This window comes from Rhodococcus globerulus (assembly GCF_019334125.1).
Classification (GTDB): domain Bacteria; phylum Actinomycetota; class Actinomycetes; order Mycobacteriales; family Mycobacteriaceae; genus Rhodococcus_F; species Rhodococcus_F globerula.
In genome coordinates, this window is the sequence record NZ_CP079698.1 from 920,849 (window position 1) to 1,132,500 (window position 211,652).

Below are 211,652 nucleotides of genomic sequence, written 5' to 3' on the forward strand. Positions count from 1 at the left end.
ATCAGCCGCTCAGCTCGTGGCAGTGAACGCGATCCCCACGAACTGCACCCACGCGCCGATATCCTCCCGCGATCGAACATCTACGAGATCGATGAGAGAGTGGACTCTCAAGGCGTCGTCGTCGCACCGATCAAGGAAGAAGACATCGCAGCAGCAGTCGAGGAACTGTTGGCCGCCGGCGTCGAAGCGATCGCGGTGTGTTTCCTGTGGTCATTCCGCAACCCCCTTCACGAGCAGGCCGTCGGAAGCTACCTGGACAAGCACCATCCAGATCTTCCGTACTCGACATCGAGTGATCTAACCCCTGTGTACCGCGAGTACGAGCGCATGATTACCACCACGCTCGACGCCGCAGTCAAACCCATTGTCAGTTCGCACTTCGGGCATCTTGCAGCGGATCTCAAGGCGCGAGGACTCCAGTGCCGAGTGCAGATCATGCAGGTCCACGGTGGTTTCCTCTCTGTCGAAGAAACCAACAAAGCTCCCATCGCCATGTTCAACAGTGGTCCCGTCGGCGGTGTGACCGGGGCGCGGTTGCTCGGCTCACAACTGGGCCGCGACAAGATCCTCACAGCCGACATGGGCGGTACCAGCCTCGACGCGGCAGCCATCGTCGACGGCAAGTTCCGGGTCTCACCTCGGGCGCAGGTCGGCGAGTGGCCCACCAGCCTGACAGCTGTCGATATCGAATCGATCGGCGCAGGTGGCGGCTCTATTGCCTGGGTCGACGAACGAGCGCTGTTACGAGTGGGTCCGCACAGCGCAGGATCGACTCCCGGGCCCGCGTGCTACGGACTCGGCGGCCTCAAACCCACCGTCACCGACGCGACGCTGACGATGGGGCTGCTCAACCCGGACTATTACCTGGGCGGCACCGTCGAACTCGACACCGCAAAGGCGAGCGCCGCGATCGATGCGGAGGTCGGCGAGCCGCTGCACCTGACCACAGAACAAGCGGCCCACGGCATCTACCGCCTGACCGTCTCGCAGATGGCGAACGCGTTGCGCAAGATCACAGTCAACCGCGGCCACGATCCTCGAGATTTCTCCCTGGTGGCGTTCGGCGGCGCCTGCGGTCTCTTCGCAGCGGCCATCGCAGCCGAAGCGGGCGTTCACGAGGTCATCGTTCCGCGCAATGCTGCGGTCTTCTCCGCCTACGGACTCATGCACGCCGACAGCGTCTACTCGATCGTGCAGACCACACCGTGGGACTTCGGTATGCCCGCCACCCAACTCGAAGGCGCATTTGCAGCTCTCGAAGAACGCGCACAGGCCTGGTTCGAAACCGAAGGTATCGCCGCGGATCGCCGCGAACTGTACCGCGAAGCCGACATGAAGTTCGCGGGCCAGATCTTCGAGGTCACCACCAAACTGCCCGCCGAAGCCTTCACCGAGAGCGACAAGGACGTCCTGCGCCAGCGGTTCATCGAGGACTACGAAGCCGAATTCGGGCTGGGCACCGCGTGGGCGGAAGCAGAAGTCGTCCTGATGAATGCTCGCGTCCGAGCAGTTGGCGTCAGCGAAGTCCTCGACGTACAGGCGAGCAAGAACGAAGGCGTGCACAGCGCGTATTCACGCGAGATCGTCGACCCCATGACCGGTGAACGGATCACCGTCGACGTGCACCGCAACGCCACGGCACTGACCGAACCATTCCACGGTCCCTGCATTCTCGAGGAACCCGACACCACCATCTTCATCCCGCAAGGCGCAGTCGTGGAAAACGGCGCCGACCACCTGTTGATCCGCCTGGCTTCGAACTGACGAGGAAGAGTTCACCTGACATGACTACGACACATGACGCAAACACGTCACTGCCCACGTACGACCCCGTCACGCTCGAAGTGATTCGCATGCGACTCGACTCCATTGTCGAGGAGATGGGCATCGCGATGATCCGCTCGAGCGGATCACCTGTGATCACCGAAGCAGGCGACTTCAACACCGCACTGTTCACCCCGGACGGCCGCATCTACAGCTACTCCGACTACGTCCAGTTCCACATCGGCTCAGGCGGCGTAGCAGTCCGCAACCTGGTCGCCACCATCGGCGATGAGCAACTGCAGCCGGGCGACGCCTTCATCTGCAACGACCCCCACACCTCCGGATCCAGCCATCCGCCGGACACCACCGTCATCTCCCCCGTGTTCTACAAGGGCCAGTTGATCGCCTGGGCGCAGTCACAAGCACACCTCGTCGACGTCGGCGGTATGACACCGGGCGGATTCGCACCCGCCGCACTGGACTGTTACAGCGAAGCGGTCCGCATTCCACCAGGAGTCAAGGTCTTCGAGGCCGGCACTCCGGTCGAGTCCACCAAGCGGCTACTTCTGAACAACGTGCGTGTGCCGGTCCTGTACTGGAATGACGTCCGAAGCCTGGTAGCGAGCAACAACACCGGCATTCAACGGATGCTCGAGGCCATCGACGAGTTCGGCCTCGACACCTTCCACGAGTACTCCGAACTCAGCTTCCAGCTCTCCGAACAGGTGATGCGCGAGCGCATCGCCAAGCTGCCCGACGGACGGTGGGAAGCGGAAGAGTGGACCGAGCACAATGGCCACGACAACGACCTGTACCGCGTGCACTGCGTCATGACCAAGTCCGGTGACCAGGTCACGTTCGACTTCACCGATTCCAGCGACCAAACCGGCGGCTTCGTCAACTGCTCTTACGGAGCACTGCTCGGCAGCGTCGCCAGCGCGATCGTCCCGATCCTGGCGTGGAACGTTCCCTTCAACGAAGGTGTCGTCGCCGCATTCGAGGTCAAGACCCGACGGGGCAGTATCGTTGACCCGGTTCCTCCCGCCCCCATCAGCAACGGCCACCTCACCACCGGAGCTCGTGTCAGCCGTGTGGTGACGAAACTGCTCAACGAGAGCTGCCGCCTCAGCGAGGACGAGATCATCCGCAATCGCACCCAGGGTGTGTGGGCAGACTCCTGGACCGGAGGCATCTCGTCAGGTAACACCGACGACGGCAACTACACCGTGCTGTTCAACATGGACGGCGGCGCCGTGGGCGCCGGTGCCCAACCAGAATCGGACGGCCTGGACTGCGCCGGCATGATGACCCAGGTCAACAACATGCTCCCCGACGTGGAGATGAACGAAATGCTCTACCCGGTGCACTACCTCTGGAAGAGACTGTCTCTGCCCAGTGGCGGACACGGCCGCACCCGCGGCGGCCTCGGAGCCGAGTTCGCGTGGACGCTTCGCGGAGCCGAAGAGGTTGTGCAAACAGTGTTTTCGCCGACCGCCCAGGTACCCGCCGACGGATTCGGAGGCGGACTTCCCGGAGGTGGTAGCGGACACGAAATCTGGCGCGGCACCAACGCCAACTCGCTCATCGACGAGGGCGTAGTCCCTACAGAGACCAACCTCGTCTCCGACGAACGCCAACTCCTCGACATCAACCACACTGGTCTGACAGTCCATCAGAGCGACGTGTTCGTGCAGTGGTGCGCCGGCGGCGGCGGATACGGCGATCCACTCCTCCGTTCGGCCACTACCGTGGCGCAGGACGTACGCGATCGTTACATCACGGCCGCCGCTGCACACGACGTTTACGGTGTGGGCCTCAATGTAGATGGCAATGTTGACGACACCGCAACGATCGAACTCCGCAGTCAGATGCGCGCTGCACGGATCGGCACCACGCCGACACGAAGCGTCCGCGACGATCTGATCTCCGGCCCCGTCTCGCCCACACGCAACGGAAGCTTTTGGGAATGTCCGTCGTGTACCGGTAACCTCGGATCGGCTGACTCCTGGCGAGATGGCTGCCACGCTCGAACTTCTGTGGCCGCCGAATCCATGGAAGCCCTCGGAGTACGTATCCGGCACCGCAACAACGAGATCGGCACTGTGAACCTCGAAGAGCTCTACTGCCCGGACTGCGGCACCCAACTCGACGCCCGGATCAAGGTCGAAGGCGTCACCCTGTCGAAGATCGGAGCATAGCAATGAGCACACCCGAGACCCTACTGGCTGGCGAAGTAGGAAACGGTGCGCTTTCAGGTGTGGTGGTCCTTGATGTCTCCAGAGTAGTTGCAGGACCGTACTGTTCGCAGATATTGGCGGACTTAGGAGCGACTGTTATCAAGGTCGAGAACCCGCGCGACCCTGATTACACGCGCACCTTCCCACCGTTCCTGAAACACGAGGACGAGGAACTCAGCGCCTTCTACGCGCAATACAACCGAGGCAAGCTCGGGATCACCGTCGACTTCGCTGTACCCGAGGGCAAGCAGGTCCTCAAAGATCTCGTGGCCAAAGCCGATATCCTCGTGGAAAACTTCCGACCCGGAACCATGGAAAAGCTCGGCCTCGGGTACTCCGTCTTGCAAGCGATCAACCCACGACTGGTGTACACCGCAATCTCCGGCTACGGACAAACCGGCCCCCTCAGCCGCCGCCCCGCATACGACAACACCGCCCAAGCCGCTGGCGGGTTGTGGTCGATGAACGGTGAATCCGATCGTCCTGCACTGCGGGTCGGCACCATCATCGGCGACCTGTCGGCGACCATGTTCGGTGTCATCGGAACACTCGCTGCACTGCGGCACGCCGAACAGCACGGAGTGGGGCAGTTGGTGGATGTCGCACAGGTCGACAGTGTGGTGGCAATGACCGAAACAGCGGTCGTCAACTACACCGTCGACGGGGAGATCGCAGGTCGTCTCGGCAATGAGCATCCGTTCGTTCGTCCGTACGAGTTGTTCCCCTGCAAGGACGGCGATGTGTTTTTCGGCGGATACACTGACAAGTTCTGGGCGATCACCTGCGAAATGTTCAACGAACCCGAAGCTGCGACTGATCCCGAAATCGACACCATGGTCAAACGTTTCGACCGCGACACCTACGAGCGTCGCGTCCGCCCGCTCCTACACAAATGGTTCGCCGATCGGACACGAAGCGAGCTTGAGGATATGGCAGGCGAGAGGGTACCAATGACGGCGATCAAGACGATCGACGAGGTCGTCACCGACGAGCAGACTGCTGCGCGAGAAATGATCGTCGATGTGAACTACGACAAGTTCGGACACCTTCGGATGTTCGGGCAACCGATCAAACTCGGCGTCACACCGGCAACCCCCGCTCGTCGTGCCAATCTCGTCGGCGAACACACCGATCCGGTCCTTCAAGCACTCGCCGGCTACAGTCCCGAGCACATCGAGAAACTCCGATCAGTAGGAGCACTCTGATGTCGATCACGTATGAAAAACATGGACCCACAGCACTTGTCACGATCAACCGCCCGGACAAGCTCAACGCATTGACATTGACGATGTACGACGAACTGGCCGAAGCGTTCGAGTCAGCCAGGTGTGACGACTCCGTCGCCACGGTGGTTCTCACCGGCGCCGGCGATCGGGCCTTCTGCGTCGGTGCCGACCTCTCAGAATCGATCCCCGCCCTGGCAGAGGGCTATTTCGACATCTCGCATTGGGACGGCGCGCATCAGAAGCACACCCGGTTGTTCAAACCGGTGATCTGTGCGATCAATGGACTCGCGCTCGGTGGTGGGTTCGAGATCATGCTCTCGACAGACCTACGGGTGTCTTCTCGCACTGCACAGTTCGCATTGCCCGAAGTTGGGATCGGCGTTGTACCCGCCGGCGGCACCCTCGCACGGTTGACCAGGCAAATCGGATACGCACACGCTATGGAACTGCTTCTACTCGGCGACCGTGTCGATGCTGGCACGGCGTACCGCATGGGTCTGGTGAACCTGGTAGTCGAGCCCAACGATGTTCTCGATGCCGCGATGCGGTGGGCGGACCGTCTCGCGACACTGTCCGGCAACGCACTCGATGTAGTCAAACGCTCCGTACTCCAGCTCGGCGACATGCCACTCGAAGCGGCATTTCATGCCGAAGCACTGTACGGGCAGCAAGCATTCGATTCCGCCGACGCCCGCGCCGGCCTAGCGGCCTTCGCCAACCGCGAATCCCCACGCTTCCCCAGCCGCGGACGCTGATCGCATATACGCCCAGCGCTCGACTCTCCGCTTGCTGACCGGGACTTCAGCAAGCGGAGAGTCGTCCAGTGTGCCTTCCGCTTCCGAGCCTCCACCTACAAACGGACGGTACGCACAACCCGCACCGGAACATGGATGTCAGATTCACATTCGCGCCCCCATCGGAGCTCCAAGAGGTACTCCTGACCGCGATCGCCCGCATCTCTCGCGACACCCTCCATTTCCATAGAATGCGGGAGTTCGACCCGGGGCGTGTGGCGTATCGACATCCGACCAGATGTGTTCCTGGTTCCAGTGTTTGAGTGAACTGAGTCCGATGCGTGAGTAGTGAGTTCTAACGGTCGACACGGCGGAGTGCGATGACGTTGTCGGTAACGGTGGCCGTCTGCCCGTTAGGCCCTGATGCGGTTCGCTGTGCTGCTTCGACGCGCATCGGCTGCCAGTGATTGTTGTCGAGGTTGAGCTTTGCCAGGGTGTCTTGTGGTGTCGGGAACCGAGTGTCTGAGTCTTGGTTCCACGACCAGGGGGCCGTCGAGGCATGATCGACGATCAGAAGCACACCCTGCAGTGCGACGGTCACTGCTGCTCTGGCGAGGACCTGTTCTCTGGGGATGCCAATCGGGGTGTGGAAGTACTGTGCGGACACCAGATCGAACGATCCGTCCGGAAAGGACTGTGAAGCATCGTATTTCTCGAAGGTCACGTTGGCCGTGAGGCCACGTTCGGCAGCTTGGGCGCGCGCACGTTCGAGAACAGTGGCGGAAACGTCGATGGCCGTGACCGTCCACCCTCTGCCTGCGAGCCAGAGTGCGTCCCCGCCTTCGCCGCAGCCGATATCGAGTACCGATCCAGGAGTCAGGTCGGCGGTGATATCGGCGAGGGCGGCATTGGGTAAACCCGTCCACGGTCGAATATTCTTCTGGTAGTGCGGTTCCCAAAACGACTCGGACGCATCTGCGGAGTGTGGGGCGGTAGCGCTATCTACATGCTTGGTCACTGTCATGCCTTCGGTTCGGTGAACAATCCGTGTCGTCGTTCGCCGAGGACTCGTTCGCACACTTCCGCTTCCGCCGCGGCGGAAAATGCAGCAGGTGCTGTGGGGGCAGTCTGGTTGGAGGATGAGTTGGCGGCAGCGGCACCACGATCGCCGACGCCGCGACGCACGTCCTCGTCGAGGAGGTTGGCATTGATCGCCGCCGCTGCGGTGAATCCTGCCGCTGCCGAATTGACAACTCCGGCATACATATCGGTGACATTTCCGGCCACCCAGACGCCGGGCACCTCCGTAGCTCCGCTCGAATCCGCGTCGAATACGGCACCGAGGAGCGCCTCACCCGCTCTCTGTTCTCTTGGTTTGAGCCCAAGTGACTCGAGCACCTTGCAGTGCGCGAAGAACAATGGCGCAACCACCAATGCCTGGAGGGTGCGCGAGTCGCCCGAGCCCAACCGCACACCCGACATGCGATCGTTGTCGACGAGTACGTCGGTTACGTGGCCGTCGACAACCGAGACTCCGCGGGCGGCGAGCGCTTCCCACTGCGGCTCGGTTGGCTCCGGAGCTGTGTGCAGAAACAAAGTGACGTCTTCGCTGAACTGGCGGAACATCAGTGCCTGGTGCACGGCGCCTGGCCCAGTGCCGAGGACCCCGATGGCCTGGTCTCGCACTTCCCATCCGTGGCAGTACGGGCAGTGCAGCACTTCACGGCCCCACCGCTCACGCAGACCAGCGATGTCGGGCAGCGTGTCGGCGAGTCCGGTTGCGACCAGAAGCTTCCGGGCGCTCACCTTCTGCCCATCGGCCAAATCAACGGTGAAGGCAATATCGGTCCGCTCGGCGGCAACAGCACTTCCGGAGATCACCGTACCGCCGTAAGACGTCAGTTCATCTCTACCGACAGCGGTCAACTCTGTCGCCGAGATGCCGTCCCGAGTCAGGAAATTGTGCACTCCCGCAGCAGGCGCGTTGCGGGGGCGTCCGGTATCGACGACGATCACCGAGCGGCGAGAACGCGCCAGTGTGACCGCTGCACTCAGCCCGGCTGCACCGCCACCGATCACTGCAACATCCCAGGTACGGGATCGATTATTCATTTCTTGTCCGTTCATTGTGAGTACCTCCACGATGAATATGAACTGCCCGGATCCTTGATGACAACTTCCCTTGCCGATCTGTCAAGATGTAGGCATGAACTCCGACCTGAGCACCTACTTGGAGCAGACCATCAGCGCGGTCGGACCCCGGCTACGTGTCCTTCGCAAGCAACGCGAAACCACTCTCTCCGACCTCTCCGCAGCCACCGGGATCTCAGAGAGCACCCTCTCTCGGCTGGAGTCTGGACATCGTCAACCGACACTTGAACATTTACTCGCTCTGGCAAGGACGTACCGGATGCAGGTAGACGAACTGATCGGCGGCCCGTTGACAGGCGATCCGCGGGTTCATCTGCAGCCGGTGACCCGATACGGGATGACATGGCTACCGCTCACTCGCCGCGCTGGAGGAGTACAGGCCCACAAGCTCATCATTCCGGCGGCGCGGTTCGGTGATACACCTACCCTCGCGTCGCACGAAGGGTACGAATGGCTGTACATACTCAACGGGCGGGTACGACTTGTTCTCGGAGACCAGGATCTGGTCCTCACCCCGGGCGAAGCAGCAGAGTTCGATACCCATGTCCCGCACTGGTTTTCGACCGCAGATGACGCATCTGCTGAGCTGATCATCCTCTTCGGCCAGCAAGGTGAGCGCGCACATCTTCGTGCCCGGTCAGAGCAATGACGACTATATCGAGGGCCAGGTGCCGCTGCCCTTAGGTCGGGTTCGCCCATCAATACCGCTCCCTGGGTAACAACGAACGCCGCTTCGCCGTCGACGGACACTAGATACGCCTCGACAGGGTTGGGCACCTTCACCGTCACCGGTTCCCTCGGATCACTCCACCTATTCTGATTCGGCAGCTGACCAATCTGTCTGCGCCTCCATACTGACGATGTGGCCTTACACCTGACAAGGATGGAAGGCCCCATCGATGCGTTGATCTGTTGAGACCAAGATCGAATCTGGGACTGTCTCACTGATCACTGCACCAGAACCGAACGAATCTGGGACGAGTCAGCTCGGCGGGCGGCTACCGAGTGCTGCTCCGGTCATTCGCTTCTTTCATCGAGAGCTGCGTCGACGAGATCCGCAGCGACCTTCAATCCGAGACCCCGATGTTGTTCACGCAACGCCTTGATCGCCGAGATCCGGTCCGTTGTCGATTCGATCGCCGACTCCACATCCAAGAACGGAACATCCTCGGGTGCAACAAACGTGTGATCAGGCTTGGTTCCTCGGGCCAAACGCTTGCGCCACATAGCGACGGCATTAACCGCGAAGGAAACGATGCCTCCCACTACGACTACGACGACAACCCAGTTCCACACTGAGGGGTGTTCGGCAGCCTGACCCACGCGGGAAGGAAGAACAGAGAGGGAGAATCCGATTGTGGCGACCGTAGCTGCCCATCGCTGAACGACCTCACTGTCGAGCAACCGTACGAACTTCGACACTTCATCCCCCTTGGTCATCCCCGCACAACATCAACGAAGTGTCTCAACACTAAGTGGCTCAGGAAGAAACGATTAATGGACGCAGTGGCTTCGAAAGGAACACCGGTCAATTCCCGGACTCCAGGTTCAGCAGTCAGACAGGGGAACGACTCGGTGATCACGCTTTCGCCGAGCGTGCAGTCGTCTTCTGGAAACTGACAACATTCCTTGGGGATATTTCAGCAGATCTGTGCGATTTAGTGTCCGACAAAGATGTGTCGACGGGTAGACCGGATCGACCGATCGCGACGAACTCTAGCCGTGTCGGCTGTCGAGGACACGCCCCTGTCGCCGCGAGAGAATCTCCGCCGCCGCGACACTTCGTACCAAAGCATCTGCGGACGCACGTGATCGATCCATGCCAATTCTTCTGTCCTGCAACGAAAATCTGGTCGGTCGGTCGACTAAATTTGAACCTCGAAACAGTCGATTCCGCGTCATTTTTCACCCTCAACGGGCATATTTAGGGCCATTGAAGACCGTCATCGCTATGACATACATCACATTTCAGGTTAATTCTGTAACGCTTTGCGGGCCCGAATAACGGCGATCGACCTGCAATAACACCTTCTGATGCACATACGTTGCACAAACAGGCACCGACACGCCTACCCGTGACCAATCCGTGATAGTCCCCTACCTTGGAGTGAGCCCAAGCAACCGGGCATTACCGGATCGCCACCGCCAGCCCCACCCCGTGATTCGGATTCGACAACATCCCTTTGTGGTGGGAGCTGAGACGGTCACCGTCCTCCGCTGGCGGAAATTGAAAGGAATTCATTTACATGAAGAACAACACTGTTACTCGCGTCCTTGCTTCCGTCGCTACCGCCGGCGCACTCACTGCCGGAGTCTTCGGCCTGAGCACCGGCACCGCATCTGCTGCGGGCCACGACTGGTCGGGCGTCGCAGAATGCGAATCGTCGGGCAACTGGGGCGCGAACACCGGCAATGGTTACTACGGCGGACTCCAGTTCAGTCAGAGCACGTGGCAGGCCTACGGCGGCTCGGGCAGTGCACACACCGCCAGCCAGGCAGAACAGGAACGTGTCGCGGAAAACGTCCTCGCAGGTCAGGGTGCCGGCGCATGGCCGGTGTGCGGACAGTACCTGCGCTGATCCCCACCCCTTACGTATTGCGTCGCTGCCCGGTGACCGTCGAATCCGACGGTCACCGGGCAGTTTCGTTCTACCGACATCTCGTCTCGGGAGAGTCGCAAGTGATATTCAGCGTCGTGGTGCGTCGACACTGTCCGATTGCCGACGGGCCACCGACTGCGTCGACGGAGATATTCAACGCACGCTAGAATAACTTAGCGTGCGCTAGATAGGGTGGCCGTGACTGGATAAGATTCATGGCCGACCCCAGGTAAGGATGTGCCGATCAGTCGGCCCGAACTTTAAACGGGGGTTCGGTTTGCCGTCCGTACCACCTTGTTCGAGTTACCTTCCGCTACAACGCAATCACCCGGCCCAGGCCGGGTTTCAGCAACACCCTACGTGTCAACACCGAGACTGAGGCAGATACCCGATGCAACGCAAGCACTACGAAGCCGATCATGAGGACTACCGCGCAACCGTCCGCGAATTCCTGGCCCGTGAGATCGAACCTCACTACGCGAAGTGGGAAGAGGATCGGCTCATCGACCGCAGTGCGTGGCTCGCCGCCGGCGCGTCCGGCATCCTCGGCCTCAGTGTTCCCGAAGAGTACGGCGGTGCGGGCGTCACCGACTATCGGTTCCGGAATGTTGTTTTCGAGGAGATCGCCCGCACGGCCACTACATCGTTCGGCTCCGGGTTGAGCGTGCACGACGACATCGTCATCCCGTACGTCCTGCATCTGGGCACGGAAGAGCAGAAGGCCCGCTGGCTGCCCCGGATGGCAAGTGGTGAGGTGATCGGCGCAATCGCGATGACCGAACCCGGCGCTGGGTCGGATCTGCAAGGAGTTCGGACTTCTGCGGTACGGGACGGCGACGAGTGGGTGATCAACGGCCAGAAGACGTTCATTACCAATGGGATCCACTCCGATTTTGTGATCGTCGTGTGCCGGACCGACCCCGAGGCGGGGTCGAGGGGCTTCTCTCTGATTGCCGTTGAACGTGACACTCCCGGATTCATCCGCGGGCGCAAGCTCCACAAGGTCGGACTGGCTGCTCAGGACACTGCAGAACTGGTCTTCGAGAACGTGCGCGTTCGCACCGACAACCTGCTCGGTACCGAAGGAAAGGGATTCCTTCATCTGATGGAGAACCTGCCGCTCGAGCGGATCTCCATTGCAGTGTCTGCAATCGTGGCTGCCCGCGCTGCCTACGAGTGGACCAAGAACTACGTGTTCGAGCGAAAGGCATTCGGAAAGCCGATCGGGGATCTGCAGAACACCCGGTTTGCCCTTGCGGAGATGCGCACGGAGATCGAGGTCACCGAATCGCACATCGACCGTGCCGTTCTCGCACTGAATGCCGGTGAGCTCACGGCAGTGGATGCGTCGATGAGCAAGTGGTGGGCGACCGAACTTCAGAAGCGTGTTGTCGACCGCTGCGTGCAGTTGCATGGTGGGTACGGGTACATGATGGAGTACCCGATCGGCCGCGCCTACGTCGACTCCAGGATCCAGACCATCTACGGCGGCACTACCGAGATCATGAAGGAAATCATCGGCCGGGACATCGCCGCAGAGTTTCGGTGACACCTTGTCCCGCAACGAGATCGACTAATGCGCACGACGCTCACGTGACCACGGATCGATCCTCACGGTGAATCCACACCGTGAGGATCGATGCGCGAGGGCTATGTGGAGGCAACATCGAGGCCGAGCGCCCCGATGCACATCTGATCGAGGGTATCGAGCAAGATCTCCTCATCTGCTTCGTCGCCCTGAACGAGCCACAAATACAGCGTGTGGTCGACCATCGCGGACATGGCGCGGGCAGCCATCACCGGATCGAGTGACTCACGAACGTGGCCTTGGTCCTGCCAACGAGCGATTGCGCGGGATGTTCGCTCGATCAGTTGTCGACGATGCTCGTGCCGAAGTGCGCGAAATTCGGAATTGAAGGTCGCGACCTGCTCGACGATGGCCATCAACTTCGCGTTTCTGCGATATGCCTGGTAGTACAACCGGTTGGTTGCGATGAGCCTGGCGGCCGGCGACAGGTCGGAGTCGAGAGGTTCACGGCGGTGTACGTCCTCGAAGAGCCGGATGCTCAACTCCCGGAACACATCGTCTTTCGACTCGAAGTACCGGTAGAACGTCCCGTAGGAGACGGAGGCTTCCTGGACTATCTGCTCGACTCGGGTGTCGAGAAACCCGACCTCCTCGAAGACCTTGCGCGCTGCATCGAGCAAACCGTCGCGCGTCTTTCGACCCCGCGCGGTCAGGGTGTCAGCGGGTGGCGGTACGGAAGGTGTACTGGCAGATGACTTGCTCACCCTCGTGAGTGTCCAATAAACTGACATGACTGTCAAGTCATGTTGCCTCGGTGGACACACCCGCTCGACCCCTCCAGCGTAGACACGTAGCGCTGGAGGGGTCGAGCCTGGTCCGGGATCAGGTCTGCGACGGGCGGAGCACGTGGCGGGGGTTCGCCACCCGCAATCGAGCGAGCACGGCAGTCGAGATCAACTGGCGGACGGCCGTATCCGCGTACGAGACGGCGCCGGTACGAATTCGATCGGCAAGATCTGCTTCCGATGTGCAATCGAGTGCTGCAAGCAATTCCGTCACCTCGCCTGTGCGATCTCCGGCACTGAGCTCCCGTCCCGCTATCCCCAGCAGATTGACGCAGATGCGGAGCAGGTACCGCTCCCGTTCATGCGCCCCGTCAAGCACTGGGGCGACATCATCGCGAAGAGTGCCGGTGACCAGTTCGAGGATCTCCGACATGCTCGGACGGTCGTGCACCGACGGCGCCGTGTCGTCCGGTAGCGACTCGATGTTGTCGAGCAGACCGAGAATCAGGAGCAGGTCGTACTCCGACTCACACACTCGCCGCCCGATCGCGGCCAGTTCGATCGAGTTCTCGGCGCCGCTCAGATGCCGCTGCGACTGAAACTGACTCAGCACCAACCACCGCAGCGTGCCGTACGCCTCCCACCAGTGCAGTTCAGCTTCGGACGGCCGGATTCCCGCGGCGCGTTCATAACCGTCGAGCAACTGTTCGCGCGTACCGATGCCCGCAACCGGCGGCTCCGCTCCGAACCGCCACGCACGCACGCAGAGCCAGCCGAGGTCTTCGATCGGATCACCCAGATGGGCGAGTTCCCAGTCCAGCACGCCGCGGATTCCCCCGCCGTCGACAAGCAGGTTCCCGAGTCGAAAGTCGCCGTGTACCAGAGCATTCGGGCGCCTGGCAGGCCTATTCTCCCGAAGCCAGCGCAGTCCGACCTCAACGGCTGGGCGAGGTTGTTCCAAATCCCGGTACACGGCCTCGATCGCGTCCAGCGGGTCGCCGGCGTCGAGCATCCCGAGAGTGCCGGTGTCCGCACGGTGAATTTGTCCGAGCACGTAACCCATGGCGTCGGCGAGATGAGACCGCACCTCGTCGAACTCGGAATCCCGCTGCAATTTCCGCGGGATCGACTCACCGACGATCATGTCCATCACCAGATACGGAGCATCGATGCCCGGTGCCGTGTCCCCTGATGCGAGGACGGTGGGAACCGGAACCCCGACTGCGGAGGCCGCCCGCAGGCATGCCACCTCTGCCCGCATCCGGTCTGCGTCGCCGTGCCCGGGTGGGTCCCGGCGCAGCACAACGTACTGCGATTGACCATCTACGCCCCGAACGTCGACCGCCCAGATCTGACGGCTCGCACCGCCGGTCAACTGTCGGGGTTCCCCGACAGTGATCTCGTCGCCGAAGGAGTCGCTCAGTGCGACGCGGATTCCGTCACCAAGGCTGCTGGCGGCATGAGTCACAGCCATGGCGCTGCGCCTGGATCGCGCAGCAGTCGACGTGCGGTCGACATGCGGTGCACCTCGTCCGGACCGTCGTAGACGCGCGCGTAACGTGCTTGTCGGTACATCCGTTCGAGCGGTGTGTCGGAGGTCAGTCCGAGTGCGCCATGCACCTGGATCGCGCGATCGACGACGTCGTGCAGCATCCGAGCACCCCAGAACTTCACCAGACCGATCTGGATGCGAGCATCCTCGCCGGCATCCATCACACGGGCCGCGTCGAGGGTCATCAGGCGGGCTGCGTGTATCTGCGCTGCGGATTCCGCGATGTACCGGTGAATTTCGCCCTTCTCGGCGAGCAGTGACCCGTGTACGTAGCGGGTGTTCGCGCGCTCACACATCAATTCGAATGCACGCTGCGCCTGGCCGAGCCAGCGCATGCAGTGGAAGATCCGGCCGGGGCCCAGTCGGTCCTGAGCGACGACAAACCCCTTACCCCGTTCGCCGAGGAGGTTGGCCGACGGAACGCGGACATCGGTGAGACGAACCTCGTAGTGATCGCTGGGATCGTGCCCCATGGTCGGTATCGAGCGGACGATCTCGAATCCTGGCGTGTCGGTCGGCACGATGATCGCGCTGATCCGGGAATGCCGCGGCGTCGAATCCGGCTCGGTTCGAGCGAATACCGAGCAGTACCCCGCATCTGCCACCCCGGTGGTGAACCACTTGTGCCCGTTGATGACCCACGTGTCGCCGTCGAGTTCCGCGTGGGTCTCGATCAGCGTGGGATCGGAGCCAGCAGTGTCCGGTTCGGTCAAACCGACCGACGGCAGGAACTCCCCCGCGACGATCGGCGGGATCCATCGCTGCTTCTGTTCTTCGGTTCCATGCTTGTGCAGCATCAGAGTGTCCTGCATCGACACCGAGCCGACTGCCAGCTGGCCGAATTCGGATCTGCCGATGACTTCGTTGAGGAACACGAAGTCGAGGAAGGGAACTCCCCCACCGCCGACGTCTGCCGGGTGCCCGAGCGCCCACAGGCCCAGTTCCTTTGCGCGCGAGCGCAGTTGCCCGAGTGTTTTGTGTGCAACCTCGTCCTCTTTCGCGAGGACGGGTTCTGCGGGGATCACCTCGTCGTCGATGAATGCGCGCAACCGAGTGCGCAGTTCGGCGATATCGCCTTCGGGTTGGTTCACAGTCATGGGTGCCTCCTTGTGGCAGCAGCGAGTTGCAGGGGCCGGGTGGCGGCCGAGTCGACGTACTCGTCGATCCGAGAGATCCGCCCATTCTCGACGCGGACGAACAGACTGGCCGGCACCTCGAGGGGGCCGTGTCCGGGGAGGGCGCCGCGTACGACGTGCTGTTGCGCGAATCCGTCTGGCAGTACGTAGCGTCGGACGTCCTCGTAGCGAAAGTCTGCGAGAGTGCGGGAGAGCCACCGCAACGTACGGAGGTTCTCCTCGACGGTCTGCTCCTGTCCGTCGTCGTTGTGCCAGATGCGCGCGTCCGGCGCATACAGTTCGGTGAGTGTCGCTTCATCGCCACCGGAGACTGCGGCGAAGAACCGATCTGCGAAGTCTTTCATGCGAAAATGATTCTCCTCGAGGCAGTTACAACACACAAGCCATAACCGGGACGGAGAAATCCGTACGGTCTCCCACCTCGCCCGCCCTGAGTGAGGTGTTGACAGATGACTTACTCATGGACAAACTATCCAAGAACATGACATGACTGTCAAGTCACTTTATGGTCCCGCTCTCACCGATTCACCCCAGAAAGGCCCGCAATGACCGTCACCAATCCGAAGTTCGAATTCCGCGGAATCAACCATCTCGCGCTTGTGTGCTCGGACATGCAGCGCACCGTCGACTTCTACTCGGGAACTCTGGGCATGCCGCTGGTCAAGACGCTCGATCTTCCCGGCAACCTCGGACAGCATTTCTTCTTCGATTGTGGAAACGGCGACACGCTGGCGTTCTTCTGGCTGGCGGATGCACCCGACGCAGTTCCCGGAATCTCCGCCCCCGCCGGACTGCCTGACCGGGATGAGCTCGTCAGCGCTGTCGGGTCGATGAATCACGTCGCGTTTGCCGTCCCACCGGAGAAGTTCGACGAGTACCGCAAGCGGCTCAAGGCTGACGGCGTGCCACTGAGCATCACGCTCAACCACGACGACAGCCCGGAGGGTGCGTCGCGAGAGATCCATGAAGGCACCTTCGTCCGGTCATTCTATTTCCAGGACCCCGATGGTGTACTTCTCGAATTCGCTTGCTGGACCAAGGAATTCACCGAATCTGACGTCGCACACACGCCGAAGACTGCCGCAGACCGCAACGTTCCCAGCGCTTCCTGATCATCCCGAAAGGATCCACTCATGCCCCGCCTTCGTGAAATCCCCCGCGCCGAGGTCACCGACGAGAAGATCCTCTTCTTCTACGACCGCCTGTTCGGCGCCGACAAAGACCCCGCGGTCGATCACGGCACCATCCACGCCACCCCAGGCGACTGGTGGACCGTCTTCGCCCAATCCCCCGACGTCTTCCGCCACGCGGTACGAGGATTCGCCCTGTATCGCAACGCAGACCTCGACCCGCTCCTGCGCGAACTAGGTCAGGCCCGCGCCGGATACGCACGGGGCAGCCAGTTCGTCTTCTCTCAGCACTGCAAGCAGATGCGCTCACTCGGCATGACCGAGGAGAAAATCGCGGCCCTACCCCACTGGCAGATCAGCGACCTGTTCACCGACATCGAACGCGCCGTCCTCGCCTACACCGACGGACTCGTCTACGACGGCGGCCGCGTACCCGACGAGGTCTTTGCCGTCCTCAAGGCGCACCTGTCCGACAAGCAAATCATGGAACTGACGTACATCACCTGCATGTACGACATGCACGCCACCATCTGCCGGGCTCTGAAACTCGAATTCGACGACCGCCCCGAACTCATCGAAGAAGTCCGAATACCCGAGGGCGTCGTAGTCGCCGACCTCTCTGCCGACCTTGCCGGAGAATGACCCGCTAGTCTTCATCAAGGACATCTACTAGGTAAGGACTGAACATGGAACTTGTTGCCATCCTGGAACTTTCATTCAAGCCGGATTCCCTCGACTCCGCACGTACGGTGATGACGCGAGTGCTCGAGGAAACGCGAGCATTCCCCGGTTGCATTTCCGTGAAGACAGTCGTCGACAGCAAGAATCCCACCACGTGGCGATTTATCGAAACCTGGGAATCGGCCGATCATGACGCCGAGTACCGCAAGTTCCGCGCCGGCGAGGGAGCGATCACTGATCTCGGCCCGCTGCTCGCAGGTGCACCGTCATTGACGACGGGAACCGTCGACCCGCAGGTGTGATCGAAACTCGGGCTCAGATTGCCGGACGACGAGGGTCTCCGGTCGTGAAATCACGACCGGAGACCCTCGTCGTCGTGCGGCGACCCGTTAGCAATCATGACGGTCCCCCTGATTTGATGTAGCTGAAGCCGGTACGACCAGGGAGCGCATCACGTGCAGTTGAGCAAGGGACAGAATGCCCCACTCGATCAGGCCGACGTCACTGTGCGCTGCACATGGCACCAAAGACCAGCGATCGACGCCGACCTATCAGCACTCCTGCTCACCCCCGACGGGAAGGTGCGTGGTGACTTCGATTTCGTGTTCTACAACCAGGCCGAGTCGCGAGACGATTCCACCCACTACGCCGGAAAACGAAGTGCGGGAACTTCCGTCGAGGATTGCATCACCGTGGACCTGCACCGCCTCGATCCGGAGATCGAGCGCATCGCGATCGTCCTCAGTCTCGATGCGGCGGCGCCGGCAACCCTCGCCGACATCGGACAGGCCGACATCGCCGTCTACGACGCAGTCGGCAGCGCACTGGCCGCTTTCACCATCGACGACTGGAGCAGCGAAACCGCCGCTGTCACCGTCGAAATCTATCGCCGTGACCACCACTGGAAGGTCCGCGCGGTCGGTCAGGGCTATCACGACGGGCTCGCCGGTTTGGCCCGCGATTTCGGTGTCACCGTCGACGACAACATCGACGCCCAAACATCGCAGCCCGCTGCCGCACCGGTAGTCAACGGCCCGCCGCCCCTCAACTGGTCCAACCCACCGGTCCCTGCCGGATACGAACTGTAGGAGCCGATCATGGGTTTCAGATTCCGCAAAAGCATCCAGATCGTCCCCGGTGTCCGCGTCAATGTCAGTCGCAGCGGCATCGGCTACTCCGCAGGCGTCAAGGGCGCTCGAATCACCAAGCACGCCAACGGCCGCGTCAGCCGCACCCTGTCGGCGCCAGGTACTGGGCTCTCGCATCAATCGACGGTCGGCGGCAACAGATCTCGATCGACAAGTACGTCGACCGCACCCCGCCGCCGAACCCCTACTGCCGCGGCAGCTCCGGTTCCCCAGCTCCCACCCGTACCGCCCCTACCACCGATGCCGCCTCCGCATGCACCGGCCTGGGAGCGCGAACTGTTCCAGATCCTGCACTCTCGGACACCAGCCGACTACGTCGGCGTTGCCCAACGCCACAAGCACGTAGCCCCGAACATACGGATCCTCGCCGCAGCATTGGAAGGGTTGCTGCACTTCGAATTCGCCGACACCAACCTTGCCGCCGCCCAACGAGCGCGTTCGCTACTCGGGTGGGTCGTCGCCCAACATGTCGATCTGTCCGCGGATCCGTTCGTGCAGCGATACCTCGCCGAACGCAGGTGGCCGGTACAGATCGTCCACGGCGTCACAGCTGCCCTGCGCATCAGTGACGACGTACTTATCCTCGCCGCCGCCGAACTGCACCAAAGCGCCGGCGACCTCCCCGCCGCGATCTGGACCGTCGAATACGCGACCCCCACAGCCCACGCAGCACTTTCGTTGGCGGACCTCTACAGTTCCGCCGACCGGCACCAGGACGTCGTCGATCTGACCAACGGCGTCACCAACGAAGACGACGCCACCGCACTGCTGTTCGCGCTGCGCGGGCGAGCATTCGCACAACTCGGATACAACGAGGCCGCACGCGAAAGCTTCAAGGAAGCACTGCGGGTGCGCTCCCGCGCTTCCGAAGTACGGCATCGTGCGCTGCTCGAACGAGCGCAAGTCGACCTCTCCCAGAACCGGAAAGCCGCCGCGCGCAAAAACATCGAGAAAGTTCTCGCCGAAGACCCCACCTACCCGGGCCTGCAGGAAGCGCTCGCAGCGCTGCCCTAGCCGGATGGACTGATACGGGGTGGGGGGGGGGGGGGGGGGGGGGGGGCCCCCCCCCCCCCCCACCCAGACATCTACGACATAGACGAGAACTTCATGTCAGCTGCGCGCCTGAACAGCAGTACCAGCCGACTGCAAGTCGGCCCATTCGCCGTCATCGATACCGGCCAGTGCGGCGAGAACTTCGCGGGTATGTTCGCCCAAACCCGGCCCGGGCTCGGGAGGTGCAGTCTGTGACCGGGAGAACTTGGGTACAACGCCTGCGGCGGGAACTGCAACACCGAACTGGTTGACGAGACGGACTACCATCTCTCGCGCGGCATAGTGCGGATCGGCGAGCATGTCCGGGGCCGTGTAGATCCGGCCGGCCGGAACTCCGCTGTCTTCCATGGTCTTCAACAACACATCGCCGCTCATCGTCGATGTCCAAGCACCGATGATGGCGTCGATCTCGGCCATGTTCTCGCCTCGCGGCCCGTGTTCCGCGAACTTCGGATCATCGGCCAACTCGGCGCGGTCCATTGCAGTGCAAAGCCTGCGGAAAACGGTGTCGGCATTGGCGGCAATGATCACCTCGGCTCCGTCCGACGTGGGATACACATTCGACGGTGCAACGCGCGGCAGAACCGATCCGGTGCGTCCACGGGTGATGCCACCGATTTCATGGTCAGCCATTGTCGATTCCATCAGGGCAGCCACTGCCTCGTAGATCGCTACGTCCACTTCCTGACCTCGGCCACTGACCGAGCGCTCGTGGACTGCGGCAAGGGTCCCGATCACCGCGAACAGTGCCGCCAACGAGTCGCCGAGGCTAATGCCCACGCGGGTCGGGGGTAGACCGGGATTGCCCGTCGTATGGCGGATTCCACCCATCGCTTCACCGACGCTGCCGAAACCGGCGTCCGTCGAGCGTGGCCCGTTCTGACCGAACCCCGAGACGTGAACAAGGATGATGCGTGAGTTGATTTCCGCGAGTGACTGGTAGTCCATCCCCCACTTCGCAAGCGTGCCCGGCCTGAAGTTCTCGAGTACGATGTCGGCCTCGGCGACCAGTTTGCGTACCAACTCGCGACCGTCGGGCTGACGGAGGTCGATTGCAACCGACTTCTTGTTCCGCGCAATCGAAGGCCACCACAGGCTTTCGCCTTCCATCGTGACACCCCACCGCCGCATCGAGTCGCCGGACCCGGGCGCTTCGATCTTGAGTACCTCAGCCCCGTAGTCCCCCATGAGTTGCCCGGCAAAGGGACCGGCGATGAAGTTTCCCAGTTCGAGCACGCGCAGGCCGCTGAGCGGCCCGGAAGTTGTAGTCATGGCAAAATTGTACACAATCTGCGACATTCAATCGATAATCTGCCCGGAACTCACCACTCCTGCATACAAAAATCGTATTGTCGACGGGATAGGCTTTGCTGTGCATCAATCCCACATACAACGAAGAGGCACCGTGGCAACCACACCGCAGGCACCGGGTCAGGCCGCCTACTCTCAAATTCGCCAGGCGATCGTCGAAGGACGCTACAAGCCCGGCCAGCGGCTGATCGAACAGCGGATCGCCGAGCAGTTCTCGCTGTCCCGCACACCTGTCCGCGAGGCACTTCGCAGACTCGAAGCCGAAGGGCTTGTGCTCAGCGAGCCAAACCGGGGAGCCATCGTGCGAACCCTGTCGATGGAAGATGTGTCTGACTTGTACGGACTTCGCGCCCGCCTCGAGGCGTACGCCGCTGAATTGGCGGCCGAGCGCATCGACCCTGCCACGCAGAAGATTCTCGACGCGGGCATCGACGATTTTGCACTCGCACTGACACTCACTTCGGTCGACGCCGTTGAACGGGTTCGGGCGGTGGATACGGCAAACAGCCAAATCCACCGGGCCATCATGGCCGCGGCAAAGCATGAGCGGCTAAGCCGCCTGCTTGAACGAACCACTGACGTTCCGTTGGTCTTCCAGGCGTTCCGCCAATACGATCGCGCCCAGACCGAGCGGTCACATTTGTTCCATCAGCTCATACGCGACGCGATTGTCGCCGGCGATGGCCCCCGGGCGTCCGCCTTGATGCACGAACACGTCCTCCAGGGGCGCGACGTACTTCTCGCCCACCTCGCAGCAACCAGTAGTGACGAGGTGGACGAGCTGTTCGGCGTCTCAGCCTGGGAAACCGCCGGCCCGGGCGAGCTGGCCGGGAACCTGAGCGCCGAGTACCCCGCCGAGCCAGTCTGACGCCTCGATCAACTCGGGCAGCAGAGCGCCCGTGGCAATACCACTGCGATCGAGGAGATAAACCAGATCCTCGGTCGCAATGTTGCCGGTGGCGTCCGGCGCGAAGGGGCATCCGCCAATCCCGCCGATCGAGGAATCCAGCACCGTCACCCCCGAGTCGATAGCTGCGACAGCGTTGGCATATCCGGTGTTGCGAGTGTTGTGAAAATGGGCGCGCAACCGAATTCCCGGCGCGATCGCCGCGGTCCCTGAAAACAGTCGGGCGACTTGGGCGGGTACACCCACCCCGATCGTGTCGGCCAACGCGATCTCGTCCACTCCCAACTCAGCTATCTGCTCGACCAGGGCAAGAACTGCAGATTCGGAAACTTCACCCTCGAACGGACAACCGAATGCGGTTGCGATGGTGACCGATATCCCGACACCAGCGACGCGGGCATCGTCGACAAGATCGCGCACAATATGCACCGAGTCCGCGACCGACATTCGCTGATTGCGCTCGCTGAAAGTCTCCGACGCCACGACGACGCAGTTCACCTCGTTCACGCCCGCGGCCACGGCACGATCGAAGCCCCGGCGATTGAGTACGAGGCCGCTGTACGAGACATCGGCACGACGCGGCACCCCTGCCATGACAGCCTCCGCGTCGGCCATCTGCGGTACAGCAGCCGGATGCACAAAGCTGGTGGCCTCGATGCGCCGCAGACCGGAAGCGATGGCGCGCTCGATCAGCGCAATCTTGTCCGCAGTCGAAACGTGCACCGCCTCGTTCTGCAGCCCGTCGCGCGGGCTCACCTCCACGATCTCCACGGCAAATCCCTTTCGTCTGAACACTGCTCGGCAAAATCTGCACCGACCACGATTATTGTATACAAACAAGTGTGCACGACCGCGAGGTAATGGATCGGGACCTGACCGGAACCTCACCCACAAGCAATCCGTCGTGGCTGACAGTCGCGGCAATGCACTTGCTCGGCTATGTCTTTTCAAGTGTCGGACCACGGGAATCATCGCTCAAGTCGCCCCTCGCTCAACTTGTCGACTATCGGACATCTTGTTTCGACCGCATGGTGCACATACTTGTGATCTGTGGCACTCTTGAGTTAGATTGTGTGCAATTACTGGCCGCTTGGCCTCGTTTCGACTGGAGCCCCACATGCTGTACAGCGATCTTCTACGGCGGAACGCCGCTCGCTTTCCCCACAAGACTGCACTCGCGATGGATGACGGATCCGATAGCCGGACCTATGGCGAGCTCCACCAGCGCGCCCTGCGCCTGGCGAACGGTTTGAGCGGCCTCGCAGCCCCTGGCGATCGAGTTGCGCTGCTGTCCGAAAACAATCTCGAGTACATCGAGGCCTACTACGGCGTCCCGACTGCAGGCATGGTCCTGACTCTGCTCAACTACCGCCTGCACCCAAAAGAGTGGGTCTGGATCCTCAACGACTCCGGGGCCCGAGTGCTGATGGTGGAGTCGAAGTATCTCGAGGTAATTGCCGACTATCGATCCGAGCTCACGAGCGTCGAGCACATTATCGTGATCGGCGAGCCCGCCACAGGCTTCACGGCCTACGAGAACGTCCTCCGGTCCGCGTCGACCATTGCCCCGCAATTGCAGATCAGCGAAGACGATGATGCGTGGATCCTGTACACAAGCGGGACAACGGGTAAGCCCAAGGGGGCCCGGCTGAGCCATCGCAACCTCAACACCGCGTTGATCCAGTCGGCGATCGAATACGACCCGAAGCCCGAAACCTGCTTCCTCAACGCCATGCCCCTGTGCCACATCGCGGGCTACCTGACCCCGCTGCACCAGTTCCGTGGCGGCTCGGTAGTGATGATGTCGGGCTGGGACCCGGAGCGATGGATGCAGTTGGTGCAGGACAACCGCGTCACCAGTGGCGGATTCGCTCCGACCATGATGCAAATGCTGCTCACACACCCGAAGATCAACGACTACGACCTGAGCAGCCTGGAGTGGATGGGGTACGGGGCGTCGAAAATCCCGGCAGATGTGTTGCGCCAGACCATCGACCGGTTCGGGCCCGTCGTCTACGCCGGCATGGGCATGACAGAACTCGGCGGCAATATGCTCACGCTCGACAAGGCTGCACACATCAGGGCGGCACACGGGGAAGAGCACCTGCTCGATGCCGTCGGCAAGCCGATGTCCCTGGTAGATGTACGCGTCGTCGATCCGCTCGGAAACGACTGCCCCACAGGCACGATCGGTGAGATCGTCGTCAAGGGCGACCAGGTAACCAAGGGCTACTTCGGTAATCCCGAGGCGAACGCGCAGACATTCGAGGGCGGCTGGTTCCACACCGGCGACCTCGCCCGTCAGGACGACGAGGGGTTCCTCTACATCGTCGATCGAGCCAAGGACATGATCATCTCCGGCGGTGAGAACGTGTACTCGAGCGAGGTCGAGAACGCGATCTATACAAACCCCGATGTGCTCGGGGCCGCAGTCATCGGAACTCCCGACGACAAGTGGGGCGAAGTTGTCACTGCCGTCGTTGTCCGCAAGCCCGGCACCACGCTGACCGAGGACGATGTAGTCAGCAGCTGCCGCTCGCAACTCGCCGCCTTCAAGCAGCCCCGCAAGGTCATCTTCATCGACGAAATGCCGCAAACCGTCAGCGGCAAGATCCGCAAGAACGTCCTGCGCGATCAGTTCGCATCCAACTGACGCCAACACGCCAGCAGTACAACAACTCCCGCAGTACACGAACCGAGGAGCACCCGATGTCTTTCACAGTTGTCACCACCGGACTGAAATTTCCGGAGGGCCCGGTTGCACTGCCGAACGGCGACGCACTAGTCGTCGAGATTCACCGCGGAACACTCACACGAGTAACCCCGGACGGCACCAACACTGTGGTCGCCGAGGTCGGCGGCGGCCCCAACGGCACCGCTATCGGCCCAGACGGCCGCGCATACATCGCCAACTGCGGAGGGATGATCGCCACGGAGGCGTATGGTTACGTCTTCGCGGGCGGCACCCCCGAGAACTACACCGGCGGCAGCATTCAAGCTGTCGATCTCGAAACCGGCGAGATCGAGACCCTGTACACCGAGTGCGACGGCATCCCGCTCCGTGGTCCCAACGACATCGTCTTCGACGCGCACGGTGGCTTCTACTTCACGGACCACGGCAAGAGCAACGACCGAGGCAACGATCACGGCCGCCTCTTCTACGGCACGAGCGACGGTTCGTCGATCCGCCTCGTTGCTTCAGAAATGCATGGCCCCAACGGAATCGGCCTCTCCCCCGACGGCACACGCCTCTACGTCAGTGAGACGTTCACCGCGCGGGTCTGGTGGTGGGACGTTACCGCTCCCGGCGAGATCGTCGGTGGCCGTACGCTCGCCGGCTCCGGCGGGGGCAACTTCCTCTGGGGATCACCCGACTTCCGTTACTTCGACTCACTGGGCGTCGAAGCCAACGGCAACATTTGCGTCGCATCGCTGGCTACGCCCGGCATTTGTGTGATCAGTCCGGACGGCGAGTTGATCGAGTTCCTCAGCATCGACACCGACGGCGACCCAGGCATCACCAACATCTGCTGGGGCGGTGACGACATGCGCACAGCATTCGTGACCGCGTCGAGTACCGGAAAACTGCTCCGATTCGACTGGCCCCGAGCTGGTCTGGTTCTCAACAACCAGGCTTCACTGGTCTGACGGTCGCACCGTCACCACCAATCGCGGCGGCGACGAGGCGTGGAGATGTCGTCGAATGCGGCGGCGTCTCCGATCCGCCAACGCCGCAGATCAGCCGAGATTCGAGATGCCGCGTTGCGCCGTTCCCGCTGGAGATCATTTCGGCGGCCGGCACTGTCGTAGCAGAGTGAACAGGAGCAGATCCGGATTCCGGTGTATGCGAATGTCCAATAGCAAGTGCCCGGCGACCGCGGCGACCAATCGGATGAAGGGGTAGGCGGCAGATCGCAGATTCCATCGCGGTGATCGTGGGCGGGTTCGACACCCAACTCACGGCGAGTGATGCGAACCCACAGCGGTGCGTGTGAATCAGTTCGGGACAAGGCAGCGCCTTTCACGTTCGTGCGCCCCGACCGCTACCCCCGGATGAGGACGGATCGGGGCGACGGTTGGTGCTCCGCGCCCACCGCCCGCCGTACCATGCACGCTCGCCTGAATTGAGTCATGTCACCGATCTTGTCATAGCCCCCCGACAGCCGCGGTCTCAGTAGAACTCGGTGTGCAGGACCTCGATGTGTGCCCGAACCACGGAAGACCTGCGGTCGAATATGACCGCAGGTCTTTGGCGTCGTCGGGATTGTCTAGTTCGTATGGGATGGAAGTCGGTGCGGGCAATTCGCCTGGGTCCGCTGCGAGGAGAGCCGCGTCGAATTCGGGTTCCGCCCTACACTTCGGCGGGCACGTTTGCCGGCAGGTCACACGACGCGGTGCCATCGTCGTGAAGGACACACACGGGGCAGTCTTCCTGCTCTGCCCCGAGCGAGAGGTCCGCAGCCTGCACCATCTCGGCGAAGAGATCCGCTCGCTCCGACAGTGACACCCGTGGGTCCCGTGCCGGGCGCAAGCCGAGCGCGATCATCGTCTCGAGTTGCCGGTAGCCGGCCGTGGTCGGGTCCACGATGGGGACACTCGAGCGGGCAGCGAGGATTTCGGCGACCGGGCTCATGCAGTTGCAGCCCAGGATGACCGACTTAGCGCCGTCCTTCACCGCAAGCTCGATTTCGGCAAGGATGCGCTCGATCATGTGCTCGCGCCCGGCCTTCATCTGGGTGAGGAAGTTGTCTTCCTCGGCCAGAGTGCTCTGCTCGGCGTGTGTCGAGACGTAACGTACCGAGATGCACTGCCGCCCAATGGGATTATCACGAAGGAGGCGATCGTAAACGAAGTCCATCGTTTCCGGCCAGATCGTGACGATGCTGAACTTTTCGCCGAGCGCCGCTGCTGCCAGGAGACTGGCCTCGCCGCTGCCGACCACCGGAATATCGGTGGTCGCGCGTACTGCAGCCAGACCGTAGTCCGGTACGCCGCCGATCAGCACGCCGTCGTACCCGTTGCGAGCGGCCCGCATCGCGGCCTCCCCGTAGGCGACATCGGAGAGCAGTAGGTCTGCTGCGTCAACGGGGGTTACCCGGATTTCCGTCTGCACCAAGTCGACGGCGTAGCCGGGCGCGATCAGATGCTCGGGGACCGGACTCGACTGCTGACTGGTCTTCAACTCCACGTAGGCAATCCGCTTGGTCAACTGACGCTCCTTGATTCATGGGTGATGTGAGGCACTACCGGCGACTCGTGTGACGAGGCTATCAGAAAGCATTTCTACTGTGAAGAATAGACTCCGATATTCCAGAACAGCGAAAAAGATTGCGTAACAGACAGATACAACAAAGCCCGGGCAGTGCGAAAATCGCACTGCCCGGGTTTCAACAGCGTCTAGACGCTCCGATAGAGGTCACCGTGCTGAACGCGCATAACCTTCTTGTCCAGCTTGCCGACACTGGTCCGTGGGAGTTGGTCGACGTACAGGATCGTGTCGGGAAGTTGCCACTTGGCGAATGCGCCTTCGAGCAGCGCGTGGACCTCGCCCAGCGCGACGTCCTCACCGTCGGTGGTCACCATGATGACGACTGGACGTTCCTGCCATTTCGGATGCTCGACACCGATCACTGCGGCCTCGGCGACCCGGGGGTGGGCAATGATTGCGTTTTCCATATCGATCGACGAAATCCATTCGCCGCCACTCTTGATGACATCTTTGAGCCGGTCCGCTAGCTTGAGGTAGCCGTTTTCATCGATAGTCCCGATGTCGCCGCTTCGCCAATAACCGTCCAGGAATCGGTCGGCGTCGTCATCAAGCTTGTGGTATCGCGCGGTGATCCACGGTCCCCGCAGCAGGACCTCGCCCTGACTGTTGCCGTCGTGCGGCAAGTCGTTGTCTTCGGGATCGACGATTCGCACATCGACACCCCCCGCGGGAAGACCCTGATAGCGCTTGATGTTCCACCATTCGTCTTCCGTGACCTTGCCCTGCAAGGTGACCTTACGGCCGTAGTTCACGAAAGCCATCGGGGCAGTCTCGGTAGCCCCGTATGCATGAATAAAGTCGGCACCGGTCAAGTCGTAGAACCCGCGCATGAGTGTGAGCGCCGGCTCGGTAGCGCCGGACAGCAGACGGGTCCGGCTGAAGTCCGGTTTGACATCAAGCGTCTTGATGTAGTCGAGCATCGGCTGGAAGATCGCCGGCGCACCGTTCGCGACGGTCACACCTTCGGCGATCATCACGTCCGCCAGCATGTCTGTGTCCCCTGCCGAATAGCGTCCGGGGAGAACAATTTTGGCTGCGACGTAGACGGCGGACTGCGGCAGACCCCAGGACTGGCTGTGGAACATCGGCGTGATCAGCATGACCGCGTCAGCGGCGCTCATCCCGTAGGACGAGGCCTGCGTCAGAGTGTGTAGGTAGATCGCTCGATGCGAGTAGTAGACGCCCTTTGGCCGACCGGTGGTCCCGGTCGTGTAGCAGGCGCTGTAGGCGGAGCTCTCGTCGATCATCGGCCAGTCGATCTCCGGCGACGCAGTCGCTACCAGGTCTTCGAAATGGCGCACATTCGTCAACGTGGTGACAACCTCTGCGAGAGGCTTGTCGGACATCACCACCCAGGTAATCTCCGGCGCGAACGGTGCCACCGACTCCGCGACGCTCAGCAGACTCTCGTCAACCAGGACGACGGACGCGCCGCCGTGCGTCGCGACGTAACCCACATCTTCGGGAGCCAGGCGCAGGTTCATCTGCAGCATCACCGCTCCGGTGCCGGGAATGGCCCAGTAAAGCTCGAAGTGCCGCTTGGTGTTCCAGTCCAGGATCCCCACCACATCGCCGGGTGCTACACCGAGATTGGTCAGGGCGTTCGCAATCCGCTTGATACGCGCATAGGCGTCGGCGTATGTGTAGCGATCCCATCCGCCGTCGCCGGTGCGGTAGACGATCTCCCGCTCAGGATAGTTACGTGCCGAGTGGCGGATCAGCGTAGTCGTGTTGAGCTGATACGAGTCGTCATTCGTCGACGGGTGTCCCTTGACAATTGTGGTCATTATTCACTCCTCGGGTCCAGTGCTAGTGCGGGCGACCTAGGAGGGTCCGGATGCTGACTCCATGCGCGAACTGCATCCCGGGTTGTCGTGAGCCCTGAACGTGCCGCCTGGACTTGATATTTGGTGAGGCTTAACGCCCATCAGTTGCATTATTCTGCAATGCAGAAGCTCTCTCTGCACCTAGAATTGCATAGGCCAAGTGCGTTAGTCAAGGAATGAGCCCGAAACCTGAAGCAGCTACGACACTCTCGACCATCTCGTCAGGTGGCGAGCGAATGCGTCATCGAGCACCGGTAGATCTTGCATCAACCATGGCCAGTGCAAGATCGGCGTACTCCCTCGCGATTTCGACCGGCGACGGGCTGATCCCCGGTTGGTACCAATCCGCAACGGCAACGCACATCGTGACGATCGCTGTGGCGGTTGACGTCGCCGGGACAGTTCCGGCTCGCCCCGCATCACGGCACGCCTCCACGGCCGACTGGACGATCTCCCGAACTTGCCGTCGTAACTGCAGATGCATCAACCTGCCAGGCTCGTCGAGCGAACGGAGTTCTGTGGACGCGAGCACGGCCGAGGCCTGTCGGTGGGTGTGGAACAGGATTACGCACTCGACAAGATTGGCCACACGCTGATCAGGCGATTCTGCTTCGGCATCTGCAGCCACGCATCGGCTTATGAGCTCTGCCATCGCGCTCTGCAGCAGTTCGGTGAGCAGAGCGTCCTTGCTTTCCACGTGGTAGTAGACGCCAGCCATCGACAATCCACACCGGTCGGCAATCATCCTGACTGTCGCAGCGTGGTAGCCCACTTCCACAAAGACATCCAGCGCCGCCCGAAAGACCGGGGTGAGGTCCAACCGTTCAAAGTCTCGCCAGTCCTCGAACCGCGGTCCGATGGGCTCAGGTGGACGCAGATCAAGCTCTACCCCGAGTGCCTTCGCGAGTGCCTCGAGGCGCTCCGCACCCGGCAGGCTCTTCCCGTTCTCGAACTCGCTCAGCGAGGACGCACTCATGCCTATTTGTTGAGCTAGCTGACGGAGCCCGACCTTGCGCTCGATTCTCGCCGCGCGCATCCTGGCTCCGAGCCCGTCTCCAACGATTCGTCCCGCCTGCACCATGAGTACCACGCTATCCCGCCGACACTCGACCACCTGGTTGGACGGCCGTTATGGCGGACGACGATCTGTCATGACATGGAGATAGAACCACTGTCGCACGCATCCGTCAGCTGACGTTCGAAATTTAGCGATCGGTAGATCTTGACGAACCGAACAGCTGGTAATACGGTCCTCCTGGGACGCATAAGCGATGTACGTCACAGTCCCCCTTCCCCTGTTCGTAAGTTCGACGCCTTCCGTGGCGTCCAGTCAGGAGCACCGCAATGAGCGACATCCTCGAGTTCGCAGACCGGTTCTTCAACGCCGTCGAGGGTGGTGACATCGACGCGGTGGCCGGCTTCTATCGCGACGACGTGACCGTCTGGCACAACTTCGACAACCTCGACCAATCCCGGGACGACAACCTCGCAACCCTCGCCGGAATCTCCGGCCGCTACGACGCTTTTGCCTATGTGGACGTCCGCCACACCGCCGTCGAAGACGGATTTCTCCGCCAACACGTCATCAAAGCGACTGTCGGCAAGAAGACCGTCAATGTCCCCGCGGTCCTACGCGTGTACGTCGAGGGCGGGCAGATCCACCGCATCGAGGAGTACTTCGACCGTGGCCAGCTTGACGTCGTCTTCAGCTGATGCGAACCGCGACAAGGCCTTCGAAGGAATATCACGCAACCATTGATCACGATCGGCCATCTGTTCGTCATCTAGCGATCGATAGATCTTGACGAACCGAACACTTGGGAATACTGTCGAATCGAGGCAGCGGCGCGATGCGCGTCACAAAGCAAAGAGAGTGTGAAATGACAAATACAGAATTTGAACTCGGCGGCGTATGTCACTTGGCGCTGGTGTGCCAGGACATGGAGCGCACCGTCGACTTTTACACCAACGTCCTGGGCATGAAGCTGTCCATGACGCTCTCCCTGCCTGGTGGTGGCCAGCACTTCTTCTTCGACATGGGCGGCGGCCAGTTCATCGCGTTCTTCTGGTTCGCCGATGCCGCCCCCCACGCTCCCGGCATCGCGGCGCCCGCGGCCATTCCCGGCATCGGCAAGGAAATCGCGTCGGCGCACGGCTCGATGAATCACGTCTCGTTCAAGATCCCGCTCGACAAGTTCGACGAGTACAAGGCCAAGCTCGAAGCAAAGGGCGTCCAGACCGGACCGATGCTCAACCACGACATGTCCGAGCGTGGGATCAGTTTCGGAGAGAGCGACTCGACCTTCGTGCGGTCGATCTATTTCTTCGACCCGGACGGGATCTTGCTCGAATTCGCGGCCTGGACTCGCGAATTGCGCGAGGACGACGTCAAGCACGCGCCCCGGACCGCCGACGGCGGCCTCGGCGCCCCGGCTGGCGCCGCCAAATGAGCGAGATGCTCGATCTCGCCGAGAAGATGTTCGGAGCCCTGGTTCTCGGCAATGTCGCCGTCCTCGACAAGATCTATCACACGGACGTGAAAATCTGGCACAACTGGGACAACGCCGAGCAGTCCCGTGAGGACAATCTGCGCATCCTCTCCGGCATTCCCACGCGCTACGACGAGTTCCACTATGACAACCCGCGCTGCACTGTCCTCGAGGACGGCTTCCTGCGTCAACACGTCATCCGGGCGACTATCGGGGACAAGACCGTCAACGTCCCCACGATCTTCCGGGTATTTGTCGACAGCGGAAAGGTTCGCCGTATCGAGGAGTATTTGGACGCAGGCCAACTCCGCAAGGTCTTTGCCTGAATAGAACGTGATCACACGAAACAGCCCCGCCGATCCAATCCCCTCGGCGGGGCTGTTTGGTGTCCTGTCTTGCTGCGCAGGAAGATTCATTCGGTACCGAGATCACAAAAGACCGCTGCAACCCCTCCAGCTCCCCATTTTTCTCTCAGAAAGAACTTACTTCTGCTAAGTTCGACGTGATGTGAGTCTCCCTTGGGGTTCGTCGGGGCCGACGGCATCCAATTCCCAGCCTCAGCGTGAACGCGCAGTCAGATCTGTAGACACACCCTCCGAAGGATGGCAATGAAGCGAATAACTTATCGGCGGACGCTTACCGCCTTGGCCCTCATTTCGACTTGCGGGCTCCTAGCCGCCGGATGCGCGTCCTCCGCCGGCTCATCGGATGGCACTGGCGCGCCAAAGCTCGTGAGGGCTGGGGTGATTGGCGAGCAGTCGGATCAGGGACGCGCTATGGAAAGTGCGACTTTGACTTATGCATCGCATTCGCTGACCAATACCCTTGACCCGATCAAGGGCAGGACGTCTGCCTGGCTCGGAGGTACGGAAATGGCTGCCATTTACGACGTCCTGGTGCGATGGGATCCAGAATCCGCAGAAATTGTGCCTCAGCTAGCCGAGTCGATCACAGAGGCTCCCGATCGACTCTCCTGGACCGTCAGACTTCGTGACGGGGTCACGTTCAGCAATGGCGACACTCTGGACGCGTCGGCCGTTATTGCCAGCACCAATCGTATGACCGAGGGCAATGCCACGAACAGCGATCAGTTCCGGGCGAACGTGCGGTCTGTCGAGGCGACCGACCCCAGTACCGTGACGTATAACCTGAAGAATCCGTGGAGTGACTTCCCGACCCTCCTGACCTCAGGTTTTGGCATGATTACCCACTCCGACTCGTTCAGAGACGGGAAATTTGTCGAACCGATCGGAGCTGGCCCATTCACTGTTGAGTCCGTCAATCCCGGATTTGAACTCGTTCTTGCGCCACGCGAAGACTATTGGGGCGGGAAGCCGCGAATTGGCGAACTCAAGTTTGTAGACCTTCAAGGCGAGCAGCCGATGGTCGACGCGCTCAAGGCTGGTGAGGTGCAGATGGCGTATCTGAGGGGAGGCGAGGCCATCGACACGATGCGGGCCGATTTCCCCGGTTACTACGAGCCGGTAAGCATGGTCGACAACGGACTTCTCAATATCAGGGAAGGTCGTGCGGCGCACGATATCCGGGTCCGACAGGCAATTGCGAAAGCGATCGACCCCACCGTGATCAATGAACGGTCCAGGAAGGGCCTGAACTCGCCGGGACTCGAGATGTTCCAGGAGTGGTCCACTATGCATGGGTCGATCCCGGGTCCTACTCCGGACATCGAGGCCGCTCGCAAGCTCGTCGATGAGGCAAAAGCAGACGGATACGATGGAAAACTGACGTTCGCCGCGCTGTCAGATCCAGCATCGACCGACCTGGCGTTGGCGATGCAGTCGCTGCTCCAAAATGTCGGCTTCGAAGTCGAAATCCAGCCCAATGCAACAAAGAACGACATCGCCAAAGTTTTTTATGTCACCCATGACTTCGACGTGAGCGTCGCCGGCACAGCGGTGCCCGACTCCGCCCCGCTCCTGCGCCTTCAAGGCCTGCTCACGACTGGATCCAGTCAAAACGTCAGTGGCTACAGCAATCCCACTATGGATGAAGTGATCTTTCAGATTCAAACTGCCGGCACAGAAGACGAGCGCCGGGCTGGATTCGAGAAGATGCAGACGATCCTCAACGAGGATGTGCCGATCCTGCCTTTGGGTTCGGGCGCAAACTTCATTACCTGGGCACCTAACGTCCACGACGCAAAGTCGGGCATGGATGGATTGACGCTCTTCGACAAGGTCTGGATCTCGGACTAGGCCGTAACCTTTCGCGGGCCCTGTCACCTTTGCCGAAAAGCAAAGTGGCAGGGCCGGGTTGGTTCTGATCACAAGAAATAGCCCCGCCGATCGATTGGATCGGCGGGGCTGCACTCCTTGGTCTACCCTGCTGCGCAGGAAGATTCGCTCCGTGCAGAGATCACAGGAAGAACGCTGCAACCTCGTCTACTGCTTGGGCCAGGGCGGCGGCGATCTCTTCACGGGTCACGTCGGACATCCGGCTCTTGGGCGTGGACACGTTCAACGTGTAGCGCGCCCCGCCGTACTCGCCGAGCGAGACCGACACCGACGTAACTTCATCCTCGGACTCTTCGTTGCTAGTGGCAAACCCGACCCGGCGGACCTCCGCGAGCTGGCGCAGAAGCGCCGACCGCTTGGTAATCGAGTGTGACGTAAGGCCCTTCAGCTTCTCATCGGGGTACAGCTCGCGTACCGCACGGTCATCGAGCGTAGCGAGCAGCGCCTTACCGGACGATGTGCAGTGCGCCGGCATGGTCATCCCCATGCGGGACCCCACGCGCACCGCTCGTGCACTCTCGACCGAGTCCACAAAGGTCACCGTGTTCCCGTCGAGGCGAGCCAGATGAACCGTCTCACCCAGGCTGGCCGAAAGCCGTTCGAGCACTGGATGTACACGGGCCCTGACGTCTGTTTGGCGCAGGACCGCGAACGCGATCGTCGTCAGGGCGGGGCCCGGTTCGTAAGCCCGTGAACCCTCGACCTGACGGACGAATCCGCGGTACTGAAGCATCGCCAGCAGTCGGTGCGCGGTCGACGAGGCAACCGAAAGGTACTCGCTCACCTCGGTCAGCCGGATACTGCGACGCTCGCCCAGCAGCAGCAGGATTCGCAGGGCGTTGTCGACAGACTCGATCGGGTACTGCGGTCGGTTCGCAGTTGTATCTTCCTTTGCGGTCACGCAGGTAGCGTAACGGCAGGAGCGCGCAGAACATTCTTGGTGACCTTGCCGGACGCGTTTCGCGGCAGGATATCGACCAGCACGAGGCTGGTCGGAAGCTTGTAGCGTGCCAACCTCTCCCCTGCCCAGGTACGCAGCGACTCGATGGTCAACTCCGCCGCACCCGGTTTCAGTGCGACCACCGCGACCGGGGTCTCGCCCCATGTTTCGTGAGCCTGGCCGATCACTGCAACCTCGGCGATGCCGGGGTGGCCGGCCAGTGCATTCTCTACCTCGGCGCAATATATGTTCTCGCCGCCGGAGATGATCATGTCCTTCGCACGATCTACGACGTAGATGAAGCCCTCGGCGTCCTTGCGTACCAGGTCACCGGAGTGAAACCAGCCTCCGGCGAAGGCCTGCGCCGTTGCCTCCGGGTTGTTCCAGTACTCGGTCATCAGTCCCGGCCCACGGTAGACGATCTCGCCGACCTCACCGGGTTGCACATCCACCATGTTTTCGTCGACTATGCGTGCCCAGACACCGGGTACCGGGCGTCCGACGGAACCCAACTTACGGCGAGAATCCTTGGCCTCGAGCACACATGTCACTGGGGACATCTCGGTCTGCCCGAACAGCGCAATGCTCGACGCACCGGGAAGCACCTCGCTCATCTTGCGAAGCAGCGAATCGGTGGCAGGCGCTGCGCCCCAGGAACTGACGCGAAGCCGAGACAGATCGCGCGGCGACCGCTCCTGCTCGTCGCAGACCGCCTGCCACTGAGTCGGTACGAGGAATGTCGAAGTGACCTGCTCGCATTCGGCGACGTCGAGGAGTGCCCCGGCGTTGAACGAGACGCTCGGAAGGACAACCATGGTGGCGCCCATCAGGATTGCCGGCGCCACCAGGCCAAGAGTCCCGATGTGGAACAGCGGTGCGGCGCACAGGCTTACCTCGTCGTACATCTCGAACCGGAACGCCATCACGTTCGTGGCCGACTGCGCAGCCAAGTTGCGATGCGTCAGCACGGCGCCCTTGGGCCGTCCGGTGGTTCCCGACGTGTACATGATCAGCGCTGGTTCACACTCGTCGGTCGCCGCGACCAGTCCGCCCGAACCGGAATGTGCGAGGAGAACGTCGTACGCCGATGCGCCGTCAGAGCCCTCGCTGCCGACCTGGAAGACCTGAACCGGACCCGCGGCCTGCGCGGCCGCAGCGATCCCGGTGGCGCTCGCCTGCTCGTCCACGAAAAGAACGACGGCCCCGCTGTTGTCGAGCGTAAACGCCACCTCGCCGACGCTCAGCCGGAAGTTGATCGGCACGGCGATAGCGCCGATCCGGTTGGCGGCGATCATGATCTCGATGTACTCGGCCTGGTTGCCCATCAGCAACGCGACGCGGTCCCCGTGCGCCACGCCGCGCTCGGCGAGGGCGGCGGAGACGGAATCCACTCGCTGCTGAAGATCTGCCCAGGTAATCCGGCGGTCGCCGAAGACGACGGCCGTCTGTTCACCGCGCTCAAATGCATGCCGCGCGACCTGACTGACCCAGTGCTGCTCGCGGGCACGCGTCAGGTCATCCATGTCCACGGTCGTATTCACCACTGCGCCTTGGGGAAACGGTCCGCAATCCACTCGCACATCACCTCGGCAACGGCGGCGCGGGCCCCGGGCTCCTGGAAATAGTGATCACCGGGCAGGTCCTTGCGCGACTTGTCCTCGCTCGCGAGGGCATTGAACAGCGCGTCCGCGTCGCTGGGGAACACACCCGAGTCCCCGTCAGGGTTGATGACAAGCGAAGGCACCGTGATTTTCTCCATGTGCATTTCCGCACGGCACTGCGATTCTTCGAGACTCCACATGTGTAGCCAATTCCGCAGCGTGCTCCCGGCACCGATGCCGCGGTCCTCGCGGTTGGCCACCGAAGTCGGGCCGCGGTAGCACTCGCCTGCCGGCCGACTGCTGGGCTCGAGCGTCGCGTCCACCATCCGGGGGTCAGCCCACGTACGCGGGACTCCGAAGTGCCGGTCGTTGTAACCCGCGGCGGTAATCCGGGCCAGCTCTTCCTGCGCCCATGCGGTGATCCGGTGGTTGCGGGCAACCTGCGCAGCGCGGTACCGCTCGATGAACTCCGCGGAGTACGGCGGACCGTTCTCGGGGTTGAACAGATCAAGTTCGGGGTCGGTCAGAGTCGGGTCGTTTTCGTCGACGACTGCTGCGTCCAGCCACGCGGTCAGCACGTCGGGCCGACCGCCGTGCGCGGCGAGGGAGATGTAGGCAGCTCCGGGGATGAGGTCGTTGATTCCCTCTGCGGGTTCCATGTCGCGGGCGGGACGGATGCACGGCGAGGTCGCTTGCGCCTGGTAGGCCGCCATCAACGAGCCGCCTCCGGAATTGCCGAGCAGGATAACCTGATCCACACCTGCGTGCTCCTCGAGCCAGCGCACGCCTACCCCGATGTCGACCAAAGCCTGGTCGAGATTGAACAGTTCCTCGTAACCGCGGTAGCGAGTATTCCAACCCAGGAATCCAATACCTCGCGCAGCCATGAACTCGGCGATGTAGTGCTCCGAGAAATCGATCTGGTAATGCGTAGCGATCATTGCGATGCGCGGCTTCTTACCGGCCGGCGTGTAATAAATGCCCTGACACGGGTAGCCGCCGGCACCCGCGCGCTTAGCGCCTGGTGACTCGCTGCTGACAAATTCCTTGTGGACGGTCGGGCTGGTGGTGCCGGTCATGGTTAGACAACCTCGTATTCGTTGAGACTTGCGTATTTCTTCAGGTGCGTGAACATCAACTCGACCCGCTCGAGAACGATGGGATCCGTCAATCTGCCTTGCTCGTCAAAGTGATTGGGGGCAAAGCTGAGGAGAATCTCCGGCCCGGGCAACACTGGGGACCGCGAGAAGACGAAGGTGTGACGCAATTCGAACTGGCTGCGCGCTGTGCCGAGGCGGCCAGGCGTCGCGCCCATCAGCGCCACCGGCTTACGCTCGAGCACCGAGCGTCCGAGTGGAAGTGAGAGCCAGTCGAGTGCGTTCTTCAGAACACCAGGGATGCCGCCGTTGTATTCGGGTGTCGCGATGAGCAGGGCATCAGCGGCTTCGACCTCGGCGCGCAGCGCATGGACGCTGTTCGCCTCGTTACCGAAATCGTCTTCGTTGAGCATCGGGATCTCGCCCAGCAGCTTCGTGATCCGCACCTCGACGTCGTCCGGCGCCATTGCCGCCGTCGCCTCGAGAAGTTTGCGATTCCACGAGTCTGCGCGGAGACTGCCTGCAATCGCGCAGATTACAAATTTTCCGTCTTTCATCATGCAGCTCCCAGATAGGCCGCGACGACAGCGTCGTCGCGGATAACGTCGGCGGGCTTGCCGAGGGCGATTCGTTGACCGAAGTTGAGAACACAGACGCGGTTCGAGATGCCCATGACCATCTTCATGTCGTGCTCGACGAGCAAAATGGCAACGCCGAGATCTCGGTTCACCTGCACAATGGTTTCCGTCATCTCGGCGGACTCGTCGTGATTCATGCCGGCGACGGGCTCGTCGAGCATGATCAGCCGCGGTTCCATCGCAAGTGCTCGCGCCAACTCGATGCGCTTCTGCGTGCCGTGCGGTAGTGATCCGACAGGGGTGTCTGCCAGGTGCTCGATGTTCATCAGCGCAGCGACCTCGCGAACCTTTTCCACCGCGGCCTTCTCCTCCCGCGCTGCGCGGCCCAGCCACAGCATGTTCTCCAAGGCTCCCGCGCGCATCGCGTTGTGCCGCGAAAGCAAGAGGTTGTCCAGCACCGTCATCGCGGGAAAGACCTCCACGTTCTGGAAGGTCCGGGCGATGCCCTTTTTCGCGATCTTGTGCGCCTGCAAGCCCAGGATTTCGGCTCCCGCGAAGCGCACGGAACCGGACTGTGGTGCGTAGACACCGGAGATGCAGTTGAACAGCGAGGACTTGCCCGCACCGTTCGGGCCGATGACGGAGAACAGTTCGCCCTCGGCGATCGAAAAGCTCACGCCGTCAATGGCTTTTACCCCGGCGAAGCTCAGGGACAGATCGTTGATCTCCAACAGATCGGCACGCGGATCAGACATGCTGGATCACCCCTTCGGTATCGATTCCCGTGGCCTGTGCCGGCCGCTCAGCTGCGCCCACTGCCGAAGCACCCAGGTACAGCTCTGCGATTTCTGCGTCGCCGCGCAGGTCCTCCGCCTTGCCCTCCTTGACGACGCGGCCACCTTCGAGGACATATCCGTACTGCGCAATTGCCATCGCCATTGCCGCGTTCTGTTCCACCAACAGGATGGAGGTCCCTTCCTTGTTGATGTCGACGATCACGTCTCGGACATCAGCAACGATTTTCGGTGCCAGGCCGAGGCTCGGCTCGTCGAGCAGAAGCACCTTCGGCTGGGACATCATCGCCCGACCGATCGCGAGCATCTGCTGCTCTCCGCCCGAGAGGTATCCGGCTTTGCGCTGCATCAGGTCACCCAGACGCGGGAAGTGGTGCAGCACCCGCTCACGCGCTTCGAGTTCCTGGGCCTTGCGATAGCGACGGACGAAAGCGCCGCTCGCGAGATTCTCGGCAACGGTGAGTCCAGGGAACACCTGTCGACCCTCGAGGGCCTGCGCGAGGCCGAGTTTCACGCGCTTCGACGAGCGCTCGTTGGTGACGTCGTTGCCCAGCAGTTCGACCCTGCCCGAGGCAACGGTGCCGCCGTGCACGCCGAGCAGACCCGACACCGCCCGCATCAACGTCGACTTGCCCGCACCGTTCGGCCCGAGGAGGCTGACGATCTGGCCTTGGGGAACCGTCAGGCTCACATCCTCGAGGGCCAGCGAGGCTGCGCCGTAGCGGACACTGAGGCTGTCGATGACCAGCGAGTTCATTTGCTACCTCCGGAGATTCGGGCTCGGATCCAGTCGATGGGCCGCTTGAAGAGCGCGAGCAATCCTTTGGGCTCGAAGATGAGGACCAGCACGATCACAAGGCCGTACAAGAACTGTGAGAGCAGAGGCGCGGTAACGCCGCCGTCGGCGCTCGCGTCCTTCGAGACAAACGGAAGGTACGGCGACAGCACATTCACCATCTCAGGCATCGCCTTGATGAAGAATGCGCCGAGGATCGCGCCTGCGACCGTGCCCATACCACCGATGACAACCATCGCGATGAAGTCGACGGAGACCATCATCGTCCACTGGCTCGGCGTGAAGTAGCCCATGTAGGACACGAGCAGCGCACCGGAGACACCGGCGAACGCCGAAGAGATGACAAAGGCCACGACCTTGGTTCTGGTCACAGGTATGCCGGCAACGCCCGCCGCGATGTCCCGGTCACGGACCGCCATGAAGGCGCGACCTAGGCGCGAACGCTTGAGGTTCCACGTCAGCACAGTGACGATGAGCAGCACTGCCAGGGCGAAATACCACCACGCCTGGAACGAGGTCAGGATCTCCTCGCCTCCCGACGACCAGTAGCCGTCCAGCAGGTCTTGCCCGTTGATCTCCACCGCAGGGGCCGTCCGACCATTGACTCCGCCGCTCAGGCTGGTCCAGGTTTCCCAGACATAGGTGCCGATGAAAATCAGGGCCAACGTCGCAACCGCCAGGTAGAGCCCGCGGATTCGGACTGCCGCCGGAGCGACCACCCCACCGGCGAGTCCGGCAACTACAGCGGCTGCGGGCAACCACACCCAGACTGGGAGTCCCTCGTCGACTCCGAGCCAGGCCGAGGTGTAAGCGCCGATCGCCATGAATACCGCGTGGCCCATCGAGATCTGACCGGCAAATCCGGTGATGACCTGCATGCCGAGTGCGCCGACCGCCGCGATCAGCGCAAAGATTCCCACGCCCATCCAGAGATCGGACTGCACCACCCACGGCACAACGAGCATCGCCACGACCCACACGGCAACCCACACCCGCGTGCTTCGCTTCTTGGTCCGCACGACTTCGGCGGGAACACCTGCGGTGTCGTCGTCGATGGGTGCGGGTTCGAGAGTTGTTGTCATCGGTCAGACCCTTTCAATGCTTTTACTGCCGAAGAGTCCGTAGGGCCGGACCACGAGCACGGCAAACATGACGATGTAGGGCAAGACCTCATGGAGTCGGCCGCCCCCGATGTCCGACAGGTAGTAAGAACCCATCACCTGAATCAGTCCGACGATCAGGCCGCCGACAATCGCACCGACCAGCGAGTCCATTCCGCCGATCACGATCGCGGGAATAGCAAGCAGCGCAACGATACCCAATGCCGGAGACACAACCCGAGGGAACGACGCCAAGAAGACACCGGCCACCACGGCAAGGAACGCCGCAAGTCCCCACGAGAGTGCGAACATCCGTCGCACATCGATTCCCTGCGCCAGTGCCGCTTCCTGGTGACTGGCGGTCGCACGAAGCGCCAGACCGTACGGTGTCTTCTGGAAAAAATAGGCCAGCCCCGCGAGAACCACCACGGAGGTGCCGATTGTCGCAATGCCACTCCACGGCAGCACTACCGAGCCGACAGTCACCGTGCCTGAACCGACAGGACCGGCCGAGCCATGTGTGCCGACGCCCCAGATCATCAAGATCGCCTGGTGAAGCATGATCGAGATACCCAGCGTCGCGAGAACGACGGTGGTAACAGATTTTCCGACCATGCGGCGCAAGAAGACCGCCTCGATCAGGACCGCGAGAACCACCATGATGACGACGGCGAAGAGGAACGCCAGCCCCCAGGGCATGAAGGCCATCAAGGCCAGCACCGTGTAGGCGCCTAGCGCCACGATCTCTCCGTGGGCAAAGTTGAATGTGTGTGAGCCCTTGTACATGATCACGAACCCGAGGGCGATCAGTCCGTAGACCATTCCTAGGGCTATCCCCTGGAAGCCGAGCTGCAAGAAGAGCGCCATAGCCCCTTCTACTCCTTTAGTCGAACAGTATTTGTCCTGTTGCGCCGCCAAGGCGCCCGCCGCCGTCCTGTGACGGGCGCCGAAGTGCGTCGATCAGAAACCGTTTGCCTCGCCCCAGGCGCGAGCCTGATCGGTCTCGGCCCAGTCAGTGGTGGGGATCAGCAGACCCTCGGCATTTACGGTGTTCATCCGGCTCTGGTAGCTGACGATCGAGTCGCCGGTACCGAGGTTGACTGTCGGCAGGATGCCACCGAAGTCGATGTCGAGATCCTGCATCGCGGCCAGAACACCTTCACGGGTGAGATCCTTGTTCGCGCAGGCCTTTTCCAGCACCGCCGCGGTGGCAGTGCCGCTCAACCAACCGGCAACCTGGAAGTTGCTCGGCTTCTCGTTCGGCGCGTACTGCGCCAGAGCGGCATTCATGTCCTTGATGCCCTGAACGTCATCGTTCAGCGCTCCGTAGCTCGCCGAAACGTAGAAGTTGTCGGTCAACCCGGCCAGCGGCTTTGCCAGCGCGGCGTTCCAGGCGCCCGAGTAACCGATCCACTGCGGCGAATAACCGAGCTGGGCGGACTGTCCCACCAGCCCCGCGGTCTGGGCCATGGTGTTGGCCAGGATCACGACCGTGGCGCCGGAGTTCTTCAACTCGGTGGCCTGAGCGGTGAAGTCGTTGTCAGCGGGGCTGTACGTCGGGCTGGCGACGACCTCGACGCCGGGGATCTGTTCCGCGGCAAACTTGACGGAGTCTGCGTATCCCGTGCCGTACTCGTCCGCCGGTGCGACGACGGCGACCTTGAGCGGGTTGGTAGCGCTTGCACCCGCCTTCTGCGCGGCCCAGACCAGGCCGTTGATCAGCTCGACCTCGAAGGGCGGGGTGTAGATCGCGACATCCTCGAGCTTGAGTGCTGCTGTGTTGAGCGATGCCGAGAAGGTCGGCAGGTCATCTTTCGCGATGCTGTCCTTGACCGCCATCAGCGAGGACGTGCCGATCAGCTGCGGGATCATCACAACCTTGTTCGCGATGGCGCGATACTGCTGGGTGGTGACCTGAGGGTCGTATTTGGTGTCCATCTTGTGCAGGACGAGTTGACGCCCGCAGATCCCGCCCGCGGCGTTGACCTGGTCCAGCTTGATTTCCAAGCCGATCGAACCCGAGGTTGCGGGCTGGGCAAGTGGCCCGGAGTAGTCGGTGAGGATCGCAAGATTGATCTCGCTGTCGCTGACGCCCTTTCCGGTCTTGACCCCATCCGCACTTGCGGAGTCTCCACTGGCCGACCCGCCGCAAGCAGTCAACGTGAGCATCGTGGCGATTGCGAGGGCTGGAGCAGCTTTCCTCAACATCTTCAGTACGTCCCTTCGGGGTTGTGACCTGACCCACATTGAAACTGTGGTCCTGAGCATTGAACAGGCATACATGGCGCCAAGTCAAGGGCAATCTATCGATCGCTAAGCTTAGAACGTAAATCATTTAAGCAGCAGAAATAGAGCTCAATTTCTCTGTGCAGAGACTACTTCTGCCGAACAAGCAGATGAGGCACTCAGAATCCACGCGGCTGGATCAACGCCGAAGCCGAGCCGGTTCCGGCTACCCAGTCCGTGACACAGGCCATTTGCCGACCAGGATCAAAACAGGGTGCGCCAAGATCCAGCCCTGGCGGAATTGTACACAATCTTTCCCTATTGTTCGATATACCGCGCAATATGGCGCACTTCTGCATACAAAGACTGTCGCTGCCTCAATGCGAGTAACAGCCTTGATCGAGGCTGCCCCTACATCGACGCCCCTCTGGCCAGTCGGTCGATACACAGTCAACTGCTGCCCGAATTCGAAACGCGCACCTCCCGGAGAGTGTTCCACTCACGCTCGCCCGCGATCAGGTGAAGTCGGAAGCCTCCGATCACTCCCTCCGAAACCGGTTGTCATCGAGCATGATCGATGCCGCCACCCGCCAACGAGCGAGGCAGGCGACCTCCTTCCCATTCAGGGCCACGGATCGGAGCGCCGAATCGGGACTATCAACTTCCGGAGTTGAACTGATCTGCCGGATCTACGGCTATTGACTGTCCAGCCTCTTGTGACTTTGATATCGAGATTAGAAATAGACTTCACTGCAACATATTTCGATATCGCGTACCCCTCGAGAATTCAGTCGACAATTCGACGAACACAACCCAAGCTCGAAGCCAGGGCGGCGCGACTGGTCTGTTGCCGAACCACGACGACTCTGAGCGTGACGGCCCTACGTCGATGTCGGGGCAATAGGGGCTTTCGTGAGCATTCAGCCCATCCAAAGAAGCCCCCACCAGTGTGAACACCGGCGAGGGATCTTGGCGATTCTATTCGAGTCGGGACACCTCGTGGCGCCACGAGGCACCCAGATTGAGACTGGAGCCCAGGTTCGGCAGGTCGGCCAGGTCCTGCGCGCTGATCGGTTTCAACGTGCCGCCCGCCGAGACGATGGACAACGACAGTGACGCGATCGTGTCGACGGAGATTGCGCGAAGAACCGCCTCCTGCACCGAGGTGCCGGTGGACGTGAGTCCGTGTCCGCGCATGAGGACCACTGGCCGCTCGCCCAGGGAATCAGCGACATCGTCGCCAAGCGCAGAGTTGTGAATCAAAGCGGCCCTGGGGAATACAGGCACTCCCCCATGTGCCAGCACGGCCCCCGGGATGTCATAGGCGCCGACAATGGGCAGGATTGTCAGCCCGGCGAGATCGGCCGCCACTACGTTGGCGGGGTGCGCGTGCACCACCGACATGACATCGGGGCGACGCATGAGAACCCGGCTGTGAAGAGGCAGCTCGTACGGCACGGTATAGCCGTCGAGTTCGCCGGGAGCGCCTGGCTCACCGGTCAATTCGACCAACCGAATATCTTGTGGCGTCGTGTGCGCCAGCCCGCGCTCTTGGGCGCCGCGGCACCGAACCAGCAGCCTGGTCTCGTCGATCCGGTAGCTGATGTGCCCGAGAATGCCGGGCGCCAGTTGACGAGCCGCCAAAACTCGGCAGCCCTCCGCCACCAGATGCCGTAGTTCATCCAATTCCCCGGACATCATCGCTTCACCGCCGGAGTCGAAAGCTGCGCGTGCACCGCATCGGCGGGTCCGCCGGCAGCGATAGTCCGCCGCAGCTGGACCGACGCCTTGGGCCAGTTGACGGTAAAACCGCCGCTTGCCCGGCCCTCGGAGTCCTGCCAGATCGCTGCCAAACGCAGCGGGTCGGACTGTTCCACCACTAGCGGGTCTGCCGCAACGTCACGGGTTCCGAACAACTGAATCTTCCAGTCGTACTGATCGCTCCACACATAGGCCACCGGGTCGTGCGCGAGCAGATCATCCGCGTGAACAATGTTGTGGGCCACCGTGTTTGCTTGCTCGACAGCGTTGGTCCAGTGTTCGACCCGCGCCGACGTGCCGAGCCGCGGTTGGTACCACTTCGAAATGTCACCGACAGCGTGGATGTTCGCAAAGTCGGGAGTGCGGCCGTATTCGTCACACACGACACCGTCGTCGAGCGTCAGGCCTGACGACTCCAACCACCCGAGTTCCAGAACCGCACCAATTCCCACCACGACAGCGTCGACGGGAAATTCTGAGCCGTCGGAAAGCGTCGCGCGCAGACTGTCGTCTACGCAGTCGAGTGCGCTGACGGTGGTGCCGAATTTGGCCTCCACACCATGCACCCGATGCAGGTCCGACAGTCGTTCTCCCAGTTCAGTGCCGACAATACGGGCCATCGGGACAGGGGCGGGATCGACAATCGTGACGTCGATGCCCTGCTTGCGCGCGAGTGACGCGACTTCCGCACCGATGAACCCGGCACCGACGACGAGGAGACGGCTCGCGCCGTGCAGACTCTCGCGCAGCGCACGAGCGTCGGCAAGAGTGCGAAGTACATGGATACCAGGGCCGCTCCACGGCGAGGGCCGAGCCGCGGCGCCGGTAGCGATGACCAGCTCGTCGTAGTCGAGAACTGTGCCGTCGGCGAGTGCCAGCTGGTTGGCCTGCGCCCGCACTTCGATTGCAACAGCGCCTAACCTGAGCTCGATGTCGAGCTCTCGTGCCTCCGCCGCGGTGAGCAGTGGCACGTGCGCGTCGCCGTCGAGCGGAACCTTCGACAGCGGCGGCTTGTCGTACGGCAAGTGCGGCTCGGCCTCCACGACTGTTACCGCCCCGGCGTAGCCCTCATTGCGCAACGCCCGGGCCGTACGGATACCGCCGACCGAGCCGCCGACGACAAGAACCCCGCCGCTCACTCTTCCTCCAGCCAGAGGGCGTTGGCGGGGCAGCTCTTCGCTGCGGTCTCGACGCGCTGGCGGTCGGACTCGTCCACTCGGGTTTTGAGCAGCACCACGAGGCCGTCGTCGTCCATGTCGTAGACGTCGTCCGCCGCGACCACGCAGTTTGCATAGCCCTGGCACAGTTCGAGGTTCGCTTTGAGGATTGCCATTTCCAAGTTCTTCTTTCGGTAGGTCGCGCGGTGCGACTCTTAAACTTTGATGCCCATGCCGCCATCCGAGTGGACGACGCGGCCGGAAATGCCGCGTGATCGGTCGGAGGCGAGGAAGACGTAGCTCCACGCGTGGTCGATGCCGGAGAGTGCGACTCCCAACGGGTTACGGCCGGCGAGTTCCTTCGCGCGGTCCGGACCGTCGAGTCGGTTCTCGGTCAGTCCCAGCGTCGTAAGCCCGCTCAGATCGGTCCCCAGGGTGCCGCCAGGGGCCACGCCGTTGACCCGGATGTCCGGTGCCAACTCGTACGCGAGGGTGGTGACCAATCCTCGTACGGCGAATTTGGAAGCGACATACAGGGTTCCGCCGCGGCCTGGGTAGTAGGCCGACGTCGACTCTGTGAGCACGATCGACCCACCCGACTCACGCAGCGCCGGCGTCGCGGCCTTGACGCTGTGCAGGTGCGACTTGACGTTGATTGCGAACATCTCGTCGAACGCCTGATCCAGCATGTCGGCGTCGATGCTCTCGAGCTTGCGGTAGAAGTCGAAGACGCCGACGCAGTTCACCAGAATATCCAGGCCGCCAAAGCGATCCACGACGGCAGCGACCGCAGCCTCATTCGCGGCAGCCTTGGTGGCGTCGCCCTGCACAACTTCGACCTCGGGGTGCTCGGCCGCAAGTGCCTCACACTTGGCAGTGTCGAGTTCGAGGACGCCGACCTTGGCGCCCTCGGAGAGGAAGGCGTCGACCACACCGCGCCCGATGCCGGAGCCCGCCCCGACGACAAGCGCACGCTTACCGTCGAGCCAGCCGGTCACGAGGCGTCCTCGGTGCCGAGGAGCGACTGGAACGGTTTCCCGACCATCGCAGACAGCGTGGTTTCGTTCTGCCACGTCAGCGCTTCGAGCTCGAGAGCGTCGAGAGTGATCCACTGGCCGGACTTCGGCGATTCGATGAGCAGCCGAACGCCGTTGCGGGTGTGGACCTTCGAAATTCGCATGTCGGCGAACTCATTCGCGACGACGATGGTCTCACCGTCGCGCTGGTCCTGCAGCACGCCGAGCCGGGAACTCGCCCGGGCTGCCGCTGCGGCGTCCTCGGCTTCACCCTCCCAGGCGAGCTTCACAGGAAGACCGCCAAGTTCTGCATGCGCAGCACGGACTCGTCGGCGGCGATGTGTCGACGGGCCAGGCGCCAGACGTCCTCCTCGAGACGCAGCAGGTCGACGCGACCAACCGAGAGCAGCGAGGGCTCCAGCACGTCACCGCGGCTGCGGAACAAGAGGACTGCCGACTCGACGACGAGTTCGTTCTCGTTCTCCGTCGCGAAGGTGCGGACGTTGGACAAGTGGTGACGCAGTCGTGAGGGCGGATCCTCTGCCCACGCGTGGCCCGTGTCGAAACGCGCGACGCGACGGCTCAACGAGTACTTGTCCTCGTCGAAGTGCGCCATGTCCTTGGCAGTGTCATAGCCGGTTCCCAGCGCCGTGGTGACGCGGATCGGCATGAAGTAATGGATGTCCTCGGCGAGGGTATCGAGCCAGGCGTCGTAGTCCTGTCGATCGAGAATGTAGGTCTCCTCCACGAGCCAGCGATTCGCGGTCAGGTGCCGCGGATCGTCGAATGCCAGTGAGGAGCCAACGGCGGTGGTCTTCGACGCGGCCTGACCCAGCGGGGAGCTGGCGGAGTCGATGGGGATGTAGGTGCTCATGAGTTATACCTCCGCCTTCTCGCTGCTGCACTGCGCTGCCGTTTCACTGCTGCACTCACCATCGACATTGGGAGCACCGACGTGAATGTTCTCCGTCACCGGCGCCGGCTTCTCCAGATAGTCGGCCCACTCGTTGAGAAGGTGCCGCTGGTTGTATTCGCCGTAGCCGACGTGCGCCACGCCGGGACCGCAGAACTCGTCCTCCGTCAATGGCTGCACTACCGGGCTGTCGTCGTGCAGCATGCCCATGCGGCCGTTGAGCAGCAGGCGGCGAGCCATCGACCCACCGGCAGTGTTGGTCAGAGAAACCCAGTTCTCGACGTCATCCTGCTCGAACATGCCGCTGGAGCCGAAGCACATCAGGTAGGCCTTGTAGGACAGCTTCTTGAACTCCTCCGGGGCTTCCTTGTCTACGACGAACCAGGACAGGACCTCGGTCTCGTCGGCGCTGATCGGCTGCCACTGCCGGATGGAGATGAAGGGCAGGACGTCGTCGCCTTCAGCGACCTTCGGCCAGTTGTGAACCAGGCTGATATTCGGGAAGACCGAAGCGGCCGAGATCATGAAGCCGTCGCGTCCGATGACGTCGACCTGCTCCTGGGACCACTGCTCCTTCATCCGCTCGACCATTTCGTCGGGGTAGCCCACGTAGTTCATCTTCTCTTCGAAGGTTCCCGGGGGCAGCTTGTACGTGGTGCCGCCGCCTTTGCCCGCCCAGTATGTGTTGCCGTCCTTACGCTTTTCCGCCTTCGGCTCGCGAAACAGGCCGATCTCGACGACGCTCGTGTGGGTCTGCGGCGTGTGGTACATGTCGCCGGCGAAGTTCTCGGCGCCGATCTTCCAGTTGGCCTTGACTCGCCAGCGCTGGGGTCCGCGAACCTCGACGCCGCTCGCGCTCTGCTTGGTGTAGTAGTCGAGGTAGAACTTGAAGTCGCCGAGGAAGTCCTCCAGCGGCTCGGCGTCCGGGTCCATCGACACGAAGATCAGCCCGTTGTAGATGCCCAGACTGGGCGCCGGCAGCAGTCGCTGTCCCTTACGCGCGAAGCCCTCCTCGCCGCCGTATGCCTCTTTGTGGAACGGCATACCGACGATGCGGCCGTCGTTCTTGTACGACCAGCCGTGGTAGGGGCAACGGAAGTGCGAGGCATTGCCCTGCTCGGCGCGGCACACCTGCATACCGCGGTGCAGGCACATGTTGAACATCGCGTGGATCTCGCCGGACTGGTCACGGCTGACGATGAACGAATTCTCCATGACGCGGCGCACAACGTAGTCGCCAACCTGCGGCAATTCCGACTCGTGCGCAACAAACATCCATGCGCGGCTGAACAGCCGCTCCTTCTCAGCCTCGAAAACCTCTGCGTCGTTGTAGATGTGCGCAGGGAGCATGCCTCGTCGGACGTTCGCTATAACGCCATCCGCGTCGCGCATGAGAAGCCTCATTTCGATAGTTTTTCTGATGTACAGAAAGTTATTCTGCTTTCAGGAAGGGGCGATGTCAACCGTCGATTCACCGCACGGTTCGTTCAGCTTCGCGGACTCGAATCTCCGCAGAGAAGAATTATGGTCTGTTCACCAGAGGTATTGTGGCGTTCAAGCAGCACAAATGGACCGGTCAGGCCGGTTGAATGCGAAACCCGTCGCGTCACGTTCTGCAGGTGAGCCTGGACAACTTCAGCCGTGTCGGAAGTCGGAAACCGCGCCTGCCCGGTCGGTCAATCCTGGATCGCGAGGGGAAGCTCGGCGTACACACGCCAGCTGCCGTCCGGGCGTCGACCGGTCTCGAGAGTTCCCTGCAGAACTGCGACGCGCTCACGCATTCCGACCAAGCCGTTGCCGGAACCACCTGTGAAAGCAGACGTCGCCGTCCCCTTGTCGATGACTTCCACCAGGACTGCGGTGTCGGTGCGGCGCACGGTAACTCGCGCTTTCGGACTGTCGCCGCCGTGACGCAGCACGTTGGTCAGTGACTCCTGAACGATCCGGTGAATACCCAAACTCACGGACGGCGTGATGTCGTCGAGTTCGCCCGTCAACTCCAGTCGTACGTTCAAACCCGTCGCACGCATCATCTCCACAACCTTCGCGATGCCCGCAGAACCATGTTGTGGCATCGCGTCGTTGTTGACTTCGGTGCGCAACAGCGAGACCGTGCGTCGTAGTTCTGCCAGCGCGTCTCGCCCTGTGCTCGAGATGTTGCCAAGCGCTTTCTTCGCTAGCGCCGGATTCGTGTCGACGGCATAGCTCGCCCCGTCGGCTTGGACGATCATCACGCTCACCGCGTGGGCAACGACGTCGTGCAATTCGCGCGCGATGCGTGTTCGCTCCGCGGCAACGGCTTCCTCGGCCCGGCGGTCGCGGTCGTATTCGGCCACCTCCAGTCGTGCCGCCACTTCTTCGTCATACGCGCGTCTGGCACTGACAAATTCGGCGCTGATCCAAGCCAGGGCAAACAGCATTGCGGTAACGATGAGATCCAGGACGATGTCTGTTCGCACCACAAGCATCGCCAGAGTCGAGTCGATGAGGAGAAAGCCGAGGTAAATCGCGGCGGTGCGCCGGTCCACGTACACGACCAGCGTGTAGAGAGCTACGCCTAACGCCAGCAACCCGGGATGTTCGACTGATGCATTCCCACTCATCCACATGAGAAAAGTACTGGTGAACGACATCAGGAGGATCGCCACCGCAGACACTCGCGGGTACTTACGACGCCAGAGGACGGGAAGGCAGATCAGGAATCCGAGCGCCAGCTGTTGCCAATGTTCCTCGCGCTCAGAGCCTATGTACGAGACGATCTCCAGGGCAAAGAACAGCAACGCCAACGCGCCGTCGGCGATCATCGGCTTGCCTCGCAGCCACAGGCTGAACCTCCTCATGCGATCAAGACTCCCACACCGTCACCGCATCACCGCTCACTCTGTGAGAGAGTCACCGCCGTGGATATTGCGGACTGGGGCCTGCTCATGACGGCGGCGACGGCGGCCGGATGGGTTGATGCCGTTGTCGGCGGCGGCGGGCTGATTCTGCTGCCGGCACTGTTCCTGGTTGCACCCCAGTTGACGCCGCAGGCCGCATTGGCTACCAACAAGCTCACCGCGTTCACCGGGACCAGCGCTGCGGTGTGGACGTTCTCACGCCGGATTCCGATGCAATGGCGACAGTTGATCCCGGCGGCGATCTTGGCCGCGATTACTGCAGCGTGTGGCGCGGCGGCAGTGTCGTTGATCGACAAAAAGTACTTCATTCCGATCGTGATGGTTGTCCTGGTGGCCGTCGCCGTGTTCGTCACGATGCGTCCGAGCCTGGGTACGACGCTCGCCACGCACCGCCCGACTCAACGCAAGTCGGCTCTGGTGATCTTGCTGTCGGCGGGACTCATCGGGCTTTACGACGGTTTACTCGGCCCAGGCACAGGCACGTTCCTGATCATCAGCTTCGCGACGTTCCTCGGAACGGAGTTCGTCCGCAGCGCGGCGATGGCCAAGGTCATCAATCTCGGTTCCAACTTCGGCGCGTTGACGTACTTTGCCGTCACCGGCCACGTGTGGTGGAGCTTGGGATTGGCGATGGCCGTGTGCAATGTTCTCGGCGCGGTCGTCGGTTCGCGTATGGCGCTGAGTAAAGGCTCCGGTTTTGTCCGGATCACACTGCTGGTTGTTGTGATTGCCATGGTGATTCGCCTGGGGTGGCAGCAGTTCGGCTAGCGTCATGACGGTGACCGTCACCCGAGATGTCGATGCAGATTTCCTCGCCCTCCCTCTGAAGGCAGTAGCGGACGCCGCGCTGTCCGCAGCGCGCGCCGCCGGAGCCGAGCATGCGGATGTACGTGTACACCGGTTGCTCACTCAGTCGATCCGGTTGCGCGACGGCAAAGTTCAATCGGTTTCGGACAGCGACGAAGTGGGTGTGGCTGTCCGCGTGATCGTCGACGGAACCTGGGGATTTGCCTCCCACGCCGAGGTGTCACCCGCTGTTGCGTCGTCGTTGGCACGACAAGCCGTCGAGGTGGCGAGGGCGTTGCGATCACTCAATCGCGATCCGGTGACTCTTGCCGACGAACCGATCTACGCCGACGCCACGTGGGTGTCTCCGTACGAGATAGATCCGTTCACCACTCCGACGTCCGACAAGGTCGATCTTCTCCTGGACTACTCGGGCCGACTTCAGGCGTCCGACGGCGTCGACCACGTCACCGCTGGGGTTCTCCAGGTCAAGGAGCAGACGTTCTACGCCGATATGGCGGGCTCGTCGATTACCCAGCAACGGGTGCGACTGCATCCCGAAATCGAGGCAACAGCCGTCGACAAATCAGCGGGCAGCTTCGAGTCGATGCGTACTTTGGCGCCGCCGGTCGCGCGGGGTTGGGAGTATCTCGGCACCGGTAGCACGTGGGACTGGGCTGAGGAGCTGGCGCAGATCCCGCAGTGGCTCACCGAGAAGGTCAAGGCGCCGTCGGTCACACCTGGCCCGACAGACCTCGTGATCGACCCGACCAACCTGTGGCTCACCATTCACGAATCCATCGGGCACGCAACCGAATACGATCGGGCAATCGGATACGAAGCCGCCTATGCCGGCACCTCCTTCGCGACCCCCGACAAGCTCGGCACACTGAAGTACGGCACCGACATCATGCACGTCACGGCCGACCGCAACGTCGCACACGGACTGGCCAGCGTCGGCTATGACGACGACGGCGTCGCCGCCCAGCGCTGGGACTTGGTCGCAGACGGCACGCTGGTCGGATATCAACTCGACCGCGCGTTTGCACCTCGCCTGGGCCTGGAGCGCTCCAACGGGTGCTCGTACGCCGATTCGCCGCACCACGTTCCCATCCAGCGCATGGCCAACGTTTCCCTCGCCGCCGATCCGGAGACCGACACGTCGACGGCCGACTTGATCTCGAGAGTCGAAGACGGCATCTACATCGTCGGAGACAAGTCGTGGTCAATCGACATGCAGCGCTACAACTTCCAGTTCACGGGTCAGCGGTTCTTCAAAATCCGGGACGGCAAACTCGACGGCCAGGTCCGCGAAGTCGCTTACCAGGCCACCACCACCGACTTCTGGGGCTCGATGGAAGCTGTAGGCGGAGCGTCGACGTGGAAACTCGGCGGCGCATTCAATTGCGGCAAGGCGCAACCCGGGCAGGTCGCCGCTGTCAGTCACGGATGCCCGTCCGCTTTGTTCCGCGGCGTCAACATCCTCAACACCCGTTCGGAGGCCCAGCAGTGATCACGGCGCAGCAGGTAGTGGACCGCGCGCTGGCCGCGCGAACCGTCGACGAGTCGATCGTCATCGTCACCGACGCCAGCGAAGCGTCGTTGCGGTGGGCCAACAACTCCATGACCACGAACGGTGTCTCACTGTCTCGGACCTGGACCGTCATCTCGATCGTTCGGGACGGTGACACCGCCCGTGTCGGGACAGTGAGTTCCAGCAGTGTCGATCCCGCGCAGATCCAGACTGTCGTAAAGGCAAGCGAGGACGCCGCCCGAAGTGCAACACCCGCCGACGACGCCTCCGACCTTGTACCGGCAGGTCCAGCAGATTCTGAATGGGAATCCGGCCCTGCACTGACCGACATCGCTGTCTTCAGCCGCCTTGCTGCCGACCTCTCCGCCGGCTTCGACGGACAGGATCAACTGTTCGGCTTTGCGCATCATCAACTGCACACCACGTGGCTCGGAACCTCTACCGGCCTTCGCCGCCGCACCGTTCAGCCCACCGGCTCAGTCGAGATCAACGGCAAACGCGGCGACGCCAGCGCCTGGGTCGGATCCGGGACGGTCGACTTCAGCGACATCTCCATACCCAATCTTTTGTCCCAGTTGACTACTCGTCTCGACTGGGCAAAAAACTCGGTCGCGTTGCCGGCTGGACGGTACGAAACAATTCTTCCGCCGTCCGCGGTTGCAGACCTCATGATCTACCTGATGTGGACCATGGAAGGCCGCGGAGCCGAGGAAGGCCACACCGCACTGTCGAGGACAGGTGGCACGCGAATCGGGGAAACCCTCGGAACACTGGGATTGACTCTGACCTCGGACCCGGACGCCGACGGCTTGAAATCCGCGCCGTTCGTGGTGACCACGTCGTCGAGTGAATCCGTCTCGCTCTTCGACAACGGTATGGACATCGATCGTGTCGACTGGATCAAAGACGGCACGATCTCAGCCCTCGCGTATCCGCGTCATGCTGCCCGCGAATTCGACCGACCGGTTGCCGTGCCAGGTGACAACCTGATCCTCACCGGCGGCGATGACACCGGCATCGAGGACATGATCGCGAAAACCGAACGCGGTCTCCTCCTCACCACACTCTGGTACATCCGCGAGGTAGATCCGACAACGCTGCTGCTCACCGGGTTGACCCGCGACGGTGTGTACCTCATCGAGAACGGCACGATCGTCGGCGCGGTCAACAATTTCCGCTTCAACGAAAGCCCGCTGGACCTCCTTCGCCGTGTCACCGAAGCCGGACGCACCGAGATCACGCTCCCTCGCGAATGGAAAGACTGGTTCACCCGCACCGCCATGCCACCGCTGCGCATTCCCGATTTCCACATGTCGTCGGTCAGCGCGGCGCAATAGAAACGTTTCCCGCCAACCCACTCTGGGTAGGCCGTCGATAGGACTACACGAAGAAGTTTTGCAATGGAGAAGTACAAGATCACCCTCCCGGAAGGCACCTCGACAGTTGGGGAATTCGAATCCGACCGGGACGCTATTGCCCACGCAGTGAAGTTGAATCACGGTTGCAGCGACAGTGTTTCGGTATCGAGGATCGACAACACCGGAAAACTGATACCGACCATGCTGCATTGCGATTCCTCCCCTCAGGCAGAGAATCATCGAAGGTCATCGAATTCCGCGCAGCACGCGTGAGATTGCCTGATACTGGGTGCCGAGACGCCGGTTACAGATGCACGGCTGTGCCCTTGCCGATAGTGGTGCAGAGTGTGTCGAGGTCGGCGGGCTGTGCTACCCGCCGACTCGAATTACTCCAGTGATCGTCCCTTGAAGGTAGTCAGCACTCGAATTGATCAGCGCGGACATCTGCAAGGTGTCGTTGACGATGGTCCCGGGCAGATCGCGCGACGCAAGCACCTCCCCGGTGTTCGGATCGATCACCGTGAACGCAAAGCCGTCGAGCGGGGTGGTGCTGTCGGATGAAAGCGGAAGCCCTTGACGAACGACGGTGTACAAATTTCCGTCGGCAGTCGACAGATGCGGCACGGCAGAACTACGAGCGTCGTTGTCCCACACTGTGTGGCATCCGGTTCCAGCATTATCGACATCGACTCGCGTCATGCCGCCGACAAACGGTGCACTCGCGGGTACCGCGGGCCCGGCGCCTTCGGGCACCGTCGGGTAGGGATAGCCGTAAGTGCCGGCCACGAACACCGAGTTGCCGATACCAATCGGCGAGTTCTCGCTGCCTGGCCCTGCGGTACTGAGAACCTTTTGACTGCAGACCATTTCACCGGTCGCAGCTCGGTAGACCAAGAGATGCACCTGAGTGTCGGCATTGTCGACGATCGTCACGTAGTCGTCTCCGTTTGGGCCGAAATAGGTTGGCGTGGAACCGGTTCCCCAGCTGAGTTGACCTGGCTTGCGGGCACTGCCACGGTCGTACGGTGCACGCCAATCTATTGTCGGGGTGCCGTCCTGCGCGGCGCTGAGCTGGTACAGCGCGTGAGTAGTCGCGACGGCGGTGCCGAACGCCGAGGTGGAGATGCTGTTCTGCACTTCCTCGCCGGCCGGCAATTGCAGTATGCGGGCGACTCCTCCCCCGTCGACGCTACCGACGCGACCGGCACCAGTTGCAAACCACACGTTGCCGTGCCAGTCCGGTGCGAGGCCGGTGACATTGTCGCCGTCGGGAATTGACGAGGTCAGATCAACTGATTGGTCGACGAAGAGTCGCCAACCGCCGTTTGGCTTCTGTTCGTGCTGCACCCGCACCAGCGTGCGATTACCATCCACCGCAACAAGCCGGTTGTCGTTGTCCAGGTACGCATAGACACCGCCGAGCAGGCTGCCTTTCGCAAGTTCAAGTTGCGCAACGGAAGCAGCAGGTGAGAATGATCCGACTGACGATGATCCGACTGACGAACCCGCCGATCCGGTGCCGAGCGCCGACGTGTCTATCAGGTGCACCGTCGGAGTCTGGCCGAGGATGCTGGTACACAGCGCAAGAACCAATCCATCGGATCCCTCGAGCAGTGTCGGGCATGCTGCAGCCAAGGGAAGCGGATCAACGGCTAATTTTCCGGTGCCCGGACCGCTGAGCGGTGTCGCATCGGAGGAACCGGCGTCACCGTGCATCGTCGAGGTACCCGCGGGTCCGAGGAACGGGTTGGGAGCGGCGAGTGGACCCCAGGATGTGGGCTGAGCGGATGCGTTGCCACCGCCTGCTGCAATCAGTACCGCGGTCAGAGCTGTCAGAACCAGTCGGCCCCTCGTCCCGCTCGGCACCTTCTGCATCGCATCTCCATTCCCCGTGGGAGTGTTTTTCGCGGACGACAGACAGAGACCCGCGCTATGTGCGGTTCGAGTCGACCACACATTTGTTTGCGGCCAGGCCTATTCCCGAAAAATTGCGACAATTACCCCAAAAGGGTGACGTTACGCATATCCGCCCCAACTGGGGGCTTGAGCGATCAGCGATTTCGAGGTCAACGGCCGTGGTTCGCTGCCGTCTGGGTTCATGACCCAGATACCCACCAGGGTGCGAGGTTCAGCTACCCCGTGCGTGTAGACGATTTTCGAGCCGTCTGGCGAATACACGGCTCCGACATCATGTTCCGTCGTAAGTGCGCGAATGTCCTTACCGTCGGCTGTCATCACATATGTCTCGGATTGGTTCTTCCCGCCACGGTTGCTCGAGAAGACGATGGTCGACCCATCCGGCGAATAGGCGGGATCGGAGTTCCAGTACTGGTCACGCAGCACCGGGAACCATCCGGTGCCGTCAGCCGAAAACCCTGCAATGTAGCCGTTTTCGTTGAAGATGATCTTCGTTCCGTCCGGGGAGAACGAAGGAAAAGACCTACTCGGGATGCTGCGATCGTCGTTCACCTCCGGTGAGAGTTGTTGCCGATCGGAACCGTCAGCATTGATCAGGCAAATCCCGCCGACGCAGCCGAATACGATTTTCGAACCATCCGGCGAGAAATTGGGGGAACCGCCGCGGTCGGTCACGGTCGTCTGCTCGGTTCCGTCGACGTTCATCACAGCGATCCCCGATCCTCGGGTGAATGCAATCTTGCTGCCATCCGGAGCCACAGCAGGGTCGGACGCGTATTCAGAGTAGTTGTCGTCAGTGATGGTGGTGGTGAGCTGGCGAAGGCCGCTCCCGTCCGGCTTCATCGTGTAAATCGAACCGTCGCCATCTGCAAAGGCAATGATTTCTGTCGCCACGTCATGTTCGGGTTCAGGGCTGCTACAAGCCGCGACGAAGAACATGGTAAGAGCCGCAACAACGAGGACTCTTGATTTGCTCGATCGAAGCCACCCGTAATTTCTGCGAACTCTCATCATCGACCTCAGCTCCCTAACCTTGAGGACCAGGAACCTGGTCCACTATTACTGCGAGTGTGCCAGGGCCGACGGGCCGTCAAGTCCCAGACCGCAATGACAACCCGACGATTTCTTGCCGCAGTCACGACGCGCGCAGGGCCAACTGCTCTAATCAACCAATGACGATCACGGGATTGATAGAGGTCGAGCACCACACGTTTCTCATCTCGGCGGCCGACGCCGATCCCACCGACACCTACACCACCGGCCAGGTTTTCGACGCCGGCAACCACCTCATCTCCGTTCACACCGGAATCGCCTACGGTCCCGTCAATGTCACACTTGAACTGTTGTCCGGTGAAGACCACATTTTCGAAAACGGTGGACCTTATATCGATCTCGACGCATGGGACAACATCGAAGAAGTCACCGTCGTGTGCCGCGAACCCATGCTTTTCATCACCTTGGCAAACGAGATCGTCGAAGAATTCGGGAAGCTCACCTCCCACCGAGGTGCTCGGCACTTCCGCATCGCCACCCGTGGACGAGCATCGCACTGGGACCTCGACGTCGACACCCCCACCGAGGACTACCTCATCCAGACCTGGCCCACAGGCGGACCTTCGATGATCCGCGAGATCAAAGCCACCGATGGCGTCTGGAAAGAATGAGCGCATGCAGATTCGATCGCGGTTCGGCTTGCGCGAACTGAGACCGCTCTATGTTGTTCCGTCGCTGTACACGTCGGACCTCAAACGCAGCACCCAGACCGCTCGCCCTACCGGCGATCAGTTCGGAATCGAGCTGCTACTTCTCTCGGCTCTGGGAGAGGCGTATAACCCCCATAGCAGGTCGTGACGTCGCCGAGTTCGCTCGCCGATTATGCACACGCGCGGATGATCCCGCCTGCGCGAGCACAATTGCCACGCGGCGATCGACCGGGTGATCTGTACTTTCGAATCGCGCCGGAAAGCTGTATCCAACGGTGACGGCCTGGATGCTGGACCCGGCGCTGCGCCGGTGTCGGTGCCGACAAATACGTCGATGCCGTCACCGTCGCCGCCGTTTGTGCCGGCAAGGTATCCCGCAGTCGACCGGATAGACGGTGTGGGGAATACGCGGGTGGGCATCGCTATCGTCTGGATTGAGGGCCGACAACGAGGTCAACGAGCTTCTCGATATCAAACGCCTGTTCACTGTGTTGCGAAACTGCTGCAAGGCGAATTGGGGATACCAAGGCTGCAAGGACAGTGTCCGCCACCAGCGAGTTCCACCTACGCGAGATGGCCCCGGCTACCTATCTACTGACCTATACACCCCAGCAAGACACCAAGCTCACCCGCAGGGCAACTATTTGGCAACGGCGCGAACGTGATTGGACGGTCCTCTATCACCAAGGAACTCTCGTCTCCGACCCAACACTGAACGTGGTGATTCATCACCCTCAGGTGGATCAATAGCTAGGCTCACGTTATGACACGACAAGTAAGTGCATGGGGTGGCGCGCTCTGGCTGAGTCCGCAACATCGCGAGGCAGCACTCGACGCAGCTCGCGAACTCGACGAGTTGGGTTACACGCGGTTGTGGACGTCAGGCGGTTTCGGAGAAGGCCTGCCTGCCGTGTACGGCGAAGTGCTTTCTGCGACAACGCGAATCGGTGTCGCCAGCGGCATTGCCAGCATCTGGCATGCTGACCCCACCGAAACCGCCCAAGCCGTCAGCAACCTCGAGCGCGACTACCCTGGCCGCTTTCTCCTGGGAGTAGGAACCAGCCACGCACCGATCGTCGATGCGAAGGCGCAGCACACCTACACCAAGCCTTACACGCACATGGTCCAGTACCTGGACGCTTTGGACGCCGCACCGGAGCCGGTCCCCGCCAGTCGCCGAGTCCTGGCAGCCCTCGGCCCTCGCATGCTGAAGCTGTCGGCTGCCAGATCTGCCGGAGCACACCCGTACTTCGTGCCGCCAGAACACACAGCCCTTGCCCGCGAGATTCTCGGAGCCGAGCCACTGCTCGCACCTGAAGTTGCCGTGGTCCTCGAAGAAGACGAAACCGTTGCGCGCGGGATCGCCCGCGAATACATGCGCGGCTACCTGTCGTTGCCGAACTACTCGGACAACCTCCGCCGTCTGGGGTACACCGACAAGGATTTGTTGGACGGAGGTAGCGACGCTCTGATGGACACGCTGATTCCGTGGGGTGACCTCGATCGTGTCTGTGCCGGCATCGAAGCGCACTACGAAGCGGGCGCCGACGAAGTAGCAATCCAAGTGCTCACTGCAGACCCGACTTCCTTCCCAGCGGCAGAATATCGGGATCTTGCCACGGCATTGATCGCCTGACAGGCACCTAGAACACTTGCACGAACGTGTACCAATCACCGTCGAGTTCCTGGTAGCCGATGTCGCCGTCATGTCTGGGAACGCCGAGGTACGGCGCCCCGCCCGGCAGGTACGCCAGACCGATCGAATTGATCAGCCCGCCTTCGATGAAGAACAGACACCCGTGCTCAACTGACTCGATCCGCCTGACCTGATACACACCTATTCGACGGTCAGTCGCCGACGTCGAGCATTCCTGGGCCTCGGCAGCCAGTGAGTCCTTCGACGCCATGAACGCAATTCGCGACGGCACCGACAGCGCTACAAGTGCACATGTGAGGAGAACGAGCGCCGGCGCAATCAAACTCCAGCGCAAGGCTCGAAATTTGAACCACCCAATCAGGCTGAGTATCAACCACACTGCACCCAGGGCAGCGAGCACGGCCATGGCGAGCGCGAAGTACACATACGAAGCGAGTGGCACGGCACTCCACAGGGCAACACCACAAGCGCCGGCAACGAGCAGCGCTGTGATCCCGACGAGCACAGTCCACCAAGCCTCAGGTCCCACCTCTTCGCTCATCTGGCGACTCTGGCATACGACGATGCGCACGGTGCCGAAACAGGACACACCACTCGAGTGCCAGCGGTGTAAAAAGCAATTCCTCGTCACTAACGTGGAACTCGGAGCGATCACGGCTCGCTCCCCCAGCAGACGCAAAAGGAGGACCACGTGAGCACCATCGAAAGTCGACCCCACGCCACCCAACGACTGTCTGTCACCGACATAGACCCCGAGGCGTACAAAGGCATGCTGGCCATCGAGAAATATGTCCACGCCGGCGACCTCGAATCGAAAACACTCCATCTCCTGAAAATCCGTGCCTCGCAGATCAACGGTTGCGCCTACTGTCTGGACATGCACACAACCGAATCCCGAAAAGACGGCGAGGATCAACGCCGGCTGGACGTATTAGCGGCCTGGAGAGAAGCGTCGTCGTGGTTCAGCGAGGCCGAGCAGGCCGTGTTGGAATTGACGGAAGAAGTGACGCTCATCGGGAAAGGCGGCGTTTCGGATGCAGTCTGGGCGCGAGTGAAGGCGTCATACTCCGAGAATCAGATCATTCGCCTGTTGATGGCAATCTCAGCGATCAACACTTGGAATCGGCTCGCCATCTCAACCCATCAGGAGCTCACCCCGCTTTAACACTATGCGGACAAGGAATAGAACGGGACTGCATTCCGGGATGCAGATAATTTGATGAATAAATAGATTTCGTATTCAATCAGAGTCGAATACATGGCCGCCGCTGCACGTTCCGCAAACGACAGTTGGTGCTGCGTACGCACCCTAATAGGGCGTACGCAGCACCTGTCGTCACTTACATTATTCCACGGTCTCCGGCGAGTCCGATGAGAATGAATCCACGAATGCGATCAACTTTTGCAGCACTGCCGAGATATCGAAATCTTCCAAGCTACCCATTTCAATCTTCCCTTCCGTGGTGAGGTTGAATCGATCCTTACAACACCGAATGTAGATCATGTTTTGTCATCGCGCACAGCATCTCCACCAAAGAGTCGAAAATACGACAATCAGCAAGACATGGGTTAATTTCGCGTATACAGCCTGCTCAACCGACTGTAATGCGCATATTAATCCCACCTGAAATGCTGGTGAAAAAATTCAAGCTAATCTTCGGAAAAGTTATCGGAACCCGCGTGGCGAAATATTTTGCACACCAACACGCGATGGCATGCTGCGCATCGCCACTCTCTCCGGAATATCCGATACCGTGAAGGGAGCCGCATTGCCGAAGGGAGCGAGATTGGTAATCCACGTAGGCACTTCTAGTTTCGACGCGCGCGAAGCCCTCCCTACCTCGATCCAATCGCCCAGATCACCAGCGCTACTGCCATGACGATCTGGCGAGCAGATGAAACTCTTCGGGCGTCGATCGTCATCGACGGCAAGGTCTTGCGAGCCGTCTTGTTCGACATGGACGGTGTGGTCACCGACACCGCGAAAGTTCATCTCGCGGCCTGGCGGCGACTTTTCCACTACCTGACCGAGCGAGGCGAGGTCGGCGATGTGGAACTCAGCGACAACGACTACCGGCGATATATCGACGGCAAAGCACGAGCTCAAGGCCTGCAGTCGTACCTCACGTCGCGCGATGTGGTTCTCCCGCTGGGAAATTCGGAGGGCTCCCCGAATGCGGTTACCATCACCGACCTTCTCGGGCGCAAGAATACGTACTTCCTCGAAGAGCTTGGTCGACACCGTGTCGAAGTGATTGTTCCCACGGTCCGGTGGATTCAGCAGTTGCGCTCGGCCGGCGTCCACACAGCGATTGTCTCGGCAAGCAGAAACGCGAAGTTCGTACTCGACAGCGCCCACTTGGCAAACCTCTTCGATATCCGCTGTGATGGCATCGACGCCGCAAAGCGCGGCCTTGCAGGGAAACCGAACCCCGACACCTATCTGGAAGCTGCAGCGCGCCTGTCAGTCCCGCCATCTGAGTGTGTTGTCATCGAGGACGCGACCGCCGGAATCCGCGCTGCCAATTCCGGCGGCTTCGGCCTCAGTATCGGACTGGGCCCGGCGGAGAACGTTGCAGACCTGATCGGCAGCGGAGCCTACTTCGTGGTGTCCGACGTAAGCGAAATCGATTACCACTTCGTCACCTCTGCCTCGGCAGAGGGCGACAACGACGATGCTGCGTGCGAACTGTGTACCGACGGCGCCGACCCGTCCTGGTCCCTCGAATACCGCGGCCTCAGCCCCGACACCGCTGGGCTGCGGGAAACACTGTTGACACAGGGGAACGGCTATTTCGCCACCCGCGGAGCGCTCCCGGAATCACATGACGACGGCGTGCACTACCCCGGCACATACATCGCCGGGTGCTACAACAGATTGACTTCGGAGGCAGCGGGTAGGTCTCGCGACGACGAAAGTGCCGTCAATATTCCGGATTGGACGGTATTCACCGTGGCCGGACCCGATGGTCAGTGGCTTGGGAGCGGGTCCCATCTGATCGATCATCACCATGAAGAATTCGATCTACGCTGCGGGACGGTTCGGCGTGAGACGACTTTCCGCGACATCACCGGCCGAGTCACCAGAATTCGTCAACAACGATTCGTATCGATGGACGATCCCCACCTCGCAGCAATCTGCACGACGATCATCCCCGAAAACTGGGACGGCACTGTCCATGTGCGCTCAGGAATCAATGCAGCCGTGTCCAACAACAACGTCCCGGACTATTCCTTACTGGCGAATCACCACCTCACCGTCATTTCCGCAGAAGCGGTTGATCACGAACGTGTTTCGACGACAGTCGAAACGTCGACCTCACATATCCGTGTGTCGCAGTGTGAACGGTTGAGAGTCCGGTTCGATGACGGGTCGACGCCGCAACACACACGGCGCGTGGACGTCAGCGAAAATTCCGTCGCACAGTTGGTCACATACACGGCAACATCGGGTCAGCCCGTAGTTTTCGAAAAAACCATGTCGCTCTTCACATCTCGTGACCACGCAATAGCGGAACCCGACCATGCTGCACGGGAACACGCAATCGATGCGGCCGACCATCGCGAATTGTTCCGCCGGCATTGCATCGCGTGGGAGCTTCTGTGGCACAAATTTGCCGTCACTCTGGGCTCCGATGTCACAACATCTTTGGCCGCCAACGTCCAGCTCGTTCACGCACTGCAGACCCTGTCCGCGCACACTATCGATCTCGACGTGGGCGTTCCGGCGCGAGGACTACACGGCGAGGCCTATCGCGGGCACGTGTTCTGGGACGAATTGTTTGTCACGCCAATCCTTACTCTGCGCCTACCCGAATTGACACGATCATTGCTGCTGTATCGAAGTCGCCGACTTCGACAGGCAAAGAGCAATGCCGGAAAGACAGGACACGATGGCGCACTGTTCCCCTGGCAGAGCGGTAGCGATGGGCGCGAGGAAACGCCGACTGCACTGTTCAATCCGCGATCCAAGCGCTGGATGCCCGACAATTCCCGACGTCAGCATCACGTGAACCTCGCCGTCGCATACAACGTGTGGCACTACTGGCAAACAACCACCGACCTCGAATTTCTCAGGAATCACGCGGTCGAACTTCTAGTCGAAAATGCGCGCTTTTGGATCAGCCGGGCTGACTACGACGCCACCGATGACCGATACGACGTCCGGGGCATCATGGGCCCGGACGAATTTCATGACGGCTATCCAGGTCGCCCTGGCGAAGGCATCGACAACAATACGTACGTCAACATCATGACGGAGTGGTCACTGATGCGAGCGCTCGACGCCGTCGAGATTCTCGGCCGCACAAGCCGATCCATCACCGAAGACCTCGAGGTCACAGAATGCGAGTTGGCGGCCTGGGACAAAATGAGTCGTCGTCTGCGCCTCACCTTCCTTCCGAATGGCCTGCTCGCGCAATTCGAGGGTTTCGATACCCTCAAAGAACTGGATTGGGCAGACTACCGATCCCGGTACCTCGATATCGGTCGGCTCGATCTCATTCTCGAAGCTGAAGGCGACTCGACCGTCCACTACAAGGCATCCAAGCAAGCAGACTTACTCATGCTGCTGTATGTATTTTCCGCGGAGGAACTGACCGATCTGATCGCACGGTTGGGTTACCACTTCGATCCGTCGTCGATTCCGTCCATGATCGATTACTATCTGTCCCGCACCACGCACGGATCGACTCTCAGCCGAATCGCGCACACCTGGGTGCTCGTCCGCGGTAATCGTTCGCAATCATGGGACATGCTTCGCAGCGCGCTCGCGTCGGATCTCTCGGACTCCCAGCATGGCCGTACGCGAGAGGGCATTCACCTCGCTGCGATGGCGGGCGCGATCGATATACTCGAACGCTGTTATACCGGCCTCGACTTCCGCGACGATGTTGTGTGGTTGCATCCGCAATTGCCGATCGAACTGAGCGAACTTGCCTTCACGATCTACTACCGTGGCCATCGATTGCAGATCCAGTGCACACATTCTTCAGTGACCGTATCGTCGGAGACGAAAGATGCTGCACCGATCAAACTTTCGATCGACGGCAGCAGTCACATAGTATTACCAGGATCGTCCGTAACCGTTTCCGCCCAGTAACTGGAGATCCAACATGCCTCACACCAACCCGGACGATCCAAATTCCGCGTCGACGGGATACAACAACTCATCCTCTACCGCCGGCCAAGTCGCCCAGAACAGCATCTTCGAGCGTATTGCCCGAGCAGGCTTCGTCGGGAGCGGCATCGTTCACCTGATCATCGGCTACATCGCCATCCGCCTCGCTCTCGGGGGCGGCGGCGGAACCGCAGACCAGTCCGGGGCGATGACAGAACTGGCGAACAAGCCGGGTGGCGGCTTGGCGCTCTGGATCGGCGTCGTCGTATTTGCAGCTATGGGCCTGTGGCGGGTGGTTGAAGGTGTACTCGGCAGTTCGTCCAGGCCCGATGCCAATAAGAAATTGTCGCGGATATTCGATCGAATCAAGGCGTTCTCCCTGGCCGCGGTCTACTTTGCATTTGCGTTCACCGCGTGGGGTTTTGCACGCGGAATCGGCAAATCCAGCAGCAGCCAGAGCACCGGGATCACCGCGCGTCTGATGCAATCCGGTGTCGGCTCGGTCGCACTCGTTGTCGGCGCTCTCGTCATTGTCGCGATCGGCGGTTACCACGTGTACAAGGGAGCCAGCCAGAACTTCCTCGACGACCTCGATGGGCCCACCAGTGATCTGGTTCGACGCCTCGGCACGGTTGGGTATATCGCCAAGGGATTGGCCATTGCGGCAGTGGGTGTGCTTGTGATCGTTGCGGTGATCCAATCGGCCCCCGATAAGTCCTCCGGCCTCGACGGTGCCCTGAAAACCCTCGGCGCCCAACCTTACGGAGTCGCACTCCTGGTGGCCGCGGGACTTGGCATCATCACCTACGGTCTCTACTCCTTCGCTATGGCCCGATCGGCCAAGATGTGATCAACCCACGTTGATGACACCGTCATACCTGCGTTCTGCGTAGAGCGCTTTGATCGTGTCAGCATACTTACTCGCGATCGGTGTGCGCCGCAACTTCATCGTCGGCGTCAGTTCATCACCGCCTGGAACCCACGCCGATGGAATAATCGAAAAGCGTTTCACCTGTTCAACTCTGGATAGTTTTGCGTTTCCAGCCCTGACTGCCAGTGTTGCCTCTTCCACGATCTTCGGGTGTGCTGCCAAATCCGCGAGTTGCGCTCCGGGCACCCCTAGGGCCTCTGCTCGCAGATCAGTGACGTCCGGATCCAGCGTCACCAGCGCGGTGACGTAGCTCTGGTTGTTACCGATCGCGACAACTTGGGCGATCAACGACGAGGATGCCTTGACAGCATTCTCGATATTGTTGGGCGCCAAGTTCTTTCCCGACGAATTGACGATGAGTTCTTTCTTGCGGTCGACGATGGTCAGGTTGCCGTTGTCATCGCACTTTCCGATATCGCCAGTCGCCATCCAGCCGTCCGAATCGATTGTTTCAGCGGTCTTCTCGGGCTGATTGCGGTATCCGCGCATCACGATCGGTCCTCGTACCAGAACTTCACCGTCAGCTGCGAGTCTGATTTCTACGCCCGTGACGGGTTTACCCACTGTCCCGATCTTCAGATTGTCGGCCGTGGTCATCGCACCGAGGCCGATAGTTTCCGACATCCCCCAGATCTCGAGCAACGGGATACCCAAGCCGGTGAAGTACTCGAGGATCTCGACAGGAATAGCCGCTGCGCCTGTGAAAGCCAACCTGAGCTGATCGAACCCCAACGCGGTCCGCACCTTCGAAAACACCAAGGTGTCGGTGACCCGGTATTGCAGTTGCAACGCCCGCCCCCGTGGTGTCCCGTTCAGAGTCGCTCTCGCCGCTCGCGCACCCACAGCGAAAGACCACGCCGCCAACTTAGACGTGATCGGGTCTGTTTCCGCTGCCAGCTTTGCCTCAATTCCGGCCTTGATCTTCATCCAGACCCGTGGGACACCGACGAACATGGTCGGCCGGACATCGGACAGCGCGGACATCAAGTCGCGCAGATCTCCGACCGCCGTGATTTGCACACCAAAGATCTGGTTGGCGCCGTGCGTGGAAATCCGATCCGCAATGTGCGCCGACGGCAGGTACGAGATCGCCCGGTCCTCGAATCCGAGGTCGAAGCCGGCTATCGCCCTGGCGGCAGCGATTGCGTTGCGCTGCGTGACCTCCACACCTTTAGGGGGACCGGTGGTGCCCGAGGTGTAGACAAGGGTCACCAAATCGTCCGGTCTCACCGCTCGCCACGACGCCTCGAAATCGAAGTTCGCGGCTGGATTCGATTCGATCTCGGCCAACTCGAGTGCTCCATCCGCCGGGCCGTCCACGGTGACGATGTGCTCGAATGTCACGCGAGATGCTGCGATCGGCGCCAGGAACACCTGCTCCGTGACGACCACCTTGTTGCCCGCATCGGTAAACAGAAATTGGAGTTGTTCTGGCGCGCTGGTGTTGTACACCGAAAACGGAATAGCTCCTAGATGCGTGATTGCAGTATCAACGAGATTGAATTCCGGCCGGTTGGTGAGCATGAGCCCGACGGTGTCGCCGCGCCGAACGCCTAGTTCGGCCAGTCCACTGGCGATGGCCTCGACACGCCGCGCGTATTCACGCCAGGTCACCTCCTGATGTCCGCCAGGAGTCCGCAACGCGACTTTGTCGGGGTGCATCCGCGCGGTGTGCTGGAACGCCTCTACTGCGGTACGCACTTCGTTTCCCGACGGATGGACAAGAACTATGTCATCGGTGCCATCGATCATCACTTCTCCTGCCGACATCGAAATCGATTGCCGAAGTCGAGGATTCAGAACAGTCTGCGCATGATCTTCACGGAACGCGCGGAATACGGAGGATAGACGAACTTCAGATCAGGCTTGAATGGCTTGACCAGCACAGACTTACGATGACTGAACGCTTCAAAGCCCCACTTTCCGTGGTAGGCGCCCATCCCGCTGTCACCGACACCACCGAACGGCAATTGCGGCACCATCGCGTGCACGGTCACATGATTCACCACTGCCCCACCAGAACTGATCGCATTGACCAGCTTCGTCGCCACGGTTCGCGAACTCGTGAAGTAATACGCAGCAAGTGGTTTGGGTCGCGCGTTGACGAACGTGATCGCCTCGTCGATCGAATCCACGGCGAGCACAGGAAGAATCGGCCCGAAGATCTCCTCCTGCATCACTGCGTCGTCAGGATCGGGGTCGATGATCACCGTCGGTTCTATCGTGAGGGCATCACGATCCGATCCACCCCCGAACACGATCCGCCCGGAAGTGTCGGCCAGGCTTGCAGCGAGCCTGTCGAACTGCCGCTCGTTGACGATCTGCAATCCCTGGCCGTGCTGATCGGCGCGAAACTGCGTGAGAGTGTCGATGATGCGATGCACCAATTGTTCGTGGATCGACCGTTCCGCGAGCACATAGTCGGGCGCAAGGCATGTCTGTCCCGAGTTGAACAACTTCGCCCACGCAACGCGTCTGGCTACGACATCCATTTCGGCGTCGGCAGCGACGACGACCGGGCTCTTGCCACCAAGTTCGAGCAGTACCGGCGTCAAGTCCGGCGCCGCTCTTGCCAGGATCTTGCGCCCGATCTCGGTACCGCCCGTGAACAACACCTTGTCAGGGCCTTGGGACAACAGTTCCTGCGTCACCTGTGCATCGCCTTCGACAACCACAACGGCCTCTGGATCGACGTACCGCGGCAGCCAATGAGCCAGCAGTGCGGACGTCGCAGGAGCCCCTTCCGACGGTTTGACGATGACTACGTTGCCCGCAGCAAGTGCTGCAACAAGTGGGACGAGAGTGAGATAGACGGGATAGTTCCAGGCTCCGATCACGAGCACAACACCGCGCGGCTCGTACTGGACCCAGCCGACTGCCGGCAGTTGGTTCAGCGGGAGCGGTTGTGGTCGCCGACGCATCCACCAGCGCAGACGTTTTCGCGCATAGGTCGCCTCTGCCTTGACGAGTGCGACGTCAGCGAGCCACGCCTCCATCTCACTGCGTCCGAGATCTGCCGCAAGAGCCGCCGCTATCTCCAGCTCGCGTTCGTCGAGAAATCGTTCGATTCCCTCGATCTGGCCTTTGCGCCAGTCTGCTTTACGGGTCCGGCCACCTGCATACACTTCCCGAAGCTGAGCCGCGATAGGCGCGACATCAGATTCTGCGGACGAACCCTTGGAATGTGATTGATTGGTGAGTGTCATGGGAAACTCCGTCAGATCGAAGATCTGGACATGCCGATGAGGGAGAGCACCCATTGTGATGGTGCGTCTGTGCTGGTGCGTCGCACACACCGACATGTCCAGCGTATCGACCCGAGCCACACCATTCGATGGCTAGGAATGGATCTCCACATTCGCTACACTGCGGCACGTTAGCCGTCAGCTCGATTGATCAGTTCATCCAATCATGTAGTCCACAAACACTATTCATCGAATAGACACCCGACTATGTTTCGGAAATCGCGATTCCGACAGTTCCGGTCTTGCCGCGACGGAGGAGACTGCCCTTCATGGTGAGCCAGCCGATGATTCCGTAGCGACGAGCAATCGCATCGCGGGCATGATCGGTTCCATGCCCGTCGAGGATTTCTGCCTTCGCGGCGACCGGGTCACCCTTGGGGTTTCCGCGAGCATCGCACACTGCAACGGTCACGGACGGGTTCCGCCTGATCCGCTTCACCTTGTAGGAATCGGTCACCGTCCACACCAGCAACCGCTCACCGTCGAGGGCAGCCCATAGCGGCGTTGCGACGGGTGTGCCGTCTTTACGGAATGTGGTGAGCAGGACGTACTTGGATTCTGTCACTCGCTTGAAGTCTGGGGTCACCTGTCGAGGATAGGTGCGAATCGTGGTTATCACGCGGCCGGCATTTCAGACACCGTTCCGCGATCAATCAATATGTCCGGATTGCCGCACTTTAGGGGCTGCAAGCTACGCATGATCCCCAACCAAATTCTCACTCGAGCTATTCTGTCGTTACCTATGTCTTCGAGGTATCGGGAGTTGAGCTTTTCATCATGCAGCGTCGAAGTTTCTTGAAGGCGGCCGGTGTTGGCGCAGCGGTTGCCGCCACGACAACGGTGACGTCCACTGCCGTGAGCCACGCGACGCCGCGGCACACCCTCCCGATGGGCATGGACCACTACCGCAACCTCGTTCCCGAACTATTTGACCCCTCACCAGTCCCCCAGCAGCATTCGGAAGCCATTGTCATCGGCTCCGGATTCGGTGCCAGTGCCACCGCGCTTCGACTCGCGCAGAGCGGGACTCAGGTCACGGTATTGGAACGGGGACTTCGATGGCCTCATGATCCGTATCGCGAAATCCATACCTCGGACCTGCTCGCTGACGGCCGAGGCGTGTTTCGCCGGACGTCGTTCATCAACCTCACCGGGATTCCAGTTGCGTGCGATTACTTCAGTGGAGTTCTCGACGCCACCGATTACGAAAACATGTCGGTATGGCGCGGAGCCGCAGTCGGCGGCGGGTCCGTCATCTTCACCGGCGTGATGATCGCACCCGAACGTAGATTCTTCGACGCCGTGTTCGGCAACTCGTTGAACTACGACGAGATGTCCGCTGCCTGGTACCCCAAGGTCCGCCAGATGTTGCGCCTGAGCCCGCTGCCCGAGGATCTCTACCGAACGGCGAACTTCGGGCATTCGCGTCGGTGGGATCAGGATGCCCGCCGTGCCGGCTTCGATCCGCATCGCATCGACGGCATCTGGAACTGGGACGTCGTTCGCTCCGAACTGAGCGGCGGCTCCCGCCCGTCCGCAACCGTCGGCGACACCAACATGGGCAATTCCAACGGAGCAAAATTCGATCTCACTCAGAACTACATTCCTGCCGCTGAAGCCACGGGCAAGACCACGGTGTGCTTCGGGCATCAGGTGTTGAGCATCGGCCGCGAGAAGGACGGACGATACGTTGTCGACGTCGAATCGAGTGATCCTACCGGCGCCGTGCTGACCAGGCGCACCATTACGTGCGATCGTCTTTTTCTCGGCGCTGGGTCGATCGGAACGTCCGAACTGCTTGTCCGCGCTCAGGCGACCGGCGCCCTGCCGAAGCTCAACGAACACATCGGTAAAGGGTGGGGCACCAACGGCGACGGCGCGATGGTGCGATCCTTCGGGTTCAGCGACGGCTCAGCGCAGGCAGCACCTTCCGCATCGCGCATCGTCGACGAAACGGGACTGCCTCTGTCTCTCGAGAACTGGCATGCGGCAGGAGTTCCGGTGAACATCGGCATGCTTGCCAGCCTGGGTATGACCCTCGATCCGCAGCGCGCCGATTTCAGCTTCGACGCGCGCGCAGACCGTGTTGTTCTCAACTGGCCGCAAAATGGCAGCGCGGCCACGATCGAGGCCTTGCGAGCTGTGCAGAACAAAATGGCCTTTGCAGGTTCGACGCTGCCGTCGGCATTGCCGTTTTCGCAGGACGTCAACTGCTCGTTCACCGCGCATCCACTCGGCGGCGCAGTCTTGGGCAAAGCCACCGACGGTTACGGCCGGGTCAAGGGGTACGACGGTCTGTACGTCATGGACGGAGCGGCGATCCCCGGAAGCACAGGCACGGTCAATCCGTCGTTGACCATCACAGCTCTGGCCGAGCGAAACATCGCGGAGATCATCAACTCGAAGCGCTGAGGCGATCTATGTGCTGAAGGGATGGTCCCGGACCCCGATCAGCACACGGCAATCAGGTGAGATCAGCCAGAAATTGTTGTCAGCCTGGATTTCGAACAGCCCTTCATCGAGGCGGACCAGAGTCCGCGGGTCCCATTGCGCGAGGGACAGCCGAATTGTGGTGTCGACGTCGGAAGTCAGCGCATGGATACGCGCAAACGCCTGACGGACCCGCACCGTCAGATGCACCGATGCCGGGTCGAAGGTGTTGGCAAAGTCCTCCGCCAACACCGGCGGACCGATTTCCGGGCGTGGCACTCCCGGACCGCCATGACTACGACCCGAGAAACGCGACTTGACCCCGCTCTTGACCTGCTCCCACGTCCGCTCACGGTGGATCGTCGAATATCCCGTAATCGTGCCTCGATCGGGCGAGAGCACGACGTCGAAACCGTTGCGCGAGAGCCGCAGGTAACCGCCACTCGACGGTCTGCGGGCAGACTTCAGCAGGAAATCCTCGAGCATGTTGCGCAGTTGAAACTCCGCTGCCCGCTCGTCTCCGCCGTGGTGGTAGCGAAAGCTGTCCGTGGCGCGCACCGTAACCCGCACGTCGTGGACATCCTCGACCGAGATGTCGCCGACCGGCAAGTCTCGAGACATGCGGATGTGTTTGGCCGTGCCGTGTGGAACACCGACCGATTCAGGCGCGCCAGACTGCTCGGCCCGCAGAAATCCGTCACACTCGTCCGCGCGGCACCAACCGTCGACGTACTCGGTCTGGTTAGTGCAGCGGACGCCGTCCCGTCGGAAACGTGTGCAAACTGACATTCCGCCATTATGGGTCGAAGGACCGACAAACTCGGGTAACTACTCCCCTTCGAGCTCACCTTCAGTTTCGAGATACACCTGACGCAAACCGTCGAGCGTCTTCTGCTCCGGGTGCTCCCACATCTTGCGCTCAGCAGCTTCGAGAAGTCGTTCGGCGATACCGTGCAATGCCCACGGATTGGACTGCGTCATGAACTTCTGGTTCTGCTCGTCCAGGACGTAGGTTTCGGCCAGCTTCTCGTACATCCAGTCCGCAACAACATTGGTGGTGGCGTCGTATCCGAAGAGGTAGTCGACGGTGGCTGCCATTTCGAACGCACCCTTGTAGCCGTGACGGCGCATCGCGTCGAGCCACCGCGGATTGACAACGCGAGCGCGGAACACGCGCGCCGTTTCCTCCGAAAGTGTCCGTGTGCGAACCGATTCCGGGCGAGTGCTGTCGCCGATGTATGCCTCGGGCGACTTTCCGGTCAGCGCACGCACGGTTGCGACCATGCCGCCGTGGTACTGGAAATAGTCGTCGGAATCCGCGATGTCATGCTCACGCGTGTCAGTGTTCTTGGCCGCCACGTTGATTCGACGGTACGCGCTGCGCATGTCGTCGGCGGCGGGGATCCCGTCGAGGCCGCGGCCGTACGCAAAGCCGCCCCACGTGGTGTACACATCGGCCAGGTCGTCGTCGCCGCGCCACGTCTTGGAGTCGATGAGTTGCAGCAGACCAGCGCCGTAGGTTCCGGGCTTGGAGCCGAAAATACGCGTGGTTGCACGTCGCGCGTCTCCGTGTTCGGCGAGGTCTGCCTGGGCGTGGGCGCGGATGTAGTTCTGCTCATCCGTTTCGTCCAGCGCTGCGACCAACTGGACAGCGTCGTCGAGGAGCGCCAGGACGTGCGGGAACGCGTCGCGGAAGAAGCCGGAGATGCGGACTGTGACATCGATACGCGGGCGGCCGAGTTCTTCGAGGTCGATGACCTCGAGGTTGACGACGCGTCGGCTGGCTTCGTCCCAGACGGGGCGAACACCGAGGAGTGCAAACACTTCTGCGATGTCGTCGCCTGAGGTACGCATGGCGGCGGTACCCCACACGGACAGCCCCACCGAGCGCGGGTACTCGCCGTGATCGGCCAGGTAGCGCGCGGCGAGAGACTCCGCCATTGCCTGGCCGGTCTCCCACGCCAATCGCGAGGGAACTGCTTTGGGATCGACCGAGTAGAAGTTGCGACCAGTGGGGAGCACGTTGATCAATCCGCGCAGCGGTGAGCCACTCGGACCGGCCGCGATGAAACCGCCGTCGAGCGCGTGCAGGACCTGCTTGATCTCGTTGTTCGTCTGTCGCAGGCGCGGAACCACTTCAGTGGCGGCGAACTGAAGGATCTTCACGACGGTGAGGTCGTCGCTGAGTTCTTCTGCCGCAGCAGGATTCCACGCGGCTTCCGACATCGCGCGAACCAGAGCGTGCGCCTTTTCTTCGATGTCGTCGACGCGATTACGTGATTCGTCGCCGTCTTCGCTGAGTCCGAGAGCCTCGCGCAGACCTGGGACGCTCTGCTCGCCGCCCCACATCTGGCGTGCCCGCAGCATCGCGAGGACCAGTTCGATCTCGGCGTCGCCCTCGGGTGCGCGGCCGAGAATGTGCAGACCGTCGCGGATCTGGACGTCCTTGATCTCGCACAGCCAGCCGTCCACGTGCAGGAGCATGTCGTCGAACACGTCTTCTTCGGGACGTTCGGCAAGTCCGAGGTCGTGGTCCATCTTGGCGGCCCGCATCAGGGTCCAGATCTGCTGGCGGATGGCCGGGAGCTTGGACGGGTCCAGCGCGGAGATGTTGGAGTGCTCGTCGAGTAGTTGTTCGAGGCGGGAAATGTCGCCGTAGCTTTCGGCGCGGGCCATCGGTGGGATCAGGTGATCGACGAGCGTCGCGTGCGCCCGACGCTTTGCCTGGGTTCCCTCACCCGGGTCGTTGACCAGGAACGGGTAGATAAGGGGCAGGTCACCGAGAGCGGCGTCGGTGCCGCAGTTGCTGGACATGCCGAGCGTCTTGCCTGGCAGCCATTCGAGGTTTCCGTGCTTGCCCAGGTGAACAACCGCGTCGGCACCAAATCCGCCGTTATCCGGGGTTGCAGCGATCCAGCGGTACGCGGCGAGGTAGTGGTGGCTCGGTGGCAGATCAGGATCGTGGTAGATCGCGACAGGCTTTTCACCGAATCCCCGCGGCGGCTGGACCATGAGCACGATGTTGTTGAATCGCAGTGCCGCAATGACGATTTCGCCGTCCGGGTCCTGCGAGCGATCGACGTACAGCTCGCCGGGCGCTTCGCCCCAGTGCTCCTCGACACCACTGCGCAGATCTTCAGGCAGGGTGGCGAACCACTCGCGGTATCGCGCCGCCGAAATGCGGATCGGGTTGCCCTCGAGATGCTCGGCCGTGAGCCAGTCGGGATCCTGCCCGCCTGCGGCGATCAACGCGTGAATCAGCGCGTCGCCATCCTTGGCGGCCAACCCGGGAACCGAGTCCGGTCCGTCGGTGGGTCCGAGATCGTAACCAGCGCTACGCATTTCGGTGAGCAGGTCGATTGCGCTGGCAGGTGTATCGAGGCCAACGGCATTGCCGATGCGAGCGTGCTTGGTGGGGTAGGCCGACAGCATCAAGGCAACACGGCGCTCCGGCGTCGGAATATGACGCAACTTGCCGTGACGCACCGCGATGCCGGCCACGCGGGCTGCGCGCTCCGGATCAGGCATGTACGTGGACAGTCCGTCGGAATCGATTTCCTTGAACGAGAACGGCACCGTGATGATGCGTCCGTCGAATTCGGGGACCGCAACCTGCGTCGCGACATCGAGCGGCGACAATCCGTCGTCGTTGGCATCCCAGGTGGCGCGGCTGCTGGTCAGGCACAGTCCCTGCAAGATCGGAACGTCCAATGCGGCGAGTGCTGCCACGTCCCACGCTTCGTCGTCGCCGCCCGCGGATGCGGTGGCCGGCTTGGTTCCGCCGGCCGCGAGAACCGTCACGACCATGGCGTCGGCCCGGCGAAGTGTGGTCAGCAATTCGGCTTCGGCGCTGCGCAGCGAGGCGCAGTAGATCGGGAGCGCGGTGCCGCCGGCATCGGCAATCGCGTCGCAGAGCGCCTGGACGTAGCGGGTATTCCCGGCGAGGTGCTGGGCGCGGTAGTAGAGAACCGCGATGACGGGACCACTGTTGTCGCTGATGTCGGGGGCAAATTCAGCGATTCCCCACGACGGCAGCCGCGTCGGGGCCTCGAAGCCGTGACCGGTGAGCAGCACTGTGTCGGACAGGAAGTGGTGCAGCTGCGCCAGGTTGTCTGCGCCGCCCTCGGCCAGGTAATTGTGCGCTTCAGCCGCAACGCCCGGGGAGACAGTCGAGCACTCCATGAGGTCGGCATCAGGCGCGTGTTCGCCGCCGAGCACCACGACGGGCAGGCCACTGGCCAGGACCATGTCCAGACCGTCTTCCCAGCTCCGACGGCTGCCGAGGATGCGCACGATCACAAGATCGACGCCGTCGAGCAAGCCGGGTAGATCCTCGGAAACCAGCAGCCTGGAGGGGTTTGCCCAGCGATACGAAACGCCGTCTCCGTTGTCCTGGCTTGCGCGAGCGCTCAGCAGATCGGTGTCGGACGTCGAGAGCAGAAGAATCACAGGTGAAACCTTCCTGGGGTTTCGCGCCCCGTGAAAAAGATCTTTCATGGACAGCAGTTGAGGGTCTGACTCGTGTTTACGAACGGAAACACTTCCGCTTGTACACACTCACAGTGGCGCGACCGCACCGGAATCTCACCGGTTTCCTCACCTGCTGTCACTGGTTGACCGTGATGCTACCGGTCGCGGGTCCGTGCTCTGCACGGTCGTACCCTTGAACCATGTCCACAGACCGTTCTCAGCCAGACGCGTGCCCTGGAGCGCTGCAGGTCCACCAGGCCGCAGACGGCCCGTTGGCGCGCGTGCGCCTACCCGGCGGCGCTTTGGCTCCACACCAATTGCAAACGCTGGCCGAGGCTGCCCGCGACGTGGGCAACGGTCAGATGGAACTCACCTCACGTGGGAATATTCAGCTCCGAGCCGTCAAGGACCCCCGCGTATTCGCCGACCGGATCGCGTCCGCTGGTTTGCTCCCCTCGGCAACGCATGAGCGGGTTCGCAACATTCTGGCGTCGCCGCTGTCCGGCCGAATCGGGGGTGTCGCCGATGTGCGTGAGCTGGTTCGCACTCTTGACGCGGCGGTGCAGTCGGACCCCGCGTTGGCGCAGCTACCAGGACGAACACTGTTCACACTCGACGACGGCCGCGGCGACATCAGCGGTCTGCACGGCGATTTCGGACTGCACGCCCACAGCGAATCCGAGCACTCACTCGTCCTCGCGGGGCATCGCACGAACCACCTTGTCCATGTCGACGACGCTGTGCCGTTGCTCCTCGAGGCCGCGCACGCGTTCCTGAATCTTCGGGACAAGCACTGGCGACTGGCCGAAGTGCCAGACGGAATCGCTCGAACGATCGATCATCTGGGCCTTTCAGCGGAATTTGCCGGTGCCGTCGACCTCGCCCCGGATGCGGGGCCGTCGATCGGATGGCTCGAACAACGCGACGGAACCGTCGCATTAGGCGGCGGACTCCGCTTCGGACTCCTGGATGCACGACTCGCCGAATTCCTCGCCGCCATCGAAAAACCCGTGGTCGTGACGCCGTGGCGCTCGATCATGATCTTCGATCTCGACGAAGGCGCAGCCGAGCAGGTGGTGCGAGTTCTCGCTCCGATGGGCTTGATCTTCGACGAGAATTCGCCGTGGCTCGACGTCACAGCCTGCACCGGAAGCCCTGGATGCGAGAAGTCGCTCGCCGATGTCCGGGCGGACGCCATCGAAGCCGTCGAGCAGGGCTCACTACCGATCGAAGGCCGGCAGCACTGGGCGGGCTGTGACCGTTCCTGCGGGCGCCCCCGCGCGAAAGTAGCCGACGTGATTGCGACGACCGACGGTTACCGGGTGAATCAGACCGATCAGTGATACCTCTATCCTGTGCCCCATGATCGAGTACATCCGTGACGGCGCAGAAATTTATCGCCAGTCCTTTGCCACAATTCGGGCCGAAGCCGACCTGAGCCGTTTTCCGGCGGATGTCTCGCAAGCTGTTGTGCGGATGATCCATGCGAGTGGTCAGGTCGACCTGGTCGACGACATCGCGTTCACACCCAACGTCGTCACCGTCGCGAGGGCTGCCCTGCGAGCGGGTGCGCCGATCTTCTGTGATGCGAACATGGTCGCCGCCGGCATTACCCGTAAGCGTCTGCCCGCCGACAACGACGTGATCTGCACACTGCGCGATCCGCAGGTTCCCTTGCTGGCGAACACAATCGACAACACACGCTCTGCGGCGGCTATCGAACTGTGGGGCCCGAAACTCGAAGGCGCCGTGGTCGCGATCGGCAATGCGCCGACCGCGCTGTTCCATCTCCTCAACCTGATCGAGGCGGGCGGACCGCGGCCTGCTGCTATCGTCGGCGGACCCGTGGGATTCATCGGATCCGCAGAATCCAAAGAAGCGCTGATCGGACACCCCAGCGGCATAGACCATTTGATACTGAGAGGCCGACGCGGCGGCAGTGCCGTCACCGCGGCTGTCGTCAATGCGATTGCGAGCGAACAAGAATGAGCGAAGGCAAGTTGTGGGGAGTCGGCATCGGACCCGGCGATCCGGAGTTGGTGACCGTCAAAGCTGCCCGAGTGATCGGCGAGGCCGACGTCATCGCATTCCATTCCGCGCGGCACGGTAAGAGCATTTCCCGCGGGGTTGCTGCTCCGTACATGCGCGAGGGCCAGATCGAGGAACACCTCGTGTATCCCGTCACGACCGAAACCATCGACCATCCGGGTGGGTACCAGGGTGCGATGGACGAATTCTACGAAGCCGCAGCCGAAAGGTTGGCCGTCCACTTGACCGCCGGACGCACTGTGGCACTACTCGCCGCGGGCGACCCGCTGTTCTACAGCTCGTACATGCACATGCACAAACGCCTGGCGGATCGTTTCGAGGCCGAGGTCATCCCCGGTGTCACCTCCGTCAGTGCCGCGTCGGCCGCACTCGGAAAACCCCTGGTAGAAGGTGACGAAATCCTCACCATCCTGCCCGGGACCTTGCCGCAAGCGGAGCTCACGCGACGCTTGAAGGAAACAGACGCCGCAGCGATCCTCAAGTTGGGCCGCACCTTCCCACCGGTTCTGCGCTCACTCGAGGACGCCGGCCGACTCGGCGAAGCGCACTATGTCGAGCGAGCCAGCACACCTCGCCAGCGCGTCGACGCTGCCGCCGACGTCGATCCAGCGGGCGTGCCGTACTTCTCCATCGCCATAGTTCCCAGCCCGTCGAACAATGCAGCGACGCGCGAAAACACCGCAGGTGAAGTGGTTGTCGTCGGCCTCGGACCCGGCGACACCGCATGGACCACACCTGAAGTGGCGCATGAACTTTCACTGGCCACAGACCTTGTGGGATACGGCCCGTACGTCGACCGCGTGCCAACCCGCCCCGGACAGCGCCGCCATTCCAGCGACAATCGCGTCGAATCGGAGCGGGCAGCGATGGCCCTCGACCTCGCCAAGAACGGCGCCCGCGTGGCCGTCGTCTCGTCCGGCGATCCCGGTGTATTTGCCATGGCTGCAGCGGTACTCGAGGTGGCAGCCGAAGATCAGTGGAGCGGCGTTCCCGTCCGAATCCTGCCCGGCATGACAGCGGCAAATGCCGTGGCCAGTCGCGTCGGAGCCCCCCTGGGTCATGATTACGCCGTGCTCTCCCTCTCGGATCGGCTCAAGCCCTGGGAAGTGGTGTCGCGTCGCATCTCAGCGGTCGCCGCGGCAGATATGGCTTTTGCCGTCTACAACCCGGCGTCGAAATCCCGAACGTGGCAGGTCCAGGCCATGAAGGATTTGGTACTCGAGCACCGCTCCCCCGAAACTCCGGTCATCATCGGCCGAGATGTTGCCGGTGCGGAGGAATCGGTGCGCATCGTCACGCTCGGCGATCTCGAACCGTCCGAGATCGATATGCGCACGTTGCTGATCGTCGGATCGTCCATGACAAAGGTTGTGGATACCGGTTCCGGCCGACAGGTGTTCACGCCGCGTCGCTACCCCTAACATGATTGTGAAGGATTTTGTTCGCTCAGCGAACAGAATCCTTCACAATCACTGCGCGGATGTAGCGCCGGGTCACCCATCCCTGCACCAGACGCCCAATCGGAGCACCCAAGCGCACCCACCAAGTACCGGGCTTGGAGAATGCCGTGATCTCGAGGCGAACCTGATTGCCGAGTTCGTCGAAATGGACAATGAACGACTCTTCGCCGCACTCGGGATGACCACGGCGCGTGCCGTACGCAAATCCGGCCCGGTTCGGCTCGTCGACCACGTAAACAACGCGGACGGGCACCAATATCGGTCCGAAACCGAAAGTTGCGTCTTCGCCGGTCCTGGCGGTGTCACCGGCAGCTTTCACCGTCAATCCAGCGCCGCGATGCATCCCCCACGTCATGACAGTATTGGCCGCTGCCTCGAAATCGGCGCGGGTAGTACCGACCACCGCACGCTCGCGCACGTGGTGATAGCCAACGGGCAGTAGGCCACCTGTTGCTCCGATTTCGGAGTAGGTCAGCGGTTCCTGGTCCACGTCAGCAGTGTGGCACAGCTAGGCGGCAGCGGGTTCCCATCGCGCCTTCACGAGTCGGTCGATGTCACCAACGGCCGGCCCGGACACGATTCCCGGTAGGAGCAACTGCCACATCTCATCGACACGTTCGGTGAGATCAGTGCGCCGGGTGATCACGTTGGACACCAGTTGAACTCCGGTGAACGCAGCCGGAATGAATCGCCCCAAAGCGGCGACGTCCACCGACGGCTTGATCTGACCGCTGTCCTTCGCTTGCTGCACGAGTTCGGTGCATGCATTGATCCAGTCTGCGTACGGCTCGACGGGACCTTCGAATGTGCTCAGTTCCAAGGTCAATCGGATTCCGGCTCGGACGATGGGCTCCTCGACGATCTGCCGTGCCATCTCATGGGTGAGCATGACCGTTTTTTCGAGCGGAGTCGCCGACGTTGCGGATATCGCCTCGACCGACTCGATGGACATGCGGTGCTGTTCTGCGATGACAAACTGTGCCAGTTCGTCTTTCGATGCAAAGTGGAAGTACAGGGCGCCCTTCGTGGTGCCGGCGCCCTCCACGATGTCACTCATGCTTGTGCTGCCGTACCCGGTCTTTTCGAATTGTGCTGCCGCGCCGGCGACGATCTGCTGCCGCGTCAGCTCGGCGCGTGCTTGCTTGACCACGAGAACTCCTCTCTCACTCGAGGGTCCCCCGCAAACCCTCTTCCGGTTTGCACCCCAATCGGGCTATACCCAGAATGATCTCAACTCCCCCAACTAACCAGCAGTGAATTGTCAGAAAATATTTCGCAAATACATAACTCCAGGTGAGGGATGAATCACAGGTGAGATTCGATTCGTCCGGAGGCGCTTTCGTCGACCCGGGCACGGTCGACAAGCTCGCCGACCAGGGCGGTCAATTCCATCATCTGATGTGTAATCTCGTCTCGCAGTAGTGCTGTCTCGGCTTCCGACACAGTTCCGGAGGCGGTGTCGATCGACATCAACAGTTCGATATTCGTTCGCAATGCCGTCAGGGGTGCCAGCAAATCCTGTCCGGCATCAGTGATCAATCTACGCTGACGCGCCCGTGATTCCGACAGGGTGCCCAGCATTCGGTTGAAACTGACAGTCAGCGAGGCCAACTCGTCGTCGCCCGTGACCGGGATCGGTGTGAGATCGTCCGTTGCGGCAACACGTTGTGTCGCCGCGGTCAATCGTGCGATCGGCCGTAATCCTGTGCGCGCCACAGCATCTCCTGCGGCATAGGCCAACGCGATACCCGCGGCACCGAGCGCAGCCAGCACTACCGCAAGTCGCTTCAAGACGGAATTTGTCGGCCCGAGCGATTGCGCGACGATCAAAGTCTGACCCGCGACCGACGGCGTAACCAACACCCGATACGAATCCAAGGTCGCAATGGTGGACCCGGAAGCTTTGTGGGCCAGGGATTTGATTGCCTCACCGCTGGTACTGAATGGTGGCAATCCCGGTGTTGCCGTCACCAATGCTCCATCGGTCGTCACCAATCCGACAGCTTGGATCACTGCGGTATCGGCGCCGGCTGTCAGTCCCAAAACCGGTGTGACACCACCGAAGTTGACGGTATCGGCAATTGCGTCGGCTGTTCGCTCCAACTGACGATCGACGTTGCCTTGAAGGTAGGCGTTGAATACGAAATACACCGAAGCAGCAGACGCGATCACAGCAATCGCCACCAAGCCTGCAGTGAGTACTTTCACGCGGGCGTGGAGAGTCCGGACACGAATTGTCGAACGCTTCCGACGCCCGAGTGCGGGGACGGACACCCTCATAGGCACCCTCGGCGTGTTGGACCCGTTCCTGACATAGGTCCAGTATGTTCCGCGAACCTTAGACGAACCTGAACCGCGTGCCCCCGAACTTTCACGTTACTGTCGATTCGAGCCACGCTGCGGCGGCAGAAGGCGAGTTGAAGCTTTCCACGCCCTCCGGTGCCGGTGAGCGCTCCACCACGATCACCGGCAAGCCCAGTTGCCGAGCGGCAACAATCTTGGCGTACGTCTGGTCACCCCCGCTGCTCTTGGTCACTACAACGTCGATACCGCGGCGGCGCATGAGTTCGCGCTCCGATTCGACGTCGAACGGCCCGCGCGCCAGGATCAGTTCGTGGGGCGCTGGCATGGCGCCCGTCGGCGGATCAATGGACCGCACGAGAAAACTCACGCCACTGACCTCGGCAAACGCAGAAACTCCTTGCCTACCAATGGTCAAGAACGCTCTAGTGCCCAACACAGGGACCAATTCCGCAGCATGGCTGAGATCGCGAGCCGGAAACCATCGGTCCTGTGGGTGCTGCGCCCACGACGGCCGCTGGCAGACAGCAAACGGAATCTCGCAGGTGCGAGCCGCCAGATGAGCATTAGCCGTGATACGTGACGCAAAGGGGTGCGTCGCGTCGAGCAACGCCCGAATATCGTTTTCCGCTAACCACCCCGCGAGGCCTTCGGCGCCACCGAAGCCCCCGACGCGAACCTCGCCTTCAGGCCAGCGCGGGTCGCGGACTCGGCCGGCGAGCGACGTGACTACCTCGAGGTCCACCGAATCCGCGAGGCGGGCGGCAATCTCGCGTCCCTCGCCGGTTCCTCCGAGCACAAGAACGCGGGGGCGGGCGTTGTGCACGGTCAGTGTGTGACCCGCTCACGTGCGGCCGAGTACAGGTAACTATCCGGGAACCCCTCGGCCGTGAGCACGCGTCCGACGATGACTACGGCAGTCTTGGTGATGCCGGCCTCGTGAACCTGACGCACTATCGAACTCAACGTTCCACGCACCACGATCTCGTCGGGGCGCGACGCAAATGCGACCACCGCGACCGGGCAGTCGATCCCGTAGTTCTCGGCAAGCTCGTCGGCGATCTGCTCGATGCGATGCGCGCCGAGATGAATCACCATGGTCGAACCACTGCGTCCGAGTGACCGGAGATCCTCACCTTCGGGCATCGCTGTCGACAGCGTCGACACTCGGGTCAGCACGATGGTCTGCGATACGCCCGGAACCGTCAATTCACGGCCCAGTGCGGCCGCTGCCGCGGTAAACGCCGGAACACCCGGCACCATGTCGTATCGGACTCCGGCTGCGTCCAGCCGTCGCGCCTGCTCGGCTACCGCACTGAAGATCGACGGGTCACCGGAATGTAACCGTGCTACGTCGTGTCCCGCCGAATCCGCTGCGACGAGCAACGCGGTGATTTCGTCGAGGCTCAATCGAGCGGTATCGACCACCTGCGCGCCGGCCGGGCAGTATTCGAGCAGTTCCGCGGGGACGAGGCTGCCCGCGTACAAGCACACCGAACTTGCTGAGATGATGCGCTGCGCGCGCACTGTGATCAAGTCGGCAGCACCGGGACCAGCACCGATGAAATGAACGGTCATTGAGCGTCTTCCTCTGTGTGATCGGCATCTGCACCGGCAGTTGCCTCTATTTTTGTGACCGACCACTGCACGACGGGCAGTTGGGGTCGCCACACGTTGAATGTTCCCAAGGGCTCGGCCCGCTGGATCTGCAACCGACGCAGCGTGCCGCCGAATCGGGTGAACCACTCCAGGAGCAACGCTTCCGATTCTGCGGTAACGGCGTTGGCCACCAGTCTGCCGCCGGCCTCGAGGTGGTCCCAGCAGGCGTCGAGCATTCCGGGTTGCGTCACACCCCCGCCGACAAAGATGGCATCGGGTGTGCGAGTCACCTCGGCAAACGATTCGGGCGCGCGCCCGAGGACATCGAGGCTCGGCACACCCAAGGCCCGCGCATTACCCTCGATTTGGGAGATCCGCGATGCCGCCTGCTCGAATGACGTTGCGGTGCAACGTGGGTGGGTGCGCATCCATTCGATCGCGACAGTGCCAGACCCGCCGCCGACATCCCACAAGTATTCACCGGGAGCCGGGGCCAGCGCACAGATCGTCAGCGCGCGGATCTCCTGCTTCGTCATCTGACCGTCACCGCTGTATGCCGCGTCGGGCAATCCGGGCACGCGCGTCAGACGGTGCGGTGCGCCCGACACAACACATTCCACGGCAAGAACATTCAACGGGTCGACATCTGCGGCATCGACATCCCACTCGTCCGCCTGGGCAACGGTGCGTGATTCGTGCGCTCCACCCAACTGTCCGAGGACAGTGATCGTGGACCGACCGAAACCGGTGGAGGTCAGTATTTCTGCCACCTCGCCGGGTGTGGCCCTGCCGTTGCTCAGCACCAACAACCGCGCACCGTCGGTGACGGACGGCAAGACGGTGGTGGCGTCGCGGTTGACCAGGCTCACCAACTCCGCATCGGCCGACGCCCATCCCATGCGAGCACTCGCCAGAGCAATCGACGACGGGTGCGAGATCACCCGAAGTTTGTCAGCACCCAGCACACGCACGAGTGTGGCGCCGATCCCGTGGAACATCGGATCGCCGCTGGCCAGCACGCAGATACGGCGGCCCGCGTGAGCGTCGAACAGTCCGGGGAGCGCGGAGAGCATCGGTGTGGGCCAGGCGATCCGATCGGCCGAGGAGCCGTCTACCGATGGGATCAGGTCCAGTTGACGCGAGGAACCCATCAACACCTGAGCGCCGAGCACAGCGCTCTTCGCCGAGTCCGACAAGCCCTCCCAACCGTCAGCGCCGAGACCGACGACAACAACGGGTTCGTCGGCGGTCATCGCGGCATCCGCCGCCAGATCGATTGTGGGAGAAGTCGCATCATGAAGAAAACTGGTTGGAGGATTCGCGGAACCCACACCCGCGTTGCGCCGGACTGCAATCCCCGAACTACCGCGTCGGCGACCTGCGCCGGTGTGCTCGACATCGGCGCCGGCTTCATGCCCTCGGTCATCGAGCCGATCACAAAACCAGGCCGGACAAGCAGTAGTTGAATTCCGCTGCCGTGCAACGCATCTCCGAGGCCGCTGGCAAAGCCGTCCAGGCCGGCCTTTGCAGAACCGTAGACGTAATTTGCGCGGCGCACCCGGACACCGGCCACGGACGAGAAGACAGCGATCTTGCCGCGGCCTTGTCGTTTCATCAAGTCCGCGAGAAGAGTCAGGATGCTGACCTGCGCCACGTAATCGGTGTGAACAATTGCAACGGCATGAGCGGCGTCGGTTTCCGCGCGGGCCTGATCACCCAGGATTCCGAACGCCAGCACCGCGACGTCGATCCGGCCGTGCGCTCGGGCAACCTGTGCGAGGAAGTCTGCATGAGTGTCGGTTGCATCGGCATCGAATTCGACGGCTGTCACGGCTAGGGCGCCCGCGTTCGTCAGCATCGTGCGTTGCTGTTCGAGGTCGTTGCTGCGCCGCGCCGCCAGCACGATTCTTCTGCCGGGGGCCAACCGGACGGCAATCTCCAGACCGATTTCGCTTCGCCCTCCCAGCAGGAGGACCGTCTCGGCATCTTCAGTGTTCGCACCCGCAGTCACTGCACCAGTGTCCTCGATTACCGTCGTGGCATGACCATCACCCCCTCCGCACCCGCCGCGCTCTCCGACGACGGTCTGGCGTTCGTGCGCGAATACCATCTCGCCACCCTGACAACTCTGCGCCCGAACGGCACACCGCACGTCGTGGCCGTGGGATTCACGTGGGATCAGGAAGCAGGAAAAGCACGTGTCATCACCAGCGGCGGATCACAGAAAGCCGTCAACGCCGCCCGGGGTGGTTACGGCGCCGTCAGTTCTGTCGACGGTGGACGCTGGCTCACCCTCGAAGGTCCGGCGCGCGTGCTCGACGACCCTGAATCCGTGGCCGACGCCGTTCAGCGCTACGCCGAGCGGTACCGCCAGCCACGGATCAATCCGGCGCGGGTGGTCATCGAAATCGACGTCACCCGCATTCTGGGAACGGCCGCATTCAAACCCGCGGCCGAAGAGCTGACCAGCTAGAGGATGGTCAAACCGTGCGGACGGTTGTTGAACGACTCGCAACCGTCCGCGGTGACAACAACGATGTCCTCGATCCGGGCACCCCAGTTGCCCCGGAAATAGATTCCCGGTTCGATGCTGAAAGCCATACCCTCGGCCAGTTCGATGCTGTTGCCCTCCACGATGTACGGCTCTTCGTGGACCGACAAGCCGATCCCGTGGCCTGTGCGGTGAACGAACACGTCGGCCAACCCTTGTGCAGCGAGCACGTCGCGCGCAGCGGCATCCACGAATTCCGCCGACACGCCGGGGCGAACAGAGTCCACAGCCGCCTGCTGAGCCGCTTCGAGCACGGCAAACTGGGCAGCAACCTCGATTGACGGCTTCCCCATGCTGTACGTGCGAGTGGAATCGGAGTTGTATCCGGGCTCCACCGGCCCGCCGATGTCGATCACCACAATGTCGCCGCTCTCGATCACCCGATCGGATACCTCGTGATGCGGATCGGCGCCGTGCGGACCCGACCCCACGATGACAAATGCCGCCTCGGTGTGACCTTCCTCGAGAATCGCTGCTGAAATCGCCTCGCCGACTTCGGCTTCCGTCCATCCCACAACGAGAAACTCGGCCATCCGTGCATGCACACGGTCGATGGCCTGACCGGCGCGACGGAGCGCGTCGACCTCCGCGGCGTCCTTGACCATCCGCAGCTCACGCAGCACGCCCGTAGCCAGAATCGGCAACGAACCCACGGCGTCGGCCAACGGAATCAAATGCAGCGCAGGCATCGCATCCGTGACCGCGACCTTCGCGCCCGTCGGCAATTGACCAGCGACAATGGCATACGGATCAACACCGTCCACCCAGTCCAGCACGTCGAGGCCAAGATCCCCGACCGCCGATTCCTTCAACGACGCCAGTTCCAGCCGAGGAAGCACCACCGACGCCCTTGCTCCGTCGGCAGCGATCACCAGGGCCGTCAACCGTTCGAACGAATCCGCTCGGGAGCCCGTCAGATAGCGCAAATCCGGCCCCGGCGTGACCACAAGACCGTCCAGACCAGCCGCGCTCGCCAACTCCGCGGCGCGGGCAATACGAGATTCGTAGACGGCTGAGGGGAAACGTGAACCATATTCGGCGGGAGAGGTCATGGCTTCCAGATTAGTGCCGACTGGCAGGATGGTGACCATGAGTGGGCCTTTGCTTCTCCTTGACGGTGCCAGCCTGTGGTTTCGTGCGTTCCACGCACTGCCCGAGTCCTTTGTCGGCGATGACGGCAGACCCGTCAACGCAGTCCGCGGATTCACCGACATGGTCGCGTCGCTGATCACCAAGCACCAACCGAGTCGCCTCGCCGTCTGCCTGGATCTGGATTGGCGACCGCAGTTCCGCGTCGACGCCATCCCCACCTACAAGGCTCACCGCGTTGCCGAGGGATCCGACGGCTCGTCCGAGGAAGTGCCGGACACCCTCACCCCGCAGGTCGACATGATCATGGATGTTCTTGCGGCAGCGGGAATCGCCACCGCCGGCGCGGTCGGTCTCGAAGCCGACGACGTCCTGGGCACGCTTGCCGCCACCGAGCGTGACGATCTCACCGTCGTCGTAAGCGGAGATCGCGACCTGTTGCAGGTTGTCACCGACGACTACGTTCCCGTTCGCGTCCTGTACGTCGGCCGCGGCTTGGCTAAAGCCGAACTTTTCGGGCCGGCCGAGGTAGCCGAGAAATACGGTGTGCCCGCCGACCGCGCCGGCGACGCCTACGCGGAACTGGCTGCGCTGCGCGGAGATTCGTCCGACGGACTTCCTGGCATCAAGGGGGTCGGCGAAAAGACCGCGTCGACGCTCATGCTCAGGTATGGATCGCTCGCCGGAATCCGCGCGGCTGCCGAAGATCCGGAATCCGATATGGCGAAAGGGTTGCGAGCGAAACTGACTTCGCCCGAAGCGAAGGCGTACCTCGACGCCGCGTTACCCGTTGTGCGTGTCGTGCGTGACGCGGATGTGCAGTTCTCGAGGTCCGACGTACTTCCCGACGCACCGGTCGATCAAGCCCGCTTCGACGAACTGGCTGAAACCTTGAGAATCGAGCGTTCGGCCGGCCGTCTTGCCGCGGCACTCAAAGCTGCGGCAAGCCGACCGGCTGACAACTGACAACTCAGCTGGGGCGCGAGACTTCGTAGGTTCCGGTGTCGTCGACAAACGTCAGCGTCACCGACTTCTTCTCACCCGAGACGGAGAGGGTGCACGTGAACTTTGCACCGGACTTGATTTCCTGACCCGACGGGCAGGAAACGTCGCTGACGTTCTTGGCGCCGTACGACTCGGTGACGATTTTCTCGACACCCTTGGCCGCAGCATTTGCGTCCAGCGTGTCCTTCGACGTGAATACGAAGAGGCCGATGACGACGGCTGCCAGAACGACCAGTACACCGATCGCACCGAAGATCAGCGGCTTCTTGGACTTTGCACCTTGCGGCGGTCCCTGATTCCACTGAACCGGCGCGCCGGGCTGACCACCGGGCTGCGCGCCCCACGCCTGTTGCGGTTGCTGGGCCGTTGGCTGCCCCCAGACCTGAGTCTGGTCGCCGCCTGGCTGTTGACCCCACTGCTGCTGACCCGGCTGACCGGGCTGCTGAGGCTGACCCCACGGCTGCTGACCGTATCCGGGCTGACCGGGCTGACCGGGCTGCCCCTGTGGCTGGCCTGGCTGGCCGTATCCGGGTTGCCCGTACGCGGGCTGGCCTTGGGGCTGGCCGTATCCGGGTTGCCCGTACGCGGGCTGGCCCTGTGGCTGACCGTAACCCGGCTGACCCTGGGGCTGACCCGGCTGCCCGTATCCAGGCTGTCCCCACGGCTGCTGCGGTGGTTGTTCACCCTGGCCCCACTGCCCATTCGGATCATTCGGTCCGTAAGGCCCGCTCATCTTCGCCTCCACTCGAAACACCAGTCTTCAGTTACCGCGTACGTCACGCATGCCAGATGCCGCGTGCACACGCAACTCCTGGGAATCCAACCACACAGTCCGCGCTCAAGCTGCGTCGAGAGCGACCACTCCGCGACGAATCGACCCCACAGCCTTCGCCGCGACCTTCGCGACGACGGGATCCGTAGCCGTCAGCCGCACCTGATCGAGGAGATCGATTACCTGTCGGCACCAGCGGACAAAATCGCCCGCCGACAATGCGCGCCCCTGCACACCGGCAGCCAACAACGCTTCGACCAGCGAATTGTCGCTCGCCCAGTGATAGACCGCCGTGACAAAACCCAGATCAGGCTCACGCGTCGGCGGCAATTTGTGGCGAATTTCGTCCGCTCGCAATTCGCTCCACAGGCGCTGAGTGTCCGTGAGCGCATGACGGATTGCCTGCGTCGGCACTCGACTCGTCGTGTCGCCGTCCCTACGCGATTCGTACACAACCGAGGACACGACCGCCGCAAGCTCGGGCGGAGTCAGACCCTGCCACGCACCGGTACGTAGGCACTCGGCCACCAGCAAGTCGCTCTCGCTGTAGATCCGGCTCAGACGTTGCCCGGCTTCTGTCACTTGGGGCACGGACTCGGCGCTCATGTAACCGCGCTCCTTGAGCAACGACACGATGCGGTCGAACGTACGCGCCAAGGAATTGGTGGTGGCTGCCGCTTTTTGTCGCAGTGCCTGTGTTTCCCGAGCCAGTCGGTTGTACTTCTCCCCGATACGACCGAGATGGTCACGATCGGGCCAACTGTGGCACGGGTGCGACCGAATCGCGCGACGCAACGACGCCACCTCGGCGTCCTCGGACGCGCCGCCCTTGTGCCGCTTCTTCCGGCGCGGCGCGGTGAATCCGGTGCTGCGCAACGCCGACGCCAGATCGCGCCGCGACCGTCCGGTGTGGTGATCGACGAACTTCGGCAACCGCATCACACCGAGCGTTTCGGCAGCTTCGGGGAAATCCGCGGCGGACAGTTTGCCGGCCCACTGATCTTCGGCGAGAACCAACGGCCGTGGATCCTTCGGATCGTTGTCCGGCACAAGCACAACGGCGGTACCCGAATGCCGTCCGATCGGAATCGCGATGACGTCACCGCGTCGCAGCGTCCGCAGCGACGCGACGGCCTGATCGCGGCGATCCTCACGACTTTCTCGTTCGAGTTTGCGTTCCCGATCGCTCAGTCGATCACGCAACGACGCGTACTCGTAGTACTCACCGTCTGGACCACCGAGCTTGTCCTGCAACGCTTTCAGCGCGGTCTCGTTGCGTTCGATGCTCCGCACCACGCCTACCACGGAGCGGTCCGCCTGGAATTGGGCGAACGAGCGCTCGAGCAGCGTGCGGGATTCCTTGACGCCCATGCGATCCACCAGATTGATCGACATGTTGTATGACGGCCGAAAAGAGCTGCGCAGCGGGAATGTTCGGGTGGACGCCAAGCCGGCGACGTCGGTCGGTTCGACACCTGGCTGCCACAGGACGACTGCATGCCCCTCGATATCGATGCCGCGTCGGCCAGCTCTACCGGTGAGCTGTGTGTACTCACCCGGCGTCAGCTCGGCGTGAGTTTCGCCGTTGTACTTGACCAGCCGTTCGAGAACCACGGTGCGGGCCGGCATGTTGATGCCCAGTGCCAGAGTTTCAGTGGCGAATACAGCGCGGACGAGGCCCTTGACGAACAACTCCTCGACCGTCTGCCGGAAAGCGGGCAGCATCCCGGCGTGGTGGGCTGCCAGACCGCGCTGCAACGCCTTACGCCACTCCCAGTAACCGAGCACCTCCAAGTCCTCTTTGGGGAGGCCACCGATGTGTTTGTCGATGATCGTGTCGATCTCGCGCACCTGTTCGGGAGTCGTCAGATCCAGCCTCGAGCGAACGCACTGAGTCAGCGCGGCATCGCACCCGGCGCGCGAGAAGATGAAGGTGATTGCCGGCAGCAAACCTTCCTTGTCCAGTTGTGCGATCACGTCAGGCCTGGGAAGTGGCCGGAAATCGTTGGCACTCTGGTAGCGACTACGGCCACGACCGCGCGGCTGCCAGCTTTCCACCCGGTCGAGGGCCTGACGTTGTTTGACATGCCGAACCAGATCCTGGTTGACAACAAACTTCGAGGGTCCGGCCGAAGGATTGCTACGGCTGTCGAAGAGATCGAAGATCCGGCGCCCCACCATGATGTGCTGCCACAACGGAATCGGCCGCGTCTCGTCGACCACAACGGTGGTGTCGCCGCGGACAGTCTCCATCCAGGCGCCGAATTCCTCGGCATTGCTCACGGTGGCGGACAAACTCACCAACCGCACGTCCTCGGACAGGTGCAGGATCACTTCTTCCCACACTGCGCCGCGGAAACGGTCGGCCAGGTAGTGAACCTCGTCCATGACAACGTGTGACAGACCGCGCAACGCCTCCGAATTGGCGTACAGCATGTTGCGAAGCACCTCGGTGGTCATGACAACAACAGGAGCGTCCGAGTTGATGCTGGTGTCTCCGGTGAGCAAACCGACCTCACTGGGGCCGTATCGCTCGCTCAGTTCGGCGTACTTCTGATTGCTCAATGCTTTGATGGGCGTGGTGTAGAAGCACTTTCGCCCAGCAGCCAACGCCAGGTGGACGGCGAATTCGCCGACCACAGTCTTTCCCGCACCTGTCGGCGCGCACACCAGCACACCGTGACCCTCTTCGAGGGCGCGGCAGGCGTTGATCTGGAACGGATCGAGGTCGAACTTCAGCCCCGAAGCAAATTTGCTGAGCTCAACATCAGAACTCGTTTCACTACTACTCATAACCACCTCGTCAGCGTGTCACACGCCGGCGACACGGGAACCCCAGCACCCTGGAGACACGCCTCACAAGGTACCGGGGAACGCCTCACAGGGTGTCGGTAAAGTCCTGGCCCGACGTGTTGCCGGCAGTACCGGAACCGGCTTCGGTCGCAGCAGTTGCCTTCGCCTTCGACTTCCGGCCGAACAATCCGCGTGACTCCGCCTTCGGCTTCGCGGGTTCGTCCAAAGCTTCGTTCAAGTCGGTCGGCGCCGAGATCGACGACGCTTCCTCGTCCGACAGCGCGCCCCAGTCTTCGCCGGACTTCCTGGCCTTGCGCTTGTCGTTGATGCGCGCAATCTGCACTGCGAACTCGAACAGCAGAGTGAGCGAGAGCGCAAGCGCGAGCATCGAGAACGGGTCCGAACCCGGAGTTGCGATGGCCGCGAACACGAACAAGCCGAAGATCAAGCCGCGACGCCACGCCTTGAGCCGCTCGTAGGTAAGGATTCCCGCAAAGTTCAGTACGACGACCAGTAGCGGAATCTCGAAACTGACGCCGAAAATCAGCAGCAGGTTGATGATGAATCCGAAGTACTCGGAACCACTGAGCGCGGTGATCTGAACGTTGTCACCGATGGTGAGAAGGAAGTGCAAAGCCTTCGACACGACCAGGTACGCAAGAACGGCACCGAGGATGAAGAGGCCGGCACCGGCGGTGACAAACGCCACGGCGTAGCGGCGTTCCTTCGAATACAGGCCCGGAGTGATGAATGCCCACAACTGGTACAACCAGATCGGACTGGCAAGCACGATTCCCGCGGTGAGGGCCACCTTGAATCGCAGCATGAACTGCTCGAACGGACCGGTTGCGAGCAAACGACACGCATCGTCGACGCTGAGGTTTGCGCGGCTTTCGACCGGAAGCTCACAGTACGGTCCGCGCAGTAGGTCGCCGAGGCTTTCGATCCCGAAAATCGACGCGGAGTACCAGAAGAATCCGAAGGCGGTGGTAATGATGACACCGAGGAACGCGAACAGCAGTCGAGTTCGTAATTCGTACAGGTGGTCGATCAACGACATGGTGCCGTCGGGGTTGACCTTCCGCTGGCGGTTACGCGGGTCTAACGGAATTCGCACTGGTACATCCTGCTCTTGGCAAACTGGTTTTGGTCAGCACACAACCGGGGTGAATACAGATTTCACCCCGGTTGGACAGCGGCATGTAGCTAGAGCGGCTTGACTTCGGTCGGCTGCGCGATCGGAGCAGCAGCGCCGGTAGCGGTCACCTGTGCGGTCGGCAGCTGAGCCGGGGCCTGAGCAACGACGGGCGCAGCAGGAGCCGCGTCGTCATTCTGCATTTCCTTGACTTCACTCTTGAAGATGCGCAGTGAACGGCCGAGTCCTCGAGCTGCGTCGGGCAGTTTCTTCGACCCGAACAGAATGACAACGACAACAGCAACAATCAGCCAATGCATCGGCTGCATTGCACCCATAATGACCTCCCATGATCAGATTCCTCGATGCTACCGGACACAACCGGCGTAAGGAGGCTTCCAAGTCCTTACTTCAGCTACCGTTTACCTGTTTGTTTCATGCGCGGTTGCTGTGAAGCCCGCTCACGATCCGATCGTGTCGTAAGCGTCCAACGCCGTCACCGCCCGATTATGCACTTCGGCAACCAGTTCCGGCGGTGCAAGCACCCGAACACCCTCGCCGAACCCGAGAACCAACCGTGCCATCCACTCGAGTGTCCCGAAACTCATTGTTGCCTCGACGGAACCGTCGTCGTTCACCTTCTGGACGTCCATCGGGTAGTAATCGAGCATCCAGACACAGTTCTGAGCTACGAACAATCGGGCTTCGGGCAGTGATCCGTCGCCACTGAACAATTCCAGACTGGAATCCTCGTCGAGCGCGTGCGGTGGCGGAGTGGACGGCTCGTCGAGTTCGATTGCCGCATCGATCCGATCGAATCGGAACAACCGCACACCCTCGGCCTGGCGGCACCAGCCCTGGAGATAGCTGAAATTGTCGACCAACACGATTCGCACTGGATCGACCACCCGCTCGGACACCGCGTCCCGCGAAGCCGAGTAGTAGGTCAGCTTCAGTGCGCGCCGATCAGCCAGCGCCGACCGGACCGTCGCCGTTACCGGATCTTCGGCGACGTCGTCTTCCGGTTCGGCCTCATGCCCGTTACCCGTGGCGCGCGCTGCCGCAGAGCCAGCCGCCGCTTCGATCTTGGCAATTGCTCGTTGCGCCGCGGACGGATCGACCATGCCCGGCATCTCCACCAGCGAGCGCAACGCGATGAGCAACGCGGTCGCTTCGGTCGACGTCAACCGAAGGGGGCGGTCGATACCGGCGGAGAACGTGACGTCGATGCTCTCCTCGGAAAATGACAGATCGATCAGATCGCCCGGGCCGTACCCGGGCAGCCCGCACACCCACAACTGATTGAGATCGTTCATCAACTGCGTTGTGCTGACACCGAGTTCGGCGGCAGCCTCCGCGGCGCTCATTCCAGGATTCGCGATGAAAAACGGAACAAGATTCAGCAATCGAGCAAGCCTCGACGACAGGCGATTGTTCATCAGTGAATTTCCTTCTGCTCGGCAATCTCCGAGCGTGCCGCAGCACCTTGAAGTTTGGTGATCACGTCAGCCCGCAGGTCCGGCGGATCAAGCACCAACGCATCTGCCCCGTGTCCGGCGATCAATCTGGCAGTCCACTCCCACGATCGAACCGGGATCGACAGAACGCTTCCCTCGCGTTCGGTCAGCGTCCGATCCGTCATCGACGACGCCAACCTGCGCAGCTCGTGTGCGCGGTTCGCCGCCACCCAGACAGTCGCGGTACCGGTCACGACACCGGATCCGGTTACTCGGTCCACAACCTCGCGAAGATCAAGACCCTCCGGTTTGTGCACCGCGCCGATTGGGCCGAATTCGCGAACATCGTCACCGATGCGGGACAGGCGGAACGTGCGGATAGCTTCCCGATCGACATCATGACCGACCAGATACCACTTGCCGTTATGCGTGACCACGCCCCACGGCTCCACTGTCCGCTCGATGAACGGTTCGTTGAGCGCAGCGCGATGCTGGAAATGAACGGCCCGGCCCGCGTCGACTGCGGCGAGCAGCTTCCCGAGAGCCGGTTCGGAACCACGTGAGCGAGCCGGAATCGCGGTAATCGGCGCGGCGGAAACATCCCCGTCGACCTGCACACCGGCAGCACGCAGTTTGAGCAAGGCACTCTGTGCGGCGGAAATCAGCTCGGGCGATTCCCACAGCTGCACGGCAACGGCAACGGCCGCCGACTCTTCGCTGGTCAAGTCGACATCAGGAAGCTCATACGCATTGCGATTGATCCGATATCCCTCGACCGTCGAAAACCGCCCAGCCGGTCCCGTCTCCAACGGAACTCCGAGGTCACGAAGCTCGTTCTTGTCCCGCTCGAACATCCGAGAGAACGCCTCGTAGTTGGCGGAATCGCTGTAACCGGCTACTGAATCACGGATTTTCTCCGCAGTGAGGAACTGCCTGGTGGAGAGCAATGCAATCACCAAGTTCATCAACCGCTCGATTTTCGATGTCGCCACGCCGAAATCCTAGTGGCTCTGCGGTTGCCGACACGTCAGCGCACTACATCGACGCGATGAGTCGCTCAACTCTCTCGTCGACCGAACGGAATGGGTCCTTGCACAGGACTGTTCGCTGAGCTTGATCGTTGAGCTTGAGATGCACCCAGTCGACGGTGAAGTCACGCCCCGCGGCCTGCGCTGCAGTGATGAAATCGCCGCGAAGTTTCGCGCGTGTCGTCTGCGGTGGGTTGTCGACGGCGTCGTCGATCGTTTCGTCCTCCGTGACGCGCTTGACCAAGCCCTTCTTCTGCAACACGTCGAACACTCCGCGCCCACGCTTGATGTCGTGATACGCAAGATCGAGCTGCGCGATCTTCGGGTCCGACAGATCAAATCCGTGACGATCCTGGTAGCGCTGGAACAACTTACGCTTGATCACCCAGTCGATCTCGGTGTCGACCTTCGCAAAATCCTGGGCTTCGACGGCGTCGAGCATGCGGCCCCACAAATCGACAACTTGCTCTACCTGCGGATCCGGTTCGCGATTGCGCAGGTGCTCCACAGCCTTCGAGTGATACTCACGCTGGATGTCGAGAGCACTGGCCTGGCGGCCGCCGGCCAACCGGACCGGACGCTTTCCGGTGACGTCGTGGCTGACCTCTCGGATGGCACGAATCGGATTGTCGAGGGCGAAGTCGCGGAAGGAGACTCCAGCCTCGATCATCTCGAGCACCAAGGCGGCCGAGCCGACCTTCAGCATGGTGCTGGTCTCGGCCATGTTGGAGTCGCCCACGATGACGTGCAGGCGACGGTACTTCTCGGCGTCGGCATGAGGTTCGTCGCGGGTGTTGATAATCGGACGCGAACGTGTGGTGGCCGACGAAACGCCTTCCCAGATGTGCTCGGCACGCTGGGAAAGGCAGAACGTGGCTGCCTTCGGCGTCTGCAGAACCTTCCCGGCTCCGCAGATCAATTGACGCGTCACGAGGAACGGCAACAGCACGTCGGAGATGCGGGAGAACTCGCCAGCTCGCGCGACCAGGAAGTTCTCGTGGCAACCGTACGAGTTTCCGGCGGAGTCGGTGTTGTTCTTGAAGAGGTAGATGTCGCCACCGATTCCCTCTTCTGCCAACCGCTCTTCCGCATCGATGAGCAGTTCCTCGAGAACTCGCTCACCGGCCCGGTCGTGGTTGACCAGTTGGATGAGGCTGTCGCACTCGGCGGTTGCGTACTCCGGATGAGAACCAACATCCAAGTACAGGCGCGCTCCGTTGCGGAGGAAGACGTTGGAACTACGACCCCACGACACGACACGACGGAAGAGGTAACGAGCAACCTCGTCGGGGCTCAGTCGCCTGTGCCCGTGAAAGGTGCAGGTAACGCCGAATTCCGTCTCGATACCCATGATTCGTCTCTGCACACTTCGACAGTACAACCAGAATGCCCGCTTCACCCGTGTTGACGAACTCCCGTGGCGTCACGACTCGACAACATCTCGAGTCGGCATAGTGTGGCGGGGTGAGCTACCTGCACCGAAAACTTGTCCGAACCGACGTCAAATGGATGGAAAGCACTGGCGCACTGAAGCCTTCCACGCTCGATTCCGTGATGCGGCGGCTCTCGCGAGCAGCCAACCACGGGTTCCTGTGGATGGCTATCGCCGGTGTCCTCGCGCTGATCGGCGGACAACCGCGCCGCGCGGCTGCCCGCGGAATGCTCGCATTGGCCGGATCGAGCGCACTGGCAAACGGTGTGTTGAAACCGCTTTTTCCCCGTCGGCGCCCACCCGTTCGCGCGTGGATCAACCCGAAGCGCGGAGTCGAGTTCCCGACGTCCTCGTCTTTCCCGTCGGGTCATAGCGCCTCCGCAGCCGCATTCACTACCGCGGTAGCAATGGAATCTCCGACAACCGGCGCAGTACTCGCTCCATTGGCCGCGGCCGTCGCCTATTCACGCGTGCACAACGGGGTCCACTGGCCTTCGGACGTGTTCGCCGGAATAGCCGTCGGAGGTGCCGTGGCAGCGGGAACGCGCAGGTGGTGGGCAGTACGCGACGAAGAACCCGCGGATCTTGGTCCCGAGTGTGTGGTACCTGCGCTGCCTGGAGGCGACGGACTGGTTGTCTTCACCAATCCCGGATCCGGCAGCGAAGACGACGGCATCGTGGATGCGATCCGGGAAGCCCTGCCCGCAGCAGTCATTATCGAATTCAACCCGGACATAGATTTCGACAAGCAGATCGAAGCGAAGCTTCGTGAGTCGAAACCGCGAGCGGTAGGTGTGTGCGGCGGCGACGGCACCGTCGTCACGGTCGCGGACGCGGCAACACGACACAATCTTCCGCTCGCAGTTTTCCCAGGTGGAACCCTCAACCACTTTGCCCGCGACGTCGGTGTCGCGGACGTTGCTGAAACGGTGACGGCGGTCGAGTCCGGACAAGCAGCGTTTGTCGATCATGCCGTGGTGACAACCGATACCGGGGTTACCGCTCGTTTTCTCAACACAGCCAGTCTGGGCGGCTATCCGGATGCGGTACGGCTACGTGAGAAGTGGGAACCGCGATTCGGCAAGTGGCCGGCGGCCGCCGCGGCGATGATCCGCGTGCTAGCCGCCGCAGAGCCGATGAGTGTCACAATCGACGGCACCAAGGCCAGTATCTGGATGCTCTTCGTCGGAAACGGCCGGTACTCCCCCGGCGACCAGGTCCCGATGTCGCGGCCCGAACTCAACCGTGGGCTGCTCGACGTCCGATACTTGCGAGCCGACCGGAAATTCTCCCGCGCCCGGTTGCTGTTTGCCGCTGCCACAGGAACATTGGGCAGCTCACCGGTCTACATCCACGCCCTGGCGCCGGCGCTCTCGGTTCAGGTGAATGCCGAGTCTGTAGCGATTGCCACCGACGGTGAAGTTGTGGCAGACGCGCGCCGGTTCGATTTCAGTACCGAACCGGCCGCGGTTGCCGTCTACAGAATCTCGAAGGACTGAAAAACAGTTGCTATTGGGGTGCGTCGCCGTTTGACGGCGGCGCATCCTCAGTCTTCTCAGCCTTACTCTGGGGCTCTGCTGCCGATGGCAGCATGGCTTCGAGTGCTGCTCCCGAGATTCGCTTGAACGCACGGCGCGGACGGTTGTTGTCGAGAACTGCAACTTCCAGTGCCTCGACAGTCAGCACCCGGGGCTCGGCCTCGGTTGTTCCGACGGGCGCCGGCCCACCCTTCTGCAATGCTCCAACTGCGATACGTATAGCGGACTCCAGATCGAGGTCTCGCTGATACGACTCGCGCATCGCGGTAACGATTGGCTCTGTGGTGCCGCCCATGACCACAAATTCCTGCTCGTCGGCAATCGAACCGTCGTACGTGATCCGATACAGCTGAGCCGGCGTGTTGCTACCGAAGCGGCCGATTTCCGCAACGCAGATCTCGACCTCGTACGGTTTGGGTTGCTCGGTGAAAATTGTGCCCAGAGTCTGGGCGTACGCATTGGCGAGCGAACGGCCTGTGACGTCACGACGGTCGTACGAGTACCCACGCATGTCCGCGTGCACAATGCCCGCACGACGGAGATTTTCGAATTCGTTGTACTTGCCGACGGCCGCAAAACCGAGACGGTCGTACAACTCACTGACCTTGTGCAACGCCGTCGACGGATTCTCCGCGACAAACACCACACCGTCGCGATACGTCAGTACGACGACGCTTCGTCCACGGGCAATTCCTTTGCGCGCCAATTCCGAACGATCGCGCATGATCTGTTCGGCTGATGCGTAATACGGCATCGTCATAGCGCAGAACCCCCTTCCGGATTACCGAGTGCCGTACGCGCCGCAACAATGTCCCTGGCGATTTCGGCCGCCCGCTCCGTGGACAGTTCCACGGCTCCTGCTGCGGTGATCGTGACTGCGGTCGGATAAATGCCCCGCGTGACGTCTGGTCCACCCGTCGCCGAATCGTCGTCGGCGGCGTCGTACAGAGCCTCTACCGCCAAGCGAAGCGCAGTGGCCTCGTCGATGCCCGGTGAATACAACTTCTTGAGCGCCGACTTCGCGAACAATGATCCCGATCCGACAGCGTGATAGCCGGCACGTTCCTCGTACCGCCCACCCACCACGTCGTACGAGACGATGCGACCCGCCGTCGTAGGGTCGACGGCGTCCACGTCGTAGCCGACCAGCAGCGGTACAACTGCGAGTCCCTGCATTGCGGCGCCGAGATTGCCACGCACCATCGACGACAGACGATTTGCCTTGCCGTCGAACGTGAGTGAAACGCCTTCGATCTTCTCGTAATGCTCGAGTTCAACCGCGAACAGGCGCACCAGTTCGATCGCGATGCCGGCGGTCCCGGCAATCCCCGCAGCCGAGTAGTCGTCCGTGATGTACACCTTCTGCACGTCACGGCTGGCGATGAGGTTGCCCATGGTCGCCCGGCGATCGCCGGCAAGCAACACGCCACCGGCGTAACTGATCGCGACGATGGTGGTCCCGTGCGGAGCAACATCACCCCCGCCCATGGTTACACCTCCCCTGTCAGCGAATCGGTTCTGCGGAAGATGCTCCGGTGCGTGCACTCGAAGGTATTCCGAGAATGACGACAGATTGGAGCCGAAGCTCAACCGTGTGTCCCCGTCGGTTATCCGGGGCGCGCGATCCACCGTCACTGGCCGCCCTTCTGCACGTAAGCGCGGACGAAGTCCTCGGCGTTCTCTTCCAACACGTCGTCGATTTCGTCGAGTAGGTCGTCGGTTTCTGCAGCGAGCTTCTCGCGACGTTCCTGGCCGGCACTACCGTCGCCACCAGTGGTGTCGTCGTCTTCGCCGCCACCGGCACGCTGCGTCTGTTCTTGAGCCATCGCCGTCGACCTCCTTGTGTGAAGGGAGCTCTCACGAGCATCCTGTTCTGCCCAGCAGTCTCGGTTACTGATCCGCTCGGACCTTTACCCTACCGAGCGACACCGTCACGCGCCGGGAGACTCGGCCGCGATTAGGCACCAAAATCAATGTGTCAGCTGATCCACCAACTCCGCAGCGCTGTCGACGGAGTCGAGCAGAGCACCCACATGAGCCTTACTGCCGCGCAGTGGTTCCAGGGTCGGTATCCGGATCAGCGATTCACCCCCGAGGTCGAATATCACCGAATCCCAGCTGGCAGCAGCGATATCGCCACCGAATCGACGGAGGCATTCACCACGGAAATACGCACGCGTATCGGTGGGCGGATTGGACACCGCGTCGAGCACCTGTTGCTCGGTGACCAGTCGTTCCATCGATCCGCGGGCAACCAATCGGTTGTACAAACCCTTGTCCAAACGGACATCGGAATACTGCAAATCGACCAAATGCAGGCGCGGAGCCGACCACGCGAGACCTTCGCGGTTGCGGAAACCTTCGAGCAGGCGCAGCTTTGCCGGCCAGTCCAGGATGTGTGCGCAGTCCATCGGATCGCGTTCGAGAAGATCGAGAACCATGGCCCACTTGGACACGATGTCGTCGGCGCGCGCATCCCGATCAGTTTCCCGATCGAGGAACTTGGCGACGCGTTCGAGGTAAATACGTTGCAGCGCAAGCCCAGTCAACTCGCGCCCGTCGGACAAGGCGACGGTCTTGCGCAGGGTCGGATCATGGCTGATGTGGTGAACCGCGGTGACGGGGCGCGCCAACTGCAGATCCGTCAGATCGACGCCCGCTTCGATCAGATCGAGAACCAGCGCCGTGGTCCCCACCTTGAGGTACGTGGACATCTCCGCAAGGTTCGCGTCACCGATAATGACGTGCAGACGGCGGTACTTGTCCGCGTCGGCGTGCGGTTCGTCGCGGGTGTTGATGATTCCGCGTTTGAGAGTCGTCTCCAGCCCGACCTCGACCTCGATGTAATCGGCTCGCTGCGACAGCTGGAAACCTGCCTCGTCCCCGGACTGGCCGATGCCCACGCGACCGGAACCGCAAATGACCTGGCGTGACGCGAAGAAGGGCGTCAAACCGGCAACGATGTCCGTGAACGGGGTCGCCCGGGAGCACAGGTAGTTCTCGTGGGTGCCGTACGAGGCCCCCTTGCCGTCGACGTTGTTCTTGTACAACTGCAGGCGCGGCGCGCCGGGAACACTCGAGGCGTGGCGAGCAGCTGCTTCCATGACCCGCTCACCGGCCTTGTCCCAGATCACCGCGTCGAGTGGATCGGCCACTTCAGGTGCCGAATACTCGGGATGTGCGTGATCGACGTACAAGCGGGCACCGTTGGTGAGAATCATGTTTGCCGCACCGATTTCGTCGGCGTCGATCACCGGAGCCGGCCCGCTGAGTCGCCCCAGGTCGAATCCGCGGGCGTCACGCAGGGGCGATTCCACCTCATAGTCCCAGCGTGTACGCCTCGCTCGGGGTACACCCGCGGCGGCGGCGTACGCCAGTACCGCCTGGGTTGATGTGAGTATCGGATTCGCCGAAGGCTCACTGGGTGAAGATATTCCGTACTCGACCTCGACACCGATAATCCGCTGCATACGTTCGAGACTATGCGATCGAGCGTCAGTACTTGCAGTGGTGGCACAGTAGGAGGAATGCAGCATCCACCTGACACCGACACAAAACGATCAGATGAGGTTGTTGCGGTGTACGACCAGTTCGGTAAACCGATCGGCCAGGCGCCTCGCAGCCTTGTCTATCGAGACGGACTCTGGCACGCCAGTTCAGGAGTTCTCGTGCGCTCCACGGACGGCGAGCGCGTGTACGTTCATCGCCGAACTACAAGCAAAGCGGTCTTCGGTGGCCATCACGACTGCATCGCCGGCGGCGTCGTCGACCCCGGTGAATCACCACTCGACACGGCTGTGCGTGAAGTCGGTGAAGAACTCGGAATCTTCGGCACCGAGGACACTCCGTTGGCGCTGACGGAAATCGCCAGAATCTCCTGGGACGGAGAATGGGGCGGTCACGCATTGCGATGTCATTTGTTTGCCTTCGAGCTCCGCTACGACGGTCCCGTCATCCATCAACCGAGCGAAATTTCCGACGGAGGGTGGTGGACCCTGGCTGAGCTCGACGCGCATCTGAAGGACCCGTCGTGGCCCTTCGTGCCCGATACCCGGGTGTTGTTGGCCGACTACCGATGGAGCCAACTCAGCAGCGAATGATCGGGACAGGTTCAGGTTGGGCGTGCGTATCGGCACACAACCAGCGCTGAGATGTCGCATCTGGCCATTTTCGACGGGGTTGTGTGCAGTCAGGATCGAGTTGGCATGCGCTCGAATACAGATCGGGCCGGCACTCTTGCGAGTGCCGGCCCGATTCTGCTGCGGCGTCCTACAGGTACTGGCCCGTGTTGGACTCGGTGTCGATAGCGCGGCTGGCACTGGCGTTCTTGCCGGTGACAAGGGTGCGAATGTAGACGATCCGCTCACCCTTCTTACCCGAAATACGGGCCCAGTCATCAGGATTGGTGGTGTTCGGCAGGTCTTCGTTCTCGGCGAACTCGTCGACGATCGAATCGAAGAGATGCTGAACCCGCAATCCCGGTGCACCGGTATCGAGTACCGATTTGATGGCGTACTTCTTCGCCCGGTCGACGATGTTCTGGATCATGGCACCGGAGTTGAAGTCCTTGAAGAACAGGACTTCCTTGTCACCGTTTGCGTAGGTGACTTCGAGGAAACGGTTCTCCTCGCTCTCCGCGTACATGCGATCCACAACGCGAACGATCATCGCCTTGAGGCATGCTGCGCGATCGCCACCGAACTCGGCGAGGTCGTCGGCATTGATCGGCAGACCGTCGACCAGGTACTTCGAGAAGATGTCCTGCGCGGATTCGGCGTCGGGACGCTCGATCTTGATCTTCACGTCCAGACGACCCGGCCGCAGAATGGCAGGGTCGATCATGTCCTCGCGGTTGGACGCACCAATCACAATGACGTTCTCTAGGCCTTCCACACCGTCGATCTCACTGAGCAACTGCGGAACCACTGTCGTTTCCACATCCGAGGAGACTCCTGAACCGCGGGTACGGAAAATGGAGTCCATCTCGTCGAAGAACACGATGACCGGGGTGCCTTCGGACGCCTTTTCGCGGGCCCGCTGGAAAATCATCCGAATGTGGCGTTCGGTTTCGCCGACGAACTTGTTCAGAAGCTCGGGGCCCTTGATGTTGAGGAAGTAGGACTTTGCGTCCTTGCTGTCCTGCCCACGGGCTTCGGCGATCTTCTTCGCCAACGAATTGGCGACTGCCTTCGCGATCAGGGTCTTACCGCAACCGGGCGGACCGTAAAGCAGTACGCCCTTCGGTGGACGCAGTGAGTACTCGTGGAACAGGTCCTTGTGCAGGAAGGGCAGTTCGACGGCGTCCCGGATCTGTTCGATCTGCCGACCGAGGCCACCGATGTCGTCGTAATGCACGTCCGGCACCTCTTCGAGGACCAAATCTTCGACCTCGGCCTTGGGAATACGCTCGAACGCATAACCGGCTTTGGCGTCGACCAGCAGGGAGTCGCCCGGGCGCAGCTTCCTGGTCGGGGAATCGGCGTCATAGGCGATGATGTCGGCCTGGGGATCGGCGAACACCGCTGCCAGGGGCGCAGCAAGCCACACGATTCGCTCTTCGTCGGCGTGCCCGACTACCAGCGCCCGCAAGCCGTCGTCGAGTACCTCACGCAGAGTGCTGATTTCGCCGACCTGCTCGTAACCACCGGCTTCCACGATGGTGAGGGCCTCGTTGAGCCGCACGGTCTGACCCTGAGTGAGCGTGTCGGTGTCGATATTCGGTGAACACGTTAGACGCATTTTGCGGCCGGACGTGAAAACGTCCACCGTTTTGTCTTCGTGAACTGCGAGCAGCACGCCGTAGCCACTCGGCGGCTGACCGAGTCTGTCGACCTCTTCGCGTAAAGCGATCAGTTGTTGACGGGCCTCCTTGAGAGTGTCCATCAACTTGCCGTTTCGGATGGCGAGCGAGTCAAGTTTCGACTCCAATTCCCGCACCTGCTCCGGCGACTGTGCGAGTTGACGCCGCAGAACCTGCAATTCCACTCGTAACGCGTGAAGCTCTTCTGCTGCCGCAACCGAATCCGGGTTCTCTGTCGAGCTCATATGCGTCTCCTCCCAGTGCGATAGATCAACGCTACCGGCATCGCGGCCCAAGTGTCGCCAGACACGGTGCGCGAGTTCGATTTCACAGCCGCGACTGCCACACCGAGACCGCTCCTGAACCAAAAGTAAGCCATGTTAGCCTTGCCTACAATGCCGAGACAGTGCCTGTCTCCCCCAACGAAAGGTCACGCTGTGATCATCCGCAAGACACTCGTCAGCGCCTGTGCCGTCGCCGCTGTCCTCGCTCTCGGAGCCTGCAGCTCGGACGACAGCTCCGACTCGTCGGCCACGTCCACCTCTGTTGCTGCAACGTCGAGCGCTTCTGCCGCCTCGAGTGCAACGACGTCCGCGGCCGCGGCCGCAGCAGCTCCGACGGCAGACGAGCTGAATGCACAGCTGGTTGCGCTTATCGATCCGGCCAAGCCGATCGCCGAGAAGACCGCCCTTGTGGTCGACGGAACGAACCGTCAGGCCAACATCGAGACCATGGGTACCGCTCTGGGTGGCAACCCGGCGTACAAGATCACCTTCACCGTCGAGAACGTCAAGGTCGACGGCGAGACGGCCACCGCCGACGTTGCAGTGGTGAGCCCGCACGGCGCGATGCCTGCCGCTCCGTGGACGTGGGAGCTCGAAGACGGCACCTGGAAGCTGTCCGACACCTCCGCATGCGTGCTCCTGGAAATGGGCCGCGCTTCCTGCGCTGGATAATTTCTCCGCAAACAAAACGAGCGGCGATCCGATTTTTTCGGATCGCCGCTCGTTTTGTTTGGAGGCAGTGGCTACTTGGCGGCAGTGTTCGAGCCCTTGCCGGCGCGGCGCTGAGGCTTCGGGGTCACAGTGCCCTCGGCCAGACGACGCGCACTGATCAGGAACGCGGTGTGCCCCTGCATGCGGTGCTCGGGACGAACGGCCAATCCGACGACGTGCCAGCCGCGGACGATGGATTCCCACGAGCGCGGCTCGGTCCAGCATTCCTGCTCACGCATCGCCTCGACCACCTTGGACAGCTGCGTCACCGTCGCGACGTACACGATCAGAACGCCGCCGGGAACCAATGCCCTCGACACGGCGGGCAGAACATCCCACGGCGCGAGCATGTCGAGAACCACCCGGTCGACCTTGCCGCCGTGCGCTTCCGGATCGAACTCCGCGAGATCCGCGATCGTCAGTTCCCAGTTCGGCGGACGCTCACCGAAGAACGTCTCGACGTTGCGAACCGCGTGTTCGGCATGATCGTCGCGCACCTCGTACGAGATGACCTTGCCTTCGGGTCCGACCGCACGAAGCAGTGAACACGTCAACGCGCCGGAACCGGCGCCTGCCTCGAGTACCCGGGCACCCGGAAACACGTCGCCCTCGTGGACGATCTGCGCCGCGTCCTTGGGGTAGATAACCTGCGCGCCGCGTGGCATCGACAGCACGTAGTCGACGAGCAGTGGACGCAAGGCGAGGTAGGGCGTCCCGTTGACGGACTTGACGACGCTGCCCTCGTCCGCGCCGATGAGGTCGTTGTGCACGATCCCACCCTTGTGGGTGTGGTACTCGCGGTTGGCCTCGAGCACGATCGTGTAGTGCCGTCCCTTGCCGTCGGTCAGCTGGACGCGGTCGCCGACACGGAACGGCCCGGAGGGGCGCTTACCGGGTGCTGTTTCCTCGACCTCGGCTACTGCCTGGCCGTCTGCTACAGCTACTACAGCGTCGAGTTCCGGTTCGGTGACAGCAGACTGCGCAACCTCATCCAACTCGGTCGTGATTTCTTCGGGTTGCGTATCGTTCACCATGCGTGAGTAATCCCTGTTCGTTTTGCTCCGGCGTCCTCGCCACCGGCCCCGACGGAGTTGTCGGGCCAAGCGTCTAGCCTGCCAGGTGTGAGCTCTGTAGAACTGCCAGCCCCCTCGTTAGCGGGTGGAACATCACACGATCGCCCGCGTAGTCGGCCGGCGCTGTCGCCTTCTCGTGCGGGTGACTACAAACAGTGCCCGCTGCTCTATCGGTTCAGAGCCATCGATCGAATCCCGGAAACACCAACAAGAGCACAGGTCAGAGGCACTGTTGTCCATGCTGCCCTGGAAGCGTTGTTTGCGCTACCCACCGGTCAACGGGTTCCGGATCGAGCTGCGGAGTTGGTTCGCCCCGCTTGGGAGCGGGTGAGCGCCGACTCCCCCGACACGGCCGAGTTGATTACCGACAAGGACCTCGACGGTTTTCTCTCCGAAGTGAGCAAGCTCGTTCAGACGTATTACACCCTCGAGGATCCGACGCGGTTCGACGCACAAGCCTGCGAGGTGTACGTCGAGACCGAACTCGAGAACGGCGTTCGACTTCGCGGATTTGTCGATCGCATCGACGTCGCCCCCACCGGCGAAGTGCGCGTCGTCGATTACAAGACCGGCAAGGCCCCGCGAGAATTCACGGAGTCCAAAGCGCTGTTCCAGATGAAGTTCTACGCACTGGTCCTACTGCGAACTCGCAAGATCGTGCCCGCTCAACTCAAGCTGATCTACCTGGCGTCGGGATCGATCCTCACATACACCCCCGATCACGACGAACTGGTGCGTTTCGAGCGGACATTGTCCGCTATCTGGAAGGCAATCCTGGCGGCAGGTGCAACGGGAGACTTCCGACCCAAGCCTGGCAAACTGTGCGACTGGTGCGATCACAAGGCCCTCTGCCCCTCGTTCGGCGGCACACCGCCGCCGTATCCTGGGTGGCCGGACTTGCGGGACGCAGAAGTTGTTGCGGCAAAGGAGAATACGTAATGGCAGACACTTCGTACTACCAGTTCTTGGGCACTACCGCGGAAGGCCACGAACGCTTCGCGACTACGCAGGCAACGGTCAGTATCTGGGGTCCGACGCTCCAACACGGCGCTCCCCCGTCGGCACTGTTGGTGCGTGCACTCGAGCGCTGTGGCGCCCGCGAGGGAACTCGTCTGACTCGGGTGGTCGTGGAGATTCTCGGGCCGATCCCGATCGCGGACATCGAGGTTCGCTCGTGGATCGAACGACCCGGTCGCAGAATCGAATTGATCGTCGCCGAATTGTGGGCAACCGCGCCCGACGGATCGTCACGGGCCGTGGCACGTGGTACGGCGTGGCGCATGGAAACCGCAGACACCACCGACGTTCTCCACGTGGTCGATCCACCGCTGGAACCGCGCGAAACCGGCACGCCGGGTGTACTGGGTGGCATGTGGAACATCGGCTATCTCGAGACGCTCGATTGGTCGTGGATTGCCGAAATTGGTTGCGAGGGAACAGGAAAGGTGTGGGCACGGCCGAAGCCCGTATTGGTCGAGGGTGAAGAGATGACAGCCCTGGAGAGGCTGTTTGCGATTGCCGACATCTCCAATGGCGTCGGAGCGAAACTCGACCCCGCGCACTGGACGTTCCTGAACACCGATCTGACGGTGCACATCTTCCGGGTTCCCGAGGGCGAATGGGTCGGGGTTTCCGCGGAAACCACCACCGGACCCGATGGCGTCGGAATGTGCGCCGGAGTGCTCTACGACGAGCAGGGTGCAGTCGGGCGCATCGCCCAGACCTTGCAGATTCGCGCCCGCTCCTGATTGCCGCAAGCGAGACAGCAGCGCGTCGACTATCTACGCCGGTCGACTTCGACGGCCACACAAATTAGGGGACCGACGACGCCGGCAAAACGCCAACTGCAACATCGACACTTACACATCGATCATACATGTAAACATTGCGATGTGGTAACCAACTGGTCAGTAACCTCTGACGCCGGTCACTCCGTTCGGGAGCGATAGCGCAAAGTTAAGCGGGCGCAGTGGCAGCAAGACGTGCGAGCGAGTATTCAGTGACGGTGATCAATGCCTGCACCGCGGACGCGCGGTCGCGGGCATCAATCTCGATCATGGGGATTTGGTCGGATAACGCCAGCGCCTGACGAAGATCGTGTGCCGAGTGAATCGGGGCTCCGTCGAAACGGTTGACTGCCACGATGAACGGCAAGCCGCGGGCTTCGAAGAAGTCGACAGCAGCAAAGCTGTCTTCGAGACGACGCGTGTCGATGAGGATGACTGCTCCGATAGCGCCGGTGATCAGGTCGTCCCACATGAACCAGAATCGCCGCTGGCCCGGTGTGCCGAACAGATAGAGAACCAGGTCGTCGGCCAGCGTAATGCGGCCGAAATCCATTGCGACTGTTGTGGTGTCCTTGTTCGGTGTCGCGCCGAGGTGGTCGATGCCGTCACTGGCGTCGGTCACCATCGCTTCCGTGCGCAGGGGGACGATTTCGGAGACCGTCCCGACAAGCGTGGTCTTTCCGACGCCGAATCCTCCGGCAACTACTATTTTTGTCGATGTGACGCGAGATGGCGCGTCAGAGTGCCCGAAGTCCACGGAGGGTCCTTTCGATCAGGTCGAGGCGTTCGACCGCAGTCGCATCGCTTCGCAGAGTGGCTTGCACTTCCAATGCCCCGGCAACAACAAGATCTGCGACCAGGACCCGAGCCACCCCGATCGGAACCCCGAGGTATGCCCCGATTTCCGCGATCGAGATTCGCTGCCCGCAGAGAGCGACAATCGACGCGCGAATGTCCTCGGGTGCAAGGCTTTTTGCGATGGCATCCTCTACCGTTGCGACGATCGCTTCGAGCGGAAGGTCGATGGACGGCTTCGTCCTGCCTTCGGTGAGTGCGTACGGTCGAACGAGACTCGGTTCAGGATCAACGTGCTCGGAGTGATGATGTGGCATCGAGTTCACATATCCCGACCTGATCTGGGAGCGATGTCCATGGTTGTTCCGACGCGATCGACCAGGGTTGCCATTTCGTAACCGATCTGACCGATATCGCATCCCGCAACGGCAAGTGCAGCGAGGTATGCCCCGCTACCGACGCCCATGAGGAGGAGGTACCCGTTCTCCATCTCGACCACCGATTGCAGAACGGCACCGCCGTCGAACAACCGTGATGCACCGGCGGAGAGGCTGGCAAGTCCCGAAGTCACAGCGGCCAATTGATCAGCTCGATCGAGCGGAAGGTGGGTGCTCGCAGCACTCAACAATCCGTCGGCCGAGACGATGATCGCGTGGCTCACTCCCGGCACGTCTCGGGCGAAACCCGACACCAACCAGTCGAGTGCGCGAGGAGTTTCTGGGGCTCCGACAGTACTCACTGTTCTCCTTCGTCTTCCTGCACATGCGTGGTCGAGTGCAGGGATGTGGTGTTCTCACTGTTAGCGTGCCGCCGTCCGCGGCTGACGCCGGATTGGTAGTCGCTCCATCCCCGTCTGATGTTCTCCGGCTCGGTGCTCTTACGGTGGGATCCGGAACGGAAAGTGGCAGTAGTGGTTCCAACCGTTCCGGGAACCAACCGCGCACCGCGGTCCCTCATCGGGAGACCCGAATCGGAGATCCTGGTGACGGGCATGTCCGTTGACGCGCGGGCAGCAACCCAACCCTCGTCTGCTTCGGTTGTCCAGATGATTCCGCTTGCGGCACTGGAGTTGTCGTCTGTGGGATCGACCAGCCACTCGGACACCATCCGGGCAAAGATCGGGGATGCAATCGGTGGAGTCTCGGAGGTAGCGTCGGGAGCATCCGCGCCGAATACACCCACACGCGGCGGTGTCGAATCGCGCGGGCGGGAGGAGAAGAACGCCGCCGTGTTAGTCGGATTGGGGGCGCCGAACAGGTGCCTCGGCGCAGGTTCTCGGGCGGCGGACACGCTGGTATCCGGTTGAGTGGCAGTAGTTTCCGGGTCGGCTGGCGTTGTAGCTGCCGGTTCGGTGGCGAGGGTGCTACCAATGCCCGGTACCCCACTGTTCCCCGGAGTGCGGCGAGGAAGCGTATTCCCCGCGGGAAGCGCACTGGCGTGCGGCTGTGAAACGACTGCAGCGGGAGCGCCTGAAACAGGTGGCGGCAAGGTGACCGCACTGATGTTTCGAGGTTGACTGTTTCGAGGTTGGCGCTGCGGCAGCCCGCTCGCTGATACTGCCGGTACATCGGCCGCCGGACTTTCGGGGCGATCGACACTCACCTGAGAAGCTGTACGGACCGGAGCAACACGCGGCGCCATCGGCGTTCGAACCACATTGTCGCGTGGTGCGTCGAGCAGTGCCACCGGCAAGTGAACCATGGCGGTAATGCCACTGTGTTCGGATGTGCTGCCCGACGGGCGTAGACGCACTGAAATATTGTATCGACGGCTGATACGACTGATGACAAAAAGTCCCATGTGGCGGGCGGTATCTGGGCTCATCTCGCCTCCCGAAGACAGGCGCCTATTGGCATCGAGTAGTTCGGCCGACGACATTCCGATACCGAGATCGGCAATCTCCACGAGCACGGAACCGTCGTTCGTGCGTGCGGCGTCGATCGTCACCGTTGTTTCGGGCGGCGAGTAGCGCAGAGCATTATCGAGGAGTTCGGTGATGAGGTGCACGACATCTGCACTGGCCTGGCCACTGACAACAGCAGACAGAATCTGTCCGAGTTCGACACGCAGATAGTCTTCGACTCCGGAAACCGAAGCGCGTAGAGCGTCGGCAAGAGCGATCGGTGCGGTTCGTACGCGTCGCCCTTCGGTGCCGGACAGGATCAGGAGATTGTCGCTGTTGCGTCGCATTCGGGCGGCAATGTGGTCGAGACGAAAGAGATTCTCGAGGCGATTCGGATCGTCTTCGTCTTGTTCAAGTTGCTCGATGAGACCGAGTTGCTGTTCGACGAGGGACTTGTTGCGTCGGGAGAGCGTTTCGAACATGTCGTTGACCTGGCGACGGAGTGTTGCCTGCTCGCCGGCCAAAGTGATGGCCTGCCCGTGCATGTCGTCTACAGCGCGTGCGAGTTGCCCGATTTCCTCGTGGGTGTGAACAGGTACTCGAGGTACTTCGAGGTCGCTTACCTTCTCGCCGGCGCGGATTCTCTCGATCGCCTCGGGTAGTCCCCGTCGCGCTGCGTGGAGAGCGGCGAATCGCAGGCGTCGGATGGGTTCGACCAGCGAGCGGCTGATGATCAGCGCGAGAACAAGGGCTGCGAGGACAGCGCCGAGAACGAGCGCGGTGTCTCGAAGGGCGGCGGATCGGGCTGAGTTGGCTTCGGTGCCCACTGTCGCGGCGAACTTGCTTGATGCCGCGTTGGCCAACGTGTCGTAATGATCACGACTTGTCTGCAGCCCGACGTCGATCTGGCTGCTCAGCGGGGACGTCGATGCTGTGGCACCGATTTCGTCGACGCGCCCCTGTGCGGACGCGCGAAGTGCGTTCACAGCGGCGACGGTATTCAGAGAGCTCTCCGAATCATCGCGCGGGAGCACTACACCGCGCAGGGCCGCGAGTTCTGCGCCCGCAACGCCAACCAAAGCGGTTCGAGCTTGCTGATCGAGGCGCCCGGAACCGAACAGAATGCGCTGGTCGGCGAATGCTCGACGAGCTGACCACAAGGCAGAGAACTCGCCTCCGCTCTGACGCATGACCGGCTGCGGGGAATCGCGCATGATGTCGGCGAATATGGTCCAGATGTCGATGGATGCTTCGTTGACGCGGGTGACCAGTCGAGCGGGTGCGACTGCGCCGGCGGAAACTTCGTCGATGATCGACTGGCTGTTCTCCAGAGCGCGGGTGACCTGGTCACCGATTGCCCCGTCGGTGTGGAACATTCGACCGGCCGCGGCGAACTCTGCCATGGCCGCTGTCGTTGCAGCCGTGGCGGTCTCGAGTTCGGTGCCGGAGGAGGAAGCGACTGCAAGGTCGTCGAGCGCCTCTTCGAGCCGGAGAGCCGCGGGGGAAGCAAGCACGCGTTCCGAGGACGACGTCAGTTTTGCAGCAGTGGAAAGCTCGCCCTGGATCCGAAGTGCGCCGAGCAGGATGGCAACGAGCATCGGAACTGCAAAGACGGCGACAACCTTCCAACCTAGGCGCCATTCGCCGATCGACCACCACGAGGTTGTGTGTGCATCGTGTTTCATGCGGACCAATGCCTCTTCGCGTCTGCTATTAAAGTCTGTCAACCCCCCGATCAGGGAATCGCCCGAGCTCCTTCGACTACGTGCAATCGAAGGAAAGCGATTGAACGGTAACAGAATGATCTTTATCGCATTGCGCCGATAGTCCCTATTGTCCAGATTTTTTGTCTGCTATGTAGGTTTTATGTCCATTTTCAAGGCACGACGATAGGGATCAGCGGGCGACGCCGACATTGAGATTGAAATCAACCTCATGTCAGCACCGCCCGACTAAAGATGGATGAGGGCAGAAAAGTCACATCCGAAAATCTGTTCGGCGAGGCCCTGACCTGAATCCTTCGGTTCAGTCTCTCACTGCAAATTCCCGCGCTTCCGATGCCAATTCATCGGCCGCGGAATCCATATGTGCGGTCACAGGATCCGGAGCGGTCAAGACTGCCACAATCGGAATAGCCAGTGCCAAGAGACCGAGCACGAAGACGGGAAACAGAAACGAGAACACCTCGAGACCCTCGGGAGTAGTTGCCGACGGATCGTGAACAACTTCTACAGCGGCCATTCCCGTGTAGTGCATGCTGACTACTGCAACGCCCATGATCACGCCGGCGAATAAACGCAGCACCGTGGATTCCACAATCATCGTGAACCACAACGCAACGGTGCCGGCAACGACGGCAATCAGGAGCGAGAGTGCGACAAAGTACACGTCGTAGTGGATCTCGCCCTGAAAGCGCAAGGCGCGCATACCTGTGTAGTGCATGACATTGACCGCGACGCCCATGACGAGGCCACCGGCGAGGAGTCGACTCAACCGGAACTCGGTGCCGATGATCACCAATCCGACGAAAACCGCGGTCACGGAAATCAGTGCCGAGACCACTGTCCACATCAGGCTGTATCGAATGGGGCTTCCCGGCACGGAGAACCCGAGCATCGCGATGAAGTGCATCAACCATATGGCGACACCACCAATCGACAGTGCAGCCATGAACAACCAGCGCATCCGCGATTCGCGGGTCGTGGCATTCATGGAATGACGCGTGCACGCCAAGCCGATAACCGATCCGGCGACGGAAACAACGAAGGCGAGTGCGAGCAGCCAGATTCCCATCGAGAAGTGGTGCATTTCATCCGACATGCCAGATCCTTAGGATTGTTGTTGACACTTTCAATTGATGCACTCTCTCACAGAGATTTCAGGTGGCAGCAGTACCACTACCAGACGAGGCGCAGCGTGCAGGACAATCACGATGTGCTGATTCGATAAACGATTTTCGAAGAAACGAGCAATACCGATGCCGCTTCGTAACGACTTCGAGCCCACGCGGACAAATTGCGGCGAATTCGCCCGCTACTCGTGGACTCAATGCTCGAATGCTTCAGTGTGATTAGCACCACATTCTGTTGTGGCTATCGAATTCCAATTTCTGCAGGTATATCGAATCGTCCGAAGGCTATTACTCACGCCCGATTCTGCTCAACTGAAACGAAGAGCAACGACCATTTGTGATAACGACCGCCGCCATGATGGTGCGGCTAATTCAAACGACGGAAGAGAATTGGGGATGACCACGATAGAGACTGCGTCCACACGCCCACCACATCTATCGGGCGCTCGAACATGACATTGGCCAATTCGATCCTTGCTTCTCAACCCTTCCATCAGGATCTTGAATTGCGTTCAGCCCCATAGCGATTCGACGCCGATCATTGGTCCGGTTGGTCACATCCGGCACTGGGTGGCCGTGACTACAGACCGGATGGCCGTTAGACAGCCACCGATCGACCCGGCAACACGTCAAGTCTCGAACAGTGGGCGATGCAGACTCTCGGCGACCTCCGGATTCGAGTGGCGTTACCGCCTGCTCCACATCGCAAGCCTAGGATTGCGGGTCGAGTCGGATACGCCCAATGGCGACAAGACCCGTCGCCCGGCCGCGCGACGCGACAACGCACTGCATGCTTGTTGTAAGACCATTCTCGTAGACAAGATGGACGCTCTCAGTTTGCTGCGTTGAATGACCTGACACACACAGGCGCTACAGACGAGGGCGGTATGCGTCCAGGCGATACAGATTCGCGCCCGTTCCCGATGTTCCGGAACGGGCGCGAATACACGAGAACTAACTGATCAGAACGCGCGTACCGAACGAATGTTGGACGCAAGAATGGCCCGGGCGCCAAGTTCAGCGAGAGCATCCATTACCTGGTTGTGTCCCTTGATGGGAACCATGGCGCGCACGGCGACCCATTCCGGATCGGCCAGCGGAGACAGAGTCGGAGATTCCATGCCCGGCGTCATCTTGATTGCTTCGTCGAGAATGCCGCGCGGGCAGTCGTAGTCGATCATCAGGTTCTGCTGAGCGAACACGATTCCGCGAACACGCTCGATCAACTGGTTACGGGCCGCGTCGTCCTGCGGGGCGCCGGTGCGCTCGATCAGGACACCTTCCGAGTCGCACAGAGAATCGCCGAAGGCAACAAGGTTGTGCTGACGCAGAGTGCGGCCGGAACCGACCACGTCGGCGATGGCGTCGGCGACACCGAGCTGGATCGAGATCTCCACGGCGCCGTCGAGGCGGATAACGGAAGCGTCGATGCCGCGAGCGGCGAGGTCACTGCGAACCAGGTTCGGGTACGACGTCGCAATACGGAGGCCGGCAAGATCTTCGACGGTCCAGTCCTTGCCGGCAGGTGCGGCGTAACGGAAGGACGAGCGGCCGAAACCGAGCGCCAAACGCTCCGAAACCGGTGCACCGGAATCTCCGGCGAGGTCACGACCGGTGATGCCCAGATCGAGTTCACCCGATCCGACGTAGATGGCAATGTCCTTGGGGCGCAGGAAGAAGAACTCGACCTGGTTGGAGGGGTCCAGAACAGTCAGGTCGCGGGAATCGGTGCGACGACGGTAGCCCGCTTCGCTGAGGATTTCGGCGGCGGACTCGGACAGCGAACCCTTGTTGGGAACTGCGACGCGCAACATCAGTGAACGTCCTTTCGGAAGGTGTGGTCAGACGTGGGAAAAGGGAACCGGAATTGTCGGGTCAGATCCTCTTCACAGATGTCGGTACACGTCTTCGAGGGTCAGCCCGCGGCCGACCATCAACACCTGAGTCCAGTACAAGAGCTGAGAAATTTCTTCGGCTAGCTGCTCATCGCTCTGGTACTCCGCAGCGATCCACACTTCACCGGCTTCCTCGATGACCTTTTTGCCCTGTGCGTGAACACCGGCATCGAGGGCGGCGACGGTGCCGGACCCCTCGGGACGGGTGGCAGCACGCTCGGTCAACTCGGCGAACAAGGATTCGAAGGTCTTCACAGGTAGCTATTCTTTCACGAGTGCGGAACGGATTTTCACAGGCCTACAGGCTGGCCCGTCACAAGCCCTGATCGAGAGCGCGTGTGCTGACGAACCGGCGAGTGTGGCCGGTGATCGGGTCCGGGTATTCCAGTGCCCGGGCGAGGAGTCGCAACGGTGTTGAGAAGTCACCGGGTATCGCCGGACGGTAGTTCGGGTAGTAGTTGTCACCGAGGATGGGAATGCCCATCGAGTTCAGATGCAGTCGTAGTTGGTGGGTGCGCCCGGTTTTCGGGAACAGCCGGTATCGACCGAGCGTGCTACCAGCAGAATCAGTGAGTAGCTCGACCAACTCGACTCGGGTTTCACTGTTCGGTTCGCCCTCGACTTCGGTGGCGGTCATCTCCCCGTGCACCTTGTTGATCCGGCTACGGACGATGCGTGGAAACGTCAATTCGGGATCGAATCCCGCGATGGCTTCGTACTCCTTGACGATCTTCTGCTCCGCGAAGAGTTCCTGATAAGGCCGTCGCAGGTCCGGAGTCACGGTGAACACGATGACACCGGCGGTCATGCGGTCCAGTCGATGTACCGGCGCCAGATCAGGGAGATGAAGGTCACGACGTAGACGGACGACCGCGCTTTCGACGATGTGCGCGCCGCGCGGGATGGTCGCGAGGAAGTGCGGTTTGTCGATGACCAGGATCTGCTCGTCGCGGTACAGGATCTCGATCTCGTGCGGGACCGGGATTTCGGGTGGTGGTTCGCGGTAGAAGTAGACGAAGCGGGTGGGCTGATACGGAGTCTCGCTCGAAATGATCCGCCCGTGCTCGTCGACGACGTCACCAGCAGCGACAAGGGCGTTCCACAGCTCATGCTCGCCGGGAAACTCACCGACTAGAAACTCGAGGACGGTACCTGCGTCGGACTCCCGGGGCATCCGCAACCGATCCGGCCCGAGCCCGTCTCGGATCGGCAGCGGAGCCTTTGGCACGTCTCTAGACCTGTTCGAGATCGGGTGAGCAACTCTCGCACAGCAATTCGAGGGTGCGTCCGTCGCCGTCGATTCTGTTGCGGAAGCGTGGCGTCGGCGTTCCACAGTCGACACACACACCGAGAACCTTTGCCTCGGGCGAGAATTCGATGTTCATCCGCTTGTCGAAGACGTACAACGATCCGTCCCACAGGCCCTTGTCGCCGAACGTCTCGCCGTAACGCACGATCCCGCCGTCGAGTTGGTACACCTCACCGAAACCGCGTGAGCGCATCAACGACGACAACACTTCGCAGCGCACTCCCCCAGTGCAATAGGTGACCACTGCCTTGTCCTTGAGGTGGTCGTACTTGCCGCTGTCGAGTTCGCTGACAAAATCCCGTGTTGTTGTCACGTCCGGAACAACGGCGTCGCGGAAGCGTCCGATTTCGGCCTCGAAGGCATTACGGCCGTCGAAGAAGACAACGTCGTCACCGCGGTTGTCGACCAGTTCGTGCAGTTCCTTCGGCGCCAGGTGGACGCCGCCGCCCACCACACCTTTGGCATCGACCTCGAGTTCGTCGGGCGCACCGAAAGTCACGATCTCGCTGCGCACCTTGACGGACAGGCGCGGGAAATCGTTGCCGAGTCCGTCCGACCACTTGATGTCGGCCATGCGGAACGGTTCGTACCCGCGGGTGCCACGCACATATCGCTTGACGTCCTCGATATCGCCGCCCACCGTCGCGTTGATTCCGTGCTGCGAGATCAGGATTCGGCCGGTCAGATTGTTCGACTCGGCGAGGCTGTGCTGCCACAACCTGATCGCTTCGGGATCGGCCAACGGCGTGAACTGGTAGAACAGAACAATTTTCGGAATGGACACTTTTGCTACACCAGCCTAACGTGCCGCACGCGCATGAACGTCGTGGAGATCATGAACCGACAAGTCCGTCAACGACTCCCGGAAGATACGTCCCGGCCCCGCCGGAACAGCGACTTCACAGGGAACAACAAGCACGCCGCAGCCCGCAGCGGTGGCCGCAGCCGTGCCTGTCGGCGAATCCTCGATCGCCAGACACTGTGACGGTTCCAAACCGAGAAGCGCAGCACCCCTCAGATACGGATCCGCGGCAGGCTTGCCGTTGGCTACCTCGTCGCCGCAGACGCTGTGGTCGAAGAACTCTCGTCCGAGCATCCCGAGTGCGCGATCGACCAGTACCCGCTCGGTATTGGTGACCAGAGCCGAGAGAAGTCCCCCGTCGCGAACAATCGCCAGTGCATCCTGCGCGCCGGGACGCCAGGTCACACCGTCCTCGAACAGATCGCCGACGCGGGCGTACATCCAGTCCTTGGCCTCGGCGACTGCCTCCGGGTGCTGCTCGAGCCCCAGCGAATCGAACACCGTTGCCAGGGCAAACGGGCTCGACGCGCCGATGACGGCAACGCGCGTCGCCTCCGTCATCGGCCCGCCCAGGCGTAGCGACAGCTCACGCAGCGCAACGTCCCACAACTTCTCCGAATCGAGCAAGGTGCCGTCCATGTCCCACAGGACACCACCCAGCGTCGTCTCGGATACCTCGGTCAACAACTCAGACATTGAAGTACTTGGCTTCCGGGTGGTGCAGGACAAATGCGTCGGTGGACTGTTCCGGATGCAACTGCAGTTCCTCCGAGAGGTGGACGCCGATGCGCTCCGGCTCGAGCAACGCGACCAACTTGGCGCGGTCCTCGAGATCCGGGCAGGCCCCGTATCCGAAGGAGTAACGCGCGCCGCGGTATTCGAGGTCGAAGTAGCCGGACACGTCGGTGGGATCCTGCTCGGCAACCGAATGGCCGCCAGGCAGAACCAGTTCTTCACGAACCCGGCGATGCCAGTACTCGGCAAGCGATTCCGTCAGCTGAACTCCGATGCCGTGAACTTCGAGGTAGTCACGGTACGAATTCGACGCGAACAGCTCGTTCGCGAAGTCCGCGATCGGCTGCCCCATCGTGACCAACTGGAACGGGAGAACGTCGACCTGGCCGGTCGCTTCTGCTTCCTTACGCGAGCGCACGAAGTCCGCGATGCACAGGAAACGGTCCCGGTGCTGACGCGGGTACGTGAACCGGAATCGTTCCGGCGCATCTGGTTTCGGCTCGGTGAGCACGATGACGTCATCACCCTCGGACACCGCCGGGAAGTAGCCGTAGACCACGGCGGCGTGCGCGAGAATGCCCTCGGCCGTCAACCGGTCCAGCCAGTACCGCAGTCGCGGCTTGCCTTCGGTTTCGACCAACTCTTCGTACGTCGGACCGTCGCCCTTACGCTGACCACGAAGTCCCCACTGCCCCAGGAACAGTGCGCGCTCGTCGAGCAGACCGGCGTACTCGGACAGTGCCACGCCCTTGACGATGCGGCTGCCCCAGAACGGCGGGGCCGGAACAGGGATGTCGACTGCAACATCGGACCGTTCCGGCAGAACAACGGGAGCTGCTTCGGCCTTACGCTTTTCGGCGATCCGCTTGGAACGCTCATGACGAGCCTTCCGCTCGGCAACCTTCTCGCGCGCGGCGATCGCCTCAGGGCTGTCCGGCGCGGGTCCGCCGCCACGCTTTTCGGTCATGATCTGATCCATCAGATTCAGACCCTCGAAAGCGTCGCGTGCGTAACTCACGGTTCCGTCGTACACCTCTTGAAGGTCGTTCTCGACGTACGAACGCGTCAGCGCGGCACCGCCCAGCAACACCGGGAACTGTTCCGAGACACCGCGAGAGTTCAGTTCCTTGAGGTTGTCCTTCATGACCACTGTCGACTTCACGAGCAGTCCGGACATGCCGATGACATCGGCCTTGTGCTCGATCGCAGCATCGAGAATGGTCGCGATGGGCTGCTTGATGCCGAGGTTCACGACGTCGTAACCGTTGTTACTCAAGATGATGTCGACAAGGTTCTTGCCGATATCGTGGACGTCGCCCTTGACCGTCGCAATGACGAGGCGACCCTTGCCGTCGTCGTCCGTCGCTTCCATGTGGGGCTCGAGGAACGCAACTGCCGCCTTCATGACCTCGGCGGACTGCAGAACGAACGGCAACTGCATCTGTCCGGAACCGAACAGTTCACCGACGGTCTTCATGCCCGAAAGCAGTGTCTCGTTGATGATTTCGATCGGGGACTTGACCGTCATCGCTTCGGTGAGATCGTCGTCGAGGCCATTGCGCTCGCCGTCGACGATGCGACGCTCGAGGCGATCGAACAATGGCAGACCGGCAAGTTCCTGAGCGCGTGACTCACGGGCAGACGCTGCCGAGACACCCTCGAACAGTTCCATCAACTTCTGCAGGGGGTCGTACCCTTCGCTGCGACGGTCGTAGACCAGGTCGAGTGCGGTCACACGCTGTTCTTCCGGGATCCGTGCCATCGGCAGGATCTTGGAGGCGTGCACGATCGCGGTGTCGAGGCCGGCCTCGGTGCATTCGTGCAGGAACACCGAGTTGAGCACCTGCCGGGCGGCGGGGTTCAAGCCGAAGGAAATGTTGGAAATACCCAGTGTGAAGTGCAGTTCCGGGTACGCGGCCTTGAGCTGACGGATCGCTTCGATGGTCTCGATGCCGTCGCGGCGCACTTCTTCCTGACCGGTGGAGATCGGGAAGGTGAGAGCGTCGACGATGATGTCGGACTCTGCGAGACCCCAGTTGCCTGTGATGTCCTCGATCAGGCGCTTGGCGATCGCGACCTTGGTCTCGGCCGTACGCGCCTGGCCCTCCTCGTCGATGGTCAACGCGACAACGGCTGCGCCGTGCTCCTTGACCAGCGTCATGATCTTGTGGAAACGAGACTCGGGACCGGCGCCGTCCTCGTAGTTGACGGAGTTGACGGCACAACGTCCACCGAGGTGCTCGAGTCCGGCCTGCAGAACCGCAGGTTCGGTGGAGTCGAGCATGATCGGCAGCGTCGACGCCGTTGCCAACCGGCTGGCGAGTGCGGACATGTCGGCAGCGCCGTCGCGGCCCACGTAGTCGACGTTGAGGTCGAGCATGTGCGCGCCGTCGCGAGTCTGATCCTTCGCGATGTCCAGGCACTTCTGGTAATCCTCGGACAGCATTGCTTCACGGAAAGCCTTGGAGCCGTTGGAGTTCGTGCGCTCACCGATCATCAGGATGCTGGCGTCCTGTTCGAACGGGACAGCCGAGTACAACGACGACGTGCTGGCCTCGTGAATCGGGGTGCGCTGCGCCTTCTCCACGAGGCGAACCGCGTCGGCGACTGCCCTGATGTGGTCTGGGGTGGTTCCGCAGCAGCCACCAACCATGCCGAGACCGAATTCGGAGACGAATCCGCTGAGGGCTTCGGCCAATTCGTCTGCGGTCAGCGGGTACTCGGCACCATTGGGGCCGAGCTGCGGCAAGCCGGCGTTCGGCATGACGGAGACCGGCAGCGTCGAGTACTTGGACAGATGGCGAAGGTGCTCGCTCATCTCTGCCGGACCGGTTGCGCAGTTGAGTCCGATCATGTCGATGCCGAGCGGCTCGAGTGCCGTCAACGCGGCACCGATCTCGCTGCCGAGGAGCATGGTTCCGGTGGTCTCGACCGTCACGTGCGTGATGATCGGAATCCGCAAGCCCAACTGTTCCATCGCCCGCTGACTGCCGAGAATCGCAGCCTTGACCTGAAGGAGGTCCTGGCAGGTCTCGACGAGGATGGCATCGGCGCCGCCTTCGATCATGCCGAGGGCGGATTCGGTGTACGCGTCACGCAGGATGGCAAACGGGGCGTGGCCCAGGCTGGGCAGCTTGGTTCCCGGGCCCATCGAGCCGAGAACAAAGCGGGCCATACCGTCGCGGCCTGGCCCCATCTCGTCAGCTACCTCACGAGCGAGGGCAGTGCCCTTCTCGGAAAGCTCACGGATTCGATGCGAGATGTCGTAGTCGGCGAGGTTGGGCAGGTTGCACCCGAAAGTGTTGGTCTCGACAGCATCGGCACCGGCGGCAAAGTACGCGCGGTGGATGTCTTTGAGCACGTCGGGGCGGGTGTCGTTGAGGATCTCATTGCACCCCTCGAGTCCGAGGAAATCATCTAGTGTGAGGTCCGCGGCCTGCAACATGGTGCCCATCGCTCCGTCGCCGATTACAACGCGCTGATTCAACGCATCAAGCAGGGCAGAGTTAAATGGGGCAGACATGCCGTCCAGAGTAGTGGGCGCTCTCCGATGCTCTGGCCGTAGGCTGGGTGGGTGAGTCCAAGTGAGTTCCCCGTCACTCCCGACGGCCCGGTCGATTTCGATGATTCCGCGGCCTTCGAGAGCCCTGATCGCCCCCAAGGCGATATCCCCGTGCTCCGCGATCCCATTCTCGTGGCAGCCTTCGAAGGCTGGAACGACGCAGGTGACGCCGCCAGCGGCGCCGTCGAGCACCTCGAACTGATCTGGGATGCCCAACCGCTCGCGGAACTCGATTCGGAGGACTACTACGACTATCAGGTCAACCGCCCGACCGTACGGCAGGTCGACGGCGTCACCCGAGAAATCGTGTGGCCTGCCACACGTTTGTCCGTCTGCTCACCGCCTGGCAGCGAGAGCGACATCGTTCTGCTTCACGGTATCGAGCCGAACATGCGTTGGCGCAGCTTCTGCGAGGATCTCCTCGAGCTGATCGACCAACTGAACGTCAAGACGGTGGTCATCCTCGGAGCACTTCTCGCGGACACACCGCACACCCGTCCGGTACCGGTGACCGGAACCGCATACAGCAGCGAATCCGCAGCTCGATTCAACCTCGAGCAGACTCGCTACGAAGGCCCCACCGGTATCACCGGAGTTCTTCAGGACGAGTGCGTCCGGGCCGGCGTACCAGCCATCTCGTTCTGGGCAGCGGTGCCGCACTACGTGTCTCAGCCGCCCAACCCCAAAGCCACGGTGGCACTGCTGCAGCGCGTCGAAGACGTTCTCGACATCGAGGTTCCCCTGGGCGAACTCCCCTCTCAATCCGAGGACTGGGAAGAAGCGGTCAACGAAATGACTGCAGACGACGAGGAGATCGGCGAATACGTACGTACCTTGGAAGAGCGCGGAGACGCTGAGACAGACATCACAGAAGCAATCGCCAAGATCGACGGCGATGCGATCGCTGCCGAATTCGAGCGTTACCTGCGGCGGCGAGGCCCCGGTAGCTTCGGGCTGTGAGCAACACTTCTCCCGACGAAAACACGCACAACCCCAGACCGCTTCGCCTTCGCCTCCAGTTGATCGCGCTGTACGCCGGCGGGTTTCTCGGCCCGTTCGGCGGCGGCGTGGTGGCGTCCGTTCTCCCCGAGATCGGCGACGACCTGGGGGTCGGGGCGTCCGCGGCCGCGTCGTCGCTCACTGCGTACCTTCTGCCTTTTGCGGCATTGATGTTGGTGTCGGGAACTCTCGGCTCCCGGTGGGGCAAAGTGCGCACCGTCCGCATCGCGTATGGCGTGTACGTGGCCGCGTCGTTGGCATGTTTCCTGGCTCCGACGCTGGACATCTTCCTTGCAGCTCGGGTCCTGCAAGGTAGCGCCAATGCCTTCACAACTCCCCTCTTGCTTGCATCATTGGCAGCAGCGACGCCACAGGCCCGACTCGGCCGCGCGCTGGGCGCCTTCGGTGCGTTTCAGGCCGCCGGCCAGTCGTCCGCTCCCCTGATCGGCGGCCTCGCAGCCGAATTCGATTGGCGCCTCGCATTTCTCGTCATCGCGGTTGTAGCTGGAGTTCTGGGCGCCGTCGGGTTACCCAAAACCACGGCGCCTCCGTCTGCCGCGCCCGCCAGACTCCGTGACGCACTGCGTCCGGAAGTGCTGCGGATCGGCGTTGCCGCCCTCCTCGGTTGGGGCGCACTCGGCGGTCTGAGCTTCCTCCTGGCATTCCGGTTCGAGGACGAGTTCGGTCTCTCGCCCACAGCCCGCGGTCTGATGCTGACGCTGTTCGGTTTGGCCGGCATTATCGCCGCCCGACGAGCGGGAATCCTGATCGACCGTATCGGCGCCCGGAAGGCAGTGACCATCGGCGCAATCAGCGGCGCCGTACTCGTTGCAGTCGTAGGACTCGCGTCCGCTATCCCGGCGATTGCGATCGCCTGGTTTATTGCCGGTGTGTCCAGCCAGTTCGTACTCGTCGGCGTCAACGCGGCGGTGCTCGGCTCGCAGGGTCCGAATCGCGGCGGTGCGGTATCCGTCGTCCAGGCAATGCGCTTCGGCGGCGCGGCACTCGCTCCCCTCGCTCTCACTCCGATCTACGACGCCTCGTCCATCGCAAGTTTCCTGATACCCGCCGCTCTACTTGCTGTTGTGGCTCCGCTGATCATGCCTCGGCAGAAACCGTCGAATACCGCGGAGGCTTAGCCCCCTCCGTCGATGATTTTCTGATCCTTTGGGTTGCTGAAGTGCGGCGACTTGGTGAATTGAGGTCGTTGGTTCGGATAGAACTGACGACAAATATTCGGAAAATTTGGTGTTTCCGTCAGCGACAGATATTGATACAATGGAACAATGAGCGAATCCGAGTCGGAACCCGAGCGCCCCATCGACATTTTTCGGCGATCCGTCGCGATCATCGAAGAAAATCTGCCCGCCACCTGGTCACTGTCGACGCAACGCTCCCCCGATCTGTCCGAAGCACCCATTCGCCTCGACCTGCGCTCCCCTGACGGGTCGGTCGCGAAGTTCGGCGTCTACGCCGCACATGGAGTTCTCAGCAGCGACGTTCCCGGTATCGCCGACCGCTTCCCCACCGGGCAAACCGGGTTCGTCTGCGCCAAATATCTATCCGAACCGGTGCGCCGCCAACTCGACGCCCATGCACTCTCCTACGCCGATGCGACGGGCAACGTCTCACTCACCGCCGATCGCCCTGCCGTCTGGGTGCGAGGCAGGGGCGCCGACGCCGATCCGTGGCGCGGCCCCGGCCGGCCGTCGGGCCAACTGGCCGGCGATCCGTCGGCGCGGGTCGTGCGGGCGCTCGCAGATTTTGCTCCACCCCTGGCGATCACCGCTCTGGTCCGTTTGGCCGGGGCATCAACGGGCGCAACGTATCGAGTAGTGCAAACCCTCGCGGATCGGGAATTGGTGACCAGACTCCCCCGCGGCGGCATCGCCGACGCCAACTGGCAGAAAATGCTCCGGGAGTGGGCACAGGAATCCATCGCCAAAGCACCCACACCGCACGGCTTTCACGCTCCAGACGGACTTGAAGCGCTCTTCGATCAGCTCCGCCAACTCAGCGGACACATCTATGCGGCAACGGCATCCGTCGCTGCCGCGCCGTTCGCCCGGTATGCGCCCACTCAGCGGGCTCATTTCCACGCCGACAACGTCGACCAATTTGCCGACGCGTTGGGCCTACGGCGCGTCGAGACCGGTGCCGATGTGTGGGTCACCGCTCCCCTGTCGCCGTCGGTGTTCGACCGAATTCTCACCCGCGACGGCATCCGGATCGTGTCTCCGAGTCAGGCCTACGCCGATCTTCTCGTCGGTCCGGATGCCGACGAAGCAGCGGCCGATCACCTGATGGGCTGGATGATCGAGAACGAATCGCAGTGGCGACGCGCCGCCTCCCCAGCCAAGGATCGACCGTAGGGAAATTCGGACGACACTCTCGCCTACGCTGTCATGGTGAATGAAACGCATATCGCGGGCGTAGCGACGGCGTACGCGGATACCCATCGACTGAAATTGTTTTCGTTCACGGTCGCCGAGAAGCGCGCCGAGTACCTGTGGGTACTTCGCGCATTCGACCACGCCCGCGCCAATTACACAGTCCTGCTCCATGCGGGGACGGTCGCTCAGATCCTCGAGAAGATCGGTGGCTCGGATCCCGCCGCTCAGCTGTCGTCGACCGAGATTGCGCCGCTGCTGGACCAGTTGCACGTGTGGGAAATTCTCGAACGCAGCTACGACGGCACACGCGCCGCGTCGTTGGCCGAGTATCGGAACCGCCATTTTGTGTACCAGTTCGGCCAGGCCGGGTATCAGGTGTACCGGTCCGTCGAGGACGTTCTTGCCGCCAGGCTCGACAATTCGTCCCTCTCACGACTGGCGTTGGCGGACCTTCTGGCCGACATGTCGGAACTGGCCGAAGCGAATCGAACGGCAGACGGCGACCTCATCTTCCGCAAACTCAAACGCCTCGACTCGACACTGTCCGACATGGCCGATCGTGCCGCGCACTTCTATCTCACGCTCGGCGATCTGGTTCGGACGACGGAAGTCACGCCGCAGGCATTCCTGAACCACAAGGACGCCCTGCTGACGCACATGCGCGAATTCAGCTCCGACCTCGCGCGGTACGCCCCGAAACTCAAGGAAGCCATCGAGCACGTCGAATCGACGGGGGTCGACCGGATGATCCGGCTCGCTGCCGCCAGCGACGAGCGAGTGTTCGTTCCGATCGCCGAACGCGAAGATGACTGGATGGCCCGCTGGCGCGGTTTGACCGCGTGGTTCGTCTCCGCCGAGACCGGGATCAGCGAGTCCGAGCGACTGCGCGAAGGCACCATGAGCGCGATTGCCGCAGTGCTTGCTCTGTTGCGCCGCGTCACGGAAACCCGTCGAGGCGGGGTCAGCCGCGAAAGTCAGCTGCGCCATCTCGCCGGGTGGTTTGCCGCCACCCCGTCCGAAGACGCGGCTCATGCACTGTTCCAGGCCGTGTTCGACCTCGGTCGCCCGCGCCACCTGTCGATGGTCCACCCGGACGCCGACATCATCTCGCACCACCGATCCTGGTGGGAGGCACCGCCCGTCGAGATCGCCCGCACCCTGGCGGAAACAGGGCGCCCACCGTCGCCCGGCCTGCCCAGCAAGGTCGCCCGTAACGACGGCAGCATCCGGCGACTACGTGAAGAACAGCTCGCGGCGCAGCGAACCCGCAGTGCCGCAGCACAATCCCTGGCCACCAACGGTGTGTATCAACGTGAGCTCAACGAGCAGGAGACCGAAGTTTTGCTGAGTTTGCTCAATGCCGCACTCACGGCCCGCGTGCCGGTGGTCGGCCGCGTCAAGAGTTCCACCGGTAGCGAGAACGGGGTGAAATTGACGCTGAGCCCGTCGGACGGTTCCACCACCATCACCACCGCGCGTGGCCGGATGCACCTCGACGGCATCGAGGTCAGCGTTCGATGAGAGCTCGCGAGATCACTCCCCTTGCGCTCGATTCGTATCAACGCGCGGCAAGGGTCATCCTGTCGAATCACCTGGTCACCACGTCGTATCCGGATCGGGCGGCGTTGCCACTGCTGCGCCGGTGGGCGACCGAACTGCGAGATGATCTCCTCGACCTCTTCGGTTACCGCCTCGAGGTCACCGAGACAACGGCTCGGTTGTTCACGGTCTCCGATCGCCTCAACCCGTCGGCACCCGCCCAGACGGCAACCGAGCGCACGTTCGACCGCACCCGGTACTCGTATTTGGCTCTGTGCCTCGCGGCATTGGGCCGCGCCGGCAACCAGATCACGTTGTCGGAGTTGGCAGATCACGTGGCCGCCGACGCCGCGCAGGTGGACGGCGTCGAACTGTCTACCGATCGCGGTGCCGATCGCGACGCGTTTGTCGACGCCGTCGGCTGGCTCGGTGTGCGCGGCGCCATCGCACTCGCCGACGGTGACGCCAACGGCTGGGCATCCAATCCCGAAGCGGGAGAAGCGCTCTACGACATCGACCGATCCGTCGTCGTGGCACTGTTCCGCCCGCCGCGCGCGCTGCAGCACCTGCATTCCATTCGCGGACTCCTCGCTGCCGAAACATCCCAGGCGGCTGAGGAAGACGGGGTTCCCGTGGACGCCAAGGCAATCGGGCGGCGAGTGCGTCGGGCTCTCGTCGAACGCCCAGTGGTGTTGGCCGGTGAACTCGATCAGCATGAACTGATCGCGTTGGCCCAACCCAAGACCGCGTCCGACGTCGAAATGTTGACCGGACTGGTGGCCGAGCGCCGGGCCGAGGGAATCGCGATGATCGACCCCACCGGGCGCCTGTCTGACGTGCGTTTTCCCAGCACCGGCACGATCGCCCAGGTCGCACTGCTGCTGGCCGGCGAAATCGCCGACCGGATACTCGACGTCGACGCGCCGGAACTGCCGAAACTCCCGCTTCCTCCCGAGTCCGACGACCACCTCATCGAGCAACTCGATGCGGCGATCCCCGAGGCCGGAATCTTCGAGGATCTTGCCGACGAGGATGCCGAGCCGGTCGAACCTGCTGCGGAGCCTGCCGATCCCGAGGAACCGGCGACATATCCCCTGATCGACGACACGTGGCTGGCGGACAAGATCACCGAATTGGTGGATCAGTTCGGCCGAACGTTTGCGGCGCAGTGGCAGGCAGACCACAACGGACTGCGTAAACAGTCACTCGGCCTGCTGCAGCGACTGCGCCTGACGCACGCGGTACCCGGCGGAGTGCTCGTTCTGCCCGTACTCGCGCGCTACCGCGACGTTGTGGTCAATGTCCGCGAACGCGATCCCCTCATCGACTTTGCGGTCGACAACTCCGCACCCGAGCCCAGTTCCGAATTTTCCGGCAGCACAGAAGAACCAGAGGTAGAAAACGCATGAACAGCGCCCGTTTCCGACCTACCCGGGCCGGCATCATCAACCTCTGGGATTACCGCGACCAGGAATTCTCTTTCGCCGACGGCCGCCTGGTCCTGCGCGGACCCAACGGATCCGGCAAGACCAAGGCACTCGAGGTGCTGTTCCCGTTTGTCTTCGACGGCCGCATCGAACCGCGTCGCCTCAATCCGTTTGCCGGCGAAGAACGCACCATGAAGTCGAACCTGCTCTATCGCGGGCAGGACACCGCACACTCCTATGTGTGGATGGAGTTCTGCCGCGGCTCACTCGACGACCCCGAAGCCGTCACCGTCGGCATCGGCATGCGTGCGAGCCGAACCAACGACAAGGTCACACGCTGGTACTTCGTCGCCGACGGCCGAGTTGGTGTCGACTTCTCGCTGATCGGCGCCGACGATCGCCCGCTGACAAAGAAGCAGTTGGCCGAGCAACTGGGCAGTGACGCGATCACGGACCGTCCCCTCGACTACCGCACCGCCATCGACGCGCGCATGTTCGGCCTCGGCGTGCAGCGTTACGACCAGCTGATCAACCTGATCCTGACGCTGCGCCGTCCGCAGTTAGCGAAGAACCTTGACCCCAAGGGTCTTTCGCAGGCACTCACCGACGGGCTGCGCCCCCTCGACGATCAACTGGTGCTCGAAGCTGCCCGCTCGTTCAGCGACATGGAAGAAGTGGGCCGCGCGCTCGAGGGGCTGGCCGCTGCCGACGGCGCGGCCCAGACTTTCATCGGCGTCTACACCAAGTATCTGCGCCAGCAGTCGCGGGGCGAGATCGAACAGGTCGGGGCCCGTCTGGCCGCGGTCACCAAAGGTGTTGCCGCCATGGACGAATCGGCTGTTGCCCAGCTGCGGAGCCGAGAAGCGCGCACAGCAGCCGAAGAACGGTTCAATGCCGCCGAACAGGCACTCGATCACGCCCGCGCCAATGTCGAAGCGCTGCAACGCTCGAGCGCGTACGAAGGCAAGCAGCAGCTCGACGACCTCGCGCAGGCCGTCGCAACGCTGAAACTGTCCACCGAGCAGCAGGCCGACAAGTCCCGCAAGGCGCAGGCAACATTGGCGCAGCGCGGCGACGAAGCCGAAAAGGCCACCGCATCGGTACGCCGCGGTGCCGAAGCACTCTCGCGGGCCGAGGACGAACTGCGCGTCGCCGCCGAAGACGCCGGTATCGTCTGGACACCGCTGCCGGACGGTTCCCGCAGCGATCAGATCACCGCTGCCGTGCGTGGCCACGCCGAAGAGCGCGACGGAGACGTTCGTGCTGTGCGCGCCGCCCTCGCCACCGTGGAGAAAGCCACCACTGAGCGGACCCGCGCCGAGAATTCGTCGCGTCGTGGCCAAGAACTGCTGGAATCAGCCAAAGCTGCGGTCCTCGAGGGCGAAGCCGCCGTCGAATTGGCTCGCAGTGAATGTGCGACCGGCCTTCGCTCGTGGTGGACCGGGCATTCGGAGCGCTACGCCGCTGCCGGCGCCGATACCTCACTGTTCGATGCACTGGACGGTGCACTGTCGGCAGTCGGTGACGAAGACGCCCCGACGCTGGCTGCCGTACTCGCCGAACACACCGAGGCCGGAATCGAAGCGTTGCGGGAGCGTCGACGCAGTGCGGAAGCGGAAATCTCAGCCGCCCGCGCCTCCGTCACCGCACTGAAAGCCGAACGCAAGGCCGTCTCGGCCGAGCACGACGATGCTCCGCCCGCATTCCACGCCCGCACCGACAGCCGCAAGGACCTGCCAGGTGCGCCCTTCTGGAGCCTTGTTCGGTTCGCCGAGTCTGTCGAACCCGACGTGGCCACGGGAATCGAATCCGCACTACAAGCGGCAAACATGTTGGACGGCTGGGTAGTGCCAGGCGAGCAACTGCCCGAATTCGTCAGCGAGCAATTCCTCACAGCACTCCCGACAAAGCAGCGGCCCAAGGGACGCACCCTCGCCGATGTCCTCGAGGTCGAGGGCAACTCCGACGTCCCCGACGCACAGGTCAGGGGAATTCTCGCCTCGATCAGCCTGGTCGAAAACGCGGACACCACCACCGCCGCAGTTGCTATCGGCGTCGACGGCCGATTCTGGCAGGGTGTTGTCCACGGACGGCACGTCAAGACCGATGCCGAGTACATCGGTACAACGGCCCGCGCGCGTCGTCGCGCTGCCCGGATCGCCGAAATCGACGTTGCCCTCGACGAACTTGCCACGGCAATCGACACCGGCACAGCACTCGTGGCGCACACAAACGAGCAGTTGGCTCAACTTGCCGCGGCCGCAAAGGAACTCCCCAAGACCGGCTCGATTCTGCGCGCGCTCAAAGCCGTCGCCGAATCGGCGGGCGCTCTGCGCACACGGTCCGAAGCAACAGACAGCGCGCAGCGTGAACTCGATGCGGCGATAGCGGATCTCGCGGCCAAGGAAAAGCAGTTGCGCTCGACGGCGTCGACGCATCGCACCCCGCACGCCGGCCGGGAACTCGACTCGTTGGCGGCGGCGATCCGTCACTTCGAGAAGCAAGGCGACGTCGCCCTGCGATGCCGACGCGAGTACGCCAAAGAAGTGGAACTCGAACGCGAATCGATCGACCGCCTCGACGAGTCACGCACCAACGCCGAGGAATTTGCCGAAGAAGCGGCCATCGCGGAGGAGAGTCTGCTCCAGCAGGTCCAACGCCTGGAAACCCTGCGCGACACCCTCGGCGCGAGTGCCGAGCAAATCGATCTCGACCTCGCCAAGGCGCGCGCAAAGATCGAGGAATGCAAAGTCGACCAACGCGCCGCCCGTAAGGCCTACGACGCGGCCGTGCTTCACATCGGCACCGCCGAAGGCGCCTACAACACCGCCGTCGAGACCTTGCGGCACACCCTCACCGAAACGCGTAGCGACGCAGAGCAACTCGCGCCGTACGCGCGACCCGATCTGCTCGAGCTGCTCGGCATCACCGAACCGCTGAGTTGGCCTGCCAGTTCCGCGGCGTGGATGAGCCCCGATCAACTCGTCTACCGGATCCAGAACGAGGACCGCACCGACGACGCCCCGCACCCTCCGGTACTGCCCGAAGACGTGGACAAGCTGTACCGGGCACTCGACGCGGCAACCTCGACGGTTCGCGTCACGGACGGCGCCCGCAAGGCGACCCGCACTGCCCTGACGTCCGCGCTGCAGGAATTCGACGCCCAACTTGCTGCCGCCGGCCAGGATTACCGCCTGCAGTGGGACGCACCAGACGGGCTCACCGTCGTCCGCGTGCAGGACGAGCAGGGACACTCTTCGATCGGCGAGTTCGCAACCCGCATCCACGAAGCACGCGGAGATCAGGAGCAACTGCTCACCGAATCCGAGCGTCGCATTCTCGAAGATGCACTGCTCACCGGTCTGGCCCAACAGATCCACGAGCGTACCGTCGACGCCCGCGAACTCATCGCGCAAATGGGCACCGAGATGCGCGAGCGGCACATGTCGTCCGGCAACACCATCGGCGTCCACTGGGTTCTGGCCGACAACCTCGACGACAGCTCCCGCGCCATCTCCAAACTGCTCGATCGAGACGCGTCGGCGCTGGGCGTGGACGAGTTGGCGACACTGCGCGCACATTTTGCGACGCAGATTCGCACTGCCCGGGCGGCGCATCCCGAGCGGTCGTACCCGGAGATCCTGTCGTCGGCACTCGACTACCGGCAGTGGCGGTTCTTCTCCTTCACCCTCATCAGCGGCGAAGGCAAAGAAGATCGACTCACCGTCGCTCGGCACAGCGCGCTGTCCGGCGGCGAGCAGTCGGTGTCGCTGCATCTGCCACTCTTCGCGGCAGCGCACGTCATGCTCGATTCGGCCGATCCGCATGCGCCGCGGCTACTTGCACTCGACGAGGCATTTGCCGGCGTCGACGACAACGGTCGAAGCGAGTTGTTGGGATTGAGCGTCCAGTTCGATCTCGACCTCTTCATGACGGGATACGACCTCTGGATCACGTATGCCGACGTCCCCGGGTGCGCACACTACGACCTGGCTCACTCGACGGCCGAGCAAGCCGTCAGTGCCGCGCTGCTGGTGTGGTCGAACGGTGAACTGCTCGCCGAACACGACGGAACGGACTTGGCCAGAGCGCTCGGATCTCCGCTGCGCCGTAGGGTACCCACCCCGGCCGAGGGTGCGCTCGACTACGCCTAGCACTGTGCGCCTCGAGGTCGATGGAATGGGAAGCGCCCGGGTTGGGTACCACCGCACCACCCGCGCTTTTCATCCATGGGCCGAAACTTGCGAGCGGAGACGACATGAAGAAAGCCATCGCGACAATCATGATCGCGGGCGCAGCGTCGATGATGTGCGCCTGCGGAAACGACGACGGTGACCAGAACCAGGGCAACGGTCACGCCACCGGTCAAGAAACCATGCGAATGCCCGCCGATACCGCTACGGGCGATATGAGCACTGTTGATCAGGGAAAACTGACTGCATTTGTTGTCGCATTTCGCACCCGCTACCCGGATCTTTCACAGGATCGAGACGATGAGGACATCAAAGAGATCGTCCTCGACACGTGCGACGACATCGCCGATGGTGCCTCGGAGCAACAAGTCAGCGACGAAATCCGCGATCAGGCCGAACACAACGGCGTTATCCCGACCCAAGCCCAGGTCGACGAGATCTACGACATGGTGACGCCGGCGTGCCCGTGAAAGCACTGTGCGCCTTTGTTAACCGCCCGCGGTTGACAAAGGCGCACAGCTAATACATCAGCGCAGCGAAATCCCCAACAGGGCGTCGACGGCATCGGCGAACTCGCCCGGTGCCTGTGCGTCGGATCCGCCACCTTCGAGTGCACGACGCGCCCAACCGTCGAGGGCGTCAAGAGCCTTCGGGGTGTCGAGGTCGTCGGCGAGATGCTGACGCAACCGTGCAACTGTGTCGGTGACGGACGCAGCGGAACTCAGGGCCGCGGCAGCACGCCACACCTTGAGACGATCCTGCGCATCCTCGAGGACCTGTTCGGTCCACGCCCGGTCCTGACGGTAATGGCCGGACAGCAGTCCAAGACGGATCGCTGCGGGGTCGACCCCTTCGCCACGAAGCTTCGAGACGAACACGAGGTTGCCGCGACTCTTCGACATCTTCTCGCCGTCCAGACCGATCATGCCGGTGTGAACGTAGTGACGCGCGAAACGACGGTCACCCGTGGCACATTCGGCGTGCGCTGCCGAGAACTCGTGGTGCGGGAAGATGAGGTCGCTGCCGCCGCCCTGGAGGTCGAAACCCGAGCCGATGCGGTTGAGTGCGATAGCCGCGCACTCGATGTGCCACCCGGGGCGGCCCGGTCCGAACGGTGACGGCCAGGACGGCTCACCCGGGCGCACAGCCCGCCACACCAGTGCGTCGAGCGGATTGCGCTTGCCGGCGCGATCCGGATCGCCGCCGCGCTCGGCGAAGAACTTCTCCATGGTCTCGCGGTCGTAGCCGGACTCGTAACCGAACTGTTCGGTGGCGTCGGCCCGGAAGTAGACGTCGGGGAACTCGGCGTCGTCGACGATGTAGGCCGCGCCGGATGCGACGAACTTCTCGACGAGTTCGACAACTTCGTTGATCGATTCGACAGCGCCGATGTAGTCCTTGGGAGGAAGCACGCGCAGCGCCTCCATGTCTTCCCGGAAGAGCGCCGTCTCGCGCATTCCGAGAACAACCCAGTCTTCACCGTCGCGGTTGGCGCGTTCGAAGAGCGGGTCGTCCACGTCGGTCACGTTCTGGACGTAGTGAACGTCGTGTCCGGCGTCGCGCCAGATACGGTTCACGAGGTCGAAGGTGAGGTACGTGGCGGCGTGCCCGAGGTGGGTCGCGTCGTACGGTGTGATGCCACAGACGTACATCGTGGCGGTCTCCCCGGGGGTGACTGGACGAACCTGACGGTCGGCCGTGTCGTACAGCCGCAACGGCGGCCCCTGACCGGGTACGGACGGGAGTGCGGTATCGGACCAAGACTGCATACTGGCGAGCCTAGTGGAGACTGGTCGAGGGCTCGGAAGGTGCTGGCTGATCCGGTGTCGGTTCCGGCGTGGACGCCAGCTTGCTCGGCCACCAGATCTTCTGCCCGATGTCGTACGTCAACGCCGGGACCAGCAGTGATCGGACAATCAACGCGTCGAGCAGCACACCGAACGCAACGATGAAGGCAATCTGCGCGAGGAACAACAGCGGAATCACAGCCAACGCCGAGAAGGTTGCTGCCAGAACAACTCCGGCTGAGGTGATGACGCCGCCGGTGACGGTCAGTCCCCGGAGCGCGCCTGCCCGTGTACCGATCTTCTGTGCCTCCTCCCGAACCCGGGTCATCAGGAAGATGTTGTAATCGATCCCGAGTGCGACGAGGAACACGAACGCGAACAACGGCACCACCGGATCTGCGCCGGGGAATCCGAAGACATGCTCGAATACGAGCGACGAAATACCCAGTGTCGCAGCAAAAGAGAGCACTACGGTGCCCATGAGCAGCAGCGGCGCAAGGAGTGATCGAAGCAACAGCGCGAGGATCGCGAAGACCACGAGCACTACCACCGGGATGATCAGCGTGCGGTCGCGCGTCGACGTGGTCTTGGTGTCGAGATCCGTAGCGGTGACACCACCGACCAAGGCGTTGGCCCCCTCGACGGAGTGGACTGAATCACGTAGTCGCACAATCGTGTTTTCGGCCTCGATCGAATCAGCGGCATCGGTCAGCGTCGCCTCGAGCGAGACACGGCCGTCGACGACAAGCGGCACTCCCCCGTTCTGAACAACAGTGACGTCACTGACGCCGTCGACTCGGCTTGCCGCGACAACGGCATCCATCTGGTCTGCATCAGCGATCACAATCGCCGGGGAACCTGATCCGGCGTCGAAATGCTCGCCGAGAATCTCCTGACCCGCAACCGAGTCGACCTCGAGCAGAAAGACGTCAGACGACGCCACTCCGCTGGCCTTGAACTGCGGCATCATCAGCGCGAAGATCACCAGCACCAGCGTCGACGCCACCCAGAAACGACGCGGATGCCGCCCGATGCGAGCGGCAAGTCCGGCCCAGAAACGGTGATCGTCTGCCTCGTCGTGGTGGGCGACGTCGGCGTCGAATTTCGGCTTGGTCGGCCAGTACGCGGTACGGCCGAACAATACGAGAATGGCAGGCAGGAACGTCATCGATGCGAGGAACGATGCGGCGATACCGATGGCCGCGACGGGTCCCAATCCGCGGTTCGAGTTCAGATCCGACAACAGCAGGCACAGAACGCCCGCGATCACGGTACCGGCTGACGCTGCGACGGGTTCCAGCGTGGCACGCCACGCCACCCGCATCGCCGAGTATTTGTCCTGCTCGATGCGCAGTTCCTCGCGATAGCGTGAGACCAGAAGCAGCGCATAGTCTGTCGCGGCGCCGAACACCAGGATGAACAAAATGCCCTGGCTCTGACCGTTCAACGCGATGACGTCGGCGTCGGCCAGCGCGTACACCAACAGACTCGACAAGCCGAGCGCAAAGACCGCCGAGAGAATAACCACGAACGGCAGGATGGGACTGCGATACACCACGATCAAGATCAGAATCACCACTGATCCGGCCACCAGCAACAAGAGACCGTCGATGCCCGCAAAAGCGGCGGACAAGTCGGCGACCTGACCGGCCGGACCGGTCACCAGGACGGTCATTCCCTCCGGCGCGGATTCGAGCGCGGCACGCAGTTCCTTCACCGAGGTCTTGACCTCGACTGTGCTGTCGATCGGGAGGAACAGCTGCAACGCCTGACCGTCCGCCGACGGAATCGCGGGCGAGCTCGCGTCACCGAATCCTTCGGTTCCGACAAACTCTGCGACCGTGTCCGTCAGGAAGGCACTGTCGCCGCCCTGCAGCCCACCCGAACGTTCTGCGACGATGATCGCCGGAACAAATCGTGTGTCGGTGAAACCTTCCTGGAGCTTGCCGACCTCGGTCGCTTCCGCCGATGCGGGCAGGAAGGACGTGTTGTCGTTCTGCTGCACTGTGCTCAGTTTTCCGGCAAACGGTCCACCGAAGCCGCCGATAGCCAACCAGCCGATTACCAGCAGAGCTGGCACAATCCATCTCAGGCGACGACGCGTACTCGTGGGTGTGCTCACGGTTTCTCCAGAGTTCGGTTTGGCTGATGCGTGATGGTCCCCTATTTTGTTCAGCAAGCTGAACAATTGCAAACGGAAGGCAGGAGCGTGACCGAGGATGGGCTCGAAAACTGGCCGACAGGCCGCTTGCTGTCGACTGCGGCGCGCCTCGTCGAACACTCGTGGGAGCAGGTCCTACGCAGCCAGGACATGACGCACGCCGGACTTATCGTCTTACATTCCATCGCCATGTCCCCCGCGTCGCAGCGAGACATCGCCAAGAAGGCTCGGGTAACCGACCAGACCATGAGTCGGACCGTCGATCGCCTCGAGCGTGCCGGCTACGTCACCCGGGATACCGATCCGCGCGACGAACGACGACGCCTCATAGCCATCACGGCGTCCGGGCAAGCGACCTATGAACGCCTACTCGAACTCGAAAAGGACGAAGCCGCTCTGGCCTTCGGCGCCGGAGATGTGTCGGCATTGCGCGAACAGCTACTACGGCTGGTTCGGTCACCGGAACTCAATCCCAAGTACAACGAAAACTAGTACAACGAAAACTAGAAAGCCGGCCACGGGATCGTTCGATGCCCGTTCGGCACAGGCATGACTGCTGACAACGTCAGCTCACGCGCCCGCTGCGCCAGCGCCGCAATTTCGTCGTCGGTAACCAGTTCCGACAGTTCATCACCGAAACTGCCGTCGACAGTTGCCGCAAATTCCGCGACATCCGCGATCAAGGGCCCGGGAACTTGTTGGCCTGCCCATCCCCACAGGACAGTGCGTAGTTTGTTGTCCGTGTGCATGCAGATTCCGTGATCCACGCCGTAGACGGAGCCGTCGATCCCTTCGAGTGCATGACCACCCTTGCGATCCGCGTTGTTGATGAGGACATCGAGCACTGCCATCCGCTGAAGCCGCGGATCATCGGCGTGAATGAGCGAAACCGGTTCCCCCGCAGAATCGAACGCCTGAAGAACCTCGAACCATCCTGACGGGACATTGTCCGGGCTGCAGAGATCGACGATGTCCGGCGTACCGAGCACGTCAGCGTGGCGGTCGACGGTGTCGATCCATTTCTGCACCATTCCTGGCCCAAAAGGTCCGTCGCGCAACACTGTTCGCGGGATGACACCCCACCCCAGCGCCTCCGACACCCGATACGACGCCACTTCGCGCCCCGCCAAGGTGCCGTCCGGGAAGTCCCACAACGGGCGCTCGCCGCGCACCGGCTTGTAGACGACCCGCATCGACTCGTCGCCGAGAACAGCGTCGCAGACCAAAGTTGCGTTGCTGGCAGTGGTGATCTGACCGATCACCGTCAGCTCACCTTCGAGCTGGACATCAGGGCCAGGCGAGCTCGACACCGCTCAGTCCTCGTCGGTGTCGGCGTCGTCGATCGCGAACCCGAACGAATCACCGCGGCGATATCCGTTGGTCCGGACACAGATATGTCCGTCCGGAGCGAGGGGTTCGCCGCACAGCGGACATGGCGCACGGCCGGCGGCAATCACTCGCTCGGATCGCAGTGAGAATTCGCGCGCCTGCTCCGGAGTCAAGAACACGCGGACCGCGTCGGGTCCGTCGTCCGAATCGTCGAGCACGACCGACTCGTCGAACTCGGTTTCGCTCACTGCAAGAAGTTCCACCACAACGGCGCCGGCATCTGCATCCCAGCCCAAACCCATCGTCCCGACCCGGAATTCGGCATCCAACGGAGTAACAAGCGGACTGAGGTCGGTGATATCACCGGCTTCCGGCGGAACCTCGGTGCCGAAACGGCGATGTACCTCTTCGAGGAGTAGACCCATCCGGTCTGCCAGTACCTGAACCTGCTGCTTTTCGAGCAGCACGCTCACTACTCGCGCCTCGTGCACGGCTTGGAGATAAAAAGACCTGTCACCGGGTTCTCCCACGGTCCCTGCGACAAATCGGTCAGGGGTGCGAAATACGTGAATCGCGCGCGACATTGCACCTCCTCGAATTCGAGCGGAACTTCCCTGGGTACCCATTATCCGTCACGATCACACTCCGACCTCGCCGCCAGGCACGGATTCCTGTTCGGGAGCGGAGCCATTGGTCGACGCCTTGGCCTGACCGATCGCCGCCAGCGCATCTCCGGTGTCGTTGACCCGCAGCACGAAGGGCGAGGTCGCGGAATATCGGATCACACTCATCGACGCCGGTTCGGCAACGATGCGCTGGAACGAATCGAGATGCATCGCGTACGCGTCCGCCAGTACGGATTTGATGACGTCGCCGTGTGTACAGGCAATCCACACGACGTCTTTGCCGTGCTCCTCGGCAAGCCTTCTGTCGTGTTCACGAATCGCGGCAACGGCCCGCGCTTGCACTTGCGCCAGCCCTTCACCATCGGGGAAGACGGCACCCGACGCGTGCCGCTGCACAACTTTCCACAGCGGTTCCTCGAGCAAATCCTTGAGGGGGCGGCCCGTCCACTGCCCGTAGTCCACCTCGACGAGGCGTTCCTCGACAACGGGAGTCAATCCACGGTCCGCAGCGATGGGACCCACCGTCTGCTCACATCGCAGCAGCGGAGACCGCACGATCTCGGCAATGTCGAGACCCACCAACCTGTCTACGACGGCCGCTGCCTGTTTCCGGCCGTGATCGTCGAGTTCGACGCCCGGCGTGCGACCGGCAAGTGTGTGGGCCGTGTTGGACGTCGACCGCCCGTGCCGCAGAAGGACAACTGTCATGCCATAACCCTAATGGGGCGGCGCAGAGCGCGGCGGGCGGTCGACGTCGAAACCGGCGTTATGTCGCGGACACAACCCCTGTGGCCAGCAACGCAAGGACGACTACGCCGAGAGCGATTCTGTAGCCGACAAACCAGTACATCGAGTGATTGACCACAAACTTGAGCAACCACGCGATGGCCGCATAGCCGACCGCAAACGCGATCACCGTCGCGACGAACAGCTGGGGGCCACTGGCGTTCAGTCCCTCACCCGCAGGTTCGAAGGCATCGGGAAGGCTGAACAGTCCCGACGCCAGCACCGCCGGGATCGCCAGCAGGAACGAATAGCGTGCGGCGGCCTCACGTGTCAGTCCGAGAAACAGACCGGCGCTGATGGTTCCACCAGAACGCGACACTCCGGGGATGAGGGCGAGCGCCTGCGCCGAACCCATGATGATGCCGTCACGCGCTGTGAGGGACTCGATGGGTCGGGACTTACGTCCGTAGTACTCGGCGGCGGCGATCACGAGCGCAAACACGATCAGCATTGTGGCGATCAGCCACAGATTTCGTGCGCCGGTACGGATTTGGTCCTTGAACAGGAACCCGAGAATACCGACGGGCAGCGTGCCGATGATGACGTACCAGCCCATCCGGTAGTCGAGGTCGCCGCGATGCTCGGCGTGGAACAACCCTCGGAACCACGCGGTGATGATCCTCACGATATCGCGCGCAAAATAGATCAGGACCGCGAGTTCGGTGCCGAGCTGAGTCACCGCGGTGAAGGACGCACCGGCATCACTTCCGAAGAAGATCTCCGAGACGATGCGCAGATGCCCCGACGACGAGACGGGAAGAAATTCGGTCAATCCCTGCACGAGCCCCAGGACCATGGCCTGTAGCCATGTCATCGCCTCACCCATCAGAGAACCGCCCGGACTGATGCGAACTGCACTGATTCGAATGGGATTACTACACAACAGTTTCGTGGGGCGAGTTCACTTTTCACTGGCGTCACGCTACCGGTGCACCGCCAGACGTGCCGCGCCCGGCACGCTGATGCCCGAATCCCCCGAGTTCGGTCGGGTGACCACTAGTCTGCACGTGGTGAGAACTCCCGGGTGCGACGTACGCTCCCGGGTCGGGCGTGAGATGGACGGCATTGATGAAACACAGATCAGTCGGAACGAGCGGACTTCGGGTGTCGCGACTTGGACTCGGCACGCTCACCTGGGGACGCGACACCGACGGGGACGAGGCCGCCGCACAACTTCTGGCATTTGCGGAAGCCGGCGGAACCCTGGTGGACAGCTCCCCCGCGTACGGTGACGGCGCGGCTCAACGACTCCTCTCCGAACTTCTCGACGACGTCGTCCCCCGCGACGAACTGATCGTCAGCTCGAGCGCGGGGATCCATCCCAACCCGATCGGCACGGATCGCGTCGACTGCTCGCGGCGAGGCCTGCTCCGCCAATTGGACGCCACACTGCGCGAACTCGGCACCGACTACCTCGACATGTGGCAAGTCGCGACTTGGGATCCGCTGACCCCGGTCGACGAGGTCGCTGCAACTCTCGACTACGCGGTCTCGAGCGGCAAAGTGCGCTATGTCGGCGTGCGCGGCTACCTCGGGTGGCAGTTGGCTACGGCCGTCGGCGCCTGTGGCACAACATCTCTCACCGCCACTCAGGCGGAGTACTCCCTTTTGGCGCGAGGCGTCGAAGAGGAATTGTTTGCTGCCGCATCACACCACGGCGTCGGAGTCTTTGCCGCTGTCCCCCTCGCCGGCGGTGTCCTCACCGGTAAATACCGCGGCGGGATTCCCGTCGATTCCCGCGGCGCCGACGACGCTCATTCCCACCACGTGCAGAGCTACCTCACGGATTCGTCGGTCCGGGTTGTCGACGCCGTCGTTACAGCCGCCGACGGTCTGGGTACCTCACCGTTGGCTGTTGCTCTCGCCTGGGCTCGCGATCGCCCCGGAGTTGCCAGCGCCGTCGTCGGTACTCGGGATCTCGCGCAATTGACGGGTGTACTGGTAGCCGAGGAGTTGGAGTTGCCTGCGGCGATCGCTGCTGCACTCGACGACGTGAGCGCGTAACTTGCGGTCTCACTCGACGAAATACCCGAATTACCCATTTAGCGAGGGCAGGCTAACCTAGTAGATAACACGTTCCTTAGCTAGAGGAGAACCTATGACCACGCTTGACGTAGACCACAGTCCCGCCGACGCGTCGGCCTTCTCCGAACGCATCAAGGCGGAGACCGATGCAGCGCACCGCGAAACCGAGCAGTCACGGTTTGTCGGCGCTCTCCTCGGCGGCGAACTGACCACCGCCGGATACGCGGCGCTACTGGGACAGACGTACCTGGTCTACACAAGCCTCGAAGAAGCCGGCCGTGCACACGCGGACAACGCGCTGGTCAACCCGTTCCTCTCCGACGATCTTCTCCGCGTCGCGGCGCTCGAAGCCGATCTCGAGTTCCTGAGCGGACCGAACTGGCGTGAGAGCCTGGAGGCCCTGCCGGCAACGCAGCGTTACGTGGCGCGTTTGCAGGAAGTTGCCTTCGACTCGCCGGCCGACTTCGTCGCGCACCACTACCTCCGGTACATGGGCGACCTGTCCGGCGGCCAGATCATCCGCCGCATGCTCGAGCGTGCGTACGGTTTCGAGACCGACGGCCTGCGTTTCTACATCTTCGACGGCATCCCCAAGCCCAAGCCGTTCAAGGACACGTACCGCGCAAATCTCGACGCGCTCTCGATTTCTCCCGAAGACCAGCAGAAGTTCATCGACGAGGTCAACCTGGCCTACCGCCTCAACGGTGATCTGTTTGCCGACCTCGAGGGCAACATCGAGAGCTACCTCGTCAAATGAGCAAGCGGTGGGCCGCTGCCGCACTGGTTGCGGTTGCCGGTTTCGGATTGGTCGCATGTGGGTCGGCGGAAAACGACGGGGACGGCTCGACGCAGGCCCGCACGGCGGTACTCGAGGATTCCAGCCCCACACCGGTAAGTGAAAATCCGGTCGCCGCGTTGCCCACCACAGTCACCGGCTTCGACGGCGTCCCCGTCACGATCACGGACAACAGTCGAATCATCGCTGCCGACAGGTACGGAACCTTTGCCGCAACCACGGTCGCACTCGGACTCGGGGACAACCTGGTCGGGCGTGACACGTCCGCCAAGTTCCCGGCTGTCGAAGACGTACCGGTAGTGACCGTAGGTGGTTCGTCGCTCAGCGCCGAAGCGATCCTCGATCTCAACCCGACCGTCGTTCTCACCGATACCAGCATCGGCCCACAGAGTGTGCAGGACCAACTGCGGGCAGCCGGGATTCCGGTCGTCTTCTTCGATCCCACCCGCACCCTCGAAGGTGTCCCGGCACAAATCCAGGCAGTCGCCGACGCCCTCGGTGTACCGGAACAGGGCAAGGCCTTGGTCAACCGGACCGAAGGCGAAATCGCCGCTGCGCGCGACCTGGTCCCCGATGACAGAGATCCCCTGAAGATCGCGTTCCTCTACCTCCGCGGATCGGCGATCACCATGATCGGCGGTGACGGATCCGGAGCCGATTCACTCATCGAAGCACTCGGCGCCGTCGACGCCGGAACAGCGTCGGGCATCACGCAGAAATTTGCTCCCATCACCAGCGAAGCACTCATCGCGGCAGCGCCCGACGCGTTCTTGATGATGACCGACGGTCTCGCGTCCATCGGCGGGATCGACGGTCTCGAGAAGATCCCGGGCATCGCCCAGACCCCGGCCGGAAAGAACCAGCGGGTCGTCGACATGGAAGACGGCGTGCTGCTCAGCTTCGGCCCCAACACCGGGCGAGTGATGCAATCGCTCGCCGAAGCAATCTACGGACCCGCTGATTCGTGAGTACAGAAACAGATAAAGCAGTCGAGAAATCGGCACCACGACCGACATCGCGCTCACGGGTGAGCGGGGTGTTGATCGGGCTCACAGTCGCTTTGGTTATCGTCGCCGTGCTCTCCGCGTGTATCGGTCAGGTGCCGACCTCGCCGCTCGAGGTACTCGGCAGCATCATGCACCGCATCGGTCTGGACATCGGCCCGATGCCCGCCCACCCCAGCGGTGAAGTCACGCTCTGGGAAGTGCGCTTCCCTCGCGTCGTTCTGGCTATTTGCGTCGGCGCAGCTCTCGGATGTTCCGGCGCCCTGCTTCAAGGCGTCTTTGCCAATCCATTGGCCGAGCCGGGTGTGATCGGCGTGTCCTCCGGCGCAGCGGTAGGCGCCAGCGCGGTCATCGTGGTCGGCGGCAATTTCGTCGCAGGCTGGGCCATTGCAGCCGCAGCGTTTGTCTGCGGACTCCTGACCACGGCAATCGTCTACCTGTTCGCGCGCCACGAAGGCCGGACCGAAGTGGTCACCCTGGTCCTGACCGGTGTGGCGGTCAACGCGTTTGCCGGCGGACTCATCGCCTTCTTCACCTTCATCGCCAGCCCGTCGGCACGCGATCAGATCGTGTTCTGGCAACTAGGCAGCCTCAACGGCGCCACGTGGAATTCGGTCTTGGTGGTCGCACCGATGACCGTTGTCGGAATCGCCGCGACTATGGCGATCGCATCGCGTCTCGATCTCCTCGCCCTCGGCGAACATGCCGCCAGGCACCTGGGCGTCAACGTCGAACGGCTGCGGCAGCTGGCGGTCTTGATCGTCGCCCTACTGGTGTCGGCGAGCGTTGCCTTCACCGGCATCATCCTGTTTGTCGGACTGGTTGTCCCCCACCTCATGCGCATCGTCGTCGGTCCAGGTCACCGCGCGCTCATCCCGGCAAGCGCACTGACCGGCGCGTTGGTTCTCCTACTTGCCGACCTCGGATCCCGGTCCCTGATCGACAACGCCGACCTTCCGCTCGGTATGCTCACGGCACTGGTCGGCGGACCCTTCTTCTTCTGGCTCCTCCGACGCACCCGTTCACAGCAAGGTGGGTGGGCATGAGCAGCATCGCCCGGAACTGGCGCGAACTGTTCGGACGAACGTCACCCGAACCGTCGAGTCCGCAGAGCGGTGACATCACGCTGCAAGCGCGGGACATCACCGTCGAGCGCGGTGGCAGGAACATCCTCGAAGGCGTCAGCGTCGACGTTCGCGCCGGCGAGGTAGTTGTTCTCGTGGGCCCGAACGGCGCAGGCAAGTCGACGCTCCTCGCGGCACTGTCGGGCGATCAGCCCGTCGTCGCCGGCCGCGTCGACGTCGATGGAACCGACCTGAATCACTGGACACCCTTGGACATGGCCAGGCGACGCGCCGTACTCCCCCAGAAACACACCATCGGCTTCTCGTTCACCGCTGCGCAGGTTGTCACGATGGGCAGGGCGCCGTGGGCCGGCACCGCCCGCGAGGAACGCGACGGCGACGCCATCGCGGCGGCAATGAAAACCTGTGACGTCGAAGCGTTTGCCCATCGGCCGTTTGCGGCGCTGTCCGGCGGCGAACAGGCGAGGGTTGCACTCGCCCGCGTTCTGGCGCAGGAAACGTCGACGGTTCTGCTCGACGAGCCCACGGCCGCACTTGATCTCGGGCATCAGGAAGCCGTCATGTCCGTTGCACGCAGCCGCGCGGCCGACGGTGACGCCGTCGTTGTCGTTCTCCACGATCTGGCGTTGGCCGCCGCCTACGCGGACCGGATAGTCGTCCTCGAGAACGGCCGCATTGCCGCCGACGGTCCACCTGCATCGGTTCTACGTGAGGATCTGCTCACCCGCGTCTACGGCTATCCCGTGGAGGTGTTCGCCCACCCACGGAGCGGCGCGACGCTGGTGATCCCGCGGCGCGATTCCCGCAGCACGCAGCATCAGTAAGCCGGCGTCAACGAACGGAATCGATGATCGAACCGAGCCGATCGAGCACTCCGCGCAACGTGGTCACACCGGAACCACGAGTCGGAGAATGTGACGAATCCGACTCAGCGGAATGTACTGCGTCTCGCACCACAGCAGAAATGCTGCGTTCATCGGTCAGATCGATATCGGTCACCGAACGATTGGCCGTGGCAATCACGTCGTCAGAACTCGGCACGGTGCGCTCGCAATAATCGCGATACACCTCGACGTACAGCACACTCTTGCGGACACGAAACGCGAAAGTTCGCCCCTCCGACCTGCCGAAACCGTGGGCATAGGGTCCTACCGAAATATCTTCGATCTCGAAATCGCCGAAAGATCCGCCAGGTCGTTCCGCAGCGGATTCGGTGGGTTCGACAGGAATCACAGTGATCTCCTCGAGGATTACCGCGTGGGCGGAAATCCGTATTTGTACGGTATCGCGTGCGAACAGCAGACGGAATGACCGTTGCACTTCGATGCAATGAAAACCGATTCGCAGCGATCAGGGATGATCGAGTGCAGGCGCGTTCCGCTGAAACACCGTCTCGAGTAGAAAACGAGGATTCAACACCATGACTCGCATTGGGCTCCGCACCACCACAGCAGCGATGGGGGCGGCGTTGATGCTGGTGACAGGATGTTCTTCCGAAAGCGACGGCACCAAGCTCCAGACAATTGATCCGGCCACCGCCGTCGTATCGCCTGCCACGACAAGTTCTCTGGACGGCGTCGTTCATCCGTATTCGGGTCGGATCGATTCCATCACATTTGATCCGGTTACGCGCAACGTACTTCTCGTATCGCAGGATCCGCCCGCCGTTCGGATCGTCGCGGCCGACGAGGTCGAGTCCGCAGGCCCGGCTGCGGCCGGTCGCGACATCAGCATCGACGGCAACATCCGAGACGTGTCGATCGCGTCCGACGGAAACGCACTGCTGTCCATGGACAACCAGGTTGTGAAGCTGAATCTGACGTCCGGCGAACAGACGTCCTTCGCCTCCCCCGACCCGGCCAACTCCGCTGTCGAGTTGCCCGACGGCCGCATCGCGATCGGAACCGAGCGAGGCACAGTTCACGTTGTCGATCCGAGTTCTGATAAGTCACAAACTATTTCAGGCCTTGCATCGGTCGACGAACTTGCCGTCACCGGCGACAACCTGAGCGCCCTCGATCATCGTCAGACCTCACTGACGGACATCAACCTCGACGAAGACCGACTCGGCGCAGCCCTGCGCGCCGGAGAAGGTGCGACGCACCTCGTGACCGACCATTTCGGTCGCATTCTCGTCACCGACACCACCGGCGACGAACTGCTGGTCTTCACCGCCGATTCTCTCATCCTGCGCCAGCGATTCCCGGTCGGCGATTCGCCGTACGCAGTGGCATACGACGAGACCGCCGATCGTGTGTGGGTGACCTTGACCGGGACCAACGAAGTTGTCGGACTCGACCTCTCGTCGGGCATCCCGGTCGAAACGAACCGATTCAACACCGTTCGTCAGCCCAACTCTCTCGCGGTCGATTCGAGCACCGGAACCCTCGTCGTCGGTTCCGCAACCGGGGACGGCGTGCAGGTCATCCCCGCTCGGAACGGCTGACGATGCAGCGGCACAACGGTGGATCGCCACATCTGCGACGCACTCCGTCACCACAGTGGGACATGTCCGACGATGTGTTCGACTATCTGCCGCTGCAACTACCGCCCCACGTCTCACGAGTGACGGCATCTATGCGCCTGGCAATTTCTGCGGAGTTCGGCGGTTGGGAACTCTCGCAGGTGCGGCTCTACCCCGACGGCAGTCGCCGGGTACTCCTGCGGCGCAAGAAGACACCATTGCACGTGGACAACCCGGACGGCATTGCTCACTGAGCCGCCCGTTTCATCGAAGATCTCACCAGACAAGCAGGAGAATCGTGTACCAACTGCTCTTGAGCCTGATGTTTCGGCTACCCCCGGAGCGCATCCACCACCTGGCCTTCACCGCGATGAAACTGGTGACTCGGTTTGCACCGATCCGGTGGCTCGTGGCGAAGGTTCTTGTTCTCGACGATCCGGTACTACGTAGTCAGGCATTCGGACTGACATTTCCCGCCCCACTCGGTTTGGCCGCGGGCTTCGACAAGGATGCAACCGGCGTCGACGCCTGGGGTCCGCTCGGTTTCGGATTCGCTGAAATCGGCACCGTCACCGCGCAGGCTCAGCCCGGCAATCCGCAGCCACGACTGTTCCGACTGCCTGCCGACCGTGCACTGATCAACCGGATGGGATTCAACAATCACGGCGCCGGACATGCCGCGAACTTCCTCCGTCAGCGCCGAGTCACCGTGCCGATCGGCGCGAACATCGGCAAGACCAAGATCGTCGACGCCGCGGACGCGCCCGCCGATTACACCGCCAGCGCCCAATTGCTCGGGCCGCTCGCCGATTTCATGGTCGTCAATGTCAGCTCCCCGAACACCCCCGGGTTGCGTGACCTGCAAGCCGTCGAGTCGCTGCGCCCGCTCCTGCAGGCCGTGCTCGATACGGTCCATATCCCGGTGCTGGTGAAGATTGCGCCTGATCTGTCCGACGAGGACGTCGACGCCGTCGCAGACCTGGCTATCGAACTCGGGTTGGCCGGCATCGTGGCCACGAACACCACAATTCGCCGTGACGGTTTGAAAACCCCGGACGCGGAGGTAGCCGCGATCGGCGCCGGTGGACTCTCGGGCGCTCCCGTCGCGGACCGTTCACTCGAGGTACTTCGCCGGCTGTACGCGCGGGTTGGCGACAAGCTCACCATCATCTCTGTCGGCGGTATCGAAACAGCTGACCAGGCGTGGGAGCGGATTCTTGCGGGTGCAACCCTGGTGCAGGGCTACACCGGCTTCATCTACGGCGGCCCGTTCTGGGCGCGCAGCATTCACAAGGGAATCGCGAAGCGTGTTCGCGCGGCTGGTTTCTCGTCGATCAGCCAGGCCGTCGGGGCGGAAAACCCCCGCTGAACGCTGTGCGCCTTTGTTAACCGCGGGCGGTTAACAAAGGCGCACAGTGCGTTATGCGACCTCGAACGTCCCGGTCAGCGTTGCACGCGCAATTGCGTGTTGGAACACGTTGAACCCGAGGAATGCCGGCGAGGAATCAGCCGTGACTCCGTCGAGCTTGTCCACGTCGAGCGCGTGTACCGCGACGATGTAGCGATGCGGGCCGTGCCCGGGAGGCGGGCCTGCACCGATGAAACCGAATCCGCCGCCGTCGTGGCGCAGAGTCACGGTTCCCGCGGGAAGGTCAGTGTTGTCCGCACTGCCGATACCGGCAGGCAGTTCGGTGACCGAAGCGGGAATGTTCGCTACGGCCCAATGCCAGAATCCCGACGCCGTCGGAGCATCCGGATCGAACACGGTGACCACAAAGCTCTTCGTCTCAGCGGGGAAACCCGACCAGGAGAGCTGCGGCGAGATGTCCTGCCCACCGGGGACGCCGAAAGCGCCACTCGCCTGCGCAAGTTTCAGCGGCTCACCGGCCGTGATGTCTTCACTGGTCAGCTCGAAGCTCGGGAGCTTCGGCAATGGTTCGTACGGATCGTAAGCCATGCGAATCCTCTCTGTTTCTTGTACTCGGTGACTGTCCACGCGTTCAGGAATTGCGGAGAAAATGTTCCAGCACGCGTGTTCCGAACAGTAGTGCGTCCACCGGCACCCGCTCGTCGACGCCGTGGAACAGCGCGGTGAAATCGAGTTCCGGCGGCAACTGCAGCGGCGCAAACCCGAAGCACCGAATCCCGAGCTTCGCGAAGGCCTTTGCGTCGGTGCCCGCGGAGAGCATGTACGGCACAGTGCGCGCGCCTGCGTCATGGGCCAGGATTGCGTCGTTCATCGCGTCGACAAGATGACCGTCGAACGTTGTCTCGTACGAGTCGAGTTTCGTGATCCACTCTCGGGTGACGTCGGGTCCGATCAGGGCGTCGACGGTGCGCTCGAACTCGGCTTGACGGCCGGGAAGCACACGGCAGTCGAAGACAGCCTCGGCTGTCTGAGGAATGACATTCGCCTTGTAACCGGCTTTGAGCATGGTCGGATTGGCGGTGTCGCGGAACGTTGCACCGATGATGTTGGAGATGCTCCCCAGCTTCGCGAGTGTCCCGTCGATGTCCGGTGACGTCGGGTCGAAGTCGAGCCCTGTTTCCTCGCCGACCGCGGTCAGGAACTCCGCGACCGAATCGGAGATCACGATCGGGAATTCATGCGCGCTCAGGCGGGCCACCGCACCGGCCAACGTTGCCACTGCGTTGTCGTCGTGCAGGAAGGAGCCGTGTCCGGCTCGGCCTTTTGCGGTGAGCCGCATCCAGCCAAGTCCCTTTTCCGCGGTCTCCACGACATACAGCCGACGGTCGGTTCCGTCCGGACGCGGAACGGTCAGCGAGAATCCGCCCACTTCACCGACTGCTTCGGTGACGCCCTCGAACAGATCCGGACGGTGCTCCACAAGCCACTGGCAGCCGTACTTGCCGCCTGCCTCTTCATCGGCGACGAAGGCAAACACAAGATCACGCGGCGGCACTGTTCCCTCTGCCTTGAACTGCCGCGCCAGGGCCAGGATCATCCCGACCATGTCCTTCATGTCGACGGCGCCACGTCCCCAGATGTAACCGTCCTGCACGGTGCCGGAGAAGGGGTGAACACTCCAGTCGGCGGGCTCGGCCGGGACGACGTCCAAGTGCCCGTGCAGCATGAGAGCCCCACGGCCGGACTCGGCGCCTTTCAACCGGGCAAACACATTGCCGCGTCCGGGCGCGCCGGATTCGACGTACTCGGTCTCGTATCCCACTTCCTGAAGTTGGGCGGCGACCCATTCCGCGCACGCCCGTTCACCCTTGGTTGTTTCGAGTTCTCCCGTATTGGATGTGTCGAACCGGATCAGTGAGCTGACAAGTTCGACAACTTCGCTTTCAGCGCGAGAAGGACCTGAGTTATTCGGCGATAAGGACATGTCACTTTCCTACCACCGAAACACCCGCCGCGGCGGCATGGACGTGGTCCGACCTGGCGATTTGGGCAACCTCACCGAATCGGATACTCTTTCCCAGCACCGAGAAATCGGGGCCGAGTCCGAGTGGCGGAATGGCAGACGCGCTAGCTTGAGGTGCTAGTGTCCTATTAACGGACGTGGGGGTTCAAGTCCCCCCTCGGACACTCGAATAAACAACCAATGACTCCAGCTGATGAAGCTGGGGTCATTTTTTGTTCACTATGTACCGAATGCCGGAAATCCGGACATTCCGTGTGCTTGACTCGTTTATGCGCAAATCACTGCTGGTCGCAGCGTTGCTCGGTACGTCCGTGATTGTCACGGCAATGCCGGCGGGAGCCGCTACGCAGACCTGGGACGGTGACTACTCGGTCAAGCGGTTCGCAGCCTCGAAAACGGGCACCAGTCTCGCGGCGAGTCAGTGGGAACCGGACTTCTCTGATATCTACACTTTCGAAACCGATTGCTCCACCGAACCCTGTGTCGCCACCGTGATCGCCGGGCCGGCGCCGGCTAATCCGACTTTGCCTCAGCCTGCGCAATACACGTGGGACGGCACCAGTTGGGTTCATCCGTACGACTGGGAATGGGACTGCTATCAGGGTGAGGGTGTACCCAAAGTGATGGCGCCGGCTCATTCCTTGGCCTATTACACGCCACAGCCAGACGGCACCCTGGTCGGTTCGTGGCGCACCGACATCTACGGCGGCCCCTGCGACGGTTCGGTGATCATGGACGTCGCGGCCTACCCCGTCGCTCCGAATCCGGGACCATTCGGCAGCGGCAGCTGACACGTCTGAACAGGACAAACGTCCACACCGCCGACGCGATTTGGGAGAGCGGGACAGCATCGGATACTCTTTCCCAGCACCGAGAAATCGGGGCCGAGTCCGAGTGGCGGAATGGCAGACGCGCTAGCTTGAGGTGCTAGTGTCCTATTAACGGACGTGGGGGTTCAAGTCCCCCCTCGGACACTCTGTGTTGAGACAGACAGGAAAAGCTCCGGTTCATTGAACCGGAGCTTTTCTCGTAAAAGGCCAAGTTCCCACACCGGGAACAGACCGCGCGAGCGGCGATCGAGATGGAACAGAAGTTCACGTGGATACAGACACACGGCAGTTCGACGTAACGGATACAGAATCTGCGGGAGCAGAACTGGCCGGACTCGACCCCGCAGAACTCGAAATCTGCTTGAAGGTTCTGCGCGAAGCAGCCGAACTCGAAGACGAGCATCCCGACTCGATCATCATGCAGCGTGCCGTCGGCCACCTGTTCAAACGACTCAAGAAGAAGCGTCGCCTCGCCTCGCGTGCGGCGGTCAACGACGCCGACCGCAGTGTCGTCGCCGCAACGGCGACGGGATCACCGGATCGAATCGACGACGAAACCGCCGGCATACCCATCACGTCCAACACTGCCGGGGCAATCGCGGGCACCCTTATCAAGGCGCGTCCCTGCTACATCTGCAAGCAGCGCTACACCCAGGTCGACGCGTTCTATCACCAGTTGTGCCCGGACTGCGCCGCAACTTCCCGCGCCAAGCGTGACGCCAGCACAGACCTGACCGGACGCCGCGCACTCTTGACCGGTGGCCGCGCCAAGATCGGCATGTACATCGCGCTTCGCCTCCTGCGCGACGGCGCCCACCTGACGATCACCACGCGATTCCCCAACGACGCGATCCGGCGCTTCAAAGCGATGGAAGACAGCGCCGACTGGATTCATCGCCTTCGCATCGTCGGCATCGACCTCCGCGACCCTGCGCAGGTAGTCGCCCTTGCCGATTCCGTTGCAGCACAAGGCCCTCTCGACATCCTGATCAACAACGCCGCCCAGACCGTGCGCCGCTCCCCCGGCGCGTACGGCGCTCTGGTCGACGCCGAATCCGGCGCACTGCCGGCGGGCGAACTCCCCGATGTCGTGACCTTCGGCAAAACCAGCGACGCGCATCCCGCAGCGCTCGCAGGCTCACTGTCCGACGTCGCAGCCATCACGTCCGGAAATCTCTCCGCCGACGCAGTCAGCTCGCTCGCGCTGGTCGCGAAATCCGCGTCACCCGATCGCATCGAGCAGGGCATCGCCATTGATGCCGGCGGACTCCTCCCCGACCTCGCACACACCAACAGCTGGGTTCAGACCGTCGAGGAAGTTGATCCGATCGAGCTTCTCGAAGTGCAACTCTGCAATTCGGTTGCTCCGTTCATTCTGGTCTCGCGCCTGCGCCCGTCGATGGCGGCAGCAGCAGCGCGTCGTAAGTACGTCGTGAACGTCTCCGCGATGGAAGGCCAGTTCAGCCGCGCGTACAAGGGTCCTGGTCACCCGCACACCAACATGGCGAAAGCAGCACTGAACATGCTCACTCGCACCAGCTCCAAGGAAATGCTCGAGGACGGCATCCTCATGACTGCCGTCGACACCGGGTGGATCACCGACGAGCGCCCCCACTTCACCAAGATGCGCCTCGCCGACGAGGGTTTCCACGCTCCGCTCGACCTTGTCGACGGCGCCGCCCGCGTCTACGACCCCATCGTTCAGGGCGAACTGGGCGTCGACATCCATGGCTGCTTCCTCAAGGACTACAAGCCCTCACCCTGGTGAGAGAGGTGACCGCACACACCTCACCGTCTCGATGTGGCGATCTCGACACCCCGTATACGCCGTGTCGAGTACCGCATTTGAGGTAGCGCTCGGCAATACCGCGCGATAATGGACCCCGACACTGCCCACTGCCTCGGAGGAACCATGACGATTGCCGTCGTACACAAGGACAGCCCGGAGGGCCGCGCGGCAATTGTCCACGGAGCACGAGAATCCGTGAATCGGCGCGAGCAACTTGTTGTCCTGCACGTACTCGACGACGTCAATGTCCCGGACACCGACGAAGACAGCGCGGCTTTACGCGGCGAGATCCAGTCTGCGCTGGACGCCGGCGGATTCGCTCAAACACCGTGGGAGCTCCGCACCACCGAACACGACGGCGATCCAGTGACCGCGCTGGTCGAGTTGGTCGATGCCGTCGAAGCCGATCTGTTGATCGTGGGAACGCGTCGTATGTCCCCGATCGGCAAGTTCCTACTCGAGCGCCCGCTGCAGCGGCTACTGCTCGAAGTCGAGGTCCCGATCCTCGTCGTGAAGGAACCTCTACCTGCGGAGTGAGCTCACTCACACGCATTCGGGTCCCGCATTTGTAGGCTGACTACATGACCGGACCCGTGAGTGACCGCAATATCGACAGTCGACCCGAGCGCGAACTCGACATCATCGTCTACGGAGCTACCGGCTTCGTCGGCAAACTCCTTGCCGAATACCTCGTTCAGCATGCACCCGCCGGAACGAAGATCGGCCTCGGCGGGCGTTCCCTCGAGAAGCTGACCGCCGTGCGGGCCGGATTGGGTGCTGCGGCAGCCGAACTCCCCCTCGTTGTCGCCGACGCCGATGATTCGACCGCCTTGAAGGCGGTTGCCGAACGGACGCGCGTCGTAGCTACGACGGTCGGTCCGTATGCCAAGTACGGCCATCAGTTGGTTCACGAATGCGCCGCCGCGGGAACCCATTACGTCGACCTCACCGGTGAGGTTCTCTTCCACCGCGAGAGCATCGACGCCAATCACGAACTTGCCGTGTCGACAGGTGCCCGCATCGTCCATTCGTGCGGCTTCGATTCCGTCCCTTCCGATCTTGGGGTCCATGTTCTTCACAAGCTGATCGAAGCGGACGGCGCCGGGGAGTTGACGGACACCACGCTGGTGGTCACGTCACTGCGCGGCGGCGTCAGCGGCGGGACCATCGATTCACTCCGCACGCAGATCGACGTGTCGAAACACGACGCACGGTTGCGGAAACTCGCGGCCTCGCCGTACTCGCTGAGCCCCGATCGCGCCAGTGAACCCGATCTGGGAAAGCAGAGTGACGCCACGGTGGTCGACGGCCGAAAGATCGATCCGTCGCTGCACGGCTGGAAGGCGCCCTTCTTCATGGCGTCCTATAACACCCGAGTCGTGCGTCGCAGCAATGCCCTTCGCGAGTGGGCCTACGGCCGAAAGTTCAAGTACTCCGAAGTGATGAACGTCGGTTCGTCGGTGGTCTCACCGGTGATCGCCGGCGGCGTTGCCGTGGGACTTGGCGCCTTGATCGCGGGCCTCGCACTGCCGCCGACGCGTTTCCTCCTCGACAAGGTTCTGCCGTCCCCGGGCGAGGGGCCAAGCGAGGACACTCAGAGCAAAGGCCACTTCACCCTTGACGTATTCACGGTGACCACAACGGGCGCGCGCTACACCTCGCGTGTCCGGGCCAAAGGCGACCCGGGATATAGTGCTACCGCAGTGATGCTCGGCGAATCAGCGCTGAGTCTTGCTGTCAGCAACGCAGAATTGCCCGATAACGCAGCATTACCCAACGCTGCAGGCGTCCTCACCCCGGCCACAGCCTTGGGGGATGTCCTGGTCGAACGTCTGCGTCGTAGCGGTTTCGAGATCTCCGCAGGCCGGTTGTGATGTATCCATCGAGGCTCTGTCCACCTGCGGGATACTCACGAGTAACATTGATTGTGGTTCATGGCACCCGTCGTGGTGCTCCGATTTCGGAAAAGTGAGGCTATTCATGACTGAGCGCGTTCAGGTCGGCAGTCTGCAGGTTGCCAAGGTTCTCTACGACTTCGTGGTCGAGGAGGCTCTGCCAGGCACCGGTGTAGATGCCGAGACCTTCTGGGCCGGCGCTGACAAGGTCATCACCGAGCTCGCGCCGAAGAACCGCGCCCTGCTTGCCAAGCGCGACGATCTGCAGGCGCAGATCGATCAGTGGCATCGCAACCAGGCCGGCGCTCCCATCGACGCCGCCGCATACAAGGCGTTCCTGCAGGAAATCGGATATCTCCTGCCCACCCCCGCCGAGTTCTCCGTGACGACCACCAACGTCGACACCGAGATCACCTCAACCGCGGGCCCGCAGTTGGTCGTCCCGATCCTCAATGCCCGCTTCGCGCTCAACGCCTCCAATGCTCGCTGGGGTTCGTTGTACGACGCGCTCTACGGCACCAACGCCATCTCCGAGGAGAACGGCGCCGAGAAGGGTTCGGGCTACAACAAGGTCCGCGGCGACAAGGTCATCGCGTGGGCTCGTGAGTTCCTCGACGCGGCAGCACCTCTCGCGTCGGGATCGCACGCCGATAGCGTGAAGTACGCGATCGGACCGGTCGAGCGGAGCGAGGGGGAATCTCACGGCACTGACGTCAAGGTCACCCTCGCGGACGGCACTGTCACCACGCTCGCCCAGCCGGAGAAGTTTGTCGGCTACCTCGGCGAGAAGGACGCGCCCACCAGCATTCTGCTGCGCAACAACGGACTGCACGCCGAGATCCAGATCGACGCGTCCTCCCCGATCGGCAGCACCGACGCGGCCGGCGTCAAGGACGTCGTTCTCGAATCCGCGGTCACCACGATCATGGACTTCGAGGATTCGGTCGCCGCTGTCGACGCCGACGACAAGGTCGTCGGTTACCGCAACTGGTTGGGCCTGAACCGCGGCGACCTGTCCGAGGAGATCAAGAAGGGCGCCAAGTCCTTCACCCGCACGCTCAACGGCGACCGTAAGTACACGGCCGTCGACGGCCGCGAACTCAGCCTGCACGGTCGTTCACTCCTGTTCGTCCGCAACGTCGGTCACCTCATGACCAACCCGGCGATCCTCGACGCCGACGGCAACGAGGTTCCCGAGGGCATTCTCGACGCGTTGATCACCAGCGCCTGTGCTGTCCACGGCTTGTCGATCAGCGACGCCTACGGCCCACTGGACAACAGCCGCACCGGTTCGATCTACATCGTCAAGCCCAAGCAGCACGGTCCCGAGGAAGTTGCCTTCACCACCGAACTGTTCGGCCGTGTCGAGCAGGTCCTCGGTCTTCCGGCGAACACGCTCAAGGTCGGCATCATGGACGAGGAGCGTCGTACGACGGTCAACCTTGCAGCCTGCATCAAGGAAGCCGTCGACCGCGTTGTCTTCATCAACACCGGGTTCCTCGACCGCACCGGCGACGAGATCCACACCTCCATGGAAGCCGGCGCGATGGTGCGCAAGGCCGAGATGAAGAAGCAGAAGTGGATCGGCGCGTACGAGGACTGGAACGTCGACACCGGCCTGGCCTGCGGTCTGCAGGGCAAGGCTCAGATCGGCAAGGGCATGTGGGCCATGACCGAACTGATGGCGGACATGCTCGAGCAGAAGATCGGCCACCCCAAGGCCGGCGCCAACACCGCCTGGGTGCCTTCGCCCACCGGCGCCACCCTGCACGCGACGCACTACCACCGCGTCGACGTGTTCGCGGTTCAGGACGGTCTGAAGGGTAAGCCGCGCGCGAGCGTCGACGACATCCTGACCATTCCGCTCGCCCCCAGCACCGACTGGACGGACGCGGAGAAGAAGGAAGAACTCGACAACAACTGCCAGTCCATCCTCGGCTACGTCGTCCGGTGGATCGACGCGGGCGTCGGCTGCTCCAAGGTTCCCGACATCCACGATGTCGCCCTCATGGAGGACCGCGCAACGCTACGCATCTCGAGCCAGCTGCTCGCCAACTGGCTGCGTCACGGCATCGTCAGCGAGACCGATGTCGTGAGCGCACTCGAGCGCATGGCACCGGTTGTCGACCGCCAGAACGAGGGCGACGCGGAATACCGGAACATGGCACCTGATTTCGATTCCAACATCGCCTTCCAGGCCGCGAAGGAACTGATCCTCGAAGGTGCGAAGCAGCCCAGCGGATACACGGAGCCGATCCTGCATCGCCGCCGCCGCGAGTACAAGGCCGCCAACGCCTGATTTCACCTCGCTCAACTCGAACAGCCTCGACGCCGCTCCCGGTGTCGAGGCTGTTCGCGTTGGCCCCGAAGATTCGTCACTAGACTGGCTCTCGGCAGAGATCGTCGAGTGAGCAAGGTAGGGCAGCGTACGTGGGCGAACATCGCGGCGGGTCAGGCGCCAGAGGTATCAGTAAGGGGCCGATCCTTATTGTCGTGGCGGTCGTCCTGATCGTGGCCGGATTCTTCGGGTGGAAGGCCCTCGGTAATCGCATCGACGATCAAGGTCAGCAAGCAGCGGGGACGTGCGTCGAGGGCAACCGGACGCTCGACATCACGGTTGATCCGTCGATTGCCCCGCAGGTCGAGCAGTTGGCCAAGCGATTCACCGACACTTCACCGGTGATCCGAGATCATTGCATCACCACTGCAATCAATGCGGTTCCATCGCCATTAATCGCAAATGCCCTGGCAGCAGGCGCCGAATGGGATTCCGCCGCGCTCGGACCGCGCCCAAATCTGTGGATTCCGACCAGTTCTTTCGAACTCGCCCCACTGTCCGGTAAAGCCGTGATCAACGGAGAGCCACGGTCCATCGCGAACTCGCCGGTTGTGCTGGCGGTTGCGCCGGAGACAGCAACTTCGCTGGAGTCCGCGAACGCGGGATGGCAGTCCCTCGGTGACACAACACTCGCACTTCCGGTTGGCAGCCCGCAGACCGTCATGGCAACGCAGGCAATTGCCGCGGCCGTGGCCGGCGCGGGTTCCGGACCGGTCACCCTCGAACAGGCTCAGTCCAGCCAAGTGACATCGGCATTGAGCGCTCTGGCGTCACAGTTTCAATCCCTCCCGACGCCGCCCGCCACCACCGCCGACGCACTAGCCGCCCTCACCAGCGGCGCCCCTGCCACTGTCACGGCCGTCCCGGCCATCGAACAGTCGATCGCCCAGTCGGCCAACGCTGACATGACGGCATATTCCCCGAGCGGCGCAACTCCGCTCGCGGACTATCCGGCGGTGATCGTCGCGGGCGGCGGAATCGACGAAACCGCCGCACGCGCCGCCGCACAGTTCTCCGAGTTCATGCGCGATACGGAGCAGTCCCAGATCTTCGTCGACGCCGGATTCCGCGTCGAGGGTAAGAGTGTCCCAGATCTGGGTGCACTCGAACCCGCGCAGATCACCTCAACCCTGACGCCCGCATCGGCGGAAACTGCCACTGCTCTGAACGCTGTTGTCGCCAACCCTGTTTCCGTTCGCAGCGCAACCATCCTGCTGGATACCTCGACGTCGATGAGCGCCAACTTGTCCGCAGCCGGTGCGGCGATCGAGTCTCAGTTGGTCCGCAGCCCGGACGCCTCCGATGTCGCGGTGCACGCGTTCCCCGGATCCGACGCCGCGGCAGCGGAGCGTGTAATCGTTCCCGGCGCACCCCTCAATGCTGATCAACGAACCAAACTCACCGCCGCTATGAGCAGTCTCAGCGCTGAAGGAAAATCATCGAAATACCCCGCGCTGGCCGCAGCGTACAAAGACGCGGCAACCGGATACGACGCCGATCGAACCAACTCCGTTCTGCTGGTCACCTCTGCTGCCACCGACGAGTCGACGATGACACGCGCCGAACTCCTCAGCGCCATCGCGTCGGCAACTGATCCAGCTCGCCCGGTGCGGGTCGACATTCTGGTTATCGGTTCCGGTGGCGATGCCGCCACGCTGCAAGATGTCTCCGACAGAACTGGTGGAACATTGATTCGCGTGAACCCGGATGACTCCGCCGCGATGTCGGCTGCAGTCGCGGAACTGCTGTCCTGATGGCGCGGATCGCAGTATTTGCCGTTGTTCTCGCGCTTCTCACCTGGTTTCTGCACCGCAGGGTGGTCCGAGCAACCGGCATGCCGACGCGGTGGGCCCGCATCACCGACACCGCATTGGTCCTGTTGGCCGTTCTGACGCTCATCGGCATGGGCAGCGGCGAGGTCTTCGCCACGTCGTGGGCCCGCCCGGTCGGGTTTCTCGGGTGGGTCTGGTTGGCTTCGTGGTTGTATCTGATTCCGGGGCTGCTGATCATCGGAGTGTGCGCCGGGGTCAATCGTCTGGTGCGTAGACGCCGTGAGGAACCTGAGGTGGATCCGGCGAAGCGTCGTACTTTGCAGTTGGCAACCGCTGCAGTCACGGTTGCGGCGTTGGGCACTGCCGCATACGGGGTGTACGAGGCGTCGAACCCGAAGGTCTCCCGGATTCGGGTGCCGTTGGCCCGCCTGCCCGAAGGCTTCAACGGCTACCGGATTGCCTTGATCACCGACTTGCATGTGGGCCCGGCCCGCGGAGTCGACTTCACCCGCAAGGTGGTCGAGATCGTGAACTCGCAGAATGTCGATCTGATTGCGATCGGCGGTGACCTCGTGGACGGCACAGTCGCGAAGGTTGCTCCCGATCTTGGGCCGCTCGCCGATCTTCATGCGCCGGACGGGATCTTCGGGGTCAGTGGCAATCACGAGTTCTACGCCGACGACGGCGGCAAGTGGCTCGACGTGTGGGAAACCTTGGGGATCACCACGCTTCGTAACAGCCGAGCGTCGATCGAGCGTGGCGGCGACACCATCGACATCGTGGGTATCCACGACTATACGTCACCGGCCCCGTACGAGCCGGATCTGACAGCAGCACTGAACGGGCACGATCCGAACACGTTTGCGTTGCTGCTCGCCCACGAACCCCGCCAAGCGCTCGAAGCGTCGGAGATGGGCATCGATCTGCAACTGTCCGGGCACACGCACGGCGGACAGATGTGGCCGCTGCGCTATCTCGTCCCGCTGCAACAACCTTCGGTGCAGGGCCTGGACACGATCGGCAATACCGTTCTGTACACAACGCGCGGCGCCGGAGCGTGGGGTCCGCCGGTGCGCGTCGGCGCGCCGCCGGAGATCACCGTCCTCGAACTCGTTCGCGAGAACTGATGGTCTCCGGCGGGCACACGCCTTAGTTGCCTGCGAACGCTTCGATCGGCGGGCACGAGCAGATCAGGTTGCGGTCGCCGTGTGCACCGTCGATACGACGCACGGACGGCCACACCTTGGGACGAGCCTTACCGCGCGGGAACACTGCGATCTCACGCGAGTACGGGTGATCCCACTGCGCCGCGATGCTTCCGGCAGTGTGGGGAGCGCCGCGAAGCGGGTTGTCCTCCACAGTCCACTCACCGGCTCCCACGCGATCGATCTCGCCGCGAATGGCGATCATCGCGTCGCAGAACTCGTCGATTTCCTCGAGGTTTTCACTCTCGGTCGGCTCGACCATCAAGGTGCCGACCACGGGGAAGCTCATGGTCGGAGCGTGGAAACCGTAGTCGGCGAGACGCTTTGCGACGTCGTCGACGGTCACGCCGGTGTCCTTGGTCAGACCGCGCAGGTCGAGGATGCACTCGTGCGCGACCATGCCGTTCTCGCCGGTGTAGAGAACCGGGAAGTACTCGTCGAGTCGACGCGCGATGTAGTTTGCCGACGCGATGGCGGTCAGGCTGGCGCGGCGCAGGCCCTGAGCACCCATCATCCGGATGTAGGTCCAGGTGATGGGCAGGATGGACGCACTGCCGTACGGTGCTGCCGAGATCGTGCCTCTACCACCGAGTTCGGGGGCCATCGGGTGTCCGGGCAAAAATGGCGTCAAGTGTGAGCGAACACCGATCGGGCCGACGCCAGGTCCCCCGCCGCCGTGAGGGATGCAGAAGGTCTTGTGCAGGTTCAGGTGGCTGACGTCGCCACCGAATCGGCCCGGACGAGCAAGGCCGACAAGCGCGTTGAGGTTGGCGCCGTCGACGTACACCTGGCCGCCGGCGTCGTGTACTGCTGCGCAAATGTCGGAGATCTCGTGCTCGTAGACACCGTGGGTGGACGGGTAGGTGATCATGATCGCGGCGAGACGCTCGGCGTGATCGGCGATCTTCGCGCGCAGATCGTCGACGTCGACGTCACCGTTGGGGCGGCACGCAACAACCTCGACGCGCATCCCGGCCATGACGGCCGAAGCCGCGTTGGTGCCGTGAGCACTCGACGGGATGAGGCACGTGTCGCGGTGATCGTCGCCGCGGCTGAGGTGGTAGTTACGGATCGCGAGCAGGCCCGCGTACTCCCCCTGGCTTCCGGCGTTGGGCTGGAGGCTGACGTTGTCGTAGCCGGTGACCGCGACCAGCCAGTCCTCCAGGTCCTTGATGATCTTGAGCAATCCGGGTGCGTCGGACGTCGGCGCAAACGGGTGGATTGCGTTGAACGCGGGCCACGTGATGGATTCCATCTCGGCCGTCGCGTTGAGCTTCATGGTGCACGAGCCGAGCGGGATCATGCTGCGATCGAGCGCAATGTCCTTGTCGGACAGCGCGCGCAGGTAGCGAAGCATCGCTGTTTCCGTACGGTAACGGGTGAAGGCTTCGTGCTGCAGGTAGTCGGAGGTGCGCTCCTGAACAGCCGGAACTGAATTGCCTTCGGCCTCGATCGCGACAACTGCGTCATCGATACCGAACGCGTCGAGCACCGCGAGAACGTGGTCGGCGGTGGTGGCCTCGTCGCAGGAGATACCGACATGATCGGCATCGACCAGACGCAGGTTGATTCCGGATTCCTTTGCGGCAGCGACAACGTCGGCCGCCTTGCCCGGAACCTGAGCCAGCACGGTGTCGAAGAACGAATCGTGGACAACGGTCACGCCGCCCTCACGCAAACCGTTTGCCAACGCGTGCGCCCGGGCAGCGACGCGCAAGGCAATCGCCTTGAGTCCCTCGGCGCCGTGGTAGCTCGCATACATCGCGGCCAGGATGGCGAGGAGCACCTGAGCGGTGCAGATGTTGGACGTCGCCTTCTCACGGCGAATGTGCTGCTCACGCGTCTGCAGCGCCAGGCGATACGCCTTGTCTCCGTCCGCGTCGATGGACACGCCGACCAAACGGCCGGGCAGCTGACGCGCGAGCTTGGAGTGCACCGCCAGGTAACCGGCGTGCGGTCCGCCGTAACCCATGGGAACACCGAAGCGCTGGGTGGTGCCGAAGCACGCGTCCGCACCGAGCTCACCGGGCGCGGTGATGAGCGTCATCGCAAGTAGGTCGGCGCCGACGGCCACCAGTGCGCCACGCTCGTGAGCTTCCGCGATGATCGAGGTGTAGTCGACAACGCGTCCCGAAGCGCCTGGGATCTGGGCGATGACGCCGAAGAAATCACCCTCGGGCAGTCCGGCAGTGAGGTCAGCGGAGACGATCTCGATGCCGAGCGGCTCGGCGCGCGTCTCGATGACAGCAAGGGTCTGCGGGTACAGGTCCGCGTCGACGACACAGCGTGGGGACTTGCTGCGGTTCGCGCGGCGCAGGAGCGTCATGGCTTCGGCAGCGGCGGTGGCCTCGTCGAGCATGGACGAGTTGGCGAGCTCCATGCCGGAAAGATCGGCGACCATGGTCTGGAAGTTGAGGAGGGCTTCGAGGCGGCCCTGGCTGATCTCGGGCTGGTAAGGCGTGTACGCGGTGTACCAGGCCGGGTTCTCGATGATGTTGCGCAACAACACCGGCGGCGTCAGCGTGTCGAAGTATCCGAGGCCGATCATCGACGTCGCGACAGTGTTCTGGGCAGCGAGGGCGGACAGTTCCGCGAGCGCTTCGTGCTCTCCGACCGGCAACGGCAATGCGTCGAGTCCGGCAGCGATTCCGCCGGGTGCGGCGTCGAGAATGACCGACGGAACGGCCTTGGTGGCGAGATCGTCGAGGGAGTCGACCCCGATGAGTTCGAGGATGCGCGCGAGTTCCGCGGCGTTCGGACCGACATGGCGGTCGGCAAAATTACGGCTTGCAGCGTCGATCACGACAACTCCCAGGCAGATCGGAGGATCAGGACACACACCGACTGTGGTGTGTTCCTCCCCCTCTGTCGCCTGCTCGACAACGAGCGCCTGAGAGATTCGGTAGTGATCCACCATGCCGGCGGAACCACAGCCTTTCCCCGTCGGCGGGTGGGTTATCCCACCGCTTTCCAGAGGCGTCGGAGCCCGTACGGTCCTTGGTGCCTGAGAGATTGACGGGGAGGTATTGCTCCTTCGGCGCCCTGATAACGCTCACGACAAGTCCGCAAATCGAAGACTGGTGTGTGAAGCACTACCCGAGGCTCTCCCGTACGCCGGCGACGCGTGGACCAGTCTAGTTGACCGGCCGACCTTCCGTCGCCACCACATCGACCGAGCGGGTGTGACGCCCGGAACACTATCCGGTCTTGCGGCTCACACGATTCTTGCGGCGCGACGCCAATTCGTCTTCGGGATTCGGATCACTTTCGCCGCCGTCCGCACGCTCGGCCGGGAAGTCGGCGATGGTTCCGGTGAGTTCACGCATCGCGCCGCTGACGGCGATACCGAATACTCCCTGCCCACCTTGGAGCAGGTCTACGACCTCTTCGGGGGACGTGCACTCGTAGACGGTGGTCCCGTCGGAGAACAGAGTGATGTTGGCGAGATCGCGAACGCCGCGGTGACGCAGGTGATCGACGGCCACCCGGATGTTCTGCAAAGAGATTCCGGTGTCGAGCAATCGCTTGACGATCTTGAGAACCAGAATGTCCTTGAACGAGTACAAACGCTGGCTGCCGGAGCCGGCCGCGCCACGGATGGACGGGACGACCAGTGCGGTCCGTGCCCAGTAATCGAGCTGACGGTAGGTGATGCCGGCGATCTGGCAGGCAATGGGAACGCGGTAGCCGACAAGATCGTCAGGAATGGAGTCGTCCGGGAACAATCCCGGCTGCAACTCTTCCGACATGGGTTGGGCAGCCGGATCTGCAGTCAGTTCAGCGACGCCGGAATTCTCCGCCTTGCCTACGTTCGACTGTTCTTCCACTGCCGTCTCCTTCTCGATACGCCATCGTGTCATCACGCTGTGCTATGCGGCAGAGTCTGATACCCGAACAGAAACGGGTACCCGCGTCAGCCGATCTCGAACCACCGAACATTTCGAAGCAGTGAATCCGAGGCACGTAATTCCACGAGTGGACTTACCTAGAGTACGCCCCGACAGAGCACCAAGACCAGACTCTATTTCAAGGCTCAACGATCTTCACCGCTCGCAACGGTAAGACCCCGGCGCGATTTTGGTCAACGCAACACGCCGAACGAGACTAAACCTCTACTTGAGAGTTGAAGCCTCAAGCCAGTCTCGGAAACTTTCGGCTAACCGTCAGTTGCCTTGAAATCATCCGGCGAGATCGTGTCCAGGAATTCCTTGAATTTCTCCACCTCGTCTTCACGCTCGTCAGGAATGACCAATCCCGCCTCGGCAAGGACTGATTCCGAGGCAAAGATCGGGACCCCGATCCGAAGTGCCAACGCGATGGAATCCGACGGACGAGCGGAGACCGTAGTTTGCTCGTCGAAAACCAGGTCGGCATAGAACGTGCCTTCTTGCAGATCCACGATGCGGACTTCCTGCAGACTGCGGCCGAAGGATTCGATCAGTATTTTGATCAGGTCGTGTGTGAGCGGCCTCGCCGGCTCGACTCCCTGTTGCTCCAGAACGATCGCCGTGGCTTCCGTCTGCCCGATCCAGATCGGAAGGTACCGATCACCATCTGACTCGCGGAGCAACAAAACCGGCTGATTCTGGGGCTGCTCGACACGAACTCCGATCACACGCATTTCGCCCATCGAGCTTGCCTCCAACCTGAAATGACCCTGGTGGCCGAATTCACGACCGTACTGAGATTCTATTCGCGTGGAACGAGATGATCGAGAACTCAGCGATCAAGACTTCCGCGGACTGCTGATTTGACCAGGCATGTATGCAATGTCAACGACAATGCTGCCAGTTCTCGAACCATTTCCTCGGCTCGATCACGGGCACCCGCATCACGTCCCTTGGCTACCGGTCCGGCGATCTGGGTAACCAACCCGGCTTCACGATCCGCAGCCAACTTGAACGCACGTAGATGTCGTACTTCCAAACCGTATTCCGCCATCGCCTTGGCTGTCCGGGCCAACGTCACTGCGTCTTCGTCGAAGAATCCGGCAGCGCCTGGCACGATCAGGCCGGTGCGAATGAGGTCGGTCAGGAATCGATCGTCGATGTCCGCGCGAGCGAGAAGATCCGCCCGACCCACTCGGACTTCTCGATCCACCCGGAATACCTCGGGCGATACTTCTCCCGGAGCGATCGACAGGACGCGCGGACGTCGCGGCGCAGAGTTGTCTGCGCTGACCGTCGCGGCACCACTGTCGATCGCCTCGAGTTGTTCCTTGATGACTTTCAGCGGCAGGTACTGATCACGTTGAGCGGTCAGTACGTAGCGAAGACGCTCGCAGTCCTCGATGGAGAACCTGCGGTATCCCGACGGCGTCCGTTGTGGGCTGATCAAGCCTTCGGACTCGAGGAAACGAATCTTCGAAATCGTCACGTCGGGAAAATCTGGACGCAACCGATCCAGCACGGAGCCGATAGACATCCCCGGCTGGCTCTGCTGCCGCAATGCCGTCATTAGCTACCAGCACCTGCTGACGCCTCGCCCACCTGCGAACCGCCGGAACGCGGGCCGGTGAGGAAAACCAGACGGAACTTACCGATCTGCACCTCGTCGCCGTTGGCCAGCACTGCCGAATCGACAGGCTCACGGTTGACGTACGTGCCGTTGAGGCTTCCGACGTCGACGACGTGGAATTCGGCTTCTTCCTGACGGAACTCGGCGTGGCGGCGGCTGACCGTCACATCGTCGAGGAAGATGTCACTGTCCGGGTGGCGACCTGCCGACGTGGTCGGCTGATCCAGCAAGAAACGCGATCCCGCGTTCGGTCCTCGTTTGACGACGAGCAGAGCCGCGCCGGCAGGTAGACCTTCGACACCTGAAACCGGCTGCTCGGCGGCCGGTGCTGCTGAGGAGTTGTCGAGCTCGTTGAGGAAATCTGCACGGAATACCGATGTGGTCTCCGCCGGCGTCTCCCCGTAGCCCGCGTCGTTACCGTTCTCGCTCACTGTTTCTCCTCCTCGATCAATCGTCCAGATCAGAAATCACTGGACTACGCAGTGCACTTTTTTCTCGAGCATCTTTCACAGTCACTTACAGATACGACCTGCACCCCGACTTGGCACATGCGTACCCCACGACCGTACCCTGCGCGCACCCTTGTGTGCAGCGAGACTGGCCGCGACACAACGGGTCGGCAGTCAAGCCCTAGCTGGACGTCAGTGCGGTGTATCCCGCAGCATCCAAGGTCTCCGAAATCGCACTGTCCAAAGTGGCTTCGTCGGCAACCTCGAGATCGACGAGCCAACCGTTGTTGTACGGATCGGTGTTCACGAGTTCGGGAGCACCGTCCAATTCGCTGTTAGCCGCAATAACTTTCGCGGTGAACGGCGCAAAGATGTCGGATACGCTCTTGGTCGATTCGACCTCACCGAGCGATTCGCCAGCGGTGACGTCTTCTCCCGCGGCGGGGAGCTGAACGAACACCACATCTCCGAGCTGTGACTGAGCGAAGTCGGTAATGCCCACTCGAACAGATGTCGGGCCGGTTCGCTTCACCCACTCGTGCTCCGCGGTGTAACGCAGATCGGTAGGTGTATCGAGCTCACTCACAGTGGCTTCCTTTCACATGCCGTCCGAAAGTTCCGGACGCAAAAATTCAATTTCCGGGTTGAGCGTATTGGCGCGGATTCAATTGTCGCAAGGCGGAGATCGTGACCTGCTGTGATTGCTCGACGGTGGAACTTCCGCCGCCCCGTGACACGTTGTCGAACACTCCGCCCGGAATGTTCAATGCCGCTGCCAAAGTCGGCGGATCGCCGATCGCGCTCACAGTGTACGGCGCTGCGATCTTGGTTCCGTCCACTTCGATGTCACCGCCGCGGCCACCGACCCACGAGTTCACGCCGATCCGGATCGGTTCGCCTGTGGCTCCGGCAATCTGAATAGCCTCGGCTCCGGCGGCACGTAGTTCCTGGATCAGATCGAGAATCACCTCGGGCCCGACACCGCCCGTCGGATCGGTCAACGTCATGGTGACGCCAGGACCGCTCGCCGGCGCTGTCCCCACCTGGATGGAGAGGGCATTCAAACGGGCCTGCGCTTCACCGAGAGCCGCGTCGGTGCTTCCGCTGCGCCGCAATGTCGCCAGAGAATCCTCGAGCTCCGAGACTTCCTGTCGCAGCGCGGCTTCGCGCCGATTCAGGTTGTCGAGAACCACAAGGAGATCGGCGGGGCGCGCAGAATCGAGCGAGTCCCCCGCAACCGTGCTGCGCACCTGAGTTGCGATTGCCACTCCCAGAACACCGAGCAGAACTGTCGCAAGAATTGCGAACACCACGTTGCTTCGGTGCTTGTTCACCGGTCGCAACTCGTGTCGTCCCTCGTCGTGCTTCCTGACCGCGTCAGCCATGTCTCACGCTCCGAACAGCCGGCGACGCAGTGCCGCTGCATTGCCGAAGATTCGAATCCCCAGGACCACTACGATGGCCGTCGAGAGTTGCGTGCCGACTCCGAGCTGATCACCCAGCCAGACGATCAGCGAGGCGACAAGAACGTTGAAGACAAACGAGACGACAAATACCTTGGCGTCGAAGATCTCGTCCAAGTACGCCCGCAAGCCACCGAATACCGCATCGAGTGCGGCTACAACGGCAATCGGAAGATACGGCGCGAATGCGTCGGGCACCTGTGGGCTGAAGACAACACCCAGGACGATGCCGATCACCAACGCGGCGAGTCCGTACAGGGCGGAACCGGCCTTCATCGAACTCGCTCCATCTATCTAGGTCCTATCGGTTCAGTCGCAACGCGCACCGGGCGCGTTGCGGCGGGCGGAAGGCTCATCGAATTATCCTCGGCCACAGCAAAACCGACGCCGTACAGCTGCGCGATGCTGGACATCCGCAGGTAGGCATCGCTCACGACAAATTCTCGCTGCAACGCACGAGAGTCACCGATCGCCTCGACGACGTACGGCGAGAAGACGGGCTGATTGTCGACCAGCATCGCGCCGCCGGCCTGACGGATCGTCACCGTCGGGCCGATGCGCACGCCGCCCACGGCAACGGCCTCGGCGCCGCCGGCCCACAGTGCGTTGACCACACTCTGTATATCTCGATCGAGTACGACGCTCTTTCCCCCGACGCTGCGTTGCGATGCGTCGGAAAGATTGGGGCGTCCAGCCGGGTCGGTGAGGGTGACGGTGATGCCTTCGCCGTGTACGGCTTCGGCGCCCGCTTCGGATTCGACGCCGCGCAGTTCCCCGAGAATTTTGTTGCCTTCGGTGTCTCCGGCCAATGCGGTGGCTCGGGCGGCGTCGACCTGCTCGGCGAGGGAGTGCCGAGTCGCGTCCAGATCGTCGATCTGATCCTCGGTCGCACGTACCTTCGCAACGAGATCGGAACGGAGATCTTCGGTGCCGGACACCTGCCCAGCTGCCGAGACCGCTGAGACTGTCAGGACAAAACCGAGCAGGAGTCCGCCCAGAGCCAGCCACGGCCCGGTTCGGGGCATGGAGTTCTTGCTGTGTTCATGTTCTCGTTCGAGTGCTGCAGCCTCGTATCCGGGATCGAGGTGTTCGGTCATCAGCGACCGGAGCAGTGACGGCACCGGGTTGCGGCGCACGTCCTCCCCCGTCCTTTTCATCGGGGTACAACCTCGTAGGTCCGCGCGATCCGGGCAGCTTTGAGCACGTAGATCACGGCGGTCCACACGTACAGAACTGTTCCCCAGATCAGGAAGGCAAAACCGAAAGCGTGAGTGAATCCGGCGATCGGCCAATCTCCGTGGCCGGCCAGTATCAGCGGCAACGCAAACATCAGCAGGAATGTCGCGGCTTTGCCGAGATAGATGACCTCGGGCGGCGGGAGGCCGCGTCTGCGGTAGATCGGAAGAGTGAGAGCAAGGATCAAGTCCCGGCCGATCAGGATCGCTGCGACCCACCAGGGGATGAAGTCGCGGGCCACAAACGTCACGAGCGTCGTCACGACGTACAAGCGGTCGACCAATGGATCGAGAACAGCGCCCAATTTCGAGCTCTGATCGAGAATCCGCGCCAGTTTGCCGTCGAGCCAGTCCGTGAATCCGGTGAGCATCAGCAGCGCCAGCGCCCACCCGTCAGAATGTGTCACCAAGAGCAGGTAAGCGAACACCGGGAGCAGCAGCAGGCGAGCCATGCTGAGAATGTTGGGAACCGTCAGAACTCGATCTGTCACGACAAGTTCCTGTTCACCTGATGTCACTGCACACACCTCGTATTGTTCCGCACTCCGCATCGAACTGCCCGCCGTTGCGGCGCCGTGGTGCCAGCTTTCCACAGCACTTGCGACATTTTGCTCATGGCCGCCCCTCGTGCGTGCCCAGGGTCGCTCGCGCCGTGCGGGTGTTGTTACCGCCAGGCGAAGACGGGTTGTTCGAGGTTGTCGATCCGGGTGTGCCGCCCACTGAGAACTTCCCGGAGTTGGTAGACGACGGCACCGGTCGGAGCATGCACGAGGCTGGTTCGAAACGGCCACTGCACCACAGGATTCGGAGACTCCTCGATCGACACGAAACGCGGGTCCACATCGAGTTCGGCTGATGTGACCGCGTACAACGACGCAACCTCGTCCGGGTTGGGTACCAATTTTTCGATCTCGGCGCCCGACCACACGACAAACGGGCGGATCACGAAGCCTGAGCGTGTGACGTAATCGTCGAGGCGGCCGATGATGTCGGACGTCGCGGCGGTCAGCCCCAGTTCTTCGGAGAGTTCGCGCAGGGCGCCTTCTTCGGGTGTTTCACCGGCGTCGACGCTCCCGCCTGGCAGGGCGAATTGACCGGGGTGCGCGCGCATTTTGCTCGGCCGCTTGGTCAGCGGGAACACCGATGTGCCGTCGGCATCTCGCATCAGGGCAAAGACCACAGATGCCAACCTGCGCCCGTCGAGGTCGACAGACCGCGGTTCGAAGGTCGAAAAGGCTGATTCGACATGGGCCCGATCCAGTAAATCCGCGTTCACCATTTCTCGACAGTAGCGCGGCCCCGGCAAGATTCAGACACAGGCCAGTTTCCAATTGAGCGTTTTGCGAGAATACCTGCGGAAAACCCTGTCATGCTGACGTAGTGAAGGCATGGTTCGAGCACACAGTCGTCGACACCGGACGGCTGCCGTTGTTCTTCCTGCTGGTCGCGTTTTTACTTACCTTTCTGTTCATCAGATTCAGTGTGCGCATGATCCGCGCCGAAGTGTCGTGGTGGCCGGGCAATGTCACGCCGGGCGGTATGCATATCCATCACATGGTGTTCGGGCTGATGATGATGCTCGTCTCGGGGTTCACCTTTATCGCATTGGCGGATTTCCACACCCCGGTCGCCAATTGTGTGCTCGCGTCGGTGTTCGGAATCGGTAGCGCCTTGGTTCTCGACGAATATGCGCTGGTTCTGCATTTGCGTGATGTCTATTGGGCCGAAGAAGGTCGGTCGTCGATAGATGCGGTCTTCGTGGCGATCGCCATTTCCTTTCTTTTCTTGTTCGGCGTCCATCCGATCGGGTTTGCCGGCGAGTTCGACCCGTACGAGGAAGATCGCAGTATCGCAACCCTCATTGCAATTGTTGTCGCGCTGATACTCCAATTGGCGCTCGCGATGATCACACTTCTCAAAGGCAAGTTGTGGACCGGTTTGATCGGATTGTTTTTCCCGCCGCTCCTCATCGTCGGCGCAATCCGGCTGAGCCGACCGGGCGCGCCGTGGGCCAGATCCCGGTATCGCGACAAGCCGGCGAAGATGTCCCGCGCGGTCGCTCGCGAGCAACGCGTCAGGGAACCACTGATCAAAGCCAAAATTCGATTCCAGGAAAGCGTCTCGGGGAGTTTCGGGGTACCGGAAGCCATCCCTTCAGCAGCAACTGAACCGACCACGGTGTCGACACCAGAGCCCCCGGCTACGACTCCGAAGTGGCGGCTATCCGACGCACTGCGGTGGCGTCGTACCCGCAGACGGCTTCGCACCGTCCCCGTGTGGCGGTTACCCGTTCTGCTTGTCGTCGCGGCATTCTTCTTGGCCGACACGCTTATCGATCTCGACAGTTCGGTGTTCGACGGCTTCGGTTCTGATTCGCTCGAATACGCCGTGGATCCGGGAGCTACAGCAACTCTGCTGAGCGTGATTGCCGGTGGAATGATCACCCTCACCGGTCTGGTGTTCACTGCGATCACACTGGCCATGCAATTCGGCGCTTCGCAGATATCGGTGCGAGTGGTGCCGATGCTGGCTCAGCAGCGAGTCATGCGATGGTCCATCGGGATGTTTCTCGCGACATTTGTCTACTCGATCATCGTTGCCCTCGATCTTGCTCTCAACACCCAACATTCAGCTCCCCAGATATCCACGTACACGGCGCTGTTTCTTGCGATCATCAGCGCCATTCTGTTTATTGCACTGGTGTCCCGAGTTGGCTCGATTCTCAATTCCAGTCGCCTTCTGCGGTGGATCGCAGCCGAAGGACGAAGCGCAATCGTTCGCTCGTACCCGCATTACGACGAGTCGACGCAGGACGCAACTGCTGCACCCGTAGTCGCCAATCCCGCACTGGCCGACGACGACTCCGCAGACCTCTTGATCGTCCGACTGCGACACCTCTCCCCCAACGGGCGCATACTGCTGGCGATCAACCTGCCGCGACTGGAGCGGTTGGCATCGAAGTGGGGGGTCAGCATCGCAGTCGTGCCCGGCATCGGAGAATTTGTCGCCCAGAACGCGCCGCTGTTCGAAGTCCGTGGCACCTCGATGGCGATCCGTCCGGATTCTCTGATGTCGTGCCTGGTTTTCGGTGACACTCACGGTCCCGTAGTCGGTCCGGCCGCGGCAATCCAATCCATTGTCGATATTGCGCTCAAGGCACTGTCGCCGGCTATCAACGATCCTGGCCGCGCGGTCCAAGCTCTCGACCACATCGAGGATCTGCTCGTTCTGCTGGCACCGCGGGTGCATGCCGACTCCGCGACGTCCACGTTGACCCGAATCCGCGGGCAGCAGAGAACCTGGACGGACTACGTGTCCATCGCGACCGACGAAATTCGGCACTTCAGTACCAATTCCGCTCAGGTGCAGCGCCGCTTGCGCGCCGTGTTCACGACCTTGCTGGCAGCGTGCCCGGTGGATCAGCACGCTCCGCTCCTCGAACGCCTCGACGCCATGGACGCCGAACTGACCCGCGAGTGGACCGGCGAACTGGACATACGCCTGGCCGGTGTCGCCGATCCTCAGGGTCTCGGATCCGAGGCAGGTGCAAGCGGCCGTGTCCATCCCCTGATCGTCGGACGACCAGGAGCAAAGTAATTCAGAGCGCCGAGTTGAACGCCTGAACCTTCAGATCCCGAGCCAGGTTGTCGCGCTTCTCGAGCACCAACCGCCGCAACGACGCCGGCGCATCGGCATTGGCGTCGAGCCACCGATCGACCGCAATCAGATCCCCGGACGCCGGGAACAAGCCATTCACCAGGCGCCGCGCAATCTCGATGCTGCGCCCTGACCACCACGTGCGCAACGAGGCAAAATAGTCCGCCGCGTAGCCCTCGATCAGGGACGCGTCGACGCCGGCTTTGAAGCCGCCGATCATGGCATCGAGATGATCGTTCGACAGTGTGAAGTCTGTGGTTGCGGCCTGCCAGACGCGTTGCTTGGTCGCTGCGGTGGGCAACGACGCGAGTGCGCGAGCGTGGGCGATCCGGCCGGCCGATGTCCCGTCGCTGCGCAACTCGTGGTCGAGGTCACTCGGTTCGGCAAAGCCTGTGGCAGCCAGGGCAATCCACATCGACCACCGAAGATCGGGGTCGAGAGCGAGCCCGATCGGGCCGGGGCTCTCGCCGAGCAGGATGGCACGCAACGCGTCAGCCCGCGAATCGTCGAGCGCCGCCGCGGCGGCACAGGCTCGGGCCCACGCCAACTGACGGCCCGATTCCGGTTCGCTCTCGAACATCGCCTTCCATGCCGTCGCCAACCACCCAGCCGCCGCGCTGGAGCGCAGCTCGCGCGGAACATAGTGCGCGATTGCGAACTGCGCGTCAGCAGTGATCGAACTGAGAATCGCCAGGTCCGGTTCTGAAGGGCCACTTTGTTCGGCCACCGCGAGGTACCGGAATACCGGCAGCTCACCGTCACGTACGGAGTTCCACAGCGAGGACAGAATCAATCCACGCGCGAGTGGATCGACAACACGCTCGAGCGACGATTCGACGGTGGCGAGCGACGCGGCGTCGAGCCGAATCTTTGCGTATGTCAGGTCGTCGTCGTTGAGCAGAATCAGTGGTCCCGCGGGAACGTCGATCGGTGTGCGCTCCGCCGAAATGTCGACCTCGACGCGTGCCGTGCGAACCAGGTCGCCGGTATCGCCGTAGTTGTAGACCCCGACTGCCAGACGATGCGGTCGTGGATCGGTTTGCACCAATTCCCCGCCCTCGAACGTCAACGTCGACACTCCCGTTGTCTCGAGCCAGGCACGTGACCAATCGCGCATGTCTCGCCCGGACGTCGCGCTCAGCGCGTCGAGGAAATCGACTAACCGAGTGTTACCGAAAGCGTTCGCCCGGAAGTACTTCCGTGACGCCTCGAAAAACGCGTCACGCCCGACAAAGGCCACCAGTTGTTTGAGGACACTCGCACCTTTGGCGTAGGTAATGCCGTCGAAGTTCAGCTTCGCAGCTTCCAGATCGACGATGTCGGCGACGATCGGATGCGTGGTCGGCAACTGATCCTGCACGTACGCCCAGGCTTTTCGCTTGATCGCAAACGCCACCCAGGCGTCGGTGAACCGCGTTGCCTCGACGCTGACAAGCGATCCCATGAAATCGGCGAACGATTCCTTGAGCCACAGATCGTCCCACCACACCATGGTCACGAGGTCGCCGAACCACATGTGTGCCATCTCGTGCAGGATCGTGTTCGCGCGGCGTTGGTACTGCTCGGCAGTGGCTTTGCCGCGAAACACGTAGGACTCGGTGAAGGTGACGAGGCCCGGATTCTCCATTGCGCCGAGGTTGTATTCGGGAACGAAGATCTGGTCGTACTTGCCGAACGGATACGGGTAGTCGAAGGCATCGGCATAAAAGTCGAGACCTTGCCGAGTCACCTCGAACACGTCGTCGGCATCGAGGTACTGGGCCAGCGACGCTCGGCACAGAACACCCAGTTCGACGGTGAGGTCGCCGCGACTCCACCCCGAGCTCACTCGATGGTACGGACCGGCCGCCACTGCCGTGATGTACGTCGAAATAGGCAGTGTCGGAGCAAAAGTGACGGTCTTGCTGCCGGTGGAATTCGAATCTGTCTGCACGGGAACCTGATTCGACAGCACTTCCCAGGACTGCGGTGCCGTGACCACAAAAGTGAATGGCGCCTTCATGTCCGGCTGCTCGAAGCACGCAAACACCCGACGCGCATCCGCTGGTTCGTATTGTGTGTAGAGGTACGCCTGCCCGTCGGCGTCGTCGACAAATCTGTGCAGACCCTCTCCGGAGCGGCTGTACTCCGCGAGCGCAACAACCTGCACGACGTTCACATCCGACAGCCCGTTCAGCGCGATCCGCGCACCGTCGTACTCGACAGCGACACGACGGCCGTTCACCTCCACCGATTCGACCGCCCTACCGATGAAATCGAGCCACGTCGAATCCACGGTCGACGTCATCTCGATCGTGGTGACGGTCTTGAACGTCGCCACAGCAGGGTCGACCGCCGAGCGGAGGTCCAACTCCACTCGATAACCGGTGACCGATACCGCGGACGATCGGAGAGTGACTTCAGTTCGGTTCAGGTTTGCTGTGCTCACCCGTCTGATCCTGCCAGGCCGGGCGAACATCAGGTCTCCTATCCGGTGAAAGCTCCCTGCCACACGGTGTCGAACGGCGTGTGCGCCGAGACCCGGGCCTCGATACCCGCGGTGACAAACTTCTTTGCCAGTGCCACAGCTTCTCCCACGTCAGCGCCCTTTGCGAGTTCTGCAGTCACCGCAGCCGCAAGGGTGCAACCGGCACCGGAGACGCGCTCCTGGCCAACCTTGGGAGCAGAAAGTACCGTCACGTCGGTTCCGTCGAACAGCACGTCGACGGCGTCGTCGCCGGCCAGTTCCACGCCGCCCTTGGCCAGAACGTACTTCGGTCCGAGATCGTGGATACGACGCGCTGCTTCGATCAGTTCGTCGACGCTCGAGATCGCGTCCATTCCGGCCAAGGTGCGCGCCTCGAAGAGATTCGGGGTGACAACCGTTGCGAGGGGCAGGATCGAATCACGAAGTGCCGTATCGGTATCGAGTGCCGCTCCGGGCTCCTGACCCTTGCAGATCAGAACCGGATCGAGAACCACGTGCCGCCACGACTGACGACGCAGCCCCTCCGCAACAACCTCGATGGTCGCGGGAGTTCCCAGCATGCCGATCTTCACGACGTCGAGATCGTGCGCCGACGTTGCTGCCTCGATCTGGTCTGCGATCACCTCGGGCGCGATGGGGACAAAGCGGTGGCCCCAGTTGTTCTTCGGGTCGAAGGACACGATGCACGTCGTGGTGGCGATTCCGTAGACACCGCGGGCCTGGAAGGTCTTGAGGTCGACCTGTAAGCCGGCACCACCGGTGGATTCGGATCCAGCGATGACATAGGCGAGGTCAACCACGGTACAAACTCCTTTTGAGGCTTCGACACCATCCACGGATACCCGCGAACGCCGGAGGTCGAAGTTTATCAACGTTGACCCCGGCGCTTCTCCGCGACTACGTGTCCTGGTTACTCACCCGCTCCACCGGAGGGTACGAATAGGTTTCGTCGAGGATCGCCTCCCCTGGCATATAGAGCCGAAGCACCAGCCTGAATGCTGCATCGGGCGACGGCAGCCAGTTTGCTCGCGCGGTGGCGTCGGTCGGCGCGTCCTTCGAGATGGTGATCCGGAGAGACCCATCGGTTTCGTAGCGGATTCCGGCGGTGCGGTCGCCGATCGAGTACCGGTCTATCGGGTTGGCAACCAGGTAGTAGCGCGGAATGTCGTAGAGCGTGATCGACCAGAATGCGCCGACGGGCGGTTTCTCCGGGAAGTTGATGAGATAGGTGTTCTCGCCGATCAGAGGCGCTCCGGTCACGTCGGTGAAGGCTTGTGCATACACCGCTTCGTAGGCGTGATTTCCCCACAGCCCCAGGCGGCACGCAATCGCCCTTTCGACAATGCGCACCTTCTCGTCCAGGATCTTCCACCGGTCGTCGTCGATCGTTCCGAGGCCGAGGTTGTAGAGGTTGTAGTCGAACAGATGCAGGCCCACTGTCCATCCGTTGAAGACCGGTGCCTGGCCGTGTTTGGTGGCGTCCTCGAGCTCGGCGACGCCGTCCGCATACCAGGCGCGCAGGTCATCGCTATCGACATCCGGAGACCACAAACCGGAAAACTGCTCGATCAGGGCAGATTCCGCGATCGGAGCGGGGAATGCCTGTGACCAGCGGTGTGCCTGCTGCCAGAAGAGCAGTTCGTCGGTAAGGTTCGCGTCCACCACGGGTAGACCGTTCACTGTCGCGGCCGGGTCGAGTGACTCGAGTATCAGCAAATCCTGCAGCTTCGTCACGGCGGGAATGTCGCCTGGGCCGGTGCAGGCAAATCGGCCGACTATCGACACAATGTCGGTTGAGGCCTGGACCACCGGATGTTCCGATTCTCCGGTCCAGCCCGGTGGGACGATCAGAAAACTGCCGGCTTCATTGCCCGTAGCCCGCGTGCCGACATACGCGATGTTGTTCGTCCAGGCGTCGACAAATTGGAGTACGTAATAGCGATCCCCGGTTGCGGGCACGTCCAATCGCAGTGGTCCACCCGAAAGGTCAAGCTGCGCCATCGAATAGACGGTGTCGTTGTTGATCGTGACAAACGTGTCCTCTGGCCCTGCAAGTTTGCGGGCATGCGAGAAACTGTTGAACGGTGTTGCAGGATTGGAGCCGACGCCGGTCGTGACATAACGCTCCACCTGTCGGAGGTTCTCCACCAGCGGGTAGTAATAGAAATACGCAGCGGCCGCGGTCCCTGTCAGTGCACTCACACTCGTGTCCTTCAATCGGGCACTGTTACCAGTGCGGCGAAGACGCTAGTGCGGCCAACGATATCGATAATCGCGACAATGCGTAGAACTACGACAAATCGGGAATCCGTGTCGCCCAGGCGATGTCGTTGTCCTCGTAACCCAGCGGCGGACCCACAAACTCTCCCCCGCACGTGATCAACGCCAGCGTCTCCGGTCCGTCCATCCGGTTCAGGCGCTCGACCGGTAGTTCCCCGTCCTTGCGGTACTCGTCAACCGCATCGATCCGATAGGTCCACTCGTGGCCATCCTCCCCGGTCAACGTCACAACCGACCCCGGAGTCAACGACGAGAATTTCTTTCCGAAACCGTCACCGGCGTACACGTCATTGATGTGGCCGGTGATCACAACAGTTCCCGTACCCGAACCCGGAAATGCGGAGTCCGCCCACCAGCCGACCTTGCTCACATCCTCCGGAGGAATCAGCGAACCACCCGACGTTGTCTTGATCGCAAGAACCACGGCGGCCTCGCCGCCGATGCGCAACTGCGTCGGTGTTGCCGGATTGTCGACTGCCGCCTCCAACGCAGGTGGCAAATCCTCCTGCCCGGTCGCCAGAACCCGAACCGGTTGGTCACTGTCGTCCGAACACCCACTGACACACAACAACACCGTCAGCGCCGCTGCGCCGCACAGACGCCGAAGCGTCTGGCGAGACGATTGCGTCACCGCGAGATCGGCCCGGACGGAACCTGGGAAATCGGAACTCGATTGCCTACATCGCGTCCGGGCAGTTCACCGTTCTGGTTGCCACCGTTGTTTCCGCCATTTTCGCCACCACCGCCGCCGTTTCCACCACCCTGGTTGCCGCCATTCCCGCCGTCGTCTGGGCAGTCGGTCCCCGGATCGGTTGTATCGCCCGTCAGCACGATCTTGACCGCGGAAAGGTCGACGGATTGATTCTGCGCCACGAGGTTCGGAGTCGACGCATCAAAGGCGAGGGTTGCTCGGACCGGAATCACTCGTCCGTTGTCCGCATGCGTGACTTTCGTTCCGGACATCCCCAGATCCTGGGTCAGTGTCATACGTGAGCGGAGTTCTGGGTCGCCGGTGAGTCCCGCGCCGTCGATCCGCAAGGTGCCGCTGACCGGGCTGCCATGCGCGCGGATGGTTACCGAGGCTCGAAACTCGAGAGTGTCGCCTGGGACAGCGCGCCAGGACTCGATGGAATTGATCTTCGTGCCGGGTGTGCCGGTCGAGACGTCGTACCAGCCGTCGACGACGGCCGGATCGAGCGACATGGAGTTGTCATTGATCTCGGGAACGCACGTCTGCGTCAAAACGGGCGCGGCGCCGGCTACTCCCGGCAGCGCCGTAGTGATCAGGGCTGCGGTGGCAAAGATCGCTGCGCACGCACCTGCGGTACCAAAAGTTCTCATTCCCGCTACCCTCATCTACGGTCTGACAATCTGGTCAATTCAGTCAAAATACCAGTACAATCGCATATATCGGCACGATCGGACTGACAAAATATTCTTGTGGTGCCATCGGGCAATTATTCCGCAGCCGATCCCGACATCGGGTACATCGTTTCGGCGCGATTCAAAAGTTACAGTTCACCCGAGTAACCCCCGCGCGGCAATTGTGCTCACGCAGGCCTGATCATCCGCGCGTGTGCATAATCGGCGAGCGGCAGCGGAATGATTGCGGTGTGCAGTGCCACGTGAAGTGTTTGGCGCAACTCGCAAATGTCAAACCTGAGACATGCCACCTAGAGCACAAACGCCGTGATCCGACATGCGCACCGTGTCGAATAGGCCCAGCAGACAACCGAAATGGTCGCTCGAGGCGGTGGCTGAATATCTCGGCGCGGACGGCGAGTTACTGCGCGAGCAAGGAACCCTGGTTGTTGCCGGCGTCTGTCAGGACTCCCGTCAGGTTCGCCCTGGCGATATTTACGCGGCGCTGCCAGGCACCGAACACCATGGTGGCGAGTTCGTCGCCGAAGCAGCGCAGCGGGGTGCCGTCGCTGTGGTCAGCGATCGACCCACTGAAATATTGCCGGCGTTTGTGGTGAAGAACCCCCGAAAGATCCTCGGCCCTTTGGCCGCTTGGATATACGGCGATCCCTCCACATCGCTCGACGTATACGGCGTTACCGGCACCAACGGCAAGACCAGCACTACATTCATGCTCGAAGCCGGTCTAGCCGCGGCCGGACTGCGCACCGGCATCATCAGCGGAATCTGCGTTCGGGGACCAGACGGCGTATCGGAAGCGGAGCGAACGACACCTGAAGCGTGCACGTTGCAACGTACGTTGTCCGCTTTCGTCGACAACCGCGTCGACGCTGTCGCTATGGAAGCGTCGAGTCATGGTCTTGCACTACACCGAGTCAATGGGACGTTCTTTCGCGTCGCTGCCTTCACGAACCTTTCGCGTGACCATCTGGATTTCCACAAAACTATGGCGTCGTACTTCGACTCGAAGGCGCAGCTTTTCTTACCCGAACGTTGCGCCCGCGCGGCGATCAGTGTCGACGATCAGTACGGCAAAGCCCTCGCTGAACGCGTCACTGTTCCTCGTTTGACCTTCTCATCGCTTGGTGCCAGCGCCGATGTCACCGCCACTGACATCGAGGCCGATCAAACGGGAACATCTTTTGTTGCACGCCATGGGAGTTGGGAGAGGAAAATCCGGCTGCGCCTGCTGGGGTGTCACCAAGTTGACAACGCATTGGCGGCAATTGCCGCTCTTCGCATCGGAGGAGTCGATATCGCGGCGGCGCTCGACGGTATCGAAAATCTCGACACCGTCCCCGGGAGATTGGAAAATGTGGAAATAGGACAGAATTTCCTGGCATTCGTCGACTACGTACACAACGCAGGTGCGCAACTCCGCTTGTTTCCGTACCTGCGCTCGTTGTCGAAGGGAAAGATCATTGTCGTCATCGGCGCCACTGGGGGCCGGGACCCCGGCAAACGCGAGCCTCTGGGTCGTACTGCCGGCAGTCATGCCGACGTCGTTGTCGTCACCGACGAAGGTCCGTACCACGATGACGCAACAGCCCTCAGAAATGACGTGGCCGCGGGGGCGCGACTCGCGAATCATGCAGAGGTGCTTATCATCCCGAATCGGAGTGACGCTATACGGACCGCCGTATGCTTGGCAAAAGCAGGCGATATCGTTGTCGTTGCGGGGCGTGGGAACGACCACGTGATGAACTACGACGGTACGGAGATAGTGTTCGACGATCGCCAAGTACTCGAGCGCGCACTCGTCAAGTATGCAAAATAGTTGTCAGCGCACTGTCGTCCATTCACCCTTCGGATCGGTCAGAACAAGAAGGAAAACGACGCCGCACCGTACGCTACGGCCAACCCTACGAGAATCCATCCGACATACGATCTGATGGACAGCCTGCGAGTGCGATGCCATCGCGGCGACGCTCGTAAGAATGCCCCTACGGCGCCCACCAAGAGCGTCACGCTCGGCAAGAACACCAAAAGGCGTCGATCCTTACGCGAGCAGACCAGCACGTCGGTGTCGAAACACTCGCCCCGCCGAGAACCCAACACCACAAGTGCCACTATCATCACAATCACAACCAGGACGATCGAGACTGCGTAAGTGATTGTCCTCCTGCCGATTTCCCGCTCGGCCCCTGCGGCAAGACCGGGTTGTTCAGTCATCGAGGAAACCCTCCGCTGTATTTCACGCCGACCCATTCAGTATCGCAGTAGCGTTTCGCTCACGCTCGGCGCCCAGAGGCATTCGTGGGCCAATCGACCGCGCCGTCGTGATGATTGATCTGTAACCAGTCATACCTCCCGCCATACTCGCCTTGTCCTGATTTCAAATCGACTCTTGTCATCCAGTCTAAATGTAGCTTATCTACATCAGTGGATGCAGATAATTGACCGTTTGGAGTATAGGATTGCTTCAGTTAAACGGCCGCGTCACCACAACGCACAACCTCGAGGAGTCACCGATGCTCTTGCGTCTGCCAGGTGTTTACCCTCCACAGGAAGATACGTGGCTGCTGGCCGACGCACTGGCTGCAGAGAGACTAGGACGGGACTCTCGGGTACTGGATCTCTGCACCGGGACGGGGGCGCTGAGCTTGCGCGCCGCTGCAATCGGAGCCAGACATGTCACCGCCGTCGACATATCTCGTCGCGCAGTCGTCACCACCCAGTTGAATGCCATCCTGCATCGGCATTCGATTCGAGTGATTCAAGGCGATCTGACTACACCCGTTCAAGACCAACGTTTCGACGTAGTCATTTCCAACCCCCCGTACGTTCCTGCGCACGACGACGTCCTACCCACTCGCGGCGTGGAGCGGGCGTGGGACGCGGGCGTAGACGGGCGGGTGCTTCTGGATCGGATATGTACACACGCACCCCGAGTGCTTGCCGAGTCAGGTGTTCTCTTGATCGCGCAGTCTGTGCTCAGCGGGATTGAGAAAACTCAGTCCATGCTGGAAGAACAGGGATTATCTGTGGAAGTCGTGGCTCGCGCGGAGATCCCTTTCGGGCGCGTACTCTCCGCGCGGGCGGCACTGTTCGAGGCCCGCGGCCTCATCGCTCCGGGCCAGCGCACCGAAGAGATCGTTGTCCTTCGGGCCGCGAAACCAAGTCTCGACAAGGAGGTCATGTGAATTCCATGTCCGATACCGAACGCGACATGAGCTCGGTCACCGTCACCGTGTGCCCGGACGGACCGATACTTGTTCGTGGTCCTGCAACCCTGATCGATGGCGCGGGCAATCCGATCGAACGAAAACGGGCAACGGTCGCGCTGTGCCGATGCGGTGGTACGAGTATCTCTCCGTTCTGCGACGGCACACACAAGAAAAGGAAGTCCATCCCTCGTGACCAGCGCTGAATGTGGACGTGATGTGGCAAAGCCATGTGAGCCCTCGGCGCGGCCTAGTCGACCAGAGGACGTGAGGTTCGAGAGTTGTAGCGAGCCATCATGATTCGCGGTGGGCCTGCAGAGGAAACCGGAACCAACTCGCCGGTCAGACTCGAACTCCAGTTTGTTCGCTCAACTGTGCAACCCTCGCCGCCAGAATTGAATTCTCGGCCTCGAGCGACAGTATTAACCGGATGCCGACCAAGTTGACACCGTCGTCGATCAGCGCAGTGATACGGGCCAGCGTCTCCAGGTCCGATTCGCTGTATCGGCGGGTTCCGCCTCCGGTGCGGGTCGGTGTCAACAACCCTCGTCGCTCATACAATCTCAACGTTTGCGGCCCGACTCCGGAAAGTTCGGCCATCACCGAGATTCCGTAAACGCCTCGAAGCGCGCGCGCCTGGGTCTCTGACGTCACGGTATACCTCCTAGGCGTCTTCATTGACCGTGCAACCTTAACATTCTCTGCATTTCAATCTAACGTCGCCAGCACAGATTTCATGAGTCCAGCAGTGTGCAATGCGAGCGCGCATTTGTCCCGTCAATTTTCCACCTCAGCTGTTGCCAATTATCTGCAGCTGCTGGTATAGATTTTGAGGGAAGGCGATGGGCTCAACCGTCGAATGAACAGACAGATCTGAATGAACAGGCAGATCTAGTGTCACATCTGCAGAACGACGCCTCAGGCAGTGTTAACCACGCAACTCCAGGAGGCCCTATGACCAATCACGAGGGAAACCGGACCAAGGCTTATCCGACAGTGTCGAGAGAGCCTGCGTTGATCGGGTTTCGAAACACGGACACCAACTCCAAACCGACCTGCCTGACACTGTAACGTGGTCCGAAGATGGGCGGTGCGATAAGCGCAGTGCTACAAGCAAACTGAACAGCACTAGTTATTTTGCTGTCCAGTCCAGAGAAGTGTCGTCCAGATCCTGAAGTTTCTGCTTGATTTCCTGCATGCTCGGCGCGTGACCGCACATTTCCTCGCGGCACCATTTACCTCTGTGAACATTCGTGTACGGACACGTCCCAAATGGCGTGACACAAGACGCCGCAACACGAGACTCTGTCGATAGACACAGCGCCGAGAATGCTCGGGGACCACCCATCAGTCGCACGAATATCCTTGTAACTTATTGCGACGGAAAGGGATACATAGGTTGCATGCTCAGCAAACGACCGGAACACCCACGACTGTGCAGCACATGTTGGAGACACCATGACGACCGACAAAGATATCGCTACCGAGACAGTTGATCTACCCAGGTGGCGGGATCGAAAACGGTATTGGTGGCCCGTGGCCTTGTTGATCCCACTGAGCCCATTCCTGTCCTGGTTGCTCGTCGATCGTCTGAGCTTGGGATTGTTCTGGGCGACCGGGGCATGGATTCTGGTACTGATCATTCCGATCATCGACTTGATTTCAGGTAGAGACGGCCAGAGCCCGCCGGATCATGCAATTCCGCCGCTGCAAAAGGATCGCTATTATCGTTGGTGCACCTACCTTTTCGTGCCACTACAGTATGCCGGGTTGATGTTTGCGTGCTGGTGCTGGGTGAACGCCCCCATGGCGATGGGTGAGAAGATCGCCCTCTCCATGACAGTCGGAGTCGTAGCCGGCGTAGGAATCAATGCCGCACACGAGCTCGGACACAAAAGCGAAGCCGTCGAGCGATGGTTGGCAAAAATTGTTCTCGCACAATCGTTCTACGGGCATTTCTTCGTCGAACACAATCACGGGCACCATGTCCGAGTGGCAACACCTGACGATCCAGCCAGCGCTCGGTTCGGCGAATCATTCTGGATGTTTTTGTCACGCAGTGTAATCGGCGGATTGAAATCGAGTTGGGCGATCGAAACAGCGCGTGCGCGCCGACGCGGAAAACTCAGCTGGGGTGCGCAGAACAGCATCGTTCAGACATGGGTGATGAGCATCGTCTTATTCGGTGGACTGATCGCAGTGTTCGGCTGGCAGATCGCCCCTTGGCTAGCACTCCAAGCAATCGCCGGGATCTCATTTTTGGAGGCGGCAAATTACATCGAACACTACGGACTGCTACGCAAGCGCAGATCCGACGGCAGTTTTACGAAAGTCCGACCGGAGGACAGTTGGAACAGTGATCACATCGTCAGCAATGTGTTCCTTTATCAACTTCAACGTCACAGCGATCATCACGCCAACCCACGCCTGAGATACCAATCATTGCGAAGTAGCCCGGCGGCACCGCAACTGCCGGCGGGATACGCGGTAATGATCGTCTGCGCTTGGATACCCCCGTTGTGGAGGTGGCTCATGGATCGCCGTGTTCTCGCCTACTACGACGGTGATCTCACCCTCGTCAACACGAAAGCGACTTCACGATGAACGCGCACACCGGTGAGGAAAGGCAGGGCTCCACTCCCCCTGCAGGAACGACGGACCGCAGTAAAATACCGCCCGCCCCGGAGATCATCGCAGCGGTGGAATTCCTCCGCACGCAACCTGACGCAGCAAGCATCCGGCGCCGATATCTTGAACTGATAACACCAGGCAACGAGCGTGACGGCACCACCATCGACTACACCGCCGCTGAGCGCTACCTCCTCGCGACCGCTGCACGATACAAACGACAAGTACGCCTCGGTTCCCGCGCAGAGCAGGGTTCCGGAGAGCAAGGTTTCACGAAGCAGGACGACACCGACGGAAGATGATTCACAGCATTTCAACCGTCGAGATCCGGGAAGCGTCGAGCCGCAAAAAGCTTCTGACGACGGGAAAGTAGGATCTAGTACCGTTCGATGCAGGTAGGACTTAACAGCAGACCCCGAGGTGCACAAACGATGTCTTGGCCAGACAATGCCCTGACAGAACCCGCAGCTGTTTTTGCGGCGTTGGCCCAGATTCTTTACTCCGCGACAGACGATGCCGACGTGTACAACGCGATCTGTTCCGCCGCGGTCGACTTGATTCCCGGTTGTGATCATGCCAGTTTGATGCTGCGCCGTGGGAACACCACCGTCACCGTCGCTGCGAGTGATGAGATGGCCGCTTTTGCAGATGATTTGGAGCGCGCCACCGGAGAAGGTCCGTGCCTTGACGCTCTCGAAACCGAAACACCACAGCTCGAGTCGGATCTGCGCACTCCGAACCAGTGGCCTGAATTTGCGCGGCAAGCTCTCTCGAAGACTCCGATCCGTGGAAGCATGGGGTTCCGCCTACTCGTCGACCGACGCAAAATCGGTGCTCTCAACCTCTTCTCCGATACACCGGGAGCGTTCACGGAGGACATAGCCGACGTGGCTATTGTTCTCGTCTCCTTCGCGTCTGTGGCAGTCACTGCGTTGTCGCGAGGAGAGGATGCCGAATCGCTGCGGCGAGGTCTGACCGGTAGCCGTGAGATCGGCCAGGCCGTCGGTTTGCTGATGGGATTACACGGGGTATCGAGCGACGCAGCATTCGAGATTCTGCAGAAGACTTCGCAGAACATGAATGTCAAGGTCGCAGACCTCGCTCGCGACGTCATCGTCCGGCATCGATCTACTCTCGACTGACCGGCTCGCTGTCTCCTGAGAAAGTTGGCGCGAGACGGTTGCCTTGCAGCCGGCAGCATCATGTCTGGCCCGCTGGGATAGGATCTGTTTCAGTTCTTCGTCAAGCATCGGCAACGGACGTTTAATTCCCATGCCGTGCTGCCCTGCAACGGCCACCTCGAACAGGTAGGTCAATCATTCCCCTTACGTCGAAGCACTCGGAAACATATAACGACGCATTGATCGCACTGGCCGCTGCAACCCAGCGTCCGGCCAATGTTGTCAACCTCGCCGGCGATTACGCCATCCGTGTCGATCTCGAGTACAGCCGCTACGTACTGGCCACCAACACTGCCGAGGGTCTGTCGGACGAAACCTATCCCGCCGGCTCGTGGTTGGTTCGTATCTTCCAATCTCAAATCGGCGGCCTCCCAGACGAACTACTCGCCGACGCCACCGATGAATGGCTTATCGACGCATTCGATTCCGTTCTCAGGCGCCTCGAAGCCGACGGAAAGAAGATCTTCGCGGACGCGGACTTCGGAGACGTCAGCCTCCTGAAGCCGGCAACACACGTGATATCGGTGCACTCACAGATCACCCCGGCCCCTCGGCTGCGTTGCACGACTGAGGGATCTGCTCTGCAGGAATAAGTCTCACTCGATCGAATACGAACCAGATCGAAACTGTGTCGCTACAGCCGTTGCTCCGAACCACGCGCTTTGCCGCATTCCAGCAATGTGGATGTCAGCCGAGCGCTTCCCCCACCAAGAACGCGACCTTCTGCCGTTCCACATCCACGTCGAAGTCGGCGTCGCGGGCGGCGATGCGCGCGATCAGCTCCGTCACCGCAGCGTGGATCGTCTGTCGCAAGAATCCGCGTGGGTCGGAATCTCCCAGGACGTCGGCACTGTTCATCTGGATCTGCGCAGTGATCGTGCGCCGCGCCAGAAAAACACGCGGGGACCGGACACCGGTCGGATCAGTCACCGTCGTGATGTCGCCACCGACGATGACAAACAGGTCGAAGTCGTACTGGAACTCCACGTTCCGCAGCTGCCACTTGATCCGACTCAACTCTTCGAAGTAGGTCAGCGGTATCGACGGGCCGCCGAACACCGATCTGAACCTGAGCCGATGCGTCATCCGGCCACACCGATCGAAGGCTCACTCACGGTTCGCTCCGACGGGGCGCGGGTCGACAGCACCGTCCGGCGTGGCGACCTCCCAGTACAGGTTGGATGGCCCGACCAAGATGAGTGGGTCGACCCACTCGGCAACGACCTCGACGATGACGTCCTCGAGTTCCTCTCGTGACCAAATCCGCGGCCGGACCGGAACCGCAGGCTCCCAGCCGTCCTCACCCCAGATTACGCCGAACAGTTCCCGCTCATCACCGAGCTGCCTATCCAACGTGAACGCATCAGGGCCGTCGAATCGCGCCCAGACATCGAACGTGCCGTGCGCGTCCTGGTCGACGAATACCTCGATGATCACGCCGTCAATGCGGGCAGACGCTGTGTTGCGTATCGTTTCGAGCCGAGCGGCCACTACCGGCGACGCGGTGTCGAGGACGGCTCTCAGTGCGGCGCGGTACTCAGTTGCTTCCACGGACTCAGCATATCCGTGCCGTTCCCGGAGCAGTTCACCCTCGGAGCAACAGCATGCCCCTACAGCAGGAGAACACTAAATCTATTGATCGGCAACGGATCTCGCGAGATCGTGTCAAGATGTCCGATCACGGTCCCTCTCCACAATCCAGGCTGCAACCTGCGCCCGCGAGGTGAACCCCAGTTTTGTCAGTATGTGCTCCACATGCCCCTGGGCGGTGCGCGGTGAGATCACCAGCCGATCGGCGATGGCCTGGTTGGTCAGACCTTGGGCGATGAGATCGGCGACTTGGCGTTCCCGCTTGGTCAGTCGCGTCGAGGCGTCCATGCCGGATCCGGCTGCGTCGGAGAGCCGTTCGTGGAGGGCGTAGGAAATTGCAGCTTCGAGTCCGAAGCCTTGCCCCTTTCGGAAAGCCGCCGCGAATGCTTTGTCTCCGAGCTTCTGACGCGCCTTCTGATCGCATTCCTGGTGATAGACAAGTAAGTTGGAATGAATAATCGCGGTGCTGCCCATTGCGTGCGCCAACCCATCCGCCGCTCCCATCAACACTGCGGCTCTGGTGGCGTCGCGCCGCCCGCACTCGATCCAGGCCATCGTCTCGAGGCAAGCTGCTGCGACGCGTGGGTGGTGTACCAGGCGGGCCAACTTCAGCGATTGCTCGAGTAGCCGCATCGCACGATCGGTATCGCCTTTTCGCCACACGGCGATGCCGAGGGCCCACAACGAGAGCGACCGATACATCTTCTCGCCATAGTGGTCCGTGATCGAGAGGACACGCTCGAGACATTCGATTGCCCTGTCCATCTGGCCGCTCAATCCATAGGCCAACCCCAACGAATACAACGCACCTACCTCGAGCGTCCGATCGCCGTGACGGCTGAATCCGGCGGCGGCGGCTTCGAGAAGCGAGGAAGCGCGCCTGGGGTCACCACTGTAAAGAGCATGCATTCCGTCGGCGAAGTCAACGAGTGGGCGCATCATCGGGTCACGCGTGTGAGCGGTGAGACTCCGTGCCTCCTCGACGCGGCCCGCCCCGGCCCTGAGGTCACCTTGAATACTCGCCATCAGCGTGGCGAAGTAAAGACCCTTGGCCCAGTCGAGGGTGAATTGGCCGCTCTGACGGGCAAGCAAGTGGTCGATCCAGTGCCGGCACTCGTTGTACAGGCCTTGGGAGCTCCAGAAGAAGGACAACGCGACAGCGGTTCGCAGGCCGGCGACGGGATCGTCGACGACGCTGAATTCGAGGGCTTCCCGCAGGTTCGGTTGCTCGCGCTTCAGACGCGCGATCCAGTCGAGTTGGCGGTCGCTGACCCACTCGGCCTCCGCGTCGAGCGCCAACCGTTCGTACCAGTCCCGGTGCCGGCGGCGCAGTTCCGTTAGATCGCCGGACTGCTCGAGCTTCTCGTAGCCGTACTCGCGCAACGTCTCGAGCATCCGGAACCGCACCACCGACCCATGTTCCTCGCGAATCAGAATCGACTTATCGACCAATGACGTCAACGTGTCGAGAAGCGCGCCCGGATACTGGTCCGCGCTGCACACCTGCTCCGCAGCATCGAGTTCGAAACTACCCGCGAATACCGCCAACCGACCCCACACCAGTTGCTCACTGGCAGTACATAACTCGAAGCTCCAGTCGATACAGAGCCGCAACGTCTGCTGCCGCGACGGGGCGCCCCGGATACCTCGAGTCAGCAGCGCGTATCGATCAGTCAATCGCTCGAGAATCTGCTCGAGCGACATCGCCCGCAATCGCGCCGCCGCCAGCTCGATCGGCAACGGCAGCCCGTCGAGCCTGCGGCAGATCCCGGCCACCGTCTCCGCGTTCTCCTCGGTGAGCACAAATCCCGGAACTGCCGACGCGGCGCGCTCGCCGAACAACGACACTGCATCGTATTTAGACAATCCCCGGAGCGACGGCTTCCGCTCGGGCTCAGGGACGCCAAGCGGCGGAACCCGCAGCACCGCCTCCCCACCGATGTCGAGGGGTTCGCGGCTGGTAGCCAGAATCCGTAGCGACGGACAGACGCGCACCAGGGTCGCGGCCAATTCAGCGACGGCATCGACCAGCTGTTCACAGTTATCCAGAACCAGCAGCAATTCCCGCGGTTCGAGAAACTCGATCAGCATCTCCGGTACCGGTCTCGCCGACTGGCCCCGCAGTCCCAGCACACCAGCCACTGTTTCGATCAGCAACGACTCGTCACGCAGCTCGCCCAACTCGACGAGCCGGACGCCATCGTCAAATTCGCTGTGCATCCCCGCCGCGAGCCGCATCGCCAGCCGCGTCTTTCCGACCCCGCCGATCCCGGTCAACGTCACCAACGGGCCAGCGGCGAGCAGGTTCTTCGCTTCGGTCAGCTCGCGTCGGCGGCCCACAAAGCTGGTCAGTTCCAGCGGAAGCTCCCCCGTCGTGCTCGGAGTAAAGGCACCTGAACGTCGCAGTCGACCTTCAGGGCCAGGTCGCCAGCCGCCGCCCGGTTCGCCGGGTTCGCCGGGTTCGGCACGTAGGGACATCTCGTCGACCGGGAAATCGTAGTGCCGTTGCATTTGCCGCAGTTGCTCGCCGAACTCCGCGGCAGTGACTGGGCGCGCGCCGGGCGTCCGCGACATCGCGCGAGAGATTACTTCGGCCACGTCGTCGGGGATCCCATGGTCACGCAAGTCGGGTACCGCTTGCTTGGTGATCCGCAGAAACTGCGCGACAACTTGCTCACCGCTACGACGCTCGAACGGGGCGTGACCGGTGAGAGCGCTGAACAGGACAGCGCCAAGACCGTAAATATCGGCCGCTGGACTCGACGGATCTCCCCCCAGCACCTCCGGCGCCGTATATGCCGGCGACCCGGTGACGACCCCGGTGGCAGTCTCGAAACCACCGGTGATATGCGCGATACCGAAGTCGGCCAACTCCGGTTCGCCGTACTCGGTGAGCAGGATGTTGGCGGGTTTGATGTCGCGGTGCAGGATGCCGAGCCTGTGCGCCGACTCCACCGCGCCCGCCATCTTCACCCCCAGGCGGAACGCCTGATCCAACGGCAGCGGACCGTCGCGTCGAATCCGAGCATCGAGGGAATCCCGCGGGTGATACGGCATCACGATGAACGGACAGCCACTGTCGGTGGCGCCGACCTGCAAAATGTTGACGATGTTCGGGTGTCCGGTCAACCGGCCCATCGCTTGCTGTTCCCGGAAGAAGCGAGACCTGTTCTCCTCGTCGAGATCAACCGTGAGCACCTTCACCGCAACCGGGCGATCCAAATCTGCCTGCATGCAGCGGTAGACGACGCCGAATCCGCCGCGGCCGATCTCCTGGACATCGTCGAAGCCGGCACTTCCCAGTTCCACGGCCGACGGCGGCGGGTAACGCTGAGTGCCGAGCGAATCACCTTCACCCATCGGACGGCCTACTCACTCCGTCGGCACCTAACTCCTGGCCACTGGTCCCGACGGCACGACCAGCGCCCTTCAACCCTATCCCTCACCAGTCGTAGAGGATCGTCATCACTGCCGCAATCTGATTCAATGGAAAGATGTGCAGGTGGCTGGCATATTCAGGTGAACCGATCCTTGCGCATGACCTCTTGTTCCGGCCGAAGCACTCGCTAATCGACCAGAGCCTGCATTCCCGTCTCGGTGCGACGACAACCAATGGCGACGGCTTCGGAATCGGTTGGTACGGAGAGGGCAGCGAGCCTGCCCTGTTCAAGAGCATTGAACCCGCGTGGAACGACTCGAACCTCCGCGAGGTCACCAGCCAATTGCGCACTCCGTTGCTCTTCGCTCACGTCCGCGCATCAACCGGTACTCCGGTGCAGCGCAGCAACTGTCACCCATTTCGGCACGGGAATTGGATGTGGATGCACAACGGTTCCCTGCACGGGTTTCATGAGATCAAACGCGAATTGGTGACCGCCATCGATCCATCGCTCTTCCCCGACTTGGAGGGCTCCACGGACTCGGAAACTCTGTTCTTTCTCGCGCTCACCTTCGGCTTGACCGATGATCCGTTCGACGGGGTTGCCAGAGCGGTCGGGTTTGTCGAGCAGACAGCCCGCGCCCACGGAATCGACAATCCAGTACAGATGACGGTCGCTACGACGGACGGAACATCAACCTGGATCTTCCGCTATTCGACTGAAAGACAATCAAGGTCGCTCTTCTTCTCCACCGAGATCTCCACGCTGCGGAAACTCCATCCCGAAGTGGAAGCATTGCACCACCTTGGTGAAGAAGCACGAATCGTCGTTTCCGAACCACTTCGCGACCTTCCGGGAGCCTGGAACGAGGTGCCGGAATCGGCTGCGGGTGTCGTTCAAGCGGGACGGGACGAAATGCGGGAGTTCGAGCCAATCCCTACGTGAGTGCCGGTTCGACATCGACATCCACTCAGACAAACAAAAAATGCGGCTCCGGATTTCTCCGGAACCGCATTTTTGTTCTTCGGTCGGGCTGACAGGATTTGAACCTGCGACCACTTGACCCCCAGTCAAGTGCGCTACCAAGCTGCGCCACAGCCCGTCCGCGCCCTTGTTTCGGGCGCTTGGAAAGATTACATCAGAGACGGGCTGAAGTACCAATCGGCTGGTCAGAGCCTTTTTAGTACTGTTTGGACGCAGAAACTAGCGGCTCTTACGGTCCCGCTTCTCGCGCACTCGCACGGAAACGCGGATCGGGCTGCCGTCGAAGTTGAACTCTTCACGCAGACGCCGCTCGATGAACCGGCGGTAACCGGCCTCGAGGAAGCCTGTGGTGAAGAGAACGAAGGTCGGCGGGCGTGTGCTTGCCTGCGTCGCGAACATGATGCGAGGCAGGCGACCACCACGCATCGGCGGCGGAGTTGCTGCCACAACTTCCTTGAGCCAGGTGTTCAGGCGACCCGTGGGGATGCGCTTGTCCCAAGACTCGAGAGCCGTGTCGAGCGCAGGGACGAGCTTCGCCACGGCGCGACCGGTGTGGGCGGAGATGTTGACTCGCTGAGCCCATGGAACGCGGACCAAATCGCGGTCCACTTCCTTGTCCAGCATGAGTCGACGGTCCTCGTCCACGAGGTCCCACTTGTTGAATGCGATCACCAGAGCGCGACCCGTGTCGGCCACCATGCTCAGAACACGCAGGTCCTGCTCGGTGATCGGCTCGTGTGCGTCGATGAGCAGGATCGCGACCTCAGCGGCCTCGATCGCGCTCTTCGTGCGCAACGACGCATAGAACTCGGCGCCGCTGGCATGGCTGACGCGCTTGCGCAGACCAGCCGTGTCGACGAAACGCCAAGGGCGCCCACCGAGTTCGACGATCGAGTCGACCGGGTCGACGGTGGTGCCGGCAACGTTGTGTACGACGGACCGCTCGTCGCCGGACAGCTTGTTGAGCAAGCTGGACTTTCCGACGTTCGGCTTTCCGACCAGAGCAACACGACGCGGGCCGCCGCCGGGGATGCCTTCACGCGGGGTTTCCGGAAGCTTCTCCAGAACCTCGTCGAGCAGGTCGCCGGTACCGCGGCCGTGCGTCGCACTCACGGAGTACGGCTGACCGAGGCCCAAGGACCACAGTGCGGCGACCTCGGACTCGGTGCGTCCGTCGTCCACCTTGTTGGCAACGAGGATGACCGGAGTCTTGGAACGACGCAGCACGCGAGCGACCGCTTCGTCGGTCGCGGTGGCGCCGACAACAGCGTCGACGACCAGGAGAATGGCGTCAGCCGTTCCCATGGCCAACTCGGCCTGACGAGCAACGGCCTGCTGAAGGCCCTTTGCGTCGGGCTCCCATCCGCCGGTGTCCTGGACGAGGAAGCGTCGGCCGGCCCAGTTCGCCTCGTACGAGACACGGTCACGGGTAACGCCGGGGATGTCCTCGACTACCGCTTCACGGCGGCCGATGATGCGGTTCACGAGCGTCGACTTGCCGACGTTCGGTCGACCGACAACAGCCAAGGTCGGGACGGCAATGTGCGCTTCGCCTTCGCCGTCCGCTTCGAGATCGGCGTAGTCCCACTCCGATTCCTCGGACCAGGTTCCGTCGCCGGCAAATTCGGTTACCAGATCGTCGCTCACTGCACTGCTCCAGTTCTGTCGCTGACCACCAACAGCAGCTTGGCGATCACATCTTCAATGCCCAATTCGCTCGTATCCACCAGGATGGAATCCTCGGCAGGGCGCAACGGCGACACTGCCCGAGTCGAATCGAGATGGTCACGGCGCTGCACATCAGCCAGCACCGCTTCGTAATTGTCTTCGCGGCCTTGGCCGACGTTCTGCGTATTGCGCCGTGCCGCACGGGTTTCCGCCGATGCGGTCAAGAAGATCTTGACGTCCGCATCAGGGAGTACGACGGTTCCGATATCGCGTCCTTCGACGACGATCCGCTCTGCGCCCGCCGCCAGCTCACGCTGTGTCGCAACGAGCAGGTCCCGAACCTCGGGCACGGCGGACACAGCGGAGACAGCCTTGGTCACCGCGTCGCCGCGGATCTCTTCGCCGACGTCGTCGCCGTCGAGCAGAACCTGCTCGCTGACGGGATCGGTGCCGATGGACCAGGGCAACGCCGCAACCGCAGCGGTGATCGCCGCAGCGTCAGTCAGATCGATTCCCTGACGCAGCACGTGCAGGGTCGCGATCCGGTAGATAGCTCCGGTGTCGAGGTAGCGGGCGCCCAAACGCTGCGCCAACGCACGGGAGACGCTGGACTTGCCGGTTCCGGACGGTCCGTCCATCGCGACCACCAGCGGCATGGACGAATCGGTCACAGGCCGACCGCCTCGTACAGTCCACCGACCTCGCTACGACCGAGTACGCGCTGCGTTCCCGGACGCTGATCGCCGAGCGCGACAACGCCGACGTTGGTGCGAACCAGACGGACAACGGGGTGACCGACCGCATCGAGGAGGCGACGCACGATGTGCTTGCGGCCTTCGTGCAGAACGAGCTTGACGAGCGTCTTGCCCTCGTTGATCTCGAGCACGGTGAATGCGTCCACCTTGGCCGGACCGTCGTCGAGGGTGACACCGTCACGCAACTGCTTGCCGGTGCTGCGCTCGACAACGCCGTGAACGGTGGCGAGGTACGTCTTCGGAACCTCGAACGACGGGTGCATCAGGCGGTGAGCGAGATCGCCGTCGTTGGTGAAGAGGAGTAAGCCCTCGGTGTCGGCGTCGAGACGGCCGACGTGGAACAGTCGCTGACCGGACTGAACGCGCTCGGAGACGATGTCGCCGACACACGGGCGACCGAGGTCGTCAGACATCGTGCACTGCCATCCACGCGGCTTGTTCATTGCCAAGTAGACGAGGTCCTTCTGCACGACAACACGAACGCCGTCGACGCGGACTACTGCGTTCTCGGGATCAACACGCAGACCCTGCTCCACCACGATGCGGCCGTCGACCTCGACGCGACCCTGGTCGATCAGTTCTTCTGCTGCACGACGTGATGCGACGCCGGCCTGAGCCAGCACCTTCTGCAAGCGGACGCCGTCGCCCTTCGGCGGGCCGTCGTGCTTGGTGACCTCGGCGTGCTGATGACGCGCCGGCTTGGCGTTGGACACCAACGGGTTCTGGGAGACGACGCGCTGCGGCTTCTCCGTCTTCGGCTTGCCACGCTTGTTGGTTGCCGCCGGTGTCGGGGCTGCCGGGCGCTTGCGCGGAGGTCCGTCGAACTTGGATCCACGAGGAGCGTTTGCCCAGGCAGTGCCGCGAGGAGCCTCGGGGCGTGCGCCGCGCTGATCGTCGCTGCGACGGTCAGCGCCACCGCGCGGTGCGCGACGGGCATCAACGTGAGGGGTACGACGGTCATCGCTGCGGGGGCCGCGACGATCGTCATTGCGCGGGTCGCGGCGGTCGTCATTGCGCGGGCCGCGCCGGTCATCGTTGTAGCCACCACGACGGTCGTCGGTGCGTGCCGGACGACGGTCGTCGTTGTAACCACCACGACGGTCGTCGGTCCGTGCGGGACGACGATCATCACTGCGCGGGGGGCGCCGATCATCACTGCGCGGAGGGCGACGATCATCACTGCGCGGGGGGCGCCGATCATCGTTGAATCCACTACGACGGTCATCCGTGCGGGGGCGGTCGGATCCGGCATTGCGGTCGTATCCGGAAGTACTGCGGGAAGTGTTGCTGCGTCCACCACGGGGGGCTTCGCTGCGTGCGCCACGGGGGGCGTCACTGCGTCCACCACGGGGGCTGTCGCTACGACCACCGCGGGGGGCATCGCTGCGTGCGCCGCGGGTGTCGCGGGAGTTGTTACGGTCCGGTGTGCCATCTCGGCGAGCGGGATTGTTCACTTTTTTCCTGTCAGTTTTCAGCTGTTTCCCGACTGTGGTCGGGTCTATTCTTTCTGCTGACGACGGCGGGTTTTCCCCGTCAGTCGTCGTCGACTTCGGTGTCCACCACGTCGGTGGGCACGTCGGCCTTGTTCATTCTCGCAAATCGCGGATCGGATTCGAGGCTTTCGCTGATGTCGTCGATCAGGTCGACATCAGGCAAAAGCGGTGCCAACTCCGGGAGATCGCTCAGCGAGCTCAGTCCGAGCCGTTCGAGGAACAGTTCGGTTGTGGAGTACCGTGTCGCGTTGGTGTCCGGGTCTGGCCCGGCTTCCGCGATCAGTCCGCGGGCGAGGAGTGTGCGTACCACCCCGTCCACGTTGACGCCTCGTACTGCACTGATCCGCGCACGAGTCAACGGTCCACGGTATGCGACTATCGCCAAAGTTTCCAATGCTGCGCGGGTCAGTTTGGTACGTGCGCCGTCCAGCAACAGCCGTTCGACGTAGGGGGCGAATTCTTGCCGCGTGTAGAAACGCCATCCGTCGCCTGCGTATCGCAGGTCTATGCCGCTGCCACGGGCGGTAAGTGCAGCCGACATCAGTTGCAGTCGCTGCTCGACGCGAGCTGGATCGGTACCGGTCACGGAGGCAAGTTGCGCCACCTCCGCCGGTGAATCGACTACGAGCAGCAGCGACTCGAGCACAGCGTCGAGTTGAGTGTCGTCCAGCTCGAAAGCGAGAGCCGAATCACCCTCACCAGAGTCTTCTACCTGCACAGATTCCGTCGCGGCGGGATCGAGACTCATCGGTAGTCCTCCTCGGTGACGGGGGTTGATTCCTCGCCGGTCCAGGTAATGAGCAGTCGCCCGAGCGGCTCGGGTTGGTCAAAGACAATGGTGCGCCGACGGTACAGCTCGAGCAGCGCCAGGAAGCGGGCGACAATCGGGGCGGCGTCGTCGCAGTCCTCGATCAGGTCCGGAAACGGTACCCACTCCCCTGTGCCGCGGGCACGCAGAAGTTCGAGGATGAACTCCGCTTGTTCGGGGATCGAGATATTGGACACATGCAGGTGATCGAGGCTGACTGTGGGAACCGGCCGGGGTGCGAAAACGGCTGCGGCGATCTCGGCGAACTTGTGCGAATCCACTCCGAGCAGCACTTCGGGAAGGAGATCGGCGAACTGGTCCTCGACGGCAACGGAGCGGGGGTATCGCCGCAATGCTGCTTCCTCGAGTTCACCGAACAGCGTCGCAACTTGCTTGTAGGCGCGGTACTGAAGGAGCCTGGCAAAAAGAAGGTCGCGGGCTTCGAGCAGAGCAAGATCCTCGGCGTCCTCGACTTCGCCTGCCGGCAGGAGCCTGGCGGCTTTCAGATCGAGAAGTGTCGCGGCGACAACAAGAAACTCCGTCGTCTGATCGAGCCCCATCGCACTGCCGAGTTGCCGGGTGTACGCGATGAAATCGTCGGTGACGGTGTGCAGCGCTATCTCGGTGACGTCGAGTTGGCGTTGATTGATCAGGGAAAGCAGCAGATCGAACGGCCCTTCGAAGTTTCGAAGTGTTACGCGGAACTCTGCAACTGCTGGGGATGAATCTTCTTGCGGTGGAATCAGTTTCACTAACGACCAGACCGGTGGATTACTTCGCGGGCCAGCGCCCGATACGCTTCGGCTCCGGCAGATTTGGGTGCCCAGGTGGTGATCGGCTCGCCGGCCACGCTGGTTTCGGGGAAACGCACGGTGCGGTTGATCACGGTGTCGTAGACAACGTCGCCGAACACCTCGACGACGCGCGCCATCACCTCACGGGCGTGGAGTGTGCGCGAGTCGAACATCGTGACGACGATACCGGCCAACTCGAGTTTGGAATTGAGCCGGTCGTGAACCTTTTCGACGGTGTCGTTGAGCAGCGCCAGACCGCGCAGGCTGAAGTACTCGCATTCCATCGGAATGATCACCGAATCAGCGCAGGCCAAGGCATTGACCGTCAGCAGACCGAGCGACGGCTGGCAGTCGATCAGGACGTAGTCGTATCGATCCAGAACAGGATGCAAAACGCGACCCAGTGTCTGTTCACGTCCCACTTCGGTAACCAGCTGAATCTCGGCCGCCGACAGATCGATATTGCTCGGCAGCAGATCCAGTCCGTCGATCCGGGTGCGCATCAGCACGTCGTCGATGGACACACGCGGTTCGACGAGCAGGTTGTGAACCGTCAGTTCCAGATCGTGGTGCTGCACACCCAACCCTGCGGACAGTGCGCCCTGCGGGTCCAGATCGACCAACAGCACGCGGCGGCCGTACTCCGCCAACGCCGCCCCCAGATTGATCGTGGACGTCGTCTTGCCGACGCCACCCTTCTGGTTACACATCGCGATGATCATCGCGGGACCGTGGTGCGGCAACGGGGTCGGCATCGGGACTTCTCGTACCGGCCTACCGGTCGGTCCGAGTTCTTCGACTGACGCAGTGTCCGACGAGGTCGGTAGGTCGAATATCGCCTCGGAATCGGCGGCAGGGGCAGGTTCGGTAGAGGGGTCGAGGTACTGGGTTGTGACATACGGCGGCGCTGACTCCGCCGCTGCTCGCTGCGATGTCGACACGGTCCGATGCTCCCCTGTTCTTTCGACGGTTGCTCTCGGCGCCGGCAACCCGTGGAATACCCGGCAATACCGAATTCCGACAGGCCGAATACTCACAAGAGTCGCTCGCGCGCCTTGAACGCTACCGCTTATTTCTCCGATTTCTCACGCAACACGCATTACACGCAGACGGCTAGCGCGCCCGGGGGTGTGCTTGCGCCCACACTTCACGTAGCGCTGTGACGGTGACCAAGGTGTAGATCTGGGTTGTGGTGACCGACGCGTGGCCCAGAAGTTCCTGCACAACACGAACGTCGGCACCGCCGTCCAGTAGGTGTGTGGCAAAGGAATGTCGCAGCGTGTGGGGCGAAACGTCAGCCGTGATTCCTGCGGCAGCCGCCGAGTCCTGAAGGATCTGCCAGGCACTTTGCCGGGACAACCGTCCACCTCGCGCGTTGAGGAACAGGGCAGGCAAGCCCCTGGTAGCCAGCGCGGGCCGGCCACGCACAAGATAAGCGTCGACGGCCTCGATCGCGGGCCGACCGATGGGCACCACGCGTTGCTTCCCACCCTTGCCGTGGAGCACAACGGATCGAGAGTGGGTGTCGATGTCGTCGACATCGAGGTCGATGGCTTCCGAGATACGAGCTCCGGTGGAGTAAAGCAGTTCCAGGAGTGCGCGATCCCTCAGATCCCGGGGACCGTCTCCGGCAGCGCCACCACCGGACGCTTCCAATAGTGCAATGATCTGGTCGAGCGGGAGCGCTTTGGGGAGTTTGCGTCCGGGGGTCGGCGGTTTGACTGCCCGGGCCACGTCGACCGTTGTGAGTCCTTCGGCGGTCGAGAACTTGTGGAAACCGCGTACAGCGATCAGGGTGCGCGCGGCAGAACTCGGCGCCAACGCGACAATTCCGGCGTCCTTGTCCCCCAGCCGCAAATTCGTCACGAATTCCGTGATGTCGTTTTCAGCAACTCGAGAGACATTGTCGATGCCCCTGGCATTGAGGAATTCGACGTAGCGATACAGATCCCGGCGGTACGAGAGAAGAGTATTGCGAGCGGATCCCCGCTCGACCGCTAGGTGGTCCAGAAATGAATCCACCTGTCTGGCAAGCATTTCAGGCCCTGGACTTGCGTTCTCCGAAGGCGGTCGGACGGTCCGGCCACGGAGCGTCGGCTGGTCGCAACTCTGTGCCGACAGCGCGTGCTGCCGCCAGCGCCATGATGCCGGACACCGCGGTGGCGTTCACCAGATCGCCGCGCAAGGCCATGTAGACGGCCTGCGCCAACGGCACCCGCGCAATCTGCAGGTCCGCCTCTTCGTGTTCGGGATCTTCCCGGTCCACGTCGTGCAACCCCTCGGCGAGGAAAATTCGCACAGCTTCGTCGGTGAACCCCGGCGAGAGCGCAACGTCGACAAGCACGGACCAACGATCCGCGCCGAGTCCGGTTTCTTCGCCCAACTCGCGCGCAGCAGCGTCCAACGGGCTCTCGCCAAGTGCGTCGAGAAGACCGGCCGGGATCTCCCACAGCCGATGACCGAGCGGATGCCGGTACTGATGAATCAGAACAAGATTGTCGTCGGCGTCGATCGCCACCACCGCAACAGCGCCGTGGTGTTCGACGACCTCCCGGTCGGCGCGCTGACCTCCTGGCATCACCACGGAGTCCTTACGCAGCGCGATGATCGCGCCGGTGTAGATCGTGGTGGAGTCGAGGGTGTCGAATTCGTGCCGACCGGGGTCGCTCATGTGATTGCTAGACCTTTTCCGAGGATTCGGTGACGGCGTCGAGTTCGGTCTCGGTTGCTGCGGTGTCAATGGTCTTCTCGGCGTGAACGTCAACGGGCAGACGCTCTTCGAGCTTGTACTTCAACGCCGCATCGATGAACGCCGAGAACAGCGGGTGCGGACGCGTCGGGCGGCTCTTGAGTTCCGGGTGTGCCTGCGTTGCAACGAAGAACGGGTGCTGCTCGCGCGGGTACTCGACGAACTCGACGAGATGGCCGTCGGGCGACGTACCGCTGAACTGCAAGCCGGACTTGGCAATCCGCTCACGGTAGGTGTTGTTGACCTCGAAGCGGTGACGGTGACGCTCGGACACATTTTCGGTTCCGTAAGCCTGCGCCGCAACCGAACCCTTGGTCAGCACTGCCGGGTACGCACCCAGACGCATCGTGCCACCGAGGTCGGCCTCGCCGGCGATCACGTCTTCCTGATCGGCCATCGTGGAGATGACGGGGTACTTGGTGTCCGGTTCGAATTCGGCCGAGTTGGCATCCGTCAAACCGACGCTGCGTGCCGCTTCGATGACAACGCACTGCAGACCCAGGCAGATACCGAGCAGCGGGAGTTTGCGTGCGCGGGAGTACCGGATCGCGCCGAGTTTGCCTTCGATACCGCGGATGCCGAAGCCGCCGGGGATCAGAATGGCGTCGACGTCGCCGAGGGCGGCCTGGGCGCCTGCTTCGGTCTCGCACTCGTCGGAAGCGACCCACGAGATCTCGACCTTGGAACGGTTGGCAAAGCCACCGGCACGCAGCGCCTCGGTCACCGACAGGTACGCGTCCGGCAGGTCGACGTACTTGCCGACCAACGCAACTCGGACCGTCTCACGCGGCTGGTGAACCCGATCGAGCAGATCGCCCCACACAGTCCAGTCGACGTCACGGAAGGGCAGACCCAACTGACGCACGACGTACGCGTCGAGGCCCTCGCGGTGCAGAACCTTCGGGATGTCGTAAATCGACGGCGCGTCGGGAGTGGAGATGCAGGCGTCGACGTCGACGTCGCACATCAGGGCGATCTTGTTCTTGAGGCCCTGCGGGACGTCACGATCGCAACGAAGGATGAGCGCGTCGGGCTGAATGCCGATGCTGCGCAACGACGCAACCGAGTGCTGCGTCGGCTTGGTCTTGAGTTCTCCGGACGGGCCGAGGAACGGCACAAGGGAGACGTGCAGGAAGAACACGTTGTCGCGGCCGACGTCGTGGCGGACCTGACGGGCGGCTTCGAGGAACGGCTGCGATTCGATGTCGCCGACAGTTCCACCGATTTCGGTGATGACGACGTCGGGGCGCACGCCCTGCAGATCCGGGCCGCTCATCTCGAGGATGCGTCGCTTGATTTCGTCGGTGATGTGCGGGATGACCTGAACGGTGTCGCCCAGGTACTCGCCGCGTCGCTCCTTGGCGATAACCGTCGAATACACCTGGCCGGTGGTGACATTGGCCTGACCCGAGAGATCGCGATCGAGGAAGCGTTCGTAGTGTCCGACGTCGAGGTCGGTCTCCGCGCCGTCTTCGGTGACAAACACTTCACCGTGCTGGAACGGATTCATGGTGCCCGGATCCACATTGAGATAGGGATCGAGTTTCTGCATGGTCACGCGCATGCCCCGCGCGGTGAGCAACTGTCCCAAACTGGAGGCGGTCAAACCTTTACCGAGCGAAGAAGCAACACCTCCGCTGACGAAGATGTGCTTGGTGGCGGTACGCGTGGTGTTGCGTGACTGTGGCAAAAGGGGCTCCCGTGACGACTGTGCAGGGCTTGGTCTGTTGAAGCAATGCTGGGGCCTGCCGACCCACGGGATTTCACGGTAACACCTATGGGGCCCCGACGCCTACTACGCGCCGAGTTTCGCCCCACGATGTGACCGGGGTATCAACTCGCGGGTGCACCGACGGTGATCGCCGCGGCTCCCGGGCCGGTTCCGTACCGCCCTGCTCCGCCGTTCAACTGCTCTTGCAAAGCCAGCGAGGTAGTGATCTTCCCGGCTTCACGATCAACGTTGTCGATGGTCGTCAGACCCGCTGAGAGCGCCGCATCGGCCCGTACAACCGCAATCGGACCATTGCCATCGGCCGAGCCCGGTCGACCCGCCAGGACCGTTCCTGCGCCGCGTCCGTCCAGCGCACCGGCAAAGCGGGCGATCACGGCGCCGCGATTACCGGAGGCCCCGTCGTCCGATGCGTTGTCGCCCGTGAGGACCACCGCGAGCTGAGCCGGCTTGACGACGCCGTCGTACGTGACGAAACCTGCGCTGCGCAACGTGTCGAGAGCCAGATTCAACTCGTCCGGCGTGCTCTGCGGCTCACTGGTCGATCCGTTGAGCAAGAGGACTGATCCGAGCAGATCACCGGCGAGGCTTCCCTGGTCGACCGCTCCAGTCTTGAGAGTGATGCCCGCGGGGATCACGTTGTTCACGACCGTCCGCAGACGGTCACCGCCGCTGGCGTCGACAAACGAATCCGTCAACGACACGCGACCGGTCACCGCGCCGCCCGATGCCGCGATCAACCGCGTGACACCGTCCAGATCGCTCGGATCAGCGTCGGGTGCGGTCACCAGCACAACGGTCCGACCGGCGAGAGAATCACGTACGACGCGTCCGCCCACTGCCGAGTCGAAACCGTCGGCGGAGTTGAGTTGCTCTTCGAGATGATTGTTCTGTTCGTTAAGATTTTCGATCTCGTTCTGCAGATCAGCCTTGTCGTCGCGCAGGCCGGAGAGCAGCCCACTCGACAACATTCCGGATCCCAGAACAACGCCGATGGCGAGTGCCAAGAAAATAGCCGCAATCGAAATTGCGTGTTGACGCATAGAAATCACTTGAAGAGCCCCTGAACCCACAGCGCAAAGCTGTTCCATGTTGCGATTGCCCAGTCGAGAACTTCACTACCGGCATTGGATACGACCAGCGCGACGATCACCGCAACCAGTGCGGCGAGCACCAGAAGAGCAATAGCTCCCCCGGATACCCGACTGCGATACAGCGTTGCGACGGCTTTGGCGTCGACAAGTTTCGGACCGACCTTGAGTCTGGTCATGAACGCCGACGGATTGCTTTCGCGGCGAGCACGATCGAAGAATTCGTCGAGCGAGACGACGTTACCGACCGTCACGATCAGCGACGCGCCATGATGGTCCGCAAGCAACAAAGCCAGATCCGTCGGTGACCCCGTTGCCGGGAACGTCATCGCTCCGATGCCGAGATCCTGGATACGCGAAAGGCCGGCAGCATGACCGTCCTGGTCTGCAGGCAGAACCACCTCGGCGCCGGACTTCAGAGTGGCGCTGGTGATTTCTTCCGGGTCGCCCACGATGAGGTCGGGGCGGTAGCCGGCTTTGCTCAGTACATCGGCGCCCGCACCGACGCCGATCATGATCGGCGAGTACTCCTTGATGAACGGCTTGAGGTTCTTGAGATCCGCCTCGTGATCGGGCCCGTCGGACACCACCACGACATGGCGGTCCTTGAGATTGATGTCGACGTCTGGCACGCCGATACCGTCGATGAGGAGCGGACTCTCGGTTCGGATGAACTCGATTGTGTTGCCGGAGAACGCTTCGAGGTGGTCGACGAGCCCGGTTTTTGCCTCGATCATCCGGTCGGAGATCTCGGCCTCGGACTGTTCCTCACCCTTGAGGAGGCTCTTTGTTCCGTTGAAGACCTCGCCTTCGTGCAGGCGAATCTTGCTGCCGTCCTTGATCGACTTGAATACCTCGCCGTCCGGCGCGTCGATCAGGACGATGCCGTTGGCGACGATCACCTCCGGGCCGAGGTTCGGGTATCTACCGGAGATGGACGGCGATGCGTTGACAACCGCGAGCACTCCGGCTTTCACCAGAGCGTCGGCTGTTCGCCTGTCGATGTCGAGTTCGTCCAGGACGACGATATCCCCGGGACCGACACGGCGTAAAAGCTTGGCCGTATTCCGATCGACCCTGGCGATGCCGCTGATCCCTGGCAACGACGTGGTGTTACGGGAGAGCAATGCGGGCATCTTCATGGCTTCGATGATGAACCCGAACCTGCCGCTATCGGTGGAGGCGCGCCGAACCAACTACCACATCAACCACAACTGCACCACGTATTGTTCAATCTGTGACGCGTGCCGCATTGGCTATTTCCAACAGTTCCTCGGCGTGCGCACGACCCGTTTCAGTATCGTCCAAACCGGCCAACATCCGGGCCAGTTCCACGACTCGATCGCTGTCCGAGAGTGTCCGAACACCACTGCTGACGACGCCGCCCTTGTCGTCGACTTTGTCGACTACGAGATGGGTATCAGCGAATGCCGCCACTTGCGGAAGGTGCGTCACCACAATCACCTGATGTGTCCGAGCAAGTTTGGCCAATCGGCGACCGATCTCGACGGCCGCACGACCACCGACTCCGGCGTCCACTTCGTCGAACACCATCGTCGCGCCCGTGTCGCTACCGGCAAGAACAACTTCCAAGGCGAGCATCACGCGTGAGAGTTCACCGCCCGACGCGCTTTTACTGATCGGCAACGACGGAGCGCCGCTGTGCGCCGACAACCGGAACTCCACCTCGTCTACGCCACCGGAGCCGGCATGCAGTTCCGCTCCCCCGACGTTCAGCGGAGCCGAATCCTGAGGACCGGCGACCTGCTGCCGGACGCTGACTTCCAAACCGGCCCGGCCCATCGCCAGTCCGGCGAGTTCCGCGCTGACGGCTTTCGACAGTTTTGCTGCCGCCTTCACTCGCGCCGCGCTGAGTTTGGTGGCTGCATCTGCCGTCAGTGCAGCGGATTCCTCGACCTGTTTGCTCAACAATCCGAGAGCATCCGACGATACGTCGAGTTTGGACAGTCGAGTACGAGCAGTGTCGGCCCATTCCAGAACTCCGTCGACGTCAGCGGCATACTTCCGCGTCAGCGTCTTCAGTTCGGATTGACGTGACAGCAGGGTGTTCAGAGCACCCGGATCAGACGGTAATGCAGCGAGGTAGGTATTGAGATCGCCGGCTACATCGGTGACAACCGCGATGGCATCGGCCAGCCGCGCACCCAATCCGTCCAAATCGGAATCGACGACGGACTCGATCCGCGCCCTGGCCTCCGACATCAGATCCAGTGCGGGCGAGACTCCGACATCAGCACTGGCCATGTCGTCGCTACCGGCGAGTGCCGCATGCGCTTCCTCGGCTGCCGAGCGCAGCGAATCCAGATCACTGAGACGCCGAACCTCTGCCACGATGGTGGCGTCCTCGCCCGGTTCCGGTGCAACACCGTCGATTTCGTTGAGCGCGAAGGTCAGCTGATCTGCTTCCTGCGCCAGTTCGCGGGCCTTGGATGTGCGTTCGATCAGTTCCGAACGAGCGTCGAGCCATTCACGGCGATGCTTCCGGTAGCGCGTCAGGAGCGTTCCGATTGTCTTGTCGCCGAAGCGATCCAGAGCATTACGCTGCTGGTCGGGACGAAGCAGTCGGAGCTGATCGTTCTGACCGTGCACCGTCAACAACGGGTCGGTGAACTCCGAGAGCACACCGGCCGGAACGCTGCGACCACCGAGATGCGCTCGCGATCGTCCGTCGCTACCGACGGTCCGGACCGCGATGATGCTGCCGTCCTCGTCACGCTCGGCTCCGGACGACTCGAGGATCCGTGCGATCTCTCGTTCCGACGCCGGCGACAAGTCCGTGACGAACCTGCCCTCGACAACTGCGCGGGAGGCGCCCAGACGCACCCGCCCGGCATCGGCTCGCGCACCACTGAGCAAGTGCAGGCTGGTGACAACCATCGTCTTACCCGCACCGGTCTCACCGGTCAGGACGGTCAATCCCTCGTGGAATTGCGCTGACGCCTCGGAGATCACACCCAGGCTGTCGATTCGGATCTCTGCGAGCACGTTTTAAGGCTTCCTTCCCCGCCAACCGGTCACCGGCAATTCAAACTTTCGCACCATCCGATCGGCAAACGGCGCCGAATCCAGTCGTACCCACTTGACCGGAGTCGCACCCCGAACAATCTCGACGCGTCCGCCCGCAGGCAGTTCCAGCGTGCGGCGACCGTCGCAGAACACCAACCCGTCGTGACTGCCGGCAACGGTCTCCACCGCAATCAGAGACTCCGGACTGGTGACGAGTGGACGCGCGAACAGTGCGTGAGCGTTGCTCGGAACCACAAGTAGCGCTTCGAGTTCCGGCCACACCACCGGACCACCGGCAGAAAACGCATAGGCCGTCGATCCCGTCGGCGTGGACACCAGCACACCGTCGCAGCCGAATGCCGACACCGGCCGCCCGTCAACTTCGAGAACCACTTCGAGAACACCCAGACGCGAGCGGTTTTCGATACTCGCCTCGTTGAGAGCCCACCCGCGATCGATGATCTCGTCATCGACGCGAATCACGACGTCCAACGTCATGCGGTGTTCCACGCGGTATTCCTTGCGGACTACCTGCGCGAGAGCCTCTTCGAGATGCTCGGCCTCGGTCTCCGCCAGGAACCCGATGCGTCCGAGGTTGATTCCGAGAACCGGAATCGACGCTTCCTGAGCTAACTCAGCGGCACGGAGAAAGGTGCCGTCGCCGCCGAGAACCAGAACCATCTCGCAGCCGACTGCCGCTTCGGGACCTGGGTGAACAACTGTCACATCAAGATCCGGCGCCGAGAATCCCTCAGGCGCAGTCATTGCCTCGATACGCGAGCTGTCAGCTTCGTCGACCAGCACCCGCAGGCCAATGCCCGCGCTCTCGAAGATCTTTCCGACGCGTCTGGCAGTTTCGGCGATATCACGGCGACCCGGGTGTGCCACCAGGAGAATTTCGCGTGACTCACCCCCGGCAGTTGCATTCACTGCGGACCTTCCTCTACAGCTCTGCGGATAAGATCCTCGACCGACGGCGCATCGTCAGCCGGCTCCTGCGGCTCGGTTTCCTTCTTGAGCCACAGGAAGTACTCGACGTTTCCGGACGGGCCGGGCAGCGGACTCGCAACAACACCGGCGGTACGCAGGCCCACCTTGGCGGCAGCTTCGGACACTTCGAGGACAGCGGAAATCCGAAGCTCAGGGTCACGAACAACCCCACCTGCCCCGACTCGATCCTTGCCGACCTCGAACTGCGGCTTCACCATCGGAACAAGATCGGCGCCGTCTGCGGTGCACGCGACAAATGCCGGGAGTACAAGTTTGAGAGAGATGAACGAGAGGTCGGCAACAACCATGTCGACGGTCCCGCCGATGGTTTCGGCGTCGATGGCGCGGACATTGGTGCGGTCGATGACGTGAACCCGCTCGTCCGACTGCAGTCGCCACACCAATTGGCCGTATCCGACGTCGACGGCAACCACTTCTTTGGCACCGCGGGTCAACAGAACGTCGGTAAATCCACCGGTCGAGGCACCGGCGTCCAGACAGCGACGCCCCTCGACGCTCAGCCCTGATTCGCCGAAAGTATCAAGAGCGCCAATCAGTTTGTGTGCTCCGCGGGAGGCCCAAGAGACTTCCTGCTCGACCTCGACCACGCGCAGCGGTGTTCCGGCTTCGATGGCCGTAGCTGGTTTGGTGGCAACGGCGCCCGAGATGAGGACCCGGCCGGCCGAGATCAACTCTTGTGCGTGATCGCGTGAACGTGCCAATCCACGACGAACGAGTTCAGCGTCGACGCGTGCTCTACGTGCCATGTCAGACCCTGTCCACAGACGCCAGTGCTTGGACCAGCACCTCGTGTGCTTGTTCCAGTAATTGCGCCTTGTGTGGAATCACGCCTGCTCCGTGCTGATCGTTCGGATCCTGATCGAGTTGCCCGAGACTCACGAGCAAAGCGTCGACGTCGGACCGAATACGCTCCGGGTCCACACCTCGCGACGGCCCAGGCACACCAGTGCCAGGGCTCGTGTTTTTATTGTTCGATATCGGGGTGCTCATCGCGCACAACGCTAGTGCATGACCATTGGTTGCGCACACATCCCCACCCCGCGAGTCGAACACTCTTGCGAGAATTTACGCCAACCACGAATCTACGACGCGTTGCACATCGGCGTCCGATGCCTCGACGGTTTCGAATGCCGGATGTTCCCATGCCACGGGAGCGAGTGCGCGCAGCAGCGACGTCTCGTCCCCCACCATGGGTCCGTCCACGACCAGTGCCGTCCCGGACGCGGAGATGGTCCACTTCGAGTCGGTGCCGACCTTCGACAATGCGGCAGGCTGGTTCAGTGCGTCCAGGGTTGCAGCAATGTAGGTGGGGTGCTGTTCGAGTGGAGCGCGCAGAACATCAGTGGGCGTGCTGACACCGGTCAGAACAAGCAGTGAATCAATCGAAACAGCATGCGCGCCTTCAATATCCGTATCGAGGCGATCGCCGACGACCAACGGTTTAGTGCAACCGCTGCGGAGCAATGCATCGTTCATGAGCGGGGCCGCGGGCTTGCCGGCCACCAATGGTTCTACCTTGGTCGCTGCGCGCAGCGCCGCGACCATCGAACCGTTTCCGAGCACCAAACCACGCTCGGAAGGCAGCGTGGTGTCGAGATTGGCCGCCACCCACAGTGCGCCTGCGCGAATAGCGAGGCACGCCTCGGCGAGGATCGACCAATCGGTTGCGGTCGAATGCCCCTGTACGACGGCAACTGGAGATTCGGCGAACTCACGAACCGGACGCAGTCCGACCCGAGTCACCTCGTCGGCAAGCGCTTCGGTGCCGACAACAAGGACCGCAGACCCGGGAGCGACCCGTTCGGCAAGCAAACGGGCAGCCGTCTGTGAACTTGTCACAACCCGGTCGTCGACAGAATCGAAGCCGAGTTCGGTCAGATGCGCAGACACGTCCGACGGCGACCGGCTCGCGTTGTTGGTCACGTAGTAGAGCGCTTGCGATCCCTGGCCCAGAGCACTCTGGGTACCAGGAATCGCGTGAGCGCCCGCGTAGAGCGTCCCGTCGAGATCGAGCAGAAGTACGTCGTACTGGCTGCGAAGAACCGTCACAGATCTTCTCCGGACAGCTCCGCCACCCGCTCTTCTGCATCCGTATCGCCCTCGAGATCTGCTGCTGCAGCATTGAGGAACCACTTCAGACCGTCTTCGACGCGGCCGGCCGCAACAAGTGCGTCGGCGTAGGCGTAGAACAGCCTGGCAGCAGACGCACCGGTGCGCTTTGCATCAAGATCGGCAGTCTGCAAGGTGACAACGGCCTGATCGAACTGGCCGAGATCCATCCGGGCGCCTGCTACGACCATCCGAAGCTCCGACGCTTCATCACCCGACAGCAGTTTGGCTTCGTCACTACGACCGAGTTCGATCGCCCGCTCGGGGCGACCCAATCCGCGTTCGCAGTCAGCCATCACTGCAATAAGTCCAGGACCGCCGGCCATACGACGAGCTGCACGCAGCTCGGACAATGCTTCAGCCCATTCACCGGCGTGATACGCAGTGATTCCGGCAGCTTCACGAACAACCGCGATTCGGCCGGCGCGCTGACGGGCAGCACGGGCATGGAGCAGTGCAAGTTCCGGATCTTCGTCGACCAACTTGCCGGCCATGACGAGGTGACGCGCAACTGTGTTGGCGTTGTCCTTGTCCAAGCTCAGCAGATCACGACGAACAGCCGGATCAAGTTCGGTCGGTTCTACGTTGTCTGGTAGATCGGGTTCGTCAGGGCGTGCTGCCTGACGCTGATTGCGGTCACCGTCGCGTCCACGAGGGGTAAATCCACCCTCGCCGCCACGACGCGATCCGCCGCTTCTGTCTCCGCCGCTGCGGCGGTCGCCGCCACCGCTGCTTCGGGGACCACGCCCGTCGTTGTCACGACGGGGGCCACCTGAACGAGGCGCTCCTCCCCCACGGAAGGACCGACGCTCGTCGCCATTCTCCGACACAGTCTTTCCTTTCATACAACGCACGAAAGGGGACCCAGTATGTTGGGTCCCCTTTCGGTTAACGGGTGTTCGGCGGTGTCCTACTCTCCCACACCCTGTCGAGTGCAGTACCATCGGCGCTGAAGGGCTTAGCTTCCGGGTTCGGAATGGGACCGGGCGTTTCCCCTTCGCTATGACCGCCGTAACTCTATGAAACTGTCACAGTAACTAACCGTGAACCAGATCCTCCACACATCCACCGACAAGTGTCGGTGAATGATGGGGAATCGAATTCAAGGTATCTGTGTGTTGTTTCAGATACCGCACAGTGGACGCGTAGCTTCTTTGTGGTAAGTCCTCGGCCTATTAGTACCAGTCACCTGCATACATTACTGTACTTCCAGTTCTGGCCTATCAACCCGGTGGTCTGCCGGGGGCCTTACCCCCTCGAGGGGGTGAGAAACCTCATCTTGGAACAGGCTTCCCGCTTAGATGCTTTCAGCGGTTATCCCTTCCGAACGTAGCTAACCAGCGGTGCTCCTGGCGGAACAACTGGCACACCAGAGGTTCGTCCGTCCCGGTCCTCTCGTACTAGGGACAGCCTTCCTCAAGTTTCTTACGCGCGCGGCGGATAGAGACCGAACTGTCTCACGACGTTCTAAACCCAGCTCGCGTGCCGCTTTAATGGGCGAACAGCCCAACCCTTGGGACCTACTCCAGCCCCAGGATGCGACGAGCCGACATCGAGGTGCCAAACCATCCCGTCGATATGGACTCTTGGGGAAGATCAGCCTGTTATCCCCGGGGTACCTTTTATCCGTTGAGCGACACCGCTTCCACTTGCCGGTGCCGGATCACTAGTCCCGACTTTCGTCCCTGCTCGACCTGTCAGTCTCACAGTCAAGCTCCCTTGTGCACTTGCACTCGACACCTGATTGCCAACCAGGCTGAGGGAACCTTTGGGCGCCTCCGTTACATTTTGGGAGGCAACCGCCCCAGTTAAACTACCCACCAGGCACTGTCCCTGAACCAGATCATGGTCCGAGGTTAGAGGTCCAATTCGATCAGAGTGGTATTTCAACAACGACTCCACGATAACTGGCGTCACCGTTTCACAGTCTCCCACCTATCCTACACAAACCGAACCGAACACCAATACCAAGCTGTAGTGAAGGTCCCGGGGTCTTTTCGTCCTGCCGCGCGTAACGAGCATCTTTACTCGTAATGCAATTTCGCCGAGTCTACGGTTGAGACAGCTGAGAAGTCGTTACGCCATTCGTGCAGGTCGGAACTTACCCGACAAGGAATTTCGCTACCTTAGGATGGTTATAGTTACCACCGCCGTTTACTGGGGCTTAAATTCTCAGCTTCGCTCCGAAGAACTAACCGGTCCTCTTAACCTTCCAGCACCGGGCAGGCGTCAGTCCGTATACATCGTCTTACGACTTCGCACGGACCTGTGTTTTTAGTAAACAGTCGCTTCTCACTGGTCTCTGCGGCCCCACCCAGCTCAGACAGTAAATGTCGTCACCAGACAGGGCCCCCCTTCTCCCGAAGTTACGGGGGCATTTTGCCGAGTTCCTTAACCATAGTTATCTCGATCGCCTTAGTATTCTCTACCTGACCACCTGTGTCGGTTTGGGGTACGGGCCGTGTGAAAGCTCGCTAGAGGCTTTTCTCGGCAGCATAGGATCACTGAATTCGCCTCAATCGGCTACGCATCACGTCTCAGGCTTATATGCGACCCGGATTTGCCTAGGTCACGCCCTACACGCTTACACCGGTATTACCACTGACCGGCCCAGCTACCTTCCTGCGTCACCCCATCGCTTGGCTACTACCAGATCAGGTCCCGTGCATCCACCAACTCGAGACCCGAAGGTCTTCTCGTGGCTTCAGGACGGTTAGTATCACTGATTCACCATGGGCGCGTTCACACGGGTACGGGAATATCAACCCGTTGTCCATCGGCTACGCCTGTCGGCCTCGTCTTAGGTCCCGACTCACCCTGGGCGGATTAACCTGGCCCAGGAACCCTTGGTCATTCGGCGGACGAGTTTCTCACTCGTCTTTCGCTACTCATGCCTGCATTCTCACTCGTGTGGCCTCCACGGCTAGGTCACCCTGCCGCTTCCATGGCCACACGACGCTCCCCTACCCATCCACACACCTGCCAGAAAATCCTTGGATCAACTGGGGGCTATTGCGTGAATGCCGCAGCTTCGGTGGTGTACTTGAGCCCCGCTACATTGTCGGCGCAGGATCACTTGACCAGTGAGCTATTACGCACTCTTTCAAGGGTGGCTGCTTCTAAGCCAACCTCCTGGTTGTCTTCGCGACCCCACATCCTTTTCCACTTAGTACACGCTTAGGGACCTTAGCTGGCGATCTGGGCTGTTTCCCTCTCGACTACGAACCTTATCGCCCGCAGTCTCACTGCCGCGCTCTCACTCACCGGCATTCGGAGTTTGGCTGATTTCGGTAAGCTTGTGGGCCCCCTAGACCATCCAGTAGCTCTACCTCCGGTGAGAAACACGCGACGCTGCACCTAAATGCATTTCGGGGAGAACCAGCTATCACGGAGTTTGATTGGCCTTTCACCCCTACCCACAACTCATCCCCTCAGTTTTCAACCTAAGTGGGTTCGGTCCTCCACGACGTCTTACCGTCGCTTCAACCTGGCCATGGGTAGATCACTCCGCTTCGGGTCTAGAGCATGCCACTATGATCGCCCTATTCGGACTCGCTTTCGCTACGGCTACCCCACACGGGTTAACCTCGCGACATGCCACTAACTCGCAGGCTCATTCTTCAAAAGGCACGCCATCACCCCCCACACCGAAGTGTGCAAAGGCTCTGACGGATTGTAAGCGCACGGTTTCAGGTACTA

At 61.9% G+C, this 211,652-nt stretch carries 185 protein-coding genes, 3 tRNA genes, 2 rRNA genes, 2 pseudogenes and 2 riboswitches (2 of these 194 running past the window's edge); of the genes and pseudogenes, 73 read left to right on the forward strand and 119 right to left on the reverse strand.

What is annotated here, in order from left to right:
* The 4 genes in view from KYT97_RS04100 to KYT97_RS04115 are tightly spaced (at most 20 nt apart) and all read left to right on the forward strand, a layout consistent with a single transcriptional unit that may run on beyond the window.
* Positions 1-1,764: the 3' portion of a hydantoinase/oxoprolinase family protein gene (locus KYT97_RS04100; protein WP_219111805.1), read on the forward strand. The gene continues 288 nt to the left of window position 1, outside the view; the window shows 1,764 of its 2,052 coding nt (coding positions 289-2,052); the start codon falls outside the window, past its left edge; the stop codon is at positions 1,762-1,764.
* A 20-nt stretch (positions 1,765-1,784) separates the two neighbouring features.
* Positions 1,785-3,962, forward strand: coding sequence for a hydantoinase B/oxoprolinase family protein (locus KYT97_RS04105; RefSeq protein ID WP_045067773.1), 2,178 nt, complete (start codon positions 1,785-1,787; stop codon positions 3,960-3,962).
* 2 nt (positions 3,963-3,964) lie between these two features.
* Positions 3,965-5,206 (forward strand): CaiB/BaiF CoA transferase family protein, encoded by a 1,242-nt coding sequence (locus tag KYT97_RS04110; protein ID WP_045067774.1) that lies wholly within the window; start codon positions 3,965-3,967, stop codon positions 5,204-5,206.
* Entirely contained in the window at positions 5,206-5,982 is a 777-nt protein-coding gene (locus tag KYT97_RS04115) for an enoyl-CoA hydratase/isomerase family protein (RefSeq protein WP_045067775.1), read from the forward strand. Before KYT97_RS04110 ends, KYT97_RS04115 begins: the two co-directional genes overlap by 1 nt.
* Before the next feature lie 334 nt (positions 5,983-6,316).
* Here the strand turns inward: KYT97_RS04115 and KYT97_RS04120 are convergent, their stop codons facing one another.
* A complete protein-coding gene (locus KYT97_RS04120; protein ID WP_245006016.1) occupies positions 6,317-6,979 on the reverse strand; it encodes a class I SAM-dependent methyltransferase in 663 nt (220 codons plus the stop codon).
* A gap of 2 nt (positions 6,980-6,981) precedes the next feature.
* Positions 6,982-8,073, reverse strand: coding sequence for an NAD(P)/FAD-dependent oxidoreductase (locus KYT97_RS04125; protein WP_045067777.1), 1,092 nt, complete (start codon positions 8,071-8,073; stop codon positions 6,982-6,984).
* Positions 8,074-8,167: 94 nt separating this feature from the next.
* Between KYT97_RS04125 and KYT97_RS04130 the strand changes: the two genes are divergently transcribed.
* Positions 8,168-8,761, forward strand: a complete 594-nt coding sequence (locus KYT97_RS04130; RefSeq protein WP_045067778.1) for a helix-turn-helix domain-containing protein — start codon at positions 8,168-8,170, stop codon at positions 8,759-8,761.
* Between the two features lie 368 nt (positions 8,762-9,129).
* On the opposite strand, the gene KYT97_RS04135 is transcribed toward KYT97_RS04130, so the two are convergent.
* The gene (locus KYT97_RS04135) at positions 9,130-9,534 is read right to left on the reverse strand and encodes a ribosomal protein L7/L12 (protein WP_219111807.1); all 405 of its coding nucleotides are present in this window, start codon (positions 9,532-9,534) and stop codon (positions 9,130-9,132) included.
* 824 nt (positions 9,535-10,358) lie between these two features.
* Here KYT97_RS04135 and KYT97_RS04140 point away from each other — a divergent pair.
* Positions 10,359-10,685 (forward strand): annotated as a pseudogene (locus tag KYT97_RS04140) (transglycosylase family protein); the annotation flags it as partial.
* 418 nt (positions 10,686-11,103) lie between these two features.
* Positions 11,104-12,261 (forward strand): acyl-CoA dehydrogenase family protein, encoded by a 1,158-nt coding sequence (locus tag KYT97_RS04145; protein ID WP_219111808.1) that lies wholly within the window; start codon positions 11,104-11,106, stop codon positions 12,259-12,261.
* Positions 12,262-12,362: 101 nt separating this feature from the next.
* On the opposite strand, the gene KYT97_RS04150 is transcribed toward KYT97_RS04145, so the two are convergent.
* The 4 genes from KYT97_RS04150 to KYT97_RS04165 form a co-directional block, all read right to left on the reverse strand.
* Positions 12,363-13,004, reverse strand: a complete 642-nt coding sequence (locus KYT97_RS04150; protein WP_219111809.1) for a TetR/AcrR family transcriptional regulator — start codon at positions 13,002-13,004, stop codon at positions 12,363-12,365.
* A gap of 118 nt (positions 13,005-13,122) precedes the next feature.
* A complete protein-coding gene (locus tag KYT97_RS04155) occupies positions 13,123-14,499 on the reverse strand; it encodes a phosphotransferase family protein (protein WP_219111810.1) in 1,377 nt (458 codons plus the stop codon).
* Positions 14,490-15,674 carry an acyl-CoA dehydrogenase family protein gene (locus KYT97_RS04160; protein WP_175393646.1) on the reverse strand — a complete coding sequence of 395 codons (1,185 nt, stop codon included), beginning with the start codon at positions 15,672-15,674 and terminating at the stop codon, positions 14,490-14,492. The genes KYT97_RS04155 and KYT97_RS04160 overlap by 10 nt, the downstream gene beginning before the upstream one ends.
* The gene (locus tag KYT97_RS04165) at positions 15,671-16,057 is read right to left on the reverse strand and encodes a nuclear transport factor 2 family protein (protein WP_219111811.1); all 387 of its coding nucleotides are present in this window, start codon (positions 16,055-16,057) and stop codon (positions 15,671-15,673) included. The genes KYT97_RS04160 and KYT97_RS04165 overlap by 4 nt, the downstream gene beginning before the upstream one ends.
* A 201-nt stretch (positions 16,058-16,258) precedes the next feature.
* Between KYT97_RS04165 and KYT97_RS04170 the strand changes: the two genes are divergently transcribed.
* The 5 genes from KYT97_RS04170 to KYT97_RS04190 all read left to right on the forward strand — a co-directional run bounded on the left by KYT97_RS04170 (position 16,259) and on the right by KYT97_RS04190 (position 19,686).
* Positions 16,259-16,825 carry a VOC family protein gene (locus KYT97_RS04170; RefSeq protein WP_033232013.1) on the forward strand — a complete coding sequence of 189 codons (567 nt, stop codon included), beginning with the start codon at positions 16,259-16,261 and terminating at the stop codon, positions 16,823-16,825.
* 21 nt (positions 16,826-16,846) lie between these two features.
* Positions 16,847-17,485, forward strand: a complete 639-nt coding sequence (locus tag KYT97_RS04175) for a carboxymuconolactone decarboxylase family protein (protein WP_033232012.1) — start codon at positions 16,847-16,849, stop codon at positions 17,483-17,485.
* 44 nt (positions 17,486-17,529) lie between these two features.
* The gene (locus KYT97_RS04180) at positions 17,530-17,826 is read left to right on the forward strand and encodes a putative quinol monooxygenase (RefSeq protein ID WP_045067782.1); all 297 of its coding nucleotides are present in this window, start codon (positions 17,530-17,532) and stop codon (positions 17,824-17,826) included.
* 153 nt (positions 17,827-17,979) lie between these two features.
* Positions 17,980-18,612 (forward strand): TerD family protein, encoded by a 633-nt coding sequence (locus KYT97_RS04185; protein WP_219111812.1) that lies wholly within the window; start codon positions 17,980-17,982, stop codon positions 18,610-18,612.
* Positions 18,613-18,621: 9 nt separating this feature from the next.
* Positions 18,622-19,686 (forward strand): DUF4236 domain-containing protein, encoded by a 1,065-nt coding sequence (locus KYT97_RS04190; RefSeq protein ID WP_219111813.1) that lies wholly within the window; start codon positions 18,622-18,624, stop codon positions 19,684-19,686.
* A 96-nt stretch (positions 19,687-19,782) separates the two neighbouring features.
* Here the strand turns inward: KYT97_RS04190 and KYT97_RS04195 are convergent, their stop codons facing one another.
* On the reverse strand, positions 19,783-20,997 hold the full coding sequence (locus tag KYT97_RS04195) for a CaiB/BaiF CoA transferase family protein (RefSeq protein WP_116103464.1): 1,215 nt from the start codon (positions 20,995-20,997) through the stop codon (positions 19,783-19,785).
* Positions 20,998-21,130: 133 nt separating this feature from the next.
* Between KYT97_RS04195 and KYT97_RS04200 the strand changes: the two genes are divergently transcribed.
* Positions 21,131-21,904: a GntR family transcriptional regulator gene (locus KYT97_RS04200; protein WP_181933053.1), complete on the forward strand. Its 774-nt coding sequence runs from the start codon at positions 21,131-21,133 to the stop codon at positions 21,902-21,904.
* On the opposite strand, the gene KYT97_RS04205 is transcribed toward KYT97_RS04200, so the two are convergent.
* Positions 21,830-22,714 (reverse strand): hydroxymethylglutaryl-CoA lyase, encoded by an 885-nt coding sequence (locus KYT97_RS04205; protein WP_245006017.1) that lies wholly within the window; start codon positions 22,712-22,714, stop codon positions 21,830-21,832. The two genes, KYT97_RS04200 and KYT97_RS04205, sit on opposite strands and share 75 nt — an antisense overlap.
* A gap of 346 nt (positions 22,715-23,060) precedes the next feature.
* Between KYT97_RS04205 and KYT97_RS04210 the strand changes: the two genes are divergently transcribed.
* A complete protein-coding gene (locus KYT97_RS04210) occupies positions 23,061-24,596 on the forward strand; it encodes a class I adenylate-forming enzyme family protein (protein WP_045067784.1) in 1,536 nt (511 codons plus the stop codon).
* Positions 24,597-24,652: 56 nt separating this feature from the next.
* Positions 24,653-25,591: an SMP-30/gluconolactonase/LRE family protein gene (locus tag KYT97_RS04215; RefSeq protein WP_033232007.1), complete on the forward strand. Its 939-nt coding sequence runs from the start codon at positions 24,653-24,655 to the stop codon at positions 25,589-25,591.
* A 703-nt stretch (positions 25,592-26,294) separates the two neighbouring features.
* Here the strand turns inward: KYT97_RS04215 and KYT97_RS04220 are convergent.
* From KYT97_RS04220 to KYT97_RS04230, 3 genes are all read right to left on the reverse strand, one after another.
* Positions 26,295-27,152 (reverse strand): aspartate/glutamate racemase family protein, encoded by an 858-nt coding sequence (locus tag KYT97_RS04220; protein ID WP_172935541.1) that lies wholly within the window; start codon positions 27,150-27,152, stop codon positions 26,295-26,297.
* A 188-nt stretch (positions 27,153-27,340) separates the two neighbouring features.
* Positions 27,341-28,999: a long-chain-fatty-acid--CoA ligase gene (locus KYT97_RS04225; RefSeq protein WP_033232004.1), complete on the reverse strand. Its 1,659-nt coding sequence runs from the start codon at positions 28,997-28,999 to the stop codon at positions 27,341-27,343.
* Between the two features lie 280 nt (positions 29,000-29,279).
* Entirely contained in the window at positions 29,280-30,119 is an 840-nt protein-coding gene (locus KYT97_RS04230; protein WP_095886326.1) for a TetR-type transcription factor C-terminal domain-containing protein, read from the reverse strand.
* A 263-nt stretch (positions 30,120-30,382) separates the two neighbouring features.
* Between KYT97_RS04230 and KYT97_RS04235 the strand changes: the two genes are divergently transcribed.
* The 4 genes from KYT97_RS04235 (at position 30,383) to KYT97_RS04250 (ending at position 33,743) form a co-directional block, all read left to right on the forward strand.
* Positions 30,383-30,751 carry a nuclear transport factor 2 family protein gene (locus KYT97_RS04235; protein ID WP_045067789.1) on the forward strand — a complete coding sequence of 123 codons (369 nt, stop codon included), beginning with the start codon at positions 30,383-30,385 and terminating at the stop codon, positions 30,749-30,751.
* A gap of 167 nt (positions 30,752-30,918) precedes the next feature.
* A complete protein-coding gene (locus KYT97_RS04240) occupies positions 30,919-31,488 on the forward strand; it encodes a VOC family protein (RefSeq protein WP_151531434.1) in 570 nt (189 codons plus the stop codon).
* A complete protein-coding gene (locus KYT97_RS04245; protein ID WP_095886327.1) occupies positions 31,485-31,853 on the forward strand; it encodes a nuclear transport factor 2-like protein in 369 nt (122 codons plus the stop codon). The genes KYT97_RS04240 and KYT97_RS04245 overlap by 4 nt, the downstream gene beginning before the upstream one ends.
* Before the next feature lie 450 nt (positions 31,854-32,303).
* On the forward strand, positions 32,304-33,743 hold the full coding sequence (locus KYT97_RS04250) for an ABC transporter substrate-binding protein (RefSeq protein WP_187328564.1): 1,440 nt from the start codon (positions 32,304-32,306) through the stop codon (positions 33,741-33,743).
* A gap of 160 nt (positions 33,744-33,903) precedes the next feature.
* Here the strand turns inward: KYT97_RS04250 and KYT97_RS04255 are convergent, their stop codons facing one another.
* From KYT97_RS04255 to KYT97_RS04335, 17 genes are all read right to left on the reverse strand, one after another.
* Positions 33,904-34,683 carry an IclR family transcriptional regulator gene (locus tag KYT97_RS04255; RefSeq protein WP_033232001.1) on the reverse strand — a complete coding sequence of 260 codons (780 nt, stop codon included), beginning with the start codon at positions 34,681-34,683 and terminating at the stop codon, positions 33,904-33,906.
* Positions 34,680-36,263 (reverse strand): long-chain-fatty-acid--CoA ligase, encoded by a 1,584-nt coding sequence (locus tag KYT97_RS04260; protein ID WP_415395438.1) that lies wholly within the window; start codon positions 36,261-36,263, stop codon positions 34,680-34,682. Before KYT97_RS04260 ends, KYT97_RS04255 begins: the two co-directional genes overlap by 4 nt.
* Positions 36,260-37,402 carry an alpha/beta hydrolase gene (locus KYT97_RS04265; protein ID WP_172935545.1) on the reverse strand — a complete coding sequence of 381 codons (1,143 nt, stop codon included), beginning with the start codon at positions 37,400-37,402 and terminating at the stop codon, positions 36,260-36,262. Before KYT97_RS04265 ends, KYT97_RS04260 begins: the two co-directional genes overlap by 4 nt.
* 2 nt (positions 37,403-37,404) lie before the next feature.
* The gene (locus KYT97_RS04270) at positions 37,405-37,980 is read right to left on the reverse strand and encodes an NADPH-dependent FMN reductase (RefSeq protein ID WP_092807809.1); all 576 of its coding nucleotides are present in this window, start codon (positions 37,978-37,980) and stop codon (positions 37,405-37,407) included.
* Positions 37,977-38,753: an ABC transporter ATP-binding protein gene (locus tag KYT97_RS04275; RefSeq protein WP_045067795.1), complete on the reverse strand. Its 777-nt coding sequence runs from the start codon at positions 38,751-38,753 to the stop codon at positions 37,977-37,979. The genes KYT97_RS04270 and KYT97_RS04275 overlap by 4 nt, the downstream gene beginning before the upstream one ends.
* Entirely contained in the window at positions 38,746-39,549 is an 804-nt protein-coding gene (locus KYT97_RS04280) for an ABC transporter ATP-binding protein (RefSeq protein ID WP_219111816.1), read from the reverse strand. Before KYT97_RS04280 ends, KYT97_RS04275 begins: the two co-directional genes overlap by 8 nt.
* Entirely contained in the window at positions 39,546-40,670 is a 1,125-nt protein-coding gene (locus KYT97_RS04285; protein ID WP_052683551.1) for a branched-chain amino acid ABC transporter permease, read from the reverse strand. Before KYT97_RS04285 ends, KYT97_RS04280 begins: the two co-directional genes overlap by 4 nt.
* A 3-nt stretch (positions 40,671-40,673) precedes the next feature.
* Positions 40,674-41,555, reverse strand: a complete 882-nt coding sequence (locus KYT97_RS04290) for a branched-chain amino acid ABC transporter permease (protein ID WP_033231997.1) — start codon at positions 41,553-41,555, stop codon at positions 40,674-40,676.
* Between the two features lie 93 nt (positions 41,556-41,648).
* On the reverse strand, positions 41,649-42,896 hold the full coding sequence (locus KYT97_RS04295) for an ABC transporter substrate-binding protein (RefSeq protein ID WP_165826282.1): 1,248 nt from the start codon (positions 42,894-42,896) through the stop codon (positions 41,649-41,651).
* A 996-nt stretch (positions 42,897-43,892) separates the two neighbouring features.
* Positions 43,893-44,612, reverse strand: a complete 720-nt coding sequence (gene phtC / locus KYT97_RS04300; RefSeq protein ID WP_219112810.1) for a 3,4-dihydroxyphthalate decarboxylase — start codon at positions 44,610-44,612, stop codon at positions 43,893-43,895.
* A complete protein-coding gene (locus KYT97_RS04305; protein WP_219111817.1) occupies positions 44,612-45,814 on the reverse strand; it encodes an NAD(P)/FAD-dependent oxidoreductase in 1,203 nt (400 codons plus the stop codon). Before KYT97_RS04305 ends, phtC begins: the two co-directional genes overlap by 1 nt.
* Positions 45,811-46,008: a ferredoxin gene (locus tag KYT97_RS04310; protein ID WP_033231992.1), complete on the reverse strand. Its 198-nt coding sequence runs from the start codon at positions 46,006-46,008 to the stop codon at positions 45,811-45,813. The genes KYT97_RS04305 and KYT97_RS04310 overlap by 4 nt, the downstream gene beginning before the upstream one ends.
* Positions 46,009-46,047: 39 nt before the next feature.
* The gene (gene hcaB, locus KYT97_RS04315; RefSeq protein WP_219111818.1) at positions 46,048-46,830 is read right to left on the reverse strand and encodes a 3-(cis-5,6-dihydroxycyclohexa-1,3-dien-1-yl)propanoate dehydrogenase; all 783 of its coding nucleotides are present in this window, start codon (positions 46,828-46,830) and stop codon (positions 46,048-46,050) included.
* Positions 46,827-47,138 (reverse strand): hypothetical protein, encoded by a 312-nt coding sequence (locus tag KYT97_RS04320; protein WP_033231990.1) that lies wholly within the window; start codon positions 47,136-47,138, stop codon positions 46,827-46,829. The genes hcaB and KYT97_RS04320 overlap by 4 nt, the downstream gene beginning before the upstream one ends.
* On the reverse strand, positions 47,135-47,722 hold the full coding sequence (locus KYT97_RS04325) for a 3-phenylpropionate/cinnamic acid dioxygenase subunit beta (protein WP_033231989.1): 588 nt from the start codon (positions 47,720-47,722) through the stop codon (positions 47,135-47,137). Before KYT97_RS04325 ends, KYT97_RS04320 begins: the two co-directional genes overlap by 4 nt.
* A 3-nt stretch (positions 47,723-47,725) precedes the next feature.
* A complete protein-coding gene (locus tag KYT97_RS04330) occupies positions 47,726-49,153 on the reverse strand; it encodes an aromatic ring-hydroxylating oxygenase subunit alpha (protein ID WP_245006143.1) in 1,428 nt (475 codons plus the stop codon).
* Between the two features lie 284 nt (positions 49,154-49,437).
* The gene (locus KYT97_RS04335) at positions 49,438-50,601 is read right to left on the reverse strand and encodes a sensor histidine kinase (RefSeq protein ID WP_219111819.1); all 1,164 of its coding nucleotides are present in this window, start codon (positions 50,599-50,601) and stop codon (positions 49,438-49,440) included.
* 87 nt (positions 50,602-50,688) lie between these two features.
* Here KYT97_RS04335 and KYT97_RS04340 point away from each other — a divergent pair, with 87 nt between their 5' ends.
* The 3 genes from KYT97_RS04340 to KYT97_RS04350 are packed head-to-tail and all read left to right on the forward strand — an operon-like array spanning position 50,689 to position 54,318.
* On the forward strand, positions 50,689-51,429 hold the full coding sequence (locus KYT97_RS04340; RefSeq protein WP_267951586.1) for a TSUP family transporter: 741 nt from the start codon (positions 50,689-50,691) through the stop codon (positions 51,427-51,429).
* Between the two features lie 4 nt (positions 51,430-51,433).
* The gene (locus tag KYT97_RS04345; protein ID WP_219111820.1) at positions 51,434-52,960 is read left to right on the forward strand and encodes a TldD/PmbA family protein; all 1,527 of its coding nucleotides are present in this window, start codon (positions 51,434-51,436) and stop codon (positions 52,958-52,960) included.
* The gene (locus KYT97_RS04350; RefSeq protein ID WP_219111821.1) at positions 52,957-54,318 is read left to right on the forward strand and encodes a metallopeptidase TldD-related protein; all 1,362 of its coding nucleotides are present in this window, start codon (positions 52,957-52,959) and stop codon (positions 54,316-54,318) included. The genes KYT97_RS04345 and KYT97_RS04350 overlap by 4 nt, the downstream gene beginning before the upstream one ends.
* Before the next feature lie 390 nt (positions 54,319-54,708).
* Here the strand turns inward: KYT97_RS04350 and KYT97_RS04355 are convergent, their stop codons facing one another.
* Both KYT97_RS04355 and KYT97_RS04360 read right to left on the reverse strand, forming a co-directional pair.
* Positions 54,709-56,214 carry a hypothetical protein gene (locus KYT97_RS04355; RefSeq protein ID WP_219111822.1) on the reverse strand — a complete coding sequence of 502 codons (1,506 nt, stop codon included), beginning with the start codon at positions 56,212-56,214 and terminating at the stop codon, positions 54,709-54,711.
* Between the two features lie 141 nt (positions 56,215-56,355).
* Complete coding sequence (locus KYT97_RS04360) at positions 56,356-57,150, reverse strand: hypothetical protein (RefSeq protein ID WP_219111823.1); 795 nt, start codon at positions 57,148-57,150, stop codon at positions 56,356-56,358.
* Between the two features lie 278 nt (positions 57,151-57,428).
* Between KYT97_RS04360 and KYT97_RS04365 the strand changes: the two genes are divergently transcribed.
* From KYT97_RS04365 to KYT97_RS04375, 3 genes are all read left to right on the forward strand, one after another.
* On the forward strand, positions 57,429-57,920 hold the full coding sequence (locus tag KYT97_RS04365) for a hypothetical protein (protein WP_095886341.1): 492 nt from the start codon (positions 57,429-57,431) through the stop codon (positions 57,918-57,920).
* 4 nt (positions 57,921-57,924) lie between these two features.
* On the forward strand, positions 57,925-58,107 hold the full coding sequence (locus KYT97_RS04370; RefSeq protein WP_219111824.1) for a histidine phosphatase family protein: 183 nt from the start codon (positions 57,925-57,927) through the stop codon (positions 58,105-58,107).
* A 615-nt stretch (positions 58,108-58,722) separates the two neighbouring features.
* Complete coding sequence (locus KYT97_RS04375) at positions 58,723-59,595, forward strand: TIGR03620 family F420-dependent LLM class oxidoreductase (RefSeq protein ID WP_219111825.1); 873 nt, start codon at positions 58,723-58,725, stop codon at positions 59,593-59,595.
* A 7-nt stretch (positions 59,596-59,602) separates the two neighbouring features.
* On the opposite strand, the gene KYT97_RS04380 is transcribed toward KYT97_RS04375, so the two are convergent.
* Entirely contained in the window at positions 59,603-60,157 is a 555-nt protein-coding gene (locus KYT97_RS04380) for a hypothetical protein (protein ID WP_045068142.1), read from the reverse strand.
* A gap of 150 nt (positions 60,158-60,307) precedes the next feature.
* Here KYT97_RS04380 and KYT97_RS04385 point away from each other — a divergent pair, with 150 nt between their 5' ends.
* The 3 genes from KYT97_RS04385 to KYT97_RS04395 all read left to right on the forward strand — a co-directional run bounded on the left by KYT97_RS04385 (position 60,308) and on the right by KYT97_RS04395 (position 65,585).
* The gene (locus KYT97_RS04385) at positions 60,308-60,781 is read left to right on the forward strand and encodes a carboxymuconolactone decarboxylase family protein (protein WP_245006018.1); all 474 of its coding nucleotides are present in this window, start codon (positions 60,308-60,310) and stop codon (positions 60,779-60,781) included.
* A 711-nt stretch (positions 60,782-61,492) separates the two neighbouring features.
* The gene (locus tag KYT97_RS04390; RefSeq protein WP_219111826.1) at positions 61,493-64,717 is read left to right on the forward strand and encodes an HAD-IA family hydrolase; all 3,225 of its coding nucleotides are present in this window, start codon (positions 61,493-61,495) and stop codon (positions 64,715-64,717) included.
* A gap of 13 nt (positions 64,718-64,730) precedes the next feature.
* Positions 64,731-65,585: a DUF1206 domain-containing protein gene (locus tag KYT97_RS04395; protein ID WP_045067813.1), complete on the forward strand. Its 855-nt coding sequence runs from the start codon at positions 64,731-64,733 to the stop codon at positions 65,583-65,585.
* Here the strand turns inward: KYT97_RS04395 and KYT97_RS04400 are convergent, their stop codons facing one another.
* The 3 genes from KYT97_RS04400 to KYT97_RS04410 all read right to left on the reverse strand — a co-directional run bounded on the left by KYT97_RS04400 (position 65,586) and on the right by KYT97_RS04410 (position 69,497).
* Positions 65,586-67,415, reverse strand: a complete 1,830-nt coding sequence (locus tag KYT97_RS04400) for an AMP-dependent synthetase/ligase (RefSeq protein ID WP_415395507.1) — start codon at positions 67,413-67,415, stop codon at positions 65,586-65,588.
* 47 nt (positions 67,416-67,462) lie between these two features.
* Entirely contained in the window at positions 67,463-68,872 is a 1,410-nt protein-coding gene (locus KYT97_RS04405) for an aldehyde dehydrogenase family protein (protein WP_172935560.1), read from the reverse strand.
* Positions 68,873-69,116: 244 nt separating this feature from the next.
* Entirely contained in the window at positions 69,117-69,497 is a 381-nt protein-coding gene (locus tag KYT97_RS04410) for a PPOX class F420-dependent oxidoreductase (RefSeq protein WP_172935561.1), read from the reverse strand.
* A gap of 191 nt (positions 69,498-69,688) precedes the next feature.
* On the opposite strand from KYT97_RS04410, the gene KYT97_RS04415 reads away from it, so the two are divergent.
* Complete coding sequence (locus KYT97_RS04415) at positions 69,689-71,323, forward strand: GMC oxidoreductase (RefSeq protein WP_219111828.1); 1,635 nt, start codon at positions 69,689-69,691, stop codon at positions 71,321-71,323.
* Positions 71,324-71,329: 6 nt separating this feature from the next.
* On the opposite strand, the gene KYT97_RS04420 is transcribed toward KYT97_RS04415, so the two are convergent.
* Entirely contained in the window at positions 71,330-72,130 is an 801-nt protein-coding gene (locus KYT97_RS04420) for a hypothetical protein (protein ID WP_219111829.1), read from the reverse strand.
* A gap of 39 nt (positions 72,131-72,169) precedes the next feature.
* Complete coding sequence (gene cobN, locus KYT97_RS04425; RefSeq protein ID WP_219111830.1) at positions 72,170-75,790, reverse strand: cobaltochelatase subunit CobN; 3,621 nt, start codon at positions 75,788-75,790, stop codon at positions 72,170-72,172.
* A gap of 39 nt (positions 75,791-75,829) precedes the next feature.
* Positions 75,830-75,960: riboswitch (cobalamin riboswitch) on the reverse strand.
* Positions 75,961-76,011: 51 nt separating this feature from the next.
* On the opposite strand from cobN, the gene cobG reads away from it, so the two are divergent.
* The 3 genes from cobG to cobJ are packed head-to-tail and all read left to right on the forward strand — an operon-like array spanning position 76,012 to position 79,281.
* On the forward strand, positions 76,012-77,154 hold the full coding sequence (gene cobG, locus KYT97_RS04430; RefSeq protein ID WP_141485650.1) for a precorrin-3B synthase: 1,143 nt from the start codon (positions 76,012-76,014) through the stop codon (positions 77,152-77,154).
* Positions 77,155-77,173: 19 nt separating this feature from the next.
* Positions 77,174-77,800, forward strand: coding sequence for a precorrin-8X methylmutase (locus KYT97_RS04435; protein ID WP_116103373.1), 627 nt, complete (start codon positions 77,174-77,176; stop codon positions 77,798-77,800).
* Positions 77,797-79,281 (forward strand): precorrin-3B C(17)-methyltransferase, encoded by a 1,485-nt coding sequence (cobJ, locus tag KYT97_RS04440; protein WP_141485649.1) that lies wholly within the window; start codon positions 77,797-77,799, stop codon positions 79,279-79,281. The genes KYT97_RS04435 and cobJ overlap by 4 nt, the downstream gene beginning before the upstream one ends.
* A 25-nt stretch (positions 79,282-79,306) precedes the next feature.
* On the opposite strand, the gene KYT97_RS04445 is transcribed toward cobJ, so the two are convergent.
* The 7 genes from KYT97_RS04445 to dprE2 form a co-directional block, all read right to left on the reverse strand.
* The gene (locus KYT97_RS04445) at positions 79,307-79,810 is read right to left on the reverse strand and encodes a DUF1990 domain-containing protein (protein WP_230590024.1); all 504 of its coding nucleotides are present in this window, start codon (positions 79,808-79,810) and stop codon (positions 79,307-79,309) included.
* Positions 79,811-79,828: 18 nt separating this feature from the next.
* The gene (locus tag KYT97_RS04450) at positions 79,829-80,470 is read right to left on the reverse strand and encodes a ScbR family autoregulator-binding transcription factor (protein WP_033231970.1); all 642 of its coding nucleotides are present in this window, start codon (positions 80,468-80,470) and stop codon (positions 79,829-79,831) included.
* Positions 80,471-80,625: 155 nt separating this feature from the next.
* The gene (locus KYT97_RS04455) at positions 80,626-81,528 is read right to left on the reverse strand and encodes a HAMP domain-containing protein (protein WP_230590022.1); all 903 of its coding nucleotides are present in this window, start codon (positions 81,526-81,528) and stop codon (positions 80,626-80,628) included.
* Between the two features lie 163 nt (positions 81,529-81,691).
* Complete coding sequence (locus KYT97_RS04460; protein WP_219111831.1) at positions 81,692-82,447, reverse strand: cobalt-precorrin-6A reductase; 756 nt, start codon at positions 82,445-82,447, stop codon at positions 81,692-81,694.
* Between the two features lie 2 nt (positions 82,448-82,449).
* A complete protein-coding gene (gene cobM / locus KYT97_RS04465) occupies positions 82,450-83,199 on the reverse strand; it encodes a precorrin-4 C(11)-methyltransferase (RefSeq protein ID WP_092807761.1) in 750 nt (249 codons plus the stop codon).
* On the reverse strand, positions 83,196-84,473 hold the full coding sequence (cbiE, locus tag KYT97_RS04470; RefSeq protein WP_219111832.1) for a precorrin-6y C5,15-methyltransferase (decarboxylating) subunit CbiE: 1,278 nt from the start codon (positions 84,471-84,473) through the stop codon (positions 83,196-83,198). The genes cobM and cbiE overlap by 4 nt, the downstream gene beginning before the upstream one ends.
* Positions 84,470-85,231, reverse strand: coding sequence for a decaprenylphospho-beta-D-erythro-pentofuranosid-2-ulose 2-reductase (gene dprE2, locus KYT97_RS04475; protein WP_245006019.1), 762 nt, complete (start codon positions 85,229-85,231; stop codon positions 84,470-84,472). The genes cbiE and dprE2 overlap by 4 nt, the downstream gene beginning before the upstream one ends.
* 30 nt (positions 85,232-85,261) lie before the next feature.
* Here dprE2 and KYT97_RS04480 point away from each other — a divergent pair, with 30 nt between their 5' ends.
* The gene (locus KYT97_RS04480) at positions 85,262-85,693 is read left to right on the forward strand and encodes a PPOX class F420-dependent oxidoreductase (protein WP_219111833.1); all 432 of its coding nucleotides are present in this window, start codon (positions 85,262-85,264) and stop codon (positions 85,691-85,693) included.
* Here KYT97_RS04480 and KYT97_RS04485 read toward each other — a convergent pair.
* Positions 85,690-86,823 carry a M24 family metallopeptidase gene (locus KYT97_RS04485; protein ID WP_219111834.1) on the reverse strand — a complete coding sequence of 378 codons (1,134 nt, stop codon included), beginning with the start codon at positions 86,821-86,823 and terminating at the stop codon, positions 85,690-85,692. The two genes, KYT97_RS04480 and KYT97_RS04485, sit on opposite strands and share 4 nt — an antisense overlap.
* A 37-nt stretch (positions 86,824-86,860) precedes the next feature.
* On the opposite strand from KYT97_RS04485, the gene KYT97_RS04490 reads away from it, so the two are divergent.
* The gene (locus KYT97_RS04490) at positions 86,861-87,826 is read left to right on the forward strand and encodes a 5'-3' exonuclease (RefSeq protein ID WP_045068155.1); all 966 of its coding nucleotides are present in this window, start codon (positions 86,861-86,863) and stop codon (positions 87,824-87,826) included.
* A 4-nt stretch (positions 87,827-87,830) separates the two neighbouring features.
* Here the strand turns inward: KYT97_RS04490 and KYT97_RS04495 are convergent, their stop codons facing one another.
* The 7 genes from KYT97_RS04495 to pafA all read right to left on the reverse strand — a co-directional run bounded on the left by KYT97_RS04495 (position 87,831) and on the right by pafA (position 96,416).
* Positions 87,831-88,598, reverse strand: coding sequence for a DUF4333 domain-containing protein (locus KYT97_RS04495; RefSeq protein ID WP_219111835.1), 768 nt, complete (start codon positions 88,596-88,598; stop codon positions 87,831-87,833).
* Between the two features lie 105 nt (positions 88,599-88,703).
* Complete coding sequence (locus KYT97_RS04500; protein WP_033231963.1) at positions 88,704-91,430, reverse strand: DEAD/DEAH box helicase; 2,727 nt, start codon at positions 91,428-91,430, stop codon at positions 88,704-88,706.
* Positions 91,431-91,515: 85 nt separating this feature from the next.
* A complete protein-coding gene (gene tatC, locus KYT97_RS04505; RefSeq protein WP_095886357.1) occupies positions 91,516-92,547 on the reverse strand; it encodes a twin-arginine translocase subunit TatC in 1,032 nt (343 codons plus the stop codon).
* An 89-nt stretch (positions 92,548-92,636) separates the two neighbouring features.
* The gene (gene tatA, locus KYT97_RS04510) at positions 92,637-92,903 is read right to left on the reverse strand and encodes a Sec-independent protein translocase subunit TatA (protein WP_033231961.1); all 267 of its coding nucleotides are present in this window, start codon (positions 92,901-92,903) and stop codon (positions 92,637-92,639) included.
* Between the two features lie 123 nt (positions 92,904-93,026).
* Positions 93,027-94,004, reverse strand: coding sequence for a helix-turn-helix transcriptional regulator (locus KYT97_RS04515; protein ID WP_033231960.1), 978 nt, complete (start codon positions 94,002-94,004; stop codon positions 93,027-93,029).
* A complete protein-coding gene (locus KYT97_RS04520) occupies positions 94,004-95,014 on the reverse strand; it encodes a helix-turn-helix transcriptional regulator (protein WP_219111836.1) in 1,011 nt (336 codons plus the stop codon). Before KYT97_RS04520 ends, KYT97_RS04515 begins: the two co-directional genes overlap by 1 nt.
* Before the next feature lie 43 nt (positions 95,015-95,057).
* On the reverse strand, positions 95,058-96,416 hold the full coding sequence (gene pafA / locus KYT97_RS04525; RefSeq protein WP_181317503.1) for a Pup--protein ligase: 1,359 nt from the start codon (positions 96,414-96,416) through the stop codon (positions 95,058-95,060).
* A 143-nt stretch (positions 96,417-96,559) separates the two neighbouring features.
* Between pafA and KYT97_RS04530 the strand changes: the two genes are divergently transcribed.
* Positions 96,560-97,981: a bifunctional phosphatase PAP2/diacylglycerol kinase family protein gene (locus KYT97_RS04530; protein WP_219112812.1), complete on the forward strand. Its 1,422-nt coding sequence runs from the start codon at positions 96,560-96,562 to the stop codon at positions 97,979-97,981.
* Positions 97,982-97,991: 10 nt separating this feature from the next.
* On the opposite strand, the gene prcA is transcribed toward KYT97_RS04530, so the two are convergent.
* From prcA to dop, 4 genes are all read right to left on the reverse strand, one after another.
* Positions 97,992-98,780: a proteasome subunit alpha gene (gene prcA / locus KYT97_RS04535; protein ID WP_045067829.1), complete on the reverse strand. Its 789-nt coding sequence runs from the start codon at positions 98,778-98,780 to the stop codon at positions 97,992-97,994.
* Complete coding sequence (prcB, locus tag KYT97_RS04540) at positions 98,777-99,655, reverse strand: proteasome subunit beta (protein ID WP_033231955.1); 879 nt, start codon at positions 99,653-99,655, stop codon at positions 98,777-98,779. The genes prcA and prcB overlap by 4 nt, the downstream gene beginning before the upstream one ends.
* Complete coding sequence (locus KYT97_RS04545; RefSeq protein ID WP_033231954.1) at positions 99,652-99,846, reverse strand: ubiquitin-like protein Pup; 195 nt, start codon at positions 99,844-99,846, stop codon at positions 99,652-99,654. Before KYT97_RS04545 ends, prcB begins: the two co-directional genes overlap by 4 nt.
* Before the next feature lie 144 nt (positions 99,847-99,990).
* On the reverse strand, positions 99,991-101,490 hold the full coding sequence (gene dop, locus KYT97_RS04550) for a depupylase/deamidase Dop (RefSeq protein WP_033231953.1): 1,500 nt from the start codon (positions 101,488-101,490) through the stop codon (positions 99,991-99,993).
* A 57-nt stretch (positions 101,491-101,547) separates the two neighbouring features.
* Between dop and KYT97_RS04555 the strand changes: the two genes are divergently transcribed.
* Complete coding sequence (locus tag KYT97_RS04555; RefSeq protein WP_033231952.1) at positions 101,548-102,120, forward strand: NUDIX hydrolase; 573 nt, start codon at positions 101,548-101,550, stop codon at positions 102,118-102,120.
* A gap of 169 nt (positions 102,121-102,289) precedes the next feature.
* On the opposite strand, the gene arc is transcribed toward KYT97_RS04555, so the two are convergent.
* On the reverse strand, positions 102,290-104,065 hold the full coding sequence (arc, locus tag KYT97_RS04560; protein WP_033231951.1) for a proteasome ATPase: 1,776 nt from the start codon (positions 104,063-104,065) through the stop codon (positions 102,290-102,292).
* 192 nt (positions 104,066-104,257) lie between these two features.
* On the opposite strand from arc, the gene KYT97_RS04565 reads away from it, so the two are divergent.
* Complete coding sequence (locus KYT97_RS04565; protein ID WP_033231950.1) at positions 104,258-104,776, forward strand: WKL family lipoprotein; 519 nt, start codon at positions 104,258-104,260, stop codon at positions 104,774-104,776.
* Between the two features lie 71 nt (positions 104,777-104,847).
* Here KYT97_RS04565 and KYT97_RS04570 read toward each other — a convergent pair whose 3' ends face one another.
* A complete protein-coding gene (locus KYT97_RS04570) occupies positions 104,848-105,849 on the reverse strand; it encodes a tRNA (adenine-N1)-methyltransferase (protein ID WP_219111837.1) in 1,002 nt (333 codons plus the stop codon).
* Positions 105,850-105,936: 87 nt separating this feature from the next.
* On the opposite strand from KYT97_RS04570, the gene KYT97_RS04575 reads away from it, so the two are divergent.
* A complete protein-coding gene (locus tag KYT97_RS04575; RefSeq protein WP_219111838.1) occupies positions 105,937-106,827 on the forward strand; it encodes a RecB family exonuclease in 891 nt (296 codons plus the stop codon).
* A complete protein-coding gene (locus KYT97_RS04580; RefSeq protein WP_033231949.1) occupies positions 106,827-107,636 on the forward strand; it encodes a thioesterase family protein in 810 nt (269 codons plus the stop codon). Before KYT97_RS04575 ends, KYT97_RS04580 begins: the two co-directional genes overlap by 1 nt.
* 208 nt (positions 107,637-107,844) lie before the next feature.
* Here KYT97_RS04580 and KYT97_RS04585 read toward each other — a convergent pair whose 3' ends face one another.
* From KYT97_RS04585 to metH, 11 genes are all read right to left on the reverse strand, one after another.
* On the reverse strand, positions 107,845-108,432 hold the full coding sequence (locus KYT97_RS04585) for a GTP-binding protein (protein ID WP_033231948.1): 588 nt from the start codon (positions 108,430-108,432) through the stop codon (positions 107,845-107,847).
* Positions 108,413-108,787, reverse strand: a complete 375-nt coding sequence (locus KYT97_RS04590; RefSeq protein WP_033231947.1) for a DUF742 domain-containing protein — start codon at positions 108,785-108,787, stop codon at positions 108,413-108,415. Before KYT97_RS04590 ends, KYT97_RS04585 begins: the two co-directional genes overlap by 20 nt.
* A gap of 5 nt (positions 108,788-108,792) precedes the next feature.
* Entirely contained in the window at positions 108,793-109,209 is a 417-nt protein-coding gene (locus KYT97_RS04595) for a roadblock/LC7 domain-containing protein (protein ID WP_033231946.1), read from the reverse strand.
* Positions 109,206-111,998 (reverse strand): HAMP domain-containing sensor histidine kinase, encoded by a 2,793-nt coding sequence (locus KYT97_RS04600; protein ID WP_245006020.1) that lies wholly within the window; start codon positions 111,996-111,998, stop codon positions 109,206-109,208. The genes KYT97_RS04595 and KYT97_RS04600 overlap by 4 nt, the downstream gene beginning before the upstream one ends.
* 340 nt (positions 111,999-112,338) lie before the next feature.
* Positions 112,339-113,133 (reverse strand): MHYT domain-containing protein, encoded by a 795-nt coding sequence (locus KYT97_RS04605; RefSeq protein ID WP_033231944.1) that lies wholly within the window; start codon positions 113,131-113,133, stop codon positions 112,339-112,341.
* Positions 113,134-114,126: 993 nt separating this feature from the next.
* Positions 114,127-114,978 carry an ATP phosphoribosyltransferase gene (hisG, locus tag KYT97_RS04610; RefSeq protein WP_033231943.1) on the reverse strand — a complete coding sequence of 284 codons (852 nt, stop codon included), beginning with the start codon at positions 114,976-114,978 and terminating at the stop codon, positions 114,127-114,129.
* A gap of 72 nt (positions 114,979-115,050) precedes the next feature.
* On the reverse strand, positions 115,051-115,314 hold the full coding sequence (locus tag KYT97_RS04615; protein ID WP_003944933.1) for a phosphoribosyl-ATP diphosphatase: 264 nt from the start codon (positions 115,312-115,314) through the stop codon (positions 115,051-115,053).
* Positions 115,315-115,372: 58 nt separating this feature from the next.
* On the reverse strand, positions 115,373-116,233 hold the full coding sequence (locus KYT97_RS04620) for a pseudouridine synthase (RefSeq protein WP_415395508.1): 861 nt from the start codon (positions 116,231-116,233) through the stop codon (positions 115,373-115,375).
* Positions 116,234-116,291: 58 nt separating this feature from the next.
* Entirely contained in the window at positions 116,292-117,152 is an 861-nt protein-coding gene (gene trhO / locus KYT97_RS04625) for an oxygen-dependent tRNA uridine(34) hydroxylase TrhO (RefSeq protein ID WP_045067834.1), read from the reverse strand.
* A gap of 15 nt (positions 117,153-117,167) precedes the next feature.
* Positions 117,168-117,866, reverse strand: a complete 699-nt coding sequence (locus KYT97_RS04630; RefSeq protein WP_219111841.1) for an HAD family hydrolase — start codon at positions 117,864-117,866, stop codon at positions 117,168-117,170.
* A complete protein-coding gene (metH, locus tag KYT97_RS04635; protein ID WP_072782539.1) occupies positions 117,859-121,428 on the reverse strand; it encodes a methionine synthase in 3,570 nt (1,189 codons plus the stop codon). Before metH ends, KYT97_RS04630 begins: the two co-directional genes overlap by 8 nt.
* 51 nt (positions 121,429-121,479) lie before the next feature.
* Here metH and KYT97_RS04640 point away from each other — a divergent pair, with 51 nt between their 5' ends.
* From KYT97_RS04640 to KYT97_RS04670, 7 genes are all read left to right on the forward strand, one after another.
* Positions 121,480-122,427, forward strand: a complete 948-nt coding sequence (locus tag KYT97_RS04640; RefSeq protein ID WP_033231939.1) for a PAC2 family protein — start codon at positions 121,480-121,482, stop codon at positions 122,425-122,427.
* Positions 122,424-123,605, forward strand: a complete 1,182-nt coding sequence (locus KYT97_RS04645; RefSeq protein ID WP_045067837.1) for an MFS transporter — start codon at positions 122,424-122,426, stop codon at positions 123,603-123,605. The genes KYT97_RS04640 and KYT97_RS04645 overlap by 4 nt, the downstream gene beginning before the upstream one ends.
* A 147-nt stretch (positions 123,606-123,752) precedes the next feature.
* Positions 123,753-124,838, forward strand: a complete 1,086-nt coding sequence (locus tag KYT97_RS04650) for a helix-turn-helix domain-containing protein (RefSeq protein WP_033231937.1) — start codon at positions 123,753-123,755, stop codon at positions 124,836-124,838.
* Positions 124,839-124,871: 33 nt separating this feature from the next.
* On the forward strand, positions 124,872-126,380 hold the full coding sequence (locus KYT97_RS04655) for a TIGR02677 family protein (RefSeq protein ID WP_051730313.1): 1,509 nt from the start codon (positions 124,872-124,874) through the stop codon (positions 126,378-126,380).
* Complete coding sequence (locus KYT97_RS04660; protein ID WP_033231936.1) at positions 126,377-127,807, forward strand: DUF2398 family protein; 1,431 nt, start codon at positions 126,377-126,379, stop codon at positions 127,805-127,807. Before KYT97_RS04655 ends, KYT97_RS04660 begins: the two co-directional genes overlap by 4 nt.
* The gene (locus tag KYT97_RS04665; protein ID WP_219111842.1) at positions 127,804-131,979 is read left to right on the forward strand and encodes a TIGR02680 family protein; all 4,176 of its coding nucleotides are present in this window, start codon (positions 127,804-127,806) and stop codon (positions 131,977-131,979) included. Before KYT97_RS04660 ends, KYT97_RS04665 begins: the two co-directional genes overlap by 4 nt.
* Positions 131,980-132,083: 104 nt before the next feature.
* Positions 132,084-132,488 (forward strand): hypothetical protein, encoded by a 405-nt coding sequence (locus KYT97_RS04670; RefSeq protein WP_219111843.1) that lies wholly within the window; start codon positions 132,084-132,086, stop codon positions 132,486-132,488.
* Positions 132,489-132,545: 57 nt separating this feature from the next.
* On the opposite strand, the gene mshC is transcribed toward KYT97_RS04670, so the two are convergent.
* Positions 132,546-133,787, reverse strand: a complete 1,242-nt coding sequence (gene mshC, locus KYT97_RS04675; protein ID WP_219111844.1) for a cysteine--1-D-myo-inosityl 2-amino-2-deoxy-alpha-D-glucopyranoside ligase — start codon at positions 133,785-133,787, stop codon at positions 132,546-132,548.
* 10 nt (positions 133,788-133,797) lie between these two features.
* Complete coding sequence (locus KYT97_RS04680) at positions 133,798-135,927, reverse strand: MMPL family transporter (protein WP_219111845.1); 2,130 nt, start codon at positions 135,925-135,927, stop codon at positions 133,798-133,800.
* 87 nt (positions 135,928-136,014) lie between these two features.
* On the opposite strand from KYT97_RS04680, the gene KYT97_RS04685 reads away from it, so the two are divergent.
* A complete protein-coding gene (locus KYT97_RS04685; protein WP_033231932.1) occupies positions 136,015-136,458 on the forward strand; it encodes a MarR family winged helix-turn-helix transcriptional regulator in 444 nt (147 codons plus the stop codon).
* Positions 136,459-136,469: 11 nt separating this feature from the next.
* Here the strand turns inward: KYT97_RS04685 and KYT97_RS04690 are convergent, their stop codons facing one another.
* Genes KYT97_RS04690 through KYT97_RS04705 form a run of 4 tightly spaced genes read right to left on the reverse strand, consistent with a single transcriptional unit; the run spans position 136,470 to position 139,533 of the window.
* Entirely contained in the window at positions 136,470-137,276 is an 807-nt protein-coding gene (locus KYT97_RS04690; RefSeq protein ID WP_033231931.1) for an SCO1664 family protein, read from the reverse strand.
* Between the two features lie 3 nt (positions 137,277-137,279).
* Complete coding sequence (locus KYT97_RS04695) at positions 137,280-137,879, reverse strand: DUF3090 domain-containing protein (protein ID WP_033231930.1); 600 nt, start codon at positions 137,877-137,879, stop codon at positions 137,280-137,282.
* Between the two features lie 54 nt (positions 137,880-137,933).
* Positions 137,934-138,629: a histidine phosphatase family protein gene (locus KYT97_RS04700; RefSeq protein WP_033231929.1), complete on the reverse strand. Its 696-nt coding sequence runs from the start codon at positions 138,627-138,629 to the stop codon at positions 137,934-137,936.
* A gap of 58 nt (positions 138,630-138,687) precedes the next feature.
* Positions 138,688-139,533 carry an undecaprenyl-diphosphate phosphatase gene (locus tag KYT97_RS04705; protein WP_080711626.1) on the reverse strand — a complete coding sequence of 282 codons (846 nt, stop codon included), beginning with the start codon at positions 139,531-139,533 and terminating at the stop codon, positions 138,688-138,690.
* 242 nt (positions 139,534-139,775) lie between these two features.
* Between KYT97_RS04705 and KYT97_RS04710 the strand changes: the two genes are divergently transcribed.
* The 5 genes from KYT97_RS04710 (at position 139,776) to KYT97_RS04730 (ending at position 144,441) form a co-directional block, all read left to right on the forward strand.
* Positions 139,776-140,711, forward strand: a complete 936-nt coding sequence (locus tag KYT97_RS04710) for an aldo/keto reductase (protein WP_033231928.1) — start codon at positions 139,776-139,778, stop codon at positions 140,709-140,711.
* A 94-nt stretch (positions 140,712-140,805) separates the two neighbouring features.
* Positions 140,806-141,489 (forward strand): biliverdin-producing heme oxygenase, encoded by a 684-nt coding sequence (locus tag KYT97_RS04715; RefSeq protein ID WP_033231927.1) that lies wholly within the window; start codon positions 140,806-140,808, stop codon positions 141,487-141,489.
* Positions 141,486-142,496: a heme/hemin ABC transporter substrate-binding protein gene (locus KYT97_RS04720; RefSeq protein WP_116103398.1), complete on the forward strand. Its 1,011-nt coding sequence runs from the start codon at positions 141,486-141,488 to the stop codon at positions 142,494-142,496. Before KYT97_RS04715 ends, KYT97_RS04720 begins: the two co-directional genes overlap by 4 nt.
* Complete coding sequence (locus tag KYT97_RS04725) at positions 142,493-143,578, forward strand: FecCD family ABC transporter permease (RefSeq protein WP_033231925.1); 1,086 nt, start codon at positions 142,493-142,495, stop codon at positions 143,576-143,578. The genes KYT97_RS04720 and KYT97_RS04725 overlap by 4 nt, the downstream gene beginning before the upstream one ends.
* A complete protein-coding gene (locus KYT97_RS04730) occupies positions 143,575-144,441 on the forward strand; it encodes a heme ABC transporter ATP-binding protein (RefSeq protein ID WP_219111846.1) in 867 nt (288 codons plus the stop codon). The genes KYT97_RS04725 and KYT97_RS04730 overlap by 4 nt, the downstream gene beginning before the upstream one ends.
* Before the next feature lie 7 nt (positions 144,442-144,448).
* Here the strand turns inward: KYT97_RS04730 and KYT97_RS04735 are convergent, their stop codons facing one another.
* Positions 144,449-144,850: a hypothetical protein gene (locus KYT97_RS04735; RefSeq protein ID WP_045068164.1), complete on the reverse strand. Its 402-nt coding sequence runs from the start codon at positions 144,848-144,850 to the stop codon at positions 144,449-144,451.
* A 187-nt stretch (positions 144,851-145,037) separates the two neighbouring features.
* Here KYT97_RS04735 and KYT97_RS04740 point away from each other — a divergent pair, with 187 nt between their 5' ends.
* From KYT97_RS04740 to KYT97_RS04750, 3 genes are read left to right on the forward strand one after another with little or no spacing between them, the layout of a single operon-like run.
* Complete coding sequence (locus KYT97_RS04740) at positions 145,038-146,063, forward strand: NHL repeat-containing protein (protein WP_219111847.1); 1,026 nt, start codon at positions 145,038-145,040, stop codon at positions 146,061-146,063.
* A gap of 2 nt (positions 146,064-146,065) precedes the next feature.
* Positions 146,066-146,335 carry a DUF5703 family protein gene (locus tag KYT97_RS04745; RefSeq protein WP_033231923.1) on the forward strand — a complete coding sequence of 90 codons (270 nt, stop codon included), beginning with the start codon at positions 146,066-146,068 and terminating at the stop codon, positions 146,333-146,335.
* Positions 146,336-146,379: 44 nt separating this feature from the next.
* Complete coding sequence (locus KYT97_RS04750) at positions 146,380-147,450, forward strand: quinone-dependent dihydroorotate dehydrogenase (RefSeq protein WP_033231922.1); 1,071 nt, start codon at positions 146,380-146,382, stop codon at positions 147,448-147,450.
* 51 nt (positions 147,451-147,501) lie between these two features.
* Here the strand turns inward: KYT97_RS04750 and KYT97_RS04755 are convergent, their stop codons facing one another.
* On the reverse strand, positions 147,502-148,038 hold the full coding sequence (locus tag KYT97_RS04755) for a YbhB/YbcL family Raf kinase inhibitor-like protein (RefSeq protein ID WP_219111848.1): 537 nt from the start codon (positions 148,036-148,038) through the stop codon (positions 147,502-147,504).
* Between the two features lie 43 nt (positions 148,039-148,081).
* Positions 148,082-149,434 carry a M20/M25/M40 family metallo-hydrolase gene (locus KYT97_RS04760; protein WP_219111849.1) on the reverse strand — a complete coding sequence of 451 codons (1,353 nt, stop codon included), beginning with the start codon at positions 149,432-149,434 and terminating at the stop codon, positions 148,082-148,084.
* Positions 149,435-149,551: 117 nt separating this feature from the next.
* Here KYT97_RS04760 and KYT97_RS04765 point away from each other — a divergent pair.
* The 9 genes from KYT97_RS04765 (at position 149,552) to KYT97_RS04805 (ending at position 159,224) form a co-directional block, all read left to right on the forward strand.
* Positions 149,552-149,637 (forward strand) — tRNA-Leu (locus tag KYT97_RS04765).
* A 105-nt stretch (positions 149,638-149,742) separates the two neighbouring features.
* Positions 149,743-150,264 (forward strand): Rv2253 family sensor-like surface protein, encoded by a 522-nt coding sequence (locus KYT97_RS04770; RefSeq protein ID WP_219112813.1) that lies wholly within the window; start codon positions 149,743-149,745, stop codon positions 150,262-150,264.
* Between the two features lie 97 nt (positions 150,265-150,361).
* Positions 150,362-150,447, forward strand: a tRNA-Leu gene (locus tag KYT97_RS04775).
* A 181-nt stretch (positions 150,448-150,628) separates the two neighbouring features.
* Positions 150,629-152,071 (forward strand): SDR family oxidoreductase, encoded by a 1,443-nt coding sequence (locus tag KYT97_RS04780; RefSeq protein WP_219112815.1) that lies wholly within the window; start codon positions 150,629-150,631, stop codon positions 152,069-152,071.
* A gap of 144 nt (positions 152,072-152,215) precedes the next feature.
* Positions 152,216-152,629, forward strand: coding sequence for a universal stress protein (locus KYT97_RS04785; RefSeq protein ID WP_033232182.1), 414 nt, complete (start codon positions 152,216-152,218; stop codon positions 152,627-152,629).
* A 44-nt stretch (positions 152,630-152,673) separates the two neighbouring features.
* Positions 152,674-153,966 (forward strand): saccharopine dehydrogenase family protein, encoded by a 1,293-nt coding sequence (locus KYT97_RS04790; RefSeq protein WP_219111850.1) that lies wholly within the window; start codon positions 152,674-152,676, stop codon positions 153,964-153,966.
* 106 nt (positions 153,967-154,072) lie between these two features.
* On the forward strand, positions 154,073-156,286 hold the full coding sequence (locus KYT97_RS04795) for a malate synthase G (protein WP_219111851.1): 2,214 nt from the start codon (positions 154,073-154,075) through the stop codon (positions 156,284-156,286).
* A 194-nt stretch (positions 156,287-156,480) separates the two neighbouring features.
* Positions 156,481-158,079 (forward strand): substrate-binding and VWA domain-containing protein, encoded by a 1,599-nt coding sequence (locus tag KYT97_RS04800; protein WP_245006021.1) that lies wholly within the window; start codon positions 156,481-156,483, stop codon positions 158,077-158,079.
* Entirely contained in the window at positions 158,079-159,224 is a 1,146-nt protein-coding gene (locus KYT97_RS04805) for a metallophosphoesterase (RefSeq protein WP_033231916.1), read from the forward strand. Before KYT97_RS04800 ends, KYT97_RS04805 begins: the two co-directional genes overlap by 1 nt.
* 22 nt (positions 159,225-159,246) lie before the next feature.
* On the opposite strand, the gene gcvP is transcribed toward KYT97_RS04805, so the two are convergent.
* From gcvP to KYT97_RS04860, 11 genes are all read right to left on the reverse strand, one after another.
* Positions 159,247-162,105, reverse strand: a complete 2,859-nt coding sequence (gcvP, locus tag KYT97_RS04810) for an aminomethyl-transferring glycine dehydrogenase (protein WP_219111853.1) — start codon at positions 162,103-162,105, stop codon at positions 159,247-159,249.
* Between the two features lie 52 nt (positions 162,106-162,157).
* Positions 162,158-162,286, reverse strand: a riboswitch (glycine riboswitch).
* A gap of 213 nt (positions 162,287-162,499) precedes the next feature.
* On the reverse strand, positions 162,500-163,051 hold the full coding sequence (locus tag KYT97_RS04815) for a MerR family transcriptional regulator (RefSeq protein ID WP_230590041.1): 552 nt from the start codon (positions 163,049-163,051) through the stop codon (positions 162,500-162,502).
* Positions 163,052-163,458: 407 nt separating this feature from the next.
* The gene (locus tag KYT97_RS04820) at positions 163,459-163,932 is read right to left on the reverse strand and encodes a bifunctional nuclease family protein (RefSeq protein ID WP_033231914.1); all 474 of its coding nucleotides are present in this window, start codon (positions 163,930-163,932) and stop codon (positions 163,459-163,461) included.
* 89 nt (positions 163,933-164,021) lie between these two features.
* Entirely contained in the window at positions 164,022-164,759 is a 738-nt protein-coding gene (gene ftsR / locus KYT97_RS04825) for a transcriptional regulator FtsR (protein WP_033231913.1), read from the reverse strand.
* A complete protein-coding gene (gene garA, locus KYT97_RS04830; RefSeq protein ID WP_033231912.1) occupies positions 164,759-165,250 on the reverse strand; it encodes a glycogen accumulation regulator GarA in 492 nt (163 codons plus the stop codon). Before garA ends, ftsR begins: the two co-directional genes overlap by 1 nt.
* A gap of 199 nt (positions 165,251-165,449) precedes the next feature.
* Positions 165,450-165,854 carry a glycine cleavage system protein GcvH gene (gene gcvH / locus KYT97_RS04835; RefSeq protein ID WP_033231911.1) on the reverse strand — a complete coding sequence of 135 codons (405 nt, stop codon included), beginning with the start codon at positions 165,852-165,854 and terminating at the stop codon, positions 165,450-165,452.
* Between the two features lie 46 nt (positions 165,855-165,900).
* Positions 165,901-166,653 (reverse strand): DUF881 domain-containing protein, encoded by a 753-nt coding sequence (locus KYT97_RS04840; RefSeq protein WP_033231910.1) that lies wholly within the window; start codon positions 166,651-166,653, stop codon positions 165,901-165,903.
* Between the two features lie 3 nt (positions 166,654-166,656).
* The gene (locus tag KYT97_RS04845) at positions 166,657-167,007 is read right to left on the reverse strand and encodes a small basic family protein (RefSeq protein WP_033231909.1); all 351 of its coding nucleotides are present in this window, start codon (positions 167,005-167,007) and stop codon (positions 166,657-166,659) included.
* 14 nt (positions 167,008-167,021) lie between these two features.
* Entirely contained in the window at positions 167,022-167,888 is an 867-nt protein-coding gene (locus KYT97_RS04850) for a DUF881 domain-containing protein (RefSeq protein WP_033231908.1), read from the reverse strand.
* Positions 167,885-168,418: a CDP-alcohol phosphatidyltransferase family protein gene (locus tag KYT97_RS04855; RefSeq protein ID WP_371851319.1), complete on the reverse strand. Its 534-nt coding sequence runs from the start codon at positions 168,416-168,418 to the stop codon at positions 167,885-167,887. The genes KYT97_RS04850 and KYT97_RS04855 overlap by 4 nt, the downstream gene beginning before the upstream one ends.
* 212 nt (positions 168,419-168,630) lie before the next feature.
* Complete coding sequence (locus tag KYT97_RS04860; RefSeq protein ID WP_033231907.1) at positions 168,631-169,245, reverse strand: NUDIX hydrolase; 615 nt, start codon at positions 169,243-169,245, stop codon at positions 168,631-168,633.
* 101 nt (positions 169,246-169,346) lie between these two features.
* On the opposite strand from KYT97_RS04860, the gene KYT97_RS04865 reads away from it, so the two are divergent.
* Positions 169,347-171,563 (forward strand): DUF2254 domain-containing protein, encoded by a 2,217-nt coding sequence (locus KYT97_RS04865; RefSeq protein ID WP_219111854.1) that lies wholly within the window; start codon positions 169,347-169,349, stop codon positions 171,561-171,563.
* 1 nt (position 171,564) lies between these two features.
* Here the strand turns inward: KYT97_RS04865 and pepN are convergent, their stop codons facing one another.
* From pepN to KYT97_RS04890, 5 genes are all read right to left on the reverse strand, one after another.
* The gene (gene pepN, locus KYT97_RS04870) at positions 171,565-174,051 is read right to left on the reverse strand and encodes an aminopeptidase N (RefSeq protein WP_219111855.1); all 2,487 of its coding nucleotides are present in this window, start codon (positions 174,049-174,051) and stop codon (positions 171,565-171,567) included.
* Between the two features lie 38 nt (positions 174,052-174,089).
* Positions 174,090-174,890, reverse strand: coding sequence for a bifunctional hydroxymethylpyrimidine kinase/phosphomethylpyrimidine kinase (gene thiD, locus KYT97_RS04875; RefSeq protein WP_033231904.1), 801 nt, complete (start codon positions 174,888-174,890; stop codon positions 174,090-174,092).
* Positions 174,891-174,987: 97 nt separating this feature from the next.
* On the reverse strand, positions 174,988-176,292 hold the full coding sequence (locus KYT97_RS04880; protein ID WP_245006022.1) for a DUF1254 domain-containing protein: 1,305 nt from the start codon (positions 176,290-176,292) through the stop codon (positions 174,988-174,990).
* Between the two features lie 88 nt (positions 176,293-176,380).
* Positions 176,381-177,001 carry a class F sortase gene (locus KYT97_RS04885; RefSeq protein ID WP_245006023.1) on the reverse strand — a complete coding sequence of 207 codons (621 nt, stop codon included), beginning with the start codon at positions 176,999-177,001 and terminating at the stop codon, positions 176,381-176,383.
* On the reverse strand, positions 176,998-177,711 hold the full coding sequence (locus tag KYT97_RS04890) for a hypothetical protein (protein ID WP_219111857.1): 714 nt from the start codon (positions 177,709-177,711) through the stop codon (positions 176,998-177,000). The genes KYT97_RS04885 and KYT97_RS04890 overlap by 4 nt, the downstream gene beginning before the upstream one ends.
* A gap of 412 nt (positions 177,712-178,123) precedes the next feature.
* Here KYT97_RS04890 and KYT97_RS04895 point away from each other — a divergent pair, with 412 nt between their 5' ends.
* Positions 178,124-179,569 (forward strand): UDP-N-acetylmuramoyl-L-alanyl-D-glutamate--2,6-diaminopimelate ligase, encoded by a 1,446-nt coding sequence (locus tag KYT97_RS04895; protein ID WP_245006024.1) that lies wholly within the window; start codon positions 178,124-178,126, stop codon positions 179,567-179,569.
* 38 nt (positions 179,570-179,607) lie between these two features.
* Here KYT97_RS04895 and KYT97_RS04900 read toward each other — a convergent pair whose 3' ends face one another.
* Entirely contained in the window at positions 179,608-179,964 is a 357-nt protein-coding gene (locus KYT97_RS04900; RefSeq protein ID WP_033231900.1) for a hypothetical protein, read from the reverse strand.
* 299 nt (positions 179,965-180,263) lie between these two features.
* Between KYT97_RS04900 and KYT97_RS04905 the strand changes: the two genes are divergently transcribed.
* Together KYT97_RS04905 and KYT97_RS04910 are read left to right on the forward strand one after the other, a co-directional pair.
* Complete coding sequence (locus KYT97_RS04905; RefSeq protein ID WP_033231899.1) at positions 180,264-180,935, forward strand: HemK2/MTQ2 family protein methyltransferase; 672 nt, start codon at positions 180,264-180,266, stop codon at positions 180,933-180,935.
* A gap of 5 nt (positions 180,936-180,940) precedes the next feature.
* A complete protein-coding gene (locus tag KYT97_RS04910; protein WP_033232178.1) occupies positions 180,941-181,162 on the forward strand; it encodes a CDGSH iron-sulfur domain-containing protein in 222 nt (73 codons plus the stop codon).
* A gap of 136 nt (positions 181,163-181,298) precedes the next feature.
* Here the strand turns inward: KYT97_RS04910 and KYT97_RS04915 are convergent, their stop codons facing one another.
* Positions 181,299-181,610, reverse strand: coding sequence for a MerR family transcriptional regulator (locus KYT97_RS04915; RefSeq protein ID WP_033231898.1), 312 nt, complete (start codon positions 181,608-181,610; stop codon positions 181,299-181,301).
* An 804-nt stretch (positions 181,611-182,414) separates the two neighbouring features.
* Between KYT97_RS04915 and KYT97_RS04920 the strand changes: the two genes are divergently transcribed.
* The 4 genes from KYT97_RS04920 to KYT97_RS04935 all read left to right on the forward strand — a co-directional run bounded on the left by KYT97_RS04920 (position 182,415) and on the right by KYT97_RS04935 (position 185,358).
* Positions 182,415-183,560 carry an alkane 1-monooxygenase gene (locus tag KYT97_RS04920; RefSeq protein WP_045067861.1) on the forward strand — a complete coding sequence of 382 codons (1,146 nt, stop codon included), beginning with the start codon at positions 182,415-182,417 and terminating at the stop codon, positions 183,558-183,560.
* The gene (locus KYT97_RS04925) at positions 183,557-183,886 is read left to right on the forward strand and encodes a hypothetical protein (RefSeq protein WP_051730309.1); all 330 of its coding nucleotides are present in this window, start codon (positions 183,557-183,559) and stop codon (positions 183,884-183,886) included. The genes KYT97_RS04920 and KYT97_RS04925 overlap by 4 nt, the downstream gene beginning before the upstream one ends.
* Before the next feature lie 129 nt (positions 183,887-184,015).
* Positions 184,016-184,726: a GAF and ANTAR domain-containing protein gene (locus KYT97_RS04930; RefSeq protein WP_045067862.1), complete on the forward strand. Its 711-nt coding sequence runs from the start codon at positions 184,016-184,018 to the stop codon at positions 184,724-184,726.
* Between the two features lie 176 nt (positions 184,727-184,902).
* Positions 184,903-185,358: a hypothetical protein gene (locus KYT97_RS04935; protein WP_230590040.1), complete on the forward strand. Its 456-nt coding sequence runs from the start codon at positions 184,903-184,905 to the stop codon at positions 185,356-185,358.
* 94 nt (positions 185,359-185,452) lie between these two features.
* Here KYT97_RS04935 and KYT97_RS04940 read toward each other — a convergent pair whose 3' ends face one another.
* From KYT97_RS04940 to KYT97_RS04950, 3 genes are all read right to left on the reverse strand, one after another.
* Positions 185,453-185,851, reverse strand: a complete 399-nt coding sequence (locus KYT97_RS04940; protein ID WP_033231896.1) for a hypothetical protein — start codon at positions 185,849-185,851, stop codon at positions 185,453-185,455.
* Between the two features lie 21 nt (positions 185,852-185,872).
* The gene (locus KYT97_RS04945) at positions 185,873-186,316 is read right to left on the reverse strand and encodes a DUF6389 family protein (RefSeq protein ID WP_116103424.1); all 444 of its coding nucleotides are present in this window, start codon (positions 186,314-186,316) and stop codon (positions 185,873-185,875) included.
* Positions 186,317-186,430: 114 nt separating this feature from the next.
* Positions 186,431-189,715 carry a protein kinase domain-containing protein gene (locus tag KYT97_RS04950; RefSeq protein WP_095886388.1) on the reverse strand — a complete coding sequence of 1,095 codons (3,285 nt, stop codon included), beginning with the start codon at positions 189,713-189,715 and terminating at the stop codon, positions 186,431-186,433.
* A gap of 134 nt (positions 189,716-189,849) precedes the next feature.
* On the opposite strand from KYT97_RS04950, the gene KYT97_RS04955 reads away from it, so the two are divergent.
* The gene (locus KYT97_RS04955) at positions 189,850-190,680 is read left to right on the forward strand and encodes a class II glutamine amidotransferase (RefSeq protein ID WP_172935593.1); all 831 of its coding nucleotides are present in this window, start codon (positions 189,850-189,852) and stop codon (positions 190,678-190,680) included.
* 83 nt (positions 190,681-190,763) lie between these two features.
* Here the strand turns inward: KYT97_RS04955 and KYT97_RS04960 are convergent.
* From KYT97_RS04960 to KYT97_RS05055, 20 genes and pseudogenes are all read right to left on the reverse strand, one after another.
* Positions 190,764-190,837 (reverse strand) — tRNA-Pro (locus KYT97_RS04960).
* Between the two features lie 101 nt (positions 190,838-190,938).
* Positions 190,939-192,366 (reverse strand): ribosome biogenesis GTPase Der, encoded by a 1,428-nt coding sequence (gene der, locus KYT97_RS04965; protein ID WP_033231894.1) that lies wholly within the window; start codon positions 192,364-192,366, stop codon positions 190,939-190,941.
* Positions 192,363-193,043, reverse strand: a complete 681-nt coding sequence (gene cmk, locus KYT97_RS04970; protein WP_219112819.1) for a (d)CMP kinase — start codon at positions 193,041-193,043, stop codon at positions 192,363-192,365. Before cmk ends, der begins: the two co-directional genes overlap by 4 nt.
* A gap of 11 nt (positions 193,044-193,054) precedes the next feature.
* Positions 193,055-193,924, reverse strand: a pseudogene (locus tag KYT97_RS31240) (pseudouridine synthase); the annotation flags it as partial.
* 751 nt (positions 193,925-194,675) lie between these two features.
* The gene (gene scpB, locus KYT97_RS04980) at positions 194,676-195,383 is read right to left on the reverse strand and encodes an SMC-Scp complex subunit ScpB (protein WP_116103431.1); all 708 of its coding nucleotides are present in this window, start codon (positions 195,381-195,383) and stop codon (positions 194,676-194,678) included.
* Positions 195,380-196,195 carry a segregation and condensation protein A gene (locus KYT97_RS04985; protein WP_116103433.1) on the reverse strand — a complete coding sequence of 272 codons (816 nt, stop codon included), beginning with the start codon at positions 196,193-196,195 and terminating at the stop codon, positions 195,380-195,382. The genes scpB and KYT97_RS04985 overlap by 4 nt, the downstream gene beginning before the upstream one ends.
* Positions 196,195-197,073, reverse strand: coding sequence for a ParA family protein (locus KYT97_RS04990; protein ID WP_373557473.1), 879 nt, complete (start codon positions 197,071-197,073; stop codon positions 196,195-196,197). The genes KYT97_RS04985 and KYT97_RS04990 overlap by 1 nt, the downstream gene beginning before the upstream one ends.
* A 277-nt stretch (positions 197,074-197,350) precedes the next feature.
* A complete protein-coding gene (gene xerD, locus KYT97_RS04995) occupies positions 197,351-198,274 on the reverse strand; it encodes a site-specific tyrosine recombinase XerD (RefSeq protein WP_092807649.1) in 924 nt (307 codons plus the stop codon).
* Position 198,275: 1 nt separating this feature from the next.
* Complete coding sequence (locus KYT97_RS05000) at positions 198,276-198,908, reverse strand: NUDIX domain-containing protein (protein WP_219111860.1); 633 nt, start codon at positions 198,906-198,908, stop codon at positions 198,276-198,278.
* Positions 198,909-198,915: 7 nt separating this feature from the next.
* Positions 198,916-200,676 carry a CTP synthase gene (locus KYT97_RS05005; RefSeq protein ID WP_045067871.1) on the reverse strand — a complete coding sequence of 587 codons (1,761 nt, stop codon included), beginning with the start codon at positions 200,674-200,676 and terminating at the stop codon, positions 198,916-198,918.
* A gap of 143 nt (positions 200,677-200,819) precedes the next feature.
* Positions 200,820-201,767 carry a copper transporter gene (locus KYT97_RS05010; protein ID WP_092807882.1) on the reverse strand — a complete coding sequence of 316 codons (948 nt, stop codon included), beginning with the start codon at positions 201,765-201,767 and terminating at the stop codon, positions 200,820-200,822.
* Complete coding sequence (gene steA / locus KYT97_RS05015) at positions 201,764-202,948, reverse strand: putative cytokinetic ring protein SteA (protein WP_033232172.1); 1,185 nt, start codon at positions 202,946-202,948, stop codon at positions 201,764-201,766. Before steA ends, KYT97_RS05010 begins: the two co-directional genes overlap by 4 nt.
* Positions 202,949-203,036: 88 nt before the next feature.
* Positions 203,037-204,812 (reverse strand): DNA repair protein RecN, encoded by a 1,776-nt coding sequence (gene recN, locus KYT97_RS05020; RefSeq protein ID WP_219111861.1) that lies wholly within the window; start codon positions 204,810-204,812, stop codon positions 203,037-203,039.
* Between the two features lie 3 nt (positions 204,813-204,815).
* The gene (locus KYT97_RS05025) at positions 204,816-205,763 is read right to left on the reverse strand and encodes an NAD kinase (RefSeq protein WP_033231883.1); all 948 of its coding nucleotides are present in this window, start codon (positions 205,761-205,763) and stop codon (positions 204,816-204,818) included.
* Positions 205,760-206,590 carry a TlyA family RNA methyltransferase gene (locus tag KYT97_RS05030; protein ID WP_219111862.1) on the reverse strand — a complete coding sequence of 277 codons (831 nt, stop codon included), beginning with the start codon at positions 206,588-206,590 and terminating at the stop codon, positions 205,760-205,762. The genes KYT97_RS05025 and KYT97_RS05030 overlap by 4 nt, the downstream gene beginning before the upstream one ends.
* Before the next feature lies 1 nt (position 206,591).
* Positions 206,592-206,834, reverse strand: coding sequence for a hypothetical protein (locus KYT97_RS05035; protein ID WP_033231881.1), 243 nt, complete (start codon positions 206,832-206,834; stop codon positions 206,592-206,594).
* Positions 206,835-206,909: 75 nt separating this feature from the next.
* A complete protein-coding gene (locus KYT97_RS05040) occupies positions 206,910-207,893 on the reverse strand; it encodes an HAD-IIA family hydrolase (RefSeq protein WP_219111863.1) in 984 nt (327 codons plus the stop codon).
* A complete protein-coding gene (locus KYT97_RS05045) occupies positions 207,890-208,783 on the reverse strand; it encodes a hypothetical protein (RefSeq protein ID WP_245006025.1) in 894 nt (297 codons plus the stop codon). Before KYT97_RS05045 ends, KYT97_RS05040 begins: the two co-directional genes overlap by 4 nt.
* 67 nt (positions 208,784-208,850) lie before the next feature.
* A 5S ribosomal RNA gene (rrf, locus tag KYT97_RS05050) occupies positions 208,851-208,967 on the reverse strand.
* A gap of 141 nt (positions 208,968-209,108) precedes the next feature.
* Positions 209,109-211,652 (reverse strand): 23S ribosomal RNA (locus tag KYT97_RS05055) (it continues 590 nt past the right edge of the window).

What these genes read in the sequence shown, in the direction of transcription:
- KYT97_RS04630 (WP_219111841.1), bottom strand. Translation starts at nt 117,866, where the DNA reads ATGTCTGAGTTGTTGACCGAGGTATCCGAGACGACGCTGGGTGGTGTC.
- KYT97_RS04295 (WP_165826282.1), bottom strand. Translation starts at nt 42,896, where the DNA reads ATGTTGAGGAAAGCTGCTCCAGCCCTCGCAATCGCCACGATGCTCACG.
- KYT97_RS04700 (WP_033231929.1), bottom strand. Translation starts at nt 138,629, where the DNA reads ATGACAGTTGTCCTTCTGCGGCACGGGCGGTCGACGTCCAACACGGCC.
- KYT97_RS04195 (WP_116103464.1), bottom strand. Translation starts at nt 20,997, where the DNA reads ATGACTACAACTTCCGGGCCGCTCAGCGGCCTGCGCGTGCTCGAACTG.
- KYT97_RS04115 (WP_045067775.1), top strand. Translation starts at nt 5,206, where the DNA reads ATGTCGATCACGTATGAAAAACATGGACCCACAGCACTTGTCACGATC.
- KYT97_RS04495 (WP_219111835.1), bottom strand. Translation starts at nt 88,598, where the DNA reads ATGAGCGGGCCTTACGGACCGAATGATCCGAATGGGCAGTGGGGCCAG.
- KYT97_RS04340 (WP_267951586.1), top strand. Translation starts at nt 50,689, where the DNA reads ATGACGGCGGCGACGGCGGCCGGATGGGTTGATGCCGTTGTCGGCGGC.
- KYT97_RS04390 (WP_219111826.1), top strand. Translation starts at nt 61,493, where the DNA reads ATGACGATCTGGCGAGCAGATGAAACTCTTCGGGCGTCGATCGTCATC.
- KYT97_RS04420 (WP_219111829.1), bottom strand. Translation starts at nt 72,130, where the DNA reads ATGTCAGTTTGCACACGTTTCCGACGGGACGGCGTCCGCTGCACTAAC.
- KYT97_RS04790 (WP_219111850.1), top strand. Translation starts at nt 152,674, where the DNA reads ATGACCGGACCCGTGAGTGACCGCAATATCGACAGTCGACCCGAGCGC.
- KYT97_RS04210 (WP_045067784.1), top strand. Translation starts at nt 23,061, where the DNA reads ATGCTGTACAGCGATCTTCTACGGCGGAACGCCGCTCGCTTTCCCCAC.
- KYT97_RS04335 (WP_219111819.1), bottom strand. Translation starts at nt 50,601, where the DNA reads ATGAGGAGGTTCAGCCTGTGGCTGCGAGGCAAGCCGATGATCGCCGAC.
- xerD (WP_092807649.1), bottom strand. Translation starts at nt 198,274, where the DNA reads ATGCTTGCCAGACAGGTGGATTCATTTCTGGACCACCTAGCGGTCGAG.
- KYT97_RS04105 (WP_045067773.1), top strand. Translation starts at nt 1,785, where the DNA reads ATGACTACGACACATGACGCAAACACGTCACTGCCCACGTACGACCCC.
- ftsR (WP_033231913.1), bottom strand. Translation starts at nt 164,759, where the DNA reads ATGACGGCATTGCGGCAGCAGAGCCAGCCGGGGATGTCTATCGGCTCC.
- KYT97_RS04480 (WP_219111833.1), top strand. Translation starts at nt 85,262, where the DNA reads ATGACCATCACCCCCTCCGCACCCGCCGCGCTCTCCGACGACGGTCTG.
- KYT97_RS04280 (WP_219111816.1), bottom strand. Translation starts at nt 39,549, where the DNA reads ATGAACTCGCTGGTCATCGACAGCCTCAGTGTCCGCTACGGCGCAGCC.
- KYT97_RS04785 (WP_033232182.1), top strand. Translation starts at nt 152,216, where the DNA reads ATGACGATTGCCGTCGTACACAAGGACAGCCCGGAGGGCCGCGCGGCA.
- KYT97_RS05030 (WP_219111862.1), bottom strand. Translation starts at nt 206,590, where the DNA reads ATGGCACGTAGAGCACGCGTCGACGCTGAACTCGTTCGTCGTGGATTG.
- KYT97_RS04500 (WP_033231963.1), bottom strand. Translation starts at nt 91,430, where the DNA reads ATGAGTAGTAGTGAAACGAGTTCTGATGTTGAGCTCAGCAAATTTGCT.
- metH (WP_072782539.1), bottom strand. Translation starts at nt 121,428, where the DNA reads ATGTCTGCCCCATTTAACTCTGCCCTGCTTGATGCGTTGAATCAGCGC.
- KYT97_RS04860 (WP_033231907.1), bottom strand. Translation starts at nt 169,245, where the DNA reads ATGGTGAACGCGGATTTACTGGATCGGGCCCATGTCGAATCAGCCTTT.
- prcA (WP_045067829.1), bottom strand. Translation starts at nt 98,780, where the DNA reads ATGACGATGCCGTATTACGCATCAGCCGAACAGATCATGCGCGATCGT.
- KYT97_RS04850 (WP_033231908.1), bottom strand. Translation starts at nt 167,888, where the DNA reads ATGAAAAGGACGGGGGAGGACGTGCGCCGCAACCCGGTGCCGTCACTG.
- cmk (WP_219112819.1), bottom strand. Translation starts at nt 193,043, where the DNA reads ATGCCGCTGGTGGTCGCGATGGACGGACCGTCCGGAACCGGCAAGTCC.
- KYT97_RS04950 (WP_095886388.1), bottom strand. Translation starts at nt 189,715, where the DNA reads ATGGGTGAAGGTGATTCGCTCGGCACTCAGCGTTACCCGCCGCCGTCG.
- KYT97_RS04815 (WP_230590041.1), bottom strand. Translation starts at nt 163,051, where the DNA reads ATGTCGGAAGAGTTGCAGCCGGGATTGTTCCCGGACGACTCCATTCCT.
- KYT97_RS04665 (WP_219111842.1), top strand. Translation starts at nt 127,804, where the DNA reads ATGAACAGCGCCCGTTTCCGACCTACCCGGGCCGGCATCATCAACCTC.
- KYT97_RS04930 (WP_045067862.1), top strand. Translation starts at nt 184,016, where the DNA reads ATGTCTTGGCCAGACAATGCCCTGACAGAACCCGCAGCTGTTTTTGCG.
- KYT97_RS04710 (WP_033231928.1), top strand. Translation starts at nt 139,776, where the DNA reads ATGAAACACAGATCAGTCGGAACGAGCGGACTTCGGGTGTCGCGACTT.
- KYT97_RS04655 (WP_051730313.1), top strand. Translation starts at nt 124,872, where the DNA reads ATGGTGAATGAAACGCATATCGCGGGCGTAGCGACGGCGTACGCGGAT.
- KYT97_RS04820 (WP_033231914.1), bottom strand. Translation starts at nt 163,932, where the DNA reads ATGGGCGAAATGCGTGTGATCGGAGTTCGTGTCGAGCAGCCCCAGAAT.
- KYT97_RS04325 (WP_033231989.1), bottom strand. Translation starts at nt 47,722, where the DNA reads ATGAGCACCTACATCCCCATCGACTCCGCCAGCTCCCCGCTGGGTCAG.
- KYT97_RS04620 (WP_415395508.1), bottom strand. Translation starts at nt 116,233, where the DNA reads ATGCCCCGGGAGTCCGACGCAGGTACCGTCCTCGAGTTTCTAGTCGGT.
- KYT97_RS04670 (WP_219111843.1), top strand. Translation starts at nt 132,084, where the DNA reads ATGAAGAAAGCCATCGCGACAATCATGATCGCGGGCGCAGCGTCGATG.
- cobG (WP_141485650.1), top strand. Translation starts at nt 76,012, where the DNA reads ATGTCCACAGACCGTTCTCAGCCAGACGCGTGCCCTGGAGCGCTGCAG.
- KYT97_RS04370 (WP_219111824.1), top strand. Translation starts at nt 57,925, where the DNA reads ATGCAGATTCGATCGCGGTTCGGCTTGCGCGAACTGAGACCGCTCTAT.
- cobM (WP_092807761.1), bottom strand. Translation starts at nt 83,199, where the DNA reads ATGACCGTTCATTTCATCGGTGCTGGTCCCGGTGCTGCCGACTTGATC.
- KYT97_RS04730 (WP_219111846.1), top strand. Translation starts at nt 143,575, where the DNA reads ATGAGCAGCATCGCCCGGAACTGGCGCGAACTGTTCGGACGAACGTCA.
- KYT97_RS04845 (WP_033231909.1), bottom strand. Translation starts at nt 167,007, where the DNA reads ATGAAGGCCGGTTCCGCCCTGTACGGACTCGCCGCGTTGGTGATCGGC.
- KYT97_RS04240 (WP_151531434.1), top strand. Translation starts at nt 30,919, where the DNA reads ATGACAAATACAGAATTTGAACTCGGCGGCGTATGTCACTTGGCGCTG.
- KYT97_RS04705 (WP_080711626.1), bottom strand. Translation starts at nt 139,533, where the DNA reads ATGGGTGAGGCGATGACATGGCTACAGGCCATGGTCCTGGGGCTCGTG.
- KYT97_RS04590 (WP_033231947.1), bottom strand. Translation starts at nt 108,787, where the DNA reads ATGCCACATCATCACTCCGAGCACGTTGATCCTGAACCGAGTCTCGTT.
- KYT97_RS04365 (WP_095886341.1), top strand. Translation starts at nt 57,429, where the DNA reads ATGACGATCACGGGATTGATAGAGGTCGAGCACCACACGTTTCTCATC.
- KYT97_RS04190 (WP_219111813.1), top strand. Translation starts at nt 18,622, where the DNA reads ATGGGTTTCAGATTCCGCAAAAGCATCCAGATCGTCCCCGGTGTCCGC.
- KYT97_RS04160 (WP_175393646.1), bottom strand. Translation starts at nt 15,674, where the DNA reads ATGACTGTGAACCAACCCGAAGGCGATATCGCCGAACTGCGCACTCGG.
- KYT97_RS04110 (WP_045067774.1), top strand. Translation starts at nt 3,965, where the DNA reads ATGAGCACACCCGAGACCCTACTGGCTGGCGAAGTAGGAAACGGTGCG.
- KYT97_RS04270 (WP_092807809.1), bottom strand. Translation starts at nt 37,980, where the DNA reads ATGATGAAAGACGGAAAATTTGTAATCTGCGCGATTGCAGGCAGTCTC.
- KYT97_RS04180 (WP_045067782.1), top strand. Translation starts at nt 17,530, where the DNA reads ATGGAACTTGTTGCCATCCTGGAACTTTCATTCAAGCCGGATTCCCTC.
- KYT97_RS04130 (WP_045067778.1), top strand. Translation starts at nt 8,168, where the DNA reads ATGAACTCCGACCTGAGCACCTACTTGGAGCAGACCATCAGCGCGGTC.
- phtC (WP_219112810.1), bottom strand. Translation starts at nt 44,612, where the DNA reads ATGTCCGGGGAATTGGATGAACTACGGCATCTGGTGGCGGAGGGCTGC.
- scpB (WP_116103431.1), bottom strand. Translation starts at nt 195,383, where the DNA reads ATGAGTCTCGATCCCGCCGCGACGGAATCTGTGCAGGTAGAAGACTCT.
- KYT97_RS04570 (WP_219111837.1), bottom strand. Translation starts at nt 105,849, where the DNA reads ATGGTGAACGATACGCAACCCGAAGAAATCACGACCGAGTTGGATGAG.
- KYT97_RS04355 (WP_219111822.1), bottom strand. Translation starts at nt 56,214, where the DNA reads ATGCAGAAGGTGCCGAGCGGGACGAGGGGCCGACTGGTTCTGACAGCT.
- KYT97_RS04545 (WP_033231954.1), bottom strand. Translation starts at nt 99,846, where the DNA reads ATGGCTCAAGAACAGACGCAGCGTGCCGGTGGCGGCGAAGACGACGAC.
- KYT97_RS04275 (WP_045067795.1), bottom strand. Translation starts at nt 38,753, where the DNA reads ATGTCTGATCCGCGTGCCGATCTGTTGGAGATCAACGATCTGTCCCTG.
- KYT97_RS04215 (WP_033232007.1), top strand. Translation starts at nt 24,653, where the DNA reads ATGTCTTTCACAGTTGTCACCACCGGACTGAAATTTCCGGAGGGCCCG.
- KYT97_RS04310 (WP_033231992.1), bottom strand. Translation starts at nt 46,008, where the DNA reads ATGGCAATCCTCAAAGCGAACCTCGAACTGTGCCAGGGCTATGCAAAC.
- dop (WP_033231953.1), bottom strand. Translation starts at nt 101,490, where the DNA reads ATGCAGCGGATTATCGGTGTCGAGGTCGAGTACGGAATATCTTCACCC.
- KYT97_RS04530 (WP_219112812.1), top strand. Translation starts at nt 96,560, where the DNA reads ATGGAAAGCACTGGCGCACTGAAGCCTTCCACGCTCGATTCCGTGATG.
- KYT97_RS04745 (WP_033231923.1), top strand. Translation starts at nt 146,066, where the DNA reads ATGCAGCGGCACAACGGTGGATCGCCACATCTGCGACGCACTCCGTCA.
- KYT97_RS04840 (WP_033231910.1), bottom strand. Translation starts at nt 166,653, where the DNA reads ATGGCTGACGCGGTCAGGAAGCACGACGAGGGACGACACGAGTTGCGA.
- KYT97_RS04155 (WP_219111810.1), bottom strand. Translation starts at nt 14,499, where the DNA reads ATGGCTGTGACTCATGCCGCCAGCAGCCTTGGTGACGGAATCCGCGTC.
- KYT97_RS04940 (WP_033231896.1), bottom strand. Translation starts at nt 185,851, where the DNA reads ATGACGCATCGGCTCAGGTTCAGATCGGTGTTCGGCGGCCCGTCGATA.
- KYT97_RS04650 (WP_033231937.1), top strand. Translation starts at nt 123,753, where the DNA reads ATGAGCGAATCCGAGTCGGAACCCGAGCGCCCCATCGACATTTTTCGG.
- KYT97_RS04170 (WP_033232013.1), top strand. Translation starts at nt 16,259, where the DNA reads ATGACCGTCACCAATCCGAAGTTCGAATTCCGCGGAATCAACCATCTC.
- KYT97_RS04485 (WP_219111834.1), bottom strand. Translation starts at nt 86,823, where the DNA reads ATGACCTCTCCCGCCGAATATGGTTCACGTTTCCCCTCAGCCGTCTAC.
- KYT97_RS04660 (WP_033231936.1), top strand. Translation starts at nt 126,377, where the DNA reads ATGAGAGCTCGCGAGATCACTCCCCTTGCGCTCGATTCGTATCAACGC.
- arc (WP_033231951.1), bottom strand. Translation starts at nt 104,065, where the DNA reads ATGAGCTCGACAGAGAACCCGGATTCGGTTGCGGCAGCAGAAGAGCTT.
- KYT97_RS04770 (WP_219112813.1), top strand. Translation starts at nt 149,743, where the DNA reads ATGCGCAAATCACTGCTGGTCGCAGCGTTGCTCGGTACGTCCGTGATT.
- KYT97_RS04605 (WP_033231944.1), bottom strand. Translation starts at nt 113,133, where the DNA reads ATGTCGGATGAAATGCACCACTTCTCGATGGGAATCTGGCTGCTCGCA.
- KYT97_RS04265 (WP_172935545.1), bottom strand. Translation starts at nt 37,402, where the DNA reads ATGACCGGCACCACCAGCCCGACCGTCCACAAGGAATTTGTCAGCAGC.
- KYT97_RS04740 (WP_219111847.1), top strand. Translation starts at nt 145,038, where the DNA reads ATGACTCGCATTGGGCTCCGCACCACCACAGCAGCGATGGGGGCGGCG.
- KYT97_RS04375 (WP_219111825.1), top strand. Translation starts at nt 58,723, where the DNA reads ATGACACGACAAGTAAGTGCATGGGGTGGCGCGCTCTGGCTGAGTCCG.
- KYT97_RS04795 (WP_219111851.1), top strand. Translation starts at nt 154,073, where the DNA reads ATGACTGAGCGCGTTCAGGTCGGCAGTCTGCAGGTTGCCAAGGTTCTC.
- KYT97_RS04955 (WP_172935593.1), top strand. Translation starts at nt 189,850, where the DNA reads ATGTGCAGGTGGCTGGCATATTCAGGTGAACCGATCCTTGCGCATGAC.
- KYT97_RS04515 (WP_033231960.1), bottom strand. Translation starts at nt 94,004, where the DNA reads ATGAACAATCGCCTGTCGTCGAGGCTTGCTCGATTGCTGAATCTTGTT.
- KYT97_RS04175 (WP_033232012.1), top strand. Translation starts at nt 16,847, where the DNA reads ATGCCCCGCCTTCGTGAAATCCCCCGCGCCGAGGTCACCGACGAGAAG.
- KYT97_RS04890 (WP_219111857.1), bottom strand. Translation starts at nt 177,711, where the DNA reads ATGAGAACTTTTGGTACCGCAGGTGCGTGCGCAGCGATCTTTGCCACC.
- KYT97_RS04235 (WP_045067789.1), top strand. Translation starts at nt 30,383, where the DNA reads ATGAGCGACATCCTCGAGTTCGCAGACCGGTTCTTCAACGCCGTCGAG.
- KYT97_RS04285 (WP_052683551.1), bottom strand. Translation starts at nt 40,670, where the DNA reads ATGACAACAACTCTCGAACCCGCACCCATCGACGACGACACCGCAGGT.
- KYT97_RS04720 (WP_116103398.1), top strand. Translation starts at nt 141,486, where the DNA reads ATGAGCAAGCGGTGGGCCGCTGCCGCACTGGTTGCGGTTGCCGGTTTC.
- KYT97_RS04855 (WP_371851319.1), bottom strand. Translation starts at nt 168,418, where the DNA reads ATGGCTCGCCTGCTGCTGCTCCCGGTGTTCGCTTACCTGCTCTTGGTG.
- KYT97_RS04435 (WP_116103373.1), top strand. Translation starts at nt 77,174, where the DNA reads ATGATCGAGTACATCCGTGACGGCGCAGAAATTTATCGCCAGTCCTTT.
- KYT97_RS04330 (WP_245006143.1), bottom strand. Translation starts at nt 49,153, where the DNA reads ATGCGCGACGCGGATGGCGTTATAGCGAACGTCCGACGAGGCATGCTC.
- tatA (WP_033231961.1), bottom strand. Translation starts at nt 92,903, where the DNA reads ATGGGTGCAATGCAGCCGATGCATTGGCTGATTGTTGCTGTTGTCGTT.
- KYT97_RS04695 (WP_033231930.1), bottom strand. Translation starts at nt 137,879, where the DNA reads ATGTCGCGCGCGATTCACGTATTTCGCACCCCTGACCGATTTGTCGCA.
- KYT97_RS04900 (WP_033231900.1), bottom strand. Translation starts at nt 179,964, where the DNA reads ATGACTGAACAACCCGGTCTTGCCGCAGGGGCCGAGCGGGAAATCGGC.
- KYT97_RS05035 (WP_033231881.1), bottom strand. Translation starts at nt 206,834, where the DNA reads ATGAGCACCCCGATATCGAACAATAAAAACACGAGCCCTGGCACTGGT.
- cobJ (WP_141485649.1), top strand. Translation starts at nt 77,797, where the DNA reads ATGAGCGAAGGCAAGTTGTGGGGAGTCGGCATCGGACCCGGCGATCCG.
- KYT97_RS04380 (WP_045068142.1), bottom strand. Translation starts at nt 60,157, where the DNA reads ATGAGCGAAGAGGTGGGACCTGAGGCTTGGTGGACTGTGCTCGTCGGG.
- steA (WP_033232172.1), bottom strand. Translation starts at nt 202,948, where the DNA reads ATGAAGATGCCCGCATTGCTCTCCCGTAACACCACGTCGTTGCCAGGG.
- KYT97_RS04805 (WP_033231916.1), top strand. Translation starts at nt 158,079, where the DNA reads ATGGCGCGGATCGCAGTATTTGCCGTTGTTCTCGCGCTTCTCACCTGG.
- KYT97_RS04925 (WP_051730309.1), top strand. Translation starts at nt 183,557, where the DNA reads ATGAACGCGCACACCGGTGAGGAAAGGCAGGGCTCCACTCCCCCTGCA.
- KYT97_RS04395 (WP_045067813.1), top strand. Translation starts at nt 64,731, where the DNA reads ATGCCTCACACCAACCCGGACGATCCAAATTCCGCGTCGACGGGATAC.
- KYT97_RS05000 (WP_219111860.1), bottom strand. Translation starts at nt 198,908, where the DNA reads ATGAGCGACCCCGGTCGGCACGAATTCGACACCCTCGACTCCACCACG.
- KYT97_RS04165 (WP_219111811.1), bottom strand. Translation starts at nt 16,057, where the DNA reads ATGAAAGACTTCGCAGATCGGTTCTTCGCCGCAGTCTCCGGTGGCGAT.
- KYT97_RS04920 (WP_045067861.1), top strand. Translation starts at nt 182,415, where the DNA reads ATGACGACCGACAAAGATATCGCTACCGAGACAGTTGATCTACCCAGG.
- KYT97_RS04405 (WP_172935560.1), bottom strand. Translation starts at nt 68,872, where the DNA reads ATGACACTCACCAATCAATCACATTCCAAGGGTTCGTCCGCAGAATCT.
- KYT97_RS04490 (WP_045068155.1), top strand. Translation starts at nt 86,861, where the DNA reads ATGAGTGGGCCTTTGCTTCTCCTTGACGGTGCCAGCCTGTGGTTTCGT.
- KYT97_RS04910 (WP_033232178.1), top strand. Translation starts at nt 180,941, where the DNA reads ATGTCCGATACCGAACGCGACATGAGCTCGGTCACCGTCACCGTGTGC.
- KYT97_RS04905 (WP_033231899.1), top strand. Translation starts at nt 180,264, where the DNA reads ATGCTCTTGCGTCTGCCAGGTGTTTACCCTCCACAGGAAGATACGTGG.
- hisG (WP_033231943.1), bottom strand. Translation starts at nt 114,978, where the DNA reads ATGTTGCGCGTCGCAGTTCCCAACAAGGGTTCGCTGTCCGAGTCCGCC.
- cbiE (WP_219111832.1), bottom strand. Translation starts at nt 84,473, where the DNA reads ATGACCGCCGACGAACCCGTTGTTGTCGTCGGTCTCGGCGCTGACGGT.
- KYT97_RS04580 (WP_033231949.1), top strand. Translation starts at nt 106,827, where the DNA reads ATGGCAGACACTTCGTACTACCAGTTCTTGGGCACTACCGCGGAAGGC.
- KYT97_RS04245 (WP_095886327.1), top strand. Translation starts at nt 31,485, where the DNA reads ATGAGCGAGATGCTCGATCTCGCCGAGAAGATGTTCGGAGCCCTGGTT.
- KYT97_RS04345 (WP_219111820.1), top strand. Translation starts at nt 51,434, where the DNA reads ATGACGGTGACCGTCACCCGAGATGTCGATGCAGATTTCCTCGCCCTC.
- KYT97_RS04755 (WP_219111848.1), bottom strand. Translation starts at nt 148,038, where the DNA reads ATGGCTTACGATCCGTACGAACCATTGCCGAAGCTCCCGAGCTTCGAG.
- KYT97_RS04415 (WP_219111828.1), top strand. Translation starts at nt 69,689, where the DNA reads ATGCAGCGTCGAAGTTTCTTGAAGGCGGCCGGTGTTGGCGCAGCGGTT.
- KYT97_RS04145 (WP_219111808.1), top strand. Translation starts at nt 11,104, where the DNA reads ATGCAACGCAAGCACTACGAAGCCGATCATGAGGACTACCGCGCAACC.
- KYT97_RS04230 (WP_095886326.1), bottom strand. Translation starts at nt 30,119, where the DNA reads ATGGTGCAGGCGGGACGAATCGTTGGAGACGGGCTCGGAGCCAGGATG.
- KYT97_RS04555 (WP_033231952.1), top strand. Translation starts at nt 101,548, where the DNA reads ATGCAGCATCCACCTGACACCGACACAAAACGATCAGATGAGGTTGTT.
- KYT97_RS04125 (WP_045067777.1), bottom strand. Translation starts at nt 8,073, where the DNA reads ATGAATAATCGATCCCGTACCTGGGATGTTGCAGTGATCGGTGGCGGT.
- KYT97_RS04760 (WP_219111849.1), bottom strand. Translation starts at nt 149,434, where the DNA reads ATGTCCTTATCGCCGAATAACTCAGGTCCTTCTCGCGCTGAAAGCGAA.
- KYT97_RS04715 (WP_033231927.1), top strand. Translation starts at nt 140,806, where the DNA reads ATGACCACGCTTGACGTAGACCACAGTCCCGCCGACGCGTCGGCCTTC.
- KYT97_RS04250 (WP_187328564.1), top strand. Translation starts at nt 32,304, where the DNA reads ATGGAAAGTGCGACTTTGACTTATGCATCGCATTCGCTGACCAATACC.
- KYT97_RS04290 (WP_033231997.1), bottom strand. Translation starts at nt 41,555, where the DNA reads ATGGCGCTCTTCTTGCAGCTCGGCTTCCAGGGGATAGCCCTAGGAATG.
- mshC (WP_219111844.1), bottom strand. Translation starts at nt 133,787, where the DNA reads ATGCAGTCTTGGTCCGATACCGCACTCCCGTCCGTACCCGGTCAGGGG.
- KYT97_RS04600 (WP_245006020.1), bottom strand. Translation starts at nt 111,998, where the DNA reads ATGAAACACGATGCACACACAACCTCGTGGTGGTCGATCGGCGAATGG.
- KYT97_RS04225 (WP_033232004.1), bottom strand. Translation starts at nt 28,999, where the DNA reads ATGACCACAATTGTCAAGGGACACCCGTCGACGAATGACGACTCGTAT.